This window comes from Bacillus basilensis (genome assembly GCF_050630465.1).
GTDB lineage: Bacteria > Bacillota > Bacilli > Bacillales > Bacillaceae_G > Bacillus_A > Bacillus_A basilensis.
In genome coordinates this window covers 173,014-403,699 of sequence record NZ_JBNTQO010000001.1, presented here as the reverse complement: position 1 = coordinate 403,699, position 230,686 = coordinate 173,014, and the positions used below count along the sequence as shown (strand labels likewise).

226 protein-coding genes, 23 pseudogenes and 1 riboswitch (2 of these 250 running past the window's edge) are annotated in these 230,686 nt (G+C 32.4%); of the genes and pseudogenes, 68 read left to right on the top strand and 181 right to left on the bottom strand.

Annotation, left to right across the window (positions count from 1 at the left end):
- The 4 genes from ACQVV1_RS02140 to ACQVV1_RS02125 all read right to left on the bottom strand — a co-directional run.
- Nucleotides 1-23 carry the beginning of an MFS transporter gene (locus ACQVV1_RS02140; RefSeq protein WP_431168537.1) on the bottom strand. The gene continues 1,261 nt to the left of window position 1, outside the view, so only the first 23 of its 1,284 coding nucleotides appear in the window; the start codon lies at nucleotides 21-23; its stop codon lies beyond the left edge, outside the window.
- 267 nt (nucleotides 24-290) lie between these two features.
- Nucleotides 291-1,526, bottom strand: coding sequence for a cytochrome P450 (cypA, locus tag ACQVV1_RS02135; RefSeq protein WP_309260186.1), 1,236 nt, complete (start codon nucleotides 1,524-1,526; stop codon nucleotides 291-293).
- Between the two features lie 159 nt (nucleotides 1,527-1,685).
- Nucleotides 1,686-2,090: a hypothetical protein gene (locus tag ACQVV1_RS02130; RefSeq protein ID WP_242253423.1), complete on the bottom strand. Its 405-nt coding sequence runs from the start codon at nucleotides 2,088-2,090 to the stop codon at nucleotides 1,686-1,688.
- 146 nt (nucleotides 2,091-2,236) lie between these two features.
- A complete protein-coding gene (locus tag ACQVV1_RS02125) occupies nucleotides 2,237-3,241 on the bottom strand; it encodes a DUF1835 domain-containing protein (protein WP_431168536.1) in 1,005 nt (334 codons plus the stop codon).
- A gap of 295 nt (nucleotides 3,242-3,536) precedes the next feature.
- On the opposite strand from ACQVV1_RS02125, the gene ACQVV1_RS02120 reads away from it, so the two are divergent.
- Nucleotides 3,537-3,749 carry a hypothetical protein gene (locus ACQVV1_RS02120; RefSeq protein ID WP_063223515.1) on the top strand — a complete coding sequence of 71 codons (213 nt, stop codon included), beginning with the start codon at nucleotides 3,537-3,539 and terminating at the stop codon, nucleotides 3,747-3,749.
- Between the two features lie 343 nt (nucleotides 3,750-4,092).
- Here ACQVV1_RS02120 and ACQVV1_RS02115 read toward each other — a convergent pair whose 3' ends face one another.
- Nucleotides 4,093-4,296 (bottom strand): hypothetical protein, encoded by a 204-nt coding sequence (locus tag ACQVV1_RS02115; protein WP_063223516.1) that lies wholly within the window; start codon nucleotides 4,294-4,296, stop codon nucleotides 4,093-4,095.
- A 231-nt stretch (nucleotides 4,297-4,527) separates the two neighbouring features.
- Between ACQVV1_RS02115 and ACQVV1_RS02110 the strand changes: the two genes are divergently transcribed.
- Complete coding sequence (locus ACQVV1_RS02110) at nucleotides 4,528-4,704, top strand: hypothetical protein (RefSeq protein ID WP_162840209.1); 177 nt, start codon at nucleotides 4,528-4,530, stop codon at nucleotides 4,702-4,704.
- 214 nt (nucleotides 4,705-4,918) lie between these two features.
- Nucleotides 4,919-5,104: a hypothetical protein gene (locus ACQVV1_RS02105; RefSeq protein ID WP_242253420.1), complete on the top strand. Its 186-nt coding sequence runs from the start codon at nucleotides 4,919-4,921 to the stop codon at nucleotides 5,102-5,104.
- Between the two features lie 621 nt (nucleotides 5,105-5,725).
- Here ACQVV1_RS02105 and ACQVV1_RS02100 read toward each other — a convergent pair.
- The 5 genes and pseudogenes from ACQVV1_RS02100 to ACQVV1_RS02080 form a co-directional block, all read right to left on the bottom strand.
- The gene (locus ACQVV1_RS02100; RefSeq protein ID WP_242253419.1) at nucleotides 5,726-6,205 is read right to left on the bottom strand and encodes a homoserine dehydrogenase; all 480 of its coding nucleotides are present in this window, start codon (nucleotides 6,203-6,205) and stop codon (nucleotides 5,726-5,728) included.
- Nucleotides 6,206-6,523: 318 nt separating this feature from the next.
- Nucleotides 6,524-6,940 carry a DUF3995 domain-containing protein gene (locus tag ACQVV1_RS02095; protein WP_242253418.1) on the bottom strand — a complete coding sequence of 139 codons (417 nt, stop codon included), beginning with the start codon at nucleotides 6,938-6,940 and terminating at the stop codon, nucleotides 6,524-6,526.
- Nucleotides 6,941-7,084: 144 nt separating this feature from the next.
- Nucleotides 7,085-7,858 carry a DUF3959 family protein gene (locus ACQVV1_RS02090; protein ID WP_242253417.1) on the bottom strand — a complete coding sequence of 258 codons (774 nt, stop codon included), beginning with the start codon at nucleotides 7,856-7,858 and terminating at the stop codon, nucleotides 7,085-7,087.
- Between the two features lie 208 nt (nucleotides 7,859-8,066).
- Nucleotides 8,067-10,454 (bottom strand): RNaseH domain-containing protein, encoded by a 2,388-nt coding sequence (locus tag ACQVV1_RS02085; protein WP_431168535.1) that lies wholly within the window; start codon nucleotides 10,452-10,454, stop codon nucleotides 8,067-8,069.
- 308 nt (nucleotides 10,455-10,762) lie between these two features.
- Nucleotides 10,763-11,129: pseudogene (locus tag ACQVV1_RS02080) on the bottom strand (homoserine dehydrogenase).
- Between the two features lie 66 nt (nucleotides 11,130-11,195).
- Between ACQVV1_RS02080 and ACQVV1_RS02075 the strand changes: the two are divergent.
- Entirely contained in the window at nucleotides 11,196-11,396 is a 201-nt protein-coding gene (locus tag ACQVV1_RS02075; protein ID WP_309260182.1) for a helix-turn-helix transcriptional regulator, read from the top strand.
- A gap of 36 nt (nucleotides 11,397-11,432) precedes the next feature.
- Nucleotides 11,433-11,907, top strand: a pseudogene (locus ACQVV1_RS02070) (restriction endonuclease).
- 115 nt (nucleotides 11,908-12,022) lie between these two features.
- Here the strand turns inward: ACQVV1_RS02070 and ACQVV1_RS02065 are convergent.
- The 12 genes and pseudogenes from ACQVV1_RS02065 to ACQVV1_RS02010 form a co-directional block, all read right to left on the bottom strand.
- Entirely contained in the window at nucleotides 12,023-12,475 is a 453-nt protein-coding gene (locus tag ACQVV1_RS02065) for a spore coat protein (protein WP_048560570.1), read from the bottom strand.
- A gap of 14 nt (nucleotides 12,476-12,489) precedes the next feature.
- Nucleotides 12,490-12,690 carry a hypothetical protein gene (locus tag ACQVV1_RS02060; protein WP_048560569.1) on the bottom strand — a complete coding sequence of 67 codons (201 nt, stop codon included), beginning with the start codon at nucleotides 12,688-12,690 and terminating at the stop codon, nucleotides 12,490-12,492.
- A gap of 373 nt (nucleotides 12,691-13,063) precedes the next feature.
- Nucleotides 13,064-13,588 (bottom strand): annotated as a pseudogene (locus ACQVV1_RS02055) (spore coat protein); the annotation flags it as partial.
- Nucleotides 13,589-13,953: 365 nt separating this feature from the next.
- A pseudogene (locus ACQVV1_RS02050) lies at nucleotides 13,954-15,019 on the bottom strand (N-acetylmuramoyl-L-alanine amidase).
- A complete protein-coding gene (locus ACQVV1_RS02045) occupies nucleotides 15,016-15,255 on the bottom strand; it encodes a holin (RefSeq protein WP_309260181.1) in 240 nt (79 codons plus the stop codon). The pseudogene ACQVV1_RS02050 and the gene ACQVV1_RS02045 overlap by 4 nt, the downstream one beginning before the upstream one ends.
- Nucleotides 15,255-15,458 carry a hemolysin XhlA family protein gene (locus tag ACQVV1_RS02040; RefSeq protein WP_309260180.1) on the bottom strand — a complete coding sequence of 68 codons (204 nt, stop codon included), beginning with the start codon at nucleotides 15,456-15,458 and terminating at the stop codon, nucleotides 15,255-15,257. Before ACQVV1_RS02040 ends, ACQVV1_RS02045 begins: the two co-directional genes overlap by 1 nt.
- 37 nt (nucleotides 15,459-15,495) lie before the next feature.
- Nucleotides 15,496-15,690 (bottom strand): annotated as a pseudogene (locus ACQVV1_RS02035) (hypothetical protein); the annotation flags it as partial.
- A 123-nt stretch (nucleotides 15,691-15,813) separates the two neighbouring features.
- Complete coding sequence (locus ACQVV1_RS02030; protein ID WP_309260179.1) at nucleotides 15,814-16,080, bottom strand: AbrB/MazE/SpoVT family DNA-binding domain-containing protein; 267 nt, start codon at nucleotides 16,078-16,080, stop codon at nucleotides 15,814-15,816.
- A 9-nt stretch (nucleotides 16,081-16,089) separates the two neighbouring features.
- A complete protein-coding gene (locus ACQVV1_RS02025; protein ID WP_431168624.1) occupies nucleotides 16,090-18,360 on the bottom strand; it encodes a hypothetical protein in 2,271 nt (756 codons plus the stop codon).
- Nucleotides 18,361-18,685: 325 nt separating this feature from the next.
- Nucleotides 18,686-18,841: pseudogene (locus tag ACQVV1_RS02020) on the bottom strand (pPIWI_RE module domain-containing protein); the annotation flags it as partial.
- A 317-nt stretch (nucleotides 18,842-19,158) separates the two neighbouring features.
- Nucleotides 19,159-19,533, bottom strand: a complete 375-nt coding sequence (locus tag ACQVV1_RS02015; RefSeq protein ID WP_242253356.1) for an ArpU family phage packaging/lysis transcriptional regulator — start codon at nucleotides 19,531-19,533, stop codon at nucleotides 19,159-19,161.
- Nucleotides 19,534-19,870: 337 nt separating this feature from the next.
- Nucleotides 19,871-21,133 carry an exosporium glycoprotein BclB-related protein gene (locus ACQVV1_RS02010; protein WP_431168534.1) on the bottom strand — a complete coding sequence of 421 codons (1,263 nt, stop codon included), beginning with the start codon at nucleotides 21,131-21,133 and terminating at the stop codon, nucleotides 19,871-19,873.
- Between the two features lie 932 nt (nucleotides 21,134-22,065).
- Here ACQVV1_RS02010 and ACQVV1_RS02005 point away from each other — a divergent pair.
- The gene (locus ACQVV1_RS02005) at nucleotides 22,066-22,794 is read left to right on the top strand and encodes a glycosyltransferase family 2 protein (RefSeq protein ID WP_242253354.1); all 729 of its coding nucleotides are present in this window, start codon (nucleotides 22,066-22,068) and stop codon (nucleotides 22,792-22,794) included.
- Nucleotides 22,795-23,789: 995 nt separating this feature from the next.
- On the opposite strand, the gene ACQVV1_RS02000 is transcribed toward ACQVV1_RS02005, so the two are convergent.
- Nucleotides 23,790-23,963, bottom strand: a complete 174-nt coding sequence (locus ACQVV1_RS02000) for a hypothetical protein (protein WP_242253352.1) — start codon at nucleotides 23,961-23,963, stop codon at nucleotides 23,790-23,792.
- A gap of 1,455 nt (nucleotides 23,964-25,418) precedes the next feature.
- Here ACQVV1_RS02000 and ACQVV1_RS01995 point away from each other — a divergent pair.
- The 3 genes from ACQVV1_RS01995 to ACQVV1_RS01985 all read left to right on the top strand — a co-directional run bounded on the left by ACQVV1_RS01995 (nucleotide 25,419) and on the right by ACQVV1_RS01985 (nucleotide 27,050).
- Nucleotides 25,419-25,883 (top strand): hypothetical protein, encoded by a 465-nt coding sequence (locus ACQVV1_RS01995; protein WP_242253350.1) that lies wholly within the window; start codon nucleotides 25,419-25,421, stop codon nucleotides 25,881-25,883.
- 603 nt (nucleotides 25,884-26,486) lie between these two features.
- Complete coding sequence (locus ACQVV1_RS01990) at nucleotides 26,487-26,564, top strand: exosporium leader peptide-containing protein (protein WP_431168623.1); 78 nt, start codon at nucleotides 26,487-26,489, stop codon at nucleotides 26,562-26,564.
- A 99-nt stretch (nucleotides 26,565-26,663) separates the two neighbouring features.
- Entirely contained in the window at nucleotides 26,664-27,050 is a 387-nt protein-coding gene (locus ACQVV1_RS01985; RefSeq protein WP_431168533.1) for a hypothetical protein, read from the top strand.
- A 490-nt stretch (nucleotides 27,051-27,540) separates the two neighbouring features.
- On the opposite strand, the gene ACQVV1_RS01980 is transcribed toward ACQVV1_RS01985, so the two are convergent.
- From ACQVV1_RS01980 to ACQVV1_RS01935, 9 genes and pseudogenes are all read right to left on the bottom strand, one after another.
- Nucleotides 27,541-27,915, bottom strand: coding sequence for a sigma-70 family RNA polymerase sigma factor (locus ACQVV1_RS01980; protein ID WP_431168532.1), 375 nt, complete (start codon nucleotides 27,913-27,915; stop codon nucleotides 27,541-27,543).
- Between the two features lie 118 nt (nucleotides 27,916-28,033).
- Complete coding sequence (locus tag ACQVV1_RS01975; protein ID WP_242253346.1) at nucleotides 28,034-28,216, bottom strand: hypothetical protein; 183 nt, start codon at nucleotides 28,214-28,216, stop codon at nucleotides 28,034-28,036.
- Nucleotides 28,217-28,594: 378 nt separating this feature from the next.
- Nucleotides 28,595-28,745: pseudogene (locus ACQVV1_RS01970) on the bottom strand (site-specific integrase); the annotation flags it as partial.
- A gap of 17 nt (nucleotides 28,746-28,762) precedes the next feature.
- Complete coding sequence (locus tag ACQVV1_RS01965; protein WP_242253344.1) at nucleotides 28,763-29,080, bottom strand: heterocycloanthracin/sonorensin family bacteriocin; 318 nt, start codon at nucleotides 29,078-29,080, stop codon at nucleotides 28,763-28,765.
- 524 nt (nucleotides 29,081-29,604) lie between these two features.
- Nucleotides 29,605-30,294: a thiaminase II gene (tenA, locus tag ACQVV1_RS01955; protein ID WP_431168531.1), complete on the bottom strand. Its 690-nt coding sequence runs from the start codon at nucleotides 30,292-30,294 to the stop codon at nucleotides 29,605-29,607.
- A 123-nt stretch (nucleotides 30,295-30,417) separates the two neighbouring features.
- Nucleotides 30,418-30,523, bottom strand: a riboswitch (TPP riboswitch).
- Nucleotides 30,524-30,594: 71 nt separating this feature from the next.
- Complete coding sequence (ddlB, locus tag ACQVV1_RS01950; protein WP_431168622.1) at nucleotides 30,595-31,509, bottom strand: D-alanine--D-alanine ligase; 915 nt, start codon at nucleotides 31,507-31,509, stop codon at nucleotides 30,595-30,597.
- Between the two features lie 4 nt (nucleotides 31,510-31,513).
- Entirely contained in the window at nucleotides 31,514-32,962 is a 1,449-nt protein-coding gene (pdxR, locus tag ACQVV1_RS01945) for a MocR-like pyridoxine biosynthesis transcription factor PdxR (protein WP_431168530.1), read from the bottom strand.
- Between the two features lie 89 nt (nucleotides 32,963-33,051).
- Nucleotides 33,052-34,077: a homoserine dehydrogenase gene (locus ACQVV1_RS01940; RefSeq protein WP_431168529.1), complete on the bottom strand. Its 1,026-nt coding sequence runs from the start codon at nucleotides 34,075-34,077 to the stop codon at nucleotides 33,052-33,054.
- A gap of 87 nt (nucleotides 34,078-34,164) precedes the next feature.
- Nucleotides 34,165-35,406 (bottom strand): esterase/lipase family protein, encoded by a 1,242-nt coding sequence (locus ACQVV1_RS01935; RefSeq protein ID WP_431168528.1) that lies wholly within the window; start codon nucleotides 35,404-35,406, stop codon nucleotides 34,165-34,167.
- Between the two features lie 277 nt (nucleotides 35,407-35,683).
- Between ACQVV1_RS01935 and ACQVV1_RS01930 the strand changes: the two genes are divergently transcribed.
- The gene (locus ACQVV1_RS01930) at nucleotides 35,684-36,025 is read left to right on the top strand and encodes a DUF3914 domain-containing protein (protein WP_431168527.1); all 342 of its coding nucleotides are present in this window, start codon (nucleotides 35,684-35,686) and stop codon (nucleotides 36,023-36,025) included.
- 76 nt (nucleotides 36,026-36,101) lie between these two features.
- On the opposite strand, the gene ACQVV1_RS01925 is transcribed toward ACQVV1_RS01930, so the two are convergent.
- The 6 genes from ACQVV1_RS01925 to abc-f all read right to left on the bottom strand — a co-directional run bounded on the left by ACQVV1_RS01925 (nucleotide 36,102) and on the right by abc-f (nucleotide 42,956).
- Nucleotides 36,102-36,773: a lipoprotein BA_5634 family protein gene (locus tag ACQVV1_RS01925; protein WP_242253559.1), complete on the bottom strand. Its 672-nt coding sequence runs from the start codon at nucleotides 36,771-36,773 to the stop codon at nucleotides 36,102-36,104.
- A 68-nt stretch (nucleotides 36,774-36,841) separates the two neighbouring features.
- Nucleotides 36,842-38,767 carry an ABC transporter permease gene (locus ACQVV1_RS01920; protein ID WP_431168526.1) on the bottom strand — a complete coding sequence of 642 codons (1,926 nt, stop codon included), beginning with the start codon at nucleotides 38,765-38,767 and terminating at the stop codon, nucleotides 36,842-36,844.
- Nucleotides 38,742-39,512, bottom strand: a complete 771-nt coding sequence (locus ACQVV1_RS01915) for an ABC transporter ATP-binding protein (protein ID WP_242253337.1) — start codon at nucleotides 39,510-39,512, stop codon at nucleotides 38,742-38,744. The genes ACQVV1_RS01920 and ACQVV1_RS01915 overlap by 26 nt, the downstream gene beginning before the upstream one ends.
- A 274-nt stretch (nucleotides 39,513-39,786) precedes the next feature.
- Complete coding sequence (locus tag ACQVV1_RS01910; RefSeq protein ID WP_431168525.1) at nucleotides 39,787-40,329, bottom strand: DUF3267 domain-containing protein; 543 nt, start codon at nucleotides 40,327-40,329, stop codon at nucleotides 39,787-39,789.
- A 384-nt stretch (nucleotides 40,330-40,713) separates the two neighbouring features.
- Entirely contained in the window at nucleotides 40,714-41,307 is a 594-nt protein-coding gene (locus ACQVV1_RS01905) for a GNAT family N-acetyltransferase (RefSeq protein WP_242253336.1), read from the bottom strand.
- A 20-nt stretch (nucleotides 41,308-41,327) separates the two neighbouring features.
- The gene (abc-f, locus tag ACQVV1_RS01900; RefSeq protein ID WP_242253335.1) at nucleotides 41,328-42,956 is read right to left on the bottom strand and encodes a ribosomal protection-like ABC-F family protein; all 1,629 of its coding nucleotides are present in this window, start codon (nucleotides 42,954-42,956) and stop codon (nucleotides 41,328-41,330) included.
- A gap of 515 nt (nucleotides 42,957-43,471) precedes the next feature.
- Here abc-f and ACQVV1_RS01895 point away from each other — a divergent pair.
- The gene (locus ACQVV1_RS01895; RefSeq protein WP_242253334.1) at nucleotides 43,472-44,461 is read left to right on the top strand and encodes an aldo/keto reductase family protein; all 990 of its coding nucleotides are present in this window, start codon (nucleotides 43,472-43,474) and stop codon (nucleotides 44,459-44,461) included.
- 79 nt (nucleotides 44,462-44,540) lie between these two features.
- On the opposite strand, the gene ACQVV1_RS01890 is transcribed toward ACQVV1_RS01895, so the two are convergent.
- A complete protein-coding gene (locus ACQVV1_RS01890) occupies nucleotides 44,541-45,440 on the bottom strand; it encodes a LysR substrate-binding domain-containing protein (RefSeq protein WP_431168524.1) in 900 nt (299 codons plus the stop codon).
- Between the two features lie 367 nt (nucleotides 45,441-45,807).
- On the opposite strand from ACQVV1_RS01890, the gene ACQVV1_RS01885 reads away from it, so the two are divergent.
- A complete protein-coding gene (locus ACQVV1_RS01885; RefSeq protein WP_242253333.1) occupies nucleotides 45,808-46,434 on the top strand; it encodes a DUF6518 family protein in 627 nt (208 codons plus the stop codon).
- A 322-nt stretch (nucleotides 46,435-46,756) separates the two neighbouring features.
- Here the strand turns inward: ACQVV1_RS01885 and ACQVV1_RS01880 are convergent, their stop codons facing one another.
- The 3 genes from ACQVV1_RS01880 to ACQVV1_RS01870 form a co-directional block, all read right to left on the bottom strand.
- A complete protein-coding gene (locus ACQVV1_RS01880) occupies nucleotides 46,757-47,740 on the bottom strand; it encodes a sensor histidine kinase (protein WP_431168523.1) in 984 nt (327 codons plus the stop codon).
- A complete protein-coding gene (locus tag ACQVV1_RS01875; RefSeq protein WP_242253331.1) occupies nucleotides 47,737-48,444 on the bottom strand; it encodes a response regulator transcription factor in 708 nt (235 codons plus the stop codon). Before ACQVV1_RS01875 ends, ACQVV1_RS01880 begins: the two co-directional genes overlap by 4 nt.
- 125 nt (nucleotides 48,445-48,569) lie before the next feature.
- Nucleotides 48,570-49,484, bottom strand: coding sequence for an acetamidase/formamidase family protein (locus tag ACQVV1_RS01870; RefSeq protein WP_242253330.1), 915 nt, complete (start codon nucleotides 49,482-49,484; stop codon nucleotides 48,570-48,572).
- 156 nt (nucleotides 49,485-49,640) lie between these two features.
- On the opposite strand from ACQVV1_RS01870, the gene ACQVV1_RS01865 reads away from it, so the two are divergent.
- Nucleotides 49,641-50,069, top strand: coding sequence for a cell wall hydrolase (locus ACQVV1_RS01865; RefSeq protein ID WP_431168522.1), 429 nt, complete (start codon nucleotides 49,641-49,643; stop codon nucleotides 50,067-50,069).
- Between the two features lie 119 nt (nucleotides 50,070-50,188).
- Here ACQVV1_RS01865 and ACQVV1_RS01860 read toward each other — a convergent pair whose 3' ends face one another.
- The gene (locus tag ACQVV1_RS01860) at nucleotides 50,189-50,359 is read right to left on the bottom strand and encodes a DUF2197 domain-containing protein (RefSeq protein WP_000551042.1); all 171 of its coding nucleotides are present in this window, start codon (nucleotides 50,357-50,359) and stop codon (nucleotides 50,189-50,191) included.
- A gap of 224 nt (nucleotides 50,360-50,583) precedes the next feature.
- Between ACQVV1_RS01860 and ACQVV1_RS01855 the strand changes: the two genes are divergently transcribed.
- Entirely contained in the window at nucleotides 50,584-51,285 is a 702-nt protein-coding gene (locus ACQVV1_RS01855; protein WP_431168521.1) for a class I SAM-dependent methyltransferase, read from the top strand.
- Between the two features lie 146 nt (nucleotides 51,286-51,431).
- On the opposite strand, the gene ACQVV1_RS01850 is transcribed toward ACQVV1_RS01855, so the two are convergent.
- From ACQVV1_RS01850 to ACQVV1_RS01830, 5 genes and pseudogenes are all read right to left on the bottom strand, one after another.
- Entirely contained in the window at nucleotides 51,432-52,064 is a 633-nt protein-coding gene (locus tag ACQVV1_RS01850; RefSeq protein WP_431168520.1) for a type 1 glutamine amidotransferase family protein, read from the bottom strand.
- A gap of 54 nt (nucleotides 52,065-52,118) precedes the next feature.
- Nucleotides 52,119-53,600 carry a UDP-N-acetylmuramoyl-L-alanyl-D-glutamate--2,6-diaminopimelate ligase gene (locus ACQVV1_RS01845; RefSeq protein ID WP_242253325.1) on the bottom strand — a complete coding sequence of 494 codons (1,482 nt, stop codon included), beginning with the start codon at nucleotides 53,598-53,600 and terminating at the stop codon, nucleotides 52,119-52,121.
- A 281-nt stretch (nucleotides 53,601-53,881) separates the two neighbouring features.
- Entirely contained in the window at nucleotides 53,882-54,511 is a 630-nt protein-coding gene (locus ACQVV1_RS01840) for a class I SAM-dependent methyltransferase (RefSeq protein WP_242253323.1), read from the bottom strand.
- 375 nt (nucleotides 54,512-54,886) lie between these two features.
- Entirely contained in the window at nucleotides 54,887-55,054 is a 168-nt protein-coding gene (locus ACQVV1_RS01835; protein ID WP_242253321.1) for a hypothetical protein, read from the bottom strand.
- A gap of 224 nt (nucleotides 55,055-55,278) precedes the next feature.
- Nucleotides 55,279-56,205, bottom strand: a pseudogene (locus tag ACQVV1_RS01830) (alcohol dehydrogenase catalytic domain-containing protein).
- Between the two features lie 110 nt (nucleotides 56,206-56,315).
- Between ACQVV1_RS01830 and ACQVV1_RS01825 the strand changes: the two are divergent.
- Nucleotides 56,316-56,558 (top strand): hypothetical protein, encoded by a 243-nt coding sequence (locus ACQVV1_RS01825; protein ID WP_431168519.1) that lies wholly within the window; start codon nucleotides 56,316-56,318, stop codon nucleotides 56,556-56,558.
- A 27-nt stretch (nucleotides 56,559-56,585) separates the two neighbouring features.
- Here ACQVV1_RS01825 and ACQVV1_RS01820 read toward each other — a convergent pair whose 3' ends face one another.
- A complete protein-coding gene (locus ACQVV1_RS01820; protein WP_000290885.1) occupies nucleotides 56,586-56,789 on the bottom strand; it encodes a hypothetical protein in 204 nt (67 codons plus the stop codon).
- Nucleotides 56,790-57,492: 703 nt separating this feature from the next.
- Between ACQVV1_RS01820 and ACQVV1_RS01815 the strand changes: the two genes are divergently transcribed.
- Complete coding sequence (locus tag ACQVV1_RS01815) at nucleotides 57,493-59,172, top strand: DUF6044 family protein (RefSeq protein ID WP_431168518.1); 1,680 nt, start codon at nucleotides 57,493-57,495, stop codon at nucleotides 59,170-59,172.
- Nucleotides 59,173-59,417: 245 nt separating this feature from the next.
- Here the strand turns inward: ACQVV1_RS01815 and ACQVV1_RS01810 are convergent.
- From ACQVV1_RS01810 to ACQVV1_RS01800, 3 genes and pseudogenes are all read right to left on the bottom strand, one after another.
- Nucleotides 59,418-59,561, bottom strand: a pseudogene (locus ACQVV1_RS01810) (short-chain dehydrogenase); the annotation flags it as partial.
- Between the two features lie 17 nt (nucleotides 59,562-59,578).
- Nucleotides 59,579-59,824 (bottom strand): carboxypeptidase regulatory-like domain-containing protein, encoded by a 246-nt coding sequence (locus ACQVV1_RS01805; RefSeq protein ID WP_242253558.1) that lies wholly within the window; start codon nucleotides 59,822-59,824, stop codon nucleotides 59,579-59,581.
- Between the two features lie 113 nt (nucleotides 59,825-59,937).
- A complete protein-coding gene (locus ACQVV1_RS01800; protein WP_431168517.1) occupies nucleotides 59,938-61,308 on the bottom strand; it encodes an aminotransferase-like domain-containing protein in 1,371 nt (456 codons plus the stop codon).
- Nucleotides 61,309-61,490: 182 nt separating this feature from the next.
- Between ACQVV1_RS01800 and ACQVV1_RS01795 the strand changes: the two genes are divergently transcribed.
- Entirely contained in the window at nucleotides 61,491-63,182 is a 1,692-nt protein-coding gene (locus ACQVV1_RS01795) for a M3 family oligoendopeptidase (RefSeq protein ID WP_431168516.1), read from the top strand.
- A 14-nt stretch (nucleotides 63,183-63,196) separates the two neighbouring features.
- On the opposite strand, the gene ACQVV1_RS01790 is transcribed toward ACQVV1_RS01795, so the two are convergent.
- Nucleotides 63,197-64,291: a helix-turn-helix domain-containing protein gene (locus ACQVV1_RS01790; RefSeq protein ID WP_431168515.1), complete on the bottom strand. Its 1,095-nt coding sequence runs from the start codon at nucleotides 64,289-64,291 to the stop codon at nucleotides 63,197-63,199.
- Nucleotides 64,292-64,615: 324 nt separating this feature from the next.
- Between ACQVV1_RS01790 and ACQVV1_RS01785 the strand changes: the two are divergent.
- Nucleotides 64,616-64,717, top strand: a pseudogene (locus ACQVV1_RS01785) (protein kinase); the annotation flags it as partial.
- 82 nt (nucleotides 64,718-64,799) lie between these two features.
- Here ACQVV1_RS01785 and ACQVV1_RS01780 read toward each other — a convergent pair.
- On the bottom strand, nucleotides 64,800-65,552 hold the full coding sequence (locus ACQVV1_RS01780; protein WP_431168514.1) for a phosphotransferase family protein: 753 nt from the start codon (nucleotides 65,550-65,552) through the stop codon (nucleotides 64,800-64,802).
- Between the two features lie 150 nt (nucleotides 65,553-65,702).
- Nucleotides 65,703-66,575, bottom strand: a complete 873-nt coding sequence (locus ACQVV1_RS01775) for a LysR family transcriptional regulator (protein WP_242253312.1) — start codon at nucleotides 66,573-66,575, stop codon at nucleotides 65,703-65,705.
- A gap of 110 nt (nucleotides 66,576-66,685) precedes the next feature.
- On the opposite strand from ACQVV1_RS01775, the gene ACQVV1_RS01770 reads away from it, so the two are divergent.
- Nucleotides 66,686-67,093 (top strand): tautomerase family protein, encoded by a 408-nt coding sequence (locus ACQVV1_RS01770; protein ID WP_242253311.1) that lies wholly within the window; start codon nucleotides 66,686-66,688, stop codon nucleotides 67,091-67,093.
- A 41-nt stretch (nucleotides 67,094-67,134) separates the two neighbouring features.
- On the opposite strand, the gene ACQVV1_RS01765 is transcribed toward ACQVV1_RS01770, so the two are convergent.
- From ACQVV1_RS01765 to ACQVV1_RS01745, 5 genes and pseudogenes are all read right to left on the bottom strand, one after another.
- Nucleotides 67,135-67,929, bottom strand: coding sequence for a VOC family protein (locus ACQVV1_RS01765; RefSeq protein WP_242253302.1), 795 nt, complete (start codon nucleotides 67,927-67,929; stop codon nucleotides 67,135-67,137).
- A gap of 289 nt (nucleotides 67,930-68,218) precedes the next feature.
- Nucleotides 68,219-68,971 carry a class I SAM-dependent methyltransferase gene (locus ACQVV1_RS01760; RefSeq protein WP_431168513.1) on the bottom strand — a complete coding sequence of 251 codons (753 nt, stop codon included), beginning with the start codon at nucleotides 68,969-68,971 and terminating at the stop codon, nucleotides 68,219-68,221.
- A 371-nt stretch (nucleotides 68,972-69,342) separates the two neighbouring features.
- A pseudogene (locus tag ACQVV1_RS01755) lies at nucleotides 69,343-69,450 on the bottom strand (winged helix-turn-helix transcriptional regulator); the annotation flags it as partial.
- Nucleotides 69,451-69,553: 103 nt separating this feature from the next.
- Nucleotides 69,554-70,129 carry an NUDIX hydrolase gene (locus tag ACQVV1_RS01750; protein ID WP_242253299.1) on the bottom strand — a complete coding sequence of 192 codons (576 nt, stop codon included), beginning with the start codon at nucleotides 70,127-70,129 and terminating at the stop codon, nucleotides 69,554-69,556.
- A gap of 51 nt (nucleotides 70,130-70,180) precedes the next feature.
- Nucleotides 70,181-70,726: a D-glycero-alpha-D-manno-heptose-1,7-bisphosphate 7-phosphatase gene (locus ACQVV1_RS01745; RefSeq protein ID WP_431168512.1), complete on the bottom strand. Its 546-nt coding sequence runs from the start codon at nucleotides 70,724-70,726 to the stop codon at nucleotides 70,181-70,183.
- Between the two features lie 125 nt (nucleotides 70,727-70,851).
- Here ACQVV1_RS01745 and ACQVV1_RS01740 point away from each other — a divergent pair, with 125 nt between their 5' ends.
- On the top strand, nucleotides 70,852-72,078 hold the full coding sequence (locus ACQVV1_RS01740; RefSeq protein WP_431168511.1) for an MFS transporter: 1,227 nt from the start codon (nucleotides 70,852-70,854) through the stop codon (nucleotides 72,076-72,078).
- Nucleotides 72,079-72,173: 95 nt separating this feature from the next.
- On the opposite strand, the gene ACQVV1_RS01735 is transcribed toward ACQVV1_RS01740, so the two are convergent.
- The 15 genes and pseudogenes from ACQVV1_RS01735 to yqeK all read right to left on the bottom strand — a co-directional run bounded on the left by ACQVV1_RS01735 (nucleotide 72,174) and on the right by yqeK (nucleotide 88,299).
- Complete coding sequence (locus tag ACQVV1_RS01735; protein ID WP_242253292.1) at nucleotides 72,174-72,983, bottom strand: MerR family transcriptional regulator; 810 nt, start codon at nucleotides 72,981-72,983, stop codon at nucleotides 72,174-72,176.
- Between the two features lie 121 nt (nucleotides 72,984-73,104).
- Nucleotides 73,105-74,550, bottom strand: a complete 1,446-nt coding sequence (locus ACQVV1_RS01730; RefSeq protein WP_242253291.1) for a serine hydrolase domain-containing protein — start codon at nucleotides 74,548-74,550, stop codon at nucleotides 73,105-73,107.
- A complete protein-coding gene (locus tag ACQVV1_RS01725; RefSeq protein WP_242253290.1) occupies nucleotides 74,531-75,061 on the bottom strand; it encodes a DUF1700 domain-containing protein in 531 nt (176 codons plus the stop codon). Before ACQVV1_RS01725 ends, ACQVV1_RS01730 begins: the two co-directional genes overlap by 20 nt.
- Nucleotides 75,058-75,363 carry a PadR family transcriptional regulator gene (locus ACQVV1_RS01720; protein WP_306467431.1) on the bottom strand — a complete coding sequence of 102 codons (306 nt, stop codon included), beginning with the start codon at nucleotides 75,361-75,363 and terminating at the stop codon, nucleotides 75,058-75,060. The genes ACQVV1_RS01725 and ACQVV1_RS01720 overlap by 4 nt, the downstream gene beginning before the upstream one ends.
- A 433-nt stretch (nucleotides 75,364-75,796) precedes the next feature.
- Nucleotides 75,797-78,967, bottom strand: coding sequence for an ATP-binding cassette domain-containing protein (locus ACQVV1_RS01715; RefSeq protein ID WP_431168510.1), 3,171 nt, complete (start codon nucleotides 78,965-78,967; stop codon nucleotides 75,797-75,799).
- 79 nt (nucleotides 78,968-79,046) lie between these two features.
- A complete protein-coding gene (locus tag ACQVV1_RS01710; RefSeq protein WP_431168509.1) occupies nucleotides 79,047-79,526 on the bottom strand; it encodes an SRPBCC family protein in 480 nt (159 codons plus the stop codon).
- An 88-nt stretch (nucleotides 79,527-79,614) separates the two neighbouring features.
- Nucleotides 79,615-80,337, bottom strand: coding sequence for a hypothetical protein (locus tag ACQVV1_RS01705; RefSeq protein ID WP_431168508.1), 723 nt, complete (start codon nucleotides 80,335-80,337; stop codon nucleotides 79,615-79,617).
- 173 nt (nucleotides 80,338-80,510) lie between these two features.
- A complete protein-coding gene (locus ACQVV1_RS01700; protein ID WP_431168507.1) occupies nucleotides 80,511-81,071 on the bottom strand; it encodes a class I SAM-dependent methyltransferase in 561 nt (186 codons plus the stop codon).
- A gap of 278 nt (nucleotides 81,072-81,349) precedes the next feature.
- Nucleotides 81,350-84,022 carry a M4 family metallopeptidase gene (locus ACQVV1_RS01695; protein ID WP_431168506.1) on the bottom strand — a complete coding sequence of 891 codons (2,673 nt, stop codon included), beginning with the start codon at nucleotides 84,020-84,022 and terminating at the stop codon, nucleotides 81,350-81,352.
- Between the two features lie 170 nt (nucleotides 84,023-84,192).
- On the bottom strand, nucleotides 84,193-84,567 hold the full coding sequence (locus ACQVV1_RS01690; RefSeq protein ID WP_431168505.1) for a hypothetical protein: 375 nt from the start codon (nucleotides 84,565-84,567) through the stop codon (nucleotides 84,193-84,195).
- Nucleotides 84,568-84,675: 108 nt separating this feature from the next.
- Entirely contained in the window at nucleotides 84,676-85,524 is an 849-nt protein-coding gene (locus ACQVV1_RS01685) for a GNAT family N-acetyltransferase (protein WP_431168504.1), read from the bottom strand.
- 92 nt (nucleotides 85,525-85,616) lie between these two features.
- Nucleotides 85,617-86,252 carry an SDR family oxidoreductase gene (locus ACQVV1_RS01680; RefSeq protein ID WP_431168503.1) on the bottom strand — a complete coding sequence of 212 codons (636 nt, stop codon included), beginning with the start codon at nucleotides 86,250-86,252 and terminating at the stop codon, nucleotides 85,617-85,619.
- Nucleotides 86,253-86,268: 16 nt separating this feature from the next.
- On the bottom strand, nucleotides 86,269-87,006 hold the full coding sequence (locus tag ACQVV1_RS01675) for a phosphorylase family protein (RefSeq protein WP_063224881.1): 738 nt from the start codon (nucleotides 87,004-87,006) through the stop codon (nucleotides 86,269-86,271).
- Nucleotides 87,003-87,650 (bottom strand): annotated as a pseudogene (locus ACQVV1_RS01670) (DUF3885 domain-containing protein). The gene ACQVV1_RS01675 and the pseudogene ACQVV1_RS01670 overlap by 4 nt, the downstream one beginning before the upstream one ends.
- Before the next feature lie 40 nt (nucleotides 87,651-87,690).
- On the bottom strand, nucleotides 87,691-88,299 hold the full coding sequence (gene yqeK, locus ACQVV1_RS01665; RefSeq protein WP_431168621.1) for a bis(5'-nucleosyl)-tetraphosphatase (symmetrical) YqeK: 609 nt from the start codon (nucleotides 88,297-88,299) through the stop codon (nucleotides 87,691-87,693).
- Nucleotides 88,300-88,491: 192 nt separating this feature from the next.
- Between yqeK and ACQVV1_RS01660 the strand changes: the two genes are divergently transcribed.
- The 3 genes from ACQVV1_RS01660 to ACQVV1_RS01650 all read left to right on the top strand — a co-directional run bounded on the left by ACQVV1_RS01660 (nucleotide 88,492) and on the right by ACQVV1_RS01650 (nucleotide 91,532).
- Nucleotides 88,492-89,187: a response regulator transcription factor gene (locus ACQVV1_RS01660; protein WP_242253274.1), complete on the top strand. Its 696-nt coding sequence runs from the start codon at nucleotides 88,492-88,494 to the stop codon at nucleotides 89,185-89,187.
- Nucleotides 89,177-90,334, top strand: coding sequence for a sensor histidine kinase (locus tag ACQVV1_RS01655; RefSeq protein WP_242253273.1), 1,158 nt, complete (start codon nucleotides 89,177-89,179; stop codon nucleotides 90,332-90,334). Before ACQVV1_RS01660 ends, ACQVV1_RS01655 begins: the two co-directional genes overlap by 11 nt.
- Before the next feature lie 181 nt (nucleotides 90,335-90,515).
- Nucleotides 90,516-91,532: a D-alanyl-D-alanine carboxypeptidase family protein gene (locus tag ACQVV1_RS01650; RefSeq protein WP_431168502.1), complete on the top strand. Its 1,017-nt coding sequence runs from the start codon at nucleotides 90,516-90,518 to the stop codon at nucleotides 91,530-91,532.
- A gap of 58 nt (nucleotides 91,533-91,590) precedes the next feature.
- Here the strand turns inward: ACQVV1_RS01650 and ACQVV1_RS01645 are convergent, their stop codons facing one another.
- The 5 genes from ACQVV1_RS01645 to exsK form a co-directional block, all read right to left on the bottom strand.
- A complete protein-coding gene (locus ACQVV1_RS01645; RefSeq protein WP_431168501.1) occupies nucleotides 91,591-92,049 on the bottom strand; it encodes a DinB family protein in 459 nt (152 codons plus the stop codon).
- A gap of 2 nt (nucleotides 92,050-92,051) precedes the next feature.
- Nucleotides 92,052-92,792: an alpha/beta fold hydrolase gene (locus ACQVV1_RS01640; RefSeq protein ID WP_431168500.1), complete on the bottom strand. Its 741-nt coding sequence runs from the start codon at nucleotides 92,790-92,792 to the stop codon at nucleotides 92,052-92,054.
- Complete coding sequence (locus ACQVV1_RS01635) at nucleotides 92,785-93,345, bottom strand: nucleoside/nucleotide kinase family protein (protein WP_431168499.1); 561 nt, start codon at nucleotides 93,343-93,345, stop codon at nucleotides 92,785-92,787. The genes ACQVV1_RS01640 and ACQVV1_RS01635 overlap by 8 nt, the downstream gene beginning before the upstream one ends.
- 51 nt (nucleotides 93,346-93,396) lie before the next feature.
- Entirely contained in the window at nucleotides 93,397-93,936 is a 540-nt protein-coding gene (locus ACQVV1_RS01630) for a GNAT family N-acetyltransferase (protein WP_242253555.1), read from the bottom strand.
- A gap of 120 nt (nucleotides 93,937-94,056) precedes the next feature.
- Nucleotides 94,057-94,404: an exosporium protein ExsK gene (gene exsK / locus ACQVV1_RS01625; RefSeq protein ID WP_242253266.1), complete on the bottom strand. Its 348-nt coding sequence runs from the start codon at nucleotides 94,402-94,404 to the stop codon at nucleotides 94,057-94,059.
- Nucleotides 94,405-94,968: 564 nt separating this feature from the next.
- On the opposite strand from exsK, the gene ACQVV1_RS01620 reads away from it, so the two are divergent.
- A complete protein-coding gene (locus tag ACQVV1_RS01620; RefSeq protein WP_309260174.1) occupies nucleotides 94,969-95,259 on the top strand; it encodes a hypothetical protein in 291 nt (96 codons plus the stop codon).
- Nucleotides 95,260-95,539: 280 nt separating this feature from the next.
- On the opposite strand, the gene ACQVV1_RS01615 is transcribed toward ACQVV1_RS01620, so the two are convergent.
- The 8 genes from ACQVV1_RS01615 to ACQVV1_RS01580 form a co-directional block, all read right to left on the bottom strand.
- Nucleotides 95,540-97,480, bottom strand: coding sequence for an AMP-binding protein (locus tag ACQVV1_RS01615; protein ID WP_431168498.1), 1,941 nt, complete (start codon nucleotides 97,478-97,480; stop codon nucleotides 95,540-95,542).
- 49 nt (nucleotides 97,481-97,529) lie between these two features.
- Complete coding sequence (locus tag ACQVV1_RS01610; protein ID WP_242253263.1) at nucleotides 97,530-99,071, bottom strand: acyl-CoA carboxylase subunit beta; 1,542 nt, start codon at nucleotides 99,069-99,071, stop codon at nucleotides 97,530-97,532.
- A gap of 2 nt (nucleotides 99,072-99,073) precedes the next feature.
- A complete protein-coding gene (locus ACQVV1_RS01605) occupies nucleotides 99,074-99,862 on the bottom strand; it encodes an enoyl-CoA hydratase (protein WP_063224868.1) in 789 nt (262 codons plus the stop codon).
- 4 nt (nucleotides 99,863-99,866) lie between these two features.
- A complete protein-coding gene (gene mvaB, locus ACQVV1_RS01600) occupies nucleotides 99,867-100,778 on the bottom strand; it encodes a hydroxymethylglutaryl-CoA lyase (RefSeq protein WP_242253262.1) in 912 nt (303 codons plus the stop codon).
- A 21-nt stretch (nucleotides 100,779-100,799) separates the two neighbouring features.
- The gene (locus tag ACQVV1_RS01595; protein WP_001985297.1) at nucleotides 100,800-101,015 is read right to left on the bottom strand and encodes an acetyl-CoA carboxylase biotin carboxyl carrier protein subunit; all 216 of its coding nucleotides are present in this window, start codon (nucleotides 101,013-101,015) and stop codon (nucleotides 100,800-100,802) included.
- Nucleotides 101,016-101,041: 26 nt separating this feature from the next.
- On the bottom strand, nucleotides 101,042-102,379 hold the full coding sequence (locus tag ACQVV1_RS01590; RefSeq protein ID WP_242253261.1) for an acetyl-CoA carboxylase biotin carboxylase subunit: 1,338 nt from the start codon (nucleotides 102,377-102,379) through the stop codon (nucleotides 101,042-101,044).
- A 15-nt stretch (nucleotides 102,380-102,394) separates the two neighbouring features.
- Nucleotides 102,395-103,540, bottom strand: coding sequence for an acyl-CoA dehydrogenase (locus tag ACQVV1_RS01585; protein WP_016087807.1), 1,146 nt, complete (start codon nucleotides 103,538-103,540; stop codon nucleotides 102,395-102,397).
- Between the two features lie 216 nt (nucleotides 103,541-103,756).
- Nucleotides 103,757-104,725, bottom strand: coding sequence for a YbgA family protein (locus ACQVV1_RS01580; protein WP_431168497.1), 969 nt, complete (start codon nucleotides 104,723-104,725; stop codon nucleotides 103,757-103,759).
- 180 nt (nucleotides 104,726-104,905) lie between these two features.
- Here ACQVV1_RS01580 and ACQVV1_RS01575 point away from each other — a divergent pair, with 180 nt between their 5' ends.
- Nucleotides 104,906-105,205, top strand: a complete 300-nt coding sequence (locus ACQVV1_RS01575) for a WGxxGxxG family protein (protein WP_242253257.1) — start codon at nucleotides 104,906-104,908, stop codon at nucleotides 105,203-105,205.
- A gap of 136 nt (nucleotides 105,206-105,341) precedes the next feature.
- Here ACQVV1_RS01575 and ACQVV1_RS01570 read toward each other — a convergent pair whose 3' ends face one another.
- The 7 genes from ACQVV1_RS01570 to ACQVV1_RS01540 form a co-directional block, all read right to left on the bottom strand.
- Nucleotides 105,342-105,995 carry a TetR/AcrR family transcriptional regulator gene (locus ACQVV1_RS01570; RefSeq protein ID WP_242253255.1) on the bottom strand — a complete coding sequence of 218 codons (654 nt, stop codon included), beginning with the start codon at nucleotides 105,993-105,995 and terminating at the stop codon, nucleotides 105,342-105,344.
- A 24-nt stretch (nucleotides 105,996-106,019) separates the two neighbouring features.
- Nucleotides 106,020-107,039: an ABC transporter permease gene (locus ACQVV1_RS01565; RefSeq protein ID WP_242253254.1), complete on the bottom strand. Its 1,020-nt coding sequence runs from the start codon at nucleotides 107,037-107,039 to the stop codon at nucleotides 106,020-106,022.
- The gene (locus ACQVV1_RS01560; protein WP_242253252.1) at nucleotides 107,036-107,761 is read right to left on the bottom strand and encodes an ABC transporter ATP-binding protein; all 726 of its coding nucleotides are present in this window, start codon (nucleotides 107,759-107,761) and stop codon (nucleotides 107,036-107,038) included. The genes ACQVV1_RS01565 and ACQVV1_RS01560 overlap by 4 nt, the downstream gene beginning before the upstream one ends.
- A gap of 186 nt (nucleotides 107,762-107,947) precedes the next feature.
- Complete coding sequence (locus ACQVV1_RS01555; RefSeq protein WP_063224861.1) at nucleotides 107,948-108,199, bottom strand: hypothetical protein; 252 nt, start codon at nucleotides 108,197-108,199, stop codon at nucleotides 107,948-107,950.
- Nucleotides 108,200-108,409: 210 nt separating this feature from the next.
- Nucleotides 108,410-109,273, bottom strand: a complete 864-nt coding sequence (locus ACQVV1_RS01550) for a metallophosphoesterase (protein WP_431168496.1) — start codon at nucleotides 109,271-109,273, stop codon at nucleotides 108,410-108,412.
- Nucleotides 109,274-109,499: 226 nt separating this feature from the next.
- Nucleotides 109,500-110,426, bottom strand: coding sequence for a class A beta-lactamase Bla1 (gene bla, locus ACQVV1_RS01545; protein WP_442896544.1), 927 nt, complete (start codon nucleotides 110,424-110,426; stop codon nucleotides 109,500-109,502).
- 228 nt (nucleotides 110,427-110,654) lie between these two features.
- Entirely contained in the window at nucleotides 110,655-112,787 is a 2,133-nt protein-coding gene (locus tag ACQVV1_RS01540) for a peptidoglycan D,D-transpeptidase FtsI family protein (protein WP_431168495.1), read from the bottom strand.
- A 384-nt stretch (nucleotides 112,788-113,171) separates the two neighbouring features.
- Between ACQVV1_RS01540 and ACQVV1_RS01535 the strand changes: the two genes are divergently transcribed.
- A complete protein-coding gene (locus ACQVV1_RS01535) occupies nucleotides 113,172-114,932 on the top strand; it encodes a peptidoglycan D,D-transpeptidase FtsI family protein (RefSeq protein WP_431168494.1) in 1,761 nt (586 codons plus the stop codon).
- Between the two features lie 11 nt (nucleotides 114,933-114,943).
- Here ACQVV1_RS01535 and ACQVV1_RS01530 read toward each other — a convergent pair whose 3' ends face one another.
- The 7 genes from ACQVV1_RS01530 to ACQVV1_RS01500 form a co-directional block, all read right to left on the bottom strand.
- Nucleotides 114,944-115,771, bottom strand: coding sequence for an anti-sigma factor (locus ACQVV1_RS01530; RefSeq protein ID WP_098555320.1), 828 nt, complete (start codon nucleotides 115,769-115,771; stop codon nucleotides 114,944-114,946).
- The gene (locus tag ACQVV1_RS01525; protein WP_063223884.1) at nucleotides 115,761-116,294 is read right to left on the bottom strand and encodes an RNA polymerase sigma factor; all 534 of its coding nucleotides are present in this window, start codon (nucleotides 116,292-116,294) and stop codon (nucleotides 115,761-115,763) included. Before ACQVV1_RS01525 ends, ACQVV1_RS01530 begins: the two co-directional genes overlap by 11 nt.
- 356 nt (nucleotides 116,295-116,650) lie before the next feature.
- Nucleotides 116,651-118,618, bottom strand: coding sequence for a penicillin-binding transpeptidase domain-containing protein (locus tag ACQVV1_RS01520; RefSeq protein WP_431168493.1), 1,968 nt, complete (start codon nucleotides 118,616-118,618; stop codon nucleotides 116,651-116,653).
- A 430-nt stretch (nucleotides 118,619-119,048) separates the two neighbouring features.
- Nucleotides 119,049-119,669: an SGNH/GDSL hydrolase family protein gene (locus tag ACQVV1_RS01515; RefSeq protein WP_431168492.1), complete on the bottom strand. Its 621-nt coding sequence runs from the start codon at nucleotides 119,667-119,669 to the stop codon at nucleotides 119,049-119,051.
- A 174-nt stretch (nucleotides 119,670-119,843) separates the two neighbouring features.
- On the bottom strand, nucleotides 119,844-120,992 hold the full coding sequence (locus ACQVV1_RS01510; protein WP_431168491.1) for an acyltransferase family protein: 1,149 nt from the start codon (nucleotides 120,990-120,992) through the stop codon (nucleotides 119,844-119,846).
- A gap of 518 nt (nucleotides 120,993-121,510) precedes the next feature.
- Complete coding sequence (locus ACQVV1_RS01505) at nucleotides 121,511-122,824, bottom strand: D-alanyl-D-alanine carboxypeptidase family protein (protein WP_269325810.1); 1,314 nt, start codon at nucleotides 122,822-122,824, stop codon at nucleotides 121,511-121,513.
- A 466-nt stretch (nucleotides 122,825-123,290) separates the two neighbouring features.
- Nucleotides 123,291-123,950: a CatB-related O-acetyltransferase gene (locus ACQVV1_RS01500; RefSeq protein ID WP_242253239.1), complete on the bottom strand. Its 660-nt coding sequence runs from the start codon at nucleotides 123,948-123,950 to the stop codon at nucleotides 123,291-123,293.
- A 454-nt stretch (nucleotides 123,951-124,404) separates the two neighbouring features.
- On the opposite strand from ACQVV1_RS01500, the gene ACQVV1_RS01495 reads away from it, so the two are divergent.
- Nucleotides 124,405-124,875 carry a DUF5065 family protein gene (locus ACQVV1_RS01495; protein WP_063223878.1) on the top strand — a complete coding sequence of 157 codons (471 nt, stop codon included), beginning with the start codon at nucleotides 124,405-124,407 and terminating at the stop codon, nucleotides 124,873-124,875.
- Between the two features lie 595 nt (nucleotides 124,876-125,470).
- Here ACQVV1_RS01495 and pepD read toward each other — a convergent pair.
- Nucleotides 125,471-126,940, bottom strand: a complete 1,470-nt coding sequence (pepD, locus tag ACQVV1_RS01490) for a beta-Ala-His dipeptidase (RefSeq protein WP_242253237.1) — start codon at nucleotides 126,938-126,940, stop codon at nucleotides 125,471-125,473.
- A 143-nt stretch (nucleotides 126,941-127,083) separates the two neighbouring features.
- Entirely contained in the window at nucleotides 127,084-127,260 is a 177-nt protein-coding gene (spoIISB, locus tag ACQVV1_RS01485) for a stage II sporulation protein SB (protein ID WP_063223876.1), read from the bottom strand.
- Nucleotides 127,261-128,205: 945 nt separating this feature from the next.
- On the opposite strand from spoIISB (ACQVV1_RS01485), the gene ACQVV1_RS01480 reads away from it, so the two are divergent.
- Nucleotides 128,206-128,481: a hypothetical protein gene (locus ACQVV1_RS01480; protein ID WP_242253232.1), complete on the top strand. Its 276-nt coding sequence runs from the start codon at nucleotides 128,206-128,208 to the stop codon at nucleotides 128,479-128,481.
- A gap of 43 nt (nucleotides 128,482-128,524) precedes the next feature.
- Here ACQVV1_RS01480 and spoIISB (ACQVV1_RS01475) read toward each other — a convergent pair whose 3' ends face one another.
- The 5 genes from spoIISB (ACQVV1_RS01475) to ACQVV1_RS01455 form a co-directional block, all read right to left on the bottom strand.
- Nucleotides 128,525-128,701: a stage II sporulation protein SB gene (spoIISB, locus tag ACQVV1_RS01475; RefSeq protein ID WP_242253230.1), complete on the bottom strand. Its 177-nt coding sequence runs from the start codon at nucleotides 128,699-128,701 to the stop codon at nucleotides 128,525-128,527.
- A 75-nt stretch (nucleotides 128,702-128,776) separates the two neighbouring features.
- On the bottom strand, nucleotides 128,777-128,902 hold the full coding sequence (locus ACQVV1_RS01470) for a hypothetical protein (RefSeq protein ID WP_061530834.1): 126 nt from the start codon (nucleotides 128,900-128,902) through the stop codon (nucleotides 128,777-128,779).
- Nucleotides 128,903-129,014: 112 nt separating this feature from the next.
- Nucleotides 129,015-129,752, bottom strand: a complete 738-nt coding sequence (locus ACQVV1_RS01465) for a type II toxin-antitoxin system SpoIISA family toxin (protein WP_242253552.1) — start codon at nucleotides 129,750-129,752, stop codon at nucleotides 129,015-129,017.
- A gap of 188 nt (nucleotides 129,753-129,940) precedes the next feature.
- Nucleotides 129,941-130,678, bottom strand: a complete 738-nt coding sequence (gene gpmA, locus ACQVV1_RS01460) for a 2,3-diphosphoglycerate-dependent phosphoglycerate mutase (RefSeq protein ID WP_242253228.1) — start codon at nucleotides 130,676-130,678, stop codon at nucleotides 129,941-129,943.
- Between the two features lie 168 nt (nucleotides 130,679-130,846).
- Complete coding sequence (locus ACQVV1_RS01455; RefSeq protein ID WP_063223870.1) at nucleotides 130,847-131,329, bottom strand: MarR family winged helix-turn-helix transcriptional regulator; 483 nt, start codon at nucleotides 131,327-131,329, stop codon at nucleotides 130,847-130,849.
- A gap of 107 nt (nucleotides 131,330-131,436) precedes the next feature.
- Here ACQVV1_RS01455 and ACQVV1_RS01450 point away from each other — a divergent pair.
- Nucleotides 131,437-131,607, top strand: a pseudogene (locus ACQVV1_RS01450) (thiamine pyrophosphate-binding protein); the annotation flags it as partial.
- A gap of 125 nt (nucleotides 131,608-131,732) precedes the next feature.
- On the opposite strand, the gene tnpB reads toward ACQVV1_RS01450, so the two are convergent.
- Nucleotides 131,733-132,821 carry an IS200/IS605 family element RNA-guided endonuclease TnpB gene (gene tnpB / locus ACQVV1_RS01445; RefSeq protein ID WP_431168620.1) on the bottom strand — a complete coding sequence of 363 codons (1,089 nt, stop codon included), beginning with the start codon at nucleotides 132,819-132,821 and terminating at the stop codon, nucleotides 131,733-131,735.
- 15 nt (nucleotides 132,822-132,836) lie between these two features.
- Nucleotides 132,837-132,970: pseudogene (locus ACQVV1_RS01440) on the bottom strand (transposase); the annotation flags it as partial.
- On the opposite strand from ACQVV1_RS01440, the pseudogene ACQVV1_RS01435 reads away from it, so the two are divergent.
- Nucleotides 132,962-133,168, top strand: a pseudogene (locus tag ACQVV1_RS01435) (indolepyruvate decarboxylase); the annotation flags it as partial. The pseudogenes ACQVV1_RS01440 and ACQVV1_RS01435 overlap by 9 nt on opposite strands.
- Nucleotides 133,169-133,215: 47 nt before the next feature.
- Here ACQVV1_RS01435 and ACQVV1_RS01430 read toward each other — a convergent pair.
- Both ACQVV1_RS01430 and ACQVV1_RS01425 read right to left on the bottom strand, forming a co-directional pair.
- Nucleotides 133,216-133,623 carry a VOC family protein gene (locus ACQVV1_RS01430; protein WP_431168490.1) on the bottom strand — a complete coding sequence of 136 codons (408 nt, stop codon included), beginning with the start codon at nucleotides 133,621-133,623 and terminating at the stop codon, nucleotides 133,216-133,218.
- 119 nt (nucleotides 133,624-133,742) lie between these two features.
- Nucleotides 133,743-134,453 (bottom strand): class I SAM-dependent methyltransferase, encoded by a 711-nt coding sequence (locus ACQVV1_RS01425; RefSeq protein ID WP_431168489.1) that lies wholly within the window; start codon nucleotides 134,451-134,453, stop codon nucleotides 133,743-133,745.
- A 675-nt stretch (nucleotides 134,454-135,128) separates the two neighbouring features.
- Between ACQVV1_RS01425 and ACQVV1_RS01420 the strand changes: the two genes are divergently transcribed.
- From ACQVV1_RS01420 to ACQVV1_RS01395, 6 genes are all read left to right on the top strand, one after another.
- A complete protein-coding gene (locus tag ACQVV1_RS01420) occupies nucleotides 135,129-135,728 on the top strand; it encodes an undecaprenyl-diphosphatase (protein ID WP_431168488.1) in 600 nt (199 codons plus the stop codon).
- 458 nt (nucleotides 135,729-136,186) lie between these two features.
- The gene (gene exsF / locus ACQVV1_RS01415) at nucleotides 136,187-136,690 is read left to right on the top strand and encodes an exosporium protein ExsF (RefSeq protein ID WP_001257912.1); all 504 of its coding nucleotides are present in this window, start codon (nucleotides 136,187-136,189) and stop codon (nucleotides 136,688-136,690) included.
- A gap of 1,027 nt (nucleotides 136,691-137,717) precedes the next feature.
- Nucleotides 137,718-138,077: a septum formation initiator family protein gene (locus ACQVV1_RS01410; protein WP_431168487.1), complete on the top strand. Its 360-nt coding sequence runs from the start codon at nucleotides 137,718-137,720 to the stop codon at nucleotides 138,075-138,077.
- A 773-nt stretch (nucleotides 138,078-138,850) separates the two neighbouring features.
- On the top strand, nucleotides 138,851-139,399 hold the full coding sequence (locus tag ACQVV1_RS01405) for a C1q-like domain-containing protein (protein ID WP_431168486.1): 549 nt from the start codon (nucleotides 138,851-138,853) through the stop codon (nucleotides 139,397-139,399).
- A gap of 682 nt (nucleotides 139,400-140,081) precedes the next feature.
- Complete coding sequence (locus tag ACQVV1_RS01400; RefSeq protein ID WP_431168485.1) at nucleotides 140,082-140,828, top strand: exosporium leader peptide-containing protein; 747 nt, start codon at nucleotides 140,082-140,084, stop codon at nucleotides 140,826-140,828.
- 293 nt (nucleotides 140,829-141,121) lie between these two features.
- Nucleotides 141,122-141,985: an exosporium protein D gene (locus ACQVV1_RS01395; RefSeq protein WP_431168484.1), complete on the top strand. Its 864-nt coding sequence runs from the start codon at nucleotides 141,122-141,124 to the stop codon at nucleotides 141,983-141,985.
- 1,059 nt (nucleotides 141,986-143,044) lie between these two features.
- On the opposite strand, the gene ACQVV1_RS01390 is transcribed toward ACQVV1_RS01395, so the two are convergent.
- The 3 genes from ACQVV1_RS01390 to ACQVV1_RS01380 form a co-directional block, all read right to left on the bottom strand.
- Nucleotides 143,045-143,236, bottom strand: a complete 192-nt coding sequence (locus tag ACQVV1_RS01390; RefSeq protein ID WP_242253211.1) for a hypothetical protein — start codon at nucleotides 143,234-143,236, stop codon at nucleotides 143,045-143,047.
- A gap of 330 nt (nucleotides 143,237-143,566) precedes the next feature.
- Nucleotides 143,567-144,931 carry a DEAD/DEAH box helicase gene (locus ACQVV1_RS01385; protein ID WP_431168483.1) on the bottom strand — a complete coding sequence of 455 codons (1,365 nt, stop codon included), beginning with the start codon at nucleotides 144,929-144,931 and terminating at the stop codon, nucleotides 143,567-143,569.
- A 21-nt stretch (nucleotides 144,932-144,952) separates the two neighbouring features.
- Nucleotides 144,953-145,273: a hypothetical protein gene (locus ACQVV1_RS01380; protein ID WP_242253209.1), complete on the bottom strand. Its 321-nt coding sequence runs from the start codon at nucleotides 145,271-145,273 to the stop codon at nucleotides 144,953-144,955.
- Between the two features lie 29 nt (nucleotides 145,274-145,302).
- On the opposite strand from ACQVV1_RS01380, the gene ACQVV1_RS01375 reads away from it, so the two are divergent.
- Nucleotides 145,303-146,091, top strand: coding sequence for a hypothetical protein (locus ACQVV1_RS01375; RefSeq protein WP_431168482.1), 789 nt, complete (start codon nucleotides 145,303-145,305; stop codon nucleotides 146,089-146,091).
- A gap of 44 nt (nucleotides 146,092-146,135) precedes the next feature.
- Here ACQVV1_RS01375 and ACQVV1_RS01370 read toward each other — a convergent pair whose 3' ends face one another.
- Nucleotides 146,136-146,822: an MBL fold metallo-hydrolase gene (locus ACQVV1_RS01370; RefSeq protein WP_431168481.1), complete on the bottom strand. Its 687-nt coding sequence runs from the start codon at nucleotides 146,820-146,822 to the stop codon at nucleotides 146,136-146,138.
- A gap of 172 nt (nucleotides 146,823-146,994) precedes the next feature.
- Nucleotides 146,995-147,255 carry a hypothetical protein gene (locus ACQVV1_RS01365; protein ID WP_063223862.1) on the bottom strand — a complete coding sequence of 87 codons (261 nt, stop codon included), beginning with the start codon at nucleotides 147,253-147,255 and terminating at the stop codon, nucleotides 146,995-146,997.
- A gap of 167 nt (nucleotides 147,256-147,422) precedes the next feature.
- On the opposite strand from ACQVV1_RS01365, the gene ACQVV1_RS01360 reads away from it, so the two are divergent.
- Nucleotides 147,423-147,545 carry a hypothetical protein gene (locus ACQVV1_RS01360; protein ID WP_431168625.1) on the top strand — a complete coding sequence of 41 codons (123 nt, stop codon included), beginning with the start codon at nucleotides 147,423-147,425 and terminating at the stop codon, nucleotides 147,543-147,545.
- 289 nt (nucleotides 147,546-147,834) lie between these two features.
- The gene (locus tag ACQVV1_RS01355) at nucleotides 147,835-148,164 is read left to right on the top strand and encodes a YkvA family protein (RefSeq protein ID WP_242253205.1); all 330 of its coding nucleotides are present in this window, start codon (nucleotides 147,835-147,837) and stop codon (nucleotides 148,162-148,164) included.
- Nucleotides 148,165-148,210: 46 nt separating this feature from the next.
- Here ACQVV1_RS01355 and tdcB read toward each other — a convergent pair whose 3' ends face one another.
- The 8 genes from tdcB to ACQVV1_RS01315 all read right to left on the bottom strand — a co-directional run bounded on the left by tdcB (nucleotide 148,211) and on the right by ACQVV1_RS01315 (nucleotide 155,670).
- The gene (gene tdcB / locus ACQVV1_RS01350) at nucleotides 148,211-149,212 is read right to left on the bottom strand and encodes a bifunctional threonine ammonia-lyase/L-serine ammonia-lyase TdcB (RefSeq protein WP_242253204.1); all 1,002 of its coding nucleotides are present in this window, start codon (nucleotides 149,210-149,212) and stop codon (nucleotides 148,211-148,213) included.
- Between the two features lie 86 nt (nucleotides 149,213-149,298).
- Nucleotides 149,299-150,882, bottom strand: a complete 1,584-nt coding sequence (locus tag ACQVV1_RS01345) for an aminotransferase class V-fold PLP-dependent enzyme (protein ID WP_242253203.1) — start codon at nucleotides 150,880-150,882, stop codon at nucleotides 149,299-149,301.
- Between the two features lie 69 nt (nucleotides 150,883-150,951).
- Nucleotides 150,952-151,500, bottom strand: a complete 549-nt coding sequence (gene plsY, locus ACQVV1_RS01340) for a glycerol-3-phosphate 1-O-acyltransferase PlsY (protein WP_242253202.1) — start codon at nucleotides 151,498-151,500, stop codon at nucleotides 150,952-150,954.
- 132 nt (nucleotides 151,501-151,632) lie between these two features.
- Nucleotides 151,633-152,532 (bottom strand): BadF/BadG/BcrA/BcrD ATPase family protein, encoded by a 900-nt coding sequence (locus tag ACQVV1_RS01335; protein WP_242253201.1) that lies wholly within the window; start codon nucleotides 152,530-152,532, stop codon nucleotides 151,633-151,635.
- Between the two features lie 20 nt (nucleotides 152,533-152,552).
- Nucleotides 152,553-153,701 (bottom strand): anhydro-N-acetylmuramic acid kinase AnmK, encoded by a 1,149-nt coding sequence (anmK, locus tag ACQVV1_RS01330; protein WP_242253199.1) that lies wholly within the window; start codon nucleotides 153,699-153,701, stop codon nucleotides 152,553-152,555.
- 22 nt (nucleotides 153,702-153,723) lie between these two features.
- Nucleotides 153,724-153,990, bottom strand: a complete 267-nt coding sequence (locus ACQVV1_RS01325) for a hypothetical protein (RefSeq protein WP_242253197.1) — start codon at nucleotides 153,988-153,990, stop codon at nucleotides 153,724-153,726.
- A gap of 79 nt (nucleotides 153,991-154,069) precedes the next feature.
- Nucleotides 154,070-155,353, bottom strand: a complete 1,284-nt coding sequence (locus ACQVV1_RS01320; protein ID WP_098556619.1) for a PTS sugar transporter subunit IIC — start codon at nucleotides 155,351-155,353, stop codon at nucleotides 154,070-154,072.
- 11 nt (nucleotides 155,354-155,364) lie between these two features.
- Nucleotides 155,365-155,670, bottom strand: coding sequence for a PTS sugar transporter subunit IIB (locus tag ACQVV1_RS01315; RefSeq protein ID WP_000865889.1), 306 nt, complete (start codon nucleotides 155,668-155,670; stop codon nucleotides 155,365-155,367).
- A gap of 226 nt (nucleotides 155,671-155,896) precedes the next feature.
- Here ACQVV1_RS01315 and ACQVV1_RS01310 point away from each other — a divergent pair, with 226 nt between their 5' ends.
- Nucleotides 155,897-157,456: a glycoside hydrolase family 10-like protein gene (locus ACQVV1_RS01310; RefSeq protein ID WP_431168480.1), complete on the top strand. Its 1,560-nt coding sequence runs from the start codon at nucleotides 155,897-155,899 to the stop codon at nucleotides 157,454-157,456.
- A 57-nt stretch (nucleotides 157,457-157,513) separates the two neighbouring features.
- Here the strand turns inward: ACQVV1_RS01310 and ACQVV1_RS01305 are convergent, their stop codons facing one another.
- From ACQVV1_RS01305 to ACQVV1_RS01295, 3 genes are all read right to left on the bottom strand, one after another.
- On the bottom strand, nucleotides 157,514-158,347 hold the full coding sequence (locus ACQVV1_RS01305; protein WP_431168479.1) for a DUF3974 domain-containing protein: 834 nt from the start codon (nucleotides 158,345-158,347) through the stop codon (nucleotides 157,514-157,516).
- Between the two features lie 24 nt (nucleotides 158,348-158,371).
- The gene (locus tag ACQVV1_RS01300) at nucleotides 158,372-159,484 is read right to left on the bottom strand and encodes a toxic anion resistance protein (protein WP_000137398.1); all 1,113 of its coding nucleotides are present in this window, start codon (nucleotides 159,482-159,484) and stop codon (nucleotides 158,372-158,374) included.
- A gap of 313 nt (nucleotides 159,485-159,797) precedes the next feature.
- A complete protein-coding gene (locus ACQVV1_RS01295) occupies nucleotides 159,798-160,391 on the bottom strand; it encodes an O-methyltransferase (RefSeq protein ID WP_242253550.1) in 594 nt (197 codons plus the stop codon).
- Between the two features lie 305 nt (nucleotides 160,392-160,696).
- On the opposite strand from ACQVV1_RS01295, the gene ACQVV1_RS01290 reads away from it, so the two are divergent.
- Nucleotides 160,697-160,855 carry a hypothetical protein gene (locus ACQVV1_RS01290; RefSeq protein ID WP_001100984.1) on the top strand — a complete coding sequence of 53 codons (159 nt, stop codon included), beginning with the start codon at nucleotides 160,697-160,699 and terminating at the stop codon, nucleotides 160,853-160,855.
- A gap of 33 nt (nucleotides 160,856-160,888) precedes the next feature.
- Here the strand turns inward: ACQVV1_RS01290 and ACQVV1_RS01285 are convergent, their stop codons facing one another.
- The 3 genes from ACQVV1_RS01285 to ACQVV1_RS01275 form a co-directional block, all read right to left on the bottom strand.
- Nucleotides 160,889-161,758, bottom strand: coding sequence for a sigma-70 family RNA polymerase sigma factor (locus ACQVV1_RS01285; protein ID WP_431168478.1), 870 nt, complete (start codon nucleotides 161,756-161,758; stop codon nucleotides 160,889-160,891).
- Entirely contained in the window at nucleotides 161,736-163,046 is a 1,311-nt protein-coding gene (locus tag ACQVV1_RS01280; protein WP_431168477.1) for a phytoene desaturase family protein, read from the bottom strand. Before ACQVV1_RS01280 ends, ACQVV1_RS01285 begins: the two co-directional genes overlap by 23 nt.
- Before the next feature lie 81 nt (nucleotides 163,047-163,127).
- Nucleotides 163,128-163,445, bottom strand: coding sequence for a luciferase domain-containing protein (locus tag ACQVV1_RS01275; protein WP_431168476.1), 318 nt, complete (start codon nucleotides 163,443-163,445; stop codon nucleotides 163,128-163,130).
- A 204-nt stretch (nucleotides 163,446-163,649) separates the two neighbouring features.
- On the opposite strand from ACQVV1_RS01275, the pseudogene ACQVV1_RS01270 reads away from it, so the two are divergent.
- Nucleotides 163,650-163,817, top strand: a pseudogene (locus tag ACQVV1_RS01270) (HD domain-containing protein); the annotation flags it as partial.
- A gap of 277 nt (nucleotides 163,818-164,094) precedes the next feature.
- Nucleotides 164,095-164,726, top strand: a pseudogene (locus ACQVV1_RS01265) (cupin domain-containing protein).
- Between the two features lie 640 nt (nucleotides 164,727-165,366).
- Here the strand turns inward: ACQVV1_RS01265 and ACQVV1_RS01260 are convergent.
- Entirely contained in the window at nucleotides 165,367-166,113 is a 747-nt protein-coding gene (locus ACQVV1_RS01260; RefSeq protein WP_431168475.1) for an SDR family oxidoreductase, read from the bottom strand.
- Nucleotides 166,114-166,452: 339 nt separating this feature from the next.
- Nucleotides 166,453-167,610 carry an MFS transporter gene (locus tag ACQVV1_RS01255; protein ID WP_431168474.1) on the bottom strand — a complete coding sequence of 386 codons (1,158 nt, stop codon included), beginning with the start codon at nucleotides 167,608-167,610 and terminating at the stop codon, nucleotides 166,453-166,455.
- Nucleotides 167,611-167,798: 188 nt separating this feature from the next.
- Here ACQVV1_RS01255 and ACQVV1_RS01250 point away from each other — a divergent pair, with 188 nt between their 5' ends.
- Complete coding sequence (locus ACQVV1_RS01250) at nucleotides 167,799-168,350, top strand: TetR/AcrR family transcriptional regulator (RefSeq protein ID WP_242253185.1); 552 nt, start codon at nucleotides 167,799-167,801, stop codon at nucleotides 168,348-168,350.
- A 517-nt stretch (nucleotides 168,351-168,867) separates the two neighbouring features.
- Here ACQVV1_RS01250 and ACQVV1_RS01245 read toward each other — a convergent pair.
- Nucleotides 168,868-169,662 (bottom strand): annotated as a pseudogene (locus ACQVV1_RS01245) (exosporium glycoprotein BclB-related protein); the annotation flags it as partial.
- A gap of 3 nt (nucleotides 169,663-169,665) precedes the next feature.
- Here ACQVV1_RS01245 and ACQVV1_RS01240 point away from each other — a divergent pair.
- Nucleotides 169,666-169,936 (top strand): annotated as a pseudogene (locus ACQVV1_RS01240) (DUF4183 domain-containing protein).
- Between the two features lie 61 nt (nucleotides 169,937-169,997).
- On the opposite strand, the gene ACQVV1_RS01235 reads toward ACQVV1_RS01240, so the two are convergent.
- Nucleotides 169,998-170,672, bottom strand: a complete 675-nt coding sequence (locus tag ACQVV1_RS01235; protein WP_431168473.1) for a DUF4183 domain-containing protein — start codon at nucleotides 170,670-170,672, stop codon at nucleotides 169,998-170,000.
- 238 nt (nucleotides 170,673-170,910) lie between these two features.
- Here ACQVV1_RS01235 and ACQVV1_RS01230 point away from each other — a divergent pair, with 238 nt between their 5' ends.
- Nucleotides 170,911-171,414, top strand: coding sequence for a BclA C-terminal domain-containing protein (locus ACQVV1_RS01230; protein WP_309260166.1), 504 nt, complete (start codon nucleotides 170,911-170,913; stop codon nucleotides 171,412-171,414).
- 408 nt (nucleotides 171,415-171,822) lie between these two features.
- Here ACQVV1_RS01230 and ACQVV1_RS01225 read toward each other — a convergent pair whose 3' ends face one another.
- Nucleotides 171,823-172,437: a helix-turn-helix domain-containing protein gene (locus ACQVV1_RS01225; protein WP_431168472.1), complete on the bottom strand. Its 615-nt coding sequence runs from the start codon at nucleotides 172,435-172,437 to the stop codon at nucleotides 171,823-171,825.
- A gap of 57 nt (nucleotides 172,438-172,494) precedes the next feature.
- On the opposite strand from ACQVV1_RS01225, the gene ACQVV1_RS01220 reads away from it, so the two are divergent.
- Complete coding sequence (locus ACQVV1_RS01220) at nucleotides 172,495-173,079, top strand: LysE family transporter (protein WP_309260165.1); 585 nt, start codon at nucleotides 172,495-172,497, stop codon at nucleotides 173,077-173,079.
- Between the two features lie 202 nt (nucleotides 173,080-173,281).
- Here ACQVV1_RS01220 and ACQVV1_RS01215 read toward each other — a convergent pair whose 3' ends face one another.
- Entirely contained in the window at nucleotides 173,282-174,019 is a 738-nt protein-coding gene (locus ACQVV1_RS01215; protein ID WP_063225050.1) for an N-acetylmuramoyl-L-alanine amidase, read from the bottom strand.
- A gap of 249 nt (nucleotides 174,020-174,268) precedes the next feature.
- On the opposite strand from ACQVV1_RS01215, the gene ACQVV1_RS01210 reads away from it, so the two are divergent.
- Complete coding sequence (locus tag ACQVV1_RS01210; protein ID WP_063225049.1) at nucleotides 174,269-174,529, top strand: hypothetical protein; 261 nt, start codon at nucleotides 174,269-174,271, stop codon at nucleotides 174,527-174,529.
- 213 nt (nucleotides 174,530-174,742) lie between these two features.
- Here the strand turns inward: ACQVV1_RS01210 and ACQVV1_RS01205 are convergent, their stop codons facing one another.
- Nucleotides 174,743-174,997, bottom strand: a complete 255-nt coding sequence (locus tag ACQVV1_RS01205) for a hypothetical protein (protein ID WP_242253182.1) — start codon at nucleotides 174,995-174,997, stop codon at nucleotides 174,743-174,745.
- A gap of 117 nt (nucleotides 174,998-175,114) precedes the next feature.
- Between ACQVV1_RS01205 and ACQVV1_RS01200 the strand changes: the two genes are divergently transcribed.
- Nucleotides 175,115-175,279 carry a hypothetical protein gene (locus ACQVV1_RS01200; RefSeq protein ID WP_000140898.1) on the top strand — a complete coding sequence of 55 codons (165 nt, stop codon included), beginning with the start codon at nucleotides 175,115-175,117 and terminating at the stop codon, nucleotides 175,277-175,279.
- 445 nt (nucleotides 175,280-175,724) lie between these two features.
- A complete protein-coding gene (locus ACQVV1_RS01195) occupies nucleotides 175,725-176,498 on the top strand; it encodes a sulfotransferase family 2 domain-containing protein (RefSeq protein WP_431168471.1) in 774 nt (257 codons plus the stop codon).
- 401 nt (nucleotides 176,499-176,899) lie between these two features.
- On the opposite strand, the gene ACQVV1_RS01190 is transcribed toward ACQVV1_RS01195, so the two are convergent.
- The 5 genes from ACQVV1_RS01190 to ACQVV1_RS01170 all read right to left on the bottom strand — a co-directional run bounded on the left by ACQVV1_RS01190 (nucleotide 176,900) and on the right by ACQVV1_RS01170 (nucleotide 183,123).
- Nucleotides 176,900-178,696, bottom strand: a complete 1,797-nt coding sequence (locus ACQVV1_RS01190) for an ABC transporter ATP-binding protein (RefSeq protein WP_431168470.1) — start codon at nucleotides 178,694-178,696, stop codon at nucleotides 176,900-176,902.
- Complete coding sequence (locus tag ACQVV1_RS01185; protein WP_242253177.1) at nucleotides 178,689-180,443, bottom strand: ABC transporter ATP-binding protein; 1,755 nt, start codon at nucleotides 180,441-180,443, stop codon at nucleotides 178,689-178,691. The genes ACQVV1_RS01190 and ACQVV1_RS01185 overlap by 8 nt, the downstream gene beginning before the upstream one ends.
- A 221-nt stretch (nucleotides 180,444-180,664) precedes the next feature.
- Nucleotides 180,665-181,261: a DUF1349 domain-containing protein gene (locus ACQVV1_RS01180; RefSeq protein ID WP_063225044.1), complete on the bottom strand. Its 597-nt coding sequence runs from the start codon at nucleotides 181,259-181,261 to the stop codon at nucleotides 180,665-180,667.
- Between the two features lie 33 nt (nucleotides 181,262-181,294).
- Nucleotides 181,295-182,176 (bottom strand): GNAT family N-acetyltransferase, encoded by an 882-nt coding sequence (locus tag ACQVV1_RS01175; RefSeq protein WP_242253176.1) that lies wholly within the window; start codon nucleotides 182,174-182,176, stop codon nucleotides 181,295-181,297.
- Nucleotides 182,177-182,436: 260 nt separating this feature from the next.
- Nucleotides 182,437-183,123 (bottom strand): MOSC domain-containing protein, encoded by a 687-nt coding sequence (locus ACQVV1_RS01170; RefSeq protein ID WP_431168469.1) that lies wholly within the window; start codon nucleotides 183,121-183,123, stop codon nucleotides 182,437-182,439.
- 158 nt (nucleotides 183,124-183,281) lie between these two features.
- Here ACQVV1_RS01170 and ACQVV1_RS01165 point away from each other — a divergent pair, with 158 nt between their 5' ends.
- Complete coding sequence (locus ACQVV1_RS01165; protein ID WP_063225041.1) at nucleotides 183,282-184,184, top strand: LysR family transcriptional regulator; 903 nt, start codon at nucleotides 183,282-183,284, stop codon at nucleotides 184,182-184,184.
- A 91-nt stretch (nucleotides 184,185-184,275) separates the two neighbouring features.
- Here ACQVV1_RS01165 and ACQVV1_RS01160 read toward each other — a convergent pair whose 3' ends face one another.
- The 3 genes from ACQVV1_RS01160 to ACQVV1_RS01150 all read right to left on the bottom strand — a co-directional run bounded on the left by ACQVV1_RS01160 (nucleotide 184,276) and on the right by ACQVV1_RS01150 (nucleotide 186,929).
- Nucleotides 184,276-184,539, bottom strand: a complete 264-nt coding sequence (locus tag ACQVV1_RS01160; RefSeq protein ID WP_063225040.1) for a hypothetical protein — start codon at nucleotides 184,537-184,539, stop codon at nucleotides 184,276-184,278.
- Nucleotides 184,540-184,591: 52 nt separating this feature from the next.
- A complete protein-coding gene (locus tag ACQVV1_RS01155) occupies nucleotides 184,592-185,716 on the bottom strand; it encodes a C45 family autoproteolytic acyltransferase/hydrolase (protein WP_431168468.1) in 1,125 nt (374 codons plus the stop codon).
- Between the two features lie 169 nt (nucleotides 185,717-185,885).
- On the bottom strand, nucleotides 185,886-186,929 hold the full coding sequence (locus ACQVV1_RS01150; protein ID WP_431168467.1) for an aspartate-semialdehyde dehydrogenase: 1,044 nt from the start codon (nucleotides 186,927-186,929) through the stop codon (nucleotides 185,886-185,888).
- A 129-nt stretch (nucleotides 186,930-187,058) separates the two neighbouring features.
- Between ACQVV1_RS01150 and ACQVV1_RS01145 the strand changes: the two genes are divergently transcribed.
- Together ACQVV1_RS01145 and ACQVV1_RS01140 are read left to right on the top strand one after the other, a co-directional pair.
- Complete coding sequence (locus ACQVV1_RS01145; protein WP_309260162.1) at nucleotides 187,059-187,931, top strand: LysR family transcriptional regulator; 873 nt, start codon at nucleotides 187,059-187,061, stop codon at nucleotides 187,929-187,931.
- A gap of 421 nt (nucleotides 187,932-188,352) precedes the next feature.
- On the top strand, nucleotides 188,353-188,703 hold the full coding sequence (locus ACQVV1_RS01140) for a hypothetical protein (protein WP_098555288.1): 351 nt from the start codon (nucleotides 188,353-188,355) through the stop codon (nucleotides 188,701-188,703).
- Between the two features lie 840 nt (nucleotides 188,704-189,543).
- On the opposite strand, the pseudogene ACQVV1_RS01135 reads toward ACQVV1_RS01140, so the two are convergent.
- Nucleotides 189,544-189,813, bottom strand: a pseudogene (locus tag ACQVV1_RS01135) (phage terminase small subunit-related protein); the annotation flags it as partial.
- Nucleotides 189,814-190,246: 433 nt separating this feature from the next.
- Between ACQVV1_RS01135 and ACQVV1_RS01130 the strand changes: the two are divergent.
- On the top strand, nucleotides 190,247-190,384 hold the full coding sequence (locus tag ACQVV1_RS01130; protein ID WP_000376554.1) for a DUF3956 domain-containing protein: 138 nt from the start codon (nucleotides 190,247-190,249) through the stop codon (nucleotides 190,382-190,384).
- A gap of 111 nt (nucleotides 190,385-190,495) precedes the next feature.
- On the opposite strand, the gene ACQVV1_RS01125 is transcribed toward ACQVV1_RS01130, so the two are convergent.
- Nucleotides 190,496-190,657 carry a hypothetical protein gene (locus ACQVV1_RS01125; RefSeq protein ID WP_252209271.1) on the bottom strand — a complete coding sequence of 54 codons (162 nt, stop codon included), beginning with the start codon at nucleotides 190,655-190,657 and terminating at the stop codon, nucleotides 190,496-190,498.
- A gap of 195 nt (nucleotides 190,658-190,852) precedes the next feature.
- Here ACQVV1_RS01125 and ACQVV1_RS01120 point away from each other — a divergent pair, with 195 nt between their 5' ends.
- Entirely contained in the window at nucleotides 190,853-191,137 is a 285-nt protein-coding gene (locus ACQVV1_RS01120) for a DUF4183 domain-containing protein (protein WP_001123247.1), read from the top strand.
- A 202-nt stretch (nucleotides 191,138-191,339) separates the two neighbouring features.
- Nucleotides 191,340-191,456: pseudogene (locus tag ACQVV1_RS01115) on the top strand (glycosyltransferase family 2 protein); the annotation flags it as partial.
- Nucleotides 191,457-191,935: 479 nt separating this feature from the next.
- On the opposite strand, the gene ACQVV1_RS01110 reads toward ACQVV1_RS01115, so the two are convergent.
- From ACQVV1_RS01110 to ACQVV1_RS01090, 5 genes are all read right to left on the bottom strand, one after another.
- Nucleotides 191,936-192,064 carry a hypothetical protein gene (locus ACQVV1_RS01110; protein WP_277930125.1) on the bottom strand — a complete coding sequence of 43 codons (129 nt, stop codon included), beginning with the start codon at nucleotides 192,062-192,064 and terminating at the stop codon, nucleotides 191,936-191,938.
- A 114-nt stretch (nucleotides 192,065-192,178) separates the two neighbouring features.
- Complete coding sequence (locus ACQVV1_RS01105; RefSeq protein WP_431168466.1) at nucleotides 192,179-193,375, bottom strand: MFS transporter; 1,197 nt, start codon at nucleotides 193,373-193,375, stop codon at nucleotides 192,179-192,181.
- Nucleotides 193,376-193,515: 140 nt separating this feature from the next.
- Nucleotides 193,516-193,932: a MarR family winged helix-turn-helix transcriptional regulator gene (locus ACQVV1_RS01100; RefSeq protein ID WP_431168465.1), complete on the bottom strand. Its 417-nt coding sequence runs from the start codon at nucleotides 193,930-193,932 to the stop codon at nucleotides 193,516-193,518.
- A gap of 123 nt (nucleotides 193,933-194,055) precedes the next feature.
- Nucleotides 194,056-194,661, bottom strand: coding sequence for a PRK06770 family protein (locus ACQVV1_RS01095; protein WP_431168464.1), 606 nt, complete (start codon nucleotides 194,659-194,661; stop codon nucleotides 194,056-194,058).
- A gap of 99 nt (nucleotides 194,662-194,760) precedes the next feature.
- Nucleotides 194,761-195,534, bottom strand: a complete 774-nt coding sequence (locus tag ACQVV1_RS01090) for a Cof-type HAD-IIB family hydrolase (RefSeq protein WP_060630818.1) — start codon at nucleotides 195,532-195,534, stop codon at nucleotides 194,761-194,763.
- Between the two features lie 275 nt (nucleotides 195,535-195,809).
- On the opposite strand from ACQVV1_RS01090, the gene ACQVV1_RS01085 reads away from it, so the two are divergent.
- Nucleotides 195,810-196,571: an arginase family protein gene (locus ACQVV1_RS01085; protein WP_431168463.1), complete on the top strand. Its 762-nt coding sequence runs from the start codon at nucleotides 195,810-195,812 to the stop codon at nucleotides 196,569-196,571.
- Between the two features lie 35 nt (nucleotides 196,572-196,606).
- On the opposite strand, the gene ACQVV1_RS01080 is transcribed toward ACQVV1_RS01085, so the two are convergent.
- Entirely contained in the window at nucleotides 196,607-197,266 is a 660-nt protein-coding gene (locus ACQVV1_RS01080) for a nucleoside/nucleotide kinase family protein (RefSeq protein ID WP_431168462.1), read from the bottom strand.
- Complete coding sequence (locus ACQVV1_RS01075) at nucleotides 197,266-198,162, bottom strand: CPBP family intramembrane glutamic endopeptidase (RefSeq protein ID WP_431168461.1); 897 nt, start codon at nucleotides 198,160-198,162, stop codon at nucleotides 197,266-197,268. Before ACQVV1_RS01075 ends, ACQVV1_RS01080 begins: the two co-directional genes overlap by 1 nt.
- Nucleotides 198,163-198,638: 476 nt before the next feature.
- Between ACQVV1_RS01075 and cspD the strand changes: the two genes are divergently transcribed.
- Nucleotides 198,639-198,842, top strand: a complete 204-nt coding sequence (gene cspD, locus ACQVV1_RS01070) for a cold-shock protein CspD (protein WP_000176365.1) — start codon at nucleotides 198,639-198,641, stop codon at nucleotides 198,840-198,842.
- Between the two features lie 86 nt (nucleotides 198,843-198,928).
- Entirely contained in the window at nucleotides 198,929-199,114 is a 186-nt protein-coding gene (locus ACQVV1_RS01065) for a cold-shock protein (protein ID WP_000286198.1), read from the top strand.
- A 38-nt stretch (nucleotides 199,115-199,152) separates the two neighbouring features.
- On the opposite strand, the gene ACQVV1_RS01060 is transcribed toward ACQVV1_RS01065, so the two are convergent.
- Entirely contained in the window at nucleotides 199,153-199,704 is a 552-nt protein-coding gene (locus ACQVV1_RS01060; protein ID WP_242253161.1) for a GNAT family N-acetyltransferase, read from the bottom strand.
- A 368-nt stretch (nucleotides 199,705-200,072) separates the two neighbouring features.
- Here ACQVV1_RS01060 and ACQVV1_RS01055 point away from each other — a divergent pair, with 368 nt between their 5' ends.
- Nucleotides 200,073-200,621 carry a hypothetical protein gene (locus tag ACQVV1_RS01055; protein WP_431168460.1) on the top strand — a complete coding sequence of 183 codons (549 nt, stop codon included), beginning with the start codon at nucleotides 200,073-200,075 and terminating at the stop codon, nucleotides 200,619-200,621.
- A gap of 56 nt (nucleotides 200,622-200,677) precedes the next feature.
- Here ACQVV1_RS01055 and ACQVV1_RS01050 read toward each other — a convergent pair whose 3' ends face one another.
- The 5 genes from ACQVV1_RS01050 to ACQVV1_RS01030 form a co-directional block, all read right to left on the bottom strand.
- Complete coding sequence (locus ACQVV1_RS01050) at nucleotides 200,678-202,078, bottom strand: protoporphyrinogen oxidase (protein ID WP_242253159.1); 1,401 nt, start codon at nucleotides 202,076-202,078, stop codon at nucleotides 200,678-200,680.
- 60 nt (nucleotides 202,079-202,138) lie between these two features.
- Nucleotides 202,139-202,867 carry an alpha/beta fold hydrolase gene (locus ACQVV1_RS01045; RefSeq protein ID WP_431168459.1) on the bottom strand — a complete coding sequence of 243 codons (729 nt, stop codon included), beginning with the start codon at nucleotides 202,865-202,867 and terminating at the stop codon, nucleotides 202,139-202,141.
- 115 nt (nucleotides 202,868-202,982) lie between these two features.
- Nucleotides 202,983-203,132 carry an aspartyl-phosphate phosphatase Spo0E family protein gene (locus tag ACQVV1_RS01040; RefSeq protein WP_063225024.1) on the bottom strand — a complete coding sequence of 50 codons (150 nt, stop codon included), beginning with the start codon at nucleotides 203,130-203,132 and terminating at the stop codon, nucleotides 202,983-202,985.
- 168 nt (nucleotides 203,133-203,300) lie between these two features.
- Nucleotides 203,301-204,248, bottom strand: coding sequence for a hypothetical protein (locus ACQVV1_RS01035; RefSeq protein WP_431168458.1), 948 nt, complete (start codon nucleotides 204,246-204,248; stop codon nucleotides 203,301-203,303).
- Nucleotides 204,249-204,282: 34 nt separating this feature from the next.
- Nucleotides 204,283-204,843 (bottom strand): helix-turn-helix domain-containing protein, encoded by a 561-nt coding sequence (locus tag ACQVV1_RS01030; protein WP_242253156.1) that lies wholly within the window; start codon nucleotides 204,841-204,843, stop codon nucleotides 204,283-204,285.
- Between the two features lie 170 nt (nucleotides 204,844-205,013).
- Here ACQVV1_RS01030 and ACQVV1_RS01025 point away from each other — a divergent pair, with 170 nt between their 5' ends.
- Nucleotides 205,014-205,901: a DMT family transporter gene (locus tag ACQVV1_RS01025; protein WP_309260154.1), complete on the top strand. Its 888-nt coding sequence runs from the start codon at nucleotides 205,014-205,016 to the stop codon at nucleotides 205,899-205,901.
- Between the two features lie 23 nt (nucleotides 205,902-205,924).
- On the opposite strand, the gene ACQVV1_RS01020 is transcribed toward ACQVV1_RS01025, so the two are convergent.
- The 3 genes from ACQVV1_RS01020 to catA all read right to left on the bottom strand — a co-directional run bounded on the left by ACQVV1_RS01020 (nucleotide 205,925) and on the right by catA (nucleotide 208,379).
- Nucleotides 205,925-206,437, bottom strand: coding sequence for a GNAT family N-acetyltransferase (locus ACQVV1_RS01020; protein ID WP_431168457.1), 513 nt, complete (start codon nucleotides 206,435-206,437; stop codon nucleotides 205,925-205,927).
- A 159-nt stretch (nucleotides 206,438-206,596) separates the two neighbouring features.
- Complete coding sequence (locus tag ACQVV1_RS01015) at nucleotides 206,597-207,523, bottom strand: GNAT family N-acetyltransferase (RefSeq protein WP_431168456.1); 927 nt, start codon at nucleotides 207,521-207,523, stop codon at nucleotides 206,597-206,599.
- Between the two features lie 205 nt (nucleotides 207,524-207,728).
- The gene (gene catA, locus ACQVV1_RS01010) at nucleotides 207,729-208,379 is read right to left on the bottom strand and encodes a type A chloramphenicol O-acetyltransferase (protein ID WP_431168455.1); all 651 of its coding nucleotides are present in this window, start codon (nucleotides 208,377-208,379) and stop codon (nucleotides 207,729-207,731) included.
- A gap of 200 nt (nucleotides 208,380-208,579) precedes the next feature.
- On the opposite strand from catA, the gene ACQVV1_RS01005 reads away from it, so the two are divergent.
- Nucleotides 208,580-208,765: a DUF4021 domain-containing protein gene (locus ACQVV1_RS01005; protein WP_431168454.1), complete on the top strand. Its 186-nt coding sequence runs from the start codon at nucleotides 208,580-208,582 to the stop codon at nucleotides 208,763-208,765.
- A 51-nt stretch (nucleotides 208,766-208,816) separates the two neighbouring features.
- Here the strand turns inward: ACQVV1_RS01005 and ACQVV1_RS01000 are convergent, their stop codons facing one another.
- Nucleotides 208,817-211,048 (bottom strand): MMPL family transporter, encoded by a 2,232-nt coding sequence (locus ACQVV1_RS01000; protein ID WP_431168453.1) that lies wholly within the window; start codon nucleotides 211,046-211,048, stop codon nucleotides 208,817-208,819.
- A 121-nt stretch (nucleotides 211,049-211,169) separates the two neighbouring features.
- On the opposite strand from ACQVV1_RS01000, the gene ACQVV1_RS00995 reads away from it, so the two are divergent.
- Nucleotides 211,170-211,793 carry a TetR/AcrR family transcriptional regulator gene (locus tag ACQVV1_RS00995; RefSeq protein WP_431168452.1) on the top strand — a complete coding sequence of 208 codons (624 nt, stop codon included), beginning with the start codon at nucleotides 211,170-211,172 and terminating at the stop codon, nucleotides 211,791-211,793.
- 138 nt (nucleotides 211,794-211,931) lie between these two features.
- Here the strand turns inward: ACQVV1_RS00995 and ACQVV1_RS00990 are convergent, their stop codons facing one another.
- From ACQVV1_RS00990 to ACQVV1_RS00970, 5 genes are all read right to left on the bottom strand, one after another.
- Complete coding sequence (locus ACQVV1_RS00990) at nucleotides 211,932-212,339, bottom strand: GNAT family N-acetyltransferase (protein ID WP_431168451.1); 408 nt, start codon at nucleotides 212,337-212,339, stop codon at nucleotides 211,932-211,934.
- Between the two features lie 583 nt (nucleotides 212,340-212,922).
- Entirely contained in the window at nucleotides 212,923-213,393 is a 471-nt protein-coding gene (locus ACQVV1_RS00985) for a DMT family transporter (protein ID WP_431168450.1), read from the bottom strand.
- A gap of 16 nt (nucleotides 213,394-213,409) precedes the next feature.
- Complete coding sequence (locus tag ACQVV1_RS00980; protein WP_431168449.1) at nucleotides 213,410-214,105, bottom strand: Crp/Fnr family transcriptional regulator; 696 nt, start codon at nucleotides 214,103-214,105, stop codon at nucleotides 213,410-213,412.
- A gap of 19 nt (nucleotides 214,106-214,124) precedes the next feature.
- Nucleotides 214,125-214,550 (bottom strand): DMT family transporter, encoded by a 426-nt coding sequence (locus ACQVV1_RS00975; protein WP_242253141.1) that lies wholly within the window; start codon nucleotides 214,548-214,550, stop codon nucleotides 214,125-214,127.
- Nucleotides 214,551-214,724: 174 nt separating this feature from the next.
- The gene (locus ACQVV1_RS00970) at nucleotides 214,725-215,210 is read right to left on the bottom strand and encodes a DUF2798 domain-containing protein (RefSeq protein WP_431168448.1); all 486 of its coding nucleotides are present in this window, start codon (nucleotides 215,208-215,210) and stop codon (nucleotides 214,725-214,727) included.
- Nucleotides 215,211-215,412: 202 nt separating this feature from the next.
- Between ACQVV1_RS00970 and ACQVV1_RS00965 the strand changes: the two genes are divergently transcribed.
- Together ACQVV1_RS00965 and ACQVV1_RS00960 are read left to right on the top strand one after the other, a co-directional pair.
- Nucleotides 215,413-216,015: a DUF2441 domain-containing protein gene (locus ACQVV1_RS00965; RefSeq protein ID WP_098557422.1), complete on the top strand. Its 603-nt coding sequence runs from the start codon at nucleotides 215,413-215,415 to the stop codon at nucleotides 216,013-216,015.
- A 15-nt stretch (nucleotides 216,016-216,030) separates the two neighbouring features.
- Nucleotides 216,031-216,972 (top strand): nucleoside hydrolase, encoded by a 942-nt coding sequence (locus ACQVV1_RS00960; protein WP_242253547.1) that lies wholly within the window; start codon nucleotides 216,031-216,033, stop codon nucleotides 216,970-216,972.
- A 158-nt stretch (nucleotides 216,973-217,130) separates the two neighbouring features.
- Here ACQVV1_RS00960 and ACQVV1_RS00955 read toward each other — a convergent pair whose 3' ends face one another.
- The 4 genes from ACQVV1_RS00955 to ACQVV1_RS00940 all read right to left on the bottom strand — a co-directional run bounded on the left by ACQVV1_RS00955 (nucleotide 217,131) and on the right by ACQVV1_RS00940 (nucleotide 220,062).
- Nucleotides 217,131-217,958, bottom strand: a complete 828-nt coding sequence (locus ACQVV1_RS00955; RefSeq protein ID WP_431168619.1) for an MBL fold metallo-hydrolase — start codon at nucleotides 217,956-217,958, stop codon at nucleotides 217,131-217,133.
- A gap of 111 nt (nucleotides 217,959-218,069) precedes the next feature.
- On the bottom strand, nucleotides 218,070-218,603 hold the full coding sequence (locus ACQVV1_RS00950) for a DUF6843 domain-containing protein (RefSeq protein ID WP_242253137.1): 534 nt from the start codon (nucleotides 218,601-218,603) through the stop codon (nucleotides 218,070-218,072).
- Nucleotides 218,596-219,225 (bottom strand): immunity protein Imm33 domain-containing protein, encoded by a 630-nt coding sequence (locus tag ACQVV1_RS00945; RefSeq protein ID WP_242253136.1) that lies wholly within the window; start codon nucleotides 219,223-219,225, stop codon nucleotides 218,596-218,598. The genes ACQVV1_RS00950 and ACQVV1_RS00945 overlap by 8 nt, the downstream gene beginning before the upstream one ends.
- A 48-nt stretch (nucleotides 219,226-219,273) precedes the next feature.
- On the bottom strand, nucleotides 219,274-220,062 hold the full coding sequence (locus ACQVV1_RS00940) for a class I SAM-dependent methyltransferase (protein WP_242253135.1): 789 nt from the start codon (nucleotides 220,060-220,062) through the stop codon (nucleotides 219,274-219,276).
- Nucleotides 220,063-220,197: 135 nt separating this feature from the next.
- Here ACQVV1_RS00940 and ACQVV1_RS00935 point away from each other — a divergent pair, with 135 nt between their 5' ends.
- Together ACQVV1_RS00935 and ACQVV1_RS00930 are read left to right on the top strand one after the other, a co-directional pair.
- Nucleotides 220,198-220,935, top strand: a complete 738-nt coding sequence (locus ACQVV1_RS00935) for a ZIP family metal transporter (RefSeq protein ID WP_431168447.1) — start codon at nucleotides 220,198-220,200, stop codon at nucleotides 220,933-220,935.
- Nucleotides 220,936-221,016: 81 nt separating this feature from the next.
- Nucleotides 221,017-222,717: a pyruvate oxidase gene (locus ACQVV1_RS00930; protein ID WP_431168446.1), complete on the top strand. Its 1,701-nt coding sequence runs from the start codon at nucleotides 221,017-221,019 to the stop codon at nucleotides 222,715-222,717.
- 44 nt (nucleotides 222,718-222,761) lie between these two features.
- Here ACQVV1_RS00930 and ACQVV1_RS00925 read toward each other — a convergent pair.
- From ACQVV1_RS00925 to ACQVV1_RS00905, 5 genes and pseudogenes are all read right to left on the bottom strand, one after another.
- Nucleotides 222,762-223,581 (bottom strand): annotated as a pseudogene (locus tag ACQVV1_RS00925) (ABC transporter permease subunit).
- A gap of 50 nt (nucleotides 223,582-223,631) precedes the next feature.
- Nucleotides 223,632-224,903 (bottom strand): MFS transporter, encoded by a 1,272-nt coding sequence (locus tag ACQVV1_RS00920; protein WP_431168618.1) that lies wholly within the window; start codon nucleotides 224,901-224,903, stop codon nucleotides 223,632-223,634.
- Nucleotides 224,904-225,112: 209 nt separating this feature from the next.
- The gene (locus ACQVV1_RS00915) at nucleotides 225,113-226,144 is read right to left on the bottom strand and encodes an alpha/beta hydrolase (RefSeq protein WP_063223355.1); all 1,032 of its coding nucleotides are present in this window, start codon (nucleotides 226,142-226,144) and stop codon (nucleotides 225,113-225,115) included.
- Between the two features lie 266 nt (nucleotides 226,145-226,410).
- The gene (locus ACQVV1_RS00910; protein ID WP_309260145.1) at nucleotides 226,411-228,294 is read right to left on the bottom strand and encodes an FtsX-like permease family protein; all 1,884 of its coding nucleotides are present in this window, start codon (nucleotides 228,292-228,294) and stop codon (nucleotides 226,411-226,413) included.
- Nucleotides 228,295-228,306: 12 nt separating this feature from the next.
- Nucleotides 228,307-229,074, bottom strand: a complete 768-nt coding sequence (locus ACQVV1_RS00905) for an ABC transporter ATP-binding protein (RefSeq protein WP_061679087.1) — start codon at nucleotides 229,072-229,074, stop codon at nucleotides 228,307-228,309.
- Between the two features lie 390 nt (nucleotides 229,075-229,464).
- Between ACQVV1_RS00905 and ACQVV1_RS00900 the strand changes: the two are divergent.
- Nucleotides 229,465-229,946, top strand: a pseudogene (locus tag ACQVV1_RS00900) (DUF2975 domain-containing protein).
- Between the two features lie 125 nt (nucleotides 229,947-230,071).
- Here the strand turns inward: ACQVV1_RS00900 and thrS are convergent.
- On the bottom strand, nucleotides 230,072-230,686 hold the final stretch of the coding sequence (gene thrS, locus ACQVV1_RS00895) for a threonine--tRNA ligase (RefSeq protein ID WP_431168445.1). The gene runs 1,305 nt beyond the window's last position; 615 of the gene's 1,920 nt are visible here — the last part of the coding sequence; its start codon lies beyond the right edge, outside the window; the stop codon is at nucleotides 230,072-230,074.

Genomic DNA, 230,686 nt, shown 5'->3' with positions numbered 1-230,686 from the left:
TTTGTTACTACATTTGTCGACATAAAAAAGCCTCCTATTTCATGTTCTGAACAGGAGGCAGCACAAATCATATGAAAAGACTATATTTTCACAGAGCGAAATACATCCCTTTTCTATAAATGTACATACTAATCCTATTCAGAAGAATATTTCGTTTTTTAACGAAGATCTCTTGCAAATAGAATTAGTTGATCATTGGGATGTATTCACCCTTCCGTTTCGAATTTAAATTACACATACATACTCTATGTAAATCATTTTCAATGTATGCATGTCTTACAATAAATATTCTAGAATGTTAATTGTAATTCCTCTAAAGAACGCATTAAATAATTACCTTGCCATTTGATTTCATCACGGTTATCTTTTATTTGTAGTTCAGGCATTCGTTTAAATAAAGTAGTGATAGCAATCTTTGCTTCTAACCTAGCAAGTGGAGCTCCTAAGCAAAAATGGCTACCATGTCCAAAGGCAATATGACGATTATTTTCCCGAGTAATATCGAATATTTCTGGTTTTTCAAATACTGTTTCATCACGGTTTGCCGAAGCTAATGCAATGACAACCATATCCCCTTTTTGAATTGTTTGGTCGTGAATTTGAAAAGGTTCATCTGCCCATCTTGAAGTCGTTACCTCAACTGGAGAATAATATCGTAATCCTTCTTCAATAGCTGCATCAATTAATTTTGGATTTTCTTTTAATAACTGTAATTGATTCGGATTTTCAAGAAGTGCTAATACTGTATTTGTTATTAAATTTACCGTTGTCTCGTGTCCTGCCACAATTAGTAACATTATCATTGAATATAGTTCCCGAGCGCTAAGTTTATGCCCTTCACTCTCTGCAAGTATTAAAGCACTAACCAAGTCTTCTTTCGGCTCTTTTCGTTTCATATCAACTAAATATTGAAGATATGTAATAAACTCAGATAGTTGCTTTTCAGTTTCTTTTATTTCTTCTGGTGTTTCTGGATAAGCAATGACAGCATGAGACCAAATTCTAAATTTCGCTTGATCCTCTTTTGGAATGCCAAGCATTTCACTTATCACAATGATCGGTAAAGGAAATGAATAATCATCAACAAGGTTTAATGAACCTTTTCGCTCGACTTCGTTCAATAAATCATCTGCGATATGCTGAATTCTTCCTTCCAATTGCGCGATCATCTTCGGTGTGAAAACTTTTTGTACAAGTGATCGTAAACGATTGTGGTTTGGTGGATCTGAATTTAACATGTGCGTCGTTAAATGATCACCATTGTCAACAGTAAGAAACACATTCAATGTATCTTGAGAAAAGACATTGGCCGGATCTTTTTTTAAGCGACTATCTTTTAAAAGTGGCAAAGCATCTTCATATCTTGTAATAAGCCACTCTGCACCTAATTCAGTTTTATTCACAAATAAGATAGGTTGCATTTTTCTAGATTCTTTATAGATTTCATACGCATCTTCTTTAAACTGAGCTGAAGCTAAATTAATGCCATCCTCTATTCTTAGCCCAACTTTATTTTTCATTGACATTGTATTCCCTCACTCTCATTTGTTTTTGAAAACCAACCAACATATGCATTATACTCTAATAAAAACGTGAAAATTGTTAATTTTTAATCAAAATCTTACTTCGTATATTGAAAAATAAAAAAAGTGAGAGAGTAAAATAATTTTACTCTCTCACTTTTTTTATGCGAAACACATAAAATTACTAATTTGTTGATAGCGGTAACTTACTTTACGACGACGACCACCTTGCCAAGTGTAACCTGATACTCCGTTTCTTCTCACTTCAGTCGGAAAGAACCATAAGTCTCTTCCGAAAGTTCCAGGACGATGTAAACGTAAATATCCCCATCTTCCTAAACAGTTACACATCCATGATTTCATATTACCTGCTTGTGCTGGAGAAGCAAATGTAGATGGTAATGATGGAGCTTGTGACGGTGGTGGTGACGTTGGAGCATCTTCCGCATCATCTGGTCTATAATCTTCTTGTTCCATATTTCTCACTTCATTTGTAGATTCATATCCGTAGTTTTGTGGTTGATAATACATCGCTTGATCATATGGATAATTTTGTTGGTTATACATATTAACAAATCACCTTCTTTTCATTCAGTACCTTTAACATTCATATGTGATATGCCCTCTAAAGGAAGCTTATGTTATAGCCCAACTTCAATTTAAAAACCTCGTATTCTTAATAATACGAGGTTTTTAAACATAAAATGTATTTATTATTTCCTTAACTTCACACTATAAAAGCGCATTTCATCTAGTGAACCTATAAATTCAAATACTTCTTGTTTAATTAATTCCTTTAAGCGATATTCTAAAAACGTATCGCCAACTAACTGCTCTACAAGACCAAGTGCTTCACCAATTACTCTCGGAGCTTTTAGAAATTCTTGATCAGCACCTACACTTTTCGCACATTCAATTATAAATTGATCAAAATAATCTTCTTGTACAGAATGCACTTCATTGTCTGTCCAAACTCTTAAAAATTCCGTACTTTTCGATAGACTATCCCACTCATGTTCAAACTGCATACGTTTCTCCACAGTTAAATAAGGCAATTCTACAAAACTTTTTTGAATTAGAGCTAAACTTTCAGGCGCTAATTCTCCAGTTCCACGAATATCATACTCTTGTTTTAATATTTCTTTACTTGCTTCAGACGTATTAATAACTCGAATGTTTTTCTTATCTTTTAATTGTGTCAATACAAAACATAGACCTACATGTTCATGTGCGTTATTTGCTTTCCAAATTGTAATAGGCGTTTCACTAGGAATAGTGTGTAGTTCTTCTATAGTTTCTATAAATCTTGGTAAATACTCATCTTCAAAATAGCTATCATAAGCGGTTAAGTTGTTTAATAACCACTCTTTTCTTGCTAATTGACCTTCATTTGTATGTAATTGATGTATTGACCCAATTGAAAAGAATTCAGAGAATGAAACCACACTCTCCTCGAGTAACCCTTCCTGTTTCAACATATATTTTAAACAACCGGCTGTTGAATCATCAAAAGCGATATGAATGTGTATACTTTCTCTTATGTTCTTTTCCTGAGTTGTATCACTCGTTAATTGCTTAGGAACACTCGTTAAATTTTTTATCATATCTTCGTTATAATTCCCGTCTAATACATCTAACTGTATTAGAATACTTTGAAGTAAGTGTTTTGCTTCATCTTCATACATATCCTCAACAACGTTTTTAATTTTATCTATCACGTAAATCCCTCTATTCATTTCAAAATAACGTAGATTATAGTGTATCATTTTACTATCGTTCTTTAAAAGCTTTTTAGTCAAATCATTTCTTACACTGATTTATGCAGCTATCTAAGTTTTTAATAAAATCTTTCTCCATCTCCTCCTCAAGCTATAGACCTAAAATATTTTTTCGCTTCCCCGTTATCAATCACACGAAATCACAATAGTTGCTAAATAAATTTTAAATACTTTGTAAATCTTTTTATTTAAATGTATAATTATATAGAAAATAAAAACTACAGGAGCAATATTAATGGAGAAAGTACTTACTACTTATAAACATTATCTAAAAAATTGGAGATTTATATTTATTTGTATATTACCTGCTGTGGCTTTCTTATATACACTTGATGTTATCTTTGAACTACTGTTTCACCAAAATTTCTATTTGTCTAATTTAATTATTGCTATCATTTTATTCTTAATATTTATTAACGTAAAAGATAAATTTAAAATCAAAGGTTAAAGAAAACTATAATTGAAACGAAACCGTTGTAGAGCTACATTTTTCATAAAAAATAAGAGCACCCTGCTATTGGATGCCCTAGTGTGATTAGAGGTTTTTTCTGAGTATTGATTCGGACACGAAGATCTTGTCCTATTACATACTATATGCTTGTACTTATTATATTGTGCATAAAAAAACACAATATCCAGATGCCAGATACATACATACACATTGGATAACTAACTCGCTATAAAAGGCCTTCCTACATTATTACTAATAAAACCTGCTCATTCTTACATTGTAAAATTGCTTTATTTATAAACAAAAAACATCCCCATGGATGTTTTTTCTCTAATCACCTTTAAACTTCCATAAACTTAGCAGGTACACCAATTTTTTCAACTACAGAAGATATATTAGTAGGATTAATCATTACATTTTCAATACAAACTAATTTATTTTCTAATAACCCTTTCTCTGTAGTAATAAGTTCTTCAAATCGTTCTAAAGTCATTGAGAATTTGTGCTCACTTCCACCATTCATACTGACTTTTACATACTTCATAGTGTCACCGCCTCTCTTAATTATCTATAATTCGATAAGAATACGCTTACATCCTTTTTTATTAAAGTATGGTTTATCACATCCCATAACACGTTTAAAATGACTTTAAGAAAAACAGCCAATCTACACCTCTTATTCTTTTTATTAAAATTACAATCAAACGTTTCTAGCATTCTACATCTTTAGAAAGAATTATATAATAGTATTGATTAAATATTAGGAGTGTTATTAATGGCTGATATAATTCGCCTCTTAATTATCATACTTATTGCTATTTTTTTGTTTTCATCTATTATTATGGAATTTAAAAAGCCTCAAAAAAGTATGTTTTGGTTCTCTATTGAAGTCTTGTTTCTGCTTGGAATTATACTTTTAATTAAAGAATTTTTTATCAAATTTTCCGCATAAACCCTTTAGTAAAATATAATATTTTATCAGTAACGCAGGAAAAATTATAATTTTGAACTCTTTTCACTGAAGTTAAGAATGTAACTTCCAATAATTATCCTTTATTTATAATTGCTTTATTAGCTTCTTCTAAGTCATATTGGTTTATTAACATTAAGACTAAAACAAGCATGCCTTGTCATATATTAAAAAAAAGATAAGGGATGTGAAAGCATTGAATAACAATCAATTTGTTTTTTATGTAGTAAAAGGTTCGGCAATTAAAAAATTTATTATTATCGATTTAATTGCTGGAACAGGAATTTATTGGACCGTAAATTTCATTTCTTCAAATGCATTACTCGCAATTATTAGTTGTATTTTTGGGACAAAGAAAATGAAGAAAATACATCATTCATAGAAACCAAAAGTATATCCCACTTCTTTCCTTTCAGTTATGTCCCTTTTATATTCCGCGTAATTGTGTACTATTCATTATCTTCTTGACATGGGAAAAGAAGTGTGAAAAGTTGGCTCATTCATTAGATTCTCTAGCAAACAACACTTTTACTTGTCTGCTTTTGTATGAGATTTTTCGTTTTACATATACTACTTTTGAACCTGCATACTAATGCAAGCCATTTTGGTGTTTTGGATTTCCCTTCCTCGGATAAGTATTTTTTACTTATCCTTTTTTGTATAGACATGTATATTTAGGGTAAAACTAATTACAAGCAGTTTTTCTGTTTATTCGTAGTTCTTTATCAAAAGACTTTTCTCCTTTTAAGGACAGCAGATACGACTGCTTGTCCTTTTTTATTTACATTTCACCCGACATTTTTTGACCAATTCTAAGCATTCTAATACGGATCCCAAATAGTCGCTGTTTATATTCATTCAAAATAAGCATTTTCTGATACTTTCCTTTTTAAGTTACACAACATGATAAAAATGAACTTATACATTTGAATCAATGTTTCCTATCTCAGAAGCTCTTCTAAATAACTAAAAAAGAACACCTTAAGTGAGTGTTCTTTTTTCTTTATGTAAGCGAACATACAGATAATATTAACCCTCCAAATGTCACTGTTCCTAGTACTCCTAATACAAATCCTGTTAAACAAATACAATCAGCAAGACAAATAGAAGATTGCGATAATGGAACAAATGACCTACTTGTGCTCGATCCATAATGTCTTATTTTCTCATAATTTATATCTAACATTAAATGTAGAGACGATATACAACCCTCAATAGTTTGAAGAGATTCATTTTCTAATCGCTCCAAAAACTTGTTATGTAAAGCAAGGGGAAGAGGAAACTGTTTATCTAAGTTCATATTTTGATAAATTAATTGTAAACGAGTTAGCATACAATTTTCCTTTTTTTCAGATACAACTGTACATTTCATATTATTAAATTCATTTAATAATAGCGTCAATTCATCCCTGGTGCCGTATAAATCCCTAGCTATTCTTCTCTTTAGTTTGTATGAATGAATAATAGATTTAATCTCAATCATTTAATTACACTTCCTAATTAAATATTATTTATCCTTATAGATAAACAGTACTTTTAAACCATATTAAAAATACACTCAAACACTTTAATTTACTATCGATTATCATTACATAAACCTTACATTATTGTAATAATTTTTTCACTGCTTACCAACTAGAAGCAATCCATCCTCTTAATTAGAGTTGTATACATCGCTTTACTTTGTAATACAGTATTAAAATATTGTTGGTTATATTTTTGCAATAAAATGTAACCACACAAAATAAGCGGCTTCTGATTGCACAGAGACCACTTATTTAATACCCATATATTTATATATTCACGTTATAATTGCTAATAAGAAGGATAAAGATAGAAATGCACAAAGTGGTATAAATAAAACGGTATCCATTCTAGCAAAATGCGTATCTTTTTCGCGTTTAAAAATACCAAAATAACGAAACTCACCAATTACTCTTATGAAAAAAACAACCATACAAACCCAGGATCCCATTTGAACAATAATATTAGGAAATGCAAAATGAACTATATTTGTTTGTTGCAATAAAATCATTGCTGCCATACTTAATAATAACGCAATGAACAATGTCACTCCTAAACCTGGTGTAAACGCCTTTTCTCCAGATTTTGTTGGAATGACAATATTCGTCGCCCACTTACCTCCAAAAGCCCAGTAAACATGTAAAAAGCTAGCTAAGAATAATATGCAGACGGCAAAATATGTAATAATAAGCATTTTGTCCTCCCATTATTTTATTTAAGTCCCCAACTTTAGATTATGCTATGAATTCCTAATTAGCAATTTATATTTAATTACATAAAAACCCTTTAATGGTTCATCAATTCAATGATAAATCATTAAAGGATTTACTGAAATTTCTTATGCATTATACCTATTTCTACGACGTTCCATCCTCGTTTGCCCTTGAACAGTACCTTCTTTATATTGATGTATTTGCTCTGGCGTTTCATATGTTGCAGCTGGAGCTGGTTCTTCGTAATTATGCTCACGTATTTTTTCTGGTGTTTTTCGTTTTGATACTTTTCCACCAAACTTAAATAACTTCATCTTAAATTTTGGTAATCTTGGAAGACGAATCTTAAATAATAGTCTTTTTCTTTTCTTTTTTTGTTTAAATAGATTAATATTTTCTTTATTATTATCTTCCTCTTTTCGGTGCAATAACATCGCAAGTAACCCACCTAATATAAGTCCCCCAATTAAAAGGAGAATATATAAGTAATGGCTCGTCCTTAAACTCGACATACGTTCAAGTATGACTAATGACTGTACTTCTTTAATATCCCATAGTAAAGCAGCCCATAATGAGACTAAACCGAATGTAAGTCCATATGTACGAAAACGGAATAGACACGGAATTAAAGCGACACAAGCGGCAATTTTCGCGTTCGCTATTATTGAACTTATTGAAATATCTTGATGCCAAATGACTAACAGTAGTGTTATAAATGGAGCATACGCTATCCAGCTACATATGCGTGAATATATTTTTTTCGCAAAATAACTACCGAAACTAGTAAAAAATAAAAGGCCTCCAATATATAAAGACTGTTCTAGTGGGATTTGCTTTATAATTCCTGCAACTGGAAAGAGGCCGCTCAATAACATTAATAGCACATCTAATTTCTTCACAATTCCTCATTCCTTTCAAATTTCTTTTGAATCAATTCATACTGCTTTTCCATTTGATGTAGTTTTTTATTTCTAAAAAACATCTTAATCCTGTATGTAAATAAAGTAAATATGTAAAAGAAAAGATACATGACAAAAGATATCCTTATTTACATGAAAAAATGACAAATCCTGATCGATATAATGAACAGGATTTGTCTACTATTATTTAAAGAAGCATAATTGAATCTTTCTTTTCTATTTTCATTATATCTACATCCAATTCATCATCAAACTCTTTAAACTCTCTTGCATCTATATCAGTCATATAGCTTTTTATTACTTTCGCCATATGCATGGAATACGGCATGTGTATATTCTTTTCCAAAAGCATACTTGAATTACAGCACATGTAATGTACCATTTTGGCAATATAATTCTTTTCTACAGCTTTTACACCTAGCGGTAAAATTTCGAGTATGTATCGCTGCAATGTTTCACTACCATTAAACGAATACTCACCAGTGCTATAATACATTCCTTTAGGATCTACATATAAACTCGTACAATCGAGTACATCCTCACATTCTATTGCACCGTATGTTGGTACATCAAAAGATGTATTTATTCTAATAATATTTAAGTTTGGAACCTTTAACACATCCGGAACAATCTCAGGGAAAGTATCTATATCAATTTTATTATTTTGTAACTCTTTTATCCAATGTTTTCTTAAACTCGCATCTATAATGAAATATACTTGCTCATTTTGCTCTTTTGCATATTGTAAAATTCCCGTTAATGTTTCAGAAACAAATTGTTTAAATTGAATTCCCATGTCATTTCTTTTTGAAGGCTGCGGTAAAAAGATATTATGTTTATTTATATTTAATAATAAACGATCAATCGTTTGCCACTCTGTATTCCCATATAATTTATATGAAATTTCTTTTCCTTTTATTTGTGAAATAATAGGTAAGAAATCAAATTTCGAGATTCTTTCAATTGATAAATTAACATATGTACAAGGTAAATTTATCTTATTCCAACTACGTTTCAAAAATCCTCTTTGTTCTAATAAACTAAGAATACAATTTATAATTGTTTTACGAGATACACTTTGGCCTATAAATAAATTAATAAATGCCGAAATACGGTTTGTTCGTGCAAACCCTTCTCTAACGATTTGCTTTGGATCAATTTTTTCACGCCCATCACAATTTTCCATTGCAATTAACGCCAATGTCGCATCATTTCGCTCACCTGCAGTAGCATAAACCGCTTTCATAACATCCTCTACTAGGTTTGTTTTGTATTTCTGACAATATTGCATTTTATATGGGTTTTGCAATAATTTTTCAATATTATACCTTACTATTTTTAACAATACTGGAGAATCTGTATGTAATACATATGATGACTCACCAATTTGCGCTATCACAATTTCACTTTCAAATAATGCTTGTTCTACTTCCATCGATATTTTTTCAGACCATATTTCTAACGTTATAGTCTCTAATCCTTTTGGAGCAATTAAAGGGAATAATTCATTTTCATTATTTATTGCTATCCTTTTACATTCTGATAGTAATCTGAAGTAGGGAAATTTTTGCTGAAACCCTTTAAATAGATACTCTCTTTCCTTTACTTTTATACCTGGTTTTATTTTAGTACCTTGAACTTTATATATTCTCTCATTGTATGGAAGCAACACCCTAATATTTGCCCCTAGCATATAATCTTTCGGATATTGTAGAATATGCTCTAATTCAACTTCTCCACCTATATGAAAATCCTCTTTTAAATTTCTAAATATCTTGATCCACTTTATACCGTTTGTAGCTTGTTGTACTTTTAGTTTTACAAACCGTGACTTTTTATTATTCGATGCAAATTCTGGAGTAGAAATTAATACCATACCCCGTTTTCGTCTTAACAGCAAAGGAATGTCTGGATGGTTATAATCTTGATAAAATCTCCGAATTCCTATTGAAACATTTAATAATGGAATGTTCTCTCCTCCGCGCGTTATATACTCGAACCGATATACGTAGGCGAAATAATCTTGTGTATTTTCATCTTTAATAGGCTCTGACATAGCCTCACAAATATTTTGTGATCTAAGTGGAGAAAAAGATATCTCTTCTTCGTTTATGTTTTCTAATTGTATAGGACGTTCACAAAAAATATGTGAAATTAAAGCTGGCACCCACTTAGCATATATTTCATTATCATGTAGAACTGTTAAATTAGAAATTAAATCGTAATGCCATTCATATTTTGGCGATTCTATTAATTTATTAGGTTTCCAATCATGAATAACCTCATACCAACTTTGGAAAATATAATCGAGTTGTTCTTTTCTAATAGGTTCTTTCGATACAATCCATGGTGTATTTTCATTTAATACATATGGATTATGCTGAATAAATAATATATCAGAAAACATATCATATAATCTTTCATTCAATCGTTTCAACTTACTCGTTAATAAAAATGTTTTATAATGTATCTCTACAATATCGAGCCATTCAATAGGGAAATATATAAATGATACGCTTTCGTTTAAAAGAGGTTCTATTATATTATCAAATGTTAACAACTTTAATTTTTTCATAAAATGATTACTTCCTTTCTTCATTTTTCTTGATTAACAAAAACTAGAAAAACAATTACTTAATCTAATCAATTTAAACCAAGTATTTAAAAGAAAAGTAAAAACTATTTATCCAAATAAAACATTACCAAAACGACTCTTTTAAAAATTAAAAGTAGTTATCATATACAGCACCTCCTTAATCATTATTTTAATACATTAGAATTATACAATACATATAATGTATTGTATTTATCATTTACAGTAACTTTACAATAAAACTAAAAAAGAACACCTTAAGTCGGTGCTCTCCTTACAAATATCAACCACTATGTAATTGAACATATAGATAACATTAATCCTCCAAATGAAATTGCTCCTAGTAAACCTAATACAAATCCTGTTAAACAAACACAATCAGCAAGACAAATGGAAGACTGCAATAATGGAACAAATGACCTACTTGTACTCGATCATATTGTTTTATTTTCTCATAATTCATATCTAACATGAAATGTAGACATGTTACACCATCCTCAATAGTATGTAGAGATTCTTTTTCTAATCACTCCAATAATTTATTATTAAAAGCAACTGGAAGAGGATACAGCTTATCTAATTTCATATTTTGATAAATTAATTGTAAATGAGATAATAGATTCTTTTTCTTTTTTTAGATGTTACTGTACATTTCATTTTATTAAATTCATTCCTCAAAATATTTATATGGACAAGCAAAAATTTAAAATGGATGTGGAAATTATGCGAAGCCAATTAAAACAAATCCTTGATAAAAAAGGCATCAAATATGGATATATTGCAAAGAAAGCTAATATAAGTAATTCTGCAATGACAAATTTATTAAAAGGTGGACTCCCATCATTACCTGTCACTTATCGTATTGCTCGTGCACTGGAAATGAAATTAGAAGAAATTTGGATTGAAGATGATGAAGTAGAATAATCATTATTCGGACATACTCATACTGAGGTGAATTGCATGATTTGGGCAATAGCATTGCTTGTAATTGTTTTTCTAATCGGTGCAATAACAAAAAGTCCACACATAACACCTGAAGAAATTAGAACCGAGCGAATCAAAAGAAGTGCAACTCGTAGTAATTTAGAAGTAATGGATCCGAGGGAATTTGAATATTTTGTAGCCGATGTCTTTCGTTCTCTTGGTTATAAAGTCCAAGTAACTTCTGATTCTAATGATGGTGGAAAAGACATCATCATTCATAAAGGGAAAGAAATGAAATTCGTTGGGGTGAAACGCTATACAAAGAACTCCATCGGCAGACCTTTTATTCAGAAGCTTCATAGTGCCATTGTGGATACTGACGCAGTTGGAGGGTATTTCGGTTACACTAAGTCATTTCAATAAGAACGCAAGGCAATATGCAGCTAATAAGAACATTGAATTAATCGATGGTGATGCTCTTATTAATATGATGGATTCTGAGACAACCTAAAAAAAGCCACCCAATAGGACGGCTCTTATTTTTACTTCATAAGCTTGTACCACAATTAAAACATTGGATATTCATCAATAAAAAATCACTACATTTAAAGAACATGATAAACAATTTATAAAATGTTTAATTTGACTAATAAAGCTAATAAAATTTGAAGAAGAATTTGAACATTTACCGCTATATCTGTATCAGTAGTCGTAACTGAAACATTTCTAGAATTTCTAATAACAGTTTCTTGTTTATTAATTTGTTTAATAGATGATTTTTGAAACAAATCTTGTGCTACGCGATCAGCTTTCTCACTGTCTGCTATAGAAATACTTAAAATAACTACAATTGCCGCTTGTAATGCTGCTTGGATAGATAATGCAGCTTTTGTATCTGTAGTAGTAACCTGTACATCTGCTGAATCAACAATTCTGATAGATTCTTCTGAGATTTGGTAAGTTTTACTTTCTTGTGCAGCTCCTTCTGAAACGTTAGCATCTTTAAAAGACGGATGAGGATTTGAAGAGTCTAATGCACTCCACTTTTTATTTTCATCTGAACGGCCTTCTTTGCCCATGAGATCACCCCCTTTCAATCCAAATAATTATTGACCTGCGATTGTATTTCAGAAACAATATTTTTAATTTGCTGCTTTTTTTCTGGCGCTAAATTTTTTATCTTTTCTTCATTTATTCCATGCCTATTAAGAATATCTGAGAGTAAAAGGTCTATAATTATATTCTTTTGATCCTTATCAAATTTAAAGGAAGAAAATTTGTTTAAATCATCCATTTACAATATTCACTCCAATCAAATTTACAATAATAATTTTAAATAACTACCAGCATTATATGTATTTTGATGAGAATTGCTTGGACAAGTAACTTAATCTTTTATTTTCACTTCTTTTTTTCCAATAAAAGCAAAAAGCTGTCTTCTAATACGAAGACAACTTTCATTTACTTCACATATACATAAGTTTCCTTTACTGCTACATAGTATATTTCACCTTTGATATTGTGTGGTTACCTACACTTACTTTCACATTAATCTTGAATATTAATCCAGTCATAATGAGGAGTCCAAGCTTGTACCACATACTACACCAAAGCAAATATTTACCTAGAGTGAACTCTTATAGTTAATATAAACAGGATTAAATACTTTATAAAATGTTTAATTTAACTAATAAAGCTAATAAAACTTGAAGAAGGATTTGAATATTCACTGCAATATCTGTATCAGTAATTGTTACGGATACATTTCTGGAATTTTTAATAAGTGTCCTTTGTCTATTAATTTGTTTAATAGATGATTTTTGAAATAATTCTTGTGTTATTTTATCGGCTTTTTCACTATCTGCTATAGAAATACTTACTACAACCACAATTGCTGCTTGTAATGCTGCTTGGATAGATAGCGCAGCTTTTGTATCTGTAGTAGTAACTTGGACATCTGCCGAATCAACTATTTCAATATATTCCTCAGAAACTTGATCAATTTCATCTGTTTGTATAGCTTCTTCTAAAAGATTAGCATTTTTAATAAATGAATAAGAATTTATTGATTCAGAATCCTGGTTTTTTGGTTTAGAATCCCGTTTTTTCGGTTCAGAATCCTGGTTTTTTGGTTTAGAATCCCGTTTTTTTGGTTCAGAATCCTGGTTTTTTGGTTCAGAGTCCTGGTTTTTTGGTTCAGAATCCCGTTTTTTTGGTTCAGAATCCTGGTTTTTTGGTTCAGAATCCCGTTTTTTTGGTTCAGAATCCTGGTTTTTTGGTTCAGAATCCTGTTTTTTTGGTTCAGAGTCCTGGTTTTTTGGTTCAGAGTCCTGGTTTTTTGGCTCAGAGTCCTGGTTTTTTGGTTCAGAATCCCGGTTTAATGGACTCCGGTTTCTCTTTCTTCTACAAACTTCACACTCACACATAAAATCACCCCTTTTAATCTAAAAAATTAGCAATATAAAAATATTGGCTAACTAATAGCATTTTATGTGTTTTAAAAAAAATTGTTTGGACAAGTAACTTAATATTCTATCTTTACTTCTACTTCTTGTCATTATTTCACATATGCATATGCTTCATTTGCCGTTATATAGTATATATTCCCTTTACTGTTGTGCACTTTGTATTGTGGTGAACCATTGACACTTATTTTTGCATCAATTGTGAATCCTAATCCTACATCTACAGTTCCAGCCACGTCTCTATCCTGCCAAGATGGGGCATCATAGAATCGTAGATTATTAACTTTAGAAACAACACGCTTACCTACAACAGAGGAATCTACTGTACTTTTTTTACTAAACTTCACATAAGACGAATCATTTTTAATCCATTGTTCACCGCCAAGATTTAACCAACCATCTTTTTCGCCCCATACAATATAAGATTCTGGTTTGTTTAACTGACGAATCTTAGAATAGCTTGTACATGGTCCTTTACGTAAATTCACGTTGTAGCCTTCAATAAAAACAATTCCATCTGTTACAGCTGTTGGAACTTCTGCTGGTTTAGATGGCTTCTCCGGCACGGAAACTTCCACGCTAGAGTTTATTGTATGCGCGTTGTACATCAGCTCGGAATTGAGCTTCTGAAACGCCATGAGACTTTAAGTAATCAAGTGGATCTTCATGATCAGTTCCGCCAAGATATTTTGTAACATCGTAGTGAGTCCATAGTCCTTTTTCTACAGATAATCCACGATCACGAAGAATTTTAGCTAATAACTTCACGTATTTATCATAGCTGCGTTTGAATTTCTCATAATCTCTTGTTTCGCATAATTCTACGTGAACAAATCGTTTATTTGCTCCTGGTCCTACACCATAAGCAATATATTTCGTATCAGCAATTTGGATTGTTTCATTCCAATCAACTGCATAATGTACGAATGCTGAACGCCATGTACGCGAATCATATTGTTGAATATTAATAGCTGGTGCTTCTGGTGTTGCTGTAGAATGTGCTACAACACCCTCATAAACACCTACACCATTACGGTATGGTTGTTTCGGTAAATCAGGAATAATAAGTATTCTATCCGCAAAAGCACTTGTTGCAAACGAAACAGCAAGTACTAGAATCATAAGAAACGAGGTAATATGTTTCATTGTCTTTTTCATTTAACATCAACATCCTTTTTCATAATTTTTGTGTGGTCAAATAATCCACTTGCTGACAGTCCGATGATGATTCCTTGAAATACATTTGTTTTGATATTTCCGTCCAAAAATAAAACGCCTAGCACAATGCCAAGCGTTAAATTTAATAACGGAACGTATTTTGTTTGTAATCCAATTGTTTTTACGATTTGTGAAAAACCAACTACAACAGCAATTATTACGCTTATTTCAATCATTACATGCCACCTCCTTTCAAGAAGAAGGCGAGAACAGCTGCGATAATACCACCAACAATACTTTTAACAAGCCAATTAGTATTGTTGAGTATTTTCTCAATATTTTCTTCAATCTTTGCTACTTTACTTTCTACAACAGCAAGTCGTATCTCTACGTTTTGCATCTTTGTTTTGCTTTCTTCACACTCTCTACATTTTTCCATTTTGAACACCTCATTTCAAAATAAAAAGACCAGTTAATTACACCTGCTCTTTGTTCTCTAAATCAGCTATTCTACTGTGCAAATCTACAATTTGCTCTCCTAAATTTAGAATGACTTGCTTGATTTTATTAATTTCATGTTCATAATCTGGTTTATCTTGTATAGGTGCTGCAAATGCTATTGGTACTTCTGTTTCATTAAGAGTTGGTGGTTTATGATTTTTGATATCCTCATTAGAATGACAATGAGATTTTTTTGTATCTATAGTGATTTCATATGTTTGGTTGTTCATTGGCTACGCTCCTTTCGATTAAATTAAAAAAGCATGCTTATGCACACTTTTTCGCACTGTCTATTATTGTGATACTTGTATTGCTTGTTGCTGTAAGTTAGTTAAACAATCAGAACACACATTTAATGTGCCTAACTTATGCAAATGAGCATTCTTTTTGCACAACTCACAAAATGTATCTGTTTTACGCAAATAAACCTGGTCATGATCTGAGAAAATCTCAACTACATCACCAGGTTTAACGCCAATATCGGATAATTTATCTAACGGTACTTTTACTGAACCGTCTTCAGAAATTGTTACTGTTACTCCTAAGTATTGATATGCCATAAATACCTCCTATAATGAAATGTTAATAAATGCCCACCCTTGTGAACCTATGTGAAGATAAGCACCCCATCCTTTATTTCCATTCATATATTTGATAGTTCCTAAAGAATCCGGGCCATTGCCAACAATATTTATTCCTTGTGTACTTACCTGAATATTAAATGAAACTGCCCCACTAGTATTGAAAGTTATTCCGTTTGTTCCTCTTACAAATAAACGATCTCCTGATAAAATGTCCATATTACCAGAAGCTTCTAAACGGATAAGGCTTGCAAAAGTAATTACTTGTCGAAATGAACGAAAATCTATACCCATTTCACCCGTAATTGTTGTCTTATTATCTCCAAATAAATGAGTATTCCCATTTGAATTGAGGTAAATCATACTTGGATAATATGTATCGCCGGGAGCTGTTTCCCCTTTTGCTATTCCTATACTTCCCGTATAATAACTTCCAAGATTTTGTTGTGAGATTGCTAATGTCCCATCAGAAAATCTACTAGTATTAACATTCTCATGAAGCAAAATTGTAGGTTGCATTCTTCCACTTTTATTCCAGTAGTAACCGAAATACATTCTGTTTAAATTTGATTCCATCAGGCGAATAAATTGCTTTTGAATGTGAACGTAGTTCGAACCATTGTCTGTTCGTATTGTAGTCCCTTTAAGTTCCTGCGCTTCTAGATACTTTGCTATAGTTGTTCCATCTAACTCTATTTTACCTGCTTGAATTTTAATAGTTTCTGCTGTTTGATTGATAGATGAAATAATACTTCCTTTGGTCACCTTCGAATTTATTTCAAAAGCCTGAACATTAGATTGAGCATTCATAGTTTCTACTATTGCATCACTTCTACTATCGACTTCATCTTTTGTATAAACATTTCTCGCTTCTGCTTTTAATTCTAGCGCTTTAGAAGTCTGGGTAAACTGAGTATTCATTTGTGTCATTTTCTTATCGTAATCCTCAGTTAAAACACGACTCGCTATATCATCAACTAACTTGTCATAGTCAGTGTAATCTTTAGGATGTAATGTGAAGTAACTAGCTACCTCATCCCGTTGTATCATCGGCTTAGAGAACCATAATTCCCCGTTTCTCGTTACGTATACACGTAATTCCATTCTTACAGCTGTGTCTGGAACTGTTACTGTATGAGATGTTTTCGTCCAAGTATTATCTGCTACCTTAGTATTCCACCCCATCGCTGTTAGTTGTTGATTATTACTATCCCAACAAACAACAGCACACGTTAGATAAGGATTGATATGTTCACTTAACTTTTTTGTAAAGAGCGCTACAGAAGCTGTAATTTTTTCTCCTGGCGTAACAGGTATCTTAGTAGTTGATGTCACATTTGTACTAACGTCCGCCGTCTGATTAACTCCTTTTAAACGCATTGATGGACTACTGTTATATAGATTAGTTGCATCTACTTCAGCAGAGAAATTTGCGTTATTAGATTTATACCAATACTTGAATCCATCAGTGAATTCAGCATCCCTTAACAGCTGAGTACTACCTAATCCACCTGTATATTCCTCGACAAATTGACTATCAACTTTCGTTTGAATAGCTTTCGCATTGGCATCTATTTTAGAGCTATGTTGTTGTAAATCAGTTGCATGCCCTTGTTGAATTTTAGAGATATCTGATATATTCACTTTTAATCCATCTACTGTTTGTGATACGTCAGAAACCTTCTTATTCGTTGTAGTTATTTGTTCATTAGCTGTATCAGCAGACTTTTGAGCACTATCAGCTTTCTTTTCAACTGCTACTACTTGTTTATTTGTCTCTGTTAGAGTTGAACTAACCTTATCAACGCTCGTAATAATTTCAGCAGTCTTCTTTTTGAACTCTGTATTGGTTGTGATGTCCCCGGGTGATTTAGACCAACTGTCTTTCATATTACCTTGAGCAAGTTTTACACCTGTTATATAAACAACCGATCCAACAGGAGTTCCTTGACGTTTCCCAAAATAAACACGTACTTTCCCATGCTCAATTTTGCAATTTAAATGGAACTGATTCCATTTACCATCTCTCATTTCTCCTGGTACATTACTTATGAAGTATTTAACACCAGGCTGACCCGTTAACCCATCTGCATTATCCTTAACCCCTAAAGCTGGTACGCTCTTAGAATCATTGGTTTGAAACCTTGCCCACATAGAAATAATTCCATCTCCAAGTGGTATTTGCAAATCTTTATAAATCCATATATCACCTGTTTCACCTATTCTTTCAATCTTCACATATTTATTAAAACCAGGCATCTCAGAATTATTTACCTCAGCAAATGCGCCAACAGTAGCTTTAACATTGGCTCCACTCATGAGCTTCCAGCCTTCTAAATCAGCTTCAAAATCTGAGTTATCTAGTAAGTTTCGCGATGTAGCTAATTGATTTTCCATTGTAGTTTGTATTTCAGTAATCGTTTGCTTTGTCCCATTAGCATCTTGAACAATTTCATTTGTTTTCTTTTGAACTTCATCAATCGTATTTCCTTGCGAATTAACTTTTTTATTCGTAACACTCAATTCTTCAATTTGTGTTCTGATCTCTTTTTCTGTTTGAGTAATCTTAGATTCATTTTCAGTAAAACGTTTGATAAAATCTCCGAATTCCTATTGAAACATTTAATAATGGAATGTTCTCTCCTCCGCGCGTTATATACTCGAACCGATATACGTAGGCGAAATAATCTTGTGTATTTTCATCTTTAATAGGCTCTGACATAGCCTCACAAATATTTTGTATCACCAATCAACCCAGCAAATATACCGAGCTCAATAAGAAACACAAAAGCCACGACACTCACGCATCGCGGCTGAATATATAAATGTAATTGGTCTTTTCGTCCTTTTTGCGGATTCTTACCGCCCTTGCCCGTTCTCCGGTAACGTTTTGATAAAGGGGCTATAATCATTGATTATGAGCGCATAGATACGTTATCCCCACGTTATGCTCTTTTCAAAGAACAAGTAACTATAGGAATATCGTATCGTCGATTTCAATGTAAAAAGGGACCCGATTTAGTACTCAAAACAGTGCCCCAAAAGTTCTATTATTTTTTATATCATACCTAATGCTGTAGCCAAATTAACGATTCCAGATTTTCGCTTTCTATAAAACTTTCCTCGTTTCATACCAAGAACAGTATAAATATAATCATCATTCAATTCTTTAATGCTCATATACTTCATTTCAAGAATCCTTTGTTCATCCTCATCGAGAGCTTCCTCAAAAGCTTGTTTTAACTGTCTATACTTCAACTCATGTTTGTCCACTTGCTTTAACTCAGGAAACAGCAATTCTGTTCCCAGTTCCGTTCTTTCTTGCTGATTTTGGAATCTAATACGTAACACTCTGTATTTCCGCAACTCTTCTATCACGAAAGGGCGGATTTCTTTCTCCTCTATATGCTTGAAAAATGATAATTGGTCCAAATATAATCCTCCCACGTCTCAATCCTTACATATATAAGGCTAAAACTTTAAATATTTTAGATATATACCTTTATATATGTATGAAATTAGTTCGTAATCCACAATCGGCTGTAAACCTTTATTTTTTTACGTCTATTATTATGTAATTTACTAGCAGTGATCATTTAACTTAACAAAATCCCACCAGATTCTCTAAGCATATTTAATGGTTTCCACCAGGCATAATGTATAAAAACAAATAAAGAAAAGAGACTGTCTTACAAAGTTAATCTGTGGATACTTTTTTGACAATCTCTTTTCTTATATCAAAATTTTCAACTACAAAACTTACAAGTGATTATACGAATGTTATACCTGCACTTGCGAAGCCTGTAATAGCAGTAGCTATATCAAAACCAGGTGTAGTTGATGAAACAACAAGTAATATCTTATCTTGTGGAGCGACCGCAATTGCTTGTGCGCTAATACCGCTTGCAGTATTACCGATAGCAATAAGACCACTAAATGCTGGTGTTAATAGTAACGGTGTACCTACTGGAGTGAAAGTATTACTTGCTGCTGGTGCGCTGTACAACTGCATTTGAATTTGTATGCTTCCTAATGCTAAAGCAACCGCTACCGTTACACTAAAGAATCCTGCTAACGAAGTAATTGTACCTGCGCGAGGAGCTACAAATGCGAAATCAAATACTGGAGGTACAGGACCTATAGTAATTGGGCCACCAGGTGGGACAATTACAGGGAAGAATGAACTTCCAAATCCAAGAAGTGCTCCTGTGTTAGCTAATCCACCTAAAACAGTTGCTAATGCTACTGGTCCACCTGATGCAAACGGAATAACTGCTCCAGCTCCCGTTGCTCCTGTTAGGCCTGTTGCTCCTGTTAGGCCTGTTGGACCTGTTGGACCTGTTGGACCTGTTGCTCCTGTTGGACCTGTTAGGCCTGTTGGACCTGTTAAACCTGTTAGACCTGTTAGACCTGTTGGACCTGTTGGACCTGTTGCTCCTGTTGGACCTGTTGGACCTGTTGGACCTGTCGCGCCACCTCCAGGACCTGTTGGGCCCGTTGGGCCTGTTACTCCACCTCCAGGACCTGTTGGGCCTGTTGGGCCTGTTGGACCTGTCGCCCCTGGAGTAGCATTGATTAATTGAATTAATAAACTAAAAAGAAGTTGTAAAGTTGCAGGATCGACATTTGAGTCACAGGATACAGGGATAAGATCTAAAGCGAAGAAGAATTGTGCAAGGGCGCTATAAAATTGTTGCAATAATGTTGACAATTGTCCTAAATTAGGTGCTGGAGATTGTAATAAAACTATAATACTTTGAGTTAATTGTTTCAAAAAGTTAACTTCTGGGGAAGATAGTAAGGAATTTAAGAAAATTAAAAATTGATTAAATAAATTGAGTAACGCTACTCTATTTGCATCACTTGGATTTGCAAAAAATGCTGAAATAGCTGGTATTAATGAATTTAGTAAAGTAATTAATTGACTTAATTGTTGGCTCGTAATAGGAACTGACTGTGGATTTTTACAACAATCTGCTGAAAAAACAATCGGATTGCAGTTATTATGATTAAAACAATCATTATGTTTCATTTATTTCCTCCTTATTTTATAATTTTGAGAGAATATTCTTATACTAAGAAACACTCAATTTTAATGGCGTGGAATATTTTAAATATTCATTTTTCTTAGAATAAAAATAGTTACTAATAATTAAACTATAAAAATTTAGTTTAATTACATTCACAACTCACATAATATAAGTATACGCATCTATTTATCCAGTGCTTAGATTAATTTACTAATAAAAACGCATATTTTTAAAGGAAAACGTTATTACTCCTATCAACGTGTTTATTTTATCAATAAACGAAAAAACATAATAATTTATAAGTTCAATAATTCCATTCTAGAGTAATATCAAATGAAGTTTTTTTGAAAAAGTTTAATCCTCACAACATAGTTGTTTGTATCATGGGTTTCTAATAATGCATTGTATTTTCCATTGAGAGCTAATCATTTTGCTTTTGCTGACTAATTTTTATTTTTTTGTAACAATTTATACTCATCTTACATACTATTGTCTTGAATCCTTACCTTTCAAAACATTTAATTGTTCATGACTCACAAACATTAACAATATATGAATGGTGTGCTGATTCATAGAAGCGTACCATATAATGGTGCTCTTTTTCATTTCCTATAAAATAAAATTTTGTATAAAAGATACACACTTAATCGAAAATAACTTCATAAAATATTTTGTGTTCCTTTCTTTATAAATTGAAATAGTCTTTACAAAATGAATCTCGTCACGAGAGCACTTTATTAAGTGCTCTTTTTTGATTTTTGAATACTTATCAAATGAAATTTTTATTTAAATGTGTTTTTACACACTTGTATGAACTAAACATATATTTATATAGACATGCATATTTTAGCTGCTTTTATAAGGAGGTGTTTTTATTAATACAACTGTAATTTCCCATTTTTATAATGAAGAGTATCTACTCCCTTGGTGGTTAATGCACCACACAAAACTATTTGATCACGGTATCCTTATTAATCGAGGGTCTACTGATCGTTCAGTAGACATATGTAGATTATTTGCACCTCATTGGGAAATCCGAGATTCAAAAGTATTAGAGTTTGATGCCTTATTAGTTGATCAAGAAGTAATGGAAATAGAAAAAGAAATTTCGGGATGGAAAATGGTTTTAAATACCACTGAATTTCTTTGCTGTTTTGATAAGGAAGACTTTTTCTCTTCTCTTGCTACTTTAGGAAAAAACATGTATTCCATTAGGACTATTCTGATGGTGGATGAACCTTCTCACGGTTATACCAATCCGAGATACGGCATTCCCCTTGTCAAACAGCGTTATCATGGGATAATAATCCATCCTAATCCACTTGCCCCTTACAAGGGTGGCAGACTAATTCACAATTATTCACATGGTAACTATACAGCCGGAAGGCATTGGTCAAGTCATTCATTTATCGTTTACATGTACCCTGCCTTCGTTTTAAAATTCTTTTACAGTCCATGGAACAAAGCTATGAAAAATCGAAAGTTACAAATTGGTCCAACTCTTTCTAAACATAGCATCCAGCATGGCTTAGGTATTCATCACCTAGTTACACTAGCTGAATTAGAAATAAAATATAAATCCTTGGCGAGCACCACTATTGACCTTCGATTAATCCCAGAACATCAAGTTTTATTTCCAGATTTATGTTTCCCTAACTATTAATACATCTAAGAAGAACATTTTTAAGCTTTCCATGCGGCCCCGCTTTTGAATAAGAATCATCCCTTATTAAAATAGCATTTTCATTAAAATCTTTTCACATTTAAACTGGACAAGCATATATTATTGTATCTCCTCTTTTCTTTCATAGAATTTTACATTTGTTGAGACAACATCCCCCTTCGGATGTTGTCTTTTTTGCATAAACTAAAGATTTTGTTAAAAAATTGATTCACTCTTTATTTACAAAATCCATATACTTATACGGACTATAAAAATACAAAATATAGTTCTTGGTCAAAGAGCACCTTTAGGGCATATTGTGCTCTTTTTAATTAAAATAACTATTTTGTTATATTCCTTGCACTTTTAAATGAGACAAGCATATGTTGTAGCATAGTGTTTCATCACTTATATATACTTCCTTTTTTCAAGAGTACATATTCGATATGTACTCTTTTTGCATCACTATAAAATAACGCTTTTGTTTAGTTTTCAATGGTTTAATTAATAGATCCAGCCAAATCAAGATTTATTAACAATGGGTCTGCAACCACTTTTCCAGTATCATCTACAAAAATACGTACACTCCCACAAATGTTTTCTATCTTTACATCTTTCACTTTAATTCCCCATCTCTGTACAAAATTCAAATTTGGTCTTTATCAAAAACTTCAATATCATGTAAAACCTACGTAAAGATTGCTGTGATTCAACCTATCCACCCGATAAACGTTATATAATGAACTTGCAAATATCTGATTTGCACACAACTACCTTTCTGTACCGCGTAACTCTTTGCCAGGAGAAATCCTAGCCTTTTTTTATTTCTCTCATATCAGTCGGTCCTTTCCATTTCCCCTCACTTTCCCACTTCTTTTTAAGATTTCCAACATAAGTAAATCTATGATCGTACATAATGCTTATTTCCTTATCTGGAATTTCCTTTTGATTTATACGATACAGTTTCCCTCCGTTCGATCTACTCTAATGAACTTTTATTTCATTTCCTTTTTACACTCTTCAAGAAAATCGATAACTTCTTGAGTCTGCACTCTCGTAGAAAGTAATTCGATCACATTACCTTCTGTGTTATATACACGAATTGCTTGTTCCTTAAATTCCATCCCTAGCATTCCATCATCATCTAAAACCTTCACATTATCTTCCATTCTTCTAACCTCGCTTTAAAAGGATTTTTTTAAATCTAACTTTACACTCAATTTACAAATGTAATTATCTAGTAAAAAAAACTTAACAGCATTAACATCTCGAACAGTTATTTATTACGCTATAATATAAGTAAATTCGTCTATGCACGAATACCCTTTAACTGGCTAGGAGAAATCCTAGCCTTTTTCTTTGCAAAAGACCTTCTACGTCTGAATAAAACTTAATATTCCGTCAATACTATAGATAACCCATTTCAAACCACATTCCATGATTGGAGCAGTTAGCTTTGCTAGCTGTTTTTTTTTTATGTTTTTAAGCGAATAAAATTCTAAAAATTATCTAACACTATAAATAAGGCTTTAAAAAGCTGTTTTTTCCCACTCTAGCTTTCTTGGTCGAAAGCCGAGCAGTTAGCTTTTGCTAGCTGCTCTTTTATTGAATAAATTTCTAAAACATGTTAACAATATAGATACACCAAGGTTGAATACGAATGACCATTACGTTCTTCTTATTCACTAAGCAGTTAGCTTTTGCTAACTGCTTTTTTATTGCGTTCCGACTCTTGCTTCTTAAAGAATTCTTTAACTGCGTTTTCCCAATAAGTGCACATTATCCATCCCTCCTTGAATAAAGCCATAAACCTTGTCCATACTATAAATACACTTGAGTTCTGAACTTCCTTCTTAACGTTTTTTCAGAGAGTAGTTAGCTTTTGCTAGCTGCTTTTTTCTATGAAATTGAAAAAAATTTTAGTTCTTATTTCTTTTCTACACCATATAATTTTAACCTAATCATCCAGCTCAAAGTGTTACCTCCTATCTTAAAGAGCACTTATGCATGGTGCTCTTTTTTATTTTGTTCCCTTTCATTTCTGAATAACATCTTTAACCCTGTTCATACTATTTTTGTAACTTAAAGTTACAAACTATTTCTGTAAGCGCAGCGTTTCTTTTGTACAACAAGCAGTTAGTTTAGTTAACTAGCTGCTTTGTTGTGTAAAAGAAAGATTTTTTAAACTGCACATCTATTAAGAACATACATAAAATATCATGTGATAATCTTTTTCAATATTAGTTTTGGTGAGAGAGCACTTTTAAGAGTGCTCTTTAAATGTATTGCAATGTATAACATCACGTTTTACATACAATAAACATAGATTGCAATGAGCACGCAAGACATAATTTTTATAAAATCGTGTACATTTTTTGTACACGATTTTATTATTAAATAACTATTTTATTGCACTTCCTAACTTACAGTAATGTTCTTGAAAAAACATTCATATATATTTATCGGATGCCTTTTGAAACCCCTAAGTATTAAATACTTTTAAGAATTGACTGACCAACACTTTTCAGCTAATTTTCACAAACTTGTTAAAAATAACATATATACACAAAAAGTTACGTTTTATAGGATAAAAAATTATCTTACATAAAGGAGTATGATTATTTGTGAATTACCAAAATGATAACAATTCTAAAATTCACAAACCTTGTTCTTGTCCATCCCCCACGGCTAACAGTTTAAATGTTGTTCAAACTACCCCAGCAATAGTTTCTGTAAATTCTGCGATTCCACTAGATACCGTGGTAAATTCTAATGGTACAGCAATCTCATTCGCACCACCAACAACTGTTTTACTCGAAGGTGGAAGAACCTATTTGGCAATCTATGAAGTGCAAGTTATTATTCAACCAGGAGGAAATGCGGCAGGTATCACCATGTATCTTAATAATAATTCAATCACTGGCTCAGGTACTTCTCTAGGATATACTGCAGGATTCACTTCTGTATCAGCACCCGCAATTTTCACTACACCTCCAGGTATAACAAGTTCTCTTACTGTTAATGTAGGACCATATTCTAATTCATTAAATACGTTGGGCTTAACTCTTGCTGTTATAGCATTAACATAGTAAAATCTAATACTTTCTATAATAAAATAACGCTTTATATTAAGAAATCCGTTTCATCCGCCCAGTAAAGTAATACTCTCTTTTTAAATAAGCTCTAGTTCCTGAATAGGATTTAAACCACATGTATTCTTTATCGCCTAACAAATCTATCGTTACATCAAACTTGTCGTCCTTCTCTGTAATTTTGTATGTGTAATGACCCTCAGTTCCTTCCCACACCTTTACACCAACATACCTCGTTTCTTATAAAATTCAAAATTTATTGTGCTTCGTCTCCTTCTTTTCCAATCCATCTAATAATGTTAAAATATAGAAGTAATTCATTTTATTACTAGGAGGGATTTCTATGTCCATGGGAACCTGGGCTGCAATTTTTATTGCTATATTTTGCGGAGTTATTTCTTCTAATAGCAAGTTGAAAAACTCCCGTAATAAAAATGGATAAACACCCAGCTGAAAAGTTAGATATCTAGCATTTCAGCTACCAATCTTCCCCAAATAACTATTTTATTAAATTTCACATATACAAACGCTTGTCCATTTCCTTTGACTCTACTCCCACATTTACTATTAGTAATACGAATTTTTCAGAGGTGAATTATATTGGACGAGTTTTTATCTTCTGCTGCATTAAATCCGGATTCGATTGGACCTACACTTCCATCTATGCAACCTTTTTAATTCCCTACAGGTCCCACTGGAACAACGGGTACTACAGGACAGTACTGGATTCACTGGAGCAACAGGATTTACTGGCATCACCGGGCCTTCTGGCATCACTTGGACCCACCGGAAGTACTAACTGGACCTACCGGTATTACTGGGCCTACGGGACCAACTGGGCCTACAGGACCTACCCTATTTTTTACTCCCCTTACACCAGTACCTGAATCTATAGATCTTCCTCCAAATACAAATAACTTAAGAATTATGGAGGTCATTGTTCCTATAGAAAATATTGGTGACAGAGTCCTATTAAATGCGACTATGGGAACAGAGATTGTTGTTGAGATTGGAGTAGATCAAAGTAGTTTCTTTAACATAGACACCATTAACTATCAGTTATTCCACGATAATTTGTTGTTAACAGAAACATTTGTATCCGGCAACTATTCAGTCGGTAGTGATGGGAATTTTTTATACCCCTTTAACTCCACATTTACATGAGTAGACTCCCCTAGAGACCCGATAACACCACCAAATCCAGTTCATTATCGTGTTATAGCGAACATAGGAGAACTTAGTGAGACTATAACATCAGCACAAGTTGGAAATCGTAGGTTTGCTGCAATAAAATATCCTGGCGATCCAATTTAATTAAAAATATTAATCGCTTATCCCACTACGAAAGTATAAATGTTAAAATTACTATGTTTAATCTATCGAGCAGTTAGATTTTGCTAGCTGCTCTTTTTCTACAAAATTCAAATTGTATTGAAATTGATTTCCATCATTCTTTTCTTTTCAAATCTGCTTTCTTATTTTCCTCTGCTCTAAATCCAAAATAGAATAGCGCACATGTAATAACCGAACCTGCAATGTATCCTAAAAAACATCCTAACCAAAACATAGTGCAACTCCACCTTTCTGTATAACATTCAAAATTGGTACTACTTTGCAACTCCCTGCGCTTTTCCAAAAGCTGCAGCTCTTTGATTTATTTTTTTAGAATCCGACTAATTTGAGTTTGAGTAACCCCTACACGCTTTCCGATATTCCCCTGTGACATGTGGTTTGAGTACATATCCCAAATCATTAACTCTATATCTGGTAACGTATTTATAAAAGAACGCATTACTAACTTTCCTTCAATTTCTTCGATTTTACGTATTGGACTTTCATCAACAAGCTTTGACTCAATTGTAATTTCGGCTTTCTCTCCGCCTGAACAATACATTACTTCACTTAAAGAACTTGGAATTTGTTGATACTGTAAAGCATCTCCTACATCCTCAACAGATACGCCTAATTGTTGACTGATGGTCTCTGGTTTTTCTTCTGTTAATCCTTCCCTTTGGATTCTGCCTTTCAAATAAAATATGTCTCGTGTTACCTTGACCTTTTGATTACCTATAATCGCTTTTGTAGTTTCTCCGTATATTTTAGGAATCGCTAAAGTGGAAAATTTGCACCCATATCCATATACAGGGTTAAAGTCTCTTCTCGCTTTTAGTAAACCTTTGAATTAAATTCTCTATATCTAAACCCGTAGTACTTTTAATCGGTCCCAAAACTGCTCCGTACTTTCTCCATACAAACTTGTAAACTAGCTTTTTATATTTTTTTACAAACTCATCATCCGACATGGCTTTCACATCAACTATTTCAGGCATTTGCTCCACCCCTTTTTATTTCTCTCATATCAGCTGGCTCTTTCCAATTACCCGCTCGTTTCCATTTTTTCTTTTCCCAACATACGAGGGGCTAAGATCATACATAATATCGATATCTTTATCCGGTATACCTTGTCTATTGAATTTCCTGACAACCTCAGGTGTTAAACCACTCGGCGCTCCCTTTCTTAGTTCATCAGTCTTTTTAGACTGTGTATCCAAGTATCTACCCAACTGGCGTAACTCTCCACCAGTCGGGCATGCTTTACTTTACACTCATTAACACTAAAACATTCATTTGATGTACGATTGTAATAACAACGTCTACATTTCTGTTCGATAATATTTGATGGTAAAACCATAAGAAAAAAGCAATGATTAGATTTTAAATCTAGTCATTGCTTTATCTATCTCATCTTGATTTATATCAATATATCTTATTGTTACTCTTTCACTTGAATGATGGAATATATCCATTAGCGATGGCTATATTCTTTGTCGGCATGTACATGTATAAAGCTAATGTTTTTTAATTGATAAATGTAGTTAATATTCATATGTTACAATAGTACCCGTAGTATCAGAAGTACCATTAAAACAATTAGAGCAACCACCACAACCGCCACAGCTTCCACAACCAAAACAACCGAAGCAACCAATACAACGGAATCCACCACAACGAAACCCACCACAGCGACCGCCACAACCTCCGCAACGACCACAACCGCCACAGCGACGAGCAGCATCTTCAATATAGTAATAATATGGATATTGGTTTTGCTGGTCCCAATATACAATATTTCCAGACCGGTAATCATTAAGGGTTAGCGCTTTTAGTTCTTGTTGAAACTGATTCATTTTCATGACCTCCGTTTATAAAATACAACCCCATCGATGCTTTCCTATATTTTTGTTCGTTACATCTAAGTAAAAATAGCGCTATAAACTAAGTTAAATACATACACCAACAAAGTATGACTTATCACTAGATGATGCACCTTGTTCATATACCTATTTTTACTATGGGCTCATTTTTATAAATAGAAATTATAAAATTTGAATTCTAGCGTCATATCTTCATGCTTACTAAGTTCAATTTATTTCTCAATAACCATAATGCCGTATCCTGTACGTTCAAGGTAGAAATTCATTCCATTACGTTGTGCATCTGAAGTTGGAGCAGTAACGAAATATGTTAATCCATTTGATTGTTTAATACATGTGGCAGAAGTTTATCCAGTTAATGCGTAGAAAATTAAATTAACTAACTTATCGATATGCCATTTCGCCATATCCCCAGCACTATCGACTTTACACAAATCTAATAAGAAAAAATATATAGATAGGTAGGTATTATCCATACCTATCTATAACATTACTCCTATTCTTTATCCAATTACATCTTTTACTTCTGTATTCACTGGCCACTTTTCTAAAGTATAAGCCATTTCCCAAAATAAATATTCATATTGACTACTAATCATAAAATGTTGTTTCATTCGATTTCGGTCTGCCTCTGTTACTTTTTCAGCTATTGCATCTAATCGTGTAATTTGCTCTTCAACTAATGTGCGGAACCAATCAGATCCATAAGCAGAAATCCATTCGTTATAAATTGGCTCTTCTGGCTGACACTCTTTTAAACGCTCACCAATTTCATAATACAGCCAATAGCAAGGTAAAATTGCTGCAATGATATCGCCTAAATGTCCTTCATACGCAGCACGATACATATGTGAAGTATATGCGTATGCAGTTGGAGCAGGGATAAAATTATCTTTTTCTTCTTGTGTTATCCCAAGTTTCTTCGCAAAATTCTCATGTAATGATAATTCCGCCTCATATGTATTTTGGGCATGGTGTGCCATACGAGCTGTCGTTTCTAATTCCAGTGCTTTTGCAGCTCCTAAAGTTTGTACTCTAGCAAAGTGACTTAAATAATATGAATCTTGAAGCACATAATAGCGAAAACTAGCTAAATCTAAAGTTCCTTCACCAAGTTTTTTTACAAATGGATGGTTAAAACTTGCTTTCCAAATTGAATCTACTTCTTTACGTAATGATTGTGAAAAAGTCATTTAAATTCCTCCAATAATTAATTTAATATAAGTATTTATCCACAGTTATTAACGCTTTAAAATAAAAAAACTTTCTTTACAGGCGTAAAGAAAGTGAAATTGACAGTATTTATTCATGAAATAGCAATGTCTTTCCCACTTCCCTACGCTGGCATTAACCAGATCAGGTACTAAGAGTCTCAAATTCCCATTTGATCTCAGCCTATAATAGGCCCCCCTAGTGGATAAATATTTAATTTTGTATTGTATTCATCATAACATACTTCATGTTACTGTCAAAAGTATTCATGATACCGCTACTTAAAACTCTTCTTCTTCCCTTACTCTTAATGAAGTTTCAATAATCATATCTAATAGTTTGCTATAATTAATTCCCGCTGCATCTGCACTTTTTGGTAGTAGACTTGCTTGTGTCATTCCTGGTAATGTGTTAACTTCCATTACATATGGAATACCGTCTTTCACCATCATATCAACCCTTGCATAAACACTACATTTTAATGCTTTATAGCAAGCCAGTGACGCTTTGTTTACACGTTCTTTCAATTCAACTGGAAGTTCAATAACTTCTTCAATAGTACCAGCATCATCATATTTCGCATTGTAATCAAAGAACTCCGCCGCGTGTCGAATTGAAATGATGGGTAACTGTTTTCCATTAAAAATGGAACATGTAATCTCGTCACCTTTTATATACTTCTCTATTACTACTTCAGAATCCCATTCAAACACAGTTTCCAGCATTGAAATTAATTCGTCTTTATTATAGACAATCTTTACTCCAACACTTGACCCACCAGAGTTTGGTTTTACGACTAACGGAAATCCTAACTTATCTAACTCATCAAGATTTAGATCCTCCATTTTTGTAAGTTCAATCCAATCTGGTGTTTCTATTCCTTCATAACGTAAAATCTTTTTCGAAATATTTTTGTCCATACATATACCGCTAGATAACATATTGCTCCCGCTATAAGGAATACCTAAACTTTCAAGCGTTCCTTGAACAGTCCCGTCTTCTCCGTATTTTCCGTGTAATGCGAGCAGCGCAAAATCAATGTCTTTCGCTTTTTCGATTAAATCCATTTTTTCGTTTAACATAATTGGAACTATGTCATACTTACTTTTATCTAAATGTGCAATCATTTCATTTCCAGTCATAATTGATACTTGTTTTTCAGAGGATACTCCTCCCATAATAACGCCAATTCTCATTTCCTCAACTCCAAATTTCATTTTTTATTGTACCACCGATTATTTTAATTCCCCGAACTATTTCTTCTTCTTTCAGACGTGAAAATCCTAATCGAAAAGTATTCGCTCCTCCTCCATCAGAGTAAAAAACATCTCCAGGAGAAAATGTAACTCCTTGCTCATAACACTTTTGCAAAAGTGTACGGGCATTAATATGCTCTTCTAGCTCTATAAATAAATGAAGTCCACCATCACCGGTCATTCTTTGAAACGGAATGTACTCGTTACACGCCCCAACAGCTAACTCATATTTTTTCTTATAAACAGACCTTGCCTTTTTTAAATATTTTTCAAAATATCCTTCATGTAAATATTGAAAAAGAACAGCTTGATCTAAAGTAGATGTATGAATTGTTCTTGCTCTTTTTACACTTTCTAAATGATGGATCAGCTCTTTATCTGCAATGATCCATCCTACACGTAAACCAGGGAAAAGTACCTTCGAAAAGCTACTAATATAAATCACATTATTACCAGCGCCAGCAAAAGTTAATAATGGTGCTAAATGTGAACCTGAATAACGTAGTTCCTCATTAAATCCATCTTCTATAATAGGAACCTTATATTTTGAAAATAATCTCATCAGTTCCGTTCTTTTCTCTGAACTTGTAACAATACCGGTTGGATTATGATAGGAAGGAATTAAATATGCAAAATCAAACTCTTTTTCACGCAAGCTTTTTTCAACTTGATTCGTATCAAGACCATCCTCATTCATATCAATACCATGAACTTCAAGGCCATGTAAGCGGAACAGCTTCAACGCAGCATGGTGAGTTGGATTCTCACAAATAACTCGCCCTGATTTCTTTGACAACGAGGATAATACAATGTCTAATCCTTCTGTAAATCCATTTGTAATTAAAATATCTTTGTTCGATATATCTACACCCTTCATTTCCATATAATGAAGTAGATAATTCATTAACGGTCTATAACCTTTTGCGTATCCGTAGTTTAGTACGACATCTCCTTCAATGGACATACGAGTAAGAAAAGCTCTTTTGAAATTTTCCACATCAAATAGCTTTTCATCCGGAGCAATGCTATTAAAAACAATCATTCCTTTTTCCCAGCGAACACCATGTTTCATTAAATCTAATTCATCCGCTAATAGGGTAACTGTATTAAGTTTATTTTTCCAATTTATTTCAACAGACGAAGTGTTGCTTATATCAACCTTCGCAACAAAATTCCCTTTTCCTTTAACTGCATAAATGAGCCCTTCTTGCTCCAAATCTGCATAAGCAGCGAGTACAGTATTTCTGCTCACACTTAATAATTCACTTAGTTCCCTTGTTGAAGGTATTTTTTGATCCCCGAGCAAATGCCCTTTCATAATCATCTTTTTTAAATAATCTTTCAATTGAATATAAACGGGACGATCTTTCACAACTTTAAAATCTTTAAACAATTTCTTACCCCCTGCAATTATTTTTACACATTTATTTCATTCTCAAAAGGTCCACTACATATGTATTTTTTATAAAGGGCGGTACGGTCTTATAAATCTTTTCGGTACAAGTTAATTACATCTTTTAACGCTGCTGCTGCGGCTCCACGTGGATTTGATGCACCACCAATTGTAGTAACTTGGCCCATCGTATCTGTAAAGAACGTAATCCCTTTTTCTGTACCATTTACTTTTGCTAGCGGATGATCGCTATCTATTTCGGACGGTTCTACATGAAGAACCACGTTACCATCCTTATCCTTATTTGCTGAAGCTATTAATTTAATATATTTATTTTGTTCCTTCGCATTTTGAATTTGTTGTTTTGTAACATGTTCGATTCCTTTTATATGTATATCTGTAAGCGTATTCTCTGTTCCCATTAAACTGTTTGTCAAAAGTAACAATTTACACGCACTATCAGAACCACTTACATCTAATATTGGGTTTGTTTCAGCAATTCCCTTACTTTGGGCTTCTTTCAGTGATTCTTCAAACGTAACATCTTCCTCATTCATTTTCGAAAGAATATAATTTGTTGTCCCGTTTAATATTCCTTCTATTTTTTCAATATGGCAACCAGCTAAACTAAGTTGACCAATATCAAGTGTTGGTAATGCGGCTGCAGTTGCACCGCTATATCGAATTCGTACATTTGCCTGCTTTGCTGCTTCATTTATTTCTCTCCAGTTTGTAACGAGTGCGCCTTTTGAAATTGCAACTATATCCATATGTTTCTCAATCGCTTGTTTCATATAGTGTTTCCCGGGATTTCCATCTTTAAGGTTTGTAACAGTTGATTCTACTAATACAGTACCATTTATCCCATTTGTTGCACGTTCCTTCGGATAATAGTCTAAATATTTTTCAATTGCAGCAGTACCGCCACCATACATCAATAAATGGTGAATAGATAAGCCATCTTCATTATGTATTGCAATATTTCTCCCTAATACACCACTTACAACTAATTGAATCCCATATGTTTCATATATATATGAATATTTTTCGTTTAATAATTTTATAAACTCTCTGCCTACTGTTCCATATCCTGATAGTACAACTTGAATTTTCATAATATCCCCCTATATTTTTCTATCAAATCCCCCTTTCAATATAATATAAAGCGCTCTCGAATTCCATCGAGAGCGCTTTATTATTACCTATTTCGGTAAATGTGATAGCTTTTCAGCAATTGTTCTATAAAACTCTTGAATGCTAGAAAAACCTAACGTGTCTGAAACACTTAATCCTACCATGTCGAGATGGTCCCAATTTGCTTTCGTTTCGATATGATTCCATTTTCCAACCTGTAAAGATTCATTATTATTTACAGCAGTATTAGAAGAAGGTGCAATCATAGAATTTGTATTTACTACACCATCATTTTGCCACCAAGAAGTATCAATTAATGGACGGTTTTCTTCATATCTCGCATAAGAACCTAAGAAAAATGCATTCCCCATTAACACTTTATTCATCGTTATATGAGGTAAATGTAAACCTGTTATAGGTGCTGCTTGTGATGCATGTCCACTATAGGATAAGTAATACACATCAGATTGCGTCTTTACCCAATTATTTAACTCCTTTGCACCATCTGTACTTAAATCCCATTGACTTATATCTTTTGTATTTTTCCAAAGTGAACTATTTATAATGCGATCAGTATATTGAAAAAAAGACTCTCCAGCATTCTTCTTTATACCCCATTGATCCAATTTGAAATCATATAACGATAAATTATTGTTTCCTCCAAAACTTGCAGCTGTAATGAGTAAATCTTTAACGAACGATAGCAGAAGACTACCATCCGCAAGTGTTGTACCGTTGTGAGGGGTTGCTAATGTTGTAACACTATGAACATATGATTTCTCACCTTCAAATAGTGGTGATATTTTGGTGTTCGGGTGATTTTTTACATAATTCTTTTCTTCAAAACTACCTTCTTTTAACAGCTGTACTAATGCTCTAGTCGTTTGTCCACCCATGCTATGCCCAACTAAATGAACTTTATTTGTTTCACTCCAATTCGGTGCAAAGCCACTATAAGTTCTGCCAAAACGATTATGTCCATGTTTCTCGGCATGTGCGGCACCATAGTCTACTGTTCCACCGTTAATTTGGGCATACAATTCACATGCACGGTCCCAGTTACTAGAAACAGGTCCAACAGCTGCGGTATGTACAGTATAACCATTTCTTTTTAAATCTTCCTGTATATCATGAACACCGCCCCAATACTTTACGCCAAGCATTTCTTCTCTACCCCATCCAGCAAATCCATTCACTAATATGATCGGATAATTATTTTGGTGACCCTCTTCAGCGTATATAATTTTCGCTGAGAATAAACCTACAGTCATTAATGCAAAAAAACATATTTTTAAAAATAACTTCCCCATACTTTCTCCCCCTAATAAAACGCTTACATTTTTCTTTTAAAAAATCCACAGCCTGCTTTAATAACTTAAACATAATGTAAAGTATTTTATATACGTTGTATATATAGAAAACATATACAAATGTTGATAAATATTAATTCAAGTAAGCATTTACTTTTTACAATACATCTTGTAAATCTGTTTATTTGAATTTATAATTAGATATAGTTTCCTCATGTTAAATAGATTTAAAAACCATAAGAAAACTAATTTCATTGCTTGAAAAGGAGGAAAAATCATGCAAATCGGATCAAACATTCATACATTATCTCAACCTACTAAAATAACTCCATCTACTCTTGAGCATAATACTATCTCTTCTACTAAACTTGAAGGTAAGAAAGTAAATGATCCTATCAAGTTCGATATTCGTTCATCTGAAAAAGAAATGAAACAACCTGAGCATAAATTTAACGAATTAGATTTATGGAAGATGTTAAAAGATAAAGGTGTTCCATTATGGATCATACTTGAAATGCTACAAAAGTCTCGTAAAGAAAAAGAAGCTCAAAATAATTCGGTTCAAAATACAAATGCAATTGAGGAAACAAACGAGACTCGATTAAATGAAGTATTGTAATCTATTTTATATAAATGGTCTATAAACTAAAAAGAGTTCGAGGTTGATAAAGTTTCTATCAACCTCGAACTCTTTTTTAAGATTTTTCTCCAATCGTTACAAACTGAAAAGATACTTCTCCTTCCAAACCTTTAATTAGCTTTTTTACTTTGATATTTTCATTAACCAATGAATTATCTGTCGACATTTTAGGTTTTTCATCACCTATAGATTTTTTAAATTGAAGAAGATGCAATTTTGTTTCATTTGCTTTTATTTCCTTATATACATTGTTTTTTGATACAATCACATACCGTTGCGTTGGATAAATACGTTTGTTACCAATCCAAGCGTCACTATCGTATATGACAGGAATCTCTTTTCCTTCTAGTTTAATACTTTTCAAAGTCTTTTCGTCGTCTTGTGCAAACAGTAGCGAACCCCCTTTTGGGAATTTCGGTAACGTATTTACAGGTATATAATTAGAGCCATTGTCTCGTTCACGAAAAACTTTAGCTTTAATCAATGCTTGTGCTGTAGATTCATTTAAAATTAATACGTGTCCGTTTCCATAAATACCTGTTTTCACAGAAAACACTTCATTTACTTTCGTAATTTCCTGATAACGATTAATAATTGGTGAAATTTTATTTTCATCTCCAATGATTAATATACCGTTTGCAGGAAATAGATTCTCCTTTTTAGAACATGCACTAAAACTTATTATTAGTAGTATCGTTAACATAAAAATAGTTAAAGTTCTTTTCATCGCGTTTCCTTTCATCATACAGTTGATTTTTTTACATACTTTCATATAGTCTTACAAGCTAATAAACTCTATTGCTCCATAACCTTATAAAGCTTTTGCAAGTAACGCCAACGGGTTATAAAGAAATATAAAACTTGTATACAAATAAATGAAATTAAAATTATGATAGAGCTATTCATAATAGAAAAATCGACTAATTGTTGTAATGCCATATAAGCAACTACAGTATGTATCACTGCAATGATAATCGGTAAGAAGAACATTAATAATAACTGTCTCGTTACAACTTTCTTTAGCTCTCGTTTACTTAATCCCATTTTCGAAATCATTTTATATTGCTGTTGATCACGATTCAAATCCGTATATAATCGGAAATAAATAAAACTAGCAGCAAATGTAAAGAAGACGATTCCGACTAAAACACTTGCCATAAGTAATAATCCATTCGTTTGTTTTGCACTTAACAAATCTATAGTTAAAGCTCGAAACTGAAAACTACCTTCTTCTTCCGCAAATGTACTAATTAATTCGTTTGAAATTCTCTTCGTTTTTATCCAATCGTCTACAACAAATCCGTAAGTACGATATGGAATATCAAGATTATCTGGATCACTAATAATAGGTATTTCATCATATACATGATCTTGAACAGCGATATATATATTTCTCGTATCATGTGGTAAAACTAAATTTTCTACAGCCTTTTTCACTTGAAATGTCTTTGTCCATTCACCTTGAATGACTTCTATACTTTTTTTATACTCGCCATTTTTAAATTCTTGTTTTTGTGATACGACTCCAGGAATTAATAAAATTTCATCCTCTTTTTCAATCGTTTCTTGTTGATACCCAAGTGCTTTAGCAAGATCGTTATATTCACTTAACTTCATTACAATTACATTACTTTCTGTGTATATATATGAAGCTGAAGCCATTCGATATGGAATGTTAGCATCAGAAAGTTGTTTTTTTATAATAGAAAGATTTTTATTTAATGCTTTTTCGTTTTCAAAATCCCCATATAAAAATGTATACGGATTTGTCATCCTTACCAAATCTTTACTTCCAATTGCAGCTGTTGTACCAATCGCTGTAAATGCAACTGCTGAAACAATAGAAACTATAAAAAACATCGTTGCATTATCTTTCATACGGTAAATTAATTCAGAAAACGTTAATATATTTGTTCTCTTTAAAAAGAAAGATTCTCTCCTTTTAGCAAGATGTAATATATAAACGCTACACTGTGTATATAAAAAGTACGTTCCTATAATTACTAGCAGGACACCCATTCCAAGCGTAGTAAAACTAGAACTTGAAATGAAGCGAAATACTGAGAAATATCCATATCCTATACTACTTAAAGAAAGTAGCGATAATAAAATTGAAGATTTCAGTTCAGGTTTTGGCTTTTCCTCTGCTCGAATAAGTTCCACAAGTTCCGTTATTTTTACCATTTTAAATGTAAATAGTGAAACAATTAAAAATAAGAAAAGAAAAGTGATAACTGTTAATAATACAGCCTTCACTGGTGTATAAAAAGGTAAACCATTATTAATCATTAATACACTTGCGCTTATCAATAAGACTAGTTTAGAAAATATGAGTCCGATGAAAATCCCTATACAAATTGAACCAAATCCAATCAACATATTTTCAATTAATAATAATTTCTTAAACTGTTTCATTGACATACCTTGCATCATTAATATGCCAAATTCTTTCTTACGAGTTTTTAAAAATGAACTAACTGAATATAGAATAAAGAAAAATGAAAATACAAAAATCAAACCTTGCGAAAGTGTAAATCCCATAGTACCATACGCGCTTATTGTTGCACTTGTTGATTTTAATTCTCCTTGTAAATCAGGATGAAATAATAAAAGAGCATACGTAAAGAAAATCATAATAGAAAATGTACTACTTAAAAAATGACCTGCATATGTACGCTTATTACGAAAAATATTATTAAATGCGAACTGACGAAAAGTCATGGCTTTTCCCTCCTAACAAAGAAAGGACATCCATAATCTTTTGATAAAACGCTTGCCTGCTTTCGCCGCAATAGATTTCATTATATAGTTGACCATCTTTAATAAATATAACCCTGTTGCAAAAACTCGCTGCATACGGATCATGTGTAACTAACATCATCGTCGCTTTTTCTTCTTTATTTAGAGTATCAAGCATCTCCATTACATCATTTGAAGATTTAGAGTCTAAATTCCCTGTTGGTTCGTCAGCAAGTAATAATTGTGGCTTATGGACAATCGCACGTGCGATTGCCGTTCTTTGAGCTTGCCCCCCTGATATTTCAAACGTTCTTTTACTCAATATATCTGTAATATTTAATTTCTCTGCAATTTCTTCCACTCGTTTGTTCATTTCTTGTACAGACACACCATCTAAAGTCATCGGTAATACGATGTTTTCTTTTACAGTAAGTGTACTAAGAAGATTAAATGATTGAAAAACAAATCCTAATTGTTTTCTGCGGAATAACGCTAATTCTTCTGATGATAATCGAAAAGGATTTGTGCCATTAATTAAAATTTCTCCCGATGATGGAGAATCAATTGTAGATACCATATTCAATAACGTTGTTTTCCCACTACCCGATGGCCCCATAATCCCTACAAATTCGCCTTCTTGAATGGATAAATCAATATCTACTAATGCTTTATAAGGTACTTTCCCTTTATATACTTTACTAATATTTTTTGCATGTAAAATTCCCATGTATATTCCCCTTTCATTTGCACTTCTCATAGTAGAGTGTAAATGAATTGTCTTATAGCTCATATTGATTCATCTTTCATTTATCTTACACGCTTGTAAGATTTCTAAAAAAACTGACAATATAGCTGTTTTTAAACTAAAATTAACCCATAACTATCTTATAATAATTGTATAGTGTCAGGAAATACAATGTATATCAATTCTTTATTATATAAATGAAAAAAGTTATATTTTTAACTAATCCCTTTAGTTGAAATGTTTTTGAGTTACCCTTTTAATTCTCTTTCACTTTATAGTAACCTCGACAAAAAATTGAGTTCTTCGGTTTAATCGCAATTAAAAATGAATTGTATATATCTGAAGAGGAAATTATTGCGTTTATCCAACATACAAATAATAAGATTGATTTAATATTTCCTGTTACGTAGAACGATAAAATGGAAGGAACAACTGATAATACAATAGTAGGCAAGCTCATAAAGACCCAAAATCTAGTTTTGGATAGGATTGCATTTGTGTTTAGCCAAAAAAATATTCCACTACACGTTAAGCTAATATCACTCTTTTTATTTATAACAATAACGTGTAAACATTCATGAATGATGAAGACAAAAATACCTATGATGATGAGATAGAATATATTAATATGGGTAAAACTTGCTCCAAAATAATACGGTACTAGAAAAATAATGATTTGAAGTACATATACAAACTTCATATAATGTTTTCGATGCCAATTATTTTGTATAAAAGGAGTCCATTCTGACAAATCCATACTTATCTGTGGTAAGTGACGAAACCAAATTATAATAAACATTCCCCTCCCTCATTTAAATAATTTCATATTTAAAAACATGTAATCCACAAACACTCAACCGTTAATTTTAAATTCAAATCTTTGCTCGCCTGTACTTTTGCCATACATTCTTCTACTAAAGCCTAAAGTCATTCATTTGTAAGATGATTTGAGTAAGAATTTATTGTTTTCATAGGTACACAAATTCTACAAAATTTTCCAAATACCTTTTTAGATATGATGCTTATATAATGATTCTCGCACGTACAACTTGATGCATCTGTTTTTGGTAAAAAGCAACTTTATCCAGAAGCTACTCTTTAATATGCTTAACTGATACATTTGAATGTAAAAAAGCTTAGAGTTTTAGCTCTAAGCTTTTTTATGATTTCGTTTTAATTTCTTTTACAGAGCAATATTTTTTATCCATTCGGATTTACTTAATTGATAATGATTATATAGTTGATTTTCTATCTCCTGTTCACTCAAATAAATAAACCCGCATTTTTCAATAACTTTATTTGATGCTATATTGTTAATTAAAGCAATTGCGTTAAGAACATCTACATTTGTTTTTTCAAACAAATAGTCAATCAGTCCTTTAGTCGCTTTAGTAGCATAACCATTATTTTGATACTCACTTGAAATAGCATACATAATTTCTCTGTTCGGTGCAGGGAGTTCATCTTTCATGCCTGTGCAGCACCATCCAATAAATTCATTTGTGGTTTTCTTAAATATTCCTAGTCTTAATATGTGATCATCTATGTTAGTTGTAGTTCTCACTGCATTAAGAAACGCTTTATTTTCTTGTATTTCATAATTTGCAACCCAATCAACCCTTTGTTCTTTCGTTGATTTCCAGTCCGGTAAAAACTTTGCTATCTCCGGTTGATTTGCTATTTTATAAATACTCTCTGCATCTTTCACCGTAAACTCTTGCAGGTATATATGTCCACAATCTATTCTAAATAAATTAGTCAAACTCTCTTCTCCCATGTTAATCCCCCTTACTTACGTTAAAGCGCCTTAATCTGCTTCGTAAGTTCCATAAACCGTTCATCCAGTTCTTTATATTCTTTGTCTTTAGAAGTTAAAAAGCTTAATTTACCTAATACTTCTTGTCTCTCTGTTTCTAACGTTAAACGTAGCTCTTCAATTTCATCTCTTGTTTTCGTAGGTTCTTCGAGCTGCTTTTGTATCGTTTTATTTAAAAACACAAGTTTTGTATTAGTTATTTTCTCCAGAAAATATCGATCGTGAGAAACGATAACGAGTGTTCCGTTATACTCAGCTAATGTATTTTCAAGTTGTTCACGTGAAGGCAGATCAAGATGATTCGTCGGCTCATCCAAAATGAGTACATCTTTTTCATCTAAAATATAAGACATTAACTTACACTTCACTCGTTCCCCCATACTCATATGTTCAATCGGCTCTTTCCACTGAGAGGCTTGGAATCCTAAATGTTTCATTAAATTTTGGACTTTTCCTCTTTCTTCAAACGTCTCTTTGAAAAATAAATCTTCTGGTGTTTTTTCCAGCGGTAAATCAAATACTTCTTGTGTTAAATAACCGATGTTTGCTGATGGTGAAATCCATACTTCTCCTTCAGCAGTTTCCGCCCCCATAATCATCTTCAGTAATGTTGTTTTCCCGCTACCATTTGGTCCAACAATCGCAACCTTCTCACCATGTTGAATTGTAAAATTAACGTTTTCAAATAATGTTTTTCCATGAAATTCTTTTTTTAATTGCTTTACTTCTAAAAAGCGTTTTCCTACTTTTTTACTCGCTTGAATAGAGAATTCAACTGAATATTCCTCTTTCACACGTTCTACCTTCGTTTTCTTTAGCTCTTTTTCAAGACGTTTTCGTTTTGACTTCACTTGTGCATCCATGCGTTTCGCTTTTACGCGATAAAATTCTTTAACCCCTTCTTGTTTTGTAGACTGCGCATGTGCCTTTTGTGACCATGAACTTAATTCTTTTATATGAGTTTCTACTTGTTCTATCTTTTTTTGTTGTTTTTCATATTCACGCTGCTGCGTCATTCTTTTATGCTCACGTGCTTTCATATAACTCGTATAATTACCGCTATGGTCAATTAATTTCTTATGCTCAATTGACCATATTCTAGTTGCAACAACATCTAAAAAATATCGATCATGCGATACGACGATAACTGTACCTTTCATATTTTTTATTTGCTTAATGAGAAATTCTGTACTCATCTCATCTAAATGGTTTGTCGGTTCGTCTAATATTAAGACATTAGGATTTTCGGAAAATCCTTTTGCTAACCGAACTTTCAGTTTTTCACCACCACTTAAAGTATGAAAATCGTTCGTTGGCACGCCCCATTTCGCAAGAAGTTCTGCTTCTTTTGCAATCACATCGTTACTAATAAAAGATTCTATTTCTTGTTCTACATATGCGGTTGTCATATTCATTTGCTGCCATTCAACAATGCCTTTTGATGGCTCAATTTTACCATTTATTAATTGAAGTAACGTTGATTTACCAGCACCATTTTTACCGATTAATCCGATAACATCCCCTTGTTTTACTGTCACATTCATTTTCTCTAACAAAGTATTTTCCTTTATTTCAACATAAACATCATTTAATTTTAAAATTTCTTTCATAATACCGATCCCTTTCGTTAAGGGAGAATAAAAAAATCCTCCCAAATAAATTTGGCAGGATTAGTCATTACATTATTTATACCCAAATAAGCTATTACGCAAATCAAATAGCAAAACCGTTGTTTGGAATTGGGCAGACTAATCCTATTTTTTATAAATTGAAATTTATTTCATTTCAACATTTAAAAATAAGATTAGTTAATCATCGTCCACCCATCATTCCTTTCCGTCATTAATAACCATATTGTACCATGATAGTACTGTATGAGTAAATGCAATTATTTGTGTTGCTAAAAAGATCACTTTCTTATAGGTCTATTTATCATTTCTTAACTTCATATTAAACAATCATAAATTACATTTGTTGTACTACTTCCTTTAGATTTCCCTAGTAATAAAATTATAAGCACCCTCTCTTATATAATTTTTATATAAATTTATGATTAATTATATATTATACATACTACATTTCAGTTCTTATAATAAAGTTATCATTTTTTAGGAGGGATTCTACAATGGAATTTAGCAAACTAGGACACAGTGGATTAACAGTAAGCAAGATTGCATATGGGAACTGGATAAACCATGGTGGAAAAGTAAATGAAGATACTGCAAATGATTGTGTAAAAGCCGCACTAGATGTCGGAATTACAACGTTCGATACTGCTGATGTTTATTCAGACACGATAGCCGAAGAAGTACTCGGCCGATCTTTGAAGGGCATACGCCGAGAGAGTATAGAACTTTGTACAAAAGTATGCCATCCGACCGGACCTGGAAAAAACGATCGAGGTTTATCACGAAAACATATTATAGAAAATTGTAATGCATCGTTACAACGACTACATACAGACTACATTGATGTCTATTATGCACACCGATTCGATACAACAACTCCTCTTGAAGAAACAATGTTAGCTTTCTCAGATCTTGTAAGACAAGGTAAAGTCCTTTATTTAGGTGTAAGTGAATGGACATCGGAACAAATCACCCGCGGAGCAACACTTGCACGAGAATTGAAAATCCCTCTTATTGCTAGCCAACCTCAATATTCGATGTTATGGCGAGTTATTGAAACTGATGTGATTCCAACATGTCAACGTGAGGGACTTGGCCAAATCGTATGGTCCCCACTCGCACAAGGTATTCTCACAGGAAAATATCAACCTGGTAAACCATTACCGAATCAATCTCGTGCTAACTCAGATGCTGGAAAACCGTTTTTTGACAAACTCGTGCAACGTTGGATGAGTGATGATGTGCTTACCGCTATCCAGGAAATTAAACCTATCGCGCAAGAAATTAACCTTACCCTATCTCAACTCGCAGTTGCTTGGGTATTACAAAATCCAGCTGTTTCATCTGCAATTATTGGCGCTTCAAATCCGGAACAAATAAGAGAAAACGTAATTGCTTCTAATGTTACATTACAACCTGAAATTATGGATAAGATTGATAGTGTACTAAAAGGTTTCGCTGAGTATGATCCTAGCAAAACAGGTTGAAACATGAGTAAGTTCTACCTATATACTATGAAGCTTCCCTTTCCAAATTCCCCACTGCCCATCCTATGAAGATGGGCTTTTATCTTTTAAGTTCACATTGTGAAGTCGAATAAACCTCTCTAACAACTGCTAAGAAGTTCTCTAACACGACAGACTTTTCATCTTGCCTCCATCCGGCATATAAATTTATTATTGGTGTGTTCTCTTGAATTTCTTTATATATAACTCCCGATTTTTTATAACTTTCCACAGATGACGGAACGACAGAAATCCCCATACCTGCTGCAACTAAATTCACAATCGTTTGCATTTGAATCGCCTCTTGAACAATATTTAGACTTACTCCATGTTCCCAAAAGTAACTAATAATTAAATCATAAAAATTTGTACCGAAATGGCGAGGAAATAAAACAAATGGTTCATCCACTAGTGCTTTAATTGAAATATTAGGTAACGAAACTAACGGATGATCATGATGTAAAACCAATTTTAAGCGCTCCTCAGAACAAACTTCGGAAGATAATATTTCATTATTTTGCATAGAACGAATAAATCCAATGTGAATTTGTTTTTCATAGAGCGCTTTTATTTGCTGGTCTGTTGTCATCTCGCGTAATATAAGCTGTATTTTAGGAAATCGTTCTCGAAATGTTTTTAATATGTCTATAACTGTTTCTGTAGAGTCGACAAAACCAATGATTAAATGCCCGATCTTCCCTTCATCCGCGAGCTGTGTTTCTTTAATGGTTCTATCTACTTGAAGTAACGTTTGCCGAGCACCTTCTAAAAAGATTTTCCCCGCACCGGTAAGTTCAACCACCCTTTTTGTCCTATGAAGAAGCTGAACACCTAATTCTTCTTCCAACTTTCGAATTTCTTGACTTAAAGGCGGTTGTGCCATCATAAGACGTTCTGCCGCACGACTAAAGTTTAATTCTTCTGCCACTGTTATGAAATATTTCATTTTTCGAATATCCATTACAATCCCCCTAACATTCACAACTAGTAAAAAAGCCCTCCTTCTAATAAATTGTAAATAAAAACAAGAGGAAACTATATCAATCCCTTTTCGTTTCTTTTTTATCATAAATCAATTCATAAAAATACGAGTGATTTATACTATGTTGAATTACATGTTTTGGGCAATTTCATTACTTGCATATATTATTTGATTTACCATTTGGTTGAGTAACGAGTTCTTGATATTTTATTCACCTAATTATAAAAACAAAATGTTATTCGTTATCCAATAACCACTTATTGTTTTTCGATAAATTTTTATTGATTATACCCCTATAATAAGCTATTATATGTTTGCAGAAAATATAAATGTAAGGATTGATTTTATGGACAGGACATTAAAAATCACAAGGTTAAATATGTTTTTAAGGATTTTTCTCATCCCGATTATAGTAGGGATAATTGTTGGTATACTAACTAAATTGGGGCAAGGTATACTTCCAGGACATTGGCATTCATTAGCTAATCTAGGAAGCGTTTGGTTAGTTCCATCCTTTTTTGTGGCTAGCTTTAGTTATTCTAAGCGTACAGCTATACTTTCTGGTATCCTCGCACTACTCGGTATGGTATTAGGCTACTATGGTTATGCAATAGTTATTAAAAATGTAGCTCACTCTATTTATTTTATATCTGTATGGATTGTATGTGCATGTATAGGAGGAACTATCTTTGGAATTGCAGGTTTTCTATGGAAAGATACTACAAATCCACTTCATAAATTCGGAAGTGCGCTTATTAGTGGAGTTTTTGTAACGGATGGACTTCACATTCTTTTAAATTTTGAAGACTATAGTCACATGTTACCTGTTGGATATACCGAAGTCATAGTCGGGATTATTTTGATTCTTGTATTAGAGCGCTCTAATGCTAATCGAATTTCTTCTTTTTTAATGGTGATTCCGATCATTATTTTAGGTTTAATTGGATATAAAGTATTAAGTTTGTTTACTTAATTACAATACTGAATCATGAAAAAAATAAAAGATTAATTCTTTTATAATCCACAAAACATACCGCGAATTCGAACATTATACTGATCAATGTTAATACGCTCAATCATAGGATGGATACATAAAGCTACCACTTTCAAAGGGGGTGGCTTTTTTCTTACAAAAACTATTTATTTATCAGCCTATTATTAAACCCTTCTAATTTAACAGCTGTATTTATTAGTGTGTTATTATATATACCAATATGACTTTTTACCATTGCAAATAATGACTATAAAATAAGGCTAAAAAACTTATATTTCAAGTTCTTTAGCCTGAATCATTTTTACACATTTAAAAATTTAATTCGTACAACGGTACCTTTACCAACTTCTGAATGGATTTCTACACTGTGACCTAATTGTTTCGTAATTTCATATACAAGATATAGCCCCATTCCAGTTGATTCTTTAAAATCTCTACCGTTTTCTCCTGTAAAGAAAGGTTTAAACACTCTTGGTAAATCTTGCTTCGGTATCCCTACGCCATTATCGGCAATTTCAAGTATAACTGTATTACCTTCCTTACAAGCTTTCACTTTAATCTTCTCTCTATTACCTGATGAATATTTAATTGCATTTGATAGTAGTTGTCCAATTAAAAATTGTAACCATTTCGCATCACTTTCTACTGTAATATCCTTCTCAATTTTAAGCTCAGGATATACAAAGTTCCGGATAAAGAATCGTTTATGTTCATGTACGGAATCATTTACTATTTTATGTAGTTGCACTCTTTCCACATAAAAATCTTGTGTAAATGCTTCTAAACGTGCGACATGCAGAGCCATCTCTAACCCCTTTTTCAGCCTATCTGTTTCCTCATTTATACTTTCAAAACGAGGATCGACTTCATCTTGTGTGATTAATTCTATTACAGATACAGGTGTTTTCATTTGATGAATCCACTGATTCATAAAGGTTAAATGATCATTATTTTTTCTCTCTTGCATCTGAAGCTGATTTTGATAATGGCGATATTGCATCTCAAGTAGTTCTTGAAGAGCAGTCGACACAGCTGCAAAATCAGATTTTTGAACAGATTCATCTAAAGATTGCATCGGGTTTGCTAATCGTTCATAGAAAGTGCGATGAGTAAAGTAACGAAATACTAAATAGCCTACCATAAAAAAGGCACCTAAAAACATTGCATACAATGCCGTCGCGATATGCTTATGCCCATCAAACCAATATACGAGAAATATGGATAGTAGTTGGATTGCTGTAAAACAAATAAGAGGTATATGATCACGAATAAACAATCTTATCATTTTTCCATACCAGTATCCCAAGTAATATGTAGTCTATAACCAACACTACGAATCGTTTCAATCGCATCCTTAATCTGTAACGTTTTTAACTTTTTTCGCACACGTGTTGTATTTACACTTAATGTATTATCATCAACATAGGATTCGCTATCCCATAATTTATTTAATAACACCTCTCTACTCACAATGCGCGGATAATTTTTCATTAACGTTTCTAATAAAATAGCTTCGTTTCTCGTTATATCAATCTCTTGATTCTTAAGCCTCAATACAAGCCTTTCGGGATATAAACATAGTCCTTGTTGCTCAACCATCCGTTCTTCTACTTTCGGTGCATAATCTCCGTAAGCACGTCTTAAATGACTTCGAATTTTAGCCATTACCACTTCATAATGAAAAGGCTTTGAAATAAAATCATCACCACCGTTTTCTAGCGCCATAACTTGATCCATCGTGCCTTCACGGGCTGAAATAAATAATATCGGACATGTAGAAACCCCACGAATTTGACGACACCAATAGTATCCATCAAAACTCGGCAAATTAATATCTAATAAAACTAGCTCTGGTTGTTCTTCTAAAAAAATGTCTAATACATTTTGAAAATCCGATACAATAATTCCTTGATACCCGTATTTTGCAACATGTGTTGATAATAGTTCTGCAATTTTCATATCGTCTTCTACAATCATAATTTTGACCATTATTGAACTCCTTTTTAATCCACAATCTCAAATATACTTATACAAAATAAATACTACCTCTTTTCACAAAATCCGTAAATGAAAAAAGGATACTTTTATACAACAGCATCCTTCTTCTATTATTCTTATTTAATATTAAATTTACTCCAATTAAAACCTAGCTTCTCCACATATCCCATACCTACTTCCATCCGTGCTGTTTTCAACGGATCAACAACCTGACAAACTTTTAAATCTCCTGCTGCTGATAATAAAAGAGTTGCATCAGCTTTAGGCATTTCAAATTCTTCATGTAAAAATGTTACCATATTACGTACAGCTCGATTCGCTGCATCATCTAACAATTTCTCTGAAGCAATCGCCATTATTTTTTCTTTTTGAATAACCATTGGTAAAGGCCATTTCTTTCCTTTTATAGTCTGTACTGTTACAGTTACCTCACCCGCAACCTCTACCCCGCTAACACCAATTTCACCATCACCCATCGCTGCGTGTAAATCTCCTAATGCTAATAGAGCACCGGGAACATTTACAGGTAATAGTAAAGTTGCCCCTTCTTTTATCTCTTTACAATCCATATTCCCGCCGTGATCATGCGGTGTGCCACATGAAATGCTCTCTTCTTTCGGCGCAGTACCAATTACACCGATCATTGGATTAATCGGTATTTGCAGTTCATTTGAAAACAAAACATGTTCATTATGTATTGGGACGATTTTCACTGTATTTTCATGTAGCTCTCCACCCATTACACCAAGATTCGCACCTGTAGTTAAAACACCTTGCTCTGCAATTTGAATCTTTTCAATCGTTACAACTAATATATCACCAGGTTCTGCACCTTTAATATATACAGGTCCAGTCGCTGGATTAATTCGATTCCAATCTAACTCTTGAAACGCAACATCTTCAGAATCAATTTGATTTTCAAAGCAATCAAATGTTTCAAATACAAGACGACTCCCAATTTCTACTTCCATACACGGCTTATTTTCCGGCGACATTGCGTAAATAATATGATCTTTATGAATTCGATACATTTTATCTCTCCCCTTTTATATTGGTCTACAATTATTAATTAGCTTTTTTCATAAAAGCTCCTTTTAAAAATCAATGAATTTACATATAGAAAAGCACCTAGCTTATTTTAATACATACACTCCTTACTATAACAGGTAAAGAAAGGTGGTATCACTATGCCCCTTATTCCATATAACGAAAGCGATGTCGATTTACTAGCTCGTTTAATTCGTGCTGAAGCTGAAGGAGAAGGTCGACAAGGTGAACAACTGGTTGGTTGCGTTGTCGTAAACCGTGTATTTTGTGATTGCTTAGATTTTAAACAAATTCGGTCTGTACGTGATGCAGTATATCAAAGCCCCGGTGGATTCGAAGCCGTGCAATACGGATGTTTTTATCAGCGCGCTCGAGAATCAGAAAAAGAAATCGCAAGAAAAGTTTTACAAGGAGAATGGCGCTGGCCTGCACGATGGGCTCTTTGGTATTTCCGTCCAGTTGGGGCTTGCCCACCTGAATGGTATAATCAGCCGTTTGTAGGACAGTTTAAAAGCCATTGTTTTTATGAACCTACTGGCGATGAATGCCCGAAATTGTATTCACGGTAGTAAAATTTTCAACGCAAGTGCTTAGAACTTTGGGTACTTGCGTTGCTTTTAACTGTGTTTTAGAAATCTAATAATGTGATGGATTTTTCGATACGCTTTTCTAAATTAAAATCATATAATTACCTAAAAAAATTCTTTATCGCTTCTAATTGAATTTTGTGGCTACACTCATCACAACAATATGCCCCTTTTGGTTTCTCTTTAAATCGCTTATATTTTTCACTACCTTCATAAACGCGAAATATATTTTTACAAGAAAAGCAAACAATTTCATAAAACATCATATGCATTTTCCTCCTCGGATTTATAACCTTTTATCAAGTTACTTGAGAAGGCTTCTTTCCCATATCCGTATATTATTAATAAAAGGTTTATCTAAATTATTATCGAATTATGTAAATAGCATTGAAAGTGAGGTGTACATCTTTTTCAACAATTTAAAATTAGTGATTGATGCTAACGAAAGTTTAACTGAAGGATCCAGTTACAATGAAAGTATTGGGGTTGAAACAGTATGAATCGTATTAATTACATAAGACAAGAAGAAAAGAAATATCATGACCTTTGCTATGAACAATATAAACTATTTGAAACTGGTTCTTGGCTTTACAAACCGGTTAATACAGTTATGGACTTAATGGATCACTTTGAAGGACAAAACAACTTGCAAATACTTGACCTCGGCTCTGGCGTTGGAAGAAATAGCATCCCAATTGCACAAAAGATACAAAATACTAGCGGCACTGTTACATGTGTCGATTTACTTGATTCTGCTTTAACAAAATTACAAACTTATAGTAAAAAATATGGTTTAATTAATAATATTAAAACAGAACAAGCAGCAATTGAAAACTACTACATCCAACCTAATACTTATGATTATATAGTTGCAGTATCAAGTTTAGAGCATGTTAAATCAATAGAAGATTTAACATGCGTGCTCCATTCTATGAAAAAAGGTACAAAAACCGGTGGTATCAATTGTTTAATTATTAACTCAAACATACAAGAAATTGACTTACATACGACTGAAGAATTAGATGCTTTAATTGAAATTAACCTTCCTACTGATGATATGATAGATTTATTAAAAAGTATTTATAAGGAATGGCAAAAAATAAAAGTTGAAATAAAAGAATTAGCTTATGATATAGTCCGAAACGAAAGACACATTCAATTAAAAACAAATGCTATTACGTTTGTCGTTCAGAAATAATCGTATTATAAAGATGTGACTCTTTCCCTTAGATTCATTTTTATTGTACAAGATTTGCAACTTAATATATATATTAAACAAAATATAAAAACCATGCTTCAATATCATAAGAAGCATGGTTTTTATTAGTGTTCATACAAAGCTACTTAACTATTTAATGAATTCATTAATTGGAAAAAATGTTCAGGTTCATGTGTCTTATTTAATTCATACCATGCATGGAGTGTATCCGGTGCAAATACATCTAATTTTTTCAGTACTTCCATCGCAAATTCCAAAGGAGCTACTCCAGAGGCAGTAATAAGATTTTCACTAGACGCTACAGGTCCCATGTCATATAAATTTTCTCCTTTATAAGTAGGACAAACCCTTTTCATATAATCTAAACTATTACTTGTATGCTTTCTAGAATCTAAATATCCGTAATTTGCAAGGCCTACTGTTGCACCACAAATTGCGGCCACAATTACACCAACCTTTAAAGCCTCATCAACTTTTTGCAAAATGGGTTTATGTATATCTTCACCCCAAGTGTTCCCTCCAGGTAAAATTAATAGATCGTTACTCTCAAATGCACATTCATCTAAAGAAATATCTGGTTTTACGTTCAATCCGCCCATTGATATAACCATTTCTTTATTTATTCCTACTGTAACTACTTTAAAAGGTGCTACTCCCTTTTTAAAATATCTTCCTGTATTTAGTTCGGCAATTAAATATCCGTATTCCCAATCGGACACCGTATCAAATACATATAAATAAGCTTTTCTTGTTTGCATTCAATAACACTCCATTCACAACTTTATCTGATCCCATCTTTTCTAAAAGATAAGCTATCTATTATTTATAATTGCTTGTCGAGCTTTTTCTTTATCATCAAAATGAATTGTTGTATCTTTTAAAATTTGATACGTTTCATGTCCCTTACCCGCAATTAAAACAATATCATTAGAAGACGCCATTTTTATTGCGCGTTTTATAGCTAGTTCACGATCTACTTCTACTTTATAATTCAAATTATTATTCTGTAAAAATCCTATTTCAATATCTTTCATTATTGCCTGCGGATCTTCCGAACGGGGATTGTCAGAAGTAATAAAAACAAAATCGCTATAACTGCCAGCAATTTCACCCATTATAGATCGTTTTTTTACATCCCTATTTCCACCGCAACCGAAAACAGTAATAATTTTCCCTTTTGAAAACTCGCTAATTGTAGAAAGAACATTTTCTAACGCATCCGGTGTATGAGCATAGTCCACTATTACAAGGTAATCTTGATTTTCGTCTATGATTTCCATTCTACCTTCAATGCTCTTTAAGTTAGATAAGCTTTCACTAATGTTTTTAAGCGGAATACCTTCAGCCAATGCAGCAGTTATTGCTGCTAATGCATTATATACATTAAAACGTCCTACTAGATTTAGGTTAACTTCTATTTCTCCATTAAAGGATGAAACTAAAAATCGAATTCCTTTTGAGCTTAAAGTTATGCTCTTCGCTTGAACATTCGCTCCATTATGTACCCCATAAGTAATAACCTCAGCTGAAGTAATGTTTTTAAAGTATTCTACCGATGGATCGTCTGCATTCAAAATAGCAATTTTTTTATTCGTAGTAGAAAAATCATTTCCTAGTCTTGAAAAAAGCAGACCTTTCACATGTTTATATTCATCAAATGTTCCATGATAATCCAAATGATCTTGTGTTAAATTTGTGAAAACAGCTATTTTAAAGTTACACCCTTTAACTCTCTCCATATGTAAACCTTGTGATGTAACTTCCATAACACAACAATTTACATTTTGATCTTTCATCATTTTCAAATTCCGCTGAAGTGTCGGTGGTTCTTGCGTATTAATATCAGTAGGATACCATTTCGAACCGACTTTGACTCCGTTATTCCCCATAAGCCCTGTTTGAAATCCATAGTCTGTTAAAATCTTTTCAAGTAAATAAGAAGTAGTCGTTTTGCCATTTGTTCCTGTAATTCCAATTAGATTCATTTTATTAGATGGATAACTATAGAAGTGTGAAGCAATAACTGCCATAGCGTACCTTGCATCTTTAACAATTATTTTAGGTATTTCAATATTTACATCTCTTTCTACAATTAGCGCCACAGCGCCATTTTTCACTGCATCTTCAACAAATTGATGTCGATCTTCAAGAAAACCATCGATACCTGATACACATATAAATAGATTTCCATTAGTTATCTTTCTAGAATCCATTTCTAATCCCGTAATTTCTACATTCATATCGCCAATAGTTTCTTTAATCAATAACAAATTCGCCAGCTCTTTTAATTTCAAACTCCCCGCCTCCTTACACATTCCCCTCATTCATTTTACCACTTTATACAAAATAGTGGTTTAAAATTACATTTCAGTCGAACAAAATTTAATCATCTTACATAAACAAAAAATAAAAGAGCACTTGTTTCCGCAAGTGCTCTTTTTGGGGATTTTGAGATACCCTATTAACGAAAGTTAAGGTTACTTAAAGTTAAAAGGTATTTATATTATATGCTTGTCCTTTTTATTTGTGCATAATCAATATATAAACATCTTTAATAATTTTTAATAACTTTTAGTTATAGTTCTTTCATACATTTTATCATTAAGAAATTAATTGAAGGTTTATTTGCCATGTTTTTATTTGGTTCATCAATTTCCGAAACTTGTACTAATCCATATTTTTCAAAACCTTGTTTTATAGATTCAGAATCATAGAAGAACATTTTTACGCCTTCCATTATCTCATAATAGTCTTGCTCCAACTGTTTTCCTTTTCCGTACATTGGAGCTTTTTTAGAAACTGTTGTAAAAACCATATACCCGCCTGGTATTAACTGATTATAACAATCTTTAATAAATTTCTCTCTTTCCTGCTCATTCAACAAATGAAGAAGAGCATGACTAAATATCCCATCATAAGATTTATTATCAAAAGGCATTTCGTTTACCGAGCTGTGATATATACTAATATCTTCTAATCCGTTTTGTTTCGCTAAATCAATAGCTGTTTTTGAAATTTCAATACCTGTTACATTTATATCATTATCGATAAACACCTTTGCGTTTCTTCCATATCCAATACCTGGAACTAATATGTCCTTAACGTTCTTTTCTATAAAAAAATCCTTTGTCAAAATTGCAGATTCTGTAGGTTCAAATCCCCACATCGTTTGTTTCTCAATAAAGCTTGATTCCCAAAATTCCATTATATTTCTATCTCCTTATTTTCAATCCATTTTAGTATCAAATTAAAGACAAGTTTTTTGTGCTGTTGTTATATAGTGTTGTTGCTATATAGTTTTTCTTCTATTTATACCACTTACCTTAGTCATCGTAGCTCCATTGAATATAGCATAATAATAAGCATATATCTAATATAAAGATTGGTGTAAAAGCCACTCTTTTTTATTAACCCTTTATCATTCTAAATGAATTTTAATTAAACTTTTTTGTGAAAATCAAAACTTATATATACTGAAAATAGATCTATTTAGCTCAATCTTTTTTCAATAAGGATTTGATGATCCATCTTCTATTTTCAAAAAATAAAAAGCACCCGAATGGATGCGTATAGATTAAACTTATTCATTATTAATTTTTTCACTTTCATCATCAACTGATTTCGAGTCTAACATGCTGCCTATATCCGGTGGTAAAGCTAACTCTATACCAGCTACTGGTTGATTATCTTCATTAAACCATTGTTTTTTAAATTTAATCAATTCTTCATTTTTCTTATTTTCATTCATATTATCCCCCCTTTTTATGTTTGATATTAAACATTTTACTTAATATGTACATTGAGAAAGATAATATACTGTTTGTACATAATGAAAGAGCAAAAACCATTCTCTGTTTTCACAACCCGTTGTACCTATTAAAAAATCCCCGTACATGTTACTCCGCGCTCTGTTATCATATTAGTGTCGAAACATATGTGGGCTATGTGACAAGTACCTGGTAATTTTGTTCATTATTCATATGAGACAAATACTTTTAAAGGGGTAATTATTCCTTGACTTAATTCCTCAAAACATTGAATGAGTTCTGTATATTGTATTTCATGTTGAAAAATCTCTTCTATCCATGGTGTTTGTTCTATTTGACTAAAAAATCAATCTGCATGTTTTTGATAATTATATCCGTCACTTGAACCAATGATCCGCAGTTCTTTCTCATAAAAATCAGCGGTTAATGTTAGTTCCTCTAAATTCCCATCAGAAAGTATACATATTTCACTATTACTGTAAGGTGCTTTTTGTAATGTATGAAACTCGATATTTGTAGCAGAACATTCAAAACCGTAATTATATGTTTCTATTATTTGTTCTTCTGATTCATATATGTTTCTCGCACCAAAATTCTTTGCAGAATCTCTTCTATTTTTATTAGGTTCAACAACATCTACATGCTTAACACCTACAAAGTATTTTAAAAAATAACAAGCGAGTAAACCAATAACTCCCATTCCAGTTATAAGTACTTTTTCATCCTGTCGCAGATTTAGTTTTAATACTCCTTTAGCAGCATCACACGAAAGAATAGATAATAAAGCAACTTTAGGTTTTATATAACTAGGCACTCGAATTACTTTATCCCCCTTAACTATTCCTACAGTTTCATGTCCATAAAAAGAAACTACTTTATCACCTACATTTAAATTTGTTATTTTATTCCCAACTCGAACAACTTCACCATAACTTTCATATCCAGTTTTGCTTGGATAAATAGGAGTCATATCTGTAACATCGGATCCTTTAAACTGCGGTAACTCTGCTCCGATACTTATTGCACCTGCAATTGTTTTAACGATAATTTCATCATCCTGTATAAACTTAATTTCACGCGTTTCCCACTTAAGCCGTTTTGGTCCTTCTAAAACTAATTTATTTTGTTCCATTTATATCCTCTCACTTTATAAAAATATATTCTCACAAAATTTCAAACAATGTATAATAGATTTAACTAAAATTTAAGCTATAACGTTGGCTAGCACCCAACAGTGATAACATGATAATTGAATTTGATGGATATGGAATAAATAAGTATGTTTTTGGCCGTAACTTTTCTCTTAACGAGTTAATAATAATGTATTTAAATGTAAAAAATGAAGAGATATCTAATGAAGATCTTCTAAACTTATTTTGTGTACGGTATCATTATGAAAAAATCCCAAAGTTATTACAAGAAGACATCTTAAGCAATGTTGTCATTGATTTAGATACAGACTATATTTATATCCCTACTAGATAACAGTAAAATAGATCGAGTGAATAGAAATTACGATTCAGCTAAGTGTTTAATAAAATAAGTCATTGCCCAAATTAATGTCGCAAACTGAGTGACAAAATACATTGTCCATTCAAAACCAGTCAATTTTCTATCTCGTTTAACCTTCTTTAAGTATCTGTAAAATATAAATGTACTTAAAAACATAAGTAACAACGATAATTGTTGTAAATCATCGACTATACGTACTGCCATAAACTTCATCATCCTCCTATTTACAATATAAAGTGAAAAGATAATCCAAAGGGGCCTTTCCCCTCTGATTATTAGTTGAACCAACCAAGCTTTTACGAGCAGTTAATGCGGAATATTCTACAATCTAACAATACCATTAATTGGTAAAAAATAATACTTTTCAACAAATACATAAAATCCTAATAAATATATTTATAAATATAATGTGTTATTCTTTTTCCTTATTAGTTTTAATCCGGGGGCCTTGACAAACGCTCTTTAATTTTAAAAATAATAATTATTTTGAAATTTCCATAATCTAAATTAAATGATGACTGCAATTTAGCCTTTGAACCACTTAAATGTTAACTCCCTTTTTAATTTTTTGGGATTGTTGCATAGTATCAATATTCACAACTGTTATATTTCTTTCCCCACAAAAAAACTGCAACTAAAAAAGTAGGGGCTATACAAATTGTTAGGTTTATTGTTTTCTTATACAAAAAATCTTCTCCGTAATATATAGATCCTTACTTAAACAATAAGGATAGACTTTTCTTTTTTATAAAATTAATCAGGATTATAAAACAATACCATTCTCATCCGTTGTTTTCCTCTCCTATCCACCACTTAAATTTATAGCACCTTGATTGACCAGGGATAATTTCTTCCATTTTGGAAATTTTATAAGTAAACTTTTTGAGAATCCTTTGAGGTGCGACCAATGTTTTTAAACCAAAATCAAAAAGAAAGAAAGTTGTTTGTTTTTGCGACAATTATACTCATTCTCTATTTGTCTCCTTTATTTATTCTTGGAGAAAATGCGCATATTCGCATTCATGATAACCTTGATTCCAATTTGTCCTGGTATAAGGTTTTGACATGTAGTGGAGAGATACAAGGTCCGATTAATGGTACAATTCCACAGGTGATAAATAATCAATTGTCAAGAAACGCATTTAGCACGGAGTTTAGTGGTATTGTGTGGTTGTATGCTTTTTTCCCAAATATGGTTGCTTATGTATTAAGTCAGACGATTACAAGAGTGGTTGCTTTTATAGGCATGTATGTACTTTTAAAACATCATTTTTTACCAAGAGAGGAATGGCTGATCATTTCAATAGGAGTTTCATTAGCTTTTGCTCTTACCCCTTTTTGGCCATCAGGAATGCTTAGTACTCTGGGAATGCCTCTTGCACTTTGGGCATTTTTAAATATTCGAAAAGGTGAAAAATTGTGGAAGAACTATTTCGTACTTACTCTAATCCCTCTATATTCGAGTATTGTATTAGGTTTTTTCTTTTTTTTAAGTAGCATAGGGATACTCTGGTTAATTGACTTAGTAGTTAAAAAAGAATGGAACTTTCGTTTTCTTTTTTCAATTATTTATATGACGCTCATTTACATGATTGTAGAATATCGCTTAGTAACTTCCTTCTTTTTATCAATTGCACCTAACAGTAGAGATGAATATTTTCATGCAAGATTATCGTTATGGCGGTCTCTCCGACTTACAGTGAAAAATTTTCTTTTAGGACATACCCATGTCATGACAGTCCATACATTTGTTATTTTACCTGCCATACTTATTGCGTTGTATTTTATCATTACTACAAAACGATGGAAGCAAGAAAAAGTCTTTATTTTTTTGTTCTGGTTTAACATAGTTTTGTCAATTTGGTATGCTTTTTGGTTTTATAAAGGCTGGCTTCCATTAACAAAACGATTTCACATTTTAGATACATTTAATTTTGCACGTTATCATTTTTTGCGTCCGTTAGTTATTTATGTTCTATTCGCTCTTGGATTAAAAGTTTTATGGTTACAAGGGAAAGTATGGAGACACGCTGCAACAAGTTTTATAATAGCCCAAATTATTTTGTTATGCTTTTATAATGAAGAAATTATTTATCAAAATAAACCTTCAGTAAAGGAATTTTTTGCAGAAAAACAATTTAAGGAAATAAAAGAGTATATTGGTTTACCTTTGGAACAGTACCGTATCGCTAATATTGGTTTACATCCAGCTATCGCTCAGTACAATGGGTTCTATACACTTGACACATACAACAACTTTTATCCTCTATCTTACAAATATGAATTCCGAAAAATAATTGAGAAGGAACTAGCGAAAAATAAAACGATTCGTACGTATTTTGACGAATGGGGTGGTCGTTGTTATATTTTCACCGATGAACTTGGAAAACACTATATGTTTAAGAAAAATTCGAAAAAACGTTTAAAAAATGTAGAGCTAAATATAAATCATTTTAAAAAAATGGGTGGTCGTTACATATTTTCTGCTATCCCTATTGAAAATGCAGTGAAAAACAATTTATCCCTCGAGAAAATATTTATATCAAAGACATCCGCTTGGAAAATTCATTTATATAAAGCAATATAGATAAGTACATTAGATTACATCTCTCGATATAAATTTATAAAAAACCAAACCAATATTTAACTGCAATATTAGTTTGGTTTTTACTATTTTGTATGAAATTGAACTACTCACCACATCCCCAACTACACTTAAGCGCTTTTTACTTTTTTTAATAACTATCTCCTCTTTGCCCCTGGTCTTTATGAACAGCACTTACTAAGATTATTGTTGGTTATATCGATGTTCTTAAGAATTTCCCAATTCAAAATAAGAACCGCAATTTCAATGCCATCCTGCTTTGTAACAAGCTCTTTAGTTTCTACAATTGATTCGGTTCTCCCCATACAAGATAAATTCCCTCTTGTACTTGTTCTTGTTACATATACAGTTACTTCGGCTATAACTACTATTTTTCCTTAGACCGATTTCATTTTATTTTTATAACTTCTGGTATATACTTTCTATCATATTTTCTCGTATAGATTTCACCATCTGGAGTAACGAATTGTAATACAATCTCACCACAAACACCATGCAGCACTTCAAATTCACCTTCTGCATTTGAAATACTGCGTTCCTTACCTTTAATAGAATCTTCATAAATTTTCACATTAAATATAGGTTCGTTATTTTGATTTATGATAATACCTCTTGAATACTTACCAACTGCAATGCATTTATCATCTTTTTAATAAAAATTATTCACAACTATAGCTCCAATTATTACAGCGATACACACAAACAAGAGAATTATTTTGCACCTCACAACAAAGCTCCTTATTCATTTTATTCTTTTTTAAATTGAAAATCTAAACGTCTTAATAGTTTGATTTCCTCAATTACTTTACGAATTCCTTCTTCAATCCTTGCTTCCTTTACATTCGATACGTTTAACTTTAATAACTTTTCTTTATGAAATTTATTTAAATAATTTCTATCAACTGAATCGATACTTACTTTATTTTCTCTTAATTTTTTTATAAATGTTTCTGTAACTATGTTTTTCTGTAATTCTAAACAAGTGTGTATTACCAATGTGTTTTGTCTATTATATGTAAATAACGATGGATTTTCATTTTGCACTTTTTCTAATGTTTCTGCTAGTTTTTTTGATCTATTGTAGTAGGAAGAATTAATTTTACTTTTATGATGGTCAAACATGCCACTCTTTATATAAATTTCTAAAGCCGCTTGAGATATCATGGGACTATCAATATCTAAAACCTTTTTATATGTATGGAAAGCATTCGCAATAACCAGTGGAATTATCGCTACACCCACTCGTAAACCTGGAAAAATAATCTTCGAATAACTTTTCAAATATATGACATGATTACTATAATCCAAGCTATATAAAGGATCGGCTTTTGAATCAGTTTCTAAATCTGCTAAATAATCATCTTCTACTATAAATACATTATATTTCTTCGCCAATAGTACGATTTTTTCTTTCTCATCTTTAGAATAAGAAGTTCCAAGTGGATGATGATATCTTGGTATTGTATAAAAAAATTTTATTTTACCAGTTCGAAAAATACGCTCCAATTCATTTAAATCAATACCTTCATTCGTACGTTTAATACCGATTACAGGAACTTTATTTATTTCTAAATATTCTATATATAAATGATACGTTGGCTGTTCAACTAATATTGTTTCATTTTCATTCGGAAATGGTATAGAAGTTAATATTGCAAGTGCCTGCTGCACACCTGACGTTATAAAAATATTTTCTTCTTTCGTGAACACTTGATAATTTGCCAACTGTTTTTGAATAACTGGAATTAAAGATGGTAACCCTTTCGGTGTTCCGTATACGAACAAATCATTTTTATAAGTATCAATAGCCTTATTAATACAATGCTGAAATTCTAAATACGGAAAAACATCTGGATCCGGTGCTGAAGAAGCAAAATCAATTATTGCGTTATTTTCTATGATACTCCCAGATTTCTTAACAACGTAGTATCCACTTTGAGGGACAGAATATATAATATGACGCTTTTCTAATTCATGAAGCGCACGTATGACTGTTGCCTTATTACATTCATATTGCGTAACGAATGACCGTATTGATGGTAATTTCTGTCCTTCTTTTATCTCTCCATGTTGAATCATGTTTTCTATATCATTAAAAATATGTAAATACTTATACATTCTTTCACTCCCTTATAGAAGAACTAAAAAGGATTCCTCATTCTCATAATAAAGCAAAAGGAAATTCATCCCTTCAATCACTTTAAAGTTTAACATTATTTCACATTTCCGTCTCTTAACAAGGAAATTACAATTAATAAATAGAATATCTTCATGAATAAATAAAAAGTGAGGGTTATGTCATGCAGCACTTAAATACGATTTATATTAGTAACGTTCTAGAATTAGAAAATACTCTTTCTACTTTAGAACATGAAGTGATTTCTTCAAAACTAGAACTTGAAAACTGGTTAAAAAAACAATCTACATTCATTTGGGAAATTGAAGAACAATTAAGATCGCACTATATCGCCTTTCAATGTAATACAGATAATAAAAAAATAAAAGATACTTTTGAATATGATCAACAATATGTACGACCTCTTTTGAAACGTTATCAAAATTCATTTGATAATAAATATTTAGAGTCTCCCTTTCGAATGGAGCTTGATCCAAAAACGTATAGCTTACTAGATAAAAAAATTAAGAATGTGCAGATATTATTTTCTGAAAAGAACATTGATTTAGAAGTAAGAGAAGACAAACTAGTAACTGAGTACTTCGAAATTACTGGTGGTTTAACCGCGCTATGGGACGGTGAAGAAAAAACAATTACTGAACTACAGTCTTACTTACATGTTCCGGATCGTCATATACGAAAAAAAGCAAAAACGCTTATTTCTGAGAAGTTCTTATCTGTTGAAGATACTTTACAAAATATATTAAATGAATTAATTGTAATCCGTCACCAAAAAGCAAAAAATATTCATTTAGATAATTATCGTGATTATATGTTTAAAAAACATGAACGTTTTGACTATACAGCGGAAGACTGCTATGAGCTTGCTGAATCTATTCGTAAGCATGTAGTGCCACTTATCGATAAGATATTTAATGAGAAAAAATCTGAACTTCAAGTAGATAGCCTTCGTCCATGGGATCTAAAAGCAACCGCACCAAATCAGAAAGCATTAAAACCTATCGAAAACGCGAGTGATTTAATCGAAAAAAGCTCTCATATTTTACATAAACTAGACCCTGAATTTTCCGCATTACTGGATCGTATGCAGAAAAATAATTGCTTAGATTTAGAAAGCCGTAAAGGAAAAGGTCCAGGAGGATTTTGTGAATATTTACCTGCTTCTCAATTATCTTTTATTTTTATGAATCTCAATCATACACATTATGATGTTACTACTTTCCTCCATGAAATGGGCCATAGTATTCATAATGATTGTATGAAGCAATTAGAGCTTCAAAAGTATTTAGAAATCCCTTCAGAATCAGCCGAACTAGCTAGCATGACAATGGAATTGTTTTCGATGGAGTATTGGGATACTTTTTATGAAAATAAAGAAGAATTTATAGAAGCAAAATTAGACTTCTTTAAGGATATTGTTAAGTATTTACCACAAATGCTTATCGTTGATCAATTCCAGCATTGGATGTATGAAAATCCTAATCATACCGCTAAGGAAAGAAACGAAAAGTATCTAGAATTGCATAACACTTACCAATCGAACGTCGTAAATATTGAAGGCTATGAAAATTGGATAGCAACTGGCTGGTTACCCGTACTACACATATTCGAAATACCATTCTATTACATCGAATATGCAATCGCACAACTTGGTGCGCTGCAAATGTATAAGCAATATAAACAAAATCCTAAACAAGCATTAGAAAATTATAAAAAAGCTTTATCATTAGGTAGCTCTAAACCTTTAACTGAAGTATATGAAGCTGCTGGAATTCGTTTTGATTTTTCTGGAGAAACGATTAAAGAACTAATGTTATTTGTAGAGGGTGAATTAGAGTTACTTGAACAATTGTAAAAAGAAAGCTGTTCCTATATTTTAGGTACAGCTTTCTTCTTTATTTTATTTATCAGTTCTATGTACTGAGAATCCCCATATCCGATTGTTGGAAATAGCTGAAACAACTTTATTAATAATTCTTGCGTTGATAAATCTTTATTTTTAGAGATGAATTTCATTACAGTATTATCTTCTTTTAGCATTTCTAAATATAAGTCTATAGCCTGATACATTACTGGTGGTACCTTATAGAAAATCTTTTTATGGTTTACTAATACTTCATTGTATACAGAAGAATAATTTCCCAATTCAAGTTCAATTTGATTTACTTTAAATTCATCCTCTCTGAAACTATTTAAGTATACCTTCCCTTCATAAGAAGACTGTTCAAGGTAAGAAAGTATGGTAAGTAGGTTCATTTGGCAGAACATATCTTCACCAAACCATAAAACAATACATTTATACTTTTTCGTAAAAAGGTTTTCTAACGGGTCTATAACCTTTTTTGTGTAACTTTCTATTGAACTATTATGCCCTTCTGCTCTTGTTTTAATAAACTCTTTATCAAAAACTTGTGTTGTAGCCATGTTTACACACATTGCCTCATTAAATGGTGCATAATCAGACTCCCCCATTAGCTTTTCATTTTTAAATTCTTCATGCATCATTTGACCATTCAATATGTTTAATACATCTTTATCAAACAGCTCACTCTTCGCATTTCGTAACTGCTCAACCTCTAATTTTCTAGAAATATTCATTTTAAACTCTCCCTCTTTATTTATATTGAGTTTAACAAAAGATTGAATAGGCAATTTGTTAAGTTGAAATTCTCTTGGGTTCATTCCAAAAACATTCTTGAAAGCTCTACTATAAGTCTCTTGCGAAGAATAATCGTAATCCAATGCAACATCTATTATCTTTCTATCGTTTATTAAATCCTCCGTAGATAAATACAATCTTCTTAAAAGAATATAGCGTCTAATACTTATACCTGTTACTTGGTGGAATTTAAAAGAACAGTAATACGAAGAATACCCCATATAATGAGATAAATCCTCTAATGAAAATTCCTTTTTTAAATTGATCTCAATCCAATCAATCATCTGCTGTATATGTTCATTCATTTACTTCCCCCCTTATTAAGCATTATAAGAGATGTTCATTACTTTCTTTTGATATTTCTTGTGTTTTATAACATGAGCCATTTTCTATAATCTTTAAACTCTATATGTAAGTATTAATTTTTTTTAGCTATCTTATTTTGTCATACCTTATACTAACTTTTCAATCTAACGTTAATTAGTATGATTCACACACCTTACCAATTATTAAAAGTCAATTTACATTATATTTCATTTTAAAGGAGTTCAAAAATTAAACTCGAATTTTGTAAAATAAGATTCTTTTAATTCTCTAGTAAAAAATTAAACTTTGGAAAGGACGTTACAATGAACGAGATAGATAAAGAAATACTTCAATTAATAAATGAACAATATCCGTTGAATTTTATTAACATTAAACCTATAACGAATGAAATGTATCAATGTTTAAAAATGCTGTTGTTTAACTAAGTTTCCTTGTAGTTAAACAACAGCATTTATTAATTATCTACTAGACAACCTTTTTTATAACTTATAAATACTGATTCAAAAGTCTGTTCAAATACAGTTCATTTTGCGGAGATACTTTCTCAGCAAATCTAGCTGTAATAATAATAGGAGCCCATTGAAAGATCTCATCTCGTGTGAGGCCAGTATTTCTACAATATATTTGTAAATACGTTTCCGCTAAGTCTATATGAGACTGCGCAAACAATAAATATGTACGAAATACATCTGCACGAATATCACCTGAACTGGCATCTACCCAGTCTATAATTTTCACATTCTCTTCCTTAGTCAAAATTAGATTAAATGGATGGAAATCCCCATGGCATAATCTAGGTTCAAATTTGATTAAATGTAACTTATTTAATATATTTTCCTTTTGTTTTCCATCCGATTTCTGTACAGATTTAATTTGACGCTCTAACCTTTCTCTCATTGATTCTATTTCATCTGTGTTCATACAAATAGAATGAATCTTTATTTGTTCATTAACACAAATATTTATGTAATGCTCCGCTTCATTTAGATTATTAAGCAGGAGATTACCAATACTGTCCCCTTTTACGTATTCCATAATAATTGCCTGTCTATTTTGTATCTTTGTCACTTCAAATATGTTTGGAACTGGTAGCCCACATAAATAAGCGTATTTTTGTTTTTTTGCTTCATTCATAGACTCTGTATTTGGAAGGTATTCGTTGAATAATTTAATAACTTTATTTTCATAAAGATATATCTTAGCTGTATTTCCTTTAGCTATTGGCTCACCTAAATTCAAGTTTTCCCCTCCTTAAACCATGTAGTATTCTACAACCTTATTTTAACTTCACTTCAATGATAGTATTTCCTTCTACTCATATGAATCCTATCATTACAAAAATATCTGAAATGAAAAAAAGAAAAACACGTATTGAAAACAGCTCTATAATTATAAGGCGACTTTAATAATGTTGATAATTTTTTGTTTCGTTTGGCTTAAATAATTTTTATTTTTAGTAGAAATGAGTATACCAATTGGAATTTTAGAATTAAAATCCTTAATCTTAAAAGATAGTACTTCATCATTCAAAATTGTACCTTTCGGAATAATCCCTATAGCATTTCCAAAAAGCATTTGTGGAATGAGGTTTAACGCACTACAATTGTAAATTCTTTTAAAAGACAAATTATTTTCCAACAAGAAAGAACTTACAGATTGGTAGGAATAACAATTACTTTCACCTACAATAACGGGATAATCTATAATATCAAATGCCTCAACAAATTCTTTTTGTAATAAAGGATGCTCTGGATCATTCACTATAAATTCAATCTGTTCATCACATATTGCAATAAATTTTACATTTGATATATTTTCATTATTACCACATACCGCAAAATCAATCTTATTATGATCTATCATTTCTGATAAAAGTGCTGTATTTCCTACTACAAAATCACAATGTATATATGGTTTTTCAGCATTTAAAAACTTTAATATTATCGGTATTAACCTTTTAGCAACTGATTCTAATAGACCTATTCTCAAACTGCCTTTCTCTTCATTACTAATTCGTTGAGCTTGAGAAATGGAATATTCCCAATGGGTTAATAAATTTTCTACTTCTTCCGCAAAAAGTTTTCCTTCTTCTGTTAATCTTGCATCCCATCCTCTTTCAAACAAAAGAAAACCAATTTCATTTTCCAGCTTTTTTATATGTGTTGTAACTGTTGATTGTGCATAGTTTAATTGTTTAGCAGCTTGTGAAAATGTTCCTTCTTCAATAATTTTTTTGAATGTAAGTAATTCTTTCATTTCCATTTCCAACACCATCTTCATCGGTTTTATTGATAGTTACTCAATATATTTTCAATTATACAAATGGAAGTATTGGAAGTAAAATGAAATCAAAAGAAAAGGAGTGCTATATTATGCCATTTGTCACTGTTTATCATCCTGAAAAATTATTTGATAATACGTTATTAAAGAATGTAAGCAATCAAATTCACCATTCGTTAATTGAGCATTTCAATATTCCCGAAAGTGATTATTTTCAAATGTTTTTACCTTATCCTCCTCATCAACTGTTTTATGATTCATCTTATCTTTTAGAAGGTTCAGTAAAACGATCCAACAATATGATTTATGTTTCCATTAAGTGTGGACCAGGAAGAACAATTAATCAAAAAAAGGCTTTATATAAAGCTATAGCCACTAGTACAGCTAATATATTACAAATCTCTACTGCTGATGTTTTTATTACACTACACGAGACACCTATAGAGAATTGGTCATTCGGTCAAGGTATAGCTCAAATGTTAAATCAGCGTAATAAATAGGCTTTATTTTTCTCAAAAAATAAACTTACCACCTTCTATAACTATATAGAAAGCGGTAAGTTTATTTTGCTAGGAATATCAGAAGGAAACTTTGGTGTATGCAAAACAGTAAATGAGTATCCTAGTTGAATAAACAATAATTCATTATGTTTACATTCATATGGAACACTATTTTTCTTCAAATTATTTTGTATGCGCTGTAAAAATGCTTGATCAGGTGTTCCAAAAGAAACGTGTACTTTCGGTGGTAAAGCTTTCATCGCAATTGGAATCCACGGTCGCTGCCACCAAGTTGCAACAATGTATGCAGTGCCACCTATTACAAAGTTAAAAATATCTCCATCCTCCATCGTTTTCATATCTAGATTTAATTTCAACCATTCCGTAAATACAGGTACACTTTTAACGGGAAGACCGATTTCTCTTACATATAAAACGTTTAATGGTGAATGCGGTACTAATACATCTTCTTTAACATAACTATGCGCGATAATTTCGAGAAGATTTCCATCACCATCTCTGAAATATAAGTTGAATCGGCCGCTCTCTTCATCAATTGTATGACCATCTTTCCATTTCACAATGAGTAATCCAGACTCTTCAAGCCATCTTGCAGTTTCATGAAATTTTGAATATGGAATCTCAAAAGCAAAGTGAGCAGGTGCAATTGGTTCATATACTTCTTGAAAACTAATTGTTGTGTATGGCGTTACTTCAAATTGAATAAATGATGCTGTTTCTTTTTTTATTGGAAAAGATAATATATCATTATAAACTTGTTTTACCCCTTCTATGGAAACCGTTTGTAGTTTTATATCTGATATATGTGTAATCACGTTACATTCCTCCCTTGTTTCTTACCATCTATTCGTATTGTATTACACTTATAAACAGATAAAATCAAACGGAAGAATGGATTTTTCATTTAAAAACTACAACTTTAGTATGAATATGTTAACTTCTTTCATTGTGAGTACAGTAACGTTTCAAAACAATTCCCCTCCATATTTCGTCTTTTTGATTAACACTTTACTTATTTCTATTTTTTCAAGTTTCTCCTGCATTGTTTCCATATAAAAAAGCTGTCTTTCCTTAAATGAAAAGCAGCTTTTACAATAAAATATATTAAGATTTTACAGCAATAATCAGAAATCTTTTTGAATTCGTACGAATACCTTTTTCCGAACTATTAGCTTCAATAAACTTTTGCAAAATATTAAAATCCTCTTCCTCTTCTCCAAAATTAGGAATAATAGGCGTATGTTTTAATAAGAAAATAAGATCCTTAGGCGTACTGTAATAATCAGTAACATCATATCCACGTACTTGCACGAGTTCAAATCCCGCACTAATAAGTTCCCTCATATACTTTTCTTTTAAAGTTCCGTCTCTTTCACCTAAGCATTGTCCTCGGCCAAATGCTTCTTTAAGATTTAATTTATCATGTTCGCTAACTTGTTGTGTTAAGAAAAAAGCACCCTGTTTCATTACTTTTGCTAACTCAGATGCTATAAACGGTGCGTGACAACTAGAAGCGATATCAAAATGGGCATTCTGAAACATTAACGCTTCAGAATCCATTTGAAAAAACTCAACGTTTTGTATACCTGATATTTTCAAGTTGGAATGTGCCGTTTCAATCATGCCATTAGAATTATCAATTCCAATTAACAATTTAGCTGAAGATGCTATGTTAAGTACATTCTCTCCTCCACCTGTACCAACATCAAGTAGAGTGTCTGATGGTTTACTTCTTTCTTTCACTTCTCCATAAAAGTCCCATGTATCTCCTACAGTTTCACATTTTATTTTACTAAAATCCCATCCATTTAATCTTCCTACTTTATCATAAAAGTTTTTGTACTCTAATTCGTTCACTTTATACTTTCCCCTTTGTTGATGCTTATATATTCTATAGATTCTTAATGAAAATGAGTCATCAATTATTTATTCTAAATATGCAAGCCAAGCCTTATAAAACGCTAGAACAGGCGATATCTTTTACTTTTTTCTTTATGCAGAGCTTTTTTACATATTTTGTTTTCTTCTGTTTGTTCATAAAACATCAATCCTTCCAAATAACCGCCTTTAATTACATTCAATAACTACCAAAATATTCTTACTTACTATTATACTTAATAATAATAATAGTAATAGTAATCATTAAATTATTTAATTTAATTAAAATATAATAAAATAAAGATTATAAGAAAACCTATTCTATACCGCACTTAATTTACATAATAATTTTATAGTTTATTTCTTACTGTATATTCTAAATGTCCTCCACCCAAACTACACATACTATCCAACACAATACTAACTGTTTTTCCATTTTCAGATAAACTATATTTTATGCAAAATAGATTTACTACAGACACTGTATTGTTTCCTGATGGAGGATACACATACCACTAAATTATTAGCAATAAAAGCCCCTTATTAAAGTAGCTTTTGTTGCTAATTTAGAAACTGCTGAAGTAATACAGGATTCTCTTTTAAAAGTTCTGCTAAAAACATAAGTTGTGGGAAAGGTTGTAAAATTAACTCTTTATCCATTTTTTCTTTTAATATAGCAACTCCGCCTTGATTTGTATAATCAGTTAATGTTATTTTTCCAGTGCAAATTAATTCAATATCATTCAATGAAAGTAACAGTAGTCCATTCGTTTCAGAAGATGGTTTAGGTAGCATCTTTGAATAAGCAACATACATGATAGATAAACTTTCATCTGGACTATCAATAATTAATATTGGATTGACTTCATTTTCTGCTTTTATTTTCTTTGATTGTGCATTCCAATTCTCTTTATAAAATGTAGTTGGTGAATTCAATATAGTAATATCGATAGAAGCTTCTTCTTTCACTTCTCTTTTAGCAGTTTCTACTGCTGTTTCATCCGCCTCTTTATGTCCTCCAAGTCTTACTACACCTAATGTATCGCCTTTACTCGTTGGTCCAACTTGAAAAACAAATAAATTCTTATACATTACATATGCACCAGATGTTCGTACATTCTTATCTATAGGTATCAATATTTACCCTCCTAAATTAACCATCTCACAAACCAGTTTACTATAATTTTATTATGTTTTTAAATTATCTTCAATCCAACACACAGCATCAAGTAAATTTTCCGCTATATAATTAGGCGTCGTTTCTATCCACGTATTTCTATACTTTGTTAATGAGCTTTCTCCCCATCCTGTTCGTACCAAAATCTTTTTCATATTCACCCTTTTGGCTGCAATCATATCCGTACTCCCTGTATCTCCAATAAGAAAACAGTCTTTTAAGCATAGATTATGTTCTTTCGCTGCTTTTAAAAGTAATCCTATATTCGGTTTTTGGCAGTCACAACTACTATTCATTTTATGTGGACAATAGTACATTCCATCTATATAAGCATCATCATCTTTTAAAATTTGTTGCATTTTTTGAAATCCTTTAAGCAGTTCTTTTTCAGTAAAATATCCTCGACCAATTCTAGTTTGATTTGTATATAAAAATACCTTTAGTCCTAATTTATTTAACCGTTGAATTGCATTAGGTACAAAATCAAATAACATAAATTCATTTGGATGTATTCCCCCTCCTATTGTTCCATCTCTATCTATAAAAACTGCCTTCATTTTTATTTCCTCCTTAAAATACATATAAAAAGTAGGATTCACCAAAAAATTACAGAATTCTATATATAACAAGTATTGGACGGATTATTTTCAAATTTCTCTATAATAAAGGTGGTATAAACAGTTTGAAACTTATACAAGAACGTAGCCTTACCGTAAAGACAACTTTTACTAAAGAATACAAGATTTTTATTTTTGGTTTACTCATTTCACGAATTGGAGACTCATTGTATACTTTTGCGTTACCTTGGATTGCCTATCAATTAACCGGTTCAGCTGTAATTATGAGTTCTTTATTTGCTATTAACATATTACCAATCGTTTTATTTGGCCCTTTAGTTGGCGTAATAATTGATCGATACGATCGAAAAAAATTACTTTTGGTAGCGGATATTACTAATATTATTTTAGTAAGTCTTGTACCAATACTACATTCATTATATCTACTAGAAATATGGCACTTGTACATAATTATTTTTATTTTAGCAGTTATGTCCATGCTTTTTGATGTAACAACTGTTACAGTCATTCCGCAAATTGTTGGAGCATCCTTAACTAAGGCCAATTCTTTCTATCAAATGGTCAATCAATTGGCTAGTTTATTTGGTCCAATGATAGCTGGAGTTCTCATTTCTTTTATTGGCAGCTTTCAGTTACTTTGGATTAATGTTCTTTCATTTATTGCAACATTAGTTGCTGTGATGTTATTACCGTCTATGAAAACCGTAAATAAGAAATATGAAGATAAAAATACACTTCAAAATGTACTATCTGATTTGGTTAATGGATTTACATGGCTCAAAAATGATCGCTTAAATATAGCTTTATCTTTTCAAGCTATGATAGGAAACTTTGGAGCAAGTGCGGTTTTAGGTGTATTCATGTATTATTTATTATCCACATTGCAACTTACCTCGGAACAAAGTGGGTTTAATTATTCATTAATTGGAATAGGCGGGCTTTTAGGAAGCTTGATTGTAGTTCCTTTAGAAAAGAGATTGCAGCGCGGCCTTCTAATTCCTTTACTCCTATTCGCTGGAGCAATTGGCTTAACTTTCGCGCTTTGGAGCACATATTGGTTCGCTCCTGGAATTGCTTTCAGTATTGCAATGACTTGCAATGTTGCATGGAATACACTTGTAGCCTCAGTTCGCCAGGAAACAGTCCCATCAAATATGCAAGGGAGAGTTTTAGGATTTTCACGTGTACTTACACGATTAGCTATGCCACTTGGAGCGTTAGTAGGAGGCATTATTTCAGCTTATAATCCAGTCTATGTATTTGCTTTAGCTGCCTTCACGAAATTACTTGAAGTTTTTATTGCACTATGTAGTCCGATACGAAAGCTATGATGGAAGGAAAGATAATTATGTATGATTGGTTAATTGCAATTACTGATAAGTTTATAAAGAAAAAAGGCATATCATAGTGCCTTTTTTCTTTACAATCATTTAACTGGATAACAAACTTCTGTAACCCACTTACTAGGATCCGATTCCATCGCTGGGCTCACATGATAAATATTAAACATCGGACCTGCTAATTCGTAACCTTCTGTCTCAATCCATGTTGCTGCAGCCTCATTTACAGCTGTCATTTGTTCATAGCTTCCATTAACCGTTATGGAAGCTACATTAGTTGATTCAATCTTTTTAAATGTAACGTCTTTTGTATTTTCATGCTTACCTAGGATACTTAGCTGTATTTCTACATCTACATCATTTTCTTTGTATTCTTGATCATGAAAGACAGCGATACTATAACTCGGATGGTCCATACTAATATTTTTAATATGAATTTCTCGCATCAATATACTCCATAAATCGCCTTCACAATTATACGATGGAATAATCTTTCTAACACTAGCTACATTTCTTTCTGGAATTTCTTTTATTGAAACGTGGTAATTCATCTCAACAACATCCTCTCTCATCGTTTTCATTGAATCTTCGAGGAGACGTAATTGTTTTTGGAGGTTAGTCATGTCTTCTTTAATTTGAGCACTACGATTTGAAAATTGCTCCTTAATACCATCTATATTATCGCATTCTATTATTTCTTTAATGGTAGCGATATTAAATCCCATATTTTTTAACGTTTGAATTTGATTTACTTTCTTTAATTGGGCTGCTGAATAGTATCGGTATCCACTCTGCTCATCAACTTTTATTGGTTGTAATAATTCCACTTTATCGTAGTGTCTCAACATCCGAATACTAATGGAAGATAGTTTTGAAAAGTCTCCTATTTTAAACATGATTTCCTCCTATAAGTTACATCTACTTCGAAACTCAACTTCATCTTAAACAATGACATTGTGTGAGAGTCAACTGTTTATAACACTTAAATCATATTTCTTTAATTCTTTCCCCTTATACTTACTTCCTTCTTAAGGCTATAAGAATTGATATTAGTCCGTTCACAGCTAATAAAGTTACAATAATACTTGTAACTAAAGCTACGTCTGGCGCAAATATTTTAATCGTACGCCATGGTGAACTTGTACTATACGTAAGCAGTGGGATGAAAACAATAGATATTAGTAGGGATAGACTCCCTATGAATAACCAAATTTGCTTTTTTACAGTTTTCATATGTTTATACTTTTTAATTAACATGATTGATATTATGAAAAGTATAAGTGTAACTATCAACAAAATAATTTGTGTTAATGGTATGTTTTTAGGGATATCAACCGGTTCTTCTCCATTCAAAATACTAATAATCCCCTTTTTCAATACTGATAGTGCGGTTTCTTCTAATACATGATTTTTATTCGTTAGAATCACACCACCCCAGCCACTTTTGTTTAAAATAAATAATTCTGCACGAGCATCGGGTGTTGATCCTGAATGCCAAATCATCGTTTCACTTTCATTTATATTTGTTGTTCTTAATCCAAAACCATAACTTTTTTCTGAGTTTATTTTATAAAGTGGTGATAGATAAAGATCCATGTTTTCTTTCTTCAATAATTGAGCATCCTCTGGACGATTCAAAAACATAATATATTGAATCATATCTTCTAAATTTGCAGTAATATAGCCATATGGTGCCCCGGTATTATCATAGGACACTACACTTTTTCTTGGAATGCCAAACCAAGACTGATAACCTGTAAAATAACCTTTTTCACATGCAATTTCTTTACTTGCTGCCGCGCCATTCATATTTAATGGCTGAAAAACATTCTTTTCCATATATGAAGAATATGTTTCATTTGTGACTTCTTCAATAAGCGCACCTAAAACAATATAATTCGCATTACTATATTGATATTTTTCTCCTGGTGGAGCAGTTACTTTTACATTTGAAAGCCTCATTACATTTTCTTTTAATGCTGTAGAATTTTTGGATTGCTTATCTGATAATGCTAAGCCCTCATATGTGCTTATTCCACTTGTATGAGTTATTAGATGTTGGATTGTTATAGTTGAGGATATTTGAGAATCTTTTAGTTTAAACCAGGGGAGGTATCGTTGAACTGAATCCTCTAATTTTATTTTTTTATCTTCTATTAATTTCACTATAGCTAAAGCTGTTAAAGATTTACTTATTGAGCCAATTGCAAATTGCGTTTTACTAGTGACCTTTTTTTCAGATTCTCCAGTAATCCCCATCGTTTTTGTGAAGAATACATCTTTATTATGTACAATTGCAACTGAAGCTCCCGGAATATTCTGCTCCTTTATAAATTTTTCAATATACTTATCTAATGTAACTTTAATATTTTGCTGAGCGTAAACTTTTGGAGGTATGATACATAATATTAATACATTACAAAGAATACAAATTAGAGACAGTTTATAGATCGTATTCTTCATTATACTTTAGATGCTTTCTTTTTTTATAACTTACTAAGCTAATAAATACCACTACAGAAAGCGTCAAACTAGTCAATATTAATAATGCGTTCCACCATTGATTATCTGAAATACGATATAGAAGATTATACTGAAATGCATTTTTACTAATAATCGGATTAAATGATTCAGTTAAAAATATTGAAAATATAGTTTGCAAGATGAGGTAAGTAATAACTGCGATGAATATGCCACTTAAGATAATTGTGTTGAATTTTCCCTTTTTATTTTGAAGTTGTTTCATTTTAACTTGTAAGTCAATTTCATTTATTTCTAAAAAATCTTGAACAAATAATTGAGGTGTACCTAAATCATCTATACTATCTTCACCATGTTCACGACATTCTTGAATATGTTCTAATATTTGTCGCTTAATATTATCCCTTTCTTCTAAACTTATATCGTATTGCTTTAATTCCTTAAGTACGTCTGTTAAAAATTTCTTTTCTTTACCTATCAATCTATTCCTCATTTCAGAAGGTCTCCTTTCAAACCGCTTTTTAATAATATTTGAATATCCGATTGCAATTCTAACCACTCATTAATTTTCTTCTCAAGACGTATTTTCCCATTTTCATTAATTTCATAATAAATCCTAACTTTACCACTGTCTGTTACTTCTTGATAAGTATTAACCCATTCTTGATTTTTCAACTTAGTTAAAATAGGGTAAATACTTCCTACTCCTTTCAATTTTAAATTGTTTACTTCAAGTTCTTTCATAATCTCATAACCATAACTTTTCTTTTTCGACAAAATAGATAATACACACATTTCTAAATGACCTTTAATTAAACTTGTTCTATTCATAGGATAAATTTAACAGAAATATATACTTCATTCAAGTATATATTTCTGTTAAATCAAAAAAATAAGATAATAAAACAGAAAGATTAACAAACAAACAATATCACTTACGAACTGTTTTTACCCTTATTTATCACTTTTATAATATAATAATTACATAATATATCAACTATTTATCCCTATTAGCTTTTTATATCTCCTTGTCTTATACTTCTTCTCTTAGTGAAAAATATCGTATGCGGGACATAAAAATAATAAAAGATCCAATTTCTTAATTTTGATATTAAGAAATTGGATCTTCTTTCATTACCTTGTATCAATCATACTGCGTTAATATATACATTATAAAGAATATACGTTTTATATAAGTTATGTTAATAATACATAAGCTAATAAAACTTTACTGATTACGCTCAAGACATTCATAAACCGCCATCATATCTCGTTTATCCAATTCACGAATGCGATTAAAAATTGGTATTTGCACAACAGCCTCTGTTAATAAACTCTCATCTACAACATCACTAACTTTTCCAGTTAACCATGTTTTTACATCCACACCCTCAACAACTTCTTTTAGCCCTTCATCATTAATACCACTTGCATTACAAGTTACACATGGAATTGTTAGTTTAAAGACACCATCGTGCAAATTATCTTCAGTAATAACTTTCTTTCCTTTACAAAATGGACATGGATTACTTTTTTTAATTTTATTAATTTGGGTAACTAACTTTTTATATCCAAATGCTTCGTATACATACGTAAGTTTTTTATATTTACCATTTGTGAAATACTGATCTATAATGTTTTCTCTCGTTTCATAAACATTAGGGAAATCACAAACAGTTACTTGATTATTAACACTAATGGATTCGATATTTCCTTTTATTTCATCCCAGAATGGTAAGACATTTTGTAACACTATTTCATAGTTTGAAAAGCTTGCTTGTTCTAACTCAAACATTTTTAGTGCAACTTGTGCTTTTCTTGGCAATAAAGAAACATCTTCTGTCAATCTCATATCACCACCAACTATATCTTTCAATTTATGAAGTGCAGGTAAATCACCGACTATTTTCAACACTTCATCAACTGGCTGATTGATAATTTCACGAATATCTGATTTACCAAATTTAAGTGGTTTATGATGATTTAAAACAGTCCCTTCACAAATTGGGCATGTCATCATTTCTTTAGAAGTCTTAATTTCTTCTTTAATAGCTGCTTTTGAAATAACAATATATCCACCAATAATCGTATTAAATCCTACCCATGTCCTGCGTGTCTTTCCTTTTTTATCATAAAATGATTTTTCAAAATATCCGTACCAAAACGTATGCTTTTCTTCTTCTGACATATCACTATAGCTCTTTGAAAAATCGTAACCAAGCTCATTTTTAATTTCTTCGAATAGAAACTCTATTTTTTCATATTGATAAAATTTTAATACTTTCATGATTTCTGGATCGAATAAACCGTCCCAAAATGGAACATTTTTATCTTGAATTGTAATATCTTTATCGAAAATTTCAATTTGAAGACGTCCAGAACAAGATGGACAATGATTGCCCTGTGAATAGAAATCAAAACTTCTCGTATCTTTATTAGTTGAATGAGCAGCTACAACATGATTAATTAGTCCACCAATTTCATATAAGAAACTATATTGACTATATAAATGCCTTTCAAGATCAATAGCAACAACAGGTGCAATTGTATCTGATTCATATTCACCATATATTAACCTAGCCATTGATGATAAACTTTTTAAAATACCACCCTTATAAATGTTTTCGGCATTTTTAAAATAGTTAATATGATTATCTTCTAAATAGTGAACTCCTTCCTTCTGCTTAAGCGCTGAAGAAATGTGAATTTGTTCAGCATTATTCGCACTACTTTTTTGACGATAATAATCATCATGACTTACTACATCCAGATGGTTTATAGATTCAAGTTGTCTTTTCCCGAAATCTACAATATAATCAGAGCTTTCTAACATGTAACTATTATGTTCAATCATGATGATCGAGACTGATTCATCTTGCAATATCCCTCTAACACTATCTATAAATTGATTTAAAATATTTTGTGATAACCCCTTTGAAGGTTCATCAAAAATAAATAATGTATGTGGATTTTTTGTGTTTGCAAATAATTCCGAAACTAAGTGAACACATTGAAACTCACCCGTTGATAATGTTTGTGTTTTTCGTTCTAATGTTAAATAGCCAAGTCCTAGTTTAATTAATAGGCTCAAGCGTTTATACGCAATATCTTCATTTGGAAGTTCATCAATAATATCTTCAATCGAGCGCTCGAAAATATCATCGATTTCTTCACTATACTTTGTTAGTTTCTTTTTAATATCTAGGAAAGTGGCTACAGTTGATCGACTTGTTATCGATTGATTTCGATCTTGCCCTACCATAACTAGTTTATCTTTTGGATATCGTTTCAAGAAATCTGTAGCTAAACATTCATTGACAAGTGTAGATTTCCCGCAACCAGATTCTCCTGTAACTGTTACAAGCCTATTTTTAGGAATCTGAAACTCCACCATTTGGATATTACGGCAATATAATTCTTGGAATGTATAATATTCTGTTGGTACTTCTTTATTTAGATCGCACAGGATTGATTTTGGTCTTGGTGATTCTTTCACAATTTGTCCACCATATTTTCCGCTACCAGGTCCAAAGAACAATTGCTCATCTGTTGTATCCAATACTGTATCTGAATGATCTATAAGCCAAATTTGATTTTTACACCCTAATTGCTTGATCTCTTCTAATATTTGTAATAATGTTTCATGATCAAGTCCAACTGAAATCTCATCAATAATAATTACAGCATTTTCACTTACTGCCATGAATTCAGCCAAATATAGTCGAGTTAACTCTCCACCTGACAACGTACCCATTATTCGATTTAATGTTAAATAGCCAATGTTCATATTAATTATATTTTGTAGTATATGTTGCTTTGCTTCACTAATATGTAACTCTTCCGCTAGCGAAAGAATAGATTCAACACTTAAATCATTAATACTTGAAATGGTATGTGGTTTAGCAAATAAATCTATAGTATGTTGTTTAATTTCTTCGCTATAACGTTTTCCCTTACATTTTTTACACTCAATATTTTTAGTAGTACCTCGGCCTTTACACCCAGTACACCAACCTAACTCGTTATTAAATGAAAAAACCTCAGGGGAAAGATGAAATACTTCAGCAAGTTTTTCGCGAATTTCAGTGAAAACACCAGTATGTGTACCTAGCGTTGAACGTGGATTAGAAGAAATTGATGATTTCCCCAGAAAAAGTACTAAAGGCATATCCTCCATCTTAATAGCACTAAAATTCGTTTCCATGATATTAGGAAATAAATATTGATATTCAGCCTTTGGTAATAAAGAAACTAATCGTTTTTTTGATTCTTCGCCAATCGTTTGACAAAAAGTTGTTTTACCTGATCCTGATAAACCAGCGATTCCAAAAGACTTATTAAATGGAATGACTGTATCTAATTTGTTTATGTTATTAGCAATTAATTGATTTACTTTCATATTAACCTCTATTCTTATTTTTCATTAAAATCATTTTTATAGTATAATAATTACACAATGAATATAACATCTTATATAATTACCCTATTACTTCAAGAAGCTTATCCTTATATATTTCAAACCATTGTTGCCATTCATCTTTAGAAAACTCTTTTTCTTCTCCTTCTAGAATGGAAGAAAAAAGATCTAAACAAATATGCCAACCTGCTATATCTTTCGGTGTATGATCAGTTAATTCATGAATGTATTCTTTAAGGAGTAAAAGAGAACCATTTTCCTCTTTATGTATTTCAAATCGAACCCGATCTTTATCCCAAGTAAATTCAAGTACTGAGTTTAGTTTACACTCTAAAATATCAATATTTATAAATGAACCATCCATCATGTCGAACTTTATGATTCCACCTGTTTTAAGGCTTTCAATCTGCAAATTAGACATCCATTTTTTTAACTTACTGTTTTCTGTTAAAACTGACCAAACCTCTTCTATTGAATATGAAAAATGACGATCAAATTGTACTACGTATTCATTATCTTGTTTATCTATTACAGCTAACATTATTAATTAACTCCCTCCAAAAACGAATATACGTTCCATTTTACATGATTTCATAAAAAAAAGAAATCTCTATTCCACCCCACTTAGTTTAAGGATTTTTTGTTAGATTCAAAATTGATTGACTGATTATATATGAAAGTTCTAATCGGGGTGACCATGCTTTTATTGGATCAATAATATTATCTTGATTAAGACTATTGACATATTTTAAACCATCTACTGCAATATACCCGATTTTAAAATCGGTAAATTCTTTTATAATCATCGGCCATTCCCCATCAGTCATTCTGCATTTAGAATATTTTATTATGTAATCAGCTGCTTGTTTTGAAAGCCCACATGAACCAGCTGTAATATCTACTTGTTTCCCTAATTGTAATGACATAATTTTATTTGATACTGTTTCTGTAACTTGCCATTCTTCAGGGTGTGTCTGAAAATCTTTCTCCGTTCTGCCAATGATTAAGTAATCTACATCTACTATATTTTGAATGAATGAATTAAACTCAACTGGATATTCTTTCATCCAAGTTAGTAAACGATCAAAGTCACAATAGTGATAGTAATCATGATCATAGTTTCTAACAAACTTCAAACAATCCCTACGTGCGTTCCCTGCCCCTGATTTTTCAACTATATTTATATGGAATTTACATTCCTCCAGTTCTTTTACAATTTCTTTAGCTGTTACATTACTAATTGTTATATATTTTTTATCATAATTTAAATTCATTAATTCCTCTTTTAGCTCTTTTATAGTAGATAATAAGCTCCCTGTTGGATCATGTGCCACTTGTTTTATAGGTTGCATAGTATATTCATCCCCTTTGCAAAATAAAAAAGCAGAAAGAATACTTTCTGCTTTTTTATAATAAAATAATATATTTCGTATGTTCAAATTGAATATAAAACAATAGTGTATACAAATAAACTCCACTACAATTCATAGATTAATATTATAAGCACTTAATTTAGTTTAATGATTTACCGCTTAATCGCATCGACAATTAACGATGGAAAACCAAGTTTATCACCTTTATTTCTAGAATCATACCTTTTCGAACGGAAAATAACACCGTCGTTTGCATCCCATTCATTGTAATAAAACTGACCATTTTCATCACAATATTCAAGTAATACTACCTCAAATCCAGCAGTTTCAAACATTTTCGTTAAAGTTTTATAATTATGAACAATTTTATGACTTGCAGCTGGATGATCTTTCGGGCCAGGTCCGCCTATTTGAACTATATTTTGGTACGCTTCATCTCGGAAATATGCATCAGGAACACCGCACCGGATATGCCCTGCTAGCTTTAAAAATTCATAACCAATTTCAGCTGCTCTTACACCTTCTTCAAACGTAAGGTGTTCCCATACATGCTCCGCTAAAATAGCTGAAATAGAGTTGTGTTCAAATCTATTTTCCCACGTAGATTTATCTAGTAAGTTAAGTTCGTCTTCTTGCGTTTGAACCCAACCTGGATTATTATTAAACACTCCAGCTCCGACTACTACTTTAATTTCGTCTTGTTTTATTACCATCACTTTCACCTCGTAAACATTTTAATTTATTAATATATTCTATGTTTACTAATATCCTTCCTTCTTCAACAAATTAAGAAAAATATAATGAAAGTAATAACAACATAACGAATTAAGGAAAAAATTCAGTATCATGAGTCCAGAACAATATCTGAATTCAAACACTAAAAATTTCTTAATGCAACAATCTAACTAACTTTATGGAATCAGTTCATGATACACAACCCTTTTATTTCTTCTAGATAATGAACTTTTTTTAAAAGGAATAATCCTTACTATTATTTTTGTATCTTTCTAAATTTACGAACTAAAGTGAGTACTGTACCTGTAATAACCATCCATATTCCCATTGTTGTACTGTTAGTTGTACTGGCCCCCGTGTTGGGAAGTTCTTTATATATAGACTCTTTTTTATCGGATTTATTGTTGTTCGTTATATTACTGTTATTAGCAAGGCCATTAGCTTTTCCAGTGTCTTTATCTTTCACAAATACTTTTTGTATTGTATTTACCTCATTGCCTATGGAATCTCTGACACTATATATTATTTCAAAAGTACCAGATTTAGATGTATCTACAGTTCCTTCATACACTACTTTAGAAGTAAGGTCACCGCCCTCTTTATCAGTAGCTGACACTCCTATCATTGGATCGAATTGATCTCCTTTAGTAATTGTAGTTGTAGCAGGTACTTTTAGCATCGGCATTTCATTTTTCACTTCTTCTCTAGCTTCGACCGTTACAGTTTGTTTCGCAGTTACTTCATGACCTTTTGAATCTGTAACTTTGTACGTTAATATATATGTACCGGCTTTAGAGGCATCTACTTCACCTTCAATCTTTACTTTAGAAGTAAGATCGCCGTCTTCTTTATCAATAGCCAACACTTTTACCATTGGATCGAATGAATCTCCTACACGAATTGTCGCTACAGTAGGCACTGTTAATATAGGATTTAGATCTGATGCTTCTCCATTTTCTTCTACAATTACAGTCTGTGTTGCCGTTGCATTCCCTCCTTGAGAATCAATGACCGAGTATTCTACAATGTATTTACCTGGATTTGAAGTATCTACATCACCTTTATATTTTACTCTAATTGTTAAATCACCATCTTCTTTATCAGCAGCTTTTACATTTCTCATCGGGTCGAACGTATCACCGACATGTAGTGTAATTGTAGGTGGTACAGTTAATTCTGGGACTTGGTTTTCCTCAGTTTTTTCGTTTTCTTTCACTTCTCCATTAATTTTTGCTGCATCAAAAGCTTTTTGGACCGCTTCAACCTCAGTTGAATTTGCCCCATATATGTTTGTTGCAACTTTAAGACACGCTAATCTTAATTCAGAGAAATTAGAAGTCATGTTCAATTCATCAGTATTTGCATAATAGAAAATATCAAACATTTTATCTTCACCAATACCATTTACAGTTACACCGTTATGAGTGCCACCTTGTGCAATTAAATACGCGACTTTATTAATAATACTTGAGTTGAAATGAACGCCCTCATTATCCTCTCCGTTTAAATCACTGAATTTACTATAATCATCCGGATACGGTACTCCATCAAAAAATTTGACTGAAGATGGATTTTTCATATTACGGAGAACTGATCCACTTTGTTCTCCTATTGTCCAATTAAATTCGCCATTATTTATATATTTCTCAATAGCCGTTCCCATAATATCAGATAATGCCTCATTAATGGCTCCAGATTCCCCAAAAAATTCAAGATTAGATTCGCTAGATGTAACCGCATGTGTAAATTCATGGCCCGCTATGTCAAACGCTCTAACCATTGGATCACCATATATAAGCATACTAACATTATTAATATTAGCACTAAATGCATTCCCCCAATTTTTAGGATCATCTGTTTCTCCTGAATGCCATGCATGTACAACTGATACTACTTTTTTCCCCTTATTATCAAAACTATTACGCTTATATTTGTCTTTATAAAAATCATATACCTTTGTTGCTAAGAAATGAGCACTTACCGCCTTTGGTTCATTAAATGTTGTCGAAGTGCTAGTTGCTAATATACCAGGATAATATCTTTCTTCAAAATTAATATCTCTATAATTTACATCATAGGTCTCAATTCCTTGCCCTCTTGTATAATCAGCAAGCGCATATTTCCCATTACTTTGTTTAGAAATACCAAATGAGCGAGTTATACCTAAATCATCTTTTCCTGTTCCAGTTAATGAAATGGAATTATTTTTTTTACTCTCCTTTAAAGATTCAACATGCTCTTCACTTACTTTTAAATCTGATTCTTGTACCATGTTTTTCAACATATCACCATTTTGAGCATTCACTAAATAAGTTCCAGATACATAGTTTGGTGTTGCGGCTGCAAATGTAACTTGATATGCGTTAGTAGCCTGCCCATGATTTTCATCAACAAAAATAACTTCCTTAACTTCTGGCTCAGAAATAAATTTAATATCTTTCCCATACTTCGTATAAATATATTGTTTTGCTTCTTCTTTTGATAAATTAATAGGATTCTTTAAATCTTCTTTTGCTAAATTTTGTGCGCTATCTCCTGAAACGCTTTTAATAATACCCTTTTTATCTACATGAACAGTCAATTGGTGTCCATATACTTCTTTTCCTTCATATATTTGTTGCATACGCACAAGTGTAGTCCCATCATATGAACCACGTTTTTGAAGCACTTTGTAATCTACTCCTTTGTCTCCACTAACTTGTTTTGGAGACAAAGCATGCTCCGTCTTTTCCTTAAGTGCATCTTTGACTACATTCTCTGGCGTCTTTTGTGATGGTTGTGTAAGTTCACCTGTACGGAACGAATCCTCTTGAATATCAACTTGCATTTTACCCGTTTCCTCTGCATAACTTACTCCATATGGTGTTACGCTTGTTAAAGCTAATCCTGTTGTTAATGCAACTATAGCTATTTCTTTTTTATTTTTCATGTTATTTTCCTCGTATAACTTTCTAAAATATGAAACTGCTAAAATTTATACAATTTATTCCTATCATAAAAAGATGACTTCTGTAATTAACAAAAGTCATCCCTTCAATATGTAATATCCCTAATATATTTTCAATGCATAATTTCTATATAAAAAGAAAAAAGCATTCATTAACGAGCATTTTGTAATACTTTTATTAGGTCATTTATATTTTCAACTTTCTGCTGAAACTGATCAAATCTACTATGTAGCAATGAAGGATTTTTATCTTCAGTTGAAATAACTTTTTTTAATTCATTCTCTAATTTATCATATGTATCAAAGAAATTATCAAATTCTACACTTACAAGTTCTTCATTTTCTCGATAAAATCTTTTTGCTTCTATATAAGTCATGTATGATTTATTTAAAAATCCTAATGAAATTAAATATTTAGAAGTGTTTTCTTGATAAATAGCAATATCACATGCTATTTTAATATCAGAATAAGTCTTTTGAACGAAACAATGCAATTCAAAAACCTTAAACTTTAATACATTATTCATTTCATCCCCTCCCATCCTATCTATTCTACATAAAAAAAGGATATTATACAAAGTAAAATATCAATATAGTACAAAAATAAAAAGCGGAAGAATAATCCTTTCCGCTTTTTATAGCAATAAATACATTTCATATTGTGCTAATGTATTCTTTTCAAATCCATTTTTCTTTAAAAATCCTTCTAGTAAATTGTTATTTGGAAATCCAATTGATAAACTTGCTATATTCAATTCTTCACTTGCCCTAAGTAGTAAACTCGTTGCAATGCCAATATTTCTATAATTTTTGTCTACGAAAATAAAACTAATTTTACCTTGTTCATTTATACATATAGAACCATTCAATTCATTTCCTACATATGCACCGTAAAATGTATTATTTGTTTTTTCGATATAATCCATATCATTTTGCCAATTAATATGGAAATGTAACCATTTCTGAATTTCAACTTTAAAAGATGGGAATTCTAATTGTTTTACTTCAATTTCCTTACCGCCTTTACTTATTATTTTAGTCAAATCTTTTAAATTATAATAGGATAGATCGTACACTTTTTCATAGCCTAATTTATTATAAAAACGAATTGCTCGGTCATTGCCTACAATGACTTCAAGAAAAAGTTGCTTACACTCGTTTTGAAGCGCCTCTTCTTTATGTAGTTCAAATAACTTTTGACTCACACCAATACCACGGTAATTAGGATGAACCGCTAATGTTCCACAGCGCATTGTTTTTATGTTTTCATAATCCTTTATCCCACCAAGTATTACACCAATTGATTTGTCACCGTCTAAAGCAAGAAAAGAGTGCTCTAGCAAGTTACCTTCTGGTCCCAAAAATCTTTTTATAAAATCCTCTTTTGAAACTTCCATTTTTATGATGTAATCTGAAAATCCGTCCCTAAAAGCCTCATATACTAAATCTATACTCACTTCACTGCATCTTTTGTATTGAATCATATAAAATCTCCCCCACTTACTCCTGTTAAACTTAGCATTCAAATACATAAAATGTACTAGTTACATCGTAGTTTAATTTTAAATTCTACCACTTAATTTGAAATGAACGGACACTTCCCTACATACCTCTCACTATTAATTTGTTTTATAACAAATGGTGCAATATCCCCATTTTTTATTTTGATTCCTTGCATATCTACTAAACTTTCTTTTATTTTTCCAATGCCCTTCCCATCCATAACAAATGGTAATCTAACAATTGTCCAATCTACATCACTACTTTGAATAATTTGTAATTCTTTATATTTATCTTTCATCATTTTTGGTAAAAATACTTTAAACAAGTGGGCCCCTATTTTATTCACAATTCTCTTCTGATCTCCTACGACATTTACAGAACCACCAGAAATAAGAATATAACGCTTAATTTCAAATCCCTTCATTACTTTCAAAATATGTTTGGTTACTGTACTAAAAATGTAAGGTTCATTTTTCGGTTGACCTACCGCATTTATTACAGTTTGACAACCTTTAAGTAATTCGCATATTGCAAAAAAATCACGTGCATCCCCAATAATAACCTCTAAATTTTCATTAGTTATCGTCATATTATTAGAATTTCTCGTTAATATTTTTACTTGATATCCCTTTTCTAACGCTTCGTTCACAAGGAATTTTCCAGCTTTTCCATTCGCGCCCACAATAGCTATTTTATTTGTACTTTCCAATATTAAACCCCTCTTACTATCTATGATTTACTACATTAATCTCATACACACGTAAAAAAGCAATTAAATGCTCACATGCTCTTTCACATGCTAACATTTTAAATATTTTTTGTTCCTCTTTCGTTTTATCATTCGCTTGATCTGAAGCGGCTTTTAAACTTAGAAATGGTTTCTGGTTTATATGACACACATAAGCAAAAGCTGCCACTTCTTGATCAACTGCCAATGCTCCATATACAGTATGGAGTAAATATCTCATTTCCGAATTACGAATACGTTGATCTCCAGATAAGAATGTACCGAAGTGGATCGGGTCATAAGATCGTATTTTTTTTATTCTTCTTACAAGTGACTTTGTCGTTTCAATAGGTGCTGTTCTACCATTATATAAGTTAAAAACATCTTCGCCCGAACCAGCAGCAGTAACATCGTGTTGTATTGCGTTTAGTGCCACTACAATATGACCATTTTTTACCTTGTTTGATAGGCTTCCGCATATTCCTGTCATAAACAACTCATCAGGCTGAAATTCACTAATTAATAATTGAACACAACTAGCACAACTAACTTTCCCAACACCAGTTATAACTGAAATAATTTCCAGATCATTTATAGTATGAAAATGAAATTCCCAAGCTGCTCTTTTTTCAATGCGTTCACTTGGATAATATTGTTGCAAATAATTAAGTTCAGGTTCCCATGCGGCTACGATTGCAATACGTTTCATTACACGCTTCACTTCCCCCACTGTCATTTAAATAAGTTATCTATACTTTCTTGTTCATAATTTGGAATCCACTCTTTATATTTTTTATATAAATTTCGTATTGTTTCTTTATTCTTCGTAATTACTTCACATCCTCTATCATCGTACATAAACATGATAATATCTTTTGTTGCATTTATGAGAAGTACATCTGGATAAGAAATTTCTTTTTTACATCCAAGACGAGGATAAAGACCTGGAAAATCTTCATGATTCGCTGCTTGAATAGGCCGGTTTTACTTTATATCACTAGCGAAACATTTTAATGAAAATTGATATGTACAATACAAGTCAGATCCTTCATCTTAAAATAAAAATGGCATTGTTTCTTGCCTTATATGATACTTTAAATCTCTTTTCTGAATGAATCGTCTATATATAATTATTTTCTGTAGATTTTTCACATTTTCCTTTTTAAATCAATAAGCATTTGTTACTAAAAACACTTCATCTTCCTCTGAAAATATATCTTCAAATAAGTATTTATTATATGTATAAAGTTGAGAGAAGTATTCCATATTTAAATCGCGGGTTCCTTCTATATTTTGATATTTCCCTTTCCCGAAATCAAAATGCAAATGATTTTCCCACTGAGAGTATATGTATGGTCTTAATGTAACACCTGGAAATATTTAATTCGTATATCCTCTTAATTATATTTTCATATCCTTTCTACTCTACAATTTCTTTTAAATGCCAATATGCTTCTTCTAGCCACGGATGTATAACTTTCAATGTATCTTTTCTTTCCCATAAATATGAAATATATGCAAATGCAGCATGTTCCAACGATTTTTCCAATCCGTTTTTTACTTCTACTAAAAATGGTGGTGTCCCATTTTGATCCCATTCTATTTTATCGGAAACAAATAACACTAAATCCATCTTCTTTGCATGTTTACGCAGCGTGGTATGGCAACAGATTGCATTTAAAATCTCTTCATCTTTTACTTTAAATATCTCTTTTGCAATTACCCTCGACAATTTTTGATGAATAATCATCGGAAACTCTCGCTCTTCTTCTATGATTTCAACTCCAAATTCTTCAGCAACTGCAATCCGCACATCATTTGGAAATATTGCACTAATATCATGTAAATATCCCGCGATCGCTGCTTTTTCTTCATCTCCATAAAACATTTCTGCAATTTTTCTCGCCTTATTTGCTACACGAATTGAATGTTTATATGTAAATTCGTGATTGTATTTTAATAAAAAATCTTTAATATCATTTTCTATTTTTCCAGTTGGAGAAAATGAATATATATCTTTATATAATATAGCAAATCCCCCTTAAAACTAACTTTCAATATAATATGTAATTTTAATATCCTTATGTTTTGTATTCGCTATGAATGTTTTAATCCCTTTTTAATACGTTACATGAAATTTTATGTGGAATCATTGCTACAAAATACATAAATGTTTGATATTATAGTAATGTTAATGATTTGTAAGGAAAGGAACTACATAATGAACAAAAACATATTAATTATTGATGATGATAAAGAAATTGTTGAATTACTTGCTGTTTATTTGCGAAATGAAGGCTATAACATTTATAAAGCATACGATGGCGACGAGGCATTGCAAATGATTTCTACATATGAAGTTGACCTTTTGATTTTGGATATTATGATGCCAAAACGAAATGGATTAGAAGTTTGCCAGGATGTTCGTGAGAATAACACTGTACCTATTCTTATGCTGAGTGCAAAAGCAGAAGATATGGATAAAATATTAGGTCTTATGACAGGTGCAGATGATTATATGATTAAACCATTCAATCCATTAGAATTAGTAGCTAGAGTGAAAGCTTTGCTACGAAGATCATCTTTCCAAAATACTACTTCTCAAAAGAATGAAGATGGCATTCTTCATATTCGTTCTGCTGAAATACACAAACATAATCATACTGTTAAAGTAAATGGAGAATATATTAAACTTACATCTATTGAATTTGATATTTTATATTTACTTGCGAGTAATACTGGAAGAGTATTTAGCTCCGAAGAAATTTTTGAACGTGTTTGGAATGAAGATGGTTATGGTTCAAATAAAACTGTAATGGTTCACATTAGTAATTTACGGGATAAACTTGAAACAGTAATGAATGGAGAGAAGTTTATTCATACTGTTTGGGGAGTAGGCTATAAAATTGAGAAATGAAGCATTTGATATATTAAAAGATATCCCTAAATGGAAGTTAATTTTTTGGTTCTCGTTAGCTATCATACTTACCCCTATAACTGAATTAATTATATATCGTCTTGTTACAAGTGTAATTGAAAGTTCACTTACGTTAAGCGAACTCGGAAAAGAATTCATTAGGATTTTTGGTTATGAAAAATATAAAGGAATAAAGGAATCTCTATGGATGATGATTGTCTCTTATTTATTTTTATTTTCTATTTTCTCATCCTACCTATACATTTTTTATCGTCATGAAAAAAAAATGTACTATGAAACTTGTATTAAAAAAATGATTGAAGAGATTCGTTATATTGCAAATGGAAACTTCAATCATAAGGTTTCTATCGTAAACCATAATCATCTAGAAGAGCTAGCGACTGGGGTTAATCAAATTATTGAACAATTGAAAGTCTCAATTGATGAAGAAAGACAGGCGGAACAAGCAAAAAGTGAACTTATTACAAATGTATCACATGATTTACGTACTCCTCTTACCTCTATAGTTGGATATGTGAATTTAATCCACCATGATAATTATAGAGATGAAGTGGAATTACGTCATTATATACAAGTCATTTACGATAAAGTAACCCGTCTTAATGCATTAATGAATGACTTGTTTGAATATACACGTGTTCAAAATAAAGAATTAAGTTTATATTCTGTCCCCATTGATATTGTAGAGCTACTTGGACAATTAACTGTTCAATTCCGCATACAAGTTCAAGAAGCAAATATAGAATGTCGACCTTCTTTCCCATCTCAAAAACTCATGGTATTAGCTGATGGTGACAAATTAGTGCGTGTGTTTGAAAATCTTATTATAAACGCTATCGCTTATGGAAACGATGGTGGATATATCGACCTTGCTGCCTATGAAAGTAATAATATGATTACTATAGATATAACAAATTACGGCCAACCTATTCCAAGTACCGATTTACCTCATATTTTTGAACGTTTTTATCGCGTTGAGAAATCGCGTTCTACAAACACTGGTGGATCTGGACTCGGATTAGCAATTGCAAAAAGTATTGTCGAATTGCATAAAGGAACAATCGAAGTATATAGTGATGATAAAAAAACAACTTTCACTGTAAAACTACAACCATATAAATGTTAATACAGCTTAATTTTAGGTCCAATTTCTTACCAAATAAGAAATTGGACCTTTTATTTTCCATTAACATCCAAAATTTAATAATACTTTATAATTCTTTAGAAATTCTTTACCTTTTCTTTCTCCCTAATTAAGCATTCCTTTTTACAATATTATTATTGATGTCATAATAGGAGGATCACTCATGCAATTCTTGAAAAAGTTCGCAATTTTATTGTTATCTTTTGTTATTACAGCACTTATCGTTTTATATTTTTACCTTTATGTAAATGGTCCAATTATTCAAGCTAAATCGGCTATTTTAATAGATGCTAATTCAGGTGAAGTTGTTTATAAAAAAAATGAAGAAACTCCTATACAATCAGCAACTTTGTCTAAATTAATGACAGAGTATATCGCACTGGAACAACTGAATGAAGGAAAAATACAATTAAATGAATTGGTAAAAATAAGTAATGAAGTTTTCCGAACTGAAACAAGTCCTATACAAGTAACTTTGAAAGATAAAACGACGGTTCGTGATTTACTTCATACAATCTTTTTAACAGGGAATAATCGTTCCACACTTGCCCTTGCAGAGCACATTGCTGGAAACGAAGATAACTTTACACATTTAATGAATGAAAAAGCAAAACAACTAAAGTTATTACAACCCTCTCCGTTTCTAAACGCTACTGGAATAAATAACGATACAAATAAACTATCAACTACAACAGCAATCGACGTTGCTAAACTAGCAAATCAATTAGTAACAGACTTTCCAGATGTACTGAACATTACAAAACTAACCTCTTATCAATTTACCTTCAAAGATTCAAAAGTTTTCAACACCAATAAGATGATATATTCCCTTAATAAAAACATTAAACTCCAAGGTGTTGACGGCTTACAAACTAGTTTCTCAACAAATGGTAATTATAGTTTTGTCAGTACAGCAAAACGAGGAGATATTAGACTTATTTCAGTGATATTAGATGCCGGTGAAGAAAACAGTACTTTTATTGAAACAAAAAAATTACTAGAGTACGGTTTTGACCCTTCCTCGTACTCTGCACTCCAAGCGTTTAAAGATGCTGTTATATCTTGGACAGTTTTGCTTCAGTTTAAAAATTTGATTATACAAACATTGTTGATTTTCTTTATTATTACAATTTTAATGTTTTTACATATACGTCAGAAAAAATCCGAGGATTTCAACTAGGAAATCTTCTTATATATAAAAAAGGGCTTGCATGTACAGTGCAAGCCCTTTTCTAAATCTACAGTCCTCTTCCAATTAAATTCCCTGAAATAGGCTGAAGGTTTAACTCTCTTGCCCATATAGATAGCTGACCAATATGGTGAATTTCATGCACAATTACATGTCTTAAAACCTCACCATATGTATATGTTTTATCTGTCCACGAAGCTTTTAATATTTTAACTTCTAAGTTAGCTGACCATACTTGTAAAAAATCTTCTAATTCTCGTTTATATAAATCAGATAACGCTTTCACTTTTTGGATTGATTGATACTCTTTAAACTGCGGTGCAGTATCTTCTTTTTCTTGAAGGGCATTAATCCAGCTATACTCAACATCTACAATATGAAATAATGTTTCTAAAATACTTCCAACACCACCAACACGCTTGCGGAGTAATTCTTCCTCAGAAACTTGCTCACACCACTTAAACCAATCGTCTCTTACTTGCCAATTGTATCGAAATAAAGTATACATAGTTATCTCTCCCCTACCTCAATAATCCACTTAACAGCATCTATTACACAATATGGCTCATCTTTTTGAATATAGTGGCCGCTTTGTTCTGCAATTACAAATTTATTATTGCTTGATAATCGTAATAATTCTTCTTGCAATTGTAACCACTTCATTTGTGCATCTGGTGAATAAAAAGCTTTTTTACCCGCAGCTAACACGGCAAGTGGAATATTTCTCATTGACTGACGATGTTTATCTACTTCACCTAGACTAAACATAAACTCTTCATAAGAACTTTCATATACAAACTGTTTATAGTAAGCTTCTTGAAAATCTGGAGACATGTTTCGCAAAAAATCTTCTTTATAATTTTCCGGTGTCGAATCAACCAAAACGATTCCCAACAAATTTTCGGGATAAAAAGTCGCAAATAAACGTGCATTTATACCACCAAAAGAATGTCCTACAAAAATATAAGGTGGTTTCAATTGTAATTGCTCTAAGCAACCTCTTAAATCTCTTACCATTTCAGAACTAATACGTCGCTTGGAACTCTTCTCACTTTTTCCTAATCCAGCTCGATCATATGTAAGTACCGTCCCAAATTCAGTCAGCTCTTCAGCAATATGCTCCCATGCCTTCAAATAATCTCCATAACCTGCTTCCATTATAATAACAGGTTGCAACTTCTTTCCTTGGAATACTTTTGAATACATTTTAAAATCATCAACTTGTACATATTCCTCTATACATTTAACCATTGGCGATCACTTCTCTCTGATTCAGTTCCTCTTCAATTTGATTAATTATTTCATCGACAGATAAAGATCCATCCAAAACAATATCTGAATTTGGCTTTACAGTATGAAGCGCCTCCAAATAGGCTTTTCTAGCATATGTTAAATAATGCTTTAAATCATTATGTATTTCACTCATTGTATCTTCATTAAAATCTCGCAAAATTCTTCTAGCCATTGCAATATCTAAAGGCGTATCGATAAATATGGTTACATCAATGAGTTGTCGCATTTCACTATTTAAGTATGCAAAAGGATAATCTACAATAATATAATCTACATGACTATCTCGTATAAGATGCTGAATATCCTTAATTAATGGTGTGAGTACCCATTTATCATAATTTGCTCCATCATCAATCCATTTACAAATATCAGCAGGACAGTTATCAAAGTTATAGCTATCAAAATATAGTGCTTTTGAATTTATTAACTTGTGAGTTAATCTTTCTGTAACAGTAGTTTTACCTCCTCCTGAAACAGCTGCAATTGTAATGATTTTCGTCTTTTTATTCATAATTTCCCACCAAACCCCTTTTAATTAACATAACATAATTATAGAAAACAATTATTTTTTAACGCTCCATTCATATTCTAACATACTCATTTCCCATAAATTCCAATACGTTTCCCCTACTTTTTTCGACTCTCTTAGTAAGCCTTCTTTTACAAATCCTATTTTTTCATAACATGAAATGGCCGACGTATTAAAATCATAAACACCTAGAGTTATCCTATGTAGTTTTAATTCTTCAAATGCAATATGTAGTACTGCCTTCATCATATGCTTTCCTATAGAACGTCCTCTCATTTTCGTATCACCAACTAGCACTTTTCCAATCCTTGCAGACTTATTTATATTGTCTATTGGCCCAAGTGAAATATGCCCCACAACTTCTTTACTCTCTTCATCTATTACTTTGAATGCAAGTGTATTTGTGCTTTTTATATATTTTTCTAATTGCTGTTCATTTAAAGGGTATGCAAATGCATTTCCTGACCATTGTATTAAAAACTCTTCGGAATCAATCCAATTTATTAATTGTTTGAAATCGGATCTTTTAAAGGGTTCTAATTTAATCAACTTCATTCTCCTTTCATACACCATTCTATATATCCTCAAACTTATTTCTATATATAGAATATATTCTCCTTTTATACGAAATTAAAATAAAGCCATTCATAAGAATGGCTTTACAAAAAACATAGCCTAATTATGCTATGTTTCCTATGTTAACAATGGTTCAATCGCTTCAATTTTACAAACTGAAATAATTACTGTAACTACCCCAGCACTATTAGCAAGCTTTACAACATCACAAGTGACTGAAGAAACAGTTCCTGCATAATTATTATTACTTCCTGTTGTAATGCGCACTGATCTGTTTACTAACTTTCTCAGTTCATCTCTAATTCCTTGTACACAGCAACAGTCACATGCCTTATTTTGCTCTTCATGTTCTTTTTTACACTCTTCAAAAACGTCCCAACAATCATCCTGTTTACATGAACACTGTTTACATGAACACTGTTTACATGAACACTTTTTTCTAGAATTACTATAACGATATCCCAAAATCTCACCCCCTAATCATTTCTATTAATATAGTATGTCCACTAGCTTCAAAGTGTACGAGGTAAAAGCATAGAAAGAAAAAAACAAACAATTGTACTATATATCCATTTCATTATTAATTATAAAAACAAACTTCTAATAATTAAGGGCTTGTTTAATAAGGTGACTTGGATTTTATCCTGCTGAATTTAATGGTTAGACACCACTTTCTCAAACAATTTTTTTATAAGCCACCCCTTAAAGAGGCACTAGATTTTCTTATCACTTCACATATACTTAGACTGTGTTTGCAGTAATATAGTATGTTTTTCCTTTCCAATTGTGAAGTATACATTCAGTAAAGCATACTCCAAAATAAGATATTATTTATAATCAGTACGTTTTCTTCAACAAGTGTTTATTGATCAATATCTTAACTAGTAGTTCTCACCACTATCTCTTGAAAATTAGCATAGTTTGAATGAATTTAATATCTAGTAGAAAGCACTCTATCATATAAAGGTAAAATAATAGGTTAATAAACAAGCCACTTTTTTATTAAAACATAGAATAATATGAATCCTATTGGAGGGAGGTATAAAAGAATGTCCTGGAAAAATGATTGCTGGAGTTCTAAGAAAAAGCATTGTTGTGATGATTGGTGGAAATCTAAAGAAAAGCATCATTGTGATGATGATTGGTGGAGTTCTAAAGAAAAGCATCATTGTGATGATGATTGGAATTCTAAACGAAATAAGTGTCGTTGTAAATGTTTCTTTATTTGTTGTCATTGTAAAAGAAATAATTGGTAACATTTTGAATGTCAACTTAGAGGAAAGAAAATGTCTTTTGGAACCGATAAATACTAGAATGTAATATATAAAAAGCTGACTGAATATAGTCAGCTTTTTGTATATTAACATGTAAAAATTTAAACAGACATATAAGCGGTCACTCTATGTCATCACTTTGTTATTGTAAATTAGTTTCTCTCCATTGAAGGGGCATGCCACAGTAGCGTATTTTGATAAAAACTATAAAACAAACATACTTAACACTAATAGTAGAATTTTTCTACTTCAAATTTACTTCTTCTCTCTTCTTTATTTATAAACATTAAAAAGGAGCTCTATTTAAATAGAGCTCCTTTTTAATTTTATAATTTACTAGACTGCAACCCTTGAATAAACGGAACTACTTCAGGATTTACAAGTGATGATAAATCACCTAATTCTTTTCCTAAGTAAGCAGCTTTAATGACGCGTCGCATTACTTTAGAATTCCTTGTTTTTGGTAAATCTTCTACAACGTGAATATCTTTTGGACATAATGCTTTTCCAATATGAGAGTTTACTAAACTCATTAATTCTTTCTTTAACTCTCCTGTAAATGTTACATTGTCCCTTAATACTACAAAACAATGACAAACTTCACCTTTTACATCATCAGGTACACCAATCGCGGCAGCTTCTATGACATCATTATGCTTCACAAGAATAGATTCATATTCAGCGGGTCCAATACGCTTTCCGGCAATGTTTAGCGTATCATCTGAGCGTCCTGTAATAATATATTGCTCACCATCATAAATCACCCAGTCACCATGAACCCATTTATTTTCAAAACGTGACCAATATGTGTTCACATAACGCTCATCGTCTTCCCAGAAGCTTTTCGTCATACCAACCCAAGGTTTCTCTAAACATAATTCTCCAACTTCATCACGAATTGGATTACCTTGATCATCGAGCACAACCGCTGCCATTCCTGGTAAAGAAGAGTTAAAACTAATCGGTGCAATTGGTTTAATAAGGACGTTTCCGAAAATTCCACCAGAAATTTCAGTACCGCCTGAATAGTTACAAATTGGTACATTACTTTTTCCAACTGTTTCAAATAGCCACATCCAAGGGTCTGGATTCCAAGGTTCACCTGTTGATGCGAATACTTCTAAACTCTTTAATGAATGTTTATTTACATACTCATCACCTTTTGCCATTAACGCACGAATTAATGTTGGTGATATACCGAGATGTGTAATTTCATATTTATCAACCGTCTCCCATAAACGATCTGCTTCTGGGAAGTCTGGAACACCTTCATACATAACCATCGTTGCTCCATTAATGAGAGAGCCGAATAGTAGAAATGGTCCCATCATCCATCCCATATCCGTTACCCATAATACGCGGTCACCTTGTTTGATATTCATTCCAAATCCTGCATCAAATGCAGCTTTCAAAGGGAAACCAGCATGTGTATGTACTGTTCCTTTTGGTTTCCCAGTTGTACCTGATGTATAAATGAGCATTAACGGATCATCACTCTTCATCTCTTCAGCATGTACAAATGGCTTTTCTTTTTCTAACGTACTCCATGAGAAATCATAATTATGCGGTGTAAATTCATTTCCTGCATGACGCACGATAACAACTTTTTCAACAGTTGGACAATGCTCACAAGCTTTATCTACTTCAGCTTTTAATGAAACGATCTTACCTCGGCGTGAAAAACCATCGGCAGTAATAATCATTTTAGCCCCTGCCGCTTGCACACGTGTCATGACTGCATCTGACGCAAATCCTGAGAATATTGGTGAAATAATTGCTCCGATTTTCATAACAGCTAGCATCGCAACAACTGTTTCTGGAATCATCGGCATATAAATTGTTACACGGTCACCTTTTTCAATACCCGCATGTTTCAATCCGTTTGCAACGCGACTTACCCAGCTATCAAGTTCTTCATATGTAAATGATTTTGAAGTTCCATTTTCCCCTTCATATTGAAGCGCTGGTTGCGTTCTTGTTTCATCATCTGCAAGCCAGCGTGATAAAACTGATTCTACAACGTTACATGTTCCGCCATTATACCACTGTGCAAACGGCGTACCATTTTCTAAATCTAGCACTTCTGTATAAGGTTTCATCCATTGATAGCCAACCGCTTTCTCAGCTTCTCCCCAAAACCAAGCTGTTTCTTCGATTGACTTATTATAAAACGTTTCATAATCTTCATAACTCAATGATTTCATCCAACCATATAAACGCGTTTTTTCTTTATACTCTTCTGTTGGAAACCAAACTGCTTGTTTCAATGTTTTCCCCTCCTTGACTTTTTGAGCAAGAAAGCCCTAAATAGGGCTTCTAAACTGGATAAACAGGATGTTTACGATCCGTAAATACTTGATATTTACTCATATACATTTCGAATCGTCCTTTTAACTCTTCTCTTAAATTGTTTGGATGAACAATACCATCAATGACCATCTCTGATGCTAAATGGTAAATATCAATATCTTTCTTATACTCTTCACGTTTTTCAGCAATGAAGCTATCACGCTCTTCTTCTGGTAAAGCTGCAATCTTATTTGCATATACAGCATTAACCGCGGCTTCTGGACCCATTACCGCAATAGAAGCTGTCGGTAATGCTAGGCAGCAATCTGGTTCAAAGGCTGGACCTGCCATCGCATATAAACCAGCGCCATATGCTTTACGAACAACGATAGAAATTTTTGGTACAGTTGCTTCACTCATTGCAGAAATCATTTTTGCACCGTGGCGAATAATACCAGCACGCTCTACTTTTGTACCAATCATAAATCCAGGTACATCTGCAAGGAATAATAATGGAATATGATATGCATCGCATAAATTAATAAACTTCGCGGCTTTATCAGCTGAATCGTGGAATAATACGCCGCCTTTCATTCGCGGTTGATTTGCAATAATACCAACTGGCTTACCATCAATACGTGCTAAACCTGTAATTAGTTCTTGAGCAAATAATTTTTTCACTTCATAGAAAGAGCCTTCATCAATAACTCTATTAATGAGATCTTTCATATTGAAAGGAGCATTTTGATTTTCTGGAATGATTTGTTCTAACGTTTTATCGAATTGTTTCGGTTCTTGAGGTGTAACCAATGGAGTCTTTTCTAAGTAGTTGTTTGGAAAATATGAAATGTATTGTCTTGCTTGCGTAATTGCATCTTCTTCTGTTTTACATAAAACATCTCCGCATCCTGATACAGAGCAGTGCATACGAGCTCCGCCCATCTCTTCTAAAGTTACCTTCTCACCGATAACCATCTCAGCCATACGAGGAGATCCTAAATACATGGATGCATTTCCCTCAACCATCATTACAACGTCACAAAAGGCTGGAATATACGCACCACCAGCTGCAGAAGGTCCAAATAACAAGCATACTTGAGGAACTTTACCTGATAATTTCACTTGATTATAGAAGATTCTTCCTGCACCGCGGCGTCCTGGGAACATTTCAACTTGATCAGTAATACGTGCGCCAGCAGAGTCAACTAAATAAAATAATGGTACGCGCAATTTTTCTGCTGTTTCTTGAATACGCAAAATCTTTTCAACTGTACGTGCGCCCCATGATCCTGCTTTTACAGTCGAATCATTTGCCATAACGCATGCAGTACGACCATGTATTTTACCCGTTGCCGTTATAACACCATCAGCAGGTAATCCTGTTTGTTCACAATTTGCAAATAATGCATCTTCTACATATTCACCATTATCAAATAAAAGAGCTAAGCGATCTCGAACGAATAGTTTACCTTTCGCTTTGTTTTGTTCATGATATTTTGGTGCGCCGCCTTGTTTAATCATTTCAACTCGTTCTTCAAATGTATTCGATTGTTGTTTTTGGTCTAACATATTTACTCCCCCTTATACATTGGTGTGCGTTTTTCCTTGAATGCTTGTAATCCTTCTAATCTATCTTTCGTATGGATTACACCTTCATACGCTTGTTTTTCCATTTGTAATCCGGTATGTAAATCAACTTGAATACCGTTTGAAATTGCTTCTTTTGCTAATCGAACAGCAATAGGACCATTACTAGCAATTTTCTCTGCTATTTCAATCGCTTTCTCTTCAAGTAAATGAGCTGGTGCAACAAATTCTACTAAACCATATTCCTTTGCTTCTTGCGCCGAAATACGTCTTCCTGTATAAATTAATTCTTTCGCTCTCCCAACACCAATTAATCTTGGTAAACGCTGTGTACCACCTGCTCCTGGTATAATTGCAAGTGTAGTTTCAGTAAGACCAAGACTTGCAGATTCAGCCGCAATTCTAAAATCACAAGCTAAACTTAATTCCGTACCACCACCTAGTGCGATGCCATTTATAGCAGCAATAACTGGCTGTGGTAATTGTTCAACCATCTCCATAGTAGTGCGAATCATACTAACAGCATGACGAACTTGTTCTTCATTCATACCGGCGCGTTCTTTTAAATCAGCACCAGCACAAAACGCTTTTTCACCAGCACCTGTTAGAATAACTACACGAGTATTTGACTCTTCACTTATTTGAGTTAATATGTTTTGTAACTCTTCTAATAACGCTAAAGATAATGAATTTGCTTGTCTTTCACGATACAATGAAATCTTTACAACGTGAGGTGTTACATAATTAACTGAAATGTTTTGTAATTGTAGCATCTTCTCACCTACTTATCGTTTTATGTTGAAGCGCTCTATACACATGACTCGGTAATTGGATATTTAATTTACTTTGAATAAATTGACTAGCTCTCCATAACTTCTCTTCATCAATATTCGTTTGGACACCTAACTTATGAAGCATATGAACTAAGTCATCAGTTGCAACATTACCTGATGCTCCTGGTGCATATGGACAGCCCCCAAGGCCACCACAAGAACTATCAAATGTTGTAATACCATATTCTAATGACTTAACTACATTCGCAAGAGCCATTCCGTACGTATTATGGAAGTGCATTGCAAACTGCGAAGCATCGTATTTCTTTAATAAATGTTCTAATACTCGCTCTACTTGTAGCGGATTCGCTACACCAATTGTGTCACCAAGAGATACTTCATAAATGCCGTATGAAAATAGTTGATCACATAATTCGTCAACTGCTGCGGTACTTATATCTCCTTCATAAGGACATCCAAATACAGTAGAAACATAGCCTCTTACCTTTTTCCCTTCGAATAATGCCTGTTTTGTTATATCTTCAATTACAACTAATGCTTCTTTAATTGATTTATTAATATTACTTTTATTATGAGATTCACTTGCTGATAAAAAAACATTCACCTCATCTACATTTTGCAAAAAAGCTCGTTCCAAACCATTTTGATTTGGAACAAGCGCTGCATATGTAACATTTGGATCCCTTTTCAGCTCAGAAAACACATCATTTGCATCTGCTAATGCCGGAACCCATTTAGGGTGAACGAATGAGGAAACTTCAACATACGATAATCCCGCTTCTGTAAGTAGTTGAATCCATTTTACTTTATCTTTTGTGCCAACAATCTTTTTTTCATTCTGTAAGCCATCACGTGGCCCGACTTCTTTAATGACAGCAAAATTAGGTAGTTTCAATTCGCTTCCCCCTATATCTCCCTATTCAATTTCTAGCAATACATCTCCTTCATTTACAAAATCGCCTTCTTGCACATTAATTTTCATAACTGTGCCAGCTTCTTCTGAAACGATTGGAATTTCCATTTTCATAGATTCCAAAATGACGACATCCTGCTCTTCCTCTACTGTATCTCCTACTCCTACAACTATCTTCCAAACATTTCCTGCCATCGATGCATATACTTTCGTCATCATTTTTTCCCCCTTAATATTCATAAATCTTATTTTTTAACAAGTTGTTTCGTTACAAAACCCGTTGTATAAATACCACTTTTGAACACATCGTCTTCCAATACTTGAAGCAGCATTGGCGTGTTTGTTTTAATACCTTCTACTTTTAATTCTTCTAAAGCATCATGTAATTTCGAAATTGCTTCTTCACGCGTTTCACCATGAGCAATAACTTTTGCAATCATTGGATCATAGAAAGGTGTAATTGTTACATGATTCTCTAAAAAGTGATCGATACGTACGTTTGTCGGTAACGTTAAATCTGTAATTTTCCCAGGTGATGGGAAAAAAGTTTTCGGATCTTCAGCATAAATACGAGCCTCAATGGCATGACCACTGCGCTTTATATCATCCTGTGTAAACGATAGTTTCTCGCCACTTGCGATAAGGAGTTGTTGTTCTACAAGGTCTAATCCAGTAATTTCTTCTGTAACGGGATGCTCTACTTGTAATCTCGTATTCATCTCTAAGAAATAGAAGTTCTTCTGATCATCTACAAGAAACTCAACTGTACCTGCATTTGTATATCCTAGTGCTTTGGCAGCTTGTACAGCAACTTCACCCATCGCTTTTCGCGTACCCTCATCTAAAAATGGTGAAGGGGCTTCTTCAATTACTTTCTGATTTCGGCGTTGTACTGAACATTCACGCTCCCATAAATACACTGTGTTACCATGTGTATCTGCTAAAAGCTGAATTTCAATATGATGTGCATCAGCTATATAGCGTTCTAAATACATTTCTCCATTACCAAAGAAGTTTTGCGCTCTTGTTTTATTACTTTCGAATGCTTTGGTGAGCGTTTGCTCAGTTTCCATCAACTGCATTCCAATGCCTCCGCCGCCTGCGGATGCCTTCAACATTAATGGATAACCAATTTGTTTCGCAATTTCAATTGCTTCTTCAGCAGTTTCAATATTTGTAGTAATACCTGGAACAACTGGGACATCTGCAGCTTGCATTGCAATACGTGATTCGATTTTACTTCCCATCTTCATAATAATTTCTTCTGATGGCCCGATAAATATGATTCCTTCTTCTTTACAACGAACCGGGAAAGACGGATTCTCTGATAATAATCCATATCCCGGATGAATTGCTTCAGTGTTTGTCTTCTTAGCGATTTCAATAATTTTTTCAAGGTTTAAATAACTTTCTTGGACACGTGGCCCACCTACTAAGTAAGCTTCATTTGCCATCTTTACATGGAGTGCATTTTCATCTGCTTCAGAATAAATAGCAACTGTGCGAATACCAAGTTTTTGACAAGTTTTCATAATACGAACTGCGATTTCTCCGCGATTTGCAATTAATATTTTTTGAAACATAGTGATTCCTCCTTTTTATCTACATCCTAAATGTCTTGCAATTACGAGACGTTGAATTTCAGAAGTTCCTTCACCAATTTCTAATAGTTTTGCATCACGAATATGTCGTTCCACTTCATATTCACGCATATAGCCGTATCCACCGTGAATTTGTACTGCTTGATTTGCAATACGGCTTGCTGCTTCAGATGCGAAAAGTTTTGCCATAGCCGCTTCTTTACCGAAAGGTTTATCGTTATCTTTTAACCAAGCTGCTTTATGTACTAAATTGCGCGCTAACTCTACTTCAGTAGCCATATCAGCTAATTTAAATTGAATCGCTTGGAAATTAGAAATGGATTTTCCAAATTGTTGACGCTCTTTCGCATATTGCAGTGCACGTTCAAATGCAGATTGCGCAATACCTACTGCTAATGCTGCGATTGAAATACGTCCTCCATCAAGTGTATATAAGAATTGTTTAAATCCTTTATTTACATCACCAAGTATATTTTCTTTCGGTACACGTACACTATCAAGTACGATTTCACATGTATTAGAAGCACGAACACCCATCTTATCGTAAGGGCTTGAGATTGTTAATCCTTCACTTGTAGTTGGTACGATAAATGCCGAAATGCGTTTTCTACCATTGTCTTCAACACCGTTGACAGCGGTTACAATAATTGTATTTGCATACTCTGCATTTGTAATCCAACACTTTTCACCACTAATAACATACTCGTCTCCATCTAATACAGCTTTCGTTTGTGTACCACCTGCATCAGATCCAGCGTTAGGTTCAGTTAATCCGAAAGCACCTAATGTTTTACCTGACGCCATTGGAACTAAATATTTCTGCTTTTGTTCTTCTGTACCGAAATAATAAATTGGAGAAGCACCTAATGAAATTGTTGCAGCATAACTTAATCCTGTCCCACCACAAGCACGACCAATTTCTTCAACTGCTAACGCGTACGATACAGTATCGCCACCTGAACCCCCATACTCTTCAGGGAATGGGATGCCTAATAATCCTAGTTCGCCCATTTTTTGAAATGTTTCATATGGAAATTCCGCAGTTTTGTCATAATATACCGCTTTTGGTGCGATTTCCTTTTCAGCAAAGTCACGTACCATTTCTTTAATCATTTGTTTTTCGCGAGTTAGAGTAAATTCCATACCGCTACACACCCCTTATCGAATATTGAGTTTCGACAGCGTGCGAGTTTCTACTACAAACATTACTTCTTAAAAGACAAAAATATTAGTTAGACAATTGCTATAATTCTGTCATAACTTAATTTTAAAACAGATTCTGTACTAATGCACAAAAAAATTCCTACATTGTTCTACAACAACATAGGAGTTTTCTTGTCGAATTATGTAATTTAATGTTTAATAATCTCTACCTTTTCCCGAATCTGAAATTTCTACTAAAGCTTCAGGGTATGGTTCGAAATATGTTTGTCTTAATAAATACTTTTCATCAAATCGAAGGGTCCATGATTTTAAAATTGCAAGTAAACTACTAAGTGGTATTTTCTTTTCTGCATATTTATGTATCATTCCTAAAAAATGATCTTTTTCCTGTTTTTTTAACTTTGTTTTAAAATATCCAAAAATATGCTCACATACATTTACATTCGATGTATAGCGGGGTGTGCGCATAAATAATTCATATAGGGTCTTCTCATACTTTTCAAATACAACTTCAATCGTTTCATTTTTTTGATTTGCAATAATACGCCCTAACTCTTTTTGTTTCACCTGATTATATGCCATAAATAAATATTTATTGTCCGACTGAAACGATACAAGGTCTTTCATATTTTTATTATGTTTAATCATTTTGTAATAAGCTATTGTAAATAACCTTGTAAAGAAATGTTCTCTAATAATAAAATTCGACAATCTACCTTCCTCTTCAATTGGAAGATACGAAAAATTTTTTATTACTGCTCCGCCAAATAAGCCAGGTCCCTTTCCTATTGCTGGTGCTTTTTCAAAACCAGAATAAATTTTCACATCACGCGTACCACAACTTGGTGAACGATTCTTTAAAATAAAACCATCCACATCGGATATCGTTTGTAAAAACTCATTTGAAAATTCCTCCATTTTTTCAGTAACGTCTTCTCGTGTCGACGGTTGTACAAGTTTATTCAAACCGTTTTCTTCTACAATTCGTATCGTTTCACGAGGGACGCCTAGACCAATCTCTACTTCAGGACATACTGGTATAAATGTAACAAATGGCTGTAAGTTTCGAATTGTTATATCTGGAATCATCTCTCCATTATAACGACAAGCATCAAATTCTAAACATTTACTTACAACAATTTTAGGTTTAGCAAATTGTCGCATTTCATTACCTCCTTAGTGATAGTCCATATAATATAAATTGTACTCAGTTTTACATTTTAAGCAAAGTTTGATTCATGTAGTTTTATTAATGTGCGCTCTATAATGATGGTTTAGACATTGTGAAACGAATAATACACACATGCTCTGGAGAAATTAATACATAAGAAAGGAGGGAGCGTTATGAAGAAGAAATTATCATCTATTTTAAGTGTTTTAGCACTATCTATTATGTTTTTAGGTACAGCTGCACAAGCTGAATACGATGGAAATAATATGAATAGAGTTAATAACACTGACATTTCAACTCGAGTTAATGACAATAACTTAGACAGAGTTAATAATGATGTGAGAACTCGAAATGTAAATACGACAAATGATTTAAATGATAATCGTGATAAAAATAATAATTGGGCTTGGCTCGGTTTATTAGGACTAGCAGGATTATTAGGTCTTAGAAGAAGAGACAAAGAAACACGTTAATTTGGAACATTTTTAGTAAACAAGTACTTATTTATCAAAAATAAATAATGAATATAAATCGCCTTTTTAAAGGCGATTTATTATTTGCATAAAAGTAGTATATGTAATTCACACTTCAACATATTGTTACTTATGATTAAATTCGTGGCGTTAATCCAAACAATATAAATTGAATCGTATGTTCAATTTCCACTTCATCATCCCATTTTTCTTCAGGCAATAATAAAAATCGTGTTAAGAGTAATCCTAATACAGCTGATAAAGTAAGTCGTACTACAGAAGATGGTGGCATTTCAATAATTCCACCTTTTTCTTGAAACTTTACAATTAACTTTTTAAAATGTGAAAGTAACTCTGTTTCTACTAATTGTTGTATTTCATTTTTCAGTTCTGGCTGAAATGGCACTTCTTGAATTAATATTTTTATCATTGGAAAATGCTTTTTTGCAAATTCAAATCTATTATAAATGACAACTCTTAAAAGTCCTTCATACGATTCATACTCCGATTTAAATATTTCTTTCGCAAAGGCTTGTACAAAAAATGGTGCAGCAAACTTTGTTAATGTCGGCATGACGACTGCTAACAATAAATCTTTTTTCGTTTTATAGTAGCGGAAGATTGTTCCTTCCGCTACACCAGCCCGCTTTGCAATTTCACTTGTTGAAGTTGCAGCGTAGCCTTTTTCGCCAAACCTATCAACAGCCGCTTCTAATATACGCATTTGACGTTCATTTCGTTTATCCGTATTTGTTGTGGCAATTAATTCTTCCAGCCAATCCTTCTTCATCTATAATGCCCCTTTGTATCATCATTATATTTTTCGATGTTTCTTTAATGCAAATACATTTCCTATTGCAAATAGTAGAGAAAAAAGCAGTAATACAGTTAAATCTAATGCAATCTCTGTAAACCCTTGATCTCGAATCATCACTTGTCTCATTGCGTCAGCGCCATATGTGAGCGGAAATAATTTCCCTAACATTTGGAGCCACTTATTCATAGATTCAATTGGAAACAACCCAGAAAAGAAAATTTGTGGCACAATAACAAGTGGTATAAACTGGATCATTTGAAACTCATTATTTGCGTATGCCGATAAAAATGTCCCTAAAGTTAATGCAGTTAAAGAAAGCATACATGTAATAAGTAACGTTAGCCATATGGAGCCTGCTACATATAAATCTAAAATATAAACTGAAAAACTTACGATTATAATGGATTGTATAAATGCAAAGATCCCAAAACCAATAATATATCCTACAACTATTTCCCATCTTCTTACCGGAGTCGATAATAACCTTTCTAAAGTACCACTTAAACGTTCTCTTACGAAAGACACCCCTGATAAAATGAATACAAAGAAAAAGGTAAAGAAACCGATTAATACGGGACCAAGCCCATCAAACATTGTAAAGTCTTTAGAGCCATGTAAATAATTCACTTCAGGTTTCATAATCGATACATCGTTCTTCTCTGTACTTTTTTGTAATATTTGAAGCACAGCACGATTTTTTGACGAATCACTACCTTCTAATACAATATTCATTTTTCCATTTTCTAAACGAATTACTGCATCTACCTTTTGATTTTCCAACTCAGACATTGCCTTTTCTTTACTATATTCATAAATTGAGGCTTCTTGATTTTTCATTACTTTTACTACTGGAGCAGGCAAATCAACAACAGCAATATGTGGTACATAGTCTTTTTGTGTAAACACTAGCGACAATAACCAAAGTAATAACATAGGTGCTCCAAACATCATGGCTAATGAACGCTTATCCCTGAAAAATTGGCGAATAATACGAATGATAACACCAGTAACTCTCATGATAGAGCCACCTCTTCCAACAAAAAGACATCTTCAATCCTTCCTGATGATACCCGCTTTTTCAATTCTTCAGGTGTTCCAGTCGCAACTAGCTTTCCTTCTCTAATTAACCCTAGGCGTTCACAAAATTCAGCTTCGTCCATAATGTGTGTCGTTACAATTATAGTTGTGCCTTTCTTTTTCAGATCATAAAATTTTCCCCAGATTGTTTTTCTAAGAAGTGGATCTATCCCGACTGTTGGCTCATCTAAAATTAATATTTCAGGTTCATGAAGAAGTGCCATTGCCAATGATAAACGTTTTTTCATTCCACCTGAAAACTGCTGTACTTGCTTTTTCATATGTTGCGATAATTGTACAAGGTCAAAAACCTCTTTGATTCTTTCTTTTTTATGCTTTCCCTTTAATCCATACATCGTTGCAATAAAATCTGCATTTTCATATGCTGATAGTTCTTCATATAATGCATCAGCCTGAGCCATATAACCAATTCTTTTCATTTCATTTAAATTAGGCATGTTAGTATTACCAACAAGTACTTCACCTTCTGTTACCTCATTAATACCTGCAATCAATTTAATGAGAGTCGTTTTCCCTGAACCTGAAGGTCCAACTAAACCAAATATCTCTGCTTTTTCAACTCGCAATGACAGATTGTGTAAAACTTCTTTTTTCCCAAAACTTTTCGATACAGTGCGTAAAGTAATTGAAGGTTGTTGCACGTATTCTTCCCCCTTTTCAAAAAATGAGTGAGTACTCACTTTTATTTTACTCTTGCGTAATTATATGTCAAAGTTAATTGATTAGTATTTGTTTTTAATAAACAATAATAGACAATGAAACAGAGTCGACATTAGAATATCATTTCTTAAAGTCGACTCTGTTTCATTTAAATTATATATTTTACTTTACGTTTTTAAATTCATATATTTCCTAATTCTAGCAACATCTAAAGAATATTCGATAACTAATTGCTGTAAAGGTAAAATCACTGTATCAGGATATAAATGTGCATATTGTAATGTTTCTGCATATTTTTCTAACCTTTTTTCTAAATACTTTATAATTTGATCAGGATGACTTACTAATAAACATTTATAATAATAATGTATTTGTTCCTCAATCGCCGTATACTCTTCAATTTCATATTCTTTATGCATGTGTACACCCCTTTTAGTTTTTTACATAAATTACTTATCACACTTTTCACTCGACTAATTTTTAATTTTTTTGATTATTTACACTATAACAAACTCTTCAGGTCAAATTTTGTTACTTTATGTAACGTAGAAAATTTTTAACAAAATTGTAATGTTAACTTGTATAAAATCCATTTAACCTATTTTTTCTGCACAAAAAAGTCGTACAGTTCAATTTAACTGCACAACTACAAGTTCTGGTCTATTAAAAATTCTTTGCGGAATGATACTATTGCCTAATCCTCTACTCACTACCATAGACGTATTTTGTTTTTCATATAAACCAGCTGTATATGCAGGGAATAGCCCTTGATTCGGAGCAACTAACCCACCGATAAATGGCAATCTAACTTGCCCTCCATGAGCATGTCCCGATAACACTAAATCTATTTGCTCATCAGCATATACTGTCAAAAATTCAGGCCTATGGGATAGTAATACATTATATGTATCCATCTGCATTTCAAATTTCGCTTTTGAAATTTCATCTTTTACAACATTTCCTTCATCACGTTTTCCAGTTACAAATTCCGGATCATCAATACCAAGTAAATTTATTTTTTGCTCCTCTTTTTGAATAGTTACATGTTCATTTCTTAAAACGGTAACATGATGTTTCTTTAATTCTTTTTCCAAATCATTATATTTCCCTGACCATTTTTCATGGTTTCCTGTTATAAAATATACAGGATACTCCTTTACAACTTCTCGGATTAAATCCATACTAATTTTTACATCGTACGATTTACTATCAATTAAATCACCCGTAATAGCTATAATATCTGGGTTTATACTATTTACTTTTTGAATTAAAACGTCTTGCTTATCGCCAAATTCTTTATTATGTAGATCTGAAAGTTGAAGGATTTTAAAGCCTTTAAAATTGGATGGGATTTTACTAGACGTTATATTAACTTCAGTTATTTTTATTAAATTGTTCTGTACATATAAAAAGATACTAATACCCAGTAATATACAAATAATCACAATGATTCTATTCATATTTTTTTCATATTTTCTCCTTTTTATTCTCATAAAACGCTTCTATATGCTAAATGAATTATATTATATTTTTTAAGTTAATAAAATAATACAGTACATGAAATTTTATTAATGGATACAATATATGTTCGTTATATTTATGCTTTTCTTTTTAATAATAAGACTACAAAAAAACGATTCTTTTCACAAGAAAAAGAATCGTTACTGATTTTATACTTTCAATACTATCTGCTAAAGAAATAAAAAAACTAAGTGGTTATTACCTAATGGCATTGATTACAACTTCAGCTGCCTCTGCAATGAGTTGATTATCATAGGTAGCCTCTTTCTCATCTTTACTAGATAAAATTGCGATGATAATAGGTGCTCTATTTGGTGGCCGAACGATCGCAATATCATTTCGTGTCCCGTAACTTCCTGCACCCGATTTATCTGCAACTACCCAGTCAGTTGGCACGCCTGCACGAATAAGTTTGTCTCCTGTAGCATTTCCTTTCATCCACTCTGTAAGAATGTTACGTTTATGATCCGGAAGCGCATTTCCGACCGTAAGATCTTTAAGATTCTTAGCAATTGCTTTCGCTGTACTAGTGTCACGAATGTCTCCTGGAATAGCCTCGTTTAATTCTGTTTCAAAACGATCAGACATAGTAACCCGATCCCCCATCTGTCTAAGCGCTTTTTCATATCCTTTCGGTCCGCCTATTTTATGAAATAAAATGTTCCCCGCAGTGTTATCACTGTAACGAACAGCAGCCTCTGCAATTTCTCCTAGTGTCATTCCAGTATCTACATGTTTCTCTGTAACAGGTGAATAATCCACTAAGTCTTCTTTCGTATAAGTAATAACTTCATCTAATTTCTTAGTAGAGTTTTGCTGCAGTAATACTCCTGCCGCTAAAGCCTTGTAAGTTGATGCAAAGGCAAACCTTTCGTTAGGTCGATAAGCGATTGTTTGATTTGTACCAGTATCAATCGCATATACACCTAATCGAGCATCAAATTTTTTCTCAAGTTGAGAGAACTCTTTATGCGTCGCCTGATTTTTATGTTTTATTTGTCCTTTCTTTTCTTTCGCTTCAACTTGCAGTGGTCCTCCTGTAAAAGCTTCTATGCTTGTAAGACTTAAACCTAATATACCAACGCATATTCCTATTTTTAGCATCCTCTTGTTTTTCAAAATCATCATTCCTTTCAAGTTCTTAACACTTTTTTTACTTACACATAATAGACAATCACCGAAACAAGTTTGTTCCATAAACTAAAAAAACTTTATAACTAATATCGGTATTATTAACAAAATAAAAGATAGCAACTATGATAGCTGCTATCTCTTATTTCAAATCTTCTTTTAATTTTTAAAGGCTTTTATATAAACAGAGTCTCTTCCCTTGAGAAAAGTACTCACATTTTACTAATTTTGATTAAAACTATCTGTACTAGCAGCTTCACCATGTATACGTTGTTGTTTTAAATCAAAGTATACATCTAAAACTTCCTTTCCAATTATAGAATTAATTCCACTTTTATCATTATGAAGCCATGGGACTACTACAGAAAACGCTACTTCTGGATTATCATATGGAGCATATCCAACTAATGTTAAGTTGTAACATTCCATACGTTCTCCTTTTGCATTTCTGCCAATTGGGTCTTCTCCACCATATACAGTTTGAGCTGTTCCTGTCTTTCCTGCTGGTTTATATGAAGCATTTTTGAAATACTTCACGCCAGTTCCATCACCTTCTTGGAATACCCATCTAAACCCTTCTTTTATACGATCAATATGTTCTGTCTTCATATCAATTCGATTTAATACGACAGGTTCTATAGAGCGTATAACTTTTCCAACCTCTTCTTTTATTGATTGTTCTCGTATTTCTTGTACAATTTGAGGCTGCATTCTATAACCGCCATTAGCAATCGTTGAAATATACTGTGCCAATTGTAATGGCGTATACGTATCATACTGACCGATAGAAAAGTCTAGTAAAAACCCAGGTTGACTATCTACTTTTCTCGTTTGTCCAATTATTTCATTCGGTAAATCAATACCTGTTGGGACACCTAAACCAAATTGCTTGAAATAATAGCGCATCGTATCAAATGCTCCTTGTTTAATATCCAATGAGCCATTTGGTACGTAATTAACTCCCGCAATTTTTAAAGCTGTCTGGAACATGTATACATTCGAAGATACTTGTAGAGCTCGTAAATCATTAATATTACCAAATCCAGATACATTCCACGATTTCTTAGCTTGTGTACCTTTAAATTTCATCGGTGCATCATAAAATTGATCTCCTGGATGTATTGCTCCTGTCTGATATCCAGTTAATAAAGTAGCACCTTTTACAGCTGAACCTAGCTCATATGAGGTTGTCATGTTACCTAATGCCAAATCCTCAATCTCTATTTTCCCTTCTTTTTCTACAATCTTTTTTCCTGCCATAGATAAAATCTGCCCGTTATTTGGATTCGTCATTACGACAAAAGCTCTGTCCAACAGTGGTTCTGAACCTTTAAAAGCTCTCAAATTTTTCTCTATACTTTCTTCGACCTTCTTTTGCAATTCCATATCAATCGTTAATGTTAAACTATTACCACTTTTTCCTTTAGAGATGATTTCTGTGTTTATAATGTTTCCTGATTTATCAGTAATATTTTTCACTTCTTCTTTTGTGCCGTGTAATACATCTTCATATCGTTGTTCAATATAACTTTTTCCGACACGGTCATTACGGTTATATCCACGTACCAAATAAGAATCTAAGTTTTCTTTCGGCAGACCTTCTTCACTACTCGTAATATTACCTAATACAGAACGAAATAAATTACCATTTACATAATTACGTTCCCAATCAACCGTTGCATCTACTCCAGGATACTCCGCAAGATTTTCACTTATCCGCGCATACTCTGCATCCGTTACATCTTTTTTAATAATTTGTGGTGTCAGTTGATAACCTGAACTCATTTTACTTTTAATAGCTAACACCTTTAAATCTTGTGCTGTTAATTCTGCCAATTCAGCTTCTGTAACGTGGTCTCGTCTTAATTCTTCAATTTTTTTGTCTAACTCTTTTCCCTCTATTCCCTTTTCTTTAAACGTTTCTATATCTTTTTTAGTGATCTTTGTCTCCGCACGTTTCGTATTTAACTGCATCCAGAAATCCTTTTTATCAATATCGGTTAACTTATTTATATCTTGTTCGGGCATTTCAAGTACTTTCGCCAAGTCTTTTGCTGTTTTTAAAATTTCTTCACTCGTAATCCCCTTTACCCTTGTATAGGTAATCGCGCGAAGAGATTTATTATTAACAACTGTTTTCCCTTCTCGATCTAGTATTTGTCCACGCGGAACTGGAATGCTAGTTGTTGCATTTTGACTGCTTTCCACTTGATTCTTATAAGCCTCTCCCTCTACGATTTGCACTTTTCCTAGTTGCATAATAATAGCTGAGAATAGTAAAAATATGCAAAGGAACATTATATTTAATCGAATAGATATATATGTCTTCTGCTTCTTTCCTTTTTGTTCTTTCATAAATCCTCCATATAATTCTTTCAGGAATTGCTACAAATACTAAAAGCATTCCTTATATTTTAGATACCGATGACCGGTTATAAATTATCGTCTCAATTTTTTACCTACTCCTTGTAAGCATTCATTCCTTTTCGTTTAGCTACGTAATTAATAACTCTCCCTTCCTGTTTTTTCTCTATTTTTTTGTCGCTTGCATTAGAAATGCTAAACTGTATAATAACTCTTATTAAACTTACACTTAGACTTGATAGTAAATTTTCATACTGATTGTTCCTTTCTTCGTGCTGTAATACTTAATAGACAACCTAAACAATAAAGTTGTTCCACATTTACAAAAAAAATAATTAACTATAAGATGAAATAGGCTACATAAGGGAGGGTTATATGTTACATACAAAAAGATGGAGATTTTTTGCGGTTCTTTCTATTGTAGGTTTGATTTTACTAATTTTATTTAAAATCAACTTCATTTCAATAACTATCGCAACTTCTTCAGCTGAAAGAGGAAAAATCTTTGATCAAAATGGTGTAATACTAGCTACAAATAAGAAGGTTAAGTCTCTATATTGCACTTCTAATGATGAAAAACTATCGAAACAAGATACATCAAACACATTAGCTTTTTTTAATCAATTTTCAAGCGAGTTTCAACATGATATTTCTACAGAGAACATAAAATCTCAATTACAACAATCTTGTAACAAGCAGACTATGAATGATATACCGTTATACTCTGATATAGCTGAGAACGAACTTGCATTCATAAACAAAAACAAAACCAATAATGTAATAATTAAGGATGAATGGATTCGATATTATCCTAAACACGAAATTGGTTCACAGGTAATTGGATATGTAGAAAATGACCATACTTCAAAGTATATGGCTGTTGGGAAAAGTGGGATTGAGCTGCAATATGAAAATGATCTAAAAGGAAAACCAAGTAAAACTCTTATTTTTAAAATAAGTAATAAAAAGTTATTATGGAACATTCAAAAAGTACAAAAAGGAAAAAATGTCCGGCTAGCTTTAGACTCTAGATTACAGCAAAAAACAGAGGAAGCATTAAGGTCTCAAATTAAGAAAACACCTGATGCTAAAGCTGGTTATGCTGTAGTGAGCGATGTAAAAACTGGCGCAATTTTAACTATGGCCAACTCAGCAGTTTTTAATCCAAATATATTACATACACATGTATCAACTAAAGTAGATAACATAAAATCACTTTCGCAAAATAAAGCAATTCAAAAATTAAAGTATGGTGGATCTTATGTAAATATGGCTTCTACTATAAAGCCACTTACTATTTTAATTGGATTAAACGAAAAACTTTTTCAACCTGAAGATACATATTTAGATAAAGGTACTTTTCAGTATGATAATCAAAATAACATTACGAATGCACCTGGAACGCCAAAAGGTGAGATTACACCGAGGCAGGCTATCATTAATTCATCTAACACATTTATGACTGCAAAAGTAGCTCTGCCATTATTTAACCAAAATAATGGCAATGTAGAAAAGGTGGCACATATATGGACAGATTATTTAATGCAATTCGGCCTACGTTCTAAAACCGGGATTGATTTACCCTTTGAAGAAGACGGACAATATGAATTTCATCCTTCTAATAAGTTTGAAAACGGAATCTCCGCTTTATTAAATGCGTCGTGGGGCGGAAATGAAGTGCATACTCCTCTTCAACTCGCTCAATATGCAGCAACTTTGGCAAGTAAAGGTGATAAATATAAACCTCAAATGGCAAGTGCTATTATTGGTCAAGATGGTAAGGAAACAAAAAAGTTTAAACCCATTTTAGAAAGTTCAAATCGTTACCCGATGAACTTTTGGAATGTCGTGCAAGGTGGAATGAGTCAAAATATAGAGGAGATTAAAAAATTGCCCTTTGACGTCGCAGGTAAAACAGGTATTACAGGTTTTCCGAATGAGCAAGAAAGAATGATAAATCATTCTCTATTCATTGCATATGCTCCTACCGAAGATCCACAGATTGCCGTTTCTGTCGTTATTCCTAGTAGTAATTCAGAAAAAAACATTGCCGCTCTAGTTACATCAGAAATTTTAGAGTCCTGGAATACTCTTCAAAAAGAAAATAAAAACAAAGAGGAAGGTTCATTAAAGTGAACCTTCCTCTTTTACCATATAGAATCTATATTTATAATTTTCCATATACCTTCATTATTCTTTTCGAACATAAATGAATATTTAATATCAGTTAAAACGTACTCTTTTTGTACATATCCAGTATTACCGTTAATTGTCGATATTTTTATATATCCATCCTTCTGCACTTTTTCTGGAATCCAAGCTTTTACCATTTCATTAGATACTTCATATAAAACTTGTGATTCTCGCTTTGGTTCAGCTAAAATTTTCGTTTTATTTCCAGTAACAGTTGCATATATAAAATGTGCTTGTTTTGGTTGGTTACTTTCTGTCAATCCACTTGGTACTTTGTATACTTGTTTTGTATCATTTGCAAATTCTCCCCCCATTGTAAGAGCGACTTGCAACTCATGAAAAATATCTTCATCAAACTTCAATTCATCCTTCTTATAGCTATTCCCTTTAAATTGAACTTCATCGTTTAACGCTTTATACAAGTCATTTTCATTTTTTGCATTTGTACTTTGATATAAATCATTCATAAATTGTTTTAATGTTGGATCTTGAGCAGACTCATCTTTTGTTTTAGGCTTAATTTGTGTACTACTTTGTACCGGTGATTTATTATCATCAAGCCAAGGTTGTTGAACAATAAAAAATAAAAATGTACAAGCTAAAACCACTACAATTGGCAATGCTTTTTTACGAAATGGTCTTGTATGTTTTGGAGAACCTACCTCATTACTTTGATATATAGATTGCTTTATTTTATAAATATATTCTTCTTCGTCTTTACGGTGTTCCATTGGGCCTTTTTTTAATTTTCTATACCAGTCAGGATTTTGTTTATTGTTCATCACTACCACCCTCCCCTATTAATTTTGAAACCTTACTTCTTGCTCTACTTAATCTAGATTTTACAGTTCCAATGGATACTCCTAGTGTTTCAGCTATTTCTTCATAAGATAATTCATATTTTGCGTCCAATATTATTATTTCACGGTGCTTTTTAGGTAGTTTTAATACAACTTTCCACACATCATTCATTTCTTCTTGCTTAAAAAATTCTTGTTCTGCCGACAGAGTTTGCTTATCGTCACTAAAAAATCCTACTAAAGATATTCTTTTAAAATAAGATGATTTCAAATAGTTTATTGCCGTATTTCTTGTGATTTTTAATATCCACGTTTTAATAGATGATTCCTTTCGAAATGAATTCCAATTTTTAAATACCTTTATAAATACATCTTGTGTGATATCATCTGATAAGTGTGGATCTTTCGTAATAATAAATGAATAATTCCATACATCTTGCCAATAGTCTTTTATAACATAGTCCAGCTCATCATGATTACACTTTTCAATAAACGTTTGTTCCATTTCCACACCTCAAACTTATTTGAATAAACCTAAAACTACCCTCACTTTTATTATGGTTTCAATATATAGACAAGATACAAGTTTCATTTGTTCCATTGATTATCTTTTTTCAATAGTAAAACCCTTAAATAATTACCTATATATTCTCTTAAATGACAGGTTCCATAATATCACATTTAAAACCATAGAATTTGATTTAAACAATGTATATGATGAAGTATCAACTTCCTCGAGCCATAACAAAATAGAAAAAGCATTCTCGATTAGGAAGAATGCTTTTGTGATACTTAATTGTTCTTTACGTTAAGCAAACGCATAGTGAATTTACTAAAAGATTTCACCTTATACTTAAGGTATTATTTCTGAAAAACATGTTTTACTTTTTCACCTGGAACATTGCTCCCTCCTCTTCCTTTTACATCTTCAATCATCATGGTTACAATCATGTCTGGCTCATTTGCATCAAAAGCTGCAAACCATCCAAGTTCTTTTCCGTCCACTTCTTTCGACTCTTTCAGTTCTGCTGTACCTGTTTTACCAGCAAGCGTTATACCATCAACCTTAGCAATTCTCCCCGCACCATCAGGGTCATTAATGACTTTTGTTAATGCACTCTTTAATATGTCTTGATTCTTTTTAGACACCACATTTTCTTTCCAATTTCCCGTTACTCTTGCTTCTTTTAAAAGATGGGGCGACGGAATATTCCCTTCATTCACAATCGGTGCATATGTTAATGCTAAATGAAGTGGTGTCATTAATACTTGTCCTTGTCCGTATCCCGTGTCTGCTAGTTGAATATCGTTTTTTATCCCATCTCTTGTAATGATTGACATAGGAAATTCGTATTCGATTGGTAATTTTTCATGAAAACCGTATTTCTTCAGTTCATTTACATACTGTTCTTTTCCTATTTTCAAAGCTTGTTGAGCAAAATAAATATTATCAGAGTACTTCATCGCCTTATCAAAATCAATTGGACTTGCATCCTTCACACGTGTTACATAATAATTTCCCCAAGATGAATCTTTTATCCACTTCAATCCTTGAATTTTAAATTCTTCCTTAGGATTTATTGCGTTTGTTTCCAAACCAATTGCACCTGTAATCGTTTTAAATACGGAACCTGGTACGAATGCTTGTGTGAAGCGATTCATCATTGGTAGTTTCGCGTCGTTAGTCCACACCTCTCTTTGTGCTTTTGAGGCTCCTCTAACTATTATATTTGGATTATAAGCAGGGCTACTTACAAGCGCGATTGTTTCACCTGTTTTAGGATTGATCGCTGCACTAGAGCCTGCTTCATTTTTCATCTCATTATAGATTTTTTCTTGAATTGCAGCATCAATTGTTAATGTAACATTTTCCCCTGATTTCGCTTCTTTTTTTGCTACGTTTTTAATCTCTTTCCCACTCTCATCTTCTATAAATACGCGCCCACCCTTTTCACCACGTAATTTATTCTCCAGTACTTTCTCTAAGCCTGTCTTACCTATTAAATCATCAGCTTGATAACCTCTTTTTTGAAGCGATTTTAACTCCTCTGCATTCACCTTTCCTATATAGCCAGTTAAGTGTGCCGCTGCTTCACCTAATAGATACGTACGAATATTGATTGGTCTAGATGATACCCCTTCTAATTCGATATAATCATTCTGTCTAGTTCCCTCTTTTAAAATACCAATTGGTACAAAGGAATCTGGCTTTATCCATTTCGCTGTAAGCTTCTGATCGACCTCTTCTATAGACATATCCAGTAACTGTGCAACTAGTTCTTTTGTTTGCGCCGCCGTTTCGCCTAGTTTCTCTGGAATAATTCCAACCTCAGTCCCTTTACCATTCGTTGCTAGACCTTTCCCATTTCGATCGTATATTTCTCCACGTTTTCCTTGTTCTGTTTGCATACGTACTTTGTAATCTTTTTTCATACCTGGAAAAATAAAATCTGGTGTCCAATCTATTTTCCAAGATTCTTTTTCTTTCACAAGTTTTACCTCATGGATAAATGAAGCTGGTCCTCCATCCGTATCCATCTTAACTTCAAAAAGAAAGAGTTCTTTATCTTTCGTATTCTCTCCTTTCGTTTTAACTTTTAAATTCTTAACTCCAATACCCTCATAGATTTTTTGATATTTCTCTGTGAATTCCTTTTTAGAAATCGTTTTTTTTGCATGTTCTGATAAATAATCATACATATTTGCAAATTTTTTATCATTCCATAAATTGATATATTCTTCAAATGCTTGTTTTGGCGATTCATTTTTATTACATCCCACCAACATAACTGCAAAACAAAAGAAAAGCAGCATCCATAATTTTTTCAATTCAATCTTCTCCCTTAGTTAAAAAATATTTATTCCTTTCTTGATATATTAAACAAAAAATGTTTTAACGCTTAATAGACAGTGTAAGTAATGAAATTGTTCCACACTTATAGAAAAATTAAATTCTATGGTTAAGTTGCATTCGAGGGGGAAGATTTTAAGATTCTATTTAGCAATTGCTTTCGTTATTAGTGTTGTTTTAACAATTTTATTTAAAATACCTTTCAGTTCGAGTTTTCCGTTCGTATCTTTTTTGTATATATTTCACACAAAAAAGAACCCTTATACTAAGGGTTCTGCAACAGAAAATATCAAAAATATAAACAATAAAAAGAATTACTTAAAGTATAATTTTAGGCACTCTATATACTTCTTTTTCGTATCACCCCCCCTGTGCAGCATGTGACAGGAGTTTAGGTCATTCTCCAGCTTATTTAGAAGAGTCATGTACATGTAAACAATTAAAAATCAATTCAGCAACTTTTACATATCCTTTTGAGTTTGGATGAATGAAATCCTTAGACCAAAGCGTATTGTCATTAACCAACTGATGATTCCAAAAGTCAACATGATGAAGCTTATACTCTCTACTCAGTGAAAATATAACTTCATTTGCCTCTAATAATTGTTCTTTTAACTCTTGTTTTTTTTCAGAAGAAAAAGGAAGCCTCACTGTAAAATCTGGAAGGTTTGCTATCATAATATCAGCACCTGTTTTACTTAATGTATCTATCATAAATTCCATATCGTTCTTATATGTTTGATGATTCCAACGTCCTTTTAATACATCGTTTGCACCCGCAATGAGACTAACCAAATCTGGTTTAAAAGTTAATGCTTTTTCCAATTGCTGTGAGCGAATTTCTTTAGTTACTAACCCACGCTTTGCAAAATTAGCATATTCTATATCGTTTACACATAGTTGAACAAAATGATCTACCCAGCTTTTTAATGCAATTCCCTCAACTTCATCCCCTATCCCCTCTGTAAAACTATCACCAATCGCTACAAATCGCTTCCACATACGTATTCCCCCTTTATTATTAACCATATTTATACTATACAATAGCTCACAACGTAATTGTTATTTCTAAGTGGTTTTCGATTTCAATTAAATTCCACTTTATTATATTTACATGTAGAATCCAAAATTGATCGATTCCCAATATGCTTAGGAATCGGTCATATTCATATATTTACTAAAGAAATAAAATCTCTCTAGGCATTATACTTTTTTCAAAAAAATTGTTGTTCTTTGTTTTGCCCAATTGATACATTTCTTTTCGATTAAATGATACGAAACCATAGAAAAAAGTAGTGTCACTGTAATGCACAAAATAAGAAGGAAAAAGATAGGTATCTTTGTATACAAAAGTTTAAATAGTACCATCATGATTGGAAGGTGGCACAAATAGATACTGTATGAAATTTCTCCTAAATATACAAACACACCCTTATTTAAAAATACTTTTACTTTTAGGTTACTCATGGCCATTATAATAAATATACTAACACCCATTACAACACCCCAATCTTTTAATAAGAAAGTAGTATCATTACGGGAAAAACCATAGATTAAAATGGAATATAAATATAAAATAATCCCTATTACAATCAGAAATCCTTTATTAATTTTTTTCATATTCCTATATGAGTAGATAAGTTTTTCCTGATGCTTAAAAAGTAACATTCCAACCAGAAACATAGATGTAAAATGTAGTGTATCTGCATAACCATTATAAAACCCCTCAGCTTTCCCAATATGCAACATATTAAGAAAAACACTAATTAAAGAAAAACTCAAAGCAAATAGTATCGTTTTCTTCCAATTCAGTTTATAAAAAAGAAGGAATAACAAAGGAAACACAATAGATATACGCATTTCTTGAGCCAATGACCAAATAACTGGATTATAATTTTCGGTAAAAAAGTTATTAAGAAGCACAAAATGGTTTATAATATCTAATTTTGTTATAGACCCTTGCCACCTATCATAGAACCAATCCCGTAGCCCTACCACTTCATACGGCGAAAACAATATAAATAAAGCAAAGGTAATGATTATCCAAAAATAATAAGGAATATAGATTCTTACAAATCTCTTAATTAAATATCCCCAATAATTTGTTTTTGAATGATAAAGTGCCATAGATAAAACAAAACCACTTAGTACATAAAAAACGATAACTGCTTCCCCACCTGCCCATAAAAACCTAAGTGGGGAAAATTTAATAGAATTAGGCAACGATGGTAGCATTAAACAAAAATGTCCAAATACCACAGTAAGTGCTGCTAACCCCCGTATGGAATCTAATTCTTTTATTCTCTTACTCATAAAATGTTCTCCTTGTATATTGTAGATTTTGCTGTTCATAAAGGCCGCTATAATAGCCGTAGTGGGAAAATTGTACATAATGTCTATTTAGATCCCTCATATAAGCAGTTCAAAGTTAATCTATGTATCTGTTTTCTGATTTCCATTTCCTTATATAAATAATTTAAAACAAAATAGTTAATACAAAGAAAAGATTTTATTAATTTTTCATAAAATCTAATTACAGAAATAAGTACCGGATATTAATTTTTATTATCATTTGATGAAATAATGGATGATTGTTCTTCATGTAACTTTATTAAACTAACCTTGTACTAGAATGCTTTAAATCAAAAAATTCATAATAAACGCTATTCTTTCTGTATATTTCTACAAAAAGAATAGCGTTTTTTGATTATATAGATACAAATTTAGTTTAGCTTGATATCACTACCAATAGTTCTGAAGAACCAAATTTGAGAATTAATGCAATATTCCATGTCAAACTATCTACATAATAATCCATAATACTTTGAAACTCTTTGTTTCAGATTAATATGGATTTTTATCTTATCAAGTTAGCTTTTTACTATATCAATCGCGCTATCCCACATACCGCTGAAAAAAGAACCGATTTTACGCATAAAACGTGTAAACCAATTTGCTTGTTCTACATCAGATTTTGTTACAAGGTCTATTTGTAATGATTTACCTGATAAGAACCCAGGATCTGTACTATCTTTAGGCGAGATAATCATTTTACTTATTTTTACACCTTTTTTAATAGGCGCTTCTTGTACTTTATTCGATATTTTAAATTCTTTTTTATAAACGTCTTTATTGTCCTTCGGCATTGGAAGTGAAATAGCCTGCTTCGTTTGAACAACTACGTCTTTGTCTTTTGCATTTGCTACTCGCACTGTTTCATGCCCTTTTACCATAGAATCTTTTCCATATAGCTTCTTCACTTCAAAATTCGCAAATCCGTAATCATATAATTTCTTCGTTTCATCAAAACGTGCTGTATGAGAGTTTGCTTTTATCACTACAGAGATTAGGCGCATACCGTTTCTTTCTACTGTACCAGTGAAGCAATCACCGGCTTCTGGAGTAGTTCCTGTTTTCAACCCATCTACACCTTCATATTGCTTAATTAAACCTTTTAACATCATGTTAAAATTCACCATATCAATTGGATACTTGCCACCCTTTTGGAATGTTTTTTTGGGAATTTTTGCTGTATCTAATATTTTCGGGAAGTCTTGAATAAGACGTTGTGCTAAAATTGCACAATCTCTTGCGGACATTTTATTGTTCTCGTCTAGAGTTGTCCCTTCTGGGTGATATCCTTTTAAATCTTGGTTTGTTAAACCTGTAGAATTTACAAATTTATAATTTTTCATTCCAAACTCTTTTGACTTATCGTTCATCATTTTCACGAAATCGACTTCTTTTCCAGCAATTTCTTCAACTAAAGCAATTGTGGCACCATTTGCAGAGTAAATTGCCATTGCCTCATATAACTCTTTTACTGTATAAGAGCCACCATTTTCTAATGGAACGTTTGATAATGAGCGATCTTGCGAAATCTTATATGCATATTCAGAGATTTTAACTTTTTGATCCCATTTAAGTTTTCCTTTATCCACCGCTTCATGAACTAAATATTCACTCATCATTTTTGTCATACTAGCAATTGCTAATGATTCATCTGCATTTTTTTGATATAAAATTTTCCCGGAATTTGCTTCTACTAAAATTGCTGATCCTGCTTCTACATCTATAGCAGGAACTGTTTCCGCTGATGCTCTTCCAAATGTAACGACCATGCTACAAAATAGTGTAAGCACTGTTACTATTGCAATACTTCTCTTGCAAAACATACCTTTCACTTCTGTTACCTCCAATATCTTTGTACTCAAAAAAATGTTATTCTTACATAATCCTCAAAAAATAGACAGTATTCTCAAATTCTATATACATATAAGACGTTAGGATTGCTTTCATATAGACCATCTCATCACACACTTTTAGGCGCACTGATACTTTGTATTCCTACACACATCCCTATTTTTAATACCTTTGTATTTTTCAAGATAATCCGTACTTTCATATTTTTTAGGATTACAATGAATAGACAATCAAAATAATACATTTGTTCCACATTTTCAAAAAATAAAACCAGTGTGTCCCGATTAAATATCGAGACACACTGGTTTTATTAGCTATCAAGGATTTTAATTATTTAATTCAGCTATTTGCTAAACTCATACTAGAGATGAATTTTCCTTAGTCTAGACTATTCATTTTTATAATAAAAAAACTACATCCTATATAGAATGTAGTTTTTTCACAGATCTATCTATTTTTTAGTTCCTTTTTATAAAAATCATATAATAATTCAATAGATGAACTAGATAAAATAGGAATTGCTTTCTCAACTAATTCTCTATCCCAATCAAACCAACGCATTTCCATTAGCATATTTATTTGTGCATCAGTGAACCGTTTCTTTATTTCTTTAGTAGGATTTCCGCCCACTATTGTATACGGTGGAACATCTTTACTTACGACAGATCCTGCTGCAACGATTGCACCTTCACCGATTGTAACGCCAGGCATAATAATAGCATTCATTCCAATCCAAGCATCACTTTTAATGACTGTATCGCCCTTCGGTTCATATGAATGTTCAATTTGCTCAGCGAATGGATATACTGTAATCCATTCTGAGTGATGATTGTGATTACCACCCATTAAAATGACTACTCCACTGGCAATACAAACATAATTCCCAATAATGAGTTTATCAAGATGCCATCCCATCTGTTCAATTGGATTGAACAGTGCTCGGGACTTAGCATCCCCCCACAAATACCTTACACAGCCATCTTCAAAATTTTGATGACCATAATAACCTGAATAATAGGAGTACTCTCCTACCTCAATGAGTGGATTTGTTACTATATCTTTTAAATACTTCGTTTCTGACCAATGATTATATAATGGATGCTTCATAACTTTATTCCTCGCTTCTAAGTATTGTAGATTTTTTCAATTTACTTAGAAGCTTACTACGACTGCTACATTTTTTAGCTTTCTCAAACGACGAATCATTATCTTCAAGCCTTTCTTTTATTATAACGGAATCATAACGCGATAAATTATATAAGTCAAATTGTAAAATTATGTACTAAAACTTATGGTGTGAATTGAAATTTCAGTATTAAAATAATCGCGTTTTCAAATAATAGATCCTAATTACCTATGATAAAGATTTCTTAGTTTTACATCTAACTTCATTCTTATATTACCCTTTACTCCCTCGATATAATTTTATTATTATTTGATTTGTCTGATAAATCAATAAATGTTAATATGATTATAGAAGATATTATCATCCTTTAGATTTCACAGCTAGTTTTTCACAAAATCGATTTTTAAATCCTTTATTATTTAGGAGGTCTAGAAGATGAAACTTTTAAGGCAATCAACAATTATTGGCGCATTGACTGTTGGAGGATTTTTATTTTCGAATACAATTAGTACACTCCCACCTGTTTCTGCTGAATCGCAACTTACACAAAAAGAATCACGATTTGTAGATACTTGGCGGTGGCAAAGTTATTTTTTATTACATCATAATGCAGATTTTATAGAAGAGTTAGCAGTTGGTGACTTAAAGCATGGAGATACATTCGATGTTACTATATATACTGGTGGTAAGGATACTGGTATTGTAAAAATATATCAATTGAGTGGAAATGAAAATGATAAAATAAACTTGCATAGATATAAAACCATCTATGACTCAGGTTTAAAACATAATTATGGTAGGTTTGTAACGCCTATTACTAAGGCTTATAATCCAGGAACATATGTAGCTGTTATGAAACTTGGAGAAAATTATTATTATGGGGGCAGCTTTAAAATCTCAAAATAATTTACGTTTATCTCACCAGTAAATAAATATTGAATACTATTTTTCTTAAACAAAAACCATTTTAAAACTCCTCTACCTTATATAAGATAGAGGAGTTTTTTGATTGTTTTCCCCTTTTAAGGTTAGAAAAAATCCTTACTTTCTTTATAAATTATCATTTTTATTCAATAACTGTTTCCACTTCTTTAAGTTCTACAATCCAATATGCAATATTGCATATTACACATGTTCGATTTAAAAAACATGTGATAATTAATTTATATAAATATCTTACATAATTATTGAAGGGAGAATGCTACATGTCTTTCTTTTCTTGGTCTCCTCTTATTTTCTTAGCAGTTGTTGCAATCATCATTTCTATTAAAAGGAATAAGAAACAATAATTTATTATTTGGAGGTGTAATAATGTCAATTGCAGCTTGGAGTGCAATTTTTATGACTTTAATCGGAGCAATATCCGGAGCAATCTTTGGTACAATCTCTTTTAGAAATAAAAGCAAAAATTAAATACTTACATAAAAACGAATTTCTAATAAAACTCTATATAAAAAAATAGCCTATAAAATTTTATAGGCTATTTTTCATTTCATCATTATTACTTAGCTAATTCTTTCGTACCCTTCATTACATCAACGAAGAATCCCCAGTTATTCACAACAGAAGAAATACTAATATGTTCATCTGGCGTATGGACGTTGAATATATCTGGACCGAATGAAATTGCATCTAATTCAGGCATCTTTTGAACGAATACACTACATTCAATCCCTGCATGCACAGCGAAGATTTCAACATCTTTATTGTATTTTTCTTGATGCACTTTTTCAAATAAATTACGAATTTGCGAATTCGGATTGTATGGCCATTCTGGATACTCTGACTCTATTTCAAATGTTGCACCAACTAATTCAGCAATACATTTAATCTCATCTGCAATATGCTGTTTTAAACTACTTACAGAACTTCTCACTTCGTTACGTAATTTAATTTCATCTTGCAATGTTTCAATAACACCTAAATTTGTTGAGCTTTCTACTAGACCTTTAATATCCATGCTCATACTTTGAATGCCATTTGGAATTAAGAATAATGATGAAATAAGTTGCTTTTGTGTTTCTTTAGCAAATACTTTTTCTACTTTCTCATCCAATTTTGTAAGTGTAACATGAACATCTGGATCAACAGCACGCATTTCTTCTTGTAATACTCGTGTCCATGATTCTAGTATTTCTTCTACCTTCTCTACGTCTTCTGTACGTAATACAATTGTAGCTACACTTTCACGCGGAATTGCATTCGTTTTCAATCCGCCATGAACTTCACTTATATCAAATTGAATATTTGCTAATAAATCATGTAATACTCGTCCTAATACTTTGTTCGCATTACCACGTTGTTTATCAATTTCCATACCAGAATGTCCGCCTTTTAGACCACCGATATATAGACGGTATGCATCCATATTTACTGGCGCTTCATCCCAAATTACTGGAATTGTTTCAACAGCTTTCGCACCACCTGCGCTACTTACTAGTAATTTATGATCTTCTTCAGAATCAATATTAATAAAAATCTTTCCTTCAAAATGATTTGAATCAACAGCAAAAGCTCCGCCCATTGTCGTTTCTTCTTCAGTAGTAATAACTACTTCAAGTGCTGGATGCGGAATGTCTTTTGAATCTAATAAAGCTAATGCATATGCAACTGCAATCCCATTATCAGCACCTAAAGTTGTTTGATTTGCATATAACATGTCCCCAATAATTCGTAATTCAATTGGATCTTTTTCAAAATCATGTACGGTTGCTTGGTTTTTTTCACATACCATATCCATATGACCTTGAATGATAATAGCTGGTACATTTTCATAACCAGCAGTTGCTTCTTTTTTAATAATGACATTTAATGCTTCATCTTGAACTACTTCTAAATTACGCTCTTTCGCAAAACCAACTAAAAAATCACTAATTTCCTTTTCGTTACCTGATCCTCTAGGAATCTTTGAAATTTCTGCAAAATGATAAAATACAGGGTGCTTTGTTAATTGTTCTAAAGTAGAATACATTTTTAAGCTCCTCTCAAAATAACAAAATAATATGTAAGCCTTTTATCATTATACCATGATTCATTATTTTCACTTTCTATTTCATACTTTAATATCTGCTCGTTAAACATTTAAATTACATATAAAAAGAGAAAGAAAATGCACTATGCATTTTCTTTCTCTTTTTTTGCTCTCATATATTTTGAAGTACTATTATTCATTAATTTCTCTAACCGATTTATATTTTCCGTTAATGCACCTTTCACAAGAGAGAAATCTGTATTGGGTGCTTCTTTTTTTTCTTTAAAAAACGAAGACTTTTGTACATTTACTTCAGCCATCTCTTCTCCCCCTTTTCAAAAAGATACAATCTTCTATTTATATTATATCGCAAATGTAGACAGTGTGTACACGTATCATCTTCTTTTTAATTCTTCTACTTGCTGCACCGTATCTCCTTTTATTAACGAGAAATCTGATGTGCCTTTAACTCCTAGCTGGCATTCTCTCTTTTTTATTTTTGTTAATTATCATAAAATTAACAATATTAATCTGCTATTTAATAATAATATTTGATATTATAAAAAAGTAGATTTTAATGGGATTTCCATCTAATATACTCTTGGTTAAAATAATTTTTCATACAAAGAGATTAATAAAAAAATACAGTTACAACCTAGTATAGAGAAATTATTCAGCACTTTATGTAATCCGCACCTTCCATTATTACTTCAAAAAGTCGATTTTATAAACGAAACAACGATTACTGCTAACATTTATATTGATAACACTTCAAACGTTACATATCAGAGTTGAGTTGGTATTGCACATAAAATTGAAGAAATTTCAGACGATAGATTATTTTTAGAATCTAAAAATTTATTACAGCTAGTATTTCAGCAAGAGGAACAAGGAAGTAACATTGTAGGAACTCTTCCAAACCATATCGTACAAAATATTGAAAATTTTTTCCCTTTGTCTATTCAAGAAGGGAAAACAATGTTAATAGGGAATGGATTTAATTCCTTATATGCTGAAAATTTTATAATAGATTTAAAATCAACACATTCTATTTACACTATTATGCGTCTAGATACAACCGAAAAGAATGAGGTTATTTCTGACAATGGATTCTTTGTTATTGAATCACCAAACACCCAATGGCTATTAACTCGAAATATAATAAATGATTCCTTTGATATAATCCATTTAACCAAAAATCTTTTCTAAAATGAAATAGCAAAACTAATAAAAGATTAATCCTTTAAGACGGGAGTATATTTATATTGAATAAACAACAGCATTCTAGCAAAAAAAAGGAAGGCTTTTTCGAAAATAGGATATTACCTATCATCACTGTTCTTTCAGGTGTCATTCTACTAGTGTACAAAGGGTTAGAATTTATTTCAAAGCATGTATTAATTTTAATCTTATTTACCCTAATTATTGCTTCGTTATACTTATTGTTTATGAAACAAATAGTTGGTGCTGCTATTGGATTCATCTTTGCAGCCCTTGGGTATTTTATGTATAAAATCATTTTTAAACAAAAAAAGAAATAACGCATAAACAAATCATAAAGAGGTAATGTAAAAGAGAATGTTTTTACGCATTCTCTTTTACATTACCCTTTTTTATATACTTATATGGAATTGTCTCTACAAATTTTTCTAATCGATCCACATTTTGAGTCAATGCACCCTTCACAAGAGAGAAATCTGTATTGGGTGCTTCTTTTTTTTCTTTAAAAAACGAAGACTTTTGTACATTTACTTCAGCCATCTCTTCTCCACCTTTTCAAAAAGATACAACCTTTTATTTATATTATATAGCAAATGCAGACAGGGTGTACACGTATCATTTTCTTTTTAATTCATCTTCTAATTCTTCTACTTGCTGCAAAGTATCTCCTTTTATTAACGAGAAATCTGTTGTATCTTCATTATCTTCTTTAAAAAAATCATTATTATTATCTTTTATCACTACAATCACCTCTACGTGCTAGTGTAGGAATGATTGTCCGATTTTATACAAGTTTGTCTAAATTCGCTTTACCTTTATGTATAAGTGAAAAGGACAGAAAAAAATCCTGTCCTTATTTACTAAAATAACTATGATGTATTGTTAAATTATATACATTTTCAAAATCCCGATCTTGAAGATTATTTTTCTTCCCGTCAATAACAATGAAAACATCACTCACTATTTTTGCTGGTATAATTCCGACATTCTCTACTTGCACTGCTTTCTGCTCATTCAATTGCTCGATGTGTTCAAACGGAACCATAATACTAAATTGAGAGCGAATACCACGAAAGTTTGTATTTAATTCCTTTGCCGCTTCAAATACAACTATTTTCGCCCCAATTTTTTCCCCATATGAATCTAAAAACACGTTTAAGCTCTTTGTATATTCCTCTTCCGTATGCCATTCCATCGTACCGAATACTGCTGAATTGACATTTTGAATAATTGTTGTGTAAATTTCTCCTCTTGCTTTAGAAGCAATTAATGATCGTTTTATCGATTGGACAGTTTTACCGATATCGCTAAATTTCGCTCCCCATATTTCTGAAATATTTGGTGTTAAAATAAATGCGATATCAACAAAAATAACCATTGCAGTGAACATTAAAAGATTTTTCCAGAGGGTTAAATCAATTCCTTTTATCATGAAATACACGGTGACTGATATTATAAACAACCCATACCAAGTCTTTCTAATACGTTGCTTCTTCTCCTCGTACAACTCTTCGTTTTTCCAATAAAAGAAAACAAGTACTAGAAAAACGATTGCTAAAATAAATAGGCCGATTCGAATGTTAGAGATCACCAATGACATCACCCTCCATTCAAAAACTACTCACGATATCATTACATGCACAAGCAGCTCTCTTTATGACAAAAGACGTGGACAAGCTTCTAAATTTAGCTACATCGCATATACATTAGAAGGTGCCACGTCTTTTATCTTGAATCTACATTGTATATGTAGACAAGCATGCGTTTCAAATGTTCATGTTAAAAAGTAATATGTTTCGGAATTTCCCCTTCAGGTACTTCTCTATCCATACTTAAGTAATAATGCCGAATCGGACGTAAATTTTCGTCTAATTCATAAACGAGCGGTATACTCGTTGGAATATTTAATGAAACAACACCATCACTTGAAAGATTGTCTAAATATTTTACTAGAGAGCGAATTGTGTTACCATGTGATGAAATGATTACTTTGTTACCATTCTTTAATTTCGGCGCAATTTCTGAATGCCAATAAGCAAGTACTCTTTTCTCCGTATCCACTAAACATTCTGTCAATGGAAACTCACCTTTTTTCAGTGCTTTATATCTTGGATCATTCATTTCATACCTAGGATCATCTTCAGTAAGAGCAGGTGGTCTTACATCAATACTTCTTCTCCAAATATGAACTTGCTCCTCACCATATTTTTGCGCTGTTTCATCTTTATTCAACCCTTGTAATGCACCATAATGTCTTTCATTTAGCTTCCAAGATTTATGTACTGGCACCCAGGAAAGATCCATCTCGTGAAGTACAATCCATAACGTCCGAATAGCTCGTTTTAATACAGATGTATAAGCAACATCAAAAGTATATCCATTTTTCTTTAATATCGATCCTGCTTCTCTCGCTTCACTTAATCCATTCTCAGATAAATCAACATCTGTCCATCCAGTAAAACGATTTTCAAGATTCCATAAACTTTGTCCGTGACGAATAAGTACAAGTTTTATCATTATAATTCCCCTCTCGGAAATATGAATTTTAATGCTCCATTGCGTACACATATAAAGTTTTGGGTAATGTAATTTTTTTATCCACACATACTACGATTTATTCATATTTGCCAAATGTATGGATAAAACTTTATCTTTTTCAAACTATAAAACAGATGTTTTTATTCATTACTTTTGATCAACTGGTATTTCCCGTTTTGATATCCATGCATCAAAACCAGAACGACTATTTGCCATTTCATTCATAACTTGATGCCAGTTTTCTTCACATGATTCACCAAATTTTGAAAAAATAGCACTCATTTGTTGCCTTTGTACATCGCTCAGTTTTCTCTCTAAATTCACACCTTTTTCTGTTAAAGACAACTGTTTCACACGGCGGTCATGTGTAGCTTCATTACTCTCAATTAAGCTCTTTTCCACAAGTTGACGGAGTGGTCCGTGAAGAGCTTGTTTACTTATTTCTAACAGTGATAATAATTCATTAACACTTATCCCTGGAAAGCGTGCGATAAAAAATAAAATTCGGTGATGTACTCGTTGTATACCATACTCTTTTATAATTTCATCTGGCTTTTCAGTAAATGTTTTATATGCAAAGTAAAATAATGCTAATGCTTCATTCATCTGTTCTTCTTTATGTTGTGTCATCTACTTTCCCCCTGTATGTAAATTATACCACAATCCAGTAATCTATATTTTAATGAACGCATTGGAACTTCTTTAGTTTATTGAAATATTCGTTGCACAATTAGGAGATGATTCACTTGAAAACGCAATATACCGTAAGTACATATTTATTAGATCGACTACGTGAATTAGGAATCGAGCATATATTTGATGTTCCTGGTGATTATAATCTTGCCTTTTTAGATGATGTGATGGCACATGAAAAATTTGAATGGATTGGCAACTGTAATGAAGTGAACTACTCACCACTTAACGTCCTTACAGACTGTTTGAAGTGGGAGCTTCTTGGGAAGTAGATACTTTTATTATCTACCTATATTTACCAATCTATAAGGGTAGTACCTACCCCTAAAGAAAATACCAATTACATGGCTAATTTTAGTAAGTTTATACTTGCGTTTACATCTCTGTCATGATGGCTATTGCATTCAGGGCAAGTCCACTCTCTAAGGTTTAGATTCTTGACTTCCTTATTTTTAAAACCACAAAAAGAACATAATTGGCTACTCGCATAATTCTTAGGTGCGATTATCAAATCACGACCTTTCCATATTGTTTTATAGTCAAGGTACTCTCTGAATTTAGCCCAAGATACTTCACTGATTGCTTTTGTTAATTTGTGATTCTTTTGCATTTTCTTCACTTTCAAGTCCTCAATCACAATTACTTGGTTTTCGTTTGTGATTTCATTGCTTATCTTGTGAAGAAAATCATTGCGTTGATTCGCAATCTTCTCATGAAGTCTTGCAACTTGTAATCTGGCCTTGTTTCTATTGTTTGAACCTTTCTTTTTACGCGACAAAGAGCGCTGCAGAAAAGCTAATCTTCTTTCGGCTTTTCTCAACCATTTAGGGTTCTCATATTTCTTGCCATTAGACAATATTGCAAAGTCTTTTAGTCCAACATCAATACCAACTTTTGTATCAACTTTAGGAAAAAATTGCTCATTTTCTTCTACTAAAACCGATACAAAGTATTTGCCAGTAGGTGTTTGAGACACTGTAGTAGACTTAATTAATCCAAAGAATTGTCTGTGCTGTTTAATCTTTACCAAGGTCTTTATTTTTGGCAGCTTGATATAACCACCCTCGATGTAAACCGTGCCTTTTTGGTTATTTGTTGTATAACTACGATGGTTATCTTTCTTACTTTTGAACTTCGGGAATCCAGCAGATTTATCCCGGAAAAAGTAAGCGTATGCTTTATTCAAATTCATTTGAGCATTCGCCAACGCAAGACTATCCACTTCCTTTAGGAATGGAAATTCAGCCTTATATTGTGCAGGCGTAGAATATTTAACAGATTTATCAAGTTTATCCTGTGATTCTTGATAAGATTTGATTCTATCTGCAAGCATCTTGTTGTATACAAACCGAACACATCCAAATGTTTTTAATAAAAATATTTGTTGTTCTTTATTTGGATAGATAGGATATTTGTATGATTTTAACATTTTCCACACCTCATCTTTCCCTTGATTTTCAATATATTTCTTACTACACCTATCGGTGAACCACCCGTAGTAATCAAGCAAAACCTTCTTGACCAAAACATTTCTTTCCAAAGTTTCTTTCTCACATAGGGAAAGTCTCTTTTGATTACACAAAACTAGTAAGCCTATTCGAATCAGAAAAAAAGCAAGCATTTAAAGCAGACAATGAAATAGAGTTAACAGCGGTCTTAACAAAAATGAGTTTTAATAAGAATCAACTTACTTTTGTTGAAGTTGTAATGAGCCAAGGGGATCAGCCTGAATTTTTAGCTAAACTTGGGAAAAGATTCGGCCAGCAAAATGCTTAAAAAGAAAAGCGTAACTATAAATAGGTTACGCTTTTCTTTTTAAATTTTTATTCAGCAAGCGTTAACTGCCAAGACACACCATACTTATCATTTAACCAGCCAAACTTTTTGCTAAACGGATAGGCACCTAAAGGCATAAGTACTGCTCCATCGTGAGTTAGTTTATTAAAAGCCGTTTCAATTTCTTCTTCCGTATCACAAGTTACATAAAGAGACATAGCTGGTGTAAATGTAAAATTATGATTTACATAACTATCTATGCACATGAACTCTTGTCCGTGTAAAGTAAAAGTTGCATGAATTACAGTACCCTCTTTACCAGGTCCGTTTTCATCGTAGCGAGAGATACTTACAATTTCTGATTGATCGAATAGCGACGTGTAAAAGTTCATCGCCTCTTCAGCTTTACCTTCAAACATTAAAAACGTAGTAATTTTTTGATTTGTGTTACTCATATAGAGACAACCCCTTGTTATGTATTTATGTAAAACATACATCGGCCAACAAAAACGAACGTACATTCCCATGAGTTTATTGTCTATAAAAACGATAAGTTTGTCAATTATCTACTTTCTTATTTCTTCTTAAATAATGCTGTCCAAAGAAATGATTCTCCAAACATAGTATTTGGTTGTTCAATTTGCTTCATCTTTCTAATTTCAATCACTTCAAATTCTTTAAATATCTCTCTTAATTTCTCTTCAGAGTATGCAAGACCACCTTGCAGACTCCATCCTCTATATACGTCCCAATCTGATATTTCCGAGCCATTTCGTTCATCTAAATCACCTGCCGCAAAACATGTTAATCCAAAATAACCACCCGATTTCAAGGAGTTTTTAATTAAATTCACATAATTTATTCTTCTATGCGGTGGAATATGATGTAAACAGCCCGAATCGTATACAAAGTCAAAATCATTTTGACCCTCTAAATTAAAAATCGAATCACAAATAAAGTGAATTTCTATTTCTTTTGCTAACGCTCTCTCTTTCGCCCAATTAATGCCCTCTATAGATAAATCTACCGCTGTTACATCAAACCCTTCATTTGCTAGATAAATTGCATTTCTACCCGGACCACATCCAAGTTCTAGTACTTTTCCTTTTGAAACCCGCTTTTTTTGTATATACGAAACTAGGTTCTCATCTGGAATATTTTCAAAAAACGGAACATCCTTTTCTCTATTCTTATAAAATTCATTCCAAAATGGTTCTGCCGGTCTTAATAATGAATCAAGCATTTCAATAATATCTTCTTGAATATGTAACGTTTCATTTTTCATTTGTATCCCTCCAGTTTAATAGTCAGAAAATTATTATATATCTTTTCAAACTTTCAAACAAAGAAAAAACTCCTAAAATAAATTGGATTTAAAATAAATATTCGGTCAATACTGTATGTAGGCTGTATGCCAACATTCATTTAAAGTAGTCTTCTCTGTATCTCCTTGTATTGAGCAGTTAGCTTTTGCTAGCTGCTCTTTTATTTCGTTCCTGCTCTTGCTTCTTGAAGAATTCTTTAACTGCATTTTCCCAATAAGTACACATATCCATTCCCCTTTTCTACAAAATGAAATTTTTATTTTGTTATACGCTTCACTTCTTCAATCAACGAAGATACGAGATTAAAATCACCTTTAAAGATGTTCCATTCAAAAAGCATTCCTTCATATCCTCAAGTAATTCCTCAGCAGTTTCGATTCGTTCTATATTCATTCTTCCTTTCTCCAAAATAACTATTTTATTAATAATCTTTAATGAGCTAATCCTTACAGTTTTGTAATACTAATGTCACTAAAATCAATTTTTTCACTATAAACTCTTTACTATAATTTCCCTTATACACAAACAAGAATTGTTAAGAAATAACTAAGAATTAATTAAGAGACTGTTAAGCCTCAGTTAAAAATTTTTTCACGTAATAAAGTTATAGACACAATATAAGGAGCGATTTAAAAATGTCTTTTTCTCAATTAAATATTGATGCTTTTCGAGCTATCAATGATTTAGGGAAGCAATATTCATCTCTAAACTCAACTATGGTATTTTTAGCAGAATATATGGTGTATTTTTTAGGTTTAATTATTATCGCTTATTGGTTTACTCAATCTAGACAAAACAAAATGGTGATTATTCAAGCAATGATTGCTTTCATAACTGCTGAAATAATTGGAAAATTAGCAGGGAAATTACACTTAAATTATCAACCATTTGCAGTTTTACCTAATGTTAATAAACTTGTCGATCATGCAGTTGATAATTCATTTCCTAGCGATCATACGATTCTATTTTTTTCAATTTGTTTTTCATTCTGGCTTGTTCATAAAAAGGCTAGATGGTTATGGCTTGTGCTTGCATTCTGCGTAGCTATTTCTCGTATTTGGGTAGGAGTTCATTATCCTTTCGATGTCATGACAGGAGCTCTAATAGGAATTATTTCAGCACTATTTTCGTATTGGTTAACACCACAAATTACATTCATCAAACAACTACTTAATCTTTATGAAAAAATAGAACAGCATGTACTACCATCCAAAAGCAATTCGAAAAACTTTTAATTAATCACAAAGCTAAAAAGATTACATATAAGATCAAGTATTTTTTTATATTGTTGTGATCGAAGAGCGCTCCCTTAGGTGCTCTTTAATTTTAAAATAATAATTTTATGAAGCCTTTTCACCTTTTAACCGGACAAGCATATTTTATTGTATGGAGGAATCCACTCATAAAAATCTACCTTTCTTGTCAAAGAGCATGCTTATATGCGTGCTCTTTTTTATTATGTTTTCTTTCATTTCTAAATAACATTTTTAACTCTGTTCATACTATGTTTTCAACTTTAGGTTACAAACCATTTCTGTAAGCGTGGTGTTTCCTTTGTACAACAGGTAGTTAGTTTTATTCATAACAGTACACCTCTGCACTATTCACTATAAATTTTCATATATTGTATTGTGCTTGTCCAAAACGTGAGGTTATTGCTCACGCAATCTAAATGAAAGAAAGGAGTGAAAATATGCGATCATCTAGTCGTAAGCTCACAAACTTTAATTGTAGAGCACAAGCCCCCAGTACACTACCAGCTCTCGGTTTTGCTTTTAATGCTACTTCACCTCAATTTGCAACACTATTCACGCCACTACTACTACCTAGCACGGGCCCAAATCCTAATATTACTGTCCCTGTAATCAATGATACAATTAGTACAGGAACTGGTATTAGAATTCAAGTAGCTGGTATTTATCAAATCAGTTATACATTAACAATCAGCCTCGATAATGTTCCAGTAGCCCCGGAAGCAGCGCGCTTTTTCTTGACACTAAACTCATCAACTAATATTATTGCAGGATCTGGAACCGCAGTCCGTTCTAATATCATTGGCACTGGTGAAGTAGATGTATCCAGCGGTGTCATTCTAATTAACTTAAACCCTGGTGATTTAATTCAAATTGTACCCGTTGAAGTAATTGGTACAGTAGATATTCGTTCTGCCGCTTTAACAGTTGCACAAATTCGTTAATAAAAACAATATGCTTGGTTAATTAACATTTAATATTCCTTATACACCCCAAAATATATGTTATAGATTTGACACACATTTATATCAAACAAGCATATTTTATTGTATGGTGACTATCTAGTCATACAAATCTAAAGCGTTCATAAGAGCACACTTATATGTGTGCTTTATTTTTTATGAAAATCAAGCTTTGAACAAACACCACACTAAAACAGCATGCATATAATGTCATGTTTCCTCTTTCAACTTATATTTTGGAGCAGAGCGCTATAAAAAGCGCTCTATATATTTAAATAAAGATTATATATATAAACTGCACATATACTAGAAACATACATACAATACTCATGATTATTTCAGAATTAGCCATTGAGCACCTTTTACAGTGCTCTTTATTTGTTACTAAGTAAGGGTTTTGTTAAAGAACTTAATAAAATTCAATATTTTGCTAATATTAATCATAATACAATCTGCTTCTTACCCAGGTTGTATCGAATAGAGCAGTTATTATAAATAGCTGCTCTTTTTTATTTTATTCCCTTTTGTTTTTGAATAACATTTTTAACCATGTTCATACTATTTTTGTAACTTAAAGTTACAAACTATTGCTGTAAGCGCAGCGTTTCTTTTGTACAACGAGCAGTTAGTTTTATTAACTAGCTGCTTCGTTGCGCAAAAGAAAAATCTGCACATGTATTAAGAACATACATAAAATATCTTGTGGGATTCTTTTTCAATATTAGTTTTGGTCATGGAGCACCTTAAAAAGCGCTCTTTACATTTATAATTAATAACCATTTCGCTCAAACATACTCACGGCTTATATTGGTTAAGCATATATTTACATAGACAAGACATAGCTTTTATTATGCATGCACAATTTTTGTGCATGTTTTTTCAATATAATATGAGGGATTTTTAACCATCTAAGAACCCCGCTTCACCAATATAGTTTCAAAATTTCCCATTTCTCATGTATAATACTCTCAAACAATCGAATTCTACAACCAGTAATGGAGGCATTTAAATGGGTAGTATCACAAAATTATCACAACAGCAATTAAACTTTAAACAACAATTGAATCCTAAAAACTATTCTCAAAAGGATAAAAAACTGACTCGTCGTCTTTTACTAACAATAGCTTTTATGCTATCTATGATTATTCCCGTCCAAATCTCTCTCTACAAGCAAGAGCAAGTAATTAAGGAAAAACAAATTTCACTTAATAACGAAAAGAAAAAACTATCTGAATTAGAAATACTTGGACGCTATTTTGACAACGATATTAAAACTTTAACAGAGAGTGAAGAAGGTATTTTAAAATTCGCAAGGAAATTGTATGGATTTTCTAAGCCTAGTGAAACTATATTTCAAATAGCTGAATAACCTTTTTTAAATAACTATTTTATTAAAACTTTTCACCTTTTAACTGGACAAGCATATGTTATTGTATGGAGACATCCACTCATAAAAACCTAGCTTTCTTATCAAAGAGCATGCTTATATGCTTGCTCTTTTCTCTTGTTATGAAATACAGATCTTTGTATAAAACTGCACCTCTCTAAAAACCATACATACAATAAGATGTGAACTCTTTTTTTCTAAATAAGTCTTTTGGTTATAAAGCGCCTTCCTCCCAAGGCACTCTTTAATTTTCAAATACGGATTTTGTATACTTTTATTCATTTCGCTCCCGATATTATATATACTAAATATATTGATATACGTTATAATTCCGTTGTGAAACATCACGTATTTCAAATACAACATCTTTTGATGACCTCTTATCTTTCCGTAAGAAGTCTTTTTTCAAATAACTATTTTGTTGAAATTTTAGATAGATGTTAATATTTTTAATAAAGGAGGTATACTGATGAAAAAATCATGGATAAAAATTTCTTTAATTATTTTCACAGCAATTTTCCTTTTAATAATCTTATATTTTGGTGGTATATCTATTTTTTGGAATAAGCCATAAATCAAGTACAGCTGTTATATTTTCCTAACTGTTCTTTTTTTATTTATTATTTGCGCTACTCTCAATTCCTACATTCGATTATCCTGTCAAAAAATTCCAAACGGATGGACAAACACCGCTTCAATTCTCCTTTTTTCTAATAGATTAAATTATAAGAATAAAAGGAGTGAACTATTGCAAAATGAATAGAAAAAAATACTCTGATAGTTATAATTGCTATAATTATGAAGATGATTACAAAAAGCACAAATCTTCTTGCCGTAACTCGGATCAAACGATTGTTAAAGTGTATTGTAATTGTAAAAGTGATCTTGAAAGTCAATCGGCTTTTAAGGCAACGCAAAATACCTTCCAACCACTTATTGCCAATCAACCTACTAGAGTTTTGTTTCCAGTTGAGGTATTTGATATTAATAATGAGTATGATCCATCTACATCGATTTTTGTCCCTCGTCAAAACGGTATATATACTTTTAATACAAGCATTATTTTTACCCCAACCGCACAAGCATCTGCCACAATAATTCTAGACATACAAGTAAATGGAATCAGTGTATCTAGAAACGAGCAAGGCGGCTCACCAAATGAATCACTTATTGTAAAAACTTCTACTATCGCACTATTACAAGCTGGTGACAGAGTTGACATATTAGCTGAAGCTGGGTCGGAAAATGGAACTATTGCAGGCGTTCCGAGTCTAACATATTTTGAAGGCGCTCAAATAAGTTAAGCTGTTCCTTTAAATATATAATCTTCTTTTAATATAGATGGTTCCTTTTACAAAATTTATTACCTGTTGAGCAGTTAGCTTATGCTAGCTGCTCTTTTGTATTGAGTTGATAATATTTTTCAGGTCTTATTTCTTTTCTACGTCATATAATTTTAACCTAAACATCCAGCTCAAAGTGTTACCTCCTATCTTAAAGAGCACTTATGCATGGTGCTCTTTTTTATTTTGTTTTCTTTCATTTCTGTATAACATTTGCAAACTATTTCTATAAGCGCAGCGTTTCTTTTGTACAACGAACAGTTAGTTTCATTAACTAGCTGCTTTGTTGTGCAAAAGAAAGAGTTTTTTAAATTGCACATTTATTAAGAACATACATAAAATATCATGTGGTATTCTTTTTCAATATTTGTTTTGGTCATGGAGCGCCTTAAAAAGCGCTCTTTAGATTTGTTAATAAATAACCCTTTTGTTCAAACATACTCACGATTTATATAAACTAAGCATATATTTACATAGACAAGACATAGCTTTTTATTATACATGCGCAATTTTTGTGCATGTTTTTTCTTTAATAAAATAACTATTGTTTTAGATTTCATAAATACAAACACTTGTCCATTTCATTTTGTTCTCCTCCCACATTTACTATTAGTAATACGAACTTTTCAGAGGTGAAAATAAAATGGATGAGTTTTTATCTTCTACTTCAATAAACTCTAATCTAGTTGGACCTACATTACCACCTATTCCACAATTCACACTGCCTACTGGACCTACTGGTGTTACCGGACCTACTGGTGTTACTGGACCTACTGGCGTTACTGGACCTACTGGCGTTACTGGATCTACTGGTGTTACTGGACCTACTGGCGTTACTGGACCTACTGGCGTTACTGGACCTACTGGCGTTACTGGACCTACTGGCGTTACTGGACCTACTGGTGTTACTGGACCTACTGGTGTTACTGGACCTACTGGATTACAATCTGTAGCTTACGGCACTTTTTGGCAAACGGAATTCATTACAGTCCCTTTCGGAGCTCCTTTTTCTTTTAATCAGGCTGAACCTTTGGTAGGGGGAGTTTCTCTGTTAAATCCTACCACAATTAATATCACACAACCGGGGGATTATCGCGTTTCTTTTATTTCCTCAATTAATTTAACTGTCCCTCTTACATTCCCTTATCAGCCTGTTATTTCTATACTATTAAATAACAATCTGATTCCAAACTTCAAAGCTACTTTCAGTATCCTAATACAAGATTTAGAGGATGTAGATTGTGATCAACTCACTGGAGAAACTATTTTATCAATTCCAGCCAATTCAACAATTCAACTTATAAATAATAGTTTTGTAGGTAATAGAGACATTGGTACATGCAATAATGGAATAAATGCTTTGGAATTAACCATTATCAAATTAAACTAGTACAATTTTCTCTTTAAAATTAGGTACTATTACAACATCTAGTTTTCAGTTTCCAATAATTTTTTTAATAACAACACACACAAAACAAAAAATAAATCCATAAAATGTTTTATATTCTTTTCTTTTTAGAATAAATAGTCTTTACAGGGCACTTCTCCAAGTGCTCCTACATTTACATATCAAATAGCATTTTTACTTATTTACAAGAGCGGATTTTATTATTTTGTACAAGCACTCTTTTCTTTTTTTTATACAATATATAGATATCTCAAAGAAAGGAGAGTAACATAAGTATGGCTGATTATTTTTATAAAGATGGTAAAAAGTATTATAAAAACCGATCGTATTCTCACCATCAAAAAGATAACTGTTTTATCAAAACCCATACAATATCTGCTTCAAATAGTGCTTTAGCTTTTAGTGTACCAGCTAACACTTCAAGAACATCTTTTGAAGATTTGACCAATAATCACAATAAAACATTACTTGATTTTCGCGTTCCTGGTGGTGTTCAACCAATTGAAGTAACCATTCGAACAAGAAGGTCTGGACCAATTACCTTTACAATAACTGCAGGTGAACAAAGGATATTTCAAGTTGAAGATTTTCAAAACCTCACTCTCACAAACAATACCAATACCGGTAGCACCATTAGTATATTTATTCAAAAAACATTTTGTATCTGCTGTAATAATCAAAATAATTTTCATAAAAAGTATTATAAAGAACAATCATATTCTTACTTTAAAAAAGATAACTGTTTTATCGAAACTCATACCGTAGCTGGTTCAGATACCACTCCAACTGAAAATGTCCCTGTAACCATCATCGTACCCTCCGACACTTCAAGAAGAGTTTTTGAAGATTTGACTAATAACCACAATAAAACATTACTTCAAATATCTGTTCCTGAAGATGTCTCCCCTATTGAAGTAACTATCCAAACAAGAAGTTCTCCCACGCCAATTATCGCGACTCTTGCTACAAATGAAACAAGAGTATTTCAAGTTGAAGATTTTCAAAGTCTTACTCTCACAAATAATACCGAATTCCTTAACTTCATTGAAGTATTGATTAAAAAAACATTTTGTATTTGCTGCAATGATAGGAATGATTCTTGCGATGAATATTACCGTGATTACGAATGTGAGTGTTAGGTTCATTCTCCAAAAGAATCCTTATAAAATGAAGTTTTTCTTTTACCCTTGTAGCATCTAATCATTCACATTTGTTCACTATTTTATCTCTTAACAAAATTCAAATTTAGTATTCATCAATAACTTCAATCTCATGTTAAATCTATGTAAAGATGGTTATAATTCACCCTATCCACCCTAGAAACGTTATATAATGAATTTGCAAACAATCGATTTGCACGCAACTAACTTTCCGTACGATATAACTCTTTACTAGGAGCAATCCTAGTCTTTTTTATTTCTCTCATATCAGTTGGGCCTTTCCAAATACCTGCTTGTTTCCATTTCTGCTTTACTATCGAATACATGGGCAACTAGTTTTATCTTTTATTAAAAATTCCATGTTTCTTCATCCCTTGAATATTTTTCAAATAAAAATACATACTATTTTCAAGCCGCCGTGTCCACGGCTAATACTTCTTTCTTTTGTTACAGCAGAAGCAGGTAGGTTCTTCACTTATCTGCTTTCTCTGTATATTTTTTAAGAAATCGATAATAATACCAACAAGCTGTTTGAACTAGCAGCTTCACTCTTCTCGTAATGAGGATGCAAATTATCACAATTAGCTAACTCATTGAACACACTGGCAGACAACCAAAATCGTTGTCTGCTTTTTGTATGAGATTTTTCGTTTTACATATACTACTTTTGAACCTGCAGACCAATACGAGCCATTTTGGTGCTTGGGATTTCCCTTCCGGGGATAAGTATTTTTTACTTATCCCTTTTCTGTATAGACACGTATAGTTAGGGTAAAACTAATTACAAGCAGATTTTCTGTTTATGCGTAGTTCTAAACAAGATTACTTTTTCTCCTATTAAAGGACGGCAGGTACGACTGCTAGTCCTTTTTTCTTATTTCGTATACTATCCCTTCTGTTAACTTCACACTACATTACCTTCATCGTCATAGTAAGCAATTTCCCAATTAGGATGGCAGTGGTGCTTCTCGAGTTCCCCATCGAACAAAACGAACAAATTAGTTTTCCAGTTTCCAACGATCGTACCCCAATACGAGTTTAATCCTTCATAAACTTCTCTTGTTCCATTTCAATAATTGCGGAATGTGTAATAAAAATATTCGCTCGCTTCAATACCTTTTCTTTCAACAAAAGTATTCTGCCTAAATAGTAGACATAATAAGTTCCGTTCTCTTTTTGCTGCAGCATAACATTCCCGTACAATTTGAATGTGTTACGAATTTCTTTCACCCCATCGTCCAAATCTTTGTTTGCAAAAGATTTTTTCGTATCGTTATATCAATTGATTTTTTCATAATCCGTATCAGCATCAGGGGAGCTAGTACGAATTGCTTTCTCTCGATTTTTTTCGATTAAATATTGTTCATACGTAAGTTGCACTTGTTCTTGAATTGCGACATGGCAGTAATACCCTTGCTCTACTGGTTTTGAACTATAAAATTTCCTTTATAACTTTTAAATACGGTGAATGAAATTTTTGTTTTTTCTTGCCATCATCCTTGTTGTATACAAACAAAAAAGAGCCGCAATATTTTGCGACTCTTTTACAATTATAACTATTTAACGGCCACGTCTTTGCTGACCTTGTTTTGTACTACCTTTTTTATTACTTGGCTTATTAAATGATCGATTATTTTCATTTCTCGAACTATTTCTTGAATCACTTCTTGAATCATTTCTTGAGCTATTTCTCGAATCACGTCTTGAACCTTCACGGCTATCTCTTTGACGATTTTGACCTGATTTCTTCGGAGCCGGCTTTGGTATCGGTTTCCCATTTTCATCTACACGTTTTATCTTCGGTTGTTCGATTATTTCTCTTTGTATTGGTGCACCAAGCGTTTTTTCAATTTCTTCTAAATGTTTTTCATCTTTCGCTGCAACGAACGTAATTGCAAGACCTGATCCACCTGCACGTCCTGTTCGGCCAATGCGGTGAATATAACTTTCTACATCTTCAGGGATATCAAAGTTAAATACGTGCGTTACACCATCTACATCCAGTCCACGAGCTGCTACATCCGTTGCGATTAAGTACTGAATTTTAGCTTCGCGGAAACTCTTCATAACTCTTTCACGTTTCGCTTGAGGTATATCACCATGAAGTTCAGCACAATTATAACCTAATCCTTTTAAATTATCATATAGCTTACTTGCTCTAACCTTTGTACGACAGAAAATAACTGCTAAAAATGGCTGATCACGATCCATAACAAAACGAAGTGCATCTGGCTTTGCACGATCTGTCGTCTCAATGACACGCTGCTCAATTGTATCTACCGTTACTTCTTCACTTTGTACTTGAATCATTTGCGGCTCATCCATATAACGCTTCGCCAATTTTTTAATATCTTTTGGCATCGTTGCTGAGAATAACATCGTTTGTTTACTACCAGGTGTCTCATCTAAAATATCTTCAATATCATATAAGAAACCGAAATAAAGCATTTGATCCGCTTCATCTAGTACAATCGTTGAAAGATTACTTAAATCAATTGTTTCACGTCGTATATGATCTAATAATCGTCCTGGTGTTGCAACAACAATATGTGTATTACCTTTTAATTTTCTCAATTGTTGTGCTACATCTTGCCCACCATAAATCGCTAGTACATTAATATCTTCTCTTTGAACAAGCATTTTTTTAATTTCAGTTGTAATTTGCAGGGCTAGTTCCCTTGTTGGTGCAACAATTAAAGCCTGAACATCACTACATTCTGGATCGATTTTTTCTAAAATCGGTAACACAAATGCTAACGTTTTACCCGTTCCTGTTTTCGCTTGACCAATAATATCTTTACCTGACAGTATAACAGGAATTGCTTTCTCCTGAATCGGTGTTGCTTCTGTAATTCCATTTTCACGTAATGTATGATTAAAAGTTTCACTAATTCCTAATTCTAAAAAGTTTTTCAAATTGACCACTTCTTTTCCTTATTTTTCACATTAGCTTTCATTGTACCATTTGTTTCGCCAAATATGAAAAATAAAAAAATTCTTATCTTCTTTTTTATATTCATCGTGTACTAGTCGGACAAATTCTTTTTGCTTTTTCTCGGAATTTATTAATGCTTCCATGTTAGTAGAAGACAAAATGAACTTCTTAATTTTTCTATTACTCCAGATTAATCTTGTATACTTTGTATCTTCGTGTAGCTTTCGAAACCACTCAAATTCGCTTAATTTGGCAATATGATGTTTTAATTTCATGTCATTTCGAGGATAAAATAAAATTATATCCATTATTACATCAAACAATAAACTCATCTTCTCCCCTCCTATACATATTTATTTCAATGTTACGGAAATATAGTTACAAGGTGATAAAATTGACCACTACATTGATAAAGATTTTTTGCATGTTTTTTTTACTATATTTTCAATCTATCACAATTATTATGGCGCAATCCCAAACAGATGTGATAAGTGGATTTAAACAAGCTTTACTCATAAATGATAAAAAATTAATGCAATCATATGTAACTGAAGGGATTGAACTACCTACTTTCCAAACAAATAAACCTATTCATGAAATTAAAATAGTACCATCTCCAAAAGAGGATACTACAATTCTTATTTCTTATTCCAAAGACACTCATGATGAATTTACTATCGGTTTCATTTTAGAAATAGTAACAAAAAATAATAAAATATCTCACATGAATCAAATTTATGATGGCAATCCACTTATGAAAGAAGCTACTATCGTAAAAGAATATGAAATAAAGTGTAAGGAACATATACTTACTCCTACAAAATTCCCGTTCGCAATTCACGAATTTCAAGGGTACATCTATAACGATTACTTAGAACTACGATACTACAATGAAGATATTAATGGGATTTTCAAAATCACTGTTTCACCAGTTCAAAACAAATTAGGATTCTACGTACATAGGGGCTCTAAGTTCTACAGTTTAAAAAATAATATAAAAGCATTATATAATCCTCATTTTGATTCAGCATATGAGCTCCTCTTTCAGAAAAATGGTTTTCAATACACAATTGCAATTGGTAACAAACGCTATATAAAAGGAGAATATAACGTAAAGGATTTAATTCAAATTGCAGAATCTATGAATTAAAAAACCGATCTTTTCTATATAAGAAAGATTGGTTTTTTATTATTTTATATAATGAATTTCCCTCCATGATAGCAATAATACTTTACGGCTTTAAGGCTTTTAATCCTCTTTAAAGACTCTTCCGCTTTTTCTATATCTAAACAAAAATTTGGATTAGCTATTACTAACTCACGATTCTCTTGAACGGCCGCATCTCCTGTAATTACACAGTTTAAATTCGGAAAATATAATGAAATATGTCCTGAAGTATGTCCTGGCGTCGCTACTATTTGACATTCATTATTTAAAATCATTTGACCATCATATACTTTTTCATCGACGGAAATATGTTTAATATTTTTTAACTGTTGTATAAACCATTTACCAAATTCTTTTTCTTCATTCGACATACATTGTAACATTTCTTCCGCTTGAACTAATCTCTCTGATTTTATTTCACCATTAATATAGTTTGATTCAATTTCACTCGCAATAATATTAATTTGAGGATATTTCACTTTGAAATCGTATAAAGAGCCTATATGATCGTCATCATAATGAGTAATAATTATATTTTTCAAGTTTTTCATCTCATACCCCTGTTTTAAAATTATATCTTCAATTAAAGGTAAAAGATGTATATACCCTGTATCTACTAAAGTTAATTCATTATTTACTATAATTAAGCTCGGATAAATACATTGTTTTTCCCCATTAAATTCGAATTCAATTGGTAGTTCTATTATCTTCATTTTTCTTCCCCCATACCACTTATAAAATGTTTAATAATAAATAAATCATCCACATACATTTTACTATACATATCACAAATAATTTGAATCCAAATGTCCATTTTGTTCAAATTCACGTTTAATGTGTAATTTCTATATAACAAAGAAAAAAGCACCCGTTATGGATGCTTCCTTATCTTACCTGCTCAACTACATAAATCAACTTGGGCCTATCCGAAACCTGATATGTATAGTCTTCATTTTTATGCATATATGTTTCTATCCTATTTATCACTTCAAACATTCTGTCTGAATTCGCACTGAAACGAGATACTGAATCACATAAAACTATTGACCCTTTCTTGTAAAAATTTATAATTTCATAAATATCTCGTTCTAAACAAACATCTCCTACTTGCAAATCCTCTTTCGCTTCATAGTTATAAATTCCCATGCTCATTTTCCCCTCAAATTGTATTTTTTCTTACAATATCCCCTTGTTACATAAATAATACCACGATAAAATTCCAAAACTCAAACTCATCGGCTTCATCTGAGAAAATAAAAAAGCCATCGCCGAAGCGACAACTTTCAAAAAGCTAGGAGAAAAGAGAGGGAAAAATGGTGCAAAACAAAGTAACACCTGAAATGCTAGATGAAGTGGCTAATGGTGCAATTCATACCAGAATCACATTAGAAGCTTATGAATCACCAACAAGTAAAGGGGCTAGTTCTCATCAATAGATATACCATTAGATTATTTAGAAGTAATTCAACATTGTACGAATGCAGAAATTAATGTAAAAAATGAACTTTAATACGTATTACCACCAAACGTTATCTGCGTAGTACCTTTACTTGGAACGAACACATACACTATAAGTCGTTACGTAACCAACATTCTATTATTTTGCACAGGTAATCCCCTATTTTTGTGGAAATATACAATAAGAAAAACAATAAAATTGATTATTCCCTCTCTTCTTTGTCTATCCTTTTAAAAAATATATTTTTTTGTAAAAGGAGTTTTTTAATGGAGAAACAGACACTTTGGAAAAAATTCAAGAAAAGCTCAGCAAACCTCGGTAAATCTAGCGTATATGAAAGTATTATTTTATACTACACAATGAGAAAAAAAGAGTTACCTACTAAAACAAAATTCATCATATTAGCTGCTTTATCCTATTACGTATTAACAATCGATTTCATTCCAGATATAGCTGCTATTATTGGGATTGGCTTATTAGATGATGTTTTAGCGATTGCCATAGCGCATAAATTTGTTATGCGCCATGCAGACGCTGAAATTCGAGAAAAGAGCAAAGTAAAAATGGAGTCATTATTTACTCCCGCACAAACATAATGAAAAAGGAGCTAATATAATTTCACTTAGCTCCTTTTTCATAAAACTATTTCACTTCATTCGCTACAAAAAATTGCTCACAAACACTCGAAATGCGCTGTAAGTCTACGTTCCCACCAGATATAACAGCTACTACTTTTTTCCCTTTAATATATGTATCAACTTTCCCTGCAAGTAAAGCAGCAGTAGCTAAAGCGCCTGCACCTTCTACAACAGCTTTACCACGCTGTAATAAGTCTTTCATCGCTACTTCTAATTCGCCTTCTGATACTGTTACAATATCATCTACTAATTCTTTTACAACTTCAAAAGTTAAATTGCCTGGTATTTTTACCGCGCAACCATCTGCTATAGTAGGTGCCTCATAATGTTCTACAATTGTACCTTTGTCATAAGATGTCTTCATCCCATGAACATTTTCTGATTGGACACCAATTATATTAATTGATGGGTTAAAAGATTTTAATGCAACAGCAATTCCAGAAATAATTCCGCCTCCACCAATTGGTACAATAACAGTATCTACATCCCACATATCATCAAGAATGTCCAAACCAATAGTACCTTGACCAGCCATTACCTCCACATCATCATATGGATGTAAATATGTTTCACCTGTTTCCCTAATAATCTCCTCACATTTTGCCTTCGCATCATCAAAGGTTTCACCATGTAAAACCACTTCAGATCCATATCCTTTAGTTGCATCAACTTTCGCCTGAGGTGCAGAAATCGGCATAACAATTTTACTCTTAATACCGAGTAAATGAGCAGATAAAGCAATTCCTTGTGCATGATTACCAGCAGAACAAGCAATTACTCCTCTCTCTTTTTCTTGATCTGTCAGCTGTGACATTTTATTAAACGCACCACGGAATTTAAACGAACCTGTTAATTGCATATTTTCTAATTTCAAGTGAATTTCTCCACCCGTTTTACTAGTCAAATAAAATGATTTTACTAATGGCGTTTTACGAGCATTTCTATCCAGAATGTTTTGAGCTTTTTTAATATCGTCTATATGTAATGGTAATTTTTTAGTTATCATACTAGCACCTCTTCCAATGTTCTATTCCTAAGTTTTCGTAAGTCGCAGCTCCTTTATACGAAAGCATCTATGTTAAGAAAAAGTCTTTATATATGTACCTCACTCTGTAATACATACATTTGCAAACAATTTAACATCCTCTTCATATCACGTTCTTTATAATCATTTAAACATGCAATTTGGATCCAGTTATTCTTTTGTAAATATGCTGATTCATAATGGATAATATATCCTTGTAATGCTAACGCATCACCTACTGTTTTAGAAGACTGATCTTCATCTAATTGAATCGTAAGTATAATTGGTGCGGCATGTTCTTTAGGTGAAACAAGGTTTAGTCCTATACTCGTAATAGCTTCTTCCATATAATTATATGTCTCTTTTATTTTTACAAATGCTGTTTCATCTTCAAATCTCTTCAATGCTTCTTGCAAAGCATAAATTAAATTCCATGAATGAGAATATGGAATACTTTCATTTTCTTCGTACATACCAATGTCCATATAGACCGGTAAAGTCTCGTTTACTTTCACATTATGATTATGAAAAACGAAAGATAATCCAGTAAACGATTTAATTGCCTTTCCGCTAACACCACTTGCAAAATATACATCCATTAAATCAATCGGTATCGCCCCAATTGAACTGATACAATCTACACATAGTTTCACTTTAAACTTTTTACATAAAACATTTAGCTCGTCTAACTCATTTAACATTCCGGTAGATGTTTCATGGTGAACAAACCAAAGCCATTCATAATTGCCAGTTTCCATAATTTTTTCTAATTCTGTATAAAGAAACGGTTCTCCCATTTCTTTTTTATACGTATCAAAATATAATTGCGCGCGTTTTGCGTGTCCAACTAATCTATTACCAAATTCCCCATTTGTTAATACTAATCCTTTTCCTTTTAAAGAACGTAACTGTAAAGCAATTGCATCATTCGCTAACGTCCCTGTTCCTAACAGTATTTGCACACGTTTTGCTTTTGTCATTTGCAGTAAACGTTTTTTGATATTTTCCATCGTCACTTGAAATGACTTGGAACGATGCGAAATCGGCTTAGTAGAAAATGCCTTTCGAACATTTTCTTCAATATCTACTGGACCTGGTAAAAACGTAAATTCTTTCGTCATTATCCCTCCAACACTCGACGCTTCAAACATAGAAGGAGTAACATACATTGGCTGAAAGGCTGCTTCTTCTGTACCAACTAACGTATGGAAAGATTTAAATCCCATTTGTTCATATAAAGGTAGTTCACGTGTTGTAGCAGAAATGAGTGCCAATTCATATCCATTTAGAAGCAAATAACGATGTAAAAAGCGAATTAAACCTAACAATGCTCTTCCATTTCGATATTCACGTTCTACTGAAAGTAAACGAATTTCATATACATTTTCTCCATGTTCTTCCAAATAAAAATCTAGATTTGAAATTTTATAATCTAATGAGAATGGTCGTTTTCCTCGCAATGCAACCATACCTACTAACTTATCGTCATGTAAACAAATTAAATATGTGTTTTCATCATGAAAACGATCAATACGAGCATGTTCTTTCGTTTCTTCATGTTGCGGAATTTCTTCTACAAATGTTTTATAATTCAATTTATGTATACTTTCAAATTCCCAATCTTGATCAGCAACTTTATAAATTAACCCCATGTTGTATCTCCTTTATTCATTTAATAAAAATTATAAGTGGAGATTAACTCCACTTATTAAAAGCTCATGTCATTCGCGATTTACATATAAAATAAGTACAATTATAAGTGCACTTAAAATAGTCGTAACAATAGAGTAAGAATACAAAATCATGCAAATTGGTAAACAAGCGATTGTAATTAGTCCTGGCTTCGTAAACCCTTTAAATATTAAATAAAATATAATGAAAACAGCAACAAGGGTAAGCGCTATCAAATAATCAAATGCGATTAATCCTCCGATAAATGTTGATATGCCTTTTCCGCCCTTGCCTTTAAATACAATTGGATAAATATGTCCAAGTAAAACAGCCAATAAAGCTAACATTACAAATGTAGAATCTCCAAAAAGGCATTTTGCAATAGAAACTACAATTGCCCCTTTAATTGCATCACCTAAAAATGTAGCAATGAAATATCCTTTTCCATATACGCGCCCCATGTTTCTTGCGCCAGGATTACCACTTCCTTCATCCCGAATATCAACGTTATGTCTCCATTTCGTTACTAGATAAGCAGTCAATATGTTTCCAAATAAATAAGAAACCACCAAATAAAAAAATTGCATACTATTAATCATGTAATCATTCACTTTCTACGTAGGAGTACTTATACAATATTCAATGACTATGTATATTGTACTTTTTTATCTGCATCCCTTTATATATTTTAACATCATATTTTTACAAATCATACAAAAATTCTCATGCTTCTATTTTTTAAAATATATATTCTTCATTAAATAATAGGTTCCTTTCGCTGCTGGTTCTGATTGTGATACAAAGGTAACTTCTCCTATACTCTTCACGCAGCATTTCTTAAATTCAGTATATATTTCAGGAACTAAACGCAATATGCTTCCACTTACTGCAATGGGAGTTGCAAACTTAAATTGCATCTTATTATAAAGATTTACTGTAATTCTCGCTAATTCCTTACCAGCTTGCATCATAATTTCATGTGCATCATCATTCCCATTTCTCGCTTCCTGAATAACTAATGGTGCGATTGCTGCAACTTTATCTTTTGAAGAACTATAAACTAGTCTTTTTATATGAGACGACGTCAAAAGTTGAAACTCATCTTGAATCCTTAAGCTTAATGGACAAAGTGCAACGCCTTGATCAAATTGATTTGCCATTCTCTTTAAACCTTGTAATGCAATCCAATATCCACTTCCTTCATCTCCTAAAATATGTCCCCATCCACCGCTATACTCGTGCACTTCTCCTTTTTTTCCTAGACAAATCGCACCTGTGCCGCCAATTGTTAAAATTCCATCCTTCCCTTGTAAAGCAGCTGCATGTGCAATCATTGCGTCATTAAAAACTTCAATTGGTGTTCCGTACTTCTTTTGTAGACGTAATATTAATTCATTTGTATTTGCTCCACTTATACCTGCTAATCCTAAACAAATACAAACGCAATTGTTATTTATTAAAGCTTTCTGGCAATGATCGATTGCTTCCATAATATGCACAAGAGCTTCTTCAAAATCTATTAATATATTTCCAAAACCGCCCTTACCCCTTATAATTTCCTTTCCGTCTTGATCAAAGGCAATTGCTTCTGTCTTCGTTCCCCCGCCATCTACTCCAATCATATACTTCATATATATTCGCCTCATTTTCTTCATATTGGCGGGAATGTTATATTCCCTAAAACTACAGATTGCTTTGCACCTGTTGCGCTTGGTACATTACTGGGATTACGATGATGCGTTTCATTTGCTAAAATTGCAAAGGCGATAGCTTCTTTCGCTGCAGAAGAATAGCCTAAATTTTCTTGAATAAAAATTGCGCATTTTTCTTCCTTCAATCCATTTCGCAACATTTCAACAAGTGTGCTATTATAACTGCCGCCACCACCTAATATCACCTCATCGATTTCATAATACGGCAGAATAAACTCCTTATAATGATGAATAATTGAACTCGCTGTAAACATCGTGACAGTCGTCAATATATTTTCTTTACTATGCCTTTCATACCGCTTCAATAACTCACTTACAAATTCTTCTCCAAACTGTTCTCTACCAGTTGATTTCGGTGGGTTCATTTTCAAAAATGGATGGCTCATACAATATGTCAAAATTTCATCTACAACTACTCCCTTTTTTGCAATCTCACCATTTTGATCATATGGCAACTGAAATAACCTTTGACATACTTCATCCATTACCATATTCCCTGGACCAGTATCAAAAGCCATAACGCTCTTATTACTTAGGTGACTTGGTATTACTGTAACATTACCAATCCCGCCAATATTTTGTAGCAGTCTATTTTTAGTTGAATGCCGATACAAAATAATTTCTGAATATGGCACAAGTGGTGCACCTTGTCCTCCTGCTGCCATGTCCATCGTTCGGAAATTTGAGATAACCGTCGTGTTCGTTTCGTATGCTATTACTGCAGGTTCTCCAATTTGCAATGTGGAAGGTATCATATTACCATCTTGCTTTGGCTGATGATAAATCGTTTGTCCGTGAGAACCTATTGAATCTAATTGTTTCAAAGGAAAATCGGCCTCTTTACAAACTTCTTTTACAGCATTGGCAAAACATAAACCCAGCTTAAAATTTAAACTGCATATGAGTTGTACATTTGAATTTTCTATTGATAACGCTTGTTGGATTTCATTTTTCATATCATTACAAAATGGAACTGTAGTAAAATGGATAAGTTCGACCTTAGACTCTACACCACTCCCTTCTATATGAACGAGCGCTACATCTATTCCATCTAACGAAGTACCGGACATTATCCCTGCAATATACATAACATGCATGACCTCCTATTCACTAAAAAACAATCATGTAAGTTACAAACGTACAACCGATCGAAAAGAATATAAATCTAAAAAACAACTGAGCTTTAGATGCAAACGATCCATCAATAAAAGAAATAACTACTGTAAGCAAAATACTTGCCGCAATGCTTGTAACGAGCCAAATACTATGCATTTGTGATAGATGTAGCATTCTTAATAAAGGTACAAAAAGTAAATTCGCACATATCACTCCAAATAATAATAAAAATACACCTTTATAACTAAATTTTATATTCATTCCATTTCACCTTCTCTCAACTTAATGTGAAAGAAGTGATAGACAAAATGCCTATCACTCATAAATTAAAGCATAAAGATTATGGATTAACAGCTTCCCCTTCACCATTCTTCTCAATTTCAAGCATATTTTTGTCGTACATTTTAAAGAATGGTAAATAAATAAGGAATGATATTGCTATATTTATAAAAACTAATACTATTGCACGCCAATCTCCACCTGTAGCTAAATACGCACCAATTGGAGCTGGTAATGTCCACGGTGGCATAATATGTGTTGGTGTTACAAATCCCATCGCAGTGGCTGAATATGCAACAGTTGCTGTTACAAGTGGTGTAATGATAAATGGGATAATTAAAATTGGATTTAGTACAATCGGTAATCCGAATATGACTGGCTCATTAATATTAAAAATACCCGGAACAATACAAGTTCTTGATAATGCTTTCGAATATTTCGATCGACCAAATACAATCATAGCTAATACAAGCCCTAATGTCGCACCAGAACCGCCAATCCATATAAACCATTGATATAACGGCTCTGGTGAAATAAATGGCAACTGATCTGCTCCACTAGCAACTGCTTCACCATTTTTCCCTAGGTATACTTCCCATAATGGCCGAGCAACAGTTCCAACAACCGACACACCATGGATTCCGAATGACCAAAAAAACGTAATTAAAAACACTGGAATCATTACACCGAAGTAACTATCCCCAGCTTTTACTAATGGTGCTGCTAATTTATCAACAACATGGTGTAAATCAATGCTAAAAACGACAGTTACTAGACTCATTATAATAATAACGAATGCAGCAGGTATAAGTGCTTCAAATGAACGCGACACAGATGGCGGTACTTGTTCTGGCATTTTAATCATTACATTTTTCTTCTTACAAAACCTTAAAATCTCTACGGATAAAATAGAAACAATCATCGTCACGAATAATCCATGACCTCCGAGATTTGTCATCGGAAGCATAAACCCTTTTTTATCAATTAATTCAGGCGTTAATGTTAATAGCAGTGAACATACTGCAAGCTGAGCTCCCGATAAAGCATCTAGTTTATAACTTTTCGCCAAATTATATCCTATTCCAAATGCTATATATAAAGACATAATAAACATCGTTAACCGATATGGTATTAATATACTTGTTTGATTCTTTAATGCCCAAACGGATATGAAACTATCTTTCGGTAATGGTGGAAATGCTACGATTAAAAAGAAACTTCCTACGATGATAAATGGTAATGCTGAAATAACTCCATCACGGATTGCTTGTAAATGCCTTTGTTCAGAAAGCCTTGCCATCGGTCCAGATAAGTTTTTATCAAGAAACGTGACAAACTTATTCATAACACTTCCCCCTAACGAATTAAATCATTTACAGTTTTTAATAAAGTCGGTCCACCAAGCGGCGTATATGCTTGCGGCGGTATGATACCGCATGGAATAGATTCCTCTTCTGCAAATTTTTTTACAGAGTCAAATCGATGTCTTACTTGAGGTGCAACCATTACAACATCCCAACCATTCTTCACTTCTTCCTCTACCTCACTTGTTCCAATTGCATGTACTTCCATATTCATACCTTTTTTCTCCGCTTCTTTTTTTAAAGCGTTTACAACAATTGCACTAGACATTCCTCCAGAACAAACGAATAAAACCTTCATTTATTAATCCTCCTATACTTATAAATTATCCCCTTCGAATGAAAGGAAGTTTCACTTTACTAACAAGCATATGAAGTAGTGAAAGAATTTAGTTGTGATGAAAGTAAATTTCACTAAAAATATTTTTCCTATTAAATTAATGTTTCAATATTTATTTTTTTTAATTGTAAGAACAACCTCACCTCGGATATTATTTTAGTTAACCATATAATAAGGAGGCGTATAAATGATCATGAAACGTTTATTAATGATATGTTGTATCGTCATCTTTTTTATTCCTTTCTCTTTCATTCCCCCTCACTCTACTTATGCTGAAGTTAATACTACGTATAAAAAACATGAATTACGTGCCGTGTGGATTGCATCAGTTCTTAATATTGATTGGCCCTCAAAAACTGGCTTACCTATGGATAAGCAGAAACAAGAATTTATAAGATTGCTAGACGATGTAAAAAGCACTGGCATGAATGCAGTGGTTGTACAAATTAAACCCACTGCTGATGCTTTTTATCCTTCCAAATACGGTCCTTGGTCTGAATACATTACGGGTACACAAGGTAAAGACCCTGGATACGACCCACTCGCATTTATGGTTGAAGAAGCACATAAAAGAAATATAGAATTTCACGCATGGATTAATCCATACCGAATAACGATGAATCACACTGATATAAATCGATTATCAAATAATCACCCTGCAAGACAACATCCCGATTGGGTTGTACCATATGGCGGAAAGTTATATTACAATCCCGGTATTCCAGAAGTGAAAAAATTTATAACAGAAGGTGCTTTAGAGATCGTGCAAAATTATGACATTGATGCCCTTCATATGGATGATTATTTTTATCCATATAAAGTAGTTGGTGAAGAATTCCCTGATCGAAAAACGTACGAAACGTATAATAACGGTAGATTTACAAATATAGAGGATTGGCGACGTAACAATGTAAATGAACTTGTAAAAGGTTTAAATGCTGCTATTAAACAAGAAAAGTCATACATGAAATTTGGCATTAGTCCATTCGGCGTATGGCGAAATATAGCTGACGATCCAACCGGTTCTAACACAACCGCAGGTCAAAGAAACTATGATGATCTTTACGCTGATACACGTGAATGGATACAAAAAGGCTATATTGACTACATTACACCGCAAATATATTGGAATATCGGTTTCACACCTGCTGCATATGACATTTTAGTAGATTGGTGGGTAAAAGAAACAAATAACAAACCAATTCACCTATACATCGGTCAGGCAGCCTATAAAATTAATAATAACTCTGTCCCCGCTTGGTCTGATCCTGAAGAATACCCAAGACAAATTACATTAAACCGGCTATATCCTCAAATAAAGGGAAGTATGCATTTTAGCTTAAAAGATATTAATAATAATCCACTAGGAGTGAAAGATAAACTCTCAAAAGACATTTATAAATATCCTGCATTAATCCCGCCTATGCCTTGGCTCGATCATGATCCACCAAAACAGCCTACCTTAAAAGGTGCCATTCCAAGAGAGGAAGGTATTGCTGTTGGTATCATTGACAATAGAGAGAATGATTCTGCTTATTACGCCATTTACCGTGTAAATGGAAAAAATGAAGTGGATATACAAAACCCTAAAAATTTACTGACTACTGTAAGAAAAACAAAACTTGGAGAAATTTATGTAGATAAAACCGTTATTTCTGGAGAGACGTATACGTATGTGGTAACCGCGGTTGACCGATTGCATAATGAGAGTGTTGCTTCTAGTCATACTTCTGTAAAGGCAAAATAAAATCCCATAAAAAAGCGCCTTAAAGCCGAGTAATACTAAGCTTTTAAGGCGCTTTTTTTATTTATTCTTAAACTTCTCTGTCGCTGCTCTCATCTTCACATTCAAATCATGATCAATAGAGTCGCGAATATCTCGCTCGACTACTTCCATTTCTTTTTGGAAATTTTGCAAGTAGATTTTTAATTCTTCTTCTTTTTCTGGTCGTTGTGATGGTGGTAATTGTACAACTAAAGATAACATCGCTGTTAAATCTTTCATTAAGAACGTTTCAAGTTTATGCTGTTGTTCAAACATGCGTTGCTCTTGATAGTACGGCAATGCATTTAATACTGAAATTGTAATATCATCAACCGTTCTTTGTAATGAAGGATTTATTGAACGTTTATACGCTTGAATTTTATTTAATGCATCTGGATATCGATCATAAAAATACAATTTATAAAACGATAAGTCTGTCGGTTTTACTGTTTGCTGCGTTTCTTGTCTTAAAAAATCTTTTACTTTCATCGCTGCTACATCAATATCTTCATTTGTAAGTTTTTTCGTTGTTTTTGCCAATACATGTACTTTTTTCTGTTTTTCTTTCGGTAACATTGAGAATACTTGCTCTCTCGTACGTTGACCCGATGCACAGAAAAGAGTGTTTAATGTATGTTGCTCTTTCTTTCCTTCCGTACGAATCCAGCGATAAAAGAGTGGGTGTTGTGTAAATTCTTGTAGAAACGGTAATGATTTATTCGATAACTTTTCTAAAGAATCGTGTGCTCTTTTATATGGCTTCGTCCATGAAAAATACAGTTTCCGCCCGAAATATACGACTAATACAACGACAGTAAATGCTATTAAAAGCAAAGTACCGAGTAATAATAGTACTGTTTGAATGAAACTCATTTTTTCACCTCCTCTAATAATCTGCTATTTCCTTGGACGCTGAATGAGTTTCTGCTTCATCTCATCATTAAATGTGTCTAGTTCAATAACGAACTTCTTACTTGACTCAATAATACGTTCTGATGATTTTTCAGATGCTTCAATTGCAGCGAACACATTTTGGAATGATTCACGTAATTTATCCATGCTAATAGCAGGATTTTCAAGTAATTTCGTTGTTTCTTCTGTATTTTGTTTTAATGCCTGAGAATTACTTAATACCATAGATTCAATTGCTTCATTTGTCGCATTTACAGCATCGATGGTTTTACGTTGATTTGTTAATGCTAGCTGGATAGCAGCTGAAACTGTTACAACGTTTTGTGTCATCGTAATTGCATTACGTATTGCTTCTGTTAGCTTTTCGTTATTTTTCTTAATAATGTCTACAGATGCAATAGATTGTAATAACACACTTTTCGCTTGCTGCATATTACGTGTACGTACGAGTATCTTTTCTAATGCATCATTAATTAATGGAATATCTCTTTGACGCTCTGGATTTTGTTTCTCTGCTTCAAGCATGCCAGCGAGCTTTCTTCCTAAGTATACTTGTTTATCAAGAGCGTGAATTTTATCATGCGATTGCTCTTTTAGCATTTCAAGACCAACCGTATCTTCTTGTAAGTTATCACGGCCAATTAGAAGGGATCTTATAATCTCCTCAATTTGCTTATCTATAGATTGATATTTATGCACGTATGTTTCAAGTGGATTTTTCTTAAATACTTTAAACATAATTTTCTTCATACCACTTGCTTTTAATGAATTCGGATCCAGCTCTGATACTACTTTTCGTAATTCTAATAATGTATTTGGAATTTCTTCATTTTTCCCATTCATCATCGCTGTTACAGGACGTTTTAAAGCTGATAACGTTTGGCCTGCTGCTTGTTGCTCTTTATCCCCTAAATCTCCTAGCTGAGACAATACTTTCGATAAATCTGTATTTTGCTCGCTATTTAACTTTTGTACATAAAGATCAGCTTCTTTATTCAGTTCCTCTAGTTCTGCATCTTTTATTACTGTATCAACCACTACTTCTACATTATTATCTTTCACAATCGATACAGGTTCTTTTTTCTCGAGTTCAGTCAACAAAATCGCTCCTTTATTTATATGTGCGAATTTATGTGCACTATATTTCATCTAATATATTGTATTTCATGTACAAACAGCCTATATGAAATCAATTTTCAAGAAATACCTGCTTATGCAGTCATTCCCTGTTTCTTACTATAAGTATACCTGTTCTCAACATTATTTTCCTCAGACTTAAGACCTAGAGAACAACATGCTGAAGGCGGATTCTTCATATGTTACCTGAATAATTTCCATTCTTTCAATCGTGCTACACTCAATCTTTTGACATTCCCCCTTATTCAATGTGATAATTTGAATACACTCATTCCTATTTATTTTTGCGCGCTACAAATGCTCCCTTTTGAAACGCTAATAACACCGTTTCAAACGTATCATCTTCTTCGATTATTTTTATAAACTCAACTAATTCACTCGCATGAGAAGTTGCATTATCGATAACAAGAAGTCCTTTGGGTTCTAAAATGCGTTTTATATGCTCAAACCACCACATGTATTGCGTACGCTCTGAATCTAGGAAAATAAAATCAAATGAATGATCTAATTGCGAATCTAAAAATGCCCCTGCTTCTTGATTATGAACATCGATTCTTTGTAAAAGGTTCGCTTTTTCAAAATTCACAAGTGCCTCTCCAACTCGTTCTGAAGACAGCTCTACAGTTGTTACATTTCCATTTGTTTCTTCTACCGCATTTGCTATCCACAATGTAGAATAACCATTAGAAGTCCCAATTTCTAAAATGTTTTTTGCATTACACCCTTTTACTAAAATTGATAAAAATTGCCCCATCTCACGAGAAACATTCCGTAATCTTTCTTCCCGTGTTTTTTTATTCCGATCATGCTCTTCTCCATATTGTTCAAGTTGAAATAATAATGAATCTAACGTATCCATTCTTTTCATCGCCTTTCCAAGCAATATGATGAAAAAGCTCTTGCTGCCCGTCTACTTTTTATTATATGCGAAACAAAAACCTTTTTCCCGTTATATGACAAAGATTTATAATTTTTTATAGCATATTGTTTCGTTTTTTGGTAAAGTTAATTTCTACGTGCAATTATTCCATTCTTATTATATTTCATAAAAATTGCAGTTATAAAATATATATAAACCCCCTTTAAATGAATCGGTATTTCAAATTCAATTAAGCGCCCTTTTTGGACGCATTTTCTTTTGTTTATATATCTTTAAAAGAAAGGATGCTTACAATGAACGTGATTAGCTTAGATGCTGCTAGAAAGCGAAAGCAGCATAAAAAATTAATGATTACTATACCGATTATTACACGTATTTATGAAGAAGACGGGGAAATTAAATTTGAGGTAGCTGGCGAAAAAGATGTACCTCTTGAAATGTTAGAAAAATAATAAAAAAGCGCATTTCTGAAGAAATGCGCTTTTTTATATTTTCACATTTAAATGCATAAGTTTCTCAGGATTAACCATCATATAAATATTTGAAATTTTCTCATCCTCAAATAAAAACGAAAGAACATAAGTTATTTTATTATTTATTGTAACTATAACTCCTGGCATACCATTTACCAATTTGAAATCAACAGTGTACTCTTCTGTCAATCGTTGCGCAATCCCAAAGAACAAACGTATAATTCGATCCGCAGAATAAATCGGATGAATCGCAGTCGTAACTTTCCCACCACCATCTGCTTTCAATATCGCATCTGTTTTTAACACTTCTAACATGCCTTGCGCATCCCCACACTGTAATGATGATACAAACTTTTCAACATAAGCAGCCATCTTCTTCGTACTTAATGTTGATTGCTTCGGCTTTTCCAATATACTTTTTCGTGCACGTTGAAAGATCTTTCTACAGTTCACACTACTCTTATCAACAATTAAAGCTATTTCTTCATACTCATAACTGAAAACCTCTCTTAATATGAAAACAATCCTTTCTACCTCAGACAGTTGTTGTAAAAGTAATAAATATGCTGTGGAAAGGGATTCTTTTATTACAAATGACTCTGATGGCTCATCACTCTCTTCTACAAGTGGCTCTGGTAACCACATCCCCACGTACACGTTTCGTTTATGCGCTGCCGAACGTAATTTATCAATTGAACGATTTGTCGCCATCTTACACAAATATGCTTTCATATTTTCAATAGACTGAAGATCCTCTATATTATTTAACGCGATAAATACATCCTGAACGATATCCTCAGCATCCATAACACTTCCAAGGATTCTGTAAGCTAACGAAAATAATAATGGTTGATACGCTTCATATAACTGCTCCGTTTCCATGATGAACACCCTCACTTTCGTATTGCTTTAAAATGTGTAACGCTACACGTTTCCCGCTTGCTACTGCAGCATCAGCTAATATTTCATCATGCCCAGCCCAATCACCTGCAACGTAAACACCTGGTATTTCAGGGATATTAGGACCCGGGGTTTCAACTCGGTTAATATGAGGAAAATCATATACTACTGTTATTTTCGGTAAATACTGCTGTGCAACAACTTCTCTTTTCCAATTTGGATGTAACAACTCCATCGTGCTTTCTAACTGTTCTTTATCGTCATGAATATGATTCATCTCTAGCACAGGATTATGGTACTTAATTAGACTCACTGCAATTGATCCATCTTCACTTAATTTAGCTGCTCTTGATTGATTCGTGAAAAATATTGGTTGATCTAACCCTAATGCAAATTGATGTGTAGGATTCGGTAATCGTCTCAAACCAATATCTAATGCAGCAACAGTAACCGGTACCGATTGTTCACTCCATCTATACAAACTTGTTCCTTCTACACCTTTTATTATGTTACAAGCTTCTTTCGGTGTAGTCGTCACGATGACTGTACCTACTTCAAATACCTCATTGTCAAAACAATGTATTCTTTGTTTATCTTCGTAATGCTCTATTTCCAAAACATGCTTATTCGCCAGAAACTGTACCCCTACATTATTCGCTATATCTCTTAATTTTGTTATAACTGTCTCCCAACCACCATCTACATAAAATACCCCTTCTTTTATTGAAAGCTGTATTTGTTTTAGTACTGAAGATGCTAATTGTATTGTAGGAGCAAACGTATATGTTGTTGTTCGGCATAGTGCATAAAATATATTGCGAACCATTGGATCTTTTATTTCATTTTCTGCCCATGTAGTTAGACTCATTTTTGGAACTTCTCCTATATCTAAATTCCCTAAACGAATCATAAGACGTGAGAATTGTACTTTTGCAGACCACGAAAGTAGTGGTGTTGATAAAATTGAGCGAAAATCTGTTGGGATGGTGAATATATCCCCTTTCCATATTCCATGTGCTTTTGTAGATGGTATTCCACCCGGTAGATTCATACCAAGCTCATTAAAAGTTAAAAATGCTGCTCCTCCTCTATATAAGGCGTGTGCACCAAGATTCATATAGATCCCATTTTTATTTATAGTCATCCCTCGACCACCAAAGCGACTGGACTTTTCTAATACAATCACTTTCCTCCCAGCTTTCGCTAAATATATAGATGCCGTTAATCCAGCAAGGCCACCACCAACAATTGCTACATCAAATGTATTCATAATAAAATCCCTCCTTAATCGTTCTACATACAAGACGAACGATTAAGGAGGGATGTGACATAAAAATTAATTTTTATTAATCTACTTTACTTCATTTTTTAGTACTCGATCATATTGCATTCGAAATAATTCAATTGCAAACGGAATATCCTCTTCACTCTTTATATAATAACTTATCCATCCTGATTCAGGTAATACGTGATGTGCTTTTACTAATCCTTGGTTCACTAATTCATCTCGCTTTAACTTCGGAAATGGTAAATCAATTAATTTATCACCATGAAGATGGCCAAGTTCCTTCTTACCATAATTTATTTCAATACCACCAAATCGATGCGGTTTTTCAGAAACACCCGCCCAGCTGAGCACTTCATTTCTAATCATTTCACTAAATGACATGAACCTTCACCCCTTATTAATGATTGATGTAATATTAAATTAACACGTTCATTACTTTTTTCCATCAATCTAAAGTATGAATGGATATACGAATATAGTTTAATCTCAATACCTTTATTTTTTACATAATTAAAATAATTTCAAAGGGGATTTATTCTATTATATAGAATTACTATTAAAAATAATTTTAAGGGACGGATTTACATGAGCGAGGTATTATTACAAAAGGCAAATTATCTACAATCGAATGAATTAAAACTTTTGAAAAAAGCTATACATTTTGCAGAGCAAGCGCATGATGGACAATATCGTCAAACTGGAGAACCATATATTATTCATCCTTTCGCAATTGCAGAAATACTGCTAAAGCACAATTAATTATTCAGCAAAAACTATCTTAAATAACAGACCAATACCTCTATAGAAAGTATTGGTCTGTAAATATATAATACGAAATAAATTTCTATTTTTTAACCCTAACCTAACATTAACAATTCCGATTTTAACAATATTATCAACTCGAAATACACCCCATATTCTTTGTGGAATAGGCAATTTTATTATGATACCAACAACTGCACCTAATAAACACTAGACACATATCCTAATTTTGTAACCTTACTTATTAATAGAAAGGCAGGTAATACAATTGATTTCCAATATCGACTATACCTCCCCCTCGACTAATTTCACTTATGATTTAAGTAAAAGCAGTTTTTTCAGAAAGATGCCCAAAATTATATAAATGTACTTGGCGTGAAACAATTAAATACTTTAGAAAACACTTCTTTATTAGATATTTATTTAAGTTCAGGTAATGTCGTAGAACCACATATTCATCAAAATGCAGCTGAACTTGTTTACTGTATTTCAGGATCTGCTGTTGTTTCTTTACTTAATCCATTTACAAATCAAATATTAAACTTACCGATAAAACCAGGGCAAGTTGCCAACATTCCACAAGCGTGGTGGCATTATGAAGTTGCTACAGCAGATGATACCCATTTATTAGCTATTTTTGATGCACCAACGCCAGAGGTTATTTTTGGTTCTGATATTTTAAGGTTAACTCCCACAAATATGATGGCTCATACTTACTGTCTCGATGAACAACAATGGAAACAAGCGGTATCCCCTATTCAATCCACTACAGTAATCGGTCCTCCAGCAAACTGTAATCAAAACCGAGGACCTATAAACCCAGCAACTCATCCTCCTAATCCACAACAAAATTTATATTATCAAGATTCATATTATTTCCCTCTTTACTGGGGATATTAATTTATATCATTAAAAGCCAATTATTTATCTCCTCGGAAAATACGTAGGAGATTTTTTATTGTATATCCCTCATTCCTATTTTTTATCGTAACAATTAATAGAGTACATACATATAATAGTTATATATTTAATTGGAGGTGATTGTACTATGAGTAATTATAACTATCGAAAAAACTACTCTCATAATAAAAATAGTAGTTCATCAACATCCTCTCAATCTTCCAATTCTCAATCTTCCAATTCCCAATCGCAAAGAGATTTAGCCGAGCAAGGCTATGTAAAGAAAAAAGGATGTAACTGTAATAAAAACAAATAGTTTATTACTAATTTGAACAATAGCATTTTAACGTTCACGATAAATAATTTACTTCCCTGTATACAATTTTATTTTATGGATGAATTCTGTTTTTAATAGAATTCATCTTTTTTATTTATAGGTAATTTTTCAAAGTATTTAACTTATGCTATAAACAATAGATTGTAAATCATAAATTTTGATTTTTCTTTTATACCAACTTAACAAAGAGTAACCCTCAATTAATTTATCATCTATCTTTCCATAAAATATAGCCCCTCCTAATAACATTAGGAAGGGCTATATACACATCGCTATCAAGCTAAGAAAGTTAAATAGATAATATTAACCTACTTGAACTGTTGGGCGAATTATCATTTCATTAATAGCTACATCAGATGGTTGCTCGATTGCAAAGGCAATTGCACGAGCAATGCTGTCAGCATCAATAGCTATTTTGTAAAATTCATCTAAGCCTGATTTTGATTCTGGATCAGTAGTAGTTTCTAACAATTCGCTGTTTACAGCCCCTGGAGATACATTTGTAACACGGGTATTTGTGCCACTCATCGCTTCTTCTTGACGCAAACCTTCAGATATTGCTCTTACTGCATGTTTGGTGCCACAATATACCGTTCCGCCTGGATAAATATTATGCCCCGCTACTGAAGAAAGATTAATAATATGACCGGATTTACGTTCCCTCATCGAAGGAAGGACAGCAGCGATGGAATACAAAACACCTTTGAGATTAACATCAATCATCTTATCCCATTCATCAATTTTTTTCTTAAATAAAAAAGCCTGGGGCATTAACCCCGCATTATTGACTAATACATCAATTTTCCTAAATCTTTCAATAGCATACGCAATCAAATCTTCCATTTGTTCATGTGAAGTTACATCTGCCACTTTATAAACAGCTTGTCCACCATTATTTTGAATTTCTTCTTGTAATTTCTTTAGACGGTCTTCACGGCGAGCCGCTAATACCATCTTTGCACCTTTTGAGGCAAGTTCTTTTGCGGTAGCTTCTCCAATTCCACTAGATGCACCTGTAATAATAACAACTTTATCTTGAATATTAGACATATTAAATAACGTCCTTTCTTAATAAACTTCTTTTGAAAACAATTCTTTTCTAATCATAATGACTGGACATTGCTTTTTGCCAACCACGATAAAAAGCTAGATGAGTAATGACTTCAATCAATCTTTTCTTCAGTTTTTGCCTTATTTACATTTCATATCCCCTTAAGTCATTCAGGATTCTTATAATGCGCGTTCAAAAGTTAAAACCCGCTAATAACCTTTGGTAGGGCAATTTTTTAAATTTTTGAGTTCATTGATTAAAGTGACATATAGCAAATAAGACAATCAATAATGATAGGCAAATTTTATAGAATGTTGAATTAATTCCTATCTAGAAAATCAATTTATAGAACTATACTTATAGTTTCTCATTAAAATAAATAATAAACTCAATATTAAGAATAGGAATCCACCTAATACGACGTACTGTGTACCCATTCCTGATATAACTAATCCGCCTACCGATGTACCGATTGTTACCCCTAAGTTGCCGGATGCTAGAAACAATCCATTCGAGAATTCAGGGGCTTCTGGAGCTGCAGACGTAATCCAATATTGACTAATATTATTCCCTATAGCCACTACTATTCCAAAAATCAAAATAATTAATGCCATAGGTATAGTGAACTCTCCCATTAAGAACAATAAGATGTAAACGGCTCCTAATACAAATGGAAAACATGCTACAGAATTTATGGCATTTTTAGTAAGCACCTTCCCGGCGACAATGTTTCCTATTATACTTGCCCCACCAAATATGAATAACATTAAACTAATCGTTTTCCCGGGTATATTCGTAATGGTTTCAAGATACTCAGCAAGGTAACTACTAACTCCATACATCGCTGCATTTATAAAAATGACAGCAGCAACGGATAGCCAAGTAATTGGTTTTTTTAATACACTTAATTGAGATCCATAAGAGAGTCTTTCCTTAACAGGCATAGATGGTACAAATAGCAATATAGCAATGAATGCTATAGCATTCACAATAGTAAAGAATAACATTGCCATTTCAAGCGAAGTTGTATTAGCGATAAAACTAGAGACTGGTGCACCAAGTACCATTCCCCCTGTTACTCCCATAAATACTTTAGAAGTAGCTTTTGGAGCTTCTTCCTTGCTAACTGAGGCCGCTGCTGTTGTCAAAGCTATTGAGACATAAACCGGATGTAAAAAGGCTGGAATCACACGAGCAATTAATAAAATGGTAAAGTTTGATGCAAATATGGAAACAATGTTACCCAGAACGAAAACACCAAGTACAAGTAACATTACCTTCTTACGATTTATGCCCGAAAACAATAACGGCATAGTAGGCCCAGATATTGCAACAGCAAGTGCAAAGAGACTCACTAGCAACCCTGCTGTGGATATACTGATATCAAAATGATCAGCAATTAAAGGTAATATCCCAACGATCCCCATTTCCGTATTTAAGATGCCGAATACACCTATGGTCAATATTAATATAAGCAAATTATTTCGTTTAGCCACAAAATTCGCCTCCTACTTTCATTAATGATAAAACTCAAAAAATAAACATTCATTGATTAATCAACAACTGTTTATTATTATAAAGATAATTAGAATTAATCCAATGGTTAATTCAACGCAATTCGTTGATTATTAAACATATCAATTAAAATTGTTGATTATCTTAAAGAAAGTTTGGTGACCTAACAATGTCTAAAGTGGATAGAAGAATAACCAAAAGCAAGGAAGCTATCAAAAAAGCTGTTATCGAACTGATGTCTGATAAAAATTTTGACGATATTACCATTCAGGATATTGCTGATCGGGCGAATGTTAACCGAGGAACCATTTATCTTCATTACTCGGATAAGTTTGATTTACTGGATAAAATCATTGAAGAACATATTAATGAACTAAGGGTAATGTGCGAATCAGCAGCTGAAATGGATTTAGATTTTGTAGAATCAAATGTAGGCTGGTTCGAATACTTTGAGAGCAACTATTCATTCTTTTCAACGTTGTTAGCAAGTAGTAAAGCATCTTCTTTTCGTAGTCGGTTCCAAGAGCTTCTCATCGAAGAAATGAAAAATGATATTGACACAACAAAATTGATAAATCGAGAATTGAATGAAGAAGTTATACTGCAATTTATTGTTACATCTTTTGTAGGAATTGTGGAATGGTGGATCACAAAAGGGATGCCTTATCCGCCTCATGTTATAGCAGTACAACTAGGGATTTTGATAGACAGGAATCTATAAGTTTCTCCAAGTGCTATTTCAATAGTGAAGATAATCGTAAACAGTTAGTGATAAAAAACGTAAAACGTGACTGTAACTTTCAGGTGGTGAGTGGTCTGAGATGAAGAAGATTGTAGCTGAGGTAAATGAGTTTTAAATAATTTTAATAACCTCCTACCAAGTCATCAGGTAGGAGGTTATTGTCTTTTGGAGAACAAAATTTAACAACACTATTATTTCTGCACTACACATCAATAGTAAAAGGTACCGATAGATATGAAGGGAGTATGTTGTATATGCGTTTATTTATGAGAAAATAGCAAAACCAGTATTAATGGTTAAAAATCAACGTTCAACTTGGCACCTACCATATATTCATTAACTTATAAAGTTAGTTGTTCCCAAAAACGATAAAAATGAATGTCGGTTCTATAAAAAACACAAATTTTTCGTTTAGGGGGTACTTTAAAAAATTAGCTTGATGGCAATGGGCTATATACACATGCCAGTTCAAATTTCAAACAGACATTGTAACAAGTTAGACGATATTAATACCTGCACTTACAAATCCAGCTACTGCAGCGAATGGACTTGCTGCTGTTAACGAAACATATAGTAATATTTTATCCCCTGCCGTTACTGGGATAGCCTCAGCTATGATCCCTTATGCTGTAGAACCAATCGCTATTGCGGCAAATGCTGGTGTTAATAATAGAGGTGCGCCTTGTACTGTAAACGTATTACTTACTGGAGGTGCAGTTAATATTTGTATATGTACTTGAACAGGTGATAATGGAGCTAATGCAGCTGTTGCACTAAAGAAACCTGCTAACGACGTAATAATCCCATCACGTGGTGCTACAAATGCATAATCACCTACACCTAATGCTAATGTGATACCTGTTGCACCCGTTAATGCTATACCAGGCTGACTAAATCCAAATCCAAGAAAAGTTCCTGTATTAGCTATTAACGCGTTAACTAACGCAGATGGTGTTGTACCTGAAGCGAACGGAATAATAGCTCCGCCACCAGTTGCACCTGTTAAGCCTGTTTCTCCTGTTGGGCCTGTATCTCCCGTTGGACCTGTTGGGCCGCCTCCTGGAGTAGCACCAATTAGTTGAACTAATAAGTTTAATAGAAGTTGTAAGCTTGCAGGATCAAGAATTAAAGAGAAGAAGAATGGTGCAAGAGCACTGAAGAATTGTTGTAATAAAGAAAGTAATTGACCTAGGTCTGGGTTAGGAGATTGTAGTAAGTTAATAATACTTTGAATTAATTGCTTTAAGAAATTCCCTTCTGGAGAAGGTGCTAATTCATTTAGTAAGTTCAATATATGGCATCTAGAAGATTCACATCTACACTAGGAGCTGGAACCGGAACTGGTGCAGCTTTTGCAATTGCTGCTACAGCTTGTTTAAACGATGCTGGTACTACTCAACTGCTTTTCCGACTTTTACGTATTATACAACTTATATGTAAACGGCATTCTTCAACCTAGTGTGAACTCCAGCGTTACTACTGGACCTACTGGCGCTATTACAATTCCAGGCGGAGATGCATTAGACGGCGGAATTCCAATTACAATCGAATTTATCGTCACTTAGTTTTAACTAATTTAGTGTAGAACAAAAAGACAGATTCTTTTTATTTAAGAATCTGTCTTTTTTAATTAATAATGATAAATTGCAAAATAATTGAAGAACCTTGCAATGGTGGTTGATCATCCAATAAAGTTAGCTGACCAGTACTAACCTGATATAATGGTTGTGGTTGAAGTATTCCATTAATAAACAAATTAATATACGAAACCTCATCAGGAGATAATATGTGAGTTGTACCATATTGAGCTATCCCATCTGAATCTGTATATATAAGTTTCTCTCCATCGGAAAAAGTGTAAAATAATAAGTTAGTTGTTGTTATGGGGCCAATAACTCCAGTTGGGCCTGTTGATCCTGTTACCCCCGTTGGGCCTGTTACTCCTGTTACCCCTGTTACTCCCGTTGCTCCTGTTACTCCCGTTGCTCCTGTTACCCCTGTTACTCCTACCCCTGTTACCCCTGTTACTCCCGTTGCTCCTGTTACTCCTGTTACTCCCGTTGGACCTGTTACCCCCGTTGCTCCTGTTACTCCCGTTGCTCCTGTTACCCCTGTTACCCCGGTTACCCCGGTTACTCCCGTTGCTCCTGTTACTCCCGTTGGACCTGTTACCCCCGTTGCTCCTGTTACTCCCGTTGCTCCTGTTGGAATATAAATTGGTGGAAGAACCGGAAAGGTAGGACCAATATTTTCTGGGCCTATCATACCATTATTCAACAACAATTTGTCATTGCGGTTCAATTTAATACCCCTCATTCCACATTTTTGTTTACTAATTAAAAAAATAAAACATCTATCATTTTAGAAAAATTCCATGACTACTTTTTCATACTCAAATGTTTTTACATATATTAAACTTTTACCGTTGCTATAACTAGTAGTATTAATATAATAAAATGATAGTTCCATATCAAAATACTAAATCGGTTACGTTCTAATTAAAAATGAGGTGATTTATATTCAAGATAAGAATGAGAAAATGAAAAAAGAACTATTTTCCCTGGCTCTTGAAATTATTCTCCCTTACAGGCTTACAGGTAATACTGGGCCCACAGGTATTACTGGACCTATTATTACTACAAACTCTATGTTTGCCAATAATACATTAGGTGGTCCCATCTCAGTCATATTAGGTGGAACTAATATTCCACTTTCTAATAACCAAAGTCTCGGTAATTTTACAGTGAACGCTTCAAATGATATATTTACAATTCCTGTTACTGGAAGATATTATTTAACCTATCAAGTTAATACAACAACTTCTTTACTTGCTGGTACAAGGCTACTATTAAACTCTTCAACCCCACTTCCCGGATCTATTTTTTCACCTGCAATATCAACTTCAAATTATAATAATAATTTAATAAATAATTTAATTGCTGGTAATACAATTTCACGTCAACTATTCGACGTATTATCCGTAGTTAATTTAGTTGGAGGCGGTTCTACAGGTGCCTCTTTAACAATTATACGAATTGATTAAAAAATGATTCGTTCTTTTTTATAATAATCATTCTTAAATGCTAAAATAGTAACTATTACGTCATTCCTAAAGCTTATATTTCAATAACTTCACGACAGTGATTATGCAATAAGAAACACTTTGCACTATATTCATAGTACAAAGTATCTATACTAAATTTTCCGTATATACATTATCAATTTACACTCTACCTATGCCAATGTTACATTAAATAAGAAGACAGTTTCTCAAATGCGGACCATCTCAATACGTATTTGAGAAACATACTCCAATCCTATACGCGAGAGCAATACTATGGTTGACACTCAAATGAGTGTCTTTTTTTGTGGATTATAAAAAATAAAAACCATCTCTCATAGATGGTTTTTATCATTACGCCTTTCTTTGTTTTTTAAGGCAGCTGTAAATTTATGAAGCTGAATAATAAATGGTCATACTTAACCGTGTTAGCGTTCTTCCGAAATTATGATAAGAATGCGGTCTATCCGCCTTAAAGCGAATTGCATCCCCACTATTTAATTTATATTGACAATCATTTATTTCAATTGTCAATTCCCCTTCAAACACTGTTATAAATTCTTCGGCCCCTTCTTTATGGCCTTCCGAACTTAGTTTTCCTTCTGCCTCAATTTCAACCGTATAGATTTCAAAGTTCCTATCATCTTGGAAAGGAAAAGAAGGATACACTTTATATCTCCCATTGTCTTCTGATAATACTTGAATATCATTTCGTAAAACAACTTTCGTATCTGGTTGCGGATTATTGATTAAAGAAGTAAAAGACACTTTCAAACCATTAGCAATTTTCCATATCGTTGTTAATGTTGGACTTGACTCTCCTCGTTCAATTTGTCCTATCATCGTTTTACTCACACCTGTTAATTGGGAAACCTTTTCTAAACTTAATTTTTCCTTCTCTCGTATTGTCTTTAAATTTTTCGCCAGAATAAATTGAATTTCTTCCATAAGAAACACTCCTACACTACATACAATATAACGACCGTTATGTATAATAAAGAGCACACGTTATATTGTTCTTTTCGGTCATTATAACACACGAAATAATTAGGGGGTTTTGAAATGCCTATCTTTTCTTTTTTGTTATTTGTTTTTATAAGTAGCTTCACACCCGGACCTAACAATTTTTTAGCTATGACATACGCCAATCAACATGGTTTAAAAAGGAGTATTCAATTTTGCTTCGGAGTAGCTTTCGGATTTTTCATCCTCACTTCCTTGTGTAGCTTCTTTAATATTGTACTAATTAATATTCTACCCATAATCGAGTTCCCTTTAAAAATTTTAGGTGTAGCATACATGCTATATTTAGCTTTTAAAATACTAACTAGTAAAACTAGTACAGATCCCGATGAAAAATATAATAAAAATTTATTTACAGTGGGGGTTTTTCTTCAGTTTGTTAATCCTAAAGGGATACTATTCGGACTAACTGTAGTATCAACTTTTATTCTTCCTTACTACTCTTCATATTCAAGTTATCTACTTTTTTCATTATTTCTCGGTGTAGTCGGGTTAATGAGTACATTTAGTTGGAGCTTATTTGGTTCCATGTTCCAAAAACTTTTATTAAAACATACTAAATCATTTAACATCATTATGGCCGTTTTATTAGTTTTTAGTGCTATTTCAATTGTAGTCAATTAAATTCAAATTCTAAATTTTTTTCTTATTAAAAATACGTTTTACAAATATGGCTGATATTTTCAATAAACATTCCACTTACATGCTTTACTTATTTAATTTTAGGTCGGAATAAAAATTTTAAAAAGAGGATTACTCAGTATAAGTAATCCTCTTTTTCGGGCCGATTGGTTTGTAAATATTCTGTTCCACTAAACTCAAATCTTTACTTAACTTCATACCACCAGCCTTTACGATCAAGGTAATCCGTCATTCCTTTAAGTTGCGCATCTGAAGTTGGTTCAGATATAAAATATGTTAGACCATCAGATTGTAAGATGAAGTTAGCTGTCATTTTTAGGGACGTTAATGCCCCCATTACATCAGGTGTTTCATACGGTGAAAATGCTCCTGATTGAATGATATTTTTTTGGGATGGCGGAGTTGTCCCACCTGATTGCCCAGTTAATGCATAAACAATTGAATTTGCAATCTTATCTGGATTCCATTTTGCCATATCTGCTTCATTATCGATAAATCCAAGTTCAATTAAGATTGCAGGTGCTTTCGTATTCGCTAACACATAAAGGTCTTTACGTTCCTTTGCACCACGATTTGACCAGCCAATATCTTTTGAAAGTTGTGCTGCTATCTTTGCTGATAAAGCTTGTTGATCATAGTAAAGTACTTCAACACCATTTGCTTTCGTATCGTATGAGTTTAAGTGAAATGAAACTACTAAGTCTACATCATGTGAATTTGTTTTTGATACAATGTTATTTAAATTTTGTGCTTGTGTTGTCCCTACTTCATCCGTATCATCATAAACTGTATGTCCTAATGCTCTTAGTTTAGCAACAACTGCATCCTTAACTTGACGATCCATAATGTGTTCTTTCCGATTTCCATAATTCGCCCCCTGTACAATACTATTGTGACCTGCATGTAAACTATATCTAGCCATTTTTCAACACCCCCTTTTTTATTAACATATTCAAAGCTCGTCTTATTGTCCGGTCAAATATCCAGTACAACACTTGCAAATATTAAATAGGGCGCTAATCTATTTTTTAAATGAAAAAATCAAAAATAATACCTCAACTAATATATTAATTTGCGGCATCTACTTTTTTGTCATTCATTTTAAAATCTTTTTATAATAATACAGAAAAATACGCTATAATATAAGTTATTGTTCTTTAGGAGGGGTTTAATGGCTGATAAGTATAAATTTTTAATTCTCGTTGTTACAGCATTTTTTTCTTTCTTTTCCTTAATAAAAGATTTCCGTAACACTTCAAAAAGTTTCTTTTGGGGAAGCTTTGCAATCCTAACAAGTTTTATATTATTATTAACACACGCTTTAGAGTTAACTCCAATACTTCTCCATTCAGCCCAGATGGCTCTTGAGATTATTACAATACCTCGTAAATTATTTTTTCCGTCTGGCACTGAAGTTGCTAGTATTTGCTAACAATTCGTGTATCTAAAAAAATTTCAACTCTATATTTCTAATTATCTTTATAAATATAAAAGTGCGGTTTCTCCTTTCTAGAGAAACCGCACTTTATTAAATTTTAAAAATGACTAGTATACAAATCACCGTTTTATCCTTACATTTACGATTAGTTATTTCAGCATTATGTTCCTTATAAATTTCAAACGCCTAATCGCTTTCTACGCTTCTTCACCTTCCCTTTATTTCCTTTATTCCCCCTTGCTTAACCAGTATTTCAAGGTATAAACGTACTAGCTTATAAACACTCTCTTTTCGCCGATTTTTCTGCTCTTCCTGTTCTTTCTCTTTCTTTTTTCTCCTCTTTTCCTGTTCTTCTTGATTCTTCATCCGGACGCACAATGCTTTATAGTTTTTCAGCTCCTTCACCACAAGTCTACACATCTGATTATCATCGATGTCTCCAAAAAATGAAAATTGATTCATGTGATACGGCTCTCCTCCGTTCAATCTACTTACTTATAAATGAATTACTTTATTAATTTTCCATAAAACAGTAATTATTATATAATTAAACTATTGAAATATTAGGTGGTGATACAAATGACTGAAACAATCCGAATCGCTCTTTTCACTCTTGTAGGAATAAGTGCCATATTTTCTGTAATTAAAGAATTTCAAAAACCAGAAAAAAGAAAGTTTTGGATTACCTTCGAAACTTTAATTCTGATCGGGGCAGCCTGGATGTTAATTGGACTTCTCATGTAACCTACTTAATTAGTACCCTCCCTTGAACAAAACTCAATATTGCGTCAATAATGTAAGTAACATTAGATTTTCTCTTTGGAAAACCGAGCAGCTAGCTTTTGCTAGCTGTTCTTTTGTTATACATCTGATTCAGAAGTAGTGCCGTTTTTAAATTAATAAAGGAATTTCGAAAACCACTGAAAAAACAATTTTTGATTTTAGTTGATTCTCTAATTTTGATAAGAGCTATATTTTTATGGCTAGTTTTTTTATCTACATTACTTAAAGAGAACTCTCAGTTACTAAAGCAGTTAGCAAAAGCCAACTGCTTTTTTATTAAAATAACGCCTTCATTTCAAAATTATATTGTTTTAAATTATCTATTCTACTTCTCTTCTTTTGTTCATATGCCAAGTTCTTTATTCATATACTAAAAATAATTGACATAACTGAATGGAGGCTAATTATGCCTTTTGCAAATATTATTAAATACGGACGCGTTCCCCACTTTAATTCTAACTTCCCTTTGATTTTATTTTGGAGTCAAAAAAGTGGCTGTACTTCTCTTGCACATTGGTTTTTTTATCAAATAAATTTATTTAAACAAGCCATAAAATACGATTCCTTCATCCATCATTATGAAAATGAAATATACAAAAACTCCTCGGACTACTTTATTGAACTAGCTGCGGCTTTATATACAAATGGAAAAGATACCTACAAATTAGTGAGAAACCCCTATACAAGAGCTGTAAGTTCATTCTTTTCACTAATCGCCCCCCCTTACATAGAAAACCCAGCATGGGATCCTATTCGGAATTTTTATTATGGTAATGAATTTTGTAAGAAACCTATTTCATTTAAAATCTTTCTCTACTACTTAAAAACGCAAATGATAGATTTACAACAAGTAGATCCACATTTAATGCAGCAATATGAACCAGGTGAGGAGGAGTTTGTTACAAAGTATATCTACCTTGAAAATTTCTCTACCGAAATTGTACGTCTAGAACAAACATATCAATTAAAAACTTCTCCTTTACACATACTAACCAAATCATGGCATCATCAGAAGGACAGGGCGATTTTTAGAGGTAATTTTGCAGATGCTGATATTACCGATCCTTTATTTCCACGCCTCCCAACATACGATAGTTTTTATGATCATGAAACTATCCAATTAGTACAAGATATTTTTAATAAAGATTTCAACACGTACAAATACCCATTAACCCTTTAAAAAATAAGTGATTTTCTAATTGCAGTTTCATATATTATGTGGAAACTTAAATTCGCCTATTTAAGTTTCCACATAAAACTCTCGTAGTAAGTTGAGACACTGGAAGCAGTGTCTTTTCCCAATAAAATCCGAATTTTGAAAATTCATTTTCCTGATTTACGTCATACACATGCAACACTACTTTTGAATCAAAGTATATATCCAAATATTGCAAGTGAATAGTTAGGTCATAAAGACGTTTTCATAACATTAAATTGCTATTCGCATATTTTACCTGGGACCTGGGATGCAAGAAGACGCAGTTAAAACATTTAGTGAACAACTATTTGGATAGTAATGTTTGAAAATATAAAAATGCGGTTCCCCCTTCCTAGAGAAACCGCATCACATCAATGTTTTTATTAAATTTTAAACTGACTCGTATACAAATCAAAGTAACATCCTCTATCTTTCATAAGAGATTCATGATTCCCTCTTTCCATAATACTTCCATCTTTTATAACAAGAATTTGATCTGCTTTTTCAATCGTTTTCAGTCGATGAGCGATTACAAAACTTGTTCGACCTCTCATTAAATTGTTTAGTCCTTCTTGAATTTGTAATTCTGTTCTCGTATCAATATTAGATGTGGCTTCGTCAAGAATTAATATATCTGCATCTGCTAAAATTGCCCTCGCAATCGCAAGAAGTTGTTTCTGTCCTTGACTTAAATTCGATCCTTCTGAAGCAATTTTTGTTTCATATTGATAAGGTAAATGCTTTATGAAAGAATGTGCAGATGCTGCCTTTGCTGCATTAATTACTTCTTCATCACTAGCATTTAATCGACCATAACGGATATTATCCATAATCGTCCCAGCAAATAAATACGTATCTTGTAAAACTACTCCTATTTTACTTCGCAACGAATTAATATCATAATCTTTAATATTTTTTCCATCGATATGAATTTGCCCTTGCTGAATATCGTAAAAGCGCGTCAGCAAATTAATGATTGTTGTTTTGCCCGATCCAGTTGGACCAACTAAAGCAATTGTCTCCCCTGGCTTCGCCTTAAGACTCACTTCTTTTAAAATCGCCTTATTTTCCTCATAACCAAATGAAACATTTTCGAGTGCAACATGCCCTTGTAAATTTTGTACAACGGATGCATCTTTTTTATTTTGAATCTCCGGTACTTCATCCATAATTTCAAAGACTCGTTCTCCACCAGCAACTGCCGCTTGAATCGTATTCATTAATGTTGCGAATTGACTGAGCGGTCTTGAGAATTGACGAGAATAATTAATAAAAGCCGCAATGACACCTACTGTAGTCATTCCATTTAAAACCATTACTGATCCAGTACCAATTACAAGTCCCATACCTAAGTTGTTTATAAAGTTCATACTCGGAAAAATAAAAGCTGAAAATGTATCCGCCTTCGTAGCTGAAACTCTTAGTTGTTCATTAATCTTATTGAAATTTTGTACGGTTTCTTTTTCTTTCCCGTATAACGTTGTAACATCCGCTCCTGTTATAGCTTCCTCAATAAAACCATTTAATTCTCCTAAATCTTTTTGACGCTTTGCAAAGTTTTTACCACTATAAGCAACTAGTTTTTTCGTAACAAAAAACATAATAGGTACTGTAATTAAAGTAACAATTGCTAAAATCCAATCTAATGCGAACATCGCAATCGTTACACCTATAAAGGTTAATGCTGATGAAATAATTTGTACAACACTTTGTGTCAACGCTTGATTCAAATTATCTATATCATTGGTCACACGACTCATTAAATCTCCTTGAGAACGTACATCAAAGAACCGTAAAGAAAGCGTTTGGATTTTCTCAAAAATATCTTGTCGTATTTTTTGTATGGTTTTTAATGCAACGTTAACCATTACAAATGTTTGTAACCAAGTTAAAAACACTGTAATACCGTAAATTGCGATAAGTAACATGCACATTCTTGCTGTACCATTTAAATCTTTAGGTACAATATATTGATCTATAATTACTCCCATTAAGTAAGGACCTAATAACCCAAGTAATGTCGTAATAAATACTAAAAATATAACGAACGTAAGAGCAGCCTTTTGATACCCCATATAGTTCCATACTCGCATTACAGTTCCTTTCGTATTATTAGCTTTCCCCATCTTAGGCGCGTTACGTCCACCTTTATTAGCAAATTGCCCTTGAAAATTACGCATGTTCTTTCCCACCTTCTTTTTGTAAATTGCCACCTTGGGAAAGATAAATTTCTTGATATACCTCACATTGTTTTAACAGTTCTTCATGTGTACCATCACCAACTAATTCACCGTTATCTAAAACGAGAATTTTATCAGCATCAATTATTGATGAGATTTTAGAGGCAATTAATAATGTTGTTGTTCCTTTATATTCTGTTCTTAATGATGATTGAATGTTAGTTTCTGATTTGGCATCAACTGCTGATGTAGAATCATCTAATACAAGAATAGATGGCTTTCTCACAAGCGCCCTTGCAATTGATACACGCTGTTTTTGTCCACCTGATAAATTTGTCGCACCTTGTGTTAAATGATATTGATAAGAATCTTCCAGCTTGTTAATAAACTCAGTCGCACAAGCTGATGAAGCCGCTACTTCCAGTTCGTCACTTGTTGCATCTTCTTTACCATAACGTAAGTTCTCTTTTATACTACCTGAAAACAACAATGCCTTTTGAGGTACAAAACCTATTGAACCACGCAATTTTTGTAAATCGTATGCCTTAACATTTATTCCATCAATACATATTTCACCTTGATCAACATCGTATAAGCGCGGTAATAGTTTTGCTAAAGTAGATTTACCACTTCCAGTAGAACCGATAATCCCTACTTTTTCACCTTTACATATGCGAAATGAAATATCTTTTAAAACATATTCATTATTTTTCGTATAACTATAACTAACGTTTTTAAAGTCAATATGTCCCTCGATTTGCTTAGGTACAAGCGCATTTGTTTCGCTCATAATATCAACCTCAGTATTTAAAATTTGCTGTACACGATCCGCAGACGGAAATGCTCGCGCGATTTGCATAAATACCATACTTATAGACATAAGTGACATTAAAATAATATTCAAATAGTTTATAAACGCTAATATAGCTCCTACTTGAAGAGTACCGTTAAATACTTTTTCTCCACCAATCCATAATGTTGCGACAATCCCCCCGCTTACAACCAACATTATAATTGGCATCATTAAGGAAATAAGCTGAACCGCCCGAATATTTATCTTCGTTAAATTTGTATTCACTTTTCCAAACTGAGTGATTTCATATTTTTGTCTTACATACGCTTTAATAACACGGACACCAGATAAATTTTCTTGTAACTTTGTATTCACTTTATCTAATGCTTCTTGCACTTTTTTGAATGTCCCGCTTGCTTTACTTGCAATAAATATAATCGCAAGTAATAAAATTGGAACAACTACAAGTAATATTGGAAATAACTCACGCGCTGTTACAAAAACAATTATGATACTTCCGATAAACAACAAAGGACCACGAACAAGAACACGTAATGTCATCGTCATCGCCGATTGAATAGAAGTAACATCATTTGTCACAATCGTTAATAATTTCCCAGTTCCAAATGAATCACGATTTTCACTAGAAAATGTTTCGATTTTCGCAAATACATCTTTTCGTATGTCTGTAGCGAAATTTACAGCTGCTTTTGTAGAATACATCATGCACCCAAGTCCTCCAACTAGACCGAGTGCTGCTGCTCCTATCATTAGAAGCCCCATTTTTATTACATAATTCATATCCCGATTTGCTATCCCAACATCAATAATATGTTGCATAATAGTCGGTTGAATTAAGTCCATCGCAACCTCAAGTACCATAAATAGCGGTCCAATAATAGCGAAGAACATGTATGGTTTTAAATACTGTAATAACTCACGAAATGATTTCATACATAATCTCCTTTTTCCTATGAAATTACCAATTAATAATTCTTATCCTCCTTACTTAAGCCATATAATTTATGATTTTTTTATTACTTCTATTATATTATGCAAATTAATATTTAACATTATTAAATGATAAGCATTAATGACTTTTCGGTCAATAAATGTGCTTTGTATTATATAAATACAAAAACCGCATTCTTAATGAAAAGAATACGGTTTTTTATCTATATTTTTTCAGTTGTAAAATCTAAAAACTCAGTCTCAAATCCATTGTTTTTAGAAGGACTACACATGTAAAAACCTATTTTAACAGGCTCATTTCCTATATCCTCCATCAAATGAGCGATTCTTATTTGTTCCCATTGATGGATCTTTTTCACATATATTGTATAATCACCACGTTTACGAACAATTCGAAAACGAAGTTGTTGGGTAGCTGATTCTGTTGGAAAGTCTTGTGTTGACCAATCGGAATATCCATTATTCGTTACGACAGCTCCTAAATGAGATGGACCATCTGGAATATATTCTAATGAAGTTTTCAACCAACACTTTTCCGAAATCATAACAAAAAGACCTGCTTGATCGAATTTTGAATTTGGATTCATACGCAATTGAACTTCAGCTTGAAAGTCTGTCATCATCTCAGTATAAAATACATGACCATTCATTACTTCAAAACCATAATGTGTTTTAAGCCAAAAATCTGTTTCGGGTTTCGAGCGGACAATAAACACATGATTGTCATTAAGCTTATAATATTCAGGTACATTCATTATAGTAAGTTGCTCAATATGTTCTGGTATATGTGATATTTTCATAGTTCCTCCATAATAAAGCATCTATATGCACATTTAAAATTCTACTAATACTGGGAATTTATAACCTTTCAAATCCAACTCTCTATCACTTCGAACCATTAAATACTTACTAGACTGTAATTCGGTAAACTGTACATCTTCAATTCCTAATTGATCTGGAGAGAAGTAAAATTCAATTTCTGTAAATCTTTCAGAAATTTCCCCGCATATTTCATCTAAAACTGGAAGTACTGGTGCAAACACTCCATATAATTTCAACTTTTCATTATCTACTTCATACACAATTAGAGCATCTAGTTTCTCTGAATAATACAATTTCTCATTCCATTCCGAGTCATACATATTCAAATAAAACGAAGGATGGAAGTTTAATGTTGAAAAATTATTTGAAAGTCTTTGGCTACTTTCAATAGTTTCATGTATCAACTGTCTATCCTCTTCAATATAATAATCTAGCTTTCTAAGTAAAGAATTATTATTATTTTTATCGTATGGTATAGTCATCAAATATTCCTGTACAACTTTAAATCCAAATGATGTATATAGTTCAGGTTTTTCCGTAAACAATAATGAACATTCACATTGTTTATCAATTTCTTCAATCATTTCCCTCATTAATTCAGTCATTAGTCCTTGTCTACGAAAATTAGGATGTGTCATTACAGATTGAATGCCCGCTGCATTTATTCTTTCACCATTGATTATCAATGGTAGTGAAAATGCTGCAACATTTGCAATAGCTTTATCTTCCTGTAAAAATGATAAAGCTTTATATGTATCATCCCAATATCCTCTCTCTGAAAAATCCTTCAATGTTTGAATTGTAATCCCAAACACTTCTTCAAATAAAGGAAATAACTGCTCTCTTTTCGGTTCTTCTAATAGAAGTTTTTCAAAATTTTCAACATTCCCCATGTTGTCCCTCCATATGTTAATTCCATCAAATTAGATGTAGTTATATAACCTGCTCTTAAAGTAATAGGTCTTACCAATCAATATACTATCACAAAATATAAAAAAAGAGTCTAATTAATTTTATGTTTCGACTATTCTAAAATAAGTCGAATAAAACAATATTAGGATTTTTGGATATTAATAAGTTTATTGTATGAAAATAGTGCTTTCTAATTCGTTTTTACTAATAGAAATGCACCATTTATAAATAATATTTTTTATTATTTTTTTCCTTCTAGCCTTTCCTTCATATTAATTTCTTCTCCTCTCATTCTCTTTTCAAATGTATTTCTCCAACTATTAGAAAGCTCATTTACTTCTAAGATCCTTTTTAGCCCTTCCATATTTTGTTTTTCTTTATGCATGATACGATTAGCAAATGCTACTGTAACACCATGTGGATTAGACTTTAGTAGCTTTAAAGTATCAACAGGTGATACCCAACCTTCTTTTAATACGCGAAAATAAAACCCTGTATATCCTGTTTCTTGAAAATATATTGGTAACTTTGGAATATTGTATTTCTTAGCTAATTTAAAACAAGGTTGTCTTGGCTGCGTTACTTGTACAATTGCTTCTCCCATTTGAAATGTATCACCAATACAAACATCCTCTTCACACATACCGCTTATTGTTATATTTTCTCCGAATGCTCCATATATAAGTTCTTGATTCAACTCTTTTTCCCAGTATGGATAGTGGTCACCAGTATAAACACAAACTGCTTTATCTACTCCTCCATGATGGACTAAGTCCGCTTGCCCATCTCCATTAAATTTTACAAAGGATAAAAATACTGGTTCCTTTACTTCTTTTTTATTAATACCTGTATGAATTACCTTTCCACCGTACGGAACCTCTTTTGGTAATCCTATATTTAAAGATAATATTTGATATTCATTTGTCATTCTATTTCCTCCTTTAAAGATGTTACATGAATTTACTCTCTCGATTTATTTTCACAACTATCTCTGTTATATAAAGATGATTATAAAACCTAAAAAATCATTGTTCAATCCAATTATTTATATAATAATGATAGGTAAAACCTATCATTATCCTTGAGGTGATCCAAATCGAATTACGACAACTTGAATATTTTTTAGCTGTTTCAAAAGAATTGCATTTCACAAAAGCAGCTGAGAAATTAAATATTTCACAGCCTTCACTAAGTCAGCAAATTCGTGCTTTAGAACATGACGTAGGAATGCCACTTTTCGATCGTATTGGTAAAAAAATATCTTTAACTGACGCTGGAAGGATTTTATTATTACATAGTAAAACCATTTTTCATGAAGTCGAACAAGCTCGTTCTGCTATTCAAGATTTAAACGGATTACAGCAAGGTTCCTTAACAATTGGATCATTGTTAACCGTCGTGAATTACTTACTACCACCAGCTATTATAAATTTTAATAATTTATATCCCAATATAGAACTTTCTGTATTAGGGCTTCGCACAGGAGATATTCGTGAAAAATTATTACAAAACGAACTAGATATTGGCATTACATTTCTCCCGGTACAAGATAAAGAGATTATTTCTACCCCTCTATACAAAAGTGAACTTACATTAGTCGTACCAACCGGTCATCCATTAGCTGAACATGATCATGTATCTATTGCTGAATTACAGAACTACCCTTTAATTCTATTACCTATAAATTTCTTTTTAACCGAATTAATTACATCTCATTGTCAAAAATTCAACTTTAAACCAAAACCAATTTTAGAAATTAGTACAATGGAATCTTTAATCCAAATGATTTCAAAAGGAATGGGAATTACAGTGTTACCAAAACCATATATAGACTTTTTACAAAACAAAAACATTCAAACTGTAAAATTAAGAAATCCTACTCCGACAATAGAAATAGGGCTTATTTATAGAAAAGATAAATATATGTGTGCTGCAACTCGAGAATTCATTAAGCAATTGAAACTAACCGTACATTCTTTACAAAATTAAATAAAAAAAGAGATTATCCTATGAAGTCGTTTCATAACGACCTAGTAGAATAATCTCTTTTCATAATGAAATAAATTATTACCTATAAATTTCAGTGTACCTTTTTGGAAATTGGAATATATTTTGTAAAATAAGCCCCAACTAACAATAATACAATTGAAAATAGCACTGTAAAAATACCATCTAAATGAAACCAATATGCAAACAAATTAAAGATTGCAAGTGCAAAGAAACAAATTGAAGTTAATGCACTTTTTAATCCTTTTATGTCCGCTTTTTTTCTTTTTTGATATGCAATATACATGGAAATGGCTAGAAAAATGATAAGAACAATCGTTAACAAAATTTTCAGCATCGGTAATCCCTCCAGTATACATAACCCCTTCGGTACTACCATCTTATCCCATTTATCCCTTTGGAATCAATTCATTATTCTCTTCTCTCCAAAAATCAGTATAAGTTTTATTTTCAAAGTTCACATTCACCTCAGAAAAAGGAAGACTTCCTCCAACTTTCAATGAATACCAGTTATTTAAAATTGGAGATCCGAAACAAATATTCATTGTGCGATCATGTAAATCGGATAATACAGAATGTAAAGTTCCAAACCACTCTTCATAATTATGCACTGTCAGACCTGCAGGATATTCTAATTCTACTATTCCTTTTAAAGAACCCATGCTCAATTTTTCATTTTGATTTAAAAGTTCGTGTAAAGTGGAATATCTCTTTGTAGATTGTTCTAATCTCCTATTATTTAATTTTTTAATAGCTGAACTAACTGCATGGTTTGTTGATACGATAAAAGATTGACTGTCATCATCAATCGTTGTTATTGATTTATACCCGTCAAATATTTCAATACGTGCTGCATCTAAAGGATCCGCTACTATTAGATTAATATTACTAGCAATCGGCATTTCTTCTATTAGTGCCTTAGCCTCCTGCACATTTTTGCATTTCTCCAATAACACTCGAATTACTGCAAAACATTGTAAACCACTTACCGCTGGCTTTCTCAAACCCGCAATATTTCCTACCGGTTGGCCACATGCTGAAAATGTAACAGATAATCCATGCTCGTTAACTCCTTCCGTTCGACCAAAATATTGAGTGGAAAAGCCACTATGTGCATATGCACCTTCAACATGCGTCGAACAAAAGCGCATATCATCTATTACTGGTGACAAATCATAGTTTCTTAATACATAAGTATGCTTTAAATCTGTCTTTTTAGGTAAAATAGCACAATGGCTACAACCTGCTTTTAATAGTGTTTGATAATAATACAACATATTTTCAGATGGAATTTTTAACACTTCACAAAACCCTTCAATCTCTTCATTTATTCCTGGACAATATTTATGTAGTATATTCTTAGATTCTGTCCAATGGTGATGCGATATTAAGTTTTCTTTCTGTATAAATTGTGGAATGAGATAAGGATGTCGTTTCGCAAATTCCCCTTGTTGCTTACCGATTTCATAATGACTTCCTTTTAACGATGAAAAATAACCCTTTACTTGATACACCTAATTACCCCCTCTTATTGAATTTATCCATATCGTACCAAATATACTTTATTCATTCTTGATGTTTTTTACTGTCTTTCAAATCAAATGTGGCTGGGATAAAGCAGAAAATTATAAAATAAAAACTAGGAAACTGTTAATGATTACAGTTTCCTAGTTTTTCCTTATACTAAATGATTCCCTCTGCCACCATCGTTTCTACAATTTGAACTGAGTTCCACGCTGCACCTTTTAATAAGTTATCGGAAACGATCCAAAGATGAAATCCGTTTGGTGTATCAGGATCTTTTCTAATTCTACCGACAAATGTATCTATTTTCCCTTCTGCATATAATGGCATTGGATACAGCTGTTCACTAGTGTTATCCTGCAGTATAACACCTGGTGCATCCAGCAACACTTCTCTTATTTCTGCAACAGTTGCTTCTTTGTCAAGTTCAATATAAACCGATTCTGAATGTCCTGATACGACTGGAACACGCACACAAGTAGCTGCCATTTTCAAATTGGGATCTTCTAAAATTTTCTTCGTTTCTTGCATCATTTTTACTTCTTCAAATGTGAAATCATTATCTGTAAATATATCTACTTGAGGTAGTACATTAAACGCAATTGGATAATGCTTTTTATCTTTCTTCACTGGTAATATAGTACTCTTAACCTCTTCACCTGCAAGTATTGACTTAGCCTGCTGTTTTAGTTCATGAATCGCATGAATTCCTGAACCTGACACAGCTTGATATGTGGAAACAATAATTCGTTCCAATCCGAATGCTTTTCGTATTGGCTGAAGTGCTGTTACCATCTGTAATGCTGAACAATTCGGAACTGCTATAATACCTTTATGCTCCTTTAATGTGTGTGCATTTACTTCCGGAACAACGAGCGGTACATCATGTGCCATTCGGTATTCACTTGTATTATCAATTACGATTGCACCACTAGATACAGCTTGATTTACAAATTGCCTAGAAACTTCTCCCCCAGCGCTAAAAAAGGCAATATCTACACCTTCAAAGCTAGTTGTTTTTGCCTCTTGTATTATTATCTCTCGCCCTTTAAATTGTACTACCTTACCAGCGGATCGTTGTGATGAAAGCAACGTAACTTCAACTATATTAAATTTAGTTTCTTTCTCTAAAAGTTCAATAATTTTCTGTCCTACTGCACCTGTAGCCCCAACTACAGCTACATGATAGCCCTTTTTGATCATCTTTTTTCCTCCAATATCACTTGAATAAATATTTCTACAATTTTATTTTATAAAGAATTTAATCATTTGGAAAATTGAAATACGTGATATAATCATTCACAAATCATGATAATAAAAGAGGGATTGCTTATGGAAATGAGACATGTTAAAACATTTTGTGCGATTGTGAAGCACGGTAGTTTTTCTAAAGCTGCTCATGCATTAGGTTATGCGCAATCTACTGTTACAGCGCATATGAAAGTATTAGAGAATGATTTACATATTCCCCTTTTCGATCGGTTAGGGAAAAAAGTACTTCTTACAAAAGCAGGTCATCAATTTCATCCTTATGCTTTAGAATTACTTGCTATTTATGAAAAAGCGCAAGAAATCCCTCAAAATACCGATCATTTAGAAGGTACATTGAGTATTACATCTAACGAATCATTAGCAGTATATCGTTTACCACAATTATTACGTACCTACAAACAGAAAAATCCGAAAGTAAATATCATACTTGAAACAAGCACAAATGAACAAGCATTACAAAAATTACGTGAAGGAGAAACAGATGTTGTCTTCATAATTGGAGAAAGTATTGAACATAATGATTTTATTACGCGTACATTTAGTAATGAAACATTTGGATGGATTTTACCGCCCCATTATTCTACACAATCTAATCCGTTTTGTTTATTAAAGGATACTCAGTTTATTTTTACCGAACAAAGCTGCGGCTATAGACCAATGGTGGATCATTTTTTACGTCAAAGCGGGAATATTCCAGCTAAAACATTTGAAACTTCCAACGTTGAAGTCATTAAACAATCCGTTATGTGTGAGTTAGGAATTTCAATTCTTCCTTACATCGTTGTACAAGAAAGTTGTCAAAAAGAGCAACTCAGTTTTCAGCCTATCGAAACTCCAACAGTTATTCAAAGCCATGTAATCTATCATAAATCTAGATGGATTTCACCTGTAGTACAGTCGTTTCTTTCACTATTAAAAGTGATGAAAGTATAAAATAATATGAAAGAAAACATGAGTTGAAATCCTTTGAAGAATATCAACCCACATTTTCTTTAATACTACTTATATAAAGGCTGTTTTTATGAGTTTTTCGTATAAGTGTGATTTCATTAATTAAAACTATTTTCAAAGTCGACATATCAGCGATAATTTATGTCTATTTCGAATAGGTGTTAGCAAGTTCGTTTGCAAACTTGTTAGCACTTTTTTAGATTCCCTCCAATACATACGCTCTCACAAAAACATCATATACCTCTTAAAAATTAGCATAGTTTGTATGAATTCTATATCTAGTAGAAAGCTCTCTATTATATAAAAATATAATAATAGGTTAATAAACAAGCATTCTTTTTACTAAAACATAGAATAATATGAACCCTAATGGAAGGGAGGTATAAAAGAATGTCCTGGAATAATGATTGCTGGAGTTCTAAGAAAAATCATTGTTGCGATGATTGGTGGAAATCTAAAGATAAGCATCATTGTGATGACGATTGGTGGAAATCTAAAGATAAGCACAATTGTGATGACGATTGGTGGAAATCTAAAGATAAGCACAATTGCGATGACAATTGGTGGAAATCTAAAGATAAGCACAATTGTGATGACGATTGGTGGAAATCTAAAGATAAACACCATTGTGATAATGATTGGAAGTTTAATCGAAATAAGTGTCGTTGTAAATGTTTCTTTATTTGTTGTCATTGTAAAAAGAAACATTGTTAAGTTTTTCAGTGCCAGCTTAAAGGCAAAGAATATATCTTAGGGACTAACAAACGCCAGATTATGGTAATTAAAAAGACTGTCTCTAAATGAAGTGCACCCCAATTGTTAGACACATAATTAACAATTGGAGGTGCATTTTTCATGGTTAAATTTTCTTCGAAAGACAAAATACAAGCAGTAAAACGATATCTAGAAGCTACGGAATGCGGAAAAAATGCGACTGTGATTGTCATTGCGAACCTCGCTACCAAGCGTAGACATCCGGCCCTTTATTCCGTAATGCTGACACTGATTTCATCCAAGTTTCTGCACTTAATCAAACAGACGAACCGCCAACTGTAACTATAGCGGTACAAAATTATCAAGATACTTGTGAGGGCAATGTATATCCTTCATATGGGTATCTTTGTGGGGAGTTAATTAACGATGATAACGGCGGTTCAGATGATGAAGTACGCAATGGGGATGGTAACGGAGGATATATCTATTGTGAGCCTGAAGGCGTAAATCCGTTTATTGGACCGGTAACATTTACAATTCCACCTCGGCAGTTGTTTAGCGTAAAGGGATTTTTTCCGCAAGACCCGTATCAACCGGTAGACCCACATTACGTAGTTCGGATAACAATCTAAATACAAACCGTACTCAAAGTTCATAAACGTAATTTGATGGAAGAAGTTCGCATTTACCCAAGCCATATCAGCTTCTTTTGTTATTTTTGGATCTACTTGTAAATGGATTCCCTTCTTCATGTTTGTAATTGTAATGTTGTTGCATTTTACGTTATCATTGTAAGACATTGGTGTTGTAGCTTCCATAAGAATTCCTGTACCTGTCCATCTACTTGTCGCATGTTTACCAAGTATATTAATATCTTCAGCATGTGATCTTGTTCCGTCAGCTCTTCATCATCTAGCATCTTTTTTAACTTGGCTTTTGTCTCAGGATTTTTAACATTAGTAATGCTCCTTTTCGCAATAGTAACGTTACCTTTTAATTGTTCATCCCATTTAGCTTGCGATTTCCACTTTCTAATTTGAGATGGCTTCAGGTTTAATTCCTTTGCAATCTCAACAAGTGCCTTCTCACCATTGCTTGCTTTGTATATTTCAAATGCTTTATCACGGTCTGGACTACGCTGTCTCGCCATCTACATTTCACCTGCCACCTCACGTCGAATTTTATATTTCCATGAGTTCATTTCTTACGCTAATCACTAAATGCATCTTATTTTAAAAATATTTCTCGTTTATTTGTTACCAATTTCCTTTTAGTTTGTATATAGCAATGTAAAAACTAAATTTAAAGGAGAGAAATCATGAAACTAAAAATCAAGACACCAAACGGATTTAAATCAGATTTTTACATTTCACCAGAGTTTATTAGCACTATCGGATTATCCACCTTATATCTCCATCTAGCAGGAATCATTTGATTCTTGCTTTTTCCATTCGTTGAGTTCTTTTGTTTGGTTTAAATGGGTTAGGTTAATCTATTAATTCTATTAAATCCATCAGTTCAACTATTACATATTAACGTTTAATTCGTATATTATAGTAGATTGTTAGAAAGGGGGCGTAACCATGGATAGTTGCGTTGTGTTTGTAAACGGACAACCTTTTTTAGTTCTTTCAGTAGCTGGTATCGAAATTGCTAGATTAGAGATTTCTCTTCAAGTAGCATTAGCTTTAAGAGTGCTTGGAATACCAATCTGCGATTAATTACCGTGCCACTAAAAAAAGAGAGCATTAGCTCTCTTTTTTATTTTCCCGTTATCTTTCCTTAACAACAAAAAATGCTAACCAAGTTCATGGCAGCGCCTAAAATAATTACTATTTATTTAATCCCTTCTTCATATTATCTACTACATTTTTAGCGAGTTGTTCTGTTTCTTCTTTACTTAAATTAGGAACATTAACAGTCACACTATAATTAGTTGTCTTTGTTTCTGTTTTTCTCGGTTTTAAAGTAGCGTAGATAATTGCTATCCCCACACAAACACATGTTATTTTAATTACGTTGTCTAATACTAGTGATGACCACATTAAGAAATCAAACACATAAGAATTATACTTTTTTACTAGTATACAAGCCGTATCTTTTAAAAGAAGCACAACATAGAATAAAATACAGGACAAGACTTTCAAAAAAACTTGTCTGAGTTTATTCTCAAAAAGAGGTGAACATAAATGCCTATCGTTAAGCCTTTTATAGCTGGAAGACGATTTGTAAGTACAGCTGCTACAGGGACTGCTGCTGGAGCAGATTTAACTTTTGCTAACACAGATTTCACTGATGACACTGGTGCTGTAACAACATTCCCTGCTTCTTATGCTTTTTTAACGCTTTATATTAATGGCGTTATTCAAACAGGTGATACTATTACTGGTGTGACTACTACAGCTGCTACTATTGTAGGAGGAGCTGTCCTAGATGGAGGAACTCCTATCGCAATCGAATTTACAATAACATAAATGTAGTTATCTTTTTAGAGGTTTCATTAAAAGAAACCTCTAATTTTAAAAACTGAAATTAATTTTAGTAGCAACTACATAATGCAGTGCATATACTAGTATAGAATAATTAGTATTTATACTCACTCTCAAAAAGAGCACTTATATGGTGCTTATAAATAGAACAAAAATATTTTATCTACTTTTATAAGAAAGTGTTTTTATTAATACAACTGTAATTCCGCATTTTTATAATGAAGAGTATCTACTCCCTTGGTGGTTAATGCACTACACAAAACTATTTAATCACGGTATCCTTATTAATCGAGGATCTACTAATTGTTAAGTAGAAATATATAGATTATTTGCATTTGTATTAATCATTTGTATCGTATATGGAATCTTATACAACACCATATTAAAATTAAATATGCCTAAATGGACTTCCCATGCAGTAGCTATGGTATTTTCCCTCGGTAGCGCCTATCAAGCTTTTATGAATTTCATTTAAAAACCTTTTTCTTTATTTCTCTCTGTCTATCCTTTACCATGCAAGAACGTAGCAGGCAACTTAATTGATTGCCTGACGTTTTTGCGGTTATTTATTTTCAAATAACTATTTTGTTCACTTTTTTGATACATTTATGAAACATTCATGTGTTATCTTCAGTACGTTCTTTTCTTTTTATAATGTCGTGTGAGATATACCATGACTTGAAGCCCTAGACCCCCTTATCCTAGGGCTTTTTCATTTTAATAAGCTTTTTTCATCATTTTTCATTTCTTTCAGTTACTCCATTTCCTTCCTAACCGATTCATCTAACATTCTTCTTTGTATATTTTCTTTCTTGTTTTCTTGTTTTCTTCAGCTCTAAAACCAAAGTAAAGTAGTACACAAGTAACAAACGAACCTAATACAAATCCTATAATGCTTCCTAACCAGAACATAACGTAATTCCCCTATACATTAATTCAAGCATTTATAAAAAACTTAAAATATATAAATGTAACGTAAAGCACTTGTTAAACTTACTGTCATTCGCACTATTTCTCCCAAAGGTGTTATATAGTCATCTTTTTTTTATTAGATGGTGCTTTTTCTTTAACTAGAACAAATACGATTGGAAGGACAAGTAAACTAGCAATTGCACATATTATTCCTAAAGAAAAAAACGGAAAGCCATTACTTACAGCAAGTGACGCTACACCAGAAGCAATAGTCATTCCAATATACATGGCAGAGCTATTTAATGCCATTACAGTCCCCCGTACAGCTGGTTTTAATTCTGAAATTAGTGCCGTTAATGATGCTTGGCCAAACCCAATAAATAAACTCCAAATTATATGTATAGTAATTGCAATTACTAGATTTTCTATAGAAAACGAGAATACCATTACACTAATTGAGGCTACAATACTGGCAATGGATATAACATTCCTCTTTCCTATTTTATCAGCTAACTTTCCACCCAGAATATTTCCAACTACACTACCCGTTCCCGCCAGAAAGATCACAATACCTATTTCACCAACGGAAAGTCCAAAATTATTCCCATAATAAACACCTATGTATGAAAACATTCCGTGTAATCCAATTGTCCATAGAAACGTCGCTAATAATGCGAATAAAACTGATATATTTACTAAAGCCATTTTCAATGATGCACCTACCGTTTTCGTTATAGAAACATGCACCTCATTTCGTGGTTTTTCATCTTCTAATATGTAATTAACTAGTAATGTAAGAAATAAAGTTAATAGTCCTATACTATAAAATGTCCATTGCCAATTCCCTACTTCAGATAAAAATGCGCCTATAGGTACTCCAATGACTGTCGAACCTACCATTGCTCCCATAATCGTCCCCATCGCTTTCCCTCTTGACTCATATGTAACTTTATCTCCTACTAATGCAAAAATACTTGGCATAATCATCGCACCAGATAAACCTGTTAGACCACGAAATAATAAAAGAATTTCAAAATCCTTCGCTAATCCAGTACAAAATGTAGAAATAGAGAAAACAACAAACCCTATTATAATCATACGTTTCCTTCCAACTCTATCAGACATTGTTCCGAATAAAGGTGCAGTTATTCCATAACAAAGTGCATAAATTGTAATTAATAACCCTCCACTCCCATCAGGGATACTGATTGTTTCTGTAATAACTGGTAATAAAGGTGCTACTAATAATGAATCTAACCCAACAAAAAAAGCTACAATAGCCAAAATACGTATCATCGGCTTTAACTCCATATATAACTCCCCTTTATTTCACATATGAAATAATCATTTGTTATTATCCCTTTCTCTTTTTTTACTGTACTTGATATTATTTCACATATGAAGTATTTATATAAATAAAAATGTAACAGATTGTTACATTTTTATTATATTTAATTCAAATGCTTCTTCCACTTTAATAATAAAGCATCTAAATGTTCTTCTTCTTCTTTCGTAAAACAACCACAATTCTCTTTTAAAAAATCACTATATTGCACATCTACTTGCTTTTTTGTTTCTTCACCTTTTTTAGTTAAATAAACGAGCGTTTCACGTTGATCATTTGGGTTTTTCTCTGTCATAACGTAACCATCACGCTTCATCCTTTGAATCATTGTCGTCATATTACTTGGAACACATCCCATGTTTTCAATTAACTTTGACATGGATACTTTCCCAGATTTTGCGAGTACTTGAATTACTCCAAATTGTACGTAACTTATATCATACTGTTCAATTGCCTTATCTAGATTTTTTTGTAGTAAATGATAAACATCACGGATATTACCGTAAAGCTCTCTGTTATTCATATGTATATTTAAGCCCCTCTAATTTATTTCATATATGAATCATATTCCCATTTATTTCTTGTGTCAACAAAAAAACACCTTTGTAATTATGACAACAAAGGTGTTTCAAAATCAATATATCTCTTATTTATTAGTCTGTCCCCCACCTGCAATTAATTGACTACCCGAATATGTACCTTTTTGCATAAACACTTGATTAATTAACTCTTTTTGTTCCGCTTCTGACATTACCCCTTTTCCTTCGACTAAATTCCCGCTTTGTAATTTCCAAATCTTATTGTGATCCGAATCAATCTTTACATATTTTCCTTGTTTCCATCTCTCTAAAATGTCTGCATATGTATTTCCTTGTACAAGATCATTGCTCTTTACAATATCAAGTAAACTTTCAATACGTTCTTGTGTAATAAAAATATAGCCCCACTTTTGATCAGCTTTCGTTTTTTGATGTGCCATTTCATGTAATGCTGTCTGTATGTTCTCATCTGTCCATTTAAAATTTTTATTAAATCCACTATTCGGTAATGAATGATTGCCATTTTCTAAAAGCTTTGCATCTTCAGCTTTTATATTACTATCAGCTAGTACTTCTACTGCCGGAGCAGCTGGTGATGCCTTTTTAGCAGCTGGTTTACTATTATTCAAATAATACAGCATACCATACGTTACACCTACGCCAATTACTGCCATACCAGCTAAAATACCTATTATTTTAAATAATGTTTTCATCTTGCTTGTTTCCTCCCGTATATCCCATTCATAATATCTATTTATAAAAAACAGATGTAGCATCTCTTTATTGGCGCTTACTGCAATTTATTTTTCATACTAATTAACATAAACATAACTTTTACTTTCTAGAAATGCAGCAACTCCATCTTCATCGTTACTTTTAGCAATAAATTTAGCAACTGACTTTAATTCCTCAACTGCATTACTCATTGCTATACCAATCCCGCACTTCTCTATCATTTCCATATCATTGTAGTCATCTCCAAAGGCAATTACTTCAGATACGTCTCGATTTAAGTGCTGTAGAACATATTGAATACTATTCCATTTTGAAACTTCTGCATGCATAATTTGACACAAAGTTCCGTCATCTGTAATGACTGCCTTGCATTCATCAGGCAATTCTTTAATGAATTCCTCGTTTATTGAGCCCTTAGTACAAATAATTACTTTTGAAGCTTCTTCAAAGTCTAAATCTCTTACATCCATAATTTCACATGGTACATTGCCAAAATAATCAGTAACATCAAAATTTGAATACAACTTATCACCTATTTCAAGACAAATCTGATGAAGGTTGTACTTTTTTGCTATTTCTATAATTTCTAAAATGTTATTTTTAGAAATCTTCATTTCATATAAAATATCATTACCTTTAAGAACTAGAGCCCCGTTATAACAAATAATAATTTCACTCTTTAACACGCTGGGAATATACTGTTTTATAGCTCTTGGAGGTCTTGCTGTAGCAAAAATCAGTTCGTATCCATTATTTTTACATTCCCTTAAAATATTAATAGATTTCTCTGAAATTGTTTTATCACTTCTTAATAAAGTCCCATCAAGATCTGAAATAATAATTTTTTTCATACTTACATTTATTCTCCTTTCACAAATAATAACTCTAAGTATTGATTAGTTGTTAAATCAACTGAGTTTTTACAGGTAGTTAATCTATACCTACTTTCGTCTCAATTCCCTAAATCATATATATATTTCCTTATATTGTATTTCTTTTCTCTGTAAATTGAAAGATTATTCTGTTAAAATAATCATTTTTTCCAACTACTAATTCCACTCAAAGTATTTCATTTTAATTTTATAAAAATAAATGATAGCCTTATATTTAAAGGAGATGAATAAATATGAGTTTATTGTATAGCGGTTTAACTTTTTTAAACTTTGGTGATACGTATTTATTACAAAATAAACTACATTCTTATTCACATGAAGATATTGATTTTACCCTTTTAGAACACTCAAACCTATATTGCGAAAGCACTTCTTTAATGCATATAAAAAGGGCATTAAACCGTAGAAAGAAAAAAGGAATTACTTTTATTGGTTCTGGGAATTATCATTATGTATCTTATTTATTACTAGAAGAAATAGACAAGCCTTTTACCCTTATACTATTTGATCATCATACTGATACGAACTTAAAGGAAGTGAATGAACAGTCTCTTATTTCCTGTGGATCATGGGTATCATTTTCTCTTCAAAATAATGATAAGTTAAAAAAAGTAATTATTATCGGACCTTCTTCTCTAACAATTCATTCTAATGATTGTTCATACATAGAAGTTTTTCCGATTCATATATCACATGAAGTATCCATACATACAATACTTTCACATATTCATACAGAAACAATATATGTAAGCATTGATAAAGATGTTTTAGATCCAAAATTTACTATTACAAATTGGGATCAAGGGCATATGAAACTATCTAGACTTTTACAATTTATTCATTCTCTTATTATGAATAAATCTGTCTATGGTATTGATATTTGCGGTGAACTCCCAGTTTATCCTTCTCAACTCTTCTTACCTAAATATAAAAATGCTATTCAGAAAAATGAACAAGCAAACTTACAAATTTTAAAATCAATATATAATACATAAAAAAACAACGAATGCCATATAAGGCACTCGTTGTTTTACGCACGATGTTCTTTTAACCACTTCGTAACCGCATCTAACCTCGAAACATCAAAACGTCTCTCTTCATACACATTTAGACTATTTAAATTATTTACAATTTCTAGTTCATTCGTTTTTACACTTTTCGCTTCAATCATTTTGCAGTACCCGTCTGTAACGGTATTTAAATTTTCATAATAACGTTGAAACGATTTTGATATATGTAAATGTTTTTCAAAGTTTCTTCTTCTTTTTGTCACATCAGATTCTTTCCGTTTTCTAAGTTCCTCATCATTCGTATATAAATAAAAATATTGATCAGGAAAACCAATTTCCTTATGTATCAGCTTTTCTTTATAAAAGTTTTCTATTAAAGATAATGGCTGATCAAATATTTCAAAATGGAAACACCAATTATAACTTAGTGGCTGATAAATGTCGCCATCAAGTATTACTAATTCATATTGCTCTGACTTCTGCACTGCTATTTTCCAGCGCTCTACTTGTTTTTCCAAATACCATGTTCTATGTTCATTTTTTGGTCTTTCAAATAAAAAATTCACTTCAGGTATAATATAAGCACCATAATTCTTTTCTAACTCACGACACGTTGTGCTCTTACCAACAGCACTTGCTCCCTCAAAAGCTATAATCCCCATAGTCTCTCCCTCTTTCATTAACTAAAATCTCGTTGTTTCGCTTTTCTCCCCCATAACTGTCTCCATAAAACAATTGAAGCGATAAAAAGCATTATTGTTGTAATGATACTTCCCTCAATTCCAAATGAGCCTCCATGGAAGAGTTCCGATCCGTTTGCTACAGGTCTAAAAATCGGTGTAGAATACATTTCCATTCCACTAACTGCAAAACCGAATACGTTATATTGTGCCCAATTCCAAATGGAATGCCACGCACATATCCCCCAAAGACTACTGTCTTTCAAAACGTAAAAAGCTGCAAACACACCAACTAATATTATATTCGATATTGAAAGAATTGTAATACCTGGATTTAGTAAATGAAGAAAACCAAATAAAAAAGAAGTTACAACAATCCCGATCCAAATACGGCTTCTAACAGAAAGAACTGGAAATAACCAACCCCGAACAACAATTTCTTCTGTTGCACCTTGTATTAAAAAAGCAATTAAAGATCCTACAATTCCAAGTATAGCGGTAGGTGTAATTCGCTGCATTTCTAGTTGTACATTTCCGGTTAATAAAAGTAGCATTACTGGTATCGAAATGAAAATAAACCCAATTAATGCACCTCTCAAATATTTTCTTATCCATTGATCTCTCCAAAAACCAATGGATGAAAATGATCTTTTCTCTACAAATCTAATCCATAAAAAAACAAAAAATATAGCTCCACCAAACGTTAATATCATCTCAATGTTGCTATAAATCGCTTTCATAATGATTGTTTCTGCTTTCGGCAAAAATAGCATAAATAACATGAACAATTCACCTAAAGTCAAAAATACAATTGCAAGTATAACAGCGAATACTGGATGAACTTTTCTTCTCCCTTTTTTTGCTGCTTCAATTATTTTAAATTGAGTAGACTGCAATATTCTCGCCTCCTTAACAAATATATCAACACTATTCTTATACTATATATCGTTTCCCTAATACAATTTTTCAATAAAGTGAAACTTTAATCAGTGAAGGATTTGTTCATCCCCCACTGATTATTAGCCCTCACCAATCGGGATTTTACGGGTAGTTAATGCGTGATAAAAATGTTCTTAGTTTAGCATAAACCAAAATTAGGAATAATATATAAATAAAAGAGATGTCTTTGTGTCTTTTACCATTTTTCCCACCCTATTTCTCACAGGTATTACCAGCACTTGCTATTTCCCACCATTTGTTGTAAGATAGTAATTAAGGTCAATTTAACACTATATTTTCTTTGCATATTATCAAGTATCAATCAGGAACACTTTGTACTCCTTATGGGTTTTTGATAATATGTGAACTTTTATTTTTCATTCAAATAAGGCCGATCATATTGTAATCTTTTTAAATTTTAGGAGGCATTACCATGACATTAACAGGTAAAGTAAAATGGTTTAACAGCGAAAAAGGTTTCGGTTTCATCGAAGTTGCAGACGGTAACGACGTATTCGTTCACTTCTCAGCTATCACTGGCGACGGCTTCAAGTCTCTTGACGAAGGTCAAGAAGTTAGCTTCGAAGTTGAAGACGGTAACCGTGGACCTCAAGCTAAAAACGTTGTAAAGCTATAATTCAAACAATAAAAAGGTTGTTACCAGCTCGGTTAACAACCTTTTTAATATATAACTAAAAATTTTTACATAAAAGGAGTGGTTACATGTATCGCAATCGAAAGAACGATGTAGCAGAAGTACCACCAGAACAAACCCCTGTCTGGGAATGTGAAGCAGAGGATTGTTTAGGATGGATGAGAAAGAACTTTTCATTTGAAGAAGAGCCTAAATGCCCTTTATGTAAAAGTAGCATGAAAAGCGGAGAACGTTTATTACCTAAGTTAGGTTAATTTTTATTTAACCCCTCTTTTATAAGAGGGGTTTTTTATTATAAATTTATATCCCCTACATCCGTTCGAACTATAGAATACAATAATGCATCATGTTGTTTATTTCCTTGATGAATATATCCACGCAATAGGCCTTCCTTTTGAAAACCAATTTTAGATAACATTTTACAAGAAGTAACATTTTCAGGGTATGTAATAGCACCAATTCTAAATAAGCCTAAATCACGAAATCCATAATGAATAATTTCTTGAGCCGCTTCTGATGCATAACCATTCCCCCAATATCGAGGGTGTAAGTCATATCCAATTTCAGATCGTTTACTCCATAGTTGTAAATTATTTAATCCAATTGTACCTATTAAAGTATTTGTTTCTTTTAACACAATCCCCCATCGTATTGCTTTTTTCTCGAAGTAATTTTTCGAAAAAGATTCAATCATACGTGAAGCTTGTCCAAACTCCGTAAAAGAATTCATACCGTAATAACATGTTACCTCATCCAATGAAAAGATTTCATATATTTTTTGACAATAAGATTGTTCTATTTCAACTAAACGCAAACGTTCTGTTTCTAATATAGGAAATACCATAGGATCGCTCCTTTCTTTCTACTCATTCATTATAGCAGAAAAAATATTAATAATTAGGAAAGTCCTCAATGTCCCATTAATCAAATATTTCAAGAGAAGCCTATCCTCTTAATTCAATACGAACTAAGAGTAACCCTTCTTGCATTTGCATGATTAGAAAAAATAAAGAGGTGATCAAAATACTATGATCATCTCTTTATTCTCTATTTTAAAAATTAATTGTATTATTTTCATTTCCAACACTCCGCTCGTAATCTTATAATTTCAATTCCATGCTCACTTTTCCCTTCTAAAACAACACCCTAATACATACATTTACGGTAAAATATAGTTAATGTATTACTTTATTGTGGAGGTGTAAATTTCCTATGTATATATTCATTGGCTTATCCCTTTTACTCATATTACTCATATTTTTATTCGCAAAAAAGTTCGCCCCAAACTCATTTATGATGACTAGTTTTAAAGGCAATAGCTTTAAAAGATTTTCAATCAGCATGTTAATCGCCGCCACCCTTTCACTTTCCTATGGAATCTATCACGCAACAACATATCAACCTAAACATTTAGAGATCACATTACAAAATCAAAACTTTACTGTTTTCGGTAATGTTGGAAAAATTGGATATTTCTCAGAAAAATTACTAAAAAAAGATACAACAGTTGAACTATATTTTGTCTCTTGGGAACCAATGCAATTAAATAATCCAGAAATAATAGTAGACTACCCTTCAGGTAAACAGGAAACATGGAAACCGAACATAACATTAATTCCTGCCAATAAATTAAAAGAGAAACACCGTATAAAAGAGCTTTATCAACTCTCATCATATTCATTTAAAGAGTCCGGGAATATAACATTAACGATTACTGAAAATAATACAACTAATAAAAAGGTCTCAATTCAAGTGAAATAAATAAAATGTCCCTCCAGCATAACCCAGGGACATTTTATTTATATATGTATGCTATTTTAATTTGACGGTTCATTTAATGTTGCAATTATTTCATTTGCAGTGTTCTTTCCATTTCCAATACACGCACCAATTCCGACACCGTAATAGGAAGCGCCAGCTAAGTATACATTAGGATAAAGATCAGTCATTTTTTCTTGTAATGTTTGAACCGCTTGATTATGTTCTAAATGATATTTCGGCATTAAATCTTTCCAATTTGTAACTTCAACTACTTCTGGTTCACCTTTAATTCTGAGACTCTTTTCAATATCATATAAAGCGACTCGTACTAATTCTTCTTCACTATAATTTTTAATCGTTTCATATACTGGATTGGTACTCTTATAAAACATTCTCACTAATAGCTTTTGTTTTCCAGATGTATGTTTCCACTTTCGGCTTGTCCATGTACAAGCGTCACAATGTAAATCACTGTTTTCCGTTACGATAAATCCTGTACCGTCCGCCGGTAATTGTTCATCTAGTATGTCAAATCCTAAGTAAATACTTATAAGAGATGAGTTTTTAAATGTATGAAACTGCTCGTTTAACTCATTAGACTGTAATAAAGTTTGGGCGATATCATGCGGAGTTGCTAAAACAACATAATCAGCTTGGATTGAATTGTGATTTGCAAAGGAAATTTCATAGCGATCACCTTGTTTACTTATAGCCGTCGTTACAGCACCTTTCTTGACAACCGTCTCAGGCAGCACTTCTTCTAAACGATCAATAATCGTAGATAGTCCATTTTTGAATGATACAAACTTTTTATTTCCTGCTGATTGAAATTGTTTTTTATTCTCTTCAAAACCTTTAATAATACTTCCATACTTATTTTTATACTCCAGTAAATACGGTAATGTAGATGCCATCGTAAGCTCATTCAATTTACCAGAATATACACCTGAAAGTACAGGTGCAATTTGTCTTTCCACTAACTCTTTCCCTAAGAAGCTTTCTAAAAATACAGCAAGTGATGTATCTTTCGTAAACTCTTTATTTTTCGTTATGTAATCTTTTAAAGCAACAATTTTTCCTTTCGTTGATACTAGCGTACTGCTAAACAACGATTCAACACTCATCGGTATCCCAAATATAGTGTCAGAAGGAATTGGACGTAAAGCATTATCAGAATATATGTAAGAAATACCCGTTTCGTTATATACCATTTCTTCTTCTAAATTTAATTCTTTTATTAGAGGCATAACATGCTCATTACGAGCAACGATAGAATCTGCTCCTGATTCCATAATAAAATCCTTTTCTTCTACACTATGGATTTTACCACCTAAGTACTTTTCTTTTTCTACAAGGATTAAATTTAAATCAATATTATTATCCTTTTTTAATTTTTCTAAATAAAACATAGTAGAAAGTCCCGTTATACCTCCACCAATAACAACAACTGTTTTCATATGTGCTGCGCTCCTAACCGATACAATTAATAATTCCTTTATTATTATACCCAAAAGTCCTTATATTCGACTAGCAGCTTGCGCATTCTGTAAGAAATTAGACAATATATTCGAATATATTCCCGGTTGATCATTATGCACTAAATGACCGGCAAAAGGAATAACAGCAATATGAATATTATCGTTTAATTGTTTGAACGTTGTAGCAGCTGTAACTTCATCTTCTGAATCTCCCCCACTAATACAAAGTGTAGGTACTTGAAGGCTAGCTACATCACCAGTTTCATCAAATGGGTACCAATCCTTAACTTGCCACGATTCAAGCAATGCTTTCCAATCACTTTTTTCATGAATTTGATTCATATAAATTACAACTTCTTCATTTTCCATCAATTGCTGATGGCACTTCGCTTCATACTCCTGAGACTCCTCCCAATTTTCTCTCTTAAGCGGAAAGATACCTGAAAAAGTTAATGTTCTCACCTTATCTGGATATTTTTTTGCAAATAATAAAGCAACTAATCCTCCTAGTGAAACACCAGCTATATGACATCTATCAATTTGTAAATGTACTAACGTATCATGTAAATCCTTTACAGAACGTAGGAAATAATTCTCCAATGTTCCTCCTGATTTTCCATGCCCTCTTAAATCAGGGCGAATGACTTGATAATTTTGTTCTCGAAAATATGCTGCCTGCTCTTCATATTCTACTAAACCTGTCATACCACCAGAATGCAAAAGCACGATTGGTTCCCCTTTTCCTAAAATGTGCGTATGTAATATCATTTATCCCCCTCCTTTGAAATTGAATTTTCTATTAATTATTAGTATATAGAATTTACTTCTAAATTTTCAAATAAAAAAAGAACTATAACATATTCACATCATGTCATAGCTCTTTCTATTTTAAAAACATAAAGTAATTAATCAATTTGTCTATTTCTTGGCTTAAAGCCAATACTTTTTCATGTTGAATTCCATAATCCGATACTAAATATAAAAGTTCTTCTTTCTTTATTTCAATTGCTTTTTCCAATTTCATTAATTCCATGTCGTTTTACTTCTCTCTCCAATACTAAAAATGTATGTATTTTAGTATAGCCTATTTACAGAATTAGTAAAAGTAAAATACGTATGTAAAATCTTACAAATATAAAAATAATATACTATCGACAAAGAATTTTTATATTTAGCCCTTTATACAGATCATTAGACTTCATTACATACTCATAACAAAACGGAATTTCTCTAATGTTATATCTTTATATTTTGGAGCCCTCTTAATATGATCAAAATAACTATATGAGAATTTAAAGACATGTCCGAAATCCCAATCAAATGCACTATAGTCTTTTAGCCAAAATTGATTTTCTGTTGGTAATATATAAGCACGTTTAGATTCGATTAAAGGTAAACAATCTATCGGTGAATGCAAATTTATTTCACTATTCGATGTAAGACTTTGACTAGCACGTAACACGTATACTAGTTTTAATAGGGGACGTATCGCTCGATGGAATATATCTCTATGCCCTAAGTCATACATAATATTAATCGCATGTGAAAAAGTAAGTAAATGACCAATTAAATCATGATGCGATTCCGCTCTATAAATAATATTAAATTGTGAAAGCTCCTTTAAAATAAACTTTGATACTTGTTTCGGATTTCTCAGTTTACTTTCCATCTCATTTTTTATACTTAATTGTTTTACTTCCTTTGTCGTAAAACCAATCCACGATCTACCAGGAATTGTTTTTTGAAACGATAATAGAAGATTAGCAATCCCTTCAATTGCTTGATTATCGCCCCATTTTTGTAACTCTTTCATAGCTAATAAACTTAATGCAGCATAAATGACATTATGCCCCACCCAATGAAGTTCATCAATTGTATGCTCCAATGATTTTATAATCATTTTTTCAGCACTTTGAAAATCAATTTCTTCTTTATTATCGATAATTTCACCTAAGTTTTGCTTATTCAGCATCATTTTTGTTTGAGAATACATACTACGAATTATTTCTTCTTCCATATTATTATCTTTCATGAAAAAATAACTAGCAATTGCAGCTGCTCCGAAATGCGCATGCCAAATATCATTTGTTTCTTTTTTACATTGAGAAATAATTGAAAGGCCACCTTTTAAAACAGTTTTATTTTCCATCTTTTTATCCCCCGTGATAAAAATCGCTTTATACTCATCCTAAAGATGGAGTCAATACGAATAAAATGTGATTCGATTCATCACTTTTATTCAAAAAACGATGCTTCACATTTGGTGGGATACGTACAACATCCCCTTCTTCTAAGAAATATTCTTTTCCTTCTAACTCCACATATACTTCTCCTTTCATGACAACAGCAATTTCTTCTTTATCTTCATGTGAATAGTGACTTTCCGTTGTGTTTGCTTGTTTATTTAAGTCCATCATTAACATTTCAATACGTGCTTTCATAAAATCAGGTGTTAATACATCGTATACTATGTGATCGCTATTTTCTCGATATACTTTCTTTCTATCTTTCTTCTTAGAAATGAGTGAATCTGTATCAATCTCATTAATAAACAGTGTAAATAGTGGGACATTTAATGCTTTCGCTATTAATTCCAATACACTTAACGAAGGATTCGCATGTCCCCTTTCAATTTGGCTAATTAGTGACGTACTAATCCCCGCATAATCAGCAAATTCACGAATTGTCATCTTATTTTTCTTACGATAACTTAATACAGTTTGTCCAAGCCTATCATGTATCATAGTAAACCCTTCCTTCGTCCATCATAATATATGTTTCATCGCTTTTGTACTAACTTACTAAACAAAGGCAAATAATCCTTTTCTATCGTCTCCGAGACTTATATACTTACCATTGTACATTATATCGTATTTATTTTATTATAATAAACAATTCATCGGAGGGACAAACTTTGAAATCACCTATTCTTTCATATTGCATCTTATTTTTCGGTGTATTCGCCTTATCAACTTCAGCGATTTTTGTAAAATTGGCCGATGCTCCTGCGGCTATCATTGCTTTTTATCGATTATTTTTTGCTGCATTAATTCTGTTACCGTTATTACTATTTAATAATAACAATCGATACGAACTAAAAACATTAACGAAAAAACAATGGAGATTCGGATTCATTTCTGGGCTATTTTTAGCTGCACATTATGTACTATGGTTTGAATCGTTACAATATACTTCTGTAGCAAGTTCCACAGTTATCGTAACATTACAACCTTTATTCTCAATGATTGGTGGTTATTTTTTATTCAAGGAGAAGTTTACAAAAGGAGCGGTTATTGGTTGCCTCATCGCTATTTCAGGAAGTATCGTCATTGGATGGCAAGACTTCCAAATTAGCGGAGAAGCTTTATACGGGGATATTTTAGCATTTATTGCGGCAGGAATTATTACCGGTTACTTTTTCATTAGTCAACATGTTCGTAAAGATTTATCACTTATACCGTATTCGGTAATTAGTTATGGAAGTAGTGCCTGTTTTCTTGGTATATTTGCTTACTTGCAACACGAATCTTTCATCCACTACTCTACACAAACTTGGATGTGCTTTATTGGATTAGCGTTTATTGCAACGATTTTAGGACAAACAATTTTTAATTGGTTATTAAAATGGATGAGTGCTACTGTAATCTCTATGAGCATTTTAGGAGAAACGATTGGAACTTGTATACTAGCGTACTTTATTTTAAGTGAGACCATTTCTTTGCAACAAGGACTAGGTATTACAGTTATTTTTATTGGTTTAGCATTATTTTTATTACAACCAAATTCAAATAAAAAAGCATGACATTATACTGTCATGCTTTTTCACTATTCATTATGTACAATTAAACCATCAGGTCTAAAACGACTCATCATAATTTCATTAATAAACTTTCCGTGAGCCTTCAAATTCCCTATCTTTACTCCCTCTACTACAAATCCGAATTTTTCATATAAAGTTTTCGCTTTAGGATTCGTTTCTAAAACACCAAGTTCCACTCGCTCTAACATTAACCAATTATCAGCCAAATCCAGCATTTTTGTAAGAAGTGCTTTCCCAATGCCTTTATTATGATATTCACTGTCTACGCCGATAAATAAATCACCTGAATGTGATCTTCTTCCTGGACTTTGTGTTAAACCAACAAAACCTACAACTTCTCCATCAAATTCTGCAACAAATTCAAATTGATTTGGTGCTAAATTTCGAATTCTATTTTCCATTGCATCTACACGCATGCTAGGTAAGAAAACCATATAAGGTAAAACATCATCTTGTATGCATATACGATGAATTGCTCTAGCATCTTTTATTTCTCCCGATCTAACTTTGATCCCCATTTTGTTCCCTCCATATAAATATACAATACATTATCTTCTAGAATTCTTTATAAAACCCCTTCTCCTGTGTATTTCTTTATGTTATTTTTACACAATTATTTCAATATAACATTCAATTTAAGAACAGCTTTATCTACCTAACTACTAACTAAAACTAAGTTAACTTTTTACTTTATTATATAACTCAAGTAGCTTTTCAATTTGAATCCCATTTATTTTCATACCGGTTATATCACAATTTTCTATTTCAATATTTTTCAAATTACTATTATGTATTGTACTACCTTCTAAATCACAATTATCAAATAAAATAGGTTCCTTCTCATCGCCAAGAATTGTATTTTTGAATTGCACTCCACCTAATGTCACCAAATTAAATTTACTACCAGAAAGATTTAAATCTGCATATGAAGAATTTCTAAAATTTATATTTCTAAACTTTGATTGACTTACATTACAATTACTCATATTCATATGCATTATATTACTACCAACAAATGCACTATTTTTCAAATTCACTTGATAATATTCTGTATTAACCAAATTACAGTTTTCGTATTGCCCTGTTTTCATATCTTTATTTTTAATTAGGTTCTCTTCAACTGAACCTACATGTATTCTTTTTACATAACAATACTCATCTTCAGATTTAAAAATTATTTCATAGCCCATTTTTTTATAAAAATGATGATTATTAATTTGTCTACTAGATGTTTCGAGATCCCAAATCTTTATGCTTTGATATTCCTCTTCTATTAATTTAATAACATGTGATCCAATTCCTTTTCCTTGATAAACAGGATCTACAAAAATACGATCAATTCGACCGTATGACTTACCAGAAATCGTAACTATAATTCCCCCGATTATTTTTTCATCCATTATCACTTTGTAAGAATCCAATTCTTCAATCGAATATTTCATCATTTCAACTGAAGAATATCCTGGAGGTTGAATGTTATAATCAATTATATCCCCTTGACCACATAACCATCGTTTTGCTTCTTCATCGAATGTTCTTCTCATTATTTCTGTTAAATTTTCAGCATCTAAAATTGTAGCTTTTTCTATAGATATTATTTTCATTTTATTTTCCCCTTCATCGTTACAAGATAATAATTTTTGCGAACGATATAGTTGTAAGATTAATAACTCTCTTTACTATTAAACTACAAATAAACCTATATTTTCCACTGTAACTTAGTATTCATGTATAAAAAAGAGACCATGTAATAAAAACATGTTCTCTTCTTTTATTCATTTTCAATTGTATATAATTAAAAATTAAATATTACTTAAGCCACTCTTTGCAACTATTACTTAACTCCTGTAAATCTTCTATAAATCGACTCGCATGATATCCATCACAAACCGAATGATGGAATTGTAATGAAACTGGTAGCATAAACTTATTTTCTTCATTAAAATATTTCCCACAAGTTATAATTGGTAATAGAAAATCAGCATCATTATTAATATTAAGATTAAATCCAGTAAAACTAGTCCAAGGTATGCTAGAAATCGGAAATACATTAGGCGGAATATTTTCTTTTGTGAAGAGACCATGAACACTAGCATAGCATCTCATATCTTCTTCATAATTTTTATAGAAAATGTGGAATTCACTAGAATAATCCGTCCATATACTTGAAAAAGACTTATCATCTTTATGAAAGATTGTATAACTCGGTATCATTTCCTCCCAATAGCCTAAAACTCCTTCATCGTTATAACATGTTCGAAATTCTTTATGATTATTTACTACTCGAGAAATTAAATATATAAAAACGGGATAAAATTTTATTCTCTTTTGATTTAATTTCTCTAATAACATCGTGATATCAATATTCACAGTCATACTAAACGTACATTTCAACTTTAAATAATGGTCAAAATACTGCTTTCTATTCCAATTTCCTCTATCAATTACATGAAACTTCATTTTAATAGCCTCCTAAAATTTTATTTTTATTTTAGAAGGCTAACTTTCTTGTTTTCACCATACTTGTTCACTCCTAACAGTTTACATTTCGCCCTAATTATTTATTTAATTATATAACATCTATAAGAATCAATTCACATATTTCTGGAAATCCATCCACATACTATAGATAAATCAAATGAAATTTGGAGGATTCATACATGAATAACAAAAATGTAAATAAAAAAGAAAATGTTATTAAAAACGCTACACCTATTCAAAATAATAATACTGCAAACCTTAATATCGAAGAACAAGCAATGAATGGCTTATATGGAATGCCCGAAACAACAATTGAAGATGCTGATCACGCTGAAACTGATGACTTTACTTCCAAAAATAACTAACTCACTTCCATAAAGAAAAAAGCCAAGGGAAATCCCCTCGGCTTTTCTATATTATGCATCCACTTTTTGTACTTCTTCTCTCTTTCTCGAAAGTTTCCCTGGCCAAAAAGCAAAGCGACCTAAAACAACTGTAATTGCCGGTACTAGTAATGGCCTAACAATAAACGTATCAAGTAATACTCCAATTGCTGTTACAATACCAAATTGAACGAGCACTTGAATTGGAAGTGTTCCTAACACTGCAAAAGTTCCTGCTAAAATTAAACCTGCTGAAGTAATGACACTACCTGTTTGTATTACACCATTTCTTACTGCATCCAAATGATTTTGTGTCTTTCTGTTTTTCCATATTTCAGAAACCATAAAGATATTATAATCTTCACCTAAAGCAACTAAAAATACAAATGCATATAACGGTATTGCACCTTGAATGGCCGGCGCTCCCATACCATAATGAAGTAATAGCCACCCTGCTCCTAATGCAGAGAAGAATGATAAGACAACAGTTACAATTAAATAAATCATCGCAACAATTGATCGCAAGTAAACAAGTAATAGTAAAGCTATGATACTAATCATTACTGGAATAATAACAGCTTCATCACGTTCCGTAATTTGCTTTGTATCATATAATGATGCCGTTTCTCCACCAATCCATAATTGATCTTTAGCATTACTAATCCCAGCATCTTTTAATACTTTTTCTACACTACTTTTCAATTTAGGAATTTGATCTAATGCTTCAATTGAGTATGGATTTTCTGCTAAAGAAACCTCATACATTTGTATTTGCTTATTTTCTTTACCTTCTTTTGACTCCTTCACTGTATTAACAAAAGAAAATTTCTCTAGTTCTTGTTTAATAGGAAGCTCTTTTCCTTTCGTATCAACAACAACTTTTACTGGCGCTAGTTCACCAGCTGAAAAATGATCACTAATTAACGTAAACCCTTCACGGGAAGGCATATCTTTTGGAAACGATTCTAATAGGTCATATGTGTATTGAATACGTGGTACAAATGAAGCCAATCCGCCTAATACAAACACAGTTAGCATAATTATTGTCCACGGTCTTCGGACTACAACATCACCAAGTTTTTTACTAAAGGCATCTTTTGATTTTTTAACCTTTACTACTTTCTTTTTCTTTCTTGCAAACTCCTCATTCATTGAAGTTGTTCTCGGTATAAACGGGAAGAACGCAACTCTGCCAAAGATTAATAAAAACGCAGGAAGAATTGTTAAAGCAGCGATTCCCATTATGAATACTGCAACACTAAATGGTACTGCAAATCGATGAAAGGCACCATAATGAGCAAGTAGTAATGTTCCTAATCCAAGTACTACCGTTAATGCACTCATTATAATTGCCCCACCAGATGCTTTAATCGCAAGTTGTAGCGCCTTATATTTACTTTCTTCCTCTAGTAAGTACTCTCTATATCTCGAAATTAAAAATAAACAATAGTCCGTTCCAGCACCAAATAATAAAACTGTCATAATTGAAATCGCTTGGGCATCTACTTTAATCCATCCGTGATCAGCTAAAAATCCAAGTGTAGGACTAATAATACCGTATGCAAAACCTACAACAAGTAAAGGTAAAATTGCTAAAATTGGTGAACGATAAAGTAAAATTAATAAGACTAATACTAGTAGTACAGTAGCAACTAATAACTTCACATCAGCTTGACTAAATAAGCTAACTGCATCCGCTTGAATACCTACTGGTCCAGATAACCGAACATGTAAACCCGAGTCACTAATTTTTCGTTTGAATGGATCCTCATCGATCTTACTATTCACTATGTTTCTTAAATCTTCAAGATTTCCTTTTAATATATCTGTTCCAGCTGTCTTATTAAAGAATACTGGTGTAACAAATGATGTACCATCTTTTGATGCACTTTTTGATAATGCTTGTTCCGGGATTGTATCAAATGGCGGTAATGTTGATTGTTCTTTTAAAGGACTGGTTTTTAATTCTTTATAAACGTCTTGTATGAGTTTATAATCCTTTGACTGTAATCCACCATCTCTATGCCATACTACTAACAACGGATTTCCTGCATTATTCGGAAACTCTTTTTTCATAAGTGCTTCCGCTTGCTGTGACATAGCTGTTTCAGGTAAATTTTTCGGATTCGGTTCTTTCGTACTATTTACTTGTGGTAACGTAAATGAAAGTAATAATGTAATAAGAATCCAAACCGATAAAGTTATCCATTGCGTATTCTTCCCTGCTACAAGCTTCCCTAACATATGTAACGGGTGCTTTTTCATAAAAACCCACCTTCCTTTTTTCCTCCACTATTAATTATATATACTGGTCGGTTAATTAATCAAGAATGATTAAAAATTATGTTATAATTATTTCAAGAATACATGTCAGGAGCGAATAGATTTGGAACAAAAACAACGTCCTCTCGGAAGGCCTCGTCAAAATAAAAATACAAAATCTACAAAAGAAACCATTTTAGAAGTTGCAACACGATTATTTCTTACTCAAAATTATCAAGTCGTTTCCATGGATGAGGTCGCAAAAGTTTGTGGTGTTACGAAAGCAACCGTCTACTATTACTTTTCAACAAAAGCCGATTTATTTACCGCTACTATGATCCAGATGATGGTGCGTATACGTGAGAATATGTCACAAATACTCTCTACAAACAATACTTTAGAAGAGAGATTATTAAACTTTGCTAAAGTCTACTTACATGCCACAATGGATATCGATATGAAAAATTTTATGAAAGATGCAAAACTATCTTTATCTGAAGAACAATTGAAGGAATTAAAAAATGCTGAAGATAGCATGTATGAAGTGTTAGAAAAAGTACTCGATAAAGCGATGGAACTTGGAGAAATCCCTAAAGGAAACGCTAAATTTGCTGCTCATGCTTTCGTATCTTTATTATCAATTGGGAATTTTAAAGATGAAAATCACAATCATATTCTTGCAAATATAGATGAATTAGCACAAGAAATCGTTACTTTCTATTGGAACGGGTTAGGTCATTCATATTAAATAGATTTCCTTTAATAAAAGAGTATGTTTGAATTTTTTTCAAACATACTCTTTTATAATTTATTTTTATACTAGTAATTAGATTATACTTCCACACAGTTAGCAATCTCCATAAATTTATTCTCCTTTCTAATACCGCTATCTTTTAATATGTTTTGTCATCCCAATCGAGAATGCTTCAAATCCGATAGTTTCATAGTAAGATTGCAATGTTTCTACACACATAAGTTGAGGAATGACCTTGTTTTGTTCACAGTGCCGGATTAATCGTTCTACTATTTCTTTTCCAATTCCAATGGACTGATACTCTGGTAATACACATACCCCGCAAATAACACCAGTTATTACACCATCTGATATAATACGCCCCATCCCTATTAATTGTTGCTCTTTAAAAGCATATATTGCATACCAACTTTGTTTACACATTTGTTCTAATTCGTTAACCGTTAATTGAAGAGAATTCCATCCTAAAGATTCATATACAGTTAATAATCCATTGAAATTTGTTGGGTGTTTAATTGTGTAATTTATACTATTATTCATGTAAATACTCCTTATTTTCTCGTTTGTTTTTATTTCATAAAATTATCTTTACTATGAAATTAATTTATACAAACTTCCATAAGAACAATATTATTCCTTCTCAACTTAAAATAAAAAGAAGTTAACCTATCCTCAGTTAACTTCTTTTATATAAATCCATCATTATATTATTAACCAAAAATCATACAGCTACAGACGATCAGGACAAACAAAACTAATAAACTATTTGAGAAATAACCCATAGAATACTACCCCTTTATTTCATTATGTTAAAGATTTTACCATAAAATTATTTACAACATAATAACTGAAAAAGACATTGTATTCATTAGTTAAATATACTAGGTAATATTTAATTTTAATCATACCCTACTTTATAGGCACTTCTCCTACTACGATAGTGCACATAACTTCAAAATAATAAGCGCTATATAAAAGATCACAATTTATCTATGGCTTCTTTACTTATTTTTCAACTATGCTAATTGTTAACTGACGATTTCCTCAAATAAATGTAACATCTTCACAAAAAGAGCATTCACTACTACTTCTCTAATCATTTACAACTCTCCCTGTAATTTATTTAAGCTCTATCCTTATTTATATTAATATCTTTCTTATTCGAAAATAGATTTTTAAAAATTCCTACTCCTACAATTAATAGAGTAATTCCAATTAATTTATTTATTTGCAAGGGAACCCTCTCTATTCCAAATAATCCAAATGTATCAATACATAGAGCAACAACTAATTGAGTAATAAGGCTAATTAGCACCGTATACGCTGGACCTAAACTCTTTATTGCACCCATTATACAAATAATTAATCCGATGCCAAACAATCCACTTACATAAAACAAATAATTTGTAGTATACACTTTAATGCTAATACTGTTTTCTGTAATGATATAAAATAGAATAGAACTTATGAAACCTATTCCAAGAACACATGCAGTTGTTAACCACTGCCCTATGTTTTCATTTACTTTCGTATTAAAAACAGATTGTAAGCTAATTAATACTCCAGCTAATATAGCTAAACTAAATCCAATCATATTCCCTCTCCTCTTTTCATTGCTCATATATATTATTTTTAGCAACTTCCTTCATTCTAAATAAATCTTTAATTACAATAACTCCATTTTTCTTTTCAATTAATTTTTCTTTATAAAATTTTTGTAACACCCGAATGACGTGCCTATAACTTACTCCTATAAAGTCCGCAATACTTGATACCGAAGTTGCATCCAAATCGTCTCTATACATATTCCCGTTACTATCTGTTGAAATTGAAAGCAAATAACTAGCTACACGTACTTCTACTGGATAAAGTAAATTAAGAGCTGTAAAACGAGTCGATATTTTTAATGTGTTCGCAATGTTTTCAAGTAAGAAATTCATTAATTTAGGATTTTGTAATAACTTATTTCTAATAACCGTATGAGAAATGGAGATTGCTACAACTTTTGAACAAGCTTCAACGGCATTATGCGCTTTGCTATTTTGTATGAATTCAATATCACCAACAACCGCCAATGGATTGATAAAACGAAGGATCAGTTTTTTTCCTTCTGGTGTAATCGTATAAACTTTTACTTTACCTTTAACAACAAAGTATAAACGATCCATTTCATCATCTATATTACAAATAAGCTCGCCTTTTTCAAAATGATTTAATTGAAAATAAGCTGTATCTATTTCTGAAAAAAACTCGAGCTTTTTATTGGTTTTCAAATAATGAATAATTAAATCTGATCTATTCTCCACTTTCATTTCCTCCTTTCATTTACATATTAAATACAACGATTCCTAACATCATTACTATTGTTCCCACAATATGATATCTCTCCATCTGTATCTTTTTTATTTGAAATAATCCTTTCAGCTCAATAAAAGTTGCTGTTAACAATTGCGCAACCATAAGTGTTCCAGCTGTTAATGTAACTCCCATTGCATGTATCGCTATTGTTTCTGCACAAATAATTAACCCACCAAGTGCACCAGCTACTAAATATATTTTTTTCACATCCTTCAAATCCGCTATTTTCTCTTCTTTCTTTAACAAAAATATTGTTGTTGCAATAATGAATCCAATTAAATGCGTAATAATACTTGTCGACCATATACCAATATGTGAACTAAGTTTCGCATTAAATGTGCCTTGAAGTGTAATAAATACGCCAGCAAATACAGCAAATACAATGCCTTTCAAAAAATCATCTCCTAATCTTCTATTTCTGACTTAATTAAAAGCTATAATCCTATATAAGCAAAAGGACAAATGTCACATCAGTATGAAAATAACTACAAATGACCATCAAAAAACACACCTCAAAATATTTGAGGTGTGTTTTTTGATTAATATATATAATTTTAATAATTATAATTACGCTACATTAACAGATTTATTCTTCAAAACAAACTTTCCAAATAAAAAACGCACAAGCGGACCCATAATAATTAATTGCAATGGATACGCCATAATGAAGTTTTTAATAAAAATCGAGAAATACATTGAAACGAATGATTCACTATGTAACCCATTATGCAAATACATCATAGCCATTCCGTAAAAAGACATAAAGAAAACCATTCCAATAACCATAGCTGTCGCCATCGCAATAATAATATTTACTTTTTTCGATTTATCAAACGGTAACATGAATACAAGTTTTTTCGCACAAGGTCCAACAATACATATTTCAATTAATAATGCAATAATGAATCCAATTATTAGTTCTAATGCGATCTCCTTAATATGAATTGGTCCCCCTGCTCCATTCAGTAATACATTATAAAACGTCATTACAATAACCATCCCAAGGCACATCATCATACCAAATTGGAGGTTTTCCTTTCTTGTTGTTGGCAATTTCTATCATCCTTTCTGTTTAAGTCTTTGTCATTATATCGATTATGGAAACCTCTTCGTAAGTGAACATTTTGTGAACAATTTTAAACCGCTTTCATATATTTCTACTCTAATTCTCACTTTTACTTATAAAGGTTATATATATCGCGATGTTGAATTACTAAATTTAACATTGCATTACATTATTACTAGGAGGATAACCATGAATGAAGCAGAATTTTACGCATATCACATCGTAACAAGGAGAAAAATGAATATCGGACAAATCATTCATTTTAACAAAAATCAACATAATACTCTATATCACTTCTTTTTTGAAAAAGAACAATTAAATGCTAGTGGTGAAGATGGCATGAAAATTATAAATAATCACTATAAAAATGAAGAATTGCATATAAATAATGAAAATGCTCAAGTCGTTATGAATTATATAGATCAAACAATTAGAGCAGTTAGGGAAACGATTGTAGAAATGGTTAGGTTGCAAGAATATCCTAATTATCCTTCAAGACTATCTTGTTTATATGCTGCTAAAAGCTATGATGATGCGTTGAAATGGAAAGCATTGTTTGATTCTTACAATCGAGAAGTGTTGCAGATTGTTAAACTACGAGTAATTGGAAATCATTTCGAAGGTGACGGAAACCTTTTACCGAAAGAAGATGGCATTCCTTTTTCTCAAAAAATTGAACAAGCTAGAGAGTATTGGAAAGGAAATAGCAAAAGCGAATTACCTGAGCTATTGATTAATGGGAAAATTGAAGTAGTGGAAATTAACAATGATTTTTCCAAAGTTAAATATTAGAGAATGGAGATTACAATGATGAAAAAAGTGTACTTCAATCATGATGGCGGTGTAGATGATTTAGTTTCACTGTTTTTATTACTCCAGATGGATAATGTCGACCTTACAGGTGTTTCAGTTATCCCTGCAGATTGCTATTTAGAACCAGCAGTGTCGGCAAGTCGAAAAATTATTGATCGCTTCGGCAAAGGTAATATTGAAGTAGCAGCGTCTAATTCTCGTGGAAAAAATCCATTTCCAAAAGACTGGCGGATGCATGCATTTTATGTAGATGCTTTACCCATTTTAAATGAGTCTGGAAAAGTTGTAACACCCGTAGCAGCAAAACCTGCGCATCATCATTTAATTGAGGCTCTTCTACAAACTGAAGAGAAAACAACTTTATTATTTACAGGTCCTCTTACCGATTTAGCCCGTGCACTATATGAAGCACCTATAATCGAAAATAAAATTAAACGTTTAGTTTGGATGGGTGGTACATTTCGTACTGCAGGCAATGTACATGAACCTGAACATGATGGAACAGCCGAATGGAATTCGTTTTGGGACCCTGAAGCAGTAGCTCGCGTATGGGAAGCAAATATAGAAATCGACTTAGTAACTCTAGAAAGTACAAACCAAGTTCCCCTAACTGTAGACATACGTGAACAGTGGGCAAAAGATCGAAAGTATATCGGTATTGATTTCCTTGGTCAATGTTATGCAATTGTTCCCCCTCTTGTTCACTTTCCAAAGAACTCTACCTACTATTTGTGGGATGTATTAACTGCTGCATTTGTTGGGAAAGCTGATCTAGCAAAAGTACAAACGATTAATAGTATTGTTTATACATACGGACCTAGCCAAGGACGTACAGTGGAAACAGCTGATGGCCGACCAGTTAATGTAGTATATGATGTAAACCACAATGGTTTTTTCGACTATATAACTGGGTTAGCAAAAAAAGCCTCTACTTAAAAGCCTATCTATACGAAAAATAAAAAAATGATATAACTTCAAATGATGGGCCAGTAAAAAATTAGAAATTGGTTGGAACTTATTGTTAAAAAAGAGCATTGAATTAACTTTCAATACTCTTTTTGTACAGTTTCATGCTATTTGATAAAAATTGTGTTTTACAGTTTACTCAGTTCATAACCATTTACAAAAAACGTTATTGTTTCTAACTCATCTTCATTTAATTCTCTATCTAGCTCTTGTTTATACGCTTTCTTTATCTTCTCTTCATCGCCTTTATGAGCTTCTGTATAAGCTCCTATTGTTTTTAGCAAATGAATTTCTTGTAAAAATTTAGCCCGATCTATTGCTTCCCCATGAGAAAGAATATAAGTTTCAGCATCGAATTTCTCTAATTCCTCTATTAATTTAAAAGTTCTTTTCGTCGTATAGTTCCACTTCGAAGAAAAAATATCTGCATATATACAGTCTCCTAAAAACAATATCTTTTCTTCTTTTATATACATAACAACTGAATCATGTGCATGATCTCCCCCCACATGTTTTAATACGCATGTCACTTCACCAAGATCTAATTCAAGTTGATTCTGAAACGTTAAGGTCGGAGGAATAATTTTAATATTTCTCGCTTTCTTGCTAAACTCTTTTTTTATGCAATCCGCACAAAATTCAATTTCAGTACCTTCTTTTACGCGTGCGTCCAATGCTTCATCTGTCCATTCATAAGATACTAGTGACTGCATTTCTTTTTTCGTTTCAGTATGCGCAATAGTTAATGCATTCTGTAGTACAGATAATCCAAAAATATGATCCCAGTGCCAATGCGTTAGTGCTACAAAATCAGGATTCGATACATTTTGTTCTTTTAACATTTCTAAAAACAATTGTGCATGTTCTTCTGAATTCCCTGCATCAATCATTAACGTTTTTTCTTGTCCAACGACCATTCCCAATATAGGTCTATCTGTTTCAGAAACTGGTGTCATATGCCAAAACGAGTTTCCTATTTTTTTATTTGCTGCATAATTAGTTCCTCCATTTACTGCTATTCTCTTCAATTTATACTACTTGTAAATTTCTAGCATCTAACATACTAACTATTTCACTTTATTCATATACTGTTCTTGTACACGCTGCATTAAATCTCTCATCTTCTTTTCAGAAGGGTGCTCTTGGTTCTCTGGTACCTCTCTACCATTAGCTGAAAATTCTTGAGAACATGATTTATGAGTTACCTCTAAGTTTACAAGTGGGTATTCCCAAGAATCTTCAGTTCTACTTCCAGTTGAAGCAAGGCGTATACAGCTAGAATCAAGCTTCGTACGCTTCCCTTCTTTATTTACTGTGTAATATAAATCATTTACTGTACCATATTTCATATCTTTTGTAGCTGTAATAGCAGTACCGTCAGCTGAGAAAATGACAACACTAAATCCATCTTCTTCCTGTAACGTCTCCGCACCAGGTACGTTATATAGTACAATTAAATCACCTTCGTATCCTTCAGGAATTACGTATATTGTATCTGTCGTTTCTTTACCAAAACTGGTACATCCACTTAAAAATAACGTTAATATGATTCCGAAACAAAATGTACTTCTCTTTAAAACGTAGTAACCTCTTTTATCCATTTAAATACGCATCCCAATCATAATCTTCAATCTTATAGAATCTACCTTTATCATTTCTTTCATATGCACATAACGGTGGTTCCTCGAGAAATTTCAAAATAGAATCATCTATATTCAATATGACTCCAATTGAAATAATTTGAAAGTTTTTAGGATCATTTACATAGTCATCACTTTCATAGCCACTTAATATTGACCAACCCGAATCACCATCTTCTCTTGAATCCTCTTTAAGCATAAAGTTAAATTCTCTTTTTTCAAGTACATCATTACTAACAATTACCTTCGTATCAAAATAAAAATCCCAATCTTTTGAAGCTGGATCATGATATTCCGTATCACATATATTTTCGATTCCAAATGAAATGTTATCACCTATTTTTAAATCTAATCGATATGGTTCATTGCTCAGTTCCCCTTCAAACTTCTTCTCATTTCTTTCAGTGATTTCTACCCACATTCTTTCATCATTAAACCCATCTTCTTCCCCATTTTTAGTTACAAAAATTAACTTTACCAAATCTCCAATCTTTAATTTCTCCAACACTTCTGAGCTAGGAAGGTAAAATGTATATGGTGCTCCTTTATTTAATTCATAAACATTATCTAAGTACCAAGACATATTTTTCTCTCCTCAAAAACTTTTTACACTCATATTTTTTAAATAACACTATTTTTTCTTCCGGCAAACTACTACCATTGAATAACAATCTTCCCCTAACTCATTTCCTTCCCAATCATTATATATATGTAATAATTCAAAACCATTCGCTACTAATAATCTTTCTAACTCCTGCGGATACGTATAGCGAAGATCTATCGTTGTTTTCAGTTCCTCTACTAGTACATCGTCCTCATAAAACCTTCTTGTTGTTATGTAGTGCTGTATTTGCTGAATTGAATCATATGTCATTTCAGTATATAGATTATATTTTCTTCCCTTTTCATCACTAACAGTTGTCCAATATTCTTCTGTAGATGGTTGTATTAATTCTTCTTTTGAAGGAAAACGTGTATCGAATATAAATATACCATTTTCAGCTAATACGTGATGAATAAATGTTAATAACTGATTTTGATCTATATTCGTGAGAAAATGCTGGAACCCGTGTCCTACCATAAATGCTAACGGAATCGTTTCTTCAATCTTCAATTGTAAGCAGTCTTGTTGTAGCCATTTGACCTTCTTACAATCCGTAGATTTTTTCTTTGCTTCAGCAAGCATGCCTTCATGTATATCTACACCAATCATTTGATATCCGTTTTCTATAAATGGAATTGTAACCCTTCCTGTCCCGCAGGCAATATCTAAAATCCATTCATTTTGTATACTTAGTTTTTTCGCCCATGATAGTAAGAACGGAAAATCTGACAAACTTTTATTTTCTACATCATATCGTTTTGGATTTTCATATTCAGATAGACTCCATTTTGTTTGCAAACTTATTCCCCATTTCATATTTCCACTTAAATTCAATATATAAATTACAACGAATTGTTAGTTTTTTCTCTATAATCAAACACAATTACTTGGACTAATCTAACTTCCCTTTTCGTAAGCTAAAAACAAGTGAAAGAATCGGAGTGTGATACTGTGGAACGATTATGGATTCCAATGATTGTTACGTTTTTTTCATTTGGCGGATTACTATTAGGCGGTGCGATTGGCATTGCTACGCGCCAGTTAATTGAAGAAAAGATGCATCGTTTATACGCATTATGTGGGGGGATTTTACTTGGGCTTTTATCCCTTGAAATTATTCCTGAAACATTTTCAAGCTATGAAATAATTGGGCCTATACTTGGTATAGCTATCGGTATTTTAGTTATGAGCTTATTAGATAACTATTGTCATCATCCAATGATACATAAAAAAGATCAACAAGCTTGGCAAACTTTCCTTTTTCTCTCTCTCGCTATATTTATTCATAATTTGCCGAGTGGATTTGCTTTAGGTACTGCTTTTATTAATCATGCTGACTCTGCCATACCTTTTTTAATAGCAATCGTCGTTCACCATATTCCTGAAGGATTAGCATTAATTATCCCCTTTCTCTTTACAAAGCATAAATATATTTCCTTTTTATTAACAACTTTATTACTTTCCCTTATTCTCGGTACTGGGACGGTTTTTGGCATTTTGATGGAAGGAAAAGCTCTACATTTACAAGGGCTTATTATGGGAAGTGCTATCGGTTCACTTGGCTATGTAACAATTCATGAAATGCTTTGGAAAGCTAAGAAACAGCTCTCCTTCCTTTCATTTCTAACATGGGCAACTTGTGGATTTTTACTAATAACAGTATTTACACTATTCACTGGTCATCATTAAAGCTAAAAATATTATCAATTGTATATTTTTCCTTTTTCTCCAAAACATAATGTTATCTACCTATTATAAGGAGGAAAAATTATGTTTGGGAAAACAGCCGGTGAAGCATTAGTTGATTTATTAATTGACTGGGGAGTAGAACATATATACGGTATGCCTGGTGATTCCATCAATTCTATCATTGAAGCCTTAAGAAAAAAACAAGATAAGATCAAATTTATTCAAGTCCGCCATGAAGAAGCTGGAGCACTTGCAGCAGCTGCCTATGCTAAGTTAACTGGAAAACTCGGCGTTTGTATGGCAATTGCAGGACCTGGAGCTATTCATTTATTAAACGGTTTATATGATGCGAAACTCGATAAGGCTCCTGTGCTAGCAATTTCAGGTCAAGTAGAAACTGATTTACTCGGAACGGATTTTTTCCAAGAAGTAAACTTGGAAAGAATGTTCGATGATGTCGCGGTTTATAACCAGCGCATTATGTCAGCAGAACAACTACCTGCTGTCGTGAATCAAGCAATTCGAATGGCTTATACGAAAAAAGGTGTATCTGTTCTTACGATTCCAGATGATGTTCCAAAATTTGAAGCGAAAAATGGTGCTCGTGTTACAAACACTTCTTTTACTTTACCTGAGTTATTTCCGCAAAATAATGATTTAGATGCAGCAAAACTCGCAATAAATGAAGCGACAAAACCTGTTATTTTAGCTGGAAAAGGGGCAAAACATGCGAGAGAATCTTTACTTGCATTTGCAGAACATATTGGTGCTCCAATCGTACTTACATTACCAGCTAAAGGCGTTATTCCTGATGAACACCCTCTTTGTATTGGTGGATTAGGATTAATCGGAACGAAACCATCTTATGAAGCAATGAAACATGCAGATACTTTAATTATGGTTGGTACTTCTTATCCGTTTACCGGTTTCTTGCCTGAAAAAGCAAAAACAATTCATATTGATACAGATCCTGCCCAAATCGGGAAACGTTATGCAACAGATATCGGCTTAGCTGGTGATGCTGATAAAACATTAAGATGGTTAATTGAAAATGTTAAAAAACACACAGACCATTCCTTCTTAGAAGATCATCAAGAAATGATGAAAAAATGGGAAGATAAATTACACAATCAAGAAGACGATTCCTCTACTCCAATTAAACCACAACGCGTTATGCATGCACTGCAACAAGTAGCTCATGATGATGCAATATTATCAGTCGATGTCGGAAATGTAACAGTATGGACTGCAAGGCACTTCCGTATGACAAACCAGCAATTTATCATTTCTAGCTGGCTCGCAACTCTTGGCTGCGGTTTACCTGGTGCACTTGCTGGAAAAATTGCTTTCCCGGATAAACAAGTATTTGCAGTTTGTGGTGACGGTGGTTTTGGAATGACAATGAACGACTTTGTAACAGCTGTTAAATATAGACTGCCCATCGTGGTCATCGTATTAAATAATAATAAGATTGCCATGATTAAATTCGAACAAGAAGTTATGGGTAATATCGAATTCGGAACAGACCTAACGAACCCTGATTTCGCAAAATACGCAGAGGCGTGCGGCGGTATCGGATACCGTGTTGAACATATAGATGAATTACTCCCAGCTTTTGAAAACGCGGTAAAACAAAATAAACCTTGTATTATCGATGTAGTTGTAGATGCAAACGAAGCACCAATGCCAGCAAAAATCACATTTGGTCAAGCAGCTGGTTATACGAAACATATGATAAAAGAATTATTTGAAGAAGGTAAAATTGATTTACCTCCACTATAAACAAAAAAGATAGCTGAAAACAATTTGTCTTCAGCTATCTTTCTTTATTTTTGTATCTCTCTATAGAAAGAAAAATCATTCACAGTAGATGGTACTTTTTTCTCTTCCTTCATTTCTGTATCCTTACTCTTAGGTATTCTTACATTGCCTAGTTTAATCGCATCTTGCATGCTATTACTGATTAGATTCCCTGACAAGATCGTCATACTATAGAAAGCGATTGGTATAAGTACTATCCATGTGTGTGTAGTTAATTGCCGTAAACTTAGCCCTTTACCCTTGGCAAACAAACTATAATCTTTCTCTAATTCTTCTTTAAACCGTAATAACAAAAGTTTAATAAACAATAATGTTGTTGGTATTGTAAGACATATAATCGGTAACAAACGTATCCTTTCTTCCCCTAATCCAGCCAGTTTGACTGGCATAAATCCTGTTTTTTGAAACATAATTACGACAAGAAGCTGTGACAATAAAATAAGTAATATATCCGGTATACTCTCAAGCGTGAGAAAAACCCCATTCCATATTCTTTGCTTCCTATGAGAACGCTGCAATACCCAAACGACAAGTACATACGCTATAAACAAAGATAGTAAAAACGCTGACAAAAATACGATCATCGTTTCAATATAATGAATCCATATTTGTGGAAATAATTTTCTTGAGTCTCGAAACCCATATGTTATTTCCCCTGGTTGAAGTAACTTCTCTCCAAGAGATACAATTGTGTTCCAGAAACCGAGTAAATCAATTTGCAATCCCTTAAATAAACGCGGTAGCGCACCTAGGCAGTATACATAAGATTGTAGCTAATTGTTGTAAACAAGTAATCCCACACCACTTAACAGTTCGCATCAACATAACTATTTCCCCTCACCATGAAATAGAATATTCTGAAATAAATAGATGTATTATATCTCTTCAGCTATCCCTTGCACTCGCTTCTTCCCACTAGGTAAAATGGCTTGATATAAACACGTAACAAAAAATAATAAACCAAATAAAATGATATACAATGTATCTGCATCAATCCATTTCGGAAATAACATTGCTACCGAACCGAGAGATAACAGCTGGAATCCTGTCGTTAATGGACTAAGTAAACTTTGAACGCGCCCCATAAATGACTCTGCTACAATTTCATACATCCAGCCCATTATTGCAACATTAATAAATGGTAAAAAGAAAGTCGCAAAAGCGATACATACATAAAAAGACCATACGTGATTTACAAAGTAACACATACCAAAGAAGATCCCTGAGCCCGCCATTCCAAATACAATAATAGGTTTTGGTGCATATTTCTTACCTATACTTGTTGCTACTATACTTCCTATTAGTAATGAAATCCCTCCAACTACACCGCCTATCATTGCTAAACTTTCATACGTTACTGGAGCAAGTTTGTATTTTAATATGTAAGTAGTGGATACACTTAAAATGCCATTTAATAGCCCAAATACGATAAATCCTAGTAGTAATTTTTTTAAAGTTTCATTTTGGTATATATACTTAATCCCATCTTGAAACTCTGTTATTAACATCTTCAAATTGACTTCTTTCCATTTTGTTCTACCATTTGGTAAACGAACTTTTTCTGGAATGGAGATTGTTTGAATCAAAATACCACTCATAATAAAGGTGAGCGTATTTACTAAAATGCTCCCGTAAATTCCAAAAGTCCAGTACACCATCGTTGCAATACCTACTCCAAACAAAGCATACAAACTATTTACCATTTGATTCATACCTGCTGCTGCACCAAATTGGTCTGATTCAACTACTCCCTGTATCATCGACTGTTCTGATGGAGAGAAAAATTGTATACATGCATTTTCTAAAAATAAAAATAGAAAGACGAGTATAATCATCCCGTAATAAAGCGAAATTAGGATTCCTATATTACAGATTGAACAACATATGTTACTTACCGTACAAATACGTTGTCTATCAAAACGGTCCACTACTGTCCCTACTAAGAGAAAAAAGATTAATGCAGGTAATGCAATCATAATTTGTGTCATCGTTGCGTAAACTGGTTGTTTTCCGTATTGATCTAATAAATAAAACATTAAAGAAATTCCAGCAATCATAGAACCAAGTCGTTCTAAAATATTTGCTAGAAAAAAACGCGCATACACTTTGTTGCGAAATAACTGTAGCATTTCTTTCATAACTCGTATCCTTTCTCTCGACAAAATAGTATTACTTTAGTCATTTCTCGGAAGTTATATTATATTTTTCGACCATTATCCAATCTTTTCCTTCTGTATAAAGAACAATATAAAAAAACTCTTGTTATCTATACAAGAGTCTTTTTTATTTAACTTCGCTTCATGTAATGATATATCTCGCTAACTTTTTAATTCTATATAGTTCGGATACACTTTATTTATTTTACGAATGTATCGCACATCCATTTGTAAAATTTTTCTTTCTCTTCAAATTGTGGATAATGAGCTGATTTCTCGAAAGTAATAAATTCTTTTTGATCTGCTTCAATAGTATTAAAATATGTTTTTGCTGCATGAAATGAAGTGTTATAGTCATATTCCCCCATAAGGAAATAAAACGGTAGCTCCATTTTAGTCACCTTAGTAGGCAATGGATTCTTTAAATCCTTTTCTAATAAAACAGTTTGAGAATGTGACAATCCAACGTTATAACGAATTACATCTAACAAGTTATATTCATTACTGAGTAACATCCCGATGTTATCACCATCTGGATTTTCAATGAGTCTTGATGTTCCACCATATTTCGCAACATAATTTCGAGGAGTGTATGTATCGCCATTTTTAATTTTTTTAGTTAATCCATTTAAATAGGAAACCTCATCTTCATTTCCTGCATTTTTCGCTTGATCAATAACAAACTTTAAACTATCCATCTCACCCTCTACTGTATCACTCATTTGCCCTATCCCAACATATGCTTCATATTTTTCAGGAGCTTTATTAGCAGCTTGCATTCCAATATATGTACCGTAAGAATGGCCAATTAATATTACTTTTTCTTTACCAAGACGTTTTGAAACATAATCTGTCAAAGCTAATAAATCCTCTACAAGTAAATCTGATGTAAGATTCGAATAACCTTCAAAGAAATGATACGACTTCCCGCTTCCTCTTTGATCATAATTAACAACTGTAAATTTCTCTTCCAATAAGTCTTGATATTTTTGAGCATATGGTATTTCTGAAGAACCTGGTCCACCATGTACAAAAATAATTACCGGATTGTTCTTATCTTTACCGCGTATCATAATTTCATGACCACTTCCATTTATCTTTACTTGCTCTAATGTACTTATACTATTTTCCCCCTTTATTTGCGAAGTCCATGTAGGAAATACTAGTGCTACGATTAATAGTAGTATAGTGATGGCACCAATAAGTTTTATTAATTTTCTTATCTTCTTCATAAGTAGTTTCCTTTCTTTTAAATTTATAAAACATCAATTTAGTTCTGTAAAACTACCTCAAAAAATATGAATGTACAACAATTACAATTTCCAATTTCATCTTGATTTTTTGTACATTCTTAATATCCCATATATTTCTTAACTTTCAGCTATATAAACCTTTAATATTTTCTTAATTTTCAATACGTTAATCATAGCAATACTAAATCACAAGGTATCACAAATAAAAAGAGTCCTTGTTTTCAAAACAAGGACTCTTTTTTAAACTATTTCGCTACTTCTTCTTTCGGCATTACCATTCCTTTATACAATTGGACAGTTATCCAGTAATAGATGAAATAAATGACTAAGAAAATCCCTATTGGCACCCACACTTTTACAAACGGGTCAACTAATATGAAGCTGAATAAGTTAAGCCCTACTAAAACGTGGGAAATTCCAATGATTGCTGGGAAGATAAATAAATATGAAATTTCTTTATATATACTTTTTGTCAGCATACTACGTCTCACACCGATTTTTCGTAACATCTCATAACGGCGTACATCACGAGAAGCACCCGTTAATATTTTGAACATAAGCGAACTTGCCATCATTGCTAGAAAGGCAATTCCGAGGAAAAACCCCATAAACATTGTTCCACTCATGAGACTGTTCGTTAACTGATAAATTGTCATTTTCGTAAATATGTCTACTTTTGTACCTGTTGTTTTTTCAATTTGTTCTTTTTGTCTCTTGTCTATTTCGATCAATAATGGTTTATATTTTTTCATATCATCTACTTTTGCTAATGTTACAGTATGTTCTGTTCCTTGAATTCCTTTATAATGCTCTTCATCAGCAATTCTTACAGGCTTTCCGTTAAATTGATTATGTGTAATTTGTATTTCTCTTACAACCGCATCTTCCCAATCTTTTGGCATACGAGGAAGCTTATTCGCTGCTTCGGGAGCTTCCAATGCAGAATATACAGGTTCAGTTAAAGGTTCAGCCACCCGTTTACGCGCAGGCTCTTTTAAAGTTTCCATATCAAAGCGTTCGGAAATAAGTGGCGGTTTCATAGTTAAATCGTCACGTAAGTAATACACCGCTTCTCCATCTACTTTATACTTATACTTGCTTTCTTCAACTATTTCCATTTCCTTTAATGCTGCTGTATCTTGATCATTTGGATCATGAATTACGACATCATATACACGTGAGGAATCTGTCATAATGCCTACATTTTTTTGAAATGCCATACCTGCTGTCATTGCCCCTGCACCTAATGCAATTAACATCGCTACAGTTCCTAATACTCTCGATAAACTATTTACTCGAAAGCGTAGCTGAGCATATGTAAAACTATTTAAGCCCGTTTCATTTCGTTTTTTATTCCCTTTAATTTTCATTACAAAAAATGGGAGCAATGAACTAAAGATAAAATATGTTCCAAGTGTTGTAACGATGGTCGCTATAATAAAACCTAATTCAGCATATATTTTTACATTGATCATAAAATAGTACCCTATACTTACTAGTAATATACCAAGTACGGTCATTATAATAATGCGAGTTTTACTTTTCTTTACTTCATCTAGTGTTTCATCTTCACGAATTAACTCTAGTTCTGTTTTGCGTAACAATCGAATGCTATTCATTAAACCAGTAATAAAAAATAGTATTAAGAAGAATATAGCTGTAACTAAGATTGCTGGTGTATATACAGATGAATAACTACCTTTTGCTGAAATCTCCATGCCATTCATTAAAAAGTTTCCTGCTACACTTGCAAGTAACATCCCTACTAAAATCCCGATAATAATACTGACAATACCCATACCGAATGTTTCAATAAATAATAACTGTGCTACTTTTTTCTTTTTCGCACCGAGCATCATGTACATACCGAGTTCTTTTCTTCTTAATGTGAGTAAGAAAGAATTAGCATATATAATATAAAATACAGTAATGAAAGATAATAGTATTGCACCTACCCAGAATACGAGTCTAATACTACTAATCAGACTATTATCCTTCGTAAATTCACTATTCATCGCCATCGTTTGGAACATGTAAAAGATACTAATACTAATAACGAGACCAATAAGTAAAACCATATAATCTTTTAACATCTTTTTCATACTATGACGTGATAATTTAAATAACATAGTCTCGCCCCCCTACTTAGACTCAGCAGCTGAGCCCATATGAGCGAGCACACCTAAAATGTCTTGATAGAAATTCTCTCGCGTTCCTTGACGCTTTAATTCTTTATAAAGAAGACCGTCTTGGATAAATAATATTCGTTCACAGTAACTCGCACTAAATGCATCGTGTGTCACCATCAAAATACTTACATTGTGATTTTCATGTAAATCTTGCATCGCTTCTAATAAACTTTTTGCATTTTTACTATCAAGCGCTCCTGTTGGTTCATCTGCTAATACAATTGCTGGATTATGTACTAAAGCTCGTGCTGCCGCTGTTCTTTGCTTTTGTCCACCAGAAACAGCAGTTGGATATTTTGTTAAAATTTCAGTAATCCCTAATTTCTTCGCAACCTCATTTACCTTTCCAGTTATCTCACTTGAAGGTACGCCTTGCAGAGAAAGTGGTAAAGCGATATTTTCATAAATTGATAAGTTCTCAAGTAAGTTAAAATCTTGAAAAATGAACCCTAATTTTTGAGATCGAAAATCTGATAATGCATTCCCCTTCATTGAAGTAATATTTGTACCAGCTATGGTTACACTACCACCTGTCGCTTGATCCAGTGTACTAATCACATTAAGTAAAGTCGTTTTGCCAGATCCAGAAGGACCCATAATCCCGACGAATTCCCCTTCCTTAATATTTAATGATACGCCCCTTAGTGCTTTTGACTGATTCTCATTTCTTTTCCCGTACGTTTTTTCTACACTTTCTACAGTAACTACATTTGTTGACATCTCGTTCACTCCATCCCTTTTGTATAAATTTAATTTCTCACATATTTCTTATCTTTTTCTCATGTGAATCCTTAAGAATTTTTTAATTATTCATTCAAGTAGAGTCCTACAGGTTACATGAACCTATTTCCTACTTCATATTCTCATTTTTCTACAACTCGTTCCTTCGATTTCGCTTACATTTACCTTACATTTTTGTAAGGTAAAAAATATTACAGACCATTTCACAAGGGGACTTTCTTTGTAATGAGAAAAGTATTTTATTTTTCAAATATTAAAAGGATACATAAATAACAATAATAACAAATCAAAAAACAATATAATTTTATTTTAAAACGATAAATTATATGATAAAATCATGTTGTCATTAAATAAAACGAGGTGCTTTTTATGAAACAAGTTACAACACTCTTTTTAAAGCTAGCTATTGTTTTATAGGTATAGTAGGACTTGCATTGTGCATATTTTTAATACCTAAAATCGGGAATTTCGCTGGAGAATTGTATCCCGCTATTGCTTATATGAAATCTCTCGTTTTAATCGATATGTACGTAGCAGCGATACCTTTTTACTTTGCTCTGTATCAAGCGTTTAAACTTTTAAGCTATATTGATAAGAACAAAGCGTTCTCGGAATTATCAGTAAGGGCTTTAAAAAATATAAAATACTGTGCTCTTACGATTGGTACCATATACTTGCTAGGTATGTCACTCTACTATCTTATGGCAAAAAAAATTGACCCTCCAAGTTTTATACCAATTGGACTGATCATTATTTTCTGCTCTATCGTGATTGCAATTTTTGCTGCAGTTCTCCAAAAGCTCTTACAAGAAGCCATTCATATACAATCAGAAAATGATTTAACAGTTTGAGATGAAGTATATGGGAATAAATGATGAAGGGATAACGATTAAGCTATCCCTTCATCATTTATTATGGTTCTTTATTTACTTTAAATTCAGTAATACATGTTAATGGTGTATTTTATTATCATTCTCTATTTCTTATTTTTTATTTCCTCTTTTATACTTTTCACAAATACACCTAGTTCAACAACTTCTGATTTTTCTTCCCCATATTTACGTACATTTACAGCTCCATTCTCCATTTCCTTATCTCCAATAACAAGAACATAAGGAACTTTTTGCATTTGTGCTTCTCTTATTTTATATCCTAATTTTTCATCTCGCACATCTCGTTCCACACGAATGCCAGCTTGAGCTAACTTATCTGTAACCTCATCTGCATATTGTACATGGACTGTATTCGATACTGAAATAACTTTCACTTGAACTGGTGTTACCCAAGCAGGGAACGCTCCTCCAAAGTGCTCAATTAATATTGCTAAGAAGCGGTCTAAAGATCCTAATACTGCCCTGTGAATGACAACTGGTCTTTTCTTTTCATTCTTCTCATCTATATAATTCAAATCAAATTTCTCTGGCATTTGGAAATCTAGCTGAATTGTTCCGCACTGATGACTTCTATTTAAAGCATCTTTAATATGGAAGTCAATTTTCGGTCCGTAGAATGCACCGTCACCTTCATTTAGTCTATATTTATAATTTAATGATTGTAATACATTTGCTAATGCTGCCTCTGCTTGCTCCCA

Excerpts from the sequence above, each read along its gene's own strand:
- tnpB (WP_431168620.1), bottom strand. The coding sequence starts at position 132,821 with ATGTTAAAATCATACAAATATCCTATCTATCCAAATAAAGAACAACAA.
- ddlB (WP_431168622.1), bottom strand. The coding sequence starts at position 31,509 with ATGAGAATTGGCGTTATTATGGGAGGAGTATCCTCTGAAAAACAAGTA.
- ACQVV1_RS01205 (WP_242253182.1), bottom strand. The coding sequence starts at position 174,997 with ATGAATCAATTTTCATTTTTTGGAGACATCGATGATAATCAGATGTGT.
- ACQVV1_RS01910 (WP_431168525.1), bottom strand. The coding sequence starts at position 40,329 with ATGTTTATTATAATTTGGTTTCGTCACTTACCACAGATAAGTATGGAT.
- ACQVV1_RS01875 (WP_242253331.1), bottom strand. The coding sequence starts at position 48,444 with ATGGTCAAAATTATGATTGTAGAAGACGATATGAAAATTGCAGAACTA.
- ACQVV1_RS02045 (WP_309260181.1), bottom strand. The coding sequence starts at position 15,255 with ATGATTGAAATAAGCGTAATAATTGCTGTTGTAGTTGGTTTTTCACAA.
- ACQVV1_RS01215 (WP_063225050.1), bottom strand. The coding sequence starts at position 174,019 with ATGGCTAGATATAGTTTACATGCAGGTCACAATAGTATTGTACAGGGG.
- ACQVV1_RS01100 (WP_431168465.1), bottom strand. The coding sequence starts at position 193,932 with ATGAATAACAGAGAGCTTTACGGTAATATCCGTGATGTTTATCATTTA.
- ACQVV1_RS01605 (WP_063224868.1), bottom strand. The coding sequence starts at position 99,862 with ATGCTACAATTACAAAACATTTCAGTTAATTATGTAACACCTCACGTT.
- ACQVV1_RS01200 (WP_000140898.1), top strand. The coding sequence starts at position 175,115 with ATGACTGAAACAATCCGAATCGCTCTTTTCACTCTTGTAGGAATAAGT.
- ACQVV1_RS01060 (WP_242253161.1), bottom strand. The coding sequence starts at position 199,704 with ATGGTATTTCCTATATTAGAAACAGAACGTTTGCGTTTAGTTGAAATA.
- ACQVV1_RS01320 (WP_098556619.1), bottom strand. The coding sequence starts at position 155,353 with ATGAATAAGTTTGTCACGTTTCTTGATAAAAACTTATCTGGACCGATG.
- ACQVV1_RS01660 (WP_242253274.1), top strand. The coding sequence starts at position 88,492 with ATGAACAAAAACATATTAATTATTGATGATGATAAAGAAATTGTTGAA.
- ACQVV1_RS02075 (WP_309260182.1), top strand. The coding sequence starts at position 11,196 with ATGCGAAGCCAATTAAAACAAATCCTTGATAAAAAAGGCATCAAATAT.
- ACQVV1_RS01595 (WP_001985297.1), bottom strand. The coding sequence starts at position 101,015 with ATGATGACGAAAGTATATGCATCGATGGCAGGAAATGTTTGGAAGATA.
- ACQVV1_RS01530 (WP_098555320.1), bottom strand. The coding sequence starts at position 115,771 with ATGAACAATAAACAAAATCCTGACTGGTATAGAAAATTAAAAAAAGGC.
- ACQVV1_RS01700 (WP_431168507.1), bottom strand. The coding sequence starts at position 81,071 with ATGGTAATAAAACAAGACGAAATTAAAGTAGTAGTCGGAGCTGGAGTG.
- ACQVV1_RS01130 (WP_000376554.1), top strand. The coding sequence starts at position 190,247 with ATGGATAGTTGCGTTGTGTTTGTAAACGGACAACCTTTTTTAGTTCTT.
- ACQVV1_RS01335 (WP_242253201.1), bottom strand. The coding sequence starts at position 152,532 with ATGAAGTATATGATTGGAGTAGATGGCGGGGGAACGAAGACAGAAGCA.
- ACQVV1_RS01725 (WP_242253290.1), bottom strand. The coding sequence starts at position 75,061 with ATGAGGAATAGATTGATAGGTAAAGAAAAGAAATTTTTAACAGACGTA.
- ACQVV1_RS01720 (WP_306467431.1), bottom strand. The coding sequence starts at position 75,363 with ATGTGTGTATTATCTATTTTGTCGAAAAAGAAAAGTTATGGTTATGAG.
- ACQVV1_RS01370 (WP_431168481.1), bottom strand. The coding sequence starts at position 146,822 with ATGAAGATAATAGAACTACCAATTGAATTCGAATTTAATGGGGAAAAA.
- ACQVV1_RS00990 (WP_431168451.1), bottom strand. The coding sequence starts at position 212,339 with ATGAATAATAGTATAAATTACACAATTAAACACCCAACAAATTTCAAT.
- ACQVV1_RS01185 (WP_242253177.1), bottom strand. The coding sequence starts at position 180,443 with ATGAAATCATTTCGTGAGTTATTACAGTATTTAAAACCATACATGTTC.
- ACQVV1_RS01650 (WP_431168502.1), top strand. The coding sequence starts at position 90,516 with ATGCAATTCTTGAAAAAGTTCGCAATTTTATTGTTATCTTTTGTTATT.
- ACQVV1_RS01425 (WP_431168489.1), bottom strand. The coding sequence starts at position 134,453 with ATGAAAAATGAAACGTTACATATTCAAGAAGATATTATTGAAATGCTT.
- ACQVV1_RS01380 (WP_242253209.1), bottom strand. The coding sequence starts at position 145,273 with ATGAGTTTATTGTTTGATGTAATAATGGATATAATTTTATTTTATCCT.
- ACQVV1_RS00985 (WP_431168450.1), bottom strand. The coding sequence starts at position 213,393 with ATGATTGGATTTAGTTTAGCTATATTAGCTGGAGTATTAATTAGCTTA.
- ACQVV1_RS01190 (WP_431168470.1), bottom strand. The coding sequence starts at position 178,696 with ATGCGTAATTTTCAAGGGCAATTTGCTAATAAAGGTGGACGTAACGCG.
- ACQVV1_RS01020 (WP_431168457.1), bottom strand. The coding sequence starts at position 206,437 with ATGGGGATCAAAGTTAGATCGGGAGAAATAAAAGATGCTAGAGCAATT.
- tdcB (WP_242253204.1), bottom strand. The coding sequence starts at position 149,212 with ATGATAACTAAAAAATTACCATTACATATAGACGATATTAAAAAAGCT.
- ACQVV1_RS01305 (WP_431168479.1), bottom strand. The coding sequence starts at position 158,347 with ATGAGTTTCATTCAAACAGTACTATTATTACTCGGTACTTTGCTTTTA.
- ACQVV1_RS01160 (WP_063225040.1), bottom strand. The coding sequence starts at position 184,539 with ATGCTGAAAATTTTGTTAACGATTGTTCTTATCATTTTTCTAGCCATT.
- ACQVV1_RS01975 (WP_242253346.1), bottom strand. The coding sequence starts at position 28,216 with ATGCCTGAAATAGTTGATGTGAAAGCCATGTCGGATGATGAGTTTGTA.
- ACQVV1_RS02095 (WP_242253418.1), bottom strand. The coding sequence starts at position 6,940 with ATGCTTATTATTACATATTTTGCCGTCTGCATATTATTCTTAGCTAGC.
- ACQVV1_RS01030 (WP_242253156.1), bottom strand. The coding sequence starts at position 204,843 with ATGATACATGATAGGCTTGGACAAACTGTATTAAGTTATCGTAAGAAA.
- ACQVV1_RS02110 (WP_162840209.1), top strand. The coding sequence starts at position 4,528 with ATGGCTGATATAATTCGCCTCTTAATTATCATACTTATTGCTATTTTT.
- catA (WP_431168455.1), bottom strand. The coding sequence starts at position 208,379 with ATGAAGTTTCATGTAATTGATAGAGGAAATTGGAATAGAAAGCAGTAT.
- ACQVV1_RS01140 (WP_098555288.1), top strand. The coding sequence starts at position 188,353 with ATGATTGCTGGAGTTCTAAGAAAAATCATTGTTGCGATGATTGGTGGA.
- ACQVV1_RS00905 (WP_061679087.1), bottom strand. The coding sequence starts at position 229,074 with ATGTCAACAAATGTAGTTACTGTAGAAAGTGTAGAAAAAACGTACGGG.
- ACQVV1_RS01705 (WP_431168508.1), bottom strand. The coding sequence starts at position 80,337 with ATGCAACCTATAAAACAAGTGGCACATGATCCAACAGGGAGCTTATTA.
- ACQVV1_RS01840 (WP_242253323.1), bottom strand. The coding sequence starts at position 54,511 with ATGGAATTTTGGGAATCAAGCTTTATTGAGAAACAAACGATGTGGGGA.
- ACQVV1_RS01735 (WP_242253292.1), bottom strand. The coding sequence starts at position 72,983 with ATGTTTAAAATAGGAGACTTTTCAAAACTATCTTCCATTAGTATTCGG.
- ACQVV1_RS01640 (WP_431168500.1), bottom strand. The coding sequence starts at position 92,792 with ATGGTTAAATGTATAGAGGAATATGTACAAGTTGATGATTTTAAAATG.
- ACQVV1_RS01835 (WP_242253321.1), bottom strand. The coding sequence starts at position 55,054 with ATGAATGAAAATAAGAAAAATGAAGAATTGATTAAATTTAAAAAACAA.
- ACQVV1_RS01570 (WP_242253255.1), bottom strand. The coding sequence starts at position 105,995 with ATGAAGAAGGATTGGCTGGAAGAATTAATTGCCACAACAAATACGGAT.
- ACQVV1_RS02030 (WP_309260179.1), bottom strand. The coding sequence starts at position 16,080 with ATGGCATATCAATACTTAGGAGTAACAGTAACAATTTCTGAAGACGGT.
- ACQVV1_RS01110 (WP_277930125.1), bottom strand. The coding sequence starts at position 192,064 with ATGTTCTGGTTAGGAAGCATTATAGGATTTGTATTAGGTTCGTTTGTT.
- ACQVV1_RS00940 (WP_242253135.1), bottom strand. The coding sequence starts at position 220,062 with ATGAAATGGGGAATAAGTTTGCAAACAAAATGGAGTCTATCTGAATAT.
- ACQVV1_RS01930 (WP_431168527.1), top strand. The coding sequence starts at position 35,684 with ATGCAAATCGGATCAAACATTCATACATTATCTCAACCTACTAAAATA.
- ACQVV1_RS00955 (WP_431168619.1), bottom strand. The coding sequence starts at position 217,958 with ATGACACCAGTTTCTGAAACAGATAGACCTATATTGGGAATGGTCGTT.
- ACQVV1_RS01180 (WP_063225044.1), bottom strand. The coding sequence starts at position 181,261 with ATGAAAATATCACATATACCAGAACATATTGAGCAACTTACTATAATG.
- ACQVV1_RS01850 (WP_431168520.1), bottom strand. The coding sequence starts at position 52,064 with ATGCAAACAAGAAAAGCTTATTTATATGTATTTGATACGGTGTCCGAT.
- ACQVV1_RS01715 (WP_431168510.1), bottom strand. The coding sequence starts at position 78,967 with ATGAAAGTAAATCAATTAATTGCTAATAACATAAACAAATTAGATACA.
- ACQVV1_RS01815 (WP_431168518.1), top strand. The coding sequence starts at position 57,493 with ATGTTTTTAAACCAAAATCAAAAAGAAAGAAAGTTGTTTGTTTTTGCG.
- ACQVV1_RS01210 (WP_063225049.1), top strand. The coding sequence starts at position 174,269 with ATGGCTGATAAGTATAAATTTTTAATTCTCGTTGTTACAGCATTTTTT.
- ACQVV1_RS02040 (WP_309260180.1), bottom strand. The coding sequence starts at position 15,458 with ATGGAAAAATGTAGAGAGTGTGAAGAAAGCAAAACAAAGATGCAAAAC.
- ACQVV1_RS01675 (WP_063224881.1), bottom strand. The coding sequence starts at position 87,006 with ATGACAGTGGGGGAAGTGAAGCGTGTAATGAAACGTATTGCAATCGTA.
- anmK (WP_242253199.1), bottom strand. The coding sequence starts at position 153,701 with ATGTATATTGCAGGGATAATGTCCGGTACTTCGTTAGATGGAATAGAT.
- ACQVV1_RS01145 (WP_309260162.1), top strand. The coding sequence starts at position 187,059 with ATGGAAATGAGACATGTTAAAACATTTTGTGCGATTGTGAAGCACGGT.
- ACQVV1_RS01550 (WP_431168496.1), bottom strand. The coding sequence starts at position 109,273 with ATGAGAATAAAAAGGAGAAAATATGAAAAAAATATGAATAGAATCATT.
- ACQVV1_RS01630 (WP_242253555.1), bottom strand. The coding sequence starts at position 93,936 with ATGGTGTATGAAAGGAGAATGAAGTTGATTAAATTAGAACCCTTTAAA.
- ACQVV1_RS01870 (WP_242253330.1), bottom strand. The coding sequence starts at position 49,484 with ATGTATCGAATTCATAAAGATCATATTATTTACGCAATGTCGCCGGAA.
- ACQVV1_RS01035 (WP_431168458.1), bottom strand. The coding sequence starts at position 204,248 with ATGGAAAATAAAACTGTTTTAAAAGGTGGCCTTTCAATTATTTCTCAA.
- spoIISB (WP_063223876.1), bottom strand. The coding sequence starts at position 127,260 with ATGGCTGAAGTAAATGTACAAAAGTCTTCGTTTTTTAAAGAAAAAAAA.
- ACQVV1_RS01880 (WP_431168523.1), bottom strand. The coding sequence starts at position 47,740 with ATGATAAGATTGTTTATTCGTGATCATATACCTCTTATTTGTTTTACA.
- ACQVV1_RS01895 (WP_242253334.1), top strand. The coding sequence starts at position 43,472 with ATGGAATTTAGCAAACTAGGACACAGTGGATTAACAGTAAGCAAGATT.
- ACQVV1_RS02005 (WP_242253354.1), top strand. The coding sequence starts at position 22,066 with ATGCACCACACAAAACTATTTGATCACGGTATCCTTATTAATCGAGGG.
- ACQVV1_RS01015 (WP_431168456.1), bottom strand. The coding sequence starts at position 207,523 with ATGAAAATAATATCTATAGAAAAAGCTACAATTTTAGATGCTGAAAAT.
- ACQVV1_RS01510 (WP_431168491.1), bottom strand. The coding sequence starts at position 120,992 with ATGAACAGCAAAATCTACAATATACAAGGAGAACATTTTATGAGTAAG.
- ACQVV1_RS01175 (WP_242253176.1), bottom strand. The coding sequence starts at position 182,176 with ATGGGGAATGTTGAAAATTTTGAAAAACTTCTATTAGAAGAACCGAAA.
- ACQVV1_RS02120 (WP_063223515.1), top strand. The coding sequence starts at position 3,537 with ATGGAGAAAGTACTTACTACTTATAAACATTATCTAAAAAATTGGAGA.
- ACQVV1_RS01770 (WP_242253311.1), top strand. The coding sequence starts at position 66,686 with ATGCCATTTGTCACTGTTTATCATCCTGAAAAATTATTTGATAATACG.
- ACQVV1_RS01040 (WP_063225024.1), bottom strand. The coding sequence starts at position 203,132 with ATGGAATTAATGAAATTGGAAAAAGCAATTGAAATAAAGAAAGAAGAA.
- ACQVV1_RS01745 (WP_431168512.1), bottom strand. The coding sequence starts at position 70,726 with ATGAAGGCAGTTTTTATAGATAGAGATGGAACAATAGGAGGGGGAATA.
- ACQVV1_RS01690 (WP_431168505.1), bottom strand. The coding sequence starts at position 84,567 with ATGAATAATGTATTAAAGTTTAAGGTTTTTGAATTGCATTGTTTCGTT.
- ACQVV1_RS01920 (WP_431168526.1), bottom strand. The coding sequence starts at position 38,767 with ATGACTTTTCGTCAGTTCGCATTTAATAATATTTTTCGTAATAAGCGT.
- ACQVV1_RS02065 (WP_048560570.1), bottom strand. The coding sequence starts at position 12,475 with ATGGGCAAAGAAGGCCGTTCAGATGAAAATAAAAAGTGGAGTGCATTA.
- ACQVV1_RS01055 (WP_431168460.1), top strand. The coding sequence starts at position 200,073 with ATGTATATATTCATTGGCTTATCCCTTTTACTCATATTACTCATATTT.
- ACQVV1_RS01290 (WP_001100984.1), top strand. The coding sequence starts at position 160,697 with ATGAACGTGATTAGCTTAGATGCTGCTAGAAAGCGAAAGCAGCATAAA.
- ACQVV1_RS01540 (WP_431168495.1), bottom strand. The coding sequence starts at position 112,787 with ATGAAAGAACAAAAAGGAAAGAAGCAGAAGACATATATATCTATTCGA.
- tenA (WP_431168531.1), bottom strand. The coding sequence starts at position 30,294 with ATGACTTTTTCACAATCATTACGTAAAGAAGTAGATTCAATTTGGAAA.
- ACQVV1_RS01170 (WP_431168469.1), bottom strand. The coding sequence starts at position 183,123 with ATGACAAATGAATATCAAATATTATCTTTAAATATAGGATTACCAAAA.
- ACQVV1_RS02000 (WP_242253352.1), bottom strand. The coding sequence starts at position 23,963 with ATGGAAGATAATGTGAAGGTTTTAGATGATGATGGAATGCTAGGGATG.
- ACQVV1_RS00930 (WP_431168446.1), top strand. The coding sequence starts at position 221,017 with ATGTTTGGGAAAACAGCCGGTGAAGCATTAGTTGATTTATTAATTGAC.
- gpmA (WP_242253228.1), bottom strand. The coding sequence starts at position 130,678 with ATGATAAAACTTGTACTTATTCGTCACGGACAAAGTTTATGGAATCTT.
- ACQVV1_RS01820 (WP_000290885.1), bottom strand. The coding sequence starts at position 56,789 with ATGGCAGTACGTATAGTCGATGATTTACAACAATTATCGTTGTTACTT.
- ACQVV1_RS01250 (WP_242253185.1), top strand. The coding sequence starts at position 167,799 with ATGTCTAAAGTGGATAGAAGAATAACCAAAAGCAAGGAAGCTATCAAA.
- ACQVV1_RS01295 (WP_242253550.1), bottom strand. The coding sequence starts at position 160,391 with ATGAAAAGAATGGATACGTTAGATTCATTATTATTTCAACTTGAACAA.
- ACQVV1_RS01695 (WP_431168506.1), bottom strand. The coding sequence starts at position 84,022 with ATGAAAAATAAAAAAGAAATAGCTATAGTTGCATTAACAACAGGATTA.
- ACQVV1_RS01495 (WP_063223878.1), top strand. The coding sequence starts at position 124,405 with ATGAAACTTTTAAGGCAATCAACAATTATTGGCGCATTGACTGTTGGA.
- ACQVV1_RS01410 (WP_431168487.1), top strand. The coding sequence starts at position 137,718 with ATGGGTAGTATCACAAAATTATCACAACAGCAATTAAACTTTAAACAA.
- ACQVV1_RS00965 (WP_098557422.1), top strand. The coding sequence starts at position 215,413 with ATGAATGAAGCAGAATTTTACGCATATCACATCGTAACAAGGAGAAAA.
- ACQVV1_RS00960 (WP_242253547.1), top strand. The coding sequence starts at position 216,031 with ATGATGAAAAAAGTGTACTTCAATCATGATGGCGGTGTAGATGATTTA.
- ACQVV1_RS01635 (WP_431168499.1), bottom strand. The coding sequence starts at position 93,345 with ATGAATAAAAAGACGAAAATCATTACAATTGCAGCTGTTTCAGGAGGA.
- cypA (WP_309260186.1), bottom strand. The coding sequence starts at position 1,526 with ATGTCAATGAAAAATAAAGTTGGGCTAAGAATAGAGGATGGCATTAAT.
- ACQVV1_RS01915 (WP_242253337.1), bottom strand. The coding sequence starts at position 39,512 with ATGGGAATTTTACATGCAAAAAATATTAGTAAAGTATATAAAGGGAAA.
- ACQVV1_RS00915 (WP_063223355.1), bottom strand. The coding sequence starts at position 226,144 with ATGAAGAAGATAAGAAAATTAATAAAACTTATTGGTGCCATCACTATA.
- ACQVV1_RS01790 (WP_431168515.1), bottom strand. The coding sequence starts at position 64,291 with ATGAATGAACATATACAGCAGATGATTGATTGGATTGAGATCAATTTA.
- ACQVV1_RS01610 (WP_242253263.1), bottom strand. The coding sequence starts at position 99,071 with ATGTTAGACCAAAAACAACAATCGAATACATTTGAAGAACGAGTTGAA.
- ACQVV1_RS01375 (WP_431168482.1), top strand. The coding sequence starts at position 145,303 with ATGTTACGGAAATATAGTTACAAGGTGATAAAATTGACCACTACATTG.
- ACQVV1_RS01935 (WP_431168528.1), bottom strand. The coding sequence starts at position 35,406 with ATGGGGAAGTTATTTTTAAAAATATGTTTTTTTGCATTAATGACTGTA.
- ACQVV1_RS01855 (WP_431168521.1), top strand. The coding sequence starts at position 50,584 with ATGAATCGTATTAATTACATAAGACAAGAAGAAAAGAAATATCATGAC.
- cspD (WP_000176365.1), top strand. The coding sequence starts at position 198,639 with ATGACATTAACAGGTAAAGTAAAATGGTTTAACAGCGAAAAAGGTTTC.
- ACQVV1_RS01420 (WP_431168488.1), top strand. The coding sequence starts at position 135,129 with ATGTCTTTTTCTCAATTAAATATTGATGCTTTTCGAGCTATCAATGAT.
- ACQVV1_RS01195 (WP_431168471.1), top strand. The coding sequence starts at position 175,725 with ATGCCTTTTGCAAATATTATTAAATACGGACGCGTTCCCCACTTTAAT.
- ACQVV1_RS01860 (WP_000551042.1), bottom strand. The coding sequence starts at position 50,359 with ATGCATATGATGTTTTATGAAATTGTTTGCTTTTCTTGTAAAAATATA.
- ACQVV1_RS01000 (WP_431168453.1), bottom strand. The coding sequence starts at position 211,048 with ATGAAAAAGCACCCGTTACATATGTTAGGGAAGCTTGTAGCAGGGAAG.
- ACQVV1_RS00910 (WP_309260145.1), bottom strand. The coding sequence starts at position 228,294 with ATGTTATTTAAATTATCACGTCATAGTATGAAAAAGATGTTAAAAGAT.
- ACQVV1_RS01580 (WP_431168497.1), bottom strand. The coding sequence starts at position 104,725 with ATGCGACAATTTGCTAAACCTAAAATTGTTGTAAGTAAATGTTTAGAA.
- pepD (WP_242253237.1), bottom strand. The coding sequence starts at position 126,940 with ATGTATTCTACTTTAGAACAATTAACAAAGCACCCTGTATTTTATCAT.
- ACQVV1_RS00945 (WP_242253136.1), bottom strand. The coding sequence starts at position 219,225 with ATGTCTTGGTACTTAGATAATGTTTATGAATTAAATAAAGGAGCACCA.
- ACQVV1_RS01065 (WP_000286198.1), top strand. The coding sequence starts at position 198,929 with ATGTATCGCAATCGAAAGAACGATGTAGCAGAAGTACCACCAGAACAA.
- ACQVV1_RS01710 (WP_431168509.1), bottom strand. The coding sequence starts at position 79,526 with ATGTTAGCTGTAATAGATAAACAAGATAATGAATACGTAGTACAATTT.
- ACQVV1_RS01645 (WP_431168501.1), bottom strand. The coding sequence starts at position 92,049 with ATGTATACTTTATTTCGATACAATTGGCAAGTAAGAGACGATTGGTTT.
- ACQVV1_RS01430 (WP_431168490.1), bottom strand. The coding sequence starts at position 133,623 with ATGAGTAACACAAATCAAAAAATTACTACGTTTTTAATGTTTGAAGGT.
- ACQVV1_RS01005 (WP_431168454.1), top strand. The coding sequence starts at position 208,580 with ATGAATAACAAAAATGTAAATAAAAAAGAAAATGTTATTAAAAACGCT.
- ACQVV1_RS01285 (WP_431168478.1), bottom strand. The coding sequence starts at position 161,758 with ATGGAAACGGAGCAGTTATATGAAGCGTATCAACCATTATTATTTTCG.
- ACQVV1_RS01085 (WP_431168463.1), top strand. The coding sequence starts at position 195,810 with ATGAGTTTATTGTATAGCGGTTTAACTTTTTTAAACTTTGGTGATACG.
- ACQVV1_RS01310 (WP_431168480.1), top strand. The coding sequence starts at position 155,897 with ATGATCATGAAACGTTTATTAATGATATGTTGTATCGTCATCTTTTTT.
- ACQVV1_RS01105 (WP_431168466.1), bottom strand. The coding sequence starts at position 193,375 with ATGGAGTTAAAGCCGATGATACGTATTTTGGCTATTGTAGCTTTTTTT.
- ACQVV1_RS01795 (WP_431168516.1), top strand. The coding sequence starts at position 61,491 with ATGCAGCACTTAAATACGATTTATATTAGTAACGTTCTAGAATTAGAA.
- ACQVV1_RS01965 (WP_242253344.1), bottom strand. The coding sequence starts at position 29,080 with ATGAAAATGAATCAGTTTCAACAAGAACTAAAAGCGCTAACCCTTAAT.
- ACQVV1_RS01365 (WP_063223862.1), bottom strand. The coding sequence starts at position 147,255 with ATGGGAATTTATAACTATGAAGCGAAAGAGGATTTGCAAGTAGGAGAT.
- ACQVV1_RS01360 (WP_431168625.1), top strand. The coding sequence starts at position 147,423 with ATGGTGCAAAACAAAGTAACACCTGAAATGCTAGATGAAGTGGCTAAT.
- ACQVV1_RS01575 (WP_242253257.1), top strand. The coding sequence starts at position 104,906 with ATGAAGAAGAAATTATCATCTATTTTAAGTGTTTTAGCACTATCTATT.
- ACQVV1_RS01685 (WP_431168504.1), bottom strand. The coding sequence starts at position 85,524 with ATGATTCAATACAAAAGATGCAGTGAAGTGAGTATAGATTTAGTATAT.
- ACQVV1_RS01315 (WP_000865889.1), bottom strand. The coding sequence starts at position 155,670 with ATGAAGGTTTTATTCGTTTGTTCTGGAGGAATGTCTAGTGCAATTGTT.
- ACQVV1_RS01500 (WP_242253239.1), bottom strand. The coding sequence starts at position 123,950 with ATGAAGCATCCATTATATAATCATTGGTCAGAAACGAAGTATTTAAAA.
- exsF (WP_001257912.1), top strand. The coding sequence starts at position 136,187 with ATGCGATCATCTAGTCGTAAGCTCACAAACTTTAATTGTAGAGCACAA.
- ACQVV1_RS01275 (WP_431168476.1), bottom strand. The coding sequence starts at position 163,445 with ATGTCATTTAGTGAAATGATTAGAAATGAAGTGCTCAGCTGGGCGGGT.
- ACQVV1_RS01585 (WP_016087807.1), bottom strand. The coding sequence starts at position 103,540 with ATGGAATTTACTCTAACTCGCGAAAAACAAATGATTAAAGAAATGGTA.
- ACQVV1_RS01865 (WP_431168522.1), top strand. The coding sequence starts at position 49,641 with ATGCCCCTTATTCCATATAACGAAAGCGATGTCGATTTACTAGCTCGT.
- ACQVV1_RS02060 (WP_048560569.1), bottom strand. The coding sequence starts at position 12,690 with ATGGATGATTTAAACAAATTTTCTTCCTTTAAATTTGATAAGGATCAA.
- ACQVV1_RS02115 (WP_063223516.1), bottom strand. The coding sequence starts at position 4,296 with ATGAAGTATGTAAAAGTCAGTATGAATGGTGGAAGTGAGCACAAATTC.
- ACQVV1_RS01280 (WP_431168477.1), bottom strand. The coding sequence starts at position 163,046 with ATGAATACATTTGATGTAGCAATTGTTGGTGGTGGCCTTGCTGGATTA.
- ACQVV1_RS01230 (WP_309260166.1), top strand. The coding sequence starts at position 170,911 with ATGAAAAAAGAACTATTTTCCCTGGCTCTTGAAATTATTCTCCCTTAC.
- ACQVV1_RS01400 (WP_431168485.1), top strand. The coding sequence starts at position 140,082 with ATGGATGAGTTTTTATCTTCTACTTCAATAAACTCTAATCTAGTTGGA.
- ACQVV1_RS02010 (WP_431168534.1), bottom strand. The coding sequence starts at position 21,133 with ATGAAACATAATGATTGTTTTAATCATAATAACTGCAATCCGATTGTT.
- ACQVV1_RS01050 (WP_242253159.1), bottom strand. The coding sequence starts at position 202,078 with ATGAAAACAGTTGTTGTTATTGGTGGAGGTATAACGGGACTTTCTACT.
- ACQVV1_RS01405 (WP_431168486.1), top strand. The coding sequence starts at position 138,851 with ATGAATAGAAAAAAATACTCTGATAGTTATAATTGCTATAATTATGAA.
- ACQVV1_RS01515 (WP_431168492.1), bottom strand. The coding sequence starts at position 119,669 with ATGGTTAATAATAAAGGGGGAATACGTATGTGGAAGCGATTTGTAGCG.
- ACQVV1_RS01775 (WP_242253312.1), bottom strand. The coding sequence starts at position 66,575 with ATGGAAATGAAAGAATTACTTACATTCAAAAAAATTATTGAAGAAGGA.
- ACQVV1_RS00950 (WP_242253137.1), bottom strand. The coding sequence starts at position 218,603 with ATGGATAAAAGAGGTTACTACGTTTTAAAGAGAAGTACATTTTGTTTC.
- ACQVV1_RS02100 (WP_242253419.1), bottom strand. The coding sequence starts at position 6,205 with ATGATTGAGATTAAATCTATTATTCATTCATACAAACTAAAGAGAAGA.
- ACQVV1_RS01080 (WP_431168462.1), bottom strand. The coding sequence starts at position 197,266 with ATGAAAGAGGGAGAGACTATGGGGATTATAGCTTTTGAGGGAGCAAGT.
- ACQVV1_RS01120 (WP_001123247.1), top strand. The coding sequence starts at position 190,853 with ATGCCTATCGTTAAGCCTTTTATAGCTGGAAGACGATTTGTAAGTACA.
- ACQVV1_RS01590 (WP_242253261.1), bottom strand. The coding sequence starts at position 102,379 with ATGTTTCAAAAAATATTAATTGCAAATCGCGGAGAAATCGCAGTTCGT.
- ACQVV1_RS02085 (WP_431168535.1), bottom strand. The coding sequence starts at position 10,454 with ATGAAAAAATTAAAGTTGTTAACATTTGATAATATAATAGAACCTCTT.
- ACQVV1_RS01345 (WP_242253203.1), bottom strand. The coding sequence starts at position 150,882 with ATGGGGTTAATTTATAAAGTTGCTGATCAAGATTGGGAATTTGAAAGT.
- ACQVV1_RS01535 (WP_431168494.1), top strand. The coding sequence starts at position 113,172 with ATGTTACATACAAAAAGATGGAGATTTTTTGCGGTTCTTTCTATTGTA.
- ACQVV1_RS01150 (WP_431168467.1), bottom strand. The coding sequence starts at position 186,929 with ATGATCAAAAAGGGCTATCATGTAGCTGTAGTTGGGGCTACAGGTGCA.
- plsY (WP_242253202.1), bottom strand. The coding sequence starts at position 151,500 with ATGATTAATAGTATGCAATTTTTTTATTTGGTGGTTTCTTATTTATTT.
- ACQVV1_RS01355 (WP_242253205.1), top strand. The coding sequence starts at position 147,835 with ATGGAGAAACAGACACTTTGGAAAAAATTCAAGAAAAGCTCAGCAAAC.
- ACQVV1_RS01890 (WP_431168524.1), bottom strand. The coding sequence starts at position 45,440 with ATGGATATTCGAAAAATGAAATATTTCATAACAGTGGCAGAAGAATTA.
- ACQVV1_RS01525 (WP_063223884.1), bottom strand. The coding sequence starts at position 116,294 with ATGGAACAAACGTTTATTGAAAAGTGTAATCATGATGAGCTGGACTAT.
- abc-f (WP_242253335.1), bottom strand. The coding sequence starts at position 42,956 with ATGAAAGAAATTTTAAAATTAAATGATGTTTATGTTGAAATAAAGGAA.
- ACQVV1_RS01090 (WP_060630818.1), bottom strand. The coding sequence starts at position 195,534 with ATGAAAAAAATTATTATTTCAGATCTTGATGGGACTTTATTAAGAAGT.
- ACQVV1_RS01905 (WP_242253336.1), bottom strand. The coding sequence starts at position 41,307 with ATGGGAGAAGAGAGTTTGACTAATTTATTTAGAATAGATTGTGGACAT.
- ACQVV1_RS01730 (WP_242253291.1), bottom strand. The coding sequence starts at position 74,550 with ATGAAGAATACGATCTATAAACTGTCTCTAATTTGTATTCTTTGTAAT.
- ACQVV1_RS01325 (WP_242253197.1), bottom strand. The coding sequence starts at position 153,990 with ATGAATATAAAATTTAGTTATAAAGGTGTATTTTTATTATTATTTGGA.
- ACQVV1_RS01565 (WP_242253254.1), bottom strand. The coding sequence starts at position 107,039 with ATGAGAGTTACTGGTGTTATCATTCGTATTATTCGCCAATTTTTCAGG.
- ACQVV1_RS01260 (WP_431168475.1), bottom strand. The coding sequence starts at position 166,113 with ATGTCTAATATTCAAGATAAAGTTGTTATTATTACAGGTGCATCTAGT.
- bla (WP_442896544.1), bottom strand. The coding sequence starts at position 110,426 with ATGATTTTGAAAAACAAGAGGATGCTAAAAATAGGAATATGCGTTGGT.
- ACQVV1_RS01045 (WP_431168459.1), bottom strand. The coding sequence starts at position 202,867 with ATGATATTACATACGCACATTTTAGGAAAAGGGGAACCAATCGTGCTT.
- ACQVV1_RS01925 (WP_242253559.1), bottom strand. The coding sequence starts at position 36,773 with ATGAAAAGAACTTTAACTATTTTTATGTTAACGATACTACTAATAATA.
- spoIISB (WP_242253230.1), bottom strand. The coding sequence starts at position 128,701 with ATGGCTGAAGTAAATGTACAAAAGTCTTCGTTTTTTAAAGAAAAAAAA.
- ACQVV1_RS01220 (WP_309260165.1), top strand. The coding sequence starts at position 172,495 with ATGCCTATCTTTTCTTTTTTGTTATTTGTTTTTATAAGTAGCTTCACA.
- ACQVV1_RS01940 (WP_431168529.1), bottom strand. The coding sequence starts at position 34,077 with ATGAAAATTCAAGTTGTACTATCAGGATATGGAACAGTAGGCAGAGAG.
- ACQVV1_RS01555 (WP_063224861.1), bottom strand. The coding sequence starts at position 108,199 with ATGCATAAAGAATATGAAATTGAAGAGTATACGGCGATTGAGGAACAA.
- ACQVV1_RS01800 (WP_431168517.1), bottom strand. The coding sequence starts at position 61,308 with ATGTATAAGTATTTACATATTTTTAATGATATAGAAAACATGATTCAA.
- ACQVV1_RS01825 (WP_431168519.1), top strand. The coding sequence starts at position 56,316 with ATGATAATTGAATTTGATGGATATGGAATAAATAAGTATGTTTTTGGC.
- ACQVV1_RS01095 (WP_431168464.1), bottom strand. The coding sequence starts at position 194,661 with ATGAAAACATTATTTAAAATAATAGGTATTTTAGCTGGTATGGCAGTA.
- ACQVV1_RS01455 (WP_063223870.1), bottom strand. The coding sequence starts at position 131,329 with ATGACACAACATAAAGAAGAACAGATGAATGAAGCATTAGCATTATTT.
- ACQVV1_RS01395 (WP_431168484.1), top strand. The coding sequence starts at position 141,122 with ATGGCTGATTATTTTTATAAAGATGGTAAAAAGTATTATAAAAACCGA.
- ACQVV1_RS02130 (WP_242253423.1), bottom strand. The coding sequence starts at position 2,090 with ATGTATAACCAACAAAATTATCCATATGATCAAGCGATGTATTATCAA.
- ACQVV1_RS02025 (WP_431168624.1), bottom strand. The coding sequence starts at position 18,360 with ATGCCTGGTTTTAATAAATATGTGAAGATTGAAAGAATAGGTGAAACA.
- ACQVV1_RS01885 (WP_242253333.1), top strand. The coding sequence starts at position 45,808 with ATGGACAGGACATTAAAAATCACAAGGTTAAATATGTTTTTAAGGATT.